Annotated in this window: 234 protein-coding genes, 4 tRNA genes and 1 other RNA gene (1 of these 239 running past the window's edge); 136 read left to right on the plus strand and 103 right to left on the minus strand. The window is 73.7% G+C overall.

Features of this window, described 5'->3' with window-relative positions:
* Positions 1-422: 422 nt before the first annotated feature.
* The 9 genes from QRT03_RS11720 (at position 423) to pqqE (ending at position 6,732) form a co-directional block, all read left to right on the plus strand.
* Complete coding sequence (locus QRT03_RS11720; protein ID WP_286052944.1) at positions 423-887, plus strand: MSMEG_3727 family PQQ-associated protein; 465 nt, start codon at positions 423-425, stop codon at positions 885-887.
* 19 nt (positions 888-906) lie between these two features.
* A complete protein-coding gene (locus QRT03_RS11725) occupies positions 907-2,595 on the plus strand; it encodes a PQQ-dependent dehydrogenase, methanol/ethanol family (protein WP_286052945.1) in 1,689 nt (562 codons plus the stop codon).
* A 48-nt stretch (positions 2,596-2,643) separates the two neighbouring features.
* Positions 2,644-2,724, plus strand: a complete 81-nt coding sequence (gene pqqA / locus QRT03_RS11730) for a pyrroloquinoline quinone precursor peptide PqqA (RefSeq protein ID WP_230753680.1) — start codon at positions 2,644-2,646, stop codon at positions 2,722-2,724.
* A gap of 94 nt (positions 2,725-2,818) precedes the next feature.
* Positions 2,819-3,004: a rubredoxin gene (gene rd / locus QRT03_RS11735; protein WP_425604819.1), complete on the plus strand. Its 186-nt coding sequence runs from the start codon at positions 2,819-2,821 to the stop codon at positions 3,002-3,004.
* On the plus strand, positions 3,001-3,765 hold the full coding sequence (locus tag QRT03_RS11740) for a ribonucleotide-diphosphate reductase subunit beta (RefSeq protein ID WP_286052947.1): 765 nt from the start codon (positions 3,001-3,003) through the stop codon (positions 3,763-3,765). Before rd ends, QRT03_RS11740 begins: the two co-directional genes overlap by 4 nt.
* Before the next feature lie 7 nt (positions 3,766-3,772).
* Entirely contained in the window at positions 3,773-4,648 is an 876-nt protein-coding gene (gene pqqB / locus QRT03_RS11745) for a pyrroloquinoline quinone biosynthesis protein PqqB (protein ID WP_286052948.1), read from the plus strand.
* The gene (pqqC, locus tag QRT03_RS11750) at positions 4,645-5,331 is read left to right on the plus strand and encodes a pyrroloquinoline-quinone synthase PqqC (protein ID WP_286052949.1); all 687 of its coding nucleotides are present in this window, start codon (positions 4,645-4,647) and stop codon (positions 5,329-5,331) included. Before pqqB ends, pqqC begins: the two co-directional genes overlap by 4 nt.
* Complete coding sequence (pqqD, locus tag QRT03_RS11755) at positions 5,328-5,606, plus strand: pyrroloquinoline quinone biosynthesis peptide chaperone PqqD (protein ID WP_286052950.1); 279 nt, start codon at positions 5,328-5,330, stop codon at positions 5,604-5,606. The genes pqqC and pqqD overlap by 4 nt, the downstream gene beginning before the upstream one ends.
* Positions 5,599-6,732, plus strand: coding sequence for a pyrroloquinoline quinone biosynthesis protein PqqE (gene pqqE / locus QRT03_RS11760; protein ID WP_286052951.1), 1,134 nt, complete (start codon positions 5,599-5,601; stop codon positions 6,730-6,732). The genes pqqD and pqqE overlap by 8 nt, the downstream gene beginning before the upstream one ends.
* On the opposite strand, the gene QRT03_RS11765 is transcribed toward pqqE, so the two are convergent.
* The 4 genes from QRT03_RS11765 to QRT03_RS11780 all read right to left on the minus strand — a co-directional run bounded on the left by QRT03_RS11765 (position 6,729) and on the right by QRT03_RS11780 (position 12,964).
* Positions 6,729-7,817 carry a sodium:calcium antiporter gene (locus tag QRT03_RS11765; protein ID WP_286052952.1) on the minus strand — a complete coding sequence of 363 codons (1,089 nt, stop codon included), beginning with the start codon at positions 7,815-7,817 and terminating at the stop codon, positions 6,729-6,731. The genes pqqE and QRT03_RS11765 overlap by 4 nt on opposite strands.
* A gap of 190 nt (positions 7,818-8,007) precedes the next feature.
* The gene (gene ppc / locus QRT03_RS11770) at positions 8,008-10,782 is read right to left on the minus strand and encodes a phosphoenolpyruvate carboxylase (protein WP_286052954.1); all 2,775 of its coding nucleotides are present in this window, start codon (positions 10,780-10,782) and stop codon (positions 8,008-8,010) included.
* Between the two features lie 618 nt (positions 10,783-11,400).
* On the minus strand, positions 11,401-12,606 hold the full coding sequence (locus QRT03_RS11775) for an RNA polymerase sigma factor (RefSeq protein ID WP_286052955.1): 1,206 nt from the start codon (positions 12,604-12,606) through the stop codon (positions 11,401-11,403).
* 1 nt (position 12,607) lies between these two features.
* Positions 12,608-12,964 carry a YciI family protein gene (locus tag QRT03_RS11780; RefSeq protein ID WP_286052956.1) on the minus strand — a complete coding sequence of 119 codons (357 nt, stop codon included), beginning with the start codon at positions 12,962-12,964 and terminating at the stop codon, positions 12,608-12,610.
* A gap of 106 nt (positions 12,965-13,070) precedes the next feature.
* Here QRT03_RS11780 and QRT03_RS11785 point away from each other — a divergent pair, with 106 nt between their 5' ends.
* The 8 genes from QRT03_RS11785 (at position 13,071) to QRT03_RS11820 (ending at position 20,775) form a co-directional block, all read left to right on the plus strand.
* Positions 13,071-14,108, plus strand: a complete 1,038-nt coding sequence (locus QRT03_RS11785) for a glutathione S-transferase family protein (RefSeq protein ID WP_425604820.1) — start codon at positions 13,071-13,073, stop codon at positions 14,106-14,108.
* A gap of 16 nt (positions 14,109-14,124) precedes the next feature.
* A complete protein-coding gene (locus QRT03_RS11790) occupies positions 14,125-15,951 on the plus strand; it encodes a thiamine pyrophosphate-requiring protein (RefSeq protein WP_286052958.1) in 1,827 nt (608 codons plus the stop codon).
* Between the two features lie 23 nt (positions 15,952-15,974).
* A complete protein-coding gene (locus tag QRT03_RS11795) occupies positions 15,975-16,373 on the plus strand; it encodes an FKBP-type peptidyl-prolyl cis-trans isomerase (RefSeq protein WP_286052960.1) in 399 nt (132 codons plus the stop codon).
* A gap of 57 nt (positions 16,374-16,430) precedes the next feature.
* On the plus strand, positions 16,431-16,901 hold the full coding sequence (locus QRT03_RS11800) for an SRPBCC family protein (protein ID WP_286052962.1): 471 nt from the start codon (positions 16,431-16,433) through the stop codon (positions 16,899-16,901).
* A gap of 56 nt (positions 16,902-16,957) precedes the next feature.
* Positions 16,958-18,760: a helix-turn-helix domain-containing protein gene (locus tag QRT03_RS11805; protein WP_286052964.1), complete on the plus strand. Its 1,803-nt coding sequence runs from the start codon at positions 16,958-16,960 to the stop codon at positions 18,758-18,760.
* Positions 18,761-18,849: 89 nt separating this feature from the next.
* Positions 18,850-19,383, plus strand: coding sequence for a DUF6790 family protein (locus QRT03_RS11810; protein ID WP_286052966.1), 534 nt, complete (start codon positions 18,850-18,852; stop codon positions 19,381-19,383).
* Positions 19,384-19,413: 30 nt separating this feature from the next.
* Positions 19,414-19,905, plus strand: a complete 492-nt coding sequence (locus QRT03_RS11815; RefSeq protein WP_286052968.1) for a hypothetical protein — start codon at positions 19,414-19,416, stop codon at positions 19,903-19,905.
* A 9-nt stretch (positions 19,906-19,914) separates the two neighbouring features.
* Positions 19,915-20,775 (plus strand): exodeoxyribonuclease III, encoded by an 861-nt coding sequence (locus QRT03_RS11820; protein ID WP_286052969.1) that lies wholly within the window; start codon positions 19,915-19,917, stop codon positions 20,773-20,775.
* A 57-nt stretch (positions 20,776-20,832) separates the two neighbouring features.
* On the opposite strand, the gene QRT03_RS11825 is transcribed toward QRT03_RS11820, so the two are convergent.
* Complete coding sequence (locus tag QRT03_RS11825; protein ID WP_286052970.1) at positions 20,833-23,364, minus strand: DEAD/DEAH box helicase; 2,532 nt, start codon at positions 23,362-23,364, stop codon at positions 20,833-20,835.
* A 267-nt stretch (positions 23,365-23,631) separates the two neighbouring features.
* On the opposite strand from QRT03_RS11825, the gene QRT03_RS11830 reads away from it, so the two are divergent.
* Genes QRT03_RS11830 through QRT03_RS11840 form a run of 3 tightly spaced genes read left to right on the plus strand, consistent with a single transcriptional unit; the run spans position 23,632 to position 25,696 of the window.
* A complete protein-coding gene (locus QRT03_RS11830) occupies positions 23,632-24,114 on the plus strand; it encodes a cation:proton antiporter regulatory subunit (protein WP_286052971.1) in 483 nt (160 codons plus the stop codon).
* Between the two features lie 5 nt (positions 24,115-24,119).
* On the plus strand, positions 24,120-25,289 hold the full coding sequence (locus tag QRT03_RS11835; protein ID WP_286052972.1) for a cation:proton antiporter: 1,170 nt from the start codon (positions 24,120-24,122) through the stop codon (positions 25,287-25,289).
* A gap of 20 nt (positions 25,290-25,309) precedes the next feature.
* Positions 25,310-25,696 (plus strand): hypothetical protein, encoded by a 387-nt coding sequence (locus QRT03_RS11840; RefSeq protein ID WP_286052974.1) that lies wholly within the window; start codon positions 25,310-25,312, stop codon positions 25,694-25,696.
* 1 nt (position 25,697) lies between these two features.
* On the opposite strand, the gene QRT03_RS11845 is transcribed toward QRT03_RS11840, so the two are convergent.
* On the minus strand, positions 25,698-25,937 hold the full coding sequence (locus QRT03_RS11845; RefSeq protein WP_286052975.1) for a hypothetical protein: 240 nt from the start codon (positions 25,935-25,937) through the stop codon (positions 25,698-25,700).
* A gap of 82 nt (positions 25,938-26,019) precedes the next feature.
* On the opposite strand from QRT03_RS11845, the gene QRT03_RS11850 reads away from it, so the two are divergent.
* The 8 genes from QRT03_RS11850 to QRT03_RS11885 all read left to right on the plus strand — a co-directional run bounded on the left by QRT03_RS11850 (position 26,020) and on the right by QRT03_RS11885 (position 31,421).
* Positions 26,020-26,676, plus strand: coding sequence for a class I SAM-dependent methyltransferase (locus QRT03_RS11850; RefSeq protein ID WP_286052976.1), 657 nt, complete (start codon positions 26,020-26,022; stop codon positions 26,674-26,676).
* A gap of 108 nt (positions 26,677-26,784) precedes the next feature.
* Entirely contained in the window at positions 26,785-27,990 is a 1,206-nt protein-coding gene (locus QRT03_RS11855) for an oxidoreductase (RefSeq protein ID WP_286052977.1), read from the plus strand.
* A 55-nt stretch (positions 27,991-28,045) separates the two neighbouring features.
* Positions 28,046-28,705: an NADPH-dependent F420 reductase gene (locus QRT03_RS11860; RefSeq protein ID WP_286052978.1), complete on the plus strand. Its 660-nt coding sequence runs from the start codon at positions 28,046-28,048 to the stop codon at positions 28,703-28,705.
* 125 nt (positions 28,706-28,830) lie between these two features.
* Entirely contained in the window at positions 28,831-28,977 is a 147-nt protein-coding gene (locus QRT03_RS11865; RefSeq protein ID WP_286052980.1) for a hypothetical protein, read from the plus strand.
* Positions 28,978-28,984: 7 nt separating this feature from the next.
* Positions 28,985-29,956 carry an NADPH:quinone oxidoreductase family protein gene (locus QRT03_RS11870; protein WP_286052981.1) on the plus strand — a complete coding sequence of 324 codons (972 nt, stop codon included), beginning with the start codon at positions 28,985-28,987 and terminating at the stop codon, positions 29,954-29,956.
* A gap of 20 nt (positions 29,957-29,976) precedes the next feature.
* Complete coding sequence (locus QRT03_RS11875) at positions 29,977-30,765, plus strand: alpha/beta fold hydrolase (protein WP_286052983.1); 789 nt, start codon at positions 29,977-29,979, stop codon at positions 30,763-30,765.
* A 30-nt stretch (positions 30,766-30,795) separates the two neighbouring features.
* A complete protein-coding gene (locus QRT03_RS11880; protein WP_286052984.1) occupies positions 30,796-30,975 on the plus strand; it encodes a hypothetical protein in 180 nt (59 codons plus the stop codon).
* Positions 30,975-31,421, plus strand: coding sequence for an OsmC family protein (locus tag QRT03_RS11885; RefSeq protein WP_286052986.1), 447 nt, complete (start codon positions 30,975-30,977; stop codon positions 31,419-31,421). The genes QRT03_RS11880 and QRT03_RS11885 overlap by 1 nt, the downstream gene beginning before the upstream one ends.
* Here the strand turns inward: QRT03_RS11885 and QRT03_RS11890 are convergent.
* The 6 genes from QRT03_RS11890 to QRT03_RS11915 all read right to left on the minus strand — a co-directional run bounded on the left by QRT03_RS11890 (position 31,418) and on the right by QRT03_RS11915 (position 34,356).
* Positions 31,418-32,164: an IclR family transcriptional regulator gene (locus tag QRT03_RS11890; RefSeq protein WP_286052988.1), complete on the minus strand. Its 747-nt coding sequence runs from the start codon at positions 32,162-32,164 to the stop codon at positions 31,418-31,420. The two genes, QRT03_RS11885 and QRT03_RS11890, sit on opposite strands and share 4 nt — an antisense overlap.
* Before the next feature lie 56 nt (positions 32,165-32,220).
* On the minus strand, positions 32,221-33,267 hold the full coding sequence (locus QRT03_RS11895; RefSeq protein WP_286052990.1) for a COG4315 family predicted lipoprotein: 1,047 nt from the start codon (positions 33,265-33,267) through the stop codon (positions 32,221-32,223).
* A gap of 317 nt (positions 33,268-33,584) precedes the next feature.
* A tRNA-Val gene (locus QRT03_RS11900) sits at positions 33,585-33,656 on the minus strand.
* Position 33,657: 1 nt separating this feature from the next.
* Positions 33,658-33,729, minus strand: a tRNA-Cys gene (locus QRT03_RS11905).
* Positions 33,730-33,769: 40 nt separating this feature from the next.
* Positions 33,770-33,842: transfer RNA gene (locus tag QRT03_RS11910), tRNA-Gly, on the minus strand.
* Between the two features lie 94 nt (positions 33,843-33,936).
* Positions 33,937-34,356 (minus strand): SsgA family sporulation/cell division regulator, encoded by a 420-nt coding sequence (locus tag QRT03_RS11915; protein WP_286052992.1) that lies wholly within the window; start codon positions 34,354-34,356, stop codon positions 33,937-33,939.
* Positions 34,357-34,661: 305 nt separating this feature from the next.
* On the opposite strand from QRT03_RS11915, the gene QRT03_RS11920 reads away from it, so the two are divergent.
* The 4 genes from QRT03_RS11920 to QRT03_RS11935 all read left to right on the plus strand — a co-directional run bounded on the left by QRT03_RS11920 (position 34,662) and on the right by QRT03_RS11935 (position 36,655).
* Entirely contained in the window at positions 34,662-35,246 is a 585-nt protein-coding gene (locus QRT03_RS11920) for a sigma-70 family RNA polymerase sigma factor (RefSeq protein ID WP_286052993.1), read from the plus strand.
* Positions 35,243-36,031, plus strand: coding sequence for an anti-sigma factor (locus QRT03_RS11925; protein WP_286052994.1), 789 nt, complete (start codon positions 35,243-35,245; stop codon positions 36,029-36,031). Before QRT03_RS11920 ends, QRT03_RS11925 begins: the two co-directional genes overlap by 4 nt.
* A 37-nt stretch (positions 36,032-36,068) precedes the next feature.
* Positions 36,069-36,563 carry a TIGR02611 family protein gene (locus QRT03_RS11930; RefSeq protein WP_286052995.1) on the plus strand — a complete coding sequence of 165 codons (495 nt, stop codon included), beginning with the start codon at positions 36,069-36,071 and terminating at the stop codon, positions 36,561-36,563.
* Between the two features lie 20 nt (positions 36,564-36,583).
* Positions 36,584-36,655, plus strand: a tRNA-Val gene (locus QRT03_RS11935).
* A 104-nt stretch (positions 36,656-36,759) separates the two neighbouring features.
* Here QRT03_RS11935 and QRT03_RS11940 read toward each other — a convergent pair.
* Complete coding sequence (locus QRT03_RS11940) at positions 36,760-37,317, minus strand: tyrosine-type recombinase/integrase (protein ID WP_286052996.1); 558 nt, start codon at positions 37,315-37,317, stop codon at positions 36,760-36,762.
* Positions 37,318-37,438: 121 nt separating this feature from the next.
* The gene (locus tag QRT03_RS11945) at positions 37,439-39,163 is read right to left on the minus strand and encodes an AAA family ATPase (protein WP_286052998.1); all 1,725 of its coding nucleotides are present in this window, start codon (positions 39,161-39,163) and stop codon (positions 37,439-37,441) included.
* A 785-nt stretch (positions 39,164-39,948) separates the two neighbouring features.
* Between QRT03_RS11945 and QRT03_RS11950 the strand changes: the two genes are divergently transcribed.
* Together QRT03_RS11950 and QRT03_RS11955 are read left to right on the plus strand one after the other, a co-directional pair.
* A complete protein-coding gene (locus QRT03_RS11950) occupies positions 39,949-40,530 on the plus strand; it encodes a hypothetical protein (RefSeq protein ID WP_286053000.1) in 582 nt (193 codons plus the stop codon).
* 297 nt (positions 40,531-40,827) lie between these two features.
* Positions 40,828-41,103 (plus strand): hypothetical protein, encoded by a 276-nt coding sequence (locus QRT03_RS11955; protein WP_286053001.1) that lies wholly within the window; start codon positions 40,828-40,830, stop codon positions 41,101-41,103.
* A gap of 2 nt (positions 41,104-41,105) precedes the next feature.
* On the opposite strand, the gene QRT03_RS11960 is transcribed toward QRT03_RS11955, so the two are convergent.
* Complete coding sequence (locus QRT03_RS11960; RefSeq protein ID WP_286053002.1) at positions 41,106-41,759, minus strand: SRPBCC family protein; 654 nt, start codon at positions 41,757-41,759, stop codon at positions 41,106-41,108.
* Entirely contained in the window at positions 41,756-42,118 is a 363-nt protein-coding gene (locus tag QRT03_RS11965; protein WP_286053003.1) for an ArsR/SmtB family transcription factor, read from the minus strand. Before QRT03_RS11965 ends, QRT03_RS11960 begins: the two co-directional genes overlap by 4 nt.
* A 132-nt stretch (positions 42,119-42,250) precedes the next feature.
* Here QRT03_RS11965 and QRT03_RS11970 point away from each other — a divergent pair, with 132 nt between their 5' ends.
* Positions 42,251-43,108 carry an SGNH/GDSL hydrolase family protein gene (locus tag QRT03_RS11970; protein WP_286053004.1) on the plus strand — a complete coding sequence of 286 codons (858 nt, stop codon included), beginning with the start codon at positions 42,251-42,253 and terminating at the stop codon, positions 43,106-43,108.
* A gap of 17 nt (positions 43,109-43,125) precedes the next feature.
* Here QRT03_RS11970 and QRT03_RS11975 read toward each other — a convergent pair whose 3' ends face one another.
* Positions 43,126-43,785 carry a TetR/AcrR family transcriptional regulator gene (locus QRT03_RS11975; protein ID WP_286053005.1) on the minus strand — a complete coding sequence of 220 codons (660 nt, stop codon included), beginning with the start codon at positions 43,783-43,785 and terminating at the stop codon, positions 43,126-43,128.
* Between the two features lie 84 nt (positions 43,786-43,869).
* Between QRT03_RS11975 and QRT03_RS11980 the strand changes: the two genes are divergently transcribed.
* On the plus strand, positions 43,870-45,075 hold the full coding sequence (locus tag QRT03_RS11980) for a cytochrome P450 (protein WP_286053007.1): 1,206 nt from the start codon (positions 43,870-43,872) through the stop codon (positions 45,073-45,075).
* Here the strand turns inward: QRT03_RS11980 and QRT03_RS11985 are convergent.
* Positions 45,065-45,412 carry a DUF1330 domain-containing protein gene (locus tag QRT03_RS11985; protein WP_286053008.1) on the minus strand — a complete coding sequence of 116 codons (348 nt, stop codon included), beginning with the start codon at positions 45,410-45,412 and terminating at the stop codon, positions 45,065-45,067. The genes QRT03_RS11980 and QRT03_RS11985 overlap by 11 nt on opposite strands.
* A gap of 93 nt (positions 45,413-45,505) precedes the next feature.
* Between QRT03_RS11985 and QRT03_RS11990 the strand changes: the two genes are divergently transcribed.
* From QRT03_RS11990 to QRT03_RS12000, 3 genes are read left to right on the plus strand one after another with little or no spacing between them, the layout of a single operon-like run.
* Positions 45,506-45,904, plus strand: a complete 399-nt coding sequence (locus QRT03_RS11990) for a hypothetical protein (RefSeq protein ID WP_286053009.1) — start codon at positions 45,506-45,508, stop codon at positions 45,902-45,904.
* Entirely contained in the window at positions 45,901-46,233 is a 333-nt protein-coding gene (locus tag QRT03_RS11995) for a YnfA family protein (RefSeq protein ID WP_286053010.1), read from the plus strand. The genes QRT03_RS11990 and QRT03_RS11995 overlap by 4 nt, the downstream gene beginning before the upstream one ends.
* A 23-nt stretch (positions 46,234-46,256) precedes the next feature.
* Positions 46,257-46,538 carry a hypothetical protein gene (locus tag QRT03_RS12000; protein WP_286053011.1) on the plus strand — a complete coding sequence of 94 codons (282 nt, stop codon included), beginning with the start codon at positions 46,257-46,259 and terminating at the stop codon, positions 46,536-46,538.
* Here QRT03_RS12000 and QRT03_RS12005 read toward each other — a convergent pair whose 3' ends face one another.
* The 4 genes from QRT03_RS12005 to QRT03_RS12020 form a co-directional block, all read right to left on the minus strand.
* On the minus strand, positions 46,539-47,081 hold the full coding sequence (locus QRT03_RS12005; RefSeq protein ID WP_286053012.1) for a MarR family winged helix-turn-helix transcriptional regulator: 543 nt from the start codon (positions 47,079-47,081) through the stop codon (positions 46,539-46,541). It abuts the gene before it with no gap.
* Positions 47,082-47,311: 230 nt separating this feature from the next.
* Positions 47,312-48,100, minus strand: coding sequence for an FHA domain-containing protein (locus QRT03_RS12010; RefSeq protein ID WP_286053013.1), 789 nt, complete (start codon positions 48,098-48,100; stop codon positions 47,312-47,314).
* 23 nt (positions 48,101-48,123) lie between these two features.
* On the minus strand, positions 48,124-49,290 hold the full coding sequence (locus tag QRT03_RS12015) for an FHA domain-containing protein (RefSeq protein ID WP_286053014.1): 1,167 nt from the start codon (positions 49,288-49,290) through the stop codon (positions 48,124-48,126).
* Entirely contained in the window at positions 49,287-49,775 is a 489-nt protein-coding gene (locus QRT03_RS12020) for a hypothetical protein (protein WP_286053015.1), read from the minus strand. Before QRT03_RS12020 ends, QRT03_RS12015 begins: the two co-directional genes overlap by 4 nt.
* 222 nt (positions 49,776-49,997) lie before the next feature.
* On the opposite strand from QRT03_RS12020, the gene QRT03_RS12025 reads away from it, so the two are divergent.
* Positions 49,998-51,104 (plus strand): ferredoxin reductase, encoded by a 1,107-nt coding sequence (locus tag QRT03_RS12025; protein ID WP_286053016.1) that lies wholly within the window; start codon positions 49,998-50,000, stop codon positions 51,102-51,104.
* Between the two features lie 18 nt (positions 51,105-51,122).
* The gene (locus QRT03_RS12030; protein WP_286053017.1) at positions 51,123-52,298 is read left to right on the plus strand and encodes a fatty acid desaturase family protein; all 1,176 of its coding nucleotides are present in this window, start codon (positions 51,123-51,125) and stop codon (positions 52,296-52,298) included.
* A gap of 78 nt (positions 52,299-52,376) precedes the next feature.
* Here QRT03_RS12030 and QRT03_RS12035 read toward each other — a convergent pair whose 3' ends face one another.
* Positions 52,377-52,910, minus strand: a complete 534-nt coding sequence (locus QRT03_RS12035; protein WP_286053019.1) for a quercetin 2,3-dioxygenase — start codon at positions 52,908-52,910, stop codon at positions 52,377-52,379.
* 446 nt (positions 52,911-53,356) lie between these two features.
* On the opposite strand from QRT03_RS12035, the gene QRT03_RS12040 reads away from it, so the two are divergent.
* The 3 genes from QRT03_RS12040 to QRT03_RS12050 all read left to right on the plus strand — a co-directional run bounded on the left by QRT03_RS12040 (position 53,357) and on the right by QRT03_RS12050 (position 54,680).
* On the plus strand, positions 53,357-53,893 hold the full coding sequence (locus QRT03_RS12040; RefSeq protein ID WP_286053021.1) for a hypothetical protein: 537 nt from the start codon (positions 53,357-53,359) through the stop codon (positions 53,891-53,893).
* Positions 53,894-54,079: 186 nt separating this feature from the next.
* Complete coding sequence (locus tag QRT03_RS12045; RefSeq protein WP_286053022.1) at positions 54,080-54,322, plus strand: hypothetical protein; 243 nt, start codon at positions 54,080-54,082, stop codon at positions 54,320-54,322.
* Positions 54,323-54,359: 37 nt separating this feature from the next.
* The gene (locus tag QRT03_RS12050) at positions 54,360-54,680 is read left to right on the plus strand and encodes a type II toxin-antitoxin system PemK/MazF family toxin (protein ID WP_286053024.1); all 321 of its coding nucleotides are present in this window, start codon (positions 54,360-54,362) and stop codon (positions 54,678-54,680) included.
* Positions 54,681-54,692: 12 nt separating this feature from the next.
* On the opposite strand, the gene QRT03_RS12055 is transcribed toward QRT03_RS12050, so the two are convergent.
* From QRT03_RS12055 to QRT03_RS12080, 6 genes are read right to left on the minus strand one after another with little or no spacing between them, the layout of a single operon-like run.
* A complete protein-coding gene (locus QRT03_RS12055) occupies positions 54,693-56,186 on the minus strand; it encodes a sodium:solute symporter (RefSeq protein ID WP_286053025.1) in 1,494 nt (497 codons plus the stop codon).
* Between the two features lie 9 nt (positions 56,187-56,195).
* A complete protein-coding gene (locus tag QRT03_RS12060) occupies positions 56,196-57,194 on the minus strand; it encodes an SIS domain-containing protein (protein WP_286053026.1) in 999 nt (332 codons plus the stop codon).
* Positions 57,191-58,306 carry an N-acetylglucosamine-6-phosphate deacetylase gene (gene nagA, locus QRT03_RS12065; protein ID WP_286053027.1) on the minus strand — a complete coding sequence of 372 codons (1,116 nt, stop codon included), beginning with the start codon at positions 58,304-58,306 and terminating at the stop codon, positions 57,191-57,193. The genes QRT03_RS12060 and nagA overlap by 4 nt, the downstream gene beginning before the upstream one ends.
* Entirely contained in the window at positions 58,303-59,454 is a 1,152-nt protein-coding gene (locus QRT03_RS12070) for an anhydro-N-acetylmuramic acid kinase (protein WP_286053028.1), read from the minus strand. Before QRT03_RS12070 ends, nagA begins: the two co-directional genes overlap by 4 nt.
* Positions 59,451-61,247 (minus strand): N-acetylmuramic acid 6-phosphate etherase, encoded by a 1,797-nt coding sequence (locus QRT03_RS12075; RefSeq protein ID WP_286053030.1) that lies wholly within the window; start codon positions 61,245-61,247, stop codon positions 59,451-59,453. The genes QRT03_RS12070 and QRT03_RS12075 overlap by 4 nt, the downstream gene beginning before the upstream one ends.
* Positions 61,244-61,963 (minus strand): GntR family transcriptional regulator, encoded by a 720-nt coding sequence (locus QRT03_RS12080; RefSeq protein ID WP_286053031.1) that lies wholly within the window; start codon positions 61,961-61,963, stop codon positions 61,244-61,246. The genes QRT03_RS12075 and QRT03_RS12080 overlap by 4 nt, the downstream gene beginning before the upstream one ends.
* 48 nt (positions 61,964-62,011) lie before the next feature.
* Here QRT03_RS12080 and QRT03_RS12085 point away from each other — a divergent pair, with 48 nt between their 5' ends.
* Entirely contained in the window at positions 62,012-62,581 is a 570-nt protein-coding gene (locus QRT03_RS12085; protein WP_286053032.1) for an MOSC domain-containing protein, read from the plus strand.
* Here QRT03_RS12085 and QRT03_RS12090 read toward each other — a convergent pair.
* Complete coding sequence (locus QRT03_RS12090; RefSeq protein ID WP_286053033.1) at positions 62,578-64,557, minus strand: HNH endonuclease signature motif containing protein; 1,980 nt, start codon at positions 64,555-64,557, stop codon at positions 62,578-62,580. The genes QRT03_RS12085 and QRT03_RS12090 overlap by 4 nt on opposite strands.
* Before the next feature lie 102 nt (positions 64,558-64,659).
* On the opposite strand from QRT03_RS12090, the gene QRT03_RS12095 reads away from it, so the two are divergent.
* Positions 64,660-65,073, plus strand: a complete 414-nt coding sequence (locus tag QRT03_RS12095) for a nuclear transport factor 2 family protein (protein ID WP_286053035.1) — start codon at positions 64,660-64,662, stop codon at positions 65,071-65,073.
* A 109-nt stretch (positions 65,074-65,182) separates the two neighbouring features.
* Here the strand turns inward: QRT03_RS12095 and QRT03_RS12100 are convergent, their stop codons facing one another.
* The 7 genes from QRT03_RS12100 to QRT03_RS12130 form a co-directional block, all read right to left on the minus strand.
* On the minus strand, positions 65,183-65,797 hold the full coding sequence (locus QRT03_RS12100; RefSeq protein WP_286053037.1) for a class I SAM-dependent DNA methyltransferase: 615 nt from the start codon (positions 65,795-65,797) through the stop codon (positions 65,183-65,185).
* Between the two features lie 3 nt (positions 65,798-65,800).
* On the minus strand, positions 65,801-66,583 hold the full coding sequence (locus QRT03_RS12105) for a transporter substrate-binding domain-containing protein (RefSeq protein WP_286053038.1): 783 nt from the start codon (positions 66,581-66,583) through the stop codon (positions 65,801-65,803).
* Between the two features lie 30 nt (positions 66,584-66,613).
* A complete protein-coding gene (locus tag QRT03_RS12110; protein WP_286053039.1) occupies positions 66,614-67,555 on the minus strand; it encodes a DUF389 domain-containing protein in 942 nt (313 codons plus the stop codon).
* Positions 67,556-67,568: 13 nt separating this feature from the next.
* Entirely contained in the window at positions 67,569-67,997 is a 429-nt protein-coding gene (locus tag QRT03_RS12115; RefSeq protein ID WP_286053041.1) for a hypothetical protein, read from the minus strand.
* A gap of 21 nt (positions 67,998-68,018) precedes the next feature.
* The gene (locus tag QRT03_RS12120) at positions 68,019-70,067 is read right to left on the minus strand and encodes an Rv1355c family protein (RefSeq protein ID WP_286053042.1); all 2,049 of its coding nucleotides are present in this window, start codon (positions 70,065-70,067) and stop codon (positions 68,019-68,021) included.
* The gene (locus QRT03_RS12125; RefSeq protein WP_286053043.1) at positions 70,064-70,747 is read right to left on the minus strand and encodes a hypothetical protein; all 684 of its coding nucleotides are present in this window, start codon (positions 70,745-70,747) and stop codon (positions 70,064-70,066) included. Before QRT03_RS12125 ends, QRT03_RS12120 begins: the two co-directional genes overlap by 4 nt.
* Positions 70,748-70,973: 226 nt before the next feature.
* Complete coding sequence (locus QRT03_RS12130; protein ID WP_286053045.1) at positions 70,974-71,681, minus strand: IclR family transcriptional regulator; 708 nt, start codon at positions 71,679-71,681, stop codon at positions 70,974-70,976.
* 84 nt (positions 71,682-71,765) lie between these two features.
* Between QRT03_RS12130 and QRT03_RS12135 the strand changes: the two genes are divergently transcribed.
* The 7 genes from QRT03_RS12135 to QRT03_RS12165 all read left to right on the plus strand — a co-directional run bounded on the left by QRT03_RS12135 (position 71,766) and on the right by QRT03_RS12165 (position 79,215).
* Positions 71,766-72,866, plus strand: coding sequence for a mandelate racemase/muconate lactonizing enzyme family protein (locus QRT03_RS12135; protein WP_286053046.1), 1,101 nt, complete (start codon positions 71,766-71,768; stop codon positions 72,864-72,866).
* Complete coding sequence (locus tag QRT03_RS12140; RefSeq protein ID WP_286053047.1) at positions 72,863-74,242, plus strand: aldehyde dehydrogenase family protein; 1,380 nt, start codon at positions 72,863-72,865, stop codon at positions 74,240-74,242. The genes QRT03_RS12135 and QRT03_RS12140 overlap by 4 nt, the downstream gene beginning before the upstream one ends.
* Positions 74,239-75,432: an iron-containing alcohol dehydrogenase family protein gene (locus QRT03_RS12145; RefSeq protein ID WP_286053048.1), complete on the plus strand. Its 1,194-nt coding sequence runs from the start codon at positions 74,239-74,241 to the stop codon at positions 75,430-75,432. Before QRT03_RS12140 ends, QRT03_RS12145 begins: the two co-directional genes overlap by 4 nt.
* Before the next feature lie 92 nt (positions 75,433-75,524).
* Entirely contained in the window at positions 75,525-76,547 is a 1,023-nt protein-coding gene (locus QRT03_RS12150; RefSeq protein ID WP_286053049.1) for a flavin reductase family protein, read from the plus strand.
* A gap of 151 nt (positions 76,548-76,698) precedes the next feature.
* A complete protein-coding gene (locus QRT03_RS12155; RefSeq protein WP_425604831.1) occupies positions 76,699-77,862 on the plus strand; it encodes a fatty acid desaturase family protein in 1,164 nt (387 codons plus the stop codon).
* A 46-nt stretch (positions 77,863-77,908) separates the two neighbouring features.
* Positions 77,909-78,688, plus strand: coding sequence for a GAF and ANTAR domain-containing protein (locus QRT03_RS12160; RefSeq protein WP_286053051.1), 780 nt, complete (start codon positions 77,909-77,911; stop codon positions 78,686-78,688).
* A 119-nt stretch (positions 78,689-78,807) separates the two neighbouring features.
* Positions 78,808-79,215, plus strand: a complete 408-nt coding sequence (locus tag QRT03_RS12165) for a hypothetical protein (RefSeq protein WP_286053052.1) — start codon at positions 78,808-78,810, stop codon at positions 79,213-79,215.
* A gap of 22 nt (positions 79,216-79,237) precedes the next feature.
* Here the strand turns inward: QRT03_RS12165 and QRT03_RS12170 are convergent, their stop codons facing one another.
* Complete coding sequence (locus QRT03_RS12170; RefSeq protein ID WP_286053053.1) at positions 79,238-80,554, minus strand: PucR family transcriptional regulator; 1,317 nt, start codon at positions 80,552-80,554, stop codon at positions 79,238-79,240.
* 129 nt (positions 80,555-80,683) lie between these two features.
* Here QRT03_RS12170 and QRT03_RS12175 point away from each other — a divergent pair, with 129 nt between their 5' ends.
* Genes QRT03_RS12175 through QRT03_RS12195 form a run of 5 tightly spaced genes read left to right on the plus strand, consistent with a single transcriptional unit; the run spans position 80,684 to position 86,239 of the window.
* Positions 80,684-81,883 carry an alpha/beta hydrolase gene (locus QRT03_RS12175; RefSeq protein ID WP_286053054.1) on the plus strand — a complete coding sequence of 400 codons (1,200 nt, stop codon included), beginning with the start codon at positions 80,684-80,686 and terminating at the stop codon, positions 81,881-81,883.
* A gap of 54 nt (positions 81,884-81,937) precedes the next feature.
* On the plus strand, positions 81,938-84,013 hold the full coding sequence (thrS, locus tag QRT03_RS12180; protein WP_286053055.1) for a threonine--tRNA ligase: 2,076 nt from the start codon (positions 81,938-81,940) through the stop codon (positions 84,011-84,013).
* Positions 84,010-84,630, plus strand: a complete 621-nt coding sequence (locus QRT03_RS12185; RefSeq protein ID WP_286053057.1) for an HIT family protein — start codon at positions 84,010-84,012, stop codon at positions 84,628-84,630. Before thrS ends, QRT03_RS12185 begins: the two co-directional genes overlap by 4 nt.
* Positions 84,627-85,283, plus strand: coding sequence for a phosphatidylinositol phosphate synthase (gene pgsA, locus QRT03_RS12190; RefSeq protein WP_286053059.1), 657 nt, complete (start codon positions 84,627-84,629; stop codon positions 85,281-85,283). The genes QRT03_RS12185 and pgsA overlap by 4 nt, the downstream gene beginning before the upstream one ends.
* Positions 85,280-86,239 (plus strand): phosphatidylinositol mannoside acyltransferase, encoded by a 960-nt coding sequence (locus QRT03_RS12195; RefSeq protein ID WP_286053060.1) that lies wholly within the window; start codon positions 85,280-85,282, stop codon positions 86,237-86,239. Before pgsA ends, QRT03_RS12195 begins: the two co-directional genes overlap by 4 nt.
* On the opposite strand, the gene QRT03_RS12200 is transcribed toward QRT03_RS12195, so the two are convergent.
* Together QRT03_RS12200 and QRT03_RS12205 are read right to left on the minus strand one after the other, a co-directional pair.
* A complete protein-coding gene (locus QRT03_RS12200) occupies positions 86,155-86,817 on the minus strand; it encodes a DUF427 domain-containing protein (RefSeq protein ID WP_286053061.1) in 663 nt (220 codons plus the stop codon). The two genes, QRT03_RS12195 and QRT03_RS12200, sit on opposite strands and share 85 nt — an antisense overlap.
* Positions 86,814-87,194: a hypothetical protein gene (locus QRT03_RS12205; protein ID WP_286053062.1), complete on the minus strand. Its 381-nt coding sequence runs from the start codon at positions 87,192-87,194 to the stop codon at positions 86,814-86,816. The genes QRT03_RS12200 and QRT03_RS12205 overlap by 4 nt, the downstream gene beginning before the upstream one ends.
* 67 nt (positions 87,195-87,261) lie before the next feature.
* Here QRT03_RS12205 and QRT03_RS12210 point away from each other — a divergent pair, with 67 nt between their 5' ends.
* The 3 genes from QRT03_RS12210 to QRT03_RS12220 are packed head-to-tail and all read left to right on the plus strand — an operon-like array spanning position 87,262 to position 89,824.
* Complete coding sequence (locus QRT03_RS12210) at positions 87,262-87,801, plus strand: CGNR zinc finger domain-containing protein (protein WP_286053063.1); 540 nt, start codon at positions 87,262-87,264, stop codon at positions 87,799-87,801.
* Between the two features lie 49 nt (positions 87,802-87,850).
* Entirely contained in the window at positions 87,851-88,573 is a 723-nt protein-coding gene (locus QRT03_RS12215; protein ID WP_286053064.1) for a GntR family transcriptional regulator, read from the plus strand.
* Positions 88,574-88,615: 42 nt separating this feature from the next.
* Positions 88,616-89,824, plus strand: a complete 1,209-nt coding sequence (locus QRT03_RS12220) for an alpha/beta hydrolase (RefSeq protein WP_286053065.1) — start codon at positions 88,616-88,618, stop codon at positions 89,822-89,824.
* A gap of 7 nt (positions 89,825-89,831) precedes the next feature.
* Here the strand turns inward: QRT03_RS12220 and QRT03_RS12225 are convergent, their stop codons facing one another.
* Positions 89,832-90,725: an SDR family oxidoreductase gene (locus QRT03_RS12225; RefSeq protein ID WP_286053066.1), complete on the minus strand. Its 894-nt coding sequence runs from the start codon at positions 90,723-90,725 to the stop codon at positions 89,832-89,834.
* Positions 90,726-90,757: 32 nt separating this feature from the next.
* Positions 90,758-91,867, minus strand: coding sequence for an adenylate/guanylate cyclase domain-containing protein (locus tag QRT03_RS12230; protein ID WP_286053068.1), 1,110 nt, complete (start codon positions 91,865-91,867; stop codon positions 90,758-90,760).
* A 105-nt stretch (positions 91,868-91,972) separates the two neighbouring features.
* Between QRT03_RS12230 and QRT03_RS12235 the strand changes: the two genes are divergently transcribed.
* From QRT03_RS12235 to QRT03_RS12260, 6 genes are all read left to right on the plus strand, one after another.
* Positions 91,973-93,187 (plus strand): ROK family transcriptional regulator, encoded by a 1,215-nt coding sequence (locus QRT03_RS12235; protein ID WP_286053070.1) that lies wholly within the window; start codon positions 91,973-91,975, stop codon positions 93,185-93,187.
* A 169-nt stretch (positions 93,188-93,356) separates the two neighbouring features.
* Positions 93,357-94,163 (plus strand): trehalose-phosphatase, encoded by an 807-nt coding sequence (gene otsB, locus QRT03_RS12240; protein WP_286053071.1) that lies wholly within the window; start codon positions 93,357-93,359, stop codon positions 94,161-94,163.
* A 32-nt stretch (positions 94,164-94,195) separates the two neighbouring features.
* Positions 94,196-96,691, plus strand: coding sequence for a glycoside hydrolase family 65 protein (locus QRT03_RS12245; protein ID WP_286053072.1), 2,496 nt, complete (start codon positions 94,196-94,198; stop codon positions 96,689-96,691).
* A 9-nt stretch (positions 96,692-96,700) separates the two neighbouring features.
* Positions 96,701-97,456: an HAD family hydrolase gene (locus QRT03_RS12250; RefSeq protein ID WP_286053073.1), complete on the plus strand. Its 756-nt coding sequence runs from the start codon at positions 96,701-96,703 to the stop codon at positions 97,454-97,456.
* A 7-nt stretch (positions 97,457-97,463) separates the two neighbouring features.
* The gene (locus QRT03_RS12255) at positions 97,464-98,468 is read left to right on the plus strand and encodes an ROK family glucokinase (protein ID WP_286053075.1); all 1,005 of its coding nucleotides are present in this window, start codon (positions 97,464-97,466) and stop codon (positions 98,466-98,468) included.
* Positions 98,465-99,937: a sugar porter family MFS transporter gene (locus QRT03_RS12260; RefSeq protein ID WP_286053076.1), complete on the plus strand. Its 1,473-nt coding sequence runs from the start codon at positions 98,465-98,467 to the stop codon at positions 99,935-99,937. The genes QRT03_RS12255 and QRT03_RS12260 overlap by 4 nt, the downstream gene beginning before the upstream one ends.
* Here the strand turns inward: QRT03_RS12260 and QRT03_RS12265 are convergent.
* Together QRT03_RS12265 and QRT03_RS12270 are read right to left on the minus strand one after the other, a co-directional pair.
* Complete coding sequence (locus QRT03_RS12265; protein ID WP_286053077.1) at positions 99,883-101,814, minus strand: DUF6596 domain-containing protein; 1,932 nt, start codon at positions 101,812-101,814, stop codon at positions 99,883-99,885. The two genes, QRT03_RS12260 and QRT03_RS12265, sit on opposite strands and share 55 nt — an antisense overlap.
* On the minus strand, positions 101,814-102,125 hold the full coding sequence (locus QRT03_RS12270) for a YciI family protein (protein ID WP_286053078.1): 312 nt from the start codon (positions 102,123-102,125) through the stop codon (positions 101,814-101,816). The genes QRT03_RS12265 and QRT03_RS12270 overlap by 1 nt, the downstream gene beginning before the upstream one ends.
* 142 nt (positions 102,126-102,267) lie before the next feature.
* Here QRT03_RS12270 and QRT03_RS12275 point away from each other — a divergent pair, with 142 nt between their 5' ends.
* The 4 genes from QRT03_RS12275 to QRT03_RS12290 all read left to right on the plus strand — a co-directional run bounded on the left by QRT03_RS12275 (position 102,268) and on the right by QRT03_RS12290 (position 106,291).
* Complete coding sequence (locus QRT03_RS12275; RefSeq protein ID WP_286053079.1) at positions 102,268-102,894, plus strand: DUF998 domain-containing protein; 627 nt, start codon at positions 102,268-102,270, stop codon at positions 102,892-102,894.
* 146 nt (positions 102,895-103,040) lie between these two features.
* Positions 103,041-104,096: a thiamine pyrophosphate-dependent enzyme gene (locus QRT03_RS12280; protein ID WP_286053080.1), complete on the plus strand. Its 1,056-nt coding sequence runs from the start codon at positions 103,041-103,043 to the stop codon at positions 104,094-104,096.
* A 3-nt stretch (positions 104,097-104,099) separates the two neighbouring features.
* Positions 104,100-105,068, plus strand: coding sequence for an alpha-ketoacid dehydrogenase subunit beta (locus QRT03_RS12285; protein ID WP_286053081.1), 969 nt, complete (start codon positions 104,100-104,102; stop codon positions 105,066-105,068).
* 26 nt (positions 105,069-105,094) lie between these two features.
* On the plus strand, positions 105,095-106,291 hold the full coding sequence (locus QRT03_RS12290) for a dihydrolipoamide acetyltransferase family protein (RefSeq protein WP_286053082.1): 1,197 nt from the start codon (positions 105,095-105,097) through the stop codon (positions 106,289-106,291).
* Here the strand turns inward: QRT03_RS12290 and QRT03_RS12295 are convergent.
* Entirely contained in the window at positions 106,277-106,726 is a 450-nt protein-coding gene (locus QRT03_RS12295) for an Lrp/AsnC family transcriptional regulator (RefSeq protein ID WP_286053083.1), read from the minus strand. The genes QRT03_RS12290 and QRT03_RS12295 overlap by 15 nt on opposite strands.
* Before the next feature lie 79 nt (positions 106,727-106,805).
* Here QRT03_RS12295 and QRT03_RS12300 point away from each other — a divergent pair, with 79 nt between their 5' ends.
* The 7 genes from QRT03_RS12300 to QRT03_RS12330 all read left to right on the plus strand — a co-directional run bounded on the left by QRT03_RS12300 (position 106,806) and on the right by QRT03_RS12330 (position 112,249).
* Positions 106,806-107,990 carry a glycosyltransferase family 4 protein gene (locus QRT03_RS12300; RefSeq protein ID WP_286053084.1) on the plus strand — a complete coding sequence of 395 codons (1,185 nt, stop codon included), beginning with the start codon at positions 106,806-106,808 and terminating at the stop codon, positions 107,988-107,990.
* On the plus strand, positions 107,987-109,021 hold the full coding sequence (locus QRT03_RS12305; protein ID WP_286053085.1) for an NUDIX hydrolase: 1,035 nt from the start codon (positions 107,987-107,989) through the stop codon (positions 109,019-109,021). The genes QRT03_RS12300 and QRT03_RS12305 overlap by 4 nt, the downstream gene beginning before the upstream one ends.
* A 61-nt stretch (positions 109,022-109,082) precedes the next feature.
* Positions 109,083-109,991: a pyridoxal 5'-phosphate synthase lyase subunit PdxS gene (pdxS, locus tag QRT03_RS12310; RefSeq protein ID WP_286053086.1), complete on the plus strand. Its 909-nt coding sequence runs from the start codon at positions 109,083-109,085 to the stop codon at positions 109,989-109,991.
* 47 nt (positions 109,992-110,038) lie between these two features.
* Positions 110,039-110,614, plus strand: coding sequence for a hypothetical protein (locus tag QRT03_RS12315; RefSeq protein ID WP_286053087.1), 576 nt, complete (start codon positions 110,039-110,041; stop codon positions 110,612-110,614).
* Between the two features lie 41 nt (positions 110,615-110,655).
* A complete protein-coding gene (locus QRT03_RS12320) occupies positions 110,656-111,087 on the plus strand; it encodes a hypothetical protein (RefSeq protein ID WP_286053088.1) in 432 nt (143 codons plus the stop codon).
* 26 nt (positions 111,088-111,113) lie between these two features.
* Positions 111,114-111,749, plus strand: coding sequence for a pyridoxal 5'-phosphate synthase glutaminase subunit PdxT (pdxT, locus tag QRT03_RS12325; RefSeq protein WP_286053089.1), 636 nt, complete (start codon positions 111,114-111,116; stop codon positions 111,747-111,749).
* A 32-nt stretch (positions 111,750-111,781) separates the two neighbouring features.
* Positions 111,782-112,249, plus strand: a complete 468-nt coding sequence (locus QRT03_RS12330; RefSeq protein WP_286053091.1) for a winged helix-turn-helix transcriptional regulator — start codon at positions 111,782-111,784, stop codon at positions 112,247-112,249.
* A 3-nt stretch (positions 112,250-112,252) separates the two neighbouring features.
* Here the strand turns inward: QRT03_RS12330 and QRT03_RS12335 are convergent, their stop codons facing one another.
* Together QRT03_RS12335 and QRT03_RS12340 are read right to left on the minus strand one after the other, a co-directional pair.
* Positions 112,253-112,756, minus strand: coding sequence for a PaaI family thioesterase (locus tag QRT03_RS12335; protein ID WP_286053093.1), 504 nt, complete (start codon positions 112,754-112,756; stop codon positions 112,253-112,255).
* A gap of 46 nt (positions 112,757-112,802) precedes the next feature.
* Positions 112,803-114,725, minus strand: a complete 1,923-nt coding sequence (locus QRT03_RS12340; protein ID WP_286053095.1) for an HNH endonuclease signature motif containing protein — start codon at positions 114,723-114,725, stop codon at positions 112,803-112,805.
* A gap of 197 nt (positions 114,726-114,922) precedes the next feature.
* Here QRT03_RS12340 and QRT03_RS12345 point away from each other — a divergent pair, with 197 nt between their 5' ends.
* From QRT03_RS12345 to QRT03_RS12355, 3 genes are read left to right on the plus strand one after another with little or no spacing between them, the layout of a single operon-like run.
* Positions 114,923-115,684: a YebC/PmpR family DNA-binding transcriptional regulator gene (locus QRT03_RS12345; protein ID WP_286053097.1), complete on the plus strand. Its 762-nt coding sequence runs from the start codon at positions 114,923-114,925 to the stop codon at positions 115,682-115,684.
* Entirely contained in the window at positions 115,681-116,181 is a 501-nt protein-coding gene (locus tag QRT03_RS12350) for a GNAT family N-acetyltransferase (protein WP_286053098.1), read from the plus strand. The genes QRT03_RS12345 and QRT03_RS12350 overlap by 4 nt, the downstream gene beginning before the upstream one ends.
* Before the next feature lie 43 nt (positions 116,182-116,224).
* Positions 116,225-116,923: a hypothetical protein gene (locus QRT03_RS12355; RefSeq protein ID WP_286053099.1), complete on the plus strand. Its 699-nt coding sequence runs from the start codon at positions 116,225-116,227 to the stop codon at positions 116,921-116,923.
* A gap of 4 nt (positions 116,924-116,927) precedes the next feature.
* On the opposite strand, the gene QRT03_RS12360 is transcribed toward QRT03_RS12355, so the two are convergent.
* From QRT03_RS12360 to QRT03_RS12370, 3 genes are all read right to left on the minus strand, one after another.
* Positions 116,928-117,608: a recombinase family protein gene (locus QRT03_RS12360; protein WP_286053100.1), complete on the minus strand. Its 681-nt coding sequence runs from the start codon at positions 117,606-117,608 to the stop codon at positions 116,928-116,930.
* 533 nt (positions 117,609-118,141) lie between these two features.
* Positions 118,142-118,705, minus strand: a complete 564-nt coding sequence (locus QRT03_RS12365) for a GNAT family N-acetyltransferase (protein WP_286053101.1) — start codon at positions 118,703-118,705, stop codon at positions 118,142-118,144.
* A gap of 31 nt (positions 118,706-118,736) precedes the next feature.
* Positions 118,737-118,976, minus strand: a complete 240-nt coding sequence (locus tag QRT03_RS12370; protein WP_286053103.1) for a hypothetical protein — start codon at positions 118,974-118,976, stop codon at positions 118,737-118,739.
* Positions 118,977-119,099: 123 nt separating this feature from the next.
* Between QRT03_RS12370 and QRT03_RS12375 the strand changes: the two genes are divergently transcribed.
* Together QRT03_RS12375 and QRT03_RS12380 are read left to right on the plus strand one after the other, a co-directional pair.
* Positions 119,100-119,414 (plus strand): hypothetical protein, encoded by a 315-nt coding sequence (locus tag QRT03_RS12375; RefSeq protein ID WP_286053104.1) that lies wholly within the window; start codon positions 119,100-119,102, stop codon positions 119,412-119,414.
* Between the two features lie 34 nt (positions 119,415-119,448).
* The gene (locus tag QRT03_RS12380) at positions 119,449-119,781 is read left to right on the plus strand and encodes a hypothetical protein (protein WP_286053106.1); all 333 of its coding nucleotides are present in this window, start codon (positions 119,449-119,451) and stop codon (positions 119,779-119,781) included.
* 54 nt (positions 119,782-119,835) lie between these two features.
* Here the strand turns inward: QRT03_RS12380 and QRT03_RS12385 are convergent, their stop codons facing one another.
* On the minus strand, positions 119,836-121,263 hold the full coding sequence (locus tag QRT03_RS12385) for an MFS transporter (protein WP_286053107.1): 1,428 nt from the start codon (positions 121,261-121,263) through the stop codon (positions 119,836-119,838).
* Between the two features lie 318 nt (positions 121,264-121,581).
* Between QRT03_RS12385 and QRT03_RS12390 the strand changes: the two genes are divergently transcribed.
* The gene (locus QRT03_RS12390; RefSeq protein ID WP_286053108.1) at positions 121,582-121,710 is read left to right on the plus strand and encodes a hypothetical protein; all 129 of its coding nucleotides are present in this window, start codon (positions 121,582-121,584) and stop codon (positions 121,708-121,710) included.
* Between the two features lie 55 nt (positions 121,711-121,765).
* Here the strand turns inward: QRT03_RS12390 and tenA are convergent, their stop codons facing one another.
* From tenA to QRT03_RS12410, 4 genes are read right to left on the minus strand one after another with little or no spacing between them, the layout of a single operon-like run.
* Positions 121,766-122,416 (minus strand): thiaminase II, encoded by a 651-nt coding sequence (tenA, locus tag QRT03_RS12395; RefSeq protein ID WP_286053109.1) that lies wholly within the window; start codon positions 122,414-122,416, stop codon positions 121,766-121,768.
* A gap of 4 nt (positions 122,417-122,420) precedes the next feature.
* A complete protein-coding gene (locus QRT03_RS12400) occupies positions 122,421-122,726 on the minus strand; it encodes a YciI family protein (protein ID WP_286053110.1) in 306 nt (101 codons plus the stop codon).
* 2 nt (positions 122,727-122,728) lie between these two features.
* Entirely contained in the window at positions 122,729-123,229 is a 501-nt protein-coding gene (locus QRT03_RS12405) for an SRPBCC domain-containing protein (RefSeq protein ID WP_286053111.1), read from the minus strand.
* Positions 123,226-123,564 carry an ArsR/SmtB family transcription factor gene (locus tag QRT03_RS12410; protein ID WP_286053113.1) on the minus strand — a complete coding sequence of 113 codons (339 nt, stop codon included), beginning with the start codon at positions 123,562-123,564 and terminating at the stop codon, positions 123,226-123,228. Before QRT03_RS12410 ends, QRT03_RS12405 begins: the two co-directional genes overlap by 4 nt.
* A gap of 86 nt (positions 123,565-123,650) precedes the next feature.
* Between QRT03_RS12410 and QRT03_RS12415 the strand changes: the two genes are divergently transcribed.
* On the plus strand, positions 123,651-124,616 hold the full coding sequence (locus tag QRT03_RS12415; protein ID WP_286053114.1) for a cobalamin biosynthesis protein: 966 nt from the start codon (positions 123,651-123,653) through the stop codon (positions 124,614-124,616).
* A gap of 104 nt (positions 124,617-124,720) precedes the next feature.
* On the opposite strand, the gene QRT03_RS12420 is transcribed toward QRT03_RS12415, so the two are convergent.
* Genes QRT03_RS12420 through QRT03_RS12430 form a run of 3 tightly spaced genes read right to left on the minus strand, consistent with a single transcriptional unit; the run spans position 124,721 to position 126,803 of the window.
* Positions 124,721-125,527 carry an SURF1 family cytochrome oxidase biogenesis protein gene (locus QRT03_RS12420; protein WP_286053115.1) on the minus strand — a complete coding sequence of 269 codons (807 nt, stop codon included), beginning with the start codon at positions 125,525-125,527 and terminating at the stop codon, positions 124,721-124,723.
* 23 nt (positions 125,528-125,550) lie between these two features.
* Entirely contained in the window at positions 125,551-126,345 is a 795-nt protein-coding gene (locus tag QRT03_RS12425) for a fructosamine kinase family protein (RefSeq protein WP_286053117.1), read from the minus strand.
* Positions 126,342-126,803 carry a low molecular weight protein-tyrosine-phosphatase gene (locus QRT03_RS12430; protein ID WP_286053118.1) on the minus strand — a complete coding sequence of 154 codons (462 nt, stop codon included), beginning with the start codon at positions 126,801-126,803 and terminating at the stop codon, positions 126,342-126,344. Before QRT03_RS12430 ends, QRT03_RS12425 begins: the two co-directional genes overlap by 4 nt.
* A gap of 50 nt (positions 126,804-126,853) precedes the next feature.
* On the opposite strand from QRT03_RS12430, the gene QRT03_RS12435 reads away from it, so the two are divergent.
* From QRT03_RS12435 to QRT03_RS12445, 3 genes are read left to right on the plus strand one after another with little or no spacing between them, the layout of a single operon-like run.
* Positions 126,854-127,705: a Nif3-like dinuclear metal center hexameric protein gene (locus QRT03_RS12435; protein WP_286053119.1), complete on the plus strand. Its 852-nt coding sequence runs from the start codon at positions 126,854-126,856 to the stop codon at positions 127,703-127,705.
* Entirely contained in the window at positions 127,702-128,430 is a 729-nt protein-coding gene (locus QRT03_RS12440; protein ID WP_286053121.1) for a zinc ribbon domain-containing protein, read from the plus strand. The genes QRT03_RS12435 and QRT03_RS12440 overlap by 4 nt, the downstream gene beginning before the upstream one ends.
* A gap of 41 nt (positions 128,431-128,471) precedes the next feature.
* Positions 128,472-129,086, plus strand: coding sequence for a histidine phosphatase family protein (locus QRT03_RS12445; RefSeq protein WP_425604822.1), 615 nt, complete (start codon positions 128,472-128,474; stop codon positions 129,084-129,086).
* Positions 129,087-129,253: 167 nt separating this feature from the next.
* Here the strand turns inward: QRT03_RS12445 and QRT03_RS12450 are convergent, their stop codons facing one another.
* Complete coding sequence (locus QRT03_RS12450) at positions 129,254-130,468, minus strand: SLC13 family permease (RefSeq protein ID WP_286053123.1); 1,215 nt, start codon at positions 130,466-130,468, stop codon at positions 129,254-129,256.
* On the minus strand, positions 130,465-131,226 hold the full coding sequence (locus QRT03_RS12455; RefSeq protein WP_286053124.1) for a sulfite exporter TauE/SafE family protein: 762 nt from the start codon (positions 131,224-131,226) through the stop codon (positions 130,465-130,467). Before QRT03_RS12455 ends, QRT03_RS12450 begins: the two co-directional genes overlap by 4 nt.
* A 203-nt stretch (positions 131,227-131,429) precedes the next feature.
* On the opposite strand from QRT03_RS12455, the gene rnpB reads away from it, so the two are divergent.
* The 3 genes from rnpB to QRT03_RS12470 all read left to right on the plus strand — a co-directional run bounded on the left by rnpB (position 131,430) and on the right by QRT03_RS12470 (position 132,705).
* Positions 131,430-131,829, plus strand: an RNA gene (rnpB, locus tag QRT03_RS12460) — RNase P RNA component class A.
* A 57-nt stretch (positions 131,830-131,886) separates the two neighbouring features.
* Positions 131,887-132,132 carry a hypothetical protein gene (locus QRT03_RS12465; RefSeq protein ID WP_286053126.1) on the plus strand — a complete coding sequence of 82 codons (246 nt, stop codon included), beginning with the start codon at positions 131,887-131,889 and terminating at the stop codon, positions 132,130-132,132.
* Between the two features lie 39 nt (positions 132,133-132,171).
* Positions 132,172-132,705: a dihydrofolate reductase family protein gene (locus tag QRT03_RS12470; protein WP_286053127.1), complete on the plus strand. Its 534-nt coding sequence runs from the start codon at positions 132,172-132,174 to the stop codon at positions 132,703-132,705.
* Position 132,706: 1 nt separating this feature from the next.
* On the opposite strand, the gene QRT03_RS12475 is transcribed toward QRT03_RS12470, so the two are convergent.
* Positions 132,707-133,060 (minus strand): VOC family protein, encoded by a 354-nt coding sequence (locus tag QRT03_RS12475; RefSeq protein ID WP_286053129.1) that lies wholly within the window; start codon positions 133,058-133,060, stop codon positions 132,707-132,709.
* 30 nt (positions 133,061-133,090) lie between these two features.
* Between QRT03_RS12475 and QRT03_RS12480 the strand changes: the two genes are divergently transcribed.
* Positions 133,091-133,717, plus strand: coding sequence for a dihydrofolate reductase family protein (locus QRT03_RS12480; RefSeq protein ID WP_286053132.1), 627 nt, complete (start codon positions 133,091-133,093; stop codon positions 133,715-133,717).
* Between the two features lie 64 nt (positions 133,718-133,781).
* Positions 133,782-134,123 (plus strand): VOC family protein, encoded by a 342-nt coding sequence (locus QRT03_RS12485; RefSeq protein WP_286053133.1) that lies wholly within the window; start codon positions 133,782-133,784, stop codon positions 134,121-134,123.
* Positions 134,124-134,126: 3 nt separating this feature from the next.
* Here QRT03_RS12485 and QRT03_RS12490 read toward each other — a convergent pair whose 3' ends face one another.
* Positions 134,127-134,864: an OBAP family protein gene (locus QRT03_RS12490; RefSeq protein WP_286053134.1), complete on the minus strand. Its 738-nt coding sequence runs from the start codon at positions 134,862-134,864 to the stop codon at positions 134,127-134,129.
* A 174-nt stretch (positions 134,865-135,038) separates the two neighbouring features.
* On the opposite strand from QRT03_RS12490, the gene QRT03_RS12495 reads away from it, so the two are divergent.
* Complete coding sequence (locus QRT03_RS12495; RefSeq protein WP_286053136.1) at positions 135,039-135,209, plus strand: CsbD family protein; 171 nt, start codon at positions 135,039-135,041, stop codon at positions 135,207-135,209.
* 47 nt (positions 135,210-135,256) lie between these two features.
* Here the strand turns inward: QRT03_RS12495 and QRT03_RS12500 are convergent, their stop codons facing one another.
* The 3 genes from QRT03_RS12500 to QRT03_RS12510 are packed head-to-tail and all read right to left on the minus strand — an operon-like array spanning position 135,257 to position 138,151.
* Positions 135,257-136,264, minus strand: a complete 1,008-nt coding sequence (locus tag QRT03_RS12500) for an aldo/keto reductase (protein WP_286053137.1) — start codon at positions 136,262-136,264, stop codon at positions 135,257-135,259.
* A gap of 20 nt (positions 136,265-136,284) precedes the next feature.
* Entirely contained in the window at positions 136,285-137,253 is a 969-nt protein-coding gene (locus tag QRT03_RS12505) for an aldo/keto reductase (protein ID WP_286053138.1), read from the minus strand.
* 37 nt (positions 137,254-137,290) lie between these two features.
* Complete coding sequence (locus QRT03_RS12510) at positions 137,291-138,151, minus strand: LysR family transcriptional regulator (RefSeq protein ID WP_286053139.1); 861 nt, start codon at positions 138,149-138,151, stop codon at positions 137,291-137,293.
* Between the two features lie 80 nt (positions 138,152-138,231).
* Here QRT03_RS12510 and QRT03_RS12515 point away from each other — a divergent pair, with 80 nt between their 5' ends.
* From QRT03_RS12515 to QRT03_RS12530, 4 genes are all read left to right on the plus strand, one after another.
* Positions 138,232-139,230: an ABC transporter substrate-binding protein gene (locus QRT03_RS12515; RefSeq protein ID WP_286053142.1), complete on the plus strand. Its 999-nt coding sequence runs from the start codon at positions 138,232-138,234 to the stop codon at positions 139,228-139,230.
* Entirely contained in the window at positions 139,227-140,216 is a 990-nt protein-coding gene (locus QRT03_RS12520) for a substrate-binding domain-containing protein (protein WP_286053144.1), read from the plus strand. Before QRT03_RS12515 ends, QRT03_RS12520 begins: the two co-directional genes overlap by 4 nt.
* A 124-nt stretch (positions 140,217-140,340) precedes the next feature.
* Positions 140,341-141,123: a polysaccharide deacetylase family protein gene (locus QRT03_RS12525; protein WP_286053145.1), complete on the plus strand. Its 783-nt coding sequence runs from the start codon at positions 140,341-140,343 to the stop codon at positions 141,121-141,123.
* Between the two features lie 72 nt (positions 141,124-141,195).
* Positions 141,196-141,837 carry a biliverdin-producing heme oxygenase gene (locus QRT03_RS12530; RefSeq protein ID WP_286053147.1) on the plus strand — a complete coding sequence of 214 codons (642 nt, stop codon included), beginning with the start codon at positions 141,196-141,198 and terminating at the stop codon, positions 141,835-141,837.
* Here the strand turns inward: QRT03_RS12530 and QRT03_RS12535 are convergent.
* A complete protein-coding gene (locus QRT03_RS12535) occupies positions 141,797-142,672 on the minus strand; it encodes an alpha/beta fold hydrolase (RefSeq protein ID WP_286053148.1) in 876 nt (291 codons plus the stop codon). The two genes, QRT03_RS12530 and QRT03_RS12535, sit on opposite strands and share 41 nt — an antisense overlap.
* 23 nt (positions 142,673-142,695) lie before the next feature.
* Here QRT03_RS12535 and QRT03_RS12540 point away from each other — a divergent pair, with 23 nt between their 5' ends.
* The gene (locus tag QRT03_RS12540) at positions 142,696-144,570 is read left to right on the plus strand and encodes an AfsR/SARP family transcriptional regulator (RefSeq protein ID WP_286053149.1); all 1,875 of its coding nucleotides are present in this window, start codon (positions 142,696-142,698) and stop codon (positions 144,568-144,570) included.
* Here QRT03_RS12540 and QRT03_RS12545 read toward each other — a convergent pair.
* A complete protein-coding gene (locus QRT03_RS12545; protein WP_286053151.1) occupies positions 144,545-145,450 on the minus strand; it encodes a patatin-like phospholipase family protein in 906 nt (301 codons plus the stop codon). The two genes, QRT03_RS12540 and QRT03_RS12545, sit on opposite strands and share 26 nt — an antisense overlap.
* Entirely contained in the window at positions 145,435-146,226 is a 792-nt protein-coding gene (locus tag QRT03_RS12550) for a putative protein N(5)-glutamine methyltransferase (RefSeq protein WP_286053153.1), read from the minus strand. Before QRT03_RS12550 ends, QRT03_RS12545 begins: the two co-directional genes overlap by 16 nt.
* 7 nt (positions 146,227-146,233) lie before the next feature.
* On the opposite strand from QRT03_RS12550, the gene QRT03_RS12555 reads away from it, so the two are divergent.
* A complete protein-coding gene (locus QRT03_RS12555; RefSeq protein WP_286053154.1) occupies positions 146,234-147,403 on the plus strand; it encodes an alpha-hydroxy-acid oxidizing protein in 1,170 nt (389 codons plus the stop codon).
* Between the two features lie 47 nt (positions 147,404-147,450).
* Here the strand turns inward: QRT03_RS12555 and QRT03_RS12560 are convergent, their stop codons facing one another.
* From QRT03_RS12560 to QRT03_RS12570, 3 genes are all read right to left on the minus strand, one after another.
* Positions 147,451-147,897 carry a DUF6918 family protein gene (locus QRT03_RS12560; protein ID WP_286053155.1) on the minus strand — a complete coding sequence of 149 codons (447 nt, stop codon included), beginning with the start codon at positions 147,895-147,897 and terminating at the stop codon, positions 147,451-147,453.
* A 102-nt stretch (positions 147,898-147,999) separates the two neighbouring features.
* Complete coding sequence (locus QRT03_RS12565; protein WP_286053157.1) at positions 148,000-149,154, minus strand: alpha/beta hydrolase; 1,155 nt, start codon at positions 149,152-149,154, stop codon at positions 148,000-148,002.
* A gap of 225 nt (positions 149,155-149,379) precedes the next feature.
* Entirely contained in the window at positions 149,380-150,285 is a 906-nt protein-coding gene (locus QRT03_RS12570; protein WP_286053159.1) for a hypothetical protein, read from the minus strand.
* A 245-nt stretch (positions 150,286-150,530) separates the two neighbouring features.
* Here QRT03_RS12570 and QRT03_RS12575 point away from each other — a divergent pair, with 245 nt between their 5' ends.
* Positions 150,531-151,187 (plus strand): DUF4190 domain-containing protein, encoded by a 657-nt coding sequence (locus tag QRT03_RS12575; RefSeq protein WP_286053161.1) that lies wholly within the window; start codon positions 150,531-150,533, stop codon positions 151,185-151,187.
* Positions 151,188-151,245: 58 nt separating this feature from the next.
* Here the strand turns inward: QRT03_RS12575 and QRT03_RS12580 are convergent, their stop codons facing one another.
* Positions 151,246-151,527, minus strand: coding sequence for a hypothetical protein (locus tag QRT03_RS12580; protein ID WP_286053163.1), 282 nt, complete (start codon positions 151,525-151,527; stop codon positions 151,246-151,248).
* A 169-nt stretch (positions 151,528-151,696) separates the two neighbouring features.
* Here QRT03_RS12580 and QRT03_RS12585 point away from each other — a divergent pair, with 169 nt between their 5' ends.
* Both QRT03_RS12585 and npdG read left to right on the plus strand, forming a co-directional pair.
* On the plus strand, positions 151,697-152,620 hold the full coding sequence (locus QRT03_RS12585) for an alpha/beta hydrolase (protein WP_286053164.1): 924 nt from the start codon (positions 151,697-151,699) through the stop codon (positions 152,618-152,620).
* 40 nt (positions 152,621-152,660) lie between these two features.
* The gene (npdG, locus tag QRT03_RS12590; RefSeq protein ID WP_286053165.1) at positions 152,661-153,347 is read left to right on the plus strand and encodes an NADPH-dependent F420 reductase; all 687 of its coding nucleotides are present in this window, start codon (positions 152,661-152,663) and stop codon (positions 153,345-153,347) included.
* Positions 153,348-153,357: 10 nt separating this feature from the next.
* Here npdG and panB read toward each other — a convergent pair whose 3' ends face one another.
* Positions 153,358-154,170 carry a 3-methyl-2-oxobutanoate hydroxymethyltransferase gene (panB, locus tag QRT03_RS12595; RefSeq protein ID WP_286053166.1) on the minus strand — a complete coding sequence of 271 codons (813 nt, stop codon included), beginning with the start codon at positions 154,168-154,170 and terminating at the stop codon, positions 153,358-153,360.
* Between the two features lie 227 nt (positions 154,171-154,397).
* Between panB and QRT03_RS12600 the strand changes: the two genes are divergently transcribed.
* The 4 genes from QRT03_RS12600 to QRT03_RS12615 all read left to right on the plus strand — a co-directional run bounded on the left by QRT03_RS12600 (position 154,398) and on the right by QRT03_RS12615 (position 161,849).
* Positions 154,398-155,978 carry an alpha/beta hydrolase gene (locus QRT03_RS12600; RefSeq protein ID WP_425604832.1) on the plus strand — a complete coding sequence of 527 codons (1,581 nt, stop codon included), beginning with the start codon at positions 154,398-154,400 and terminating at the stop codon, positions 155,976-155,978.
* 62 nt (positions 155,979-156,040) lie between these two features.
* Positions 156,041-157,384: a type I glutamate--ammonia ligase gene (gene glnA, locus QRT03_RS12605; protein ID WP_286053169.1), complete on the plus strand. Its 1,344-nt coding sequence runs from the start codon at positions 156,041-156,043 to the stop codon at positions 157,382-157,384.
* A 39-nt stretch (positions 157,385-157,423) separates the two neighbouring features.
* Positions 157,424-160,471 (plus strand): bifunctional [glutamine synthetase] adenylyltransferase/[glutamine synthetase]-adenylyl-L-tyrosine phosphorylase, encoded by a 3,048-nt coding sequence (locus QRT03_RS12610; protein WP_286053170.1) that lies wholly within the window; start codon positions 157,424-157,426, stop codon positions 160,469-160,471.
* Between the two features lie 4 nt (positions 160,472-160,475).
* Complete coding sequence (locus tag QRT03_RS12615) at positions 160,476-161,849, plus strand: pyridoxal phosphate-dependent decarboxylase family protein (RefSeq protein WP_286053172.1); 1,374 nt, start codon at positions 160,476-160,478, stop codon at positions 161,847-161,849.
* On the opposite strand, the gene QRT03_RS12620 is transcribed toward QRT03_RS12615, so the two are convergent.
* The 3 genes from QRT03_RS12620 to QRT03_RS12630 all read right to left on the minus strand — a co-directional run bounded on the left by QRT03_RS12620 (position 161,818) and on the right by QRT03_RS12630 (position 165,803).
* The gene (locus QRT03_RS12620) at positions 161,818-162,375 is read right to left on the minus strand and encodes a Uma2 family endonuclease (protein WP_286053173.1); all 558 of its coding nucleotides are present in this window, start codon (positions 162,373-162,375) and stop codon (positions 161,818-161,820) included. The genes QRT03_RS12615 and QRT03_RS12620 overlap by 32 nt on opposite strands.
* Before the next feature lie 256 nt (positions 162,376-162,631).
* Positions 162,632-164,002 (minus strand): S1 family peptidase, encoded by a 1,371-nt coding sequence (locus QRT03_RS12625; protein WP_286053174.1) that lies wholly within the window; start codon positions 164,000-164,002, stop codon positions 162,632-162,634.
* 154 nt (positions 164,003-164,156) lie between these two features.
* Entirely contained in the window at positions 164,157-165,803 is a 1,647-nt protein-coding gene (locus QRT03_RS12630; RefSeq protein WP_286053175.1) for a trypsin-like peptidase domain-containing protein, read from the minus strand.
* A 239-nt stretch (positions 165,804-166,042) separates the two neighbouring features.
* On the opposite strand from QRT03_RS12630, the gene QRT03_RS12635 reads away from it, so the two are divergent.
* Positions 166,043-166,363 (plus strand): hypothetical protein, encoded by a 321-nt coding sequence (locus QRT03_RS12635; protein ID WP_286053176.1) that lies wholly within the window; start codon positions 166,043-166,045, stop codon positions 166,361-166,363.
* An 831-nt stretch (positions 166,364-167,194) separates the two neighbouring features.
* Here the strand turns inward: QRT03_RS12635 and glnA (QRT03_RS12640) are convergent.
* Positions 167,195-168,616 carry a type I glutamate--ammonia ligase gene (gene glnA / locus QRT03_RS12640; protein ID WP_286053177.1) on the minus strand — a complete coding sequence of 474 codons (1,422 nt, stop codon included), beginning with the start codon at positions 168,614-168,616 and terminating at the stop codon, positions 167,195-167,197.
* A gap of 330 nt (positions 168,617-168,946) precedes the next feature.
* Here glnA (QRT03_RS12640) and QRT03_RS12645 point away from each other — a divergent pair, with 330 nt between their 5' ends.
* The gene (locus QRT03_RS12645; RefSeq protein WP_286053178.1) at positions 168,947-169,393 is read left to right on the plus strand and encodes an RDD family protein; all 447 of its coding nucleotides are present in this window, start codon (positions 168,947-168,949) and stop codon (positions 169,391-169,393) included.
* Between the two features lie 7 nt (positions 169,394-169,400).
* Here the strand turns inward: QRT03_RS12645 and QRT03_RS12650 are convergent, their stop codons facing one another.
* Positions 169,401-170,144 (minus strand): DUF4191 domain-containing protein, encoded by a 744-nt coding sequence (locus tag QRT03_RS12650; RefSeq protein WP_286053179.1) that lies wholly within the window; start codon positions 170,142-170,144, stop codon positions 169,401-169,403.
* 25 nt (positions 170,145-170,169) lie between these two features.
* Positions 170,170-171,192, minus strand: coding sequence for a lipoyl synthase (gene lipA / locus QRT03_RS12655; protein WP_286053180.1), 1,023 nt, complete (start codon positions 171,190-171,192; stop codon positions 170,170-170,172).
* Between the two features lie 44 nt (positions 171,193-171,236).
* Between lipA and QRT03_RS12660 the strand changes: the two genes are divergently transcribed.
* Positions 171,237-172,160 (plus strand): LLM class F420-dependent oxidoreductase, encoded by a 924-nt coding sequence (locus QRT03_RS12660; protein ID WP_286053181.1) that lies wholly within the window; start codon positions 171,237-171,239, stop codon positions 172,158-172,160.
* A gap of 4 nt (positions 172,161-172,164) precedes the next feature.
* Here QRT03_RS12660 and QRT03_RS12665 read toward each other — a convergent pair whose 3' ends face one another.
* The 8 genes from QRT03_RS12665 to QRT03_RS12700 all read right to left on the minus strand — a co-directional run bounded on the left by QRT03_RS12665 (position 172,165) and on the right by QRT03_RS12700 (position 181,708).
* Positions 172,165-172,851, minus strand: coding sequence for a CAP domain-containing protein (locus tag QRT03_RS12665; RefSeq protein WP_286053182.1), 687 nt, complete (start codon positions 172,849-172,851; stop codon positions 172,165-172,167).
* A 120-nt stretch (positions 172,852-172,971) separates the two neighbouring features.
* A complete protein-coding gene (locus QRT03_RS12670) occupies positions 172,972-173,487 on the minus strand; it encodes a CAP domain-containing protein (protein WP_286053183.1) in 516 nt (171 codons plus the stop codon).
* Positions 173,488-173,581: 94 nt separating this feature from the next.
* Positions 173,582-174,316: a lipoyl(octanoyl) transferase LipB gene (gene lipB, locus QRT03_RS12675; RefSeq protein WP_286053184.1), complete on the minus strand. Its 735-nt coding sequence runs from the start codon at positions 174,314-174,316 to the stop codon at positions 173,582-173,584.
* A gap of 23 nt (positions 174,317-174,339) precedes the next feature.
* Entirely contained in the window at positions 174,340-175,575 is a 1,236-nt protein-coding gene (locus tag QRT03_RS12680; protein ID WP_286053185.1) for an NAD(P)/FAD-dependent oxidoreductase, read from the minus strand.
* Positions 175,572-176,459, minus strand: a complete 888-nt coding sequence (locus QRT03_RS12685; RefSeq protein WP_286053186.1) for a TIGR01777 family oxidoreductase — start codon at positions 176,457-176,459, stop codon at positions 175,572-175,574. Before QRT03_RS12685 ends, QRT03_RS12680 begins: the two co-directional genes overlap by 4 nt.
* 235 nt (positions 176,460-176,694) lie before the next feature.
* Positions 176,695-178,644, minus strand: a complete 1,950-nt coding sequence (gene sucB, locus QRT03_RS12690) for a 2-oxoglutarate dehydrogenase, E2 component, dihydrolipoamide succinyltransferase (RefSeq protein WP_286053187.1) — start codon at positions 178,642-178,644, stop codon at positions 176,695-176,697.
* Between the two features lie 36 nt (positions 178,645-178,680).
* Positions 178,681-180,063, minus strand: coding sequence for a dihydrolipoyl dehydrogenase (gene lpdA, locus QRT03_RS12695; protein WP_286053188.1), 1,383 nt, complete (start codon positions 180,061-180,063; stop codon positions 178,681-178,683).
* A gap of 88 nt (positions 180,064-180,151) precedes the next feature.
* On the minus strand, positions 180,152-181,708 hold the full coding sequence (locus QRT03_RS12700) for a leucyl aminopeptidase (protein ID WP_286053189.1): 1,557 nt from the start codon (positions 181,706-181,708) through the stop codon (positions 180,152-180,154).
* A gap of 98 nt (positions 181,709-181,806) precedes the next feature.
* Here QRT03_RS12700 and gcvT point away from each other — a divergent pair, with 98 nt between their 5' ends.
* The 4 genes from gcvT (at position 181,807) to QRT03_RS12720 (ending at position 186,524) form a co-directional block, all read left to right on the plus strand.
* A complete protein-coding gene (gcvT, locus tag QRT03_RS12705) occupies positions 181,807-182,916 on the plus strand; it encodes a glycine cleavage system aminomethyltransferase GcvT (RefSeq protein WP_286053190.1) in 1,110 nt (369 codons plus the stop codon).
* 7 nt (positions 182,917-182,923) lie between these two features.
* A complete protein-coding gene (locus QRT03_RS12710; RefSeq protein WP_286053191.1) occupies positions 182,924-183,415 on the plus strand; it encodes a cupin domain-containing protein in 492 nt (163 codons plus the stop codon).
* Positions 183,416-183,508: 93 nt separating this feature from the next.
* Positions 183,509-185,410: an MFS transporter gene (locus QRT03_RS12715; RefSeq protein ID WP_286053192.1), complete on the plus strand. Its 1,902-nt coding sequence runs from the start codon at positions 183,509-183,511 to the stop codon at positions 185,408-185,410.
* Between the two features lie 10 nt (positions 185,411-185,420).
* A complete protein-coding gene (locus QRT03_RS12720; RefSeq protein ID WP_286053193.1) occupies positions 185,421-186,524 on the plus strand; it encodes a branched-chain amino acid aminotransferase in 1,104 nt (367 codons plus the stop codon).
* Here QRT03_RS12720 and cobS read toward each other — a convergent pair.
* From cobS to QRT03_RS12740, 4 genes are read right to left on the minus strand one after another with little or no spacing between them, the layout of a single operon-like run.
* On the minus strand, positions 186,521-187,264 hold the full coding sequence (gene cobS, locus QRT03_RS12725) for an adenosylcobinamide-GDP ribazoletransferase (RefSeq protein WP_286053194.1): 744 nt from the start codon (positions 187,262-187,264) through the stop codon (positions 186,521-186,523). The two genes, QRT03_RS12720 and cobS, sit on opposite strands and share 4 nt — an antisense overlap.
* On the minus strand, positions 187,261-188,205 hold the full coding sequence (locus tag QRT03_RS12730) for a nicotinate-nucleotide--dimethylbenzimidazole phosphoribosyltransferase (RefSeq protein WP_286053195.1): 945 nt from the start codon (positions 188,203-188,205) through the stop codon (positions 187,261-187,263). Before QRT03_RS12730 ends, cobS begins: the two co-directional genes overlap by 4 nt.
* Before the next feature lie 32 nt (positions 188,206-188,237).
* Positions 188,238-188,873, minus strand: coding sequence for a bifunctional adenosylcobinamide kinase/adenosylcobinamide-phosphate guanylyltransferase (locus tag QRT03_RS12735; RefSeq protein ID WP_345783249.1), 636 nt, complete (start codon positions 188,871-188,873; stop codon positions 188,238-188,240).
* A complete protein-coding gene (locus QRT03_RS12740) occupies positions 188,789-189,439 on the minus strand; it encodes a DUF3043 domain-containing protein (protein ID WP_286053196.1) in 651 nt (216 codons plus the stop codon). The genes QRT03_RS12735 and QRT03_RS12740 overlap by 85 nt, the downstream gene beginning before the upstream one ends.
* A gap of 92 nt (positions 189,440-189,531) precedes the next feature.
* On the opposite strand from QRT03_RS12740, the gene QRT03_RS12745 reads away from it, so the two are divergent.
* From QRT03_RS12745 to QRT03_RS12755, 3 genes are all read left to right on the plus strand, one after another.
* A complete protein-coding gene (locus tag QRT03_RS12745; protein ID WP_286053197.1) occupies positions 189,532-190,074 on the plus strand; it encodes a glycerate kinase in 543 nt (180 codons plus the stop codon).
* 16 nt (positions 190,075-190,090) lie between these two features.
* Complete coding sequence (locus tag QRT03_RS12750) at positions 190,091-190,273, plus strand: hypothetical protein (protein WP_286053198.1); 183 nt, start codon at positions 190,091-190,093, stop codon at positions 190,271-190,273.
* A 162-nt stretch (positions 190,274-190,435) separates the two neighbouring features.
* Positions 190,436-190,792: a HesB/IscA family protein gene (locus QRT03_RS12755; RefSeq protein ID WP_286053199.1), complete on the plus strand. Its 357-nt coding sequence runs from the start codon at positions 190,436-190,438 to the stop codon at positions 190,790-190,792.
* A gap of 144 nt (positions 190,793-190,936) precedes the next feature.
* Here QRT03_RS12755 and QRT03_RS12760 read toward each other — a convergent pair whose 3' ends face one another.
* Both QRT03_RS12760 and asnB read right to left on the minus strand, forming a co-directional pair.
* Positions 190,937-191,926, minus strand: a complete 990-nt coding sequence (locus tag QRT03_RS12760) for an adenosine kinase (protein WP_286053200.1) — start codon at positions 191,924-191,926, stop codon at positions 190,937-190,939.
* Between the two features lie 100 nt (positions 191,927-192,026).
* Complete coding sequence (gene asnB, locus QRT03_RS12765) at positions 192,027-193,949, minus strand: asparagine synthase (glutamine-hydrolyzing) (protein WP_286053201.1); 1,923 nt, start codon at positions 193,947-193,949, stop codon at positions 192,027-192,029.
* Positions 193,950-194,114: 165 nt separating this feature from the next.
* Here asnB and ctaC point away from each other — a divergent pair, with 165 nt between their 5' ends.
* Together ctaC and QRT03_RS12775 are read left to right on the plus strand one after the other, a co-directional pair.
* Positions 194,115-195,071: an aa3-type cytochrome oxidase subunit II gene (gene ctaC, locus QRT03_RS12770; protein WP_425604823.1), complete on the plus strand. Its 957-nt coding sequence runs from the start codon at positions 194,115-194,117 to the stop codon at positions 195,069-195,071.
* 31 nt (positions 195,072-195,102) lie between these two features.
* The gene (locus QRT03_RS12775; RefSeq protein ID WP_286053202.1) at positions 195,103-195,501 is read left to right on the plus strand and encodes a cytochrome c oxidase subunit 4; all 399 of its coding nucleotides are present in this window, start codon (positions 195,103-195,105) and stop codon (positions 195,499-195,501) included.
* A 965-nt stretch (positions 195,502-196,466) separates the two neighbouring features.
* On the opposite strand, the gene qcrB is transcribed toward QRT03_RS12775, so the two are convergent.
* The 4 genes from qcrB to ctaE are packed head-to-tail and all read right to left on the minus strand — an operon-like array spanning position 196,467 to position 200,772.
* Positions 196,467-198,131 carry a cytochrome bc1 complex cytochrome b subunit gene (gene qcrB / locus QRT03_RS12780; RefSeq protein ID WP_286053203.1) on the minus strand — a complete coding sequence of 555 codons (1,665 nt, stop codon included), beginning with the start codon at positions 198,129-198,131 and terminating at the stop codon, positions 196,467-196,469.
* Positions 198,128-199,297: a cytochrome bc1 complex Rieske iron-sulfur subunit gene (gene qcrA, locus QRT03_RS12785; protein ID WP_425604825.1), complete on the minus strand. Its 1,170-nt coding sequence runs from the start codon at positions 199,295-199,297 to the stop codon at positions 198,128-198,130. The genes qcrB and qcrA overlap by 4 nt, the downstream gene beginning before the upstream one ends.
* Positions 199,294-200,118 (minus strand): cytochrome bc1 complex diheme cytochrome c subunit, encoded by an 825-nt coding sequence (gene qcrC, locus QRT03_RS12790; protein WP_286053204.1) that lies wholly within the window; start codon positions 200,116-200,118, stop codon positions 199,294-199,296. The genes qcrA and qcrC overlap by 4 nt, the downstream gene beginning before the upstream one ends.
* 30 nt (positions 200,119-200,148) lie before the next feature.
* On the minus strand, positions 200,149-200,772 hold the full coding sequence (ctaE, locus tag QRT03_RS12795) for an aa3-type cytochrome oxidase subunit III (RefSeq protein WP_286053205.1): 624 nt from the start codon (positions 200,770-200,772) through the stop codon (positions 200,149-200,151).
* Positions 200,773-200,984: 212 nt separating this feature from the next.
* Here ctaE and QRT03_RS12800 point away from each other — a divergent pair, with 212 nt between their 5' ends.
* Both QRT03_RS12800 and trpD read left to right on the plus strand, forming a co-directional pair.
* Positions 200,985-201,416, plus strand: a complete 432-nt coding sequence (locus tag QRT03_RS12800) for a hypothetical protein (RefSeq protein WP_286053206.1) — start codon at positions 200,985-200,987, stop codon at positions 201,414-201,416.
* The gene (gene trpD / locus QRT03_RS12805; RefSeq protein ID WP_425604826.1) at positions 201,413-202,498 is read left to right on the plus strand and encodes an anthranilate phosphoribosyltransferase; all 1,086 of its coding nucleotides are present in this window, start codon (positions 201,413-201,415) and stop codon (positions 202,496-202,498) included. The genes QRT03_RS12800 and trpD overlap by 4 nt, the downstream gene beginning before the upstream one ends.
* A gap of 27 nt (positions 202,499-202,525) precedes the next feature.
* Here trpD and QRT03_RS12810 read toward each other — a convergent pair whose 3' ends face one another.
* Complete coding sequence (locus QRT03_RS12810) at positions 202,526-202,804, minus strand: Lrp/AsnC family transcriptional regulator (RefSeq protein WP_286053208.1); 279 nt, start codon at positions 202,802-202,804, stop codon at positions 202,526-202,528.
* Positions 202,801-204,699, minus strand: a complete 1,899-nt coding sequence (locus QRT03_RS12815) for a DEDD exonuclease domain-containing protein (protein WP_286053209.1) — start codon at positions 204,697-204,699, stop codon at positions 202,801-202,803. Before QRT03_RS12815 ends, QRT03_RS12810 begins: the two co-directional genes overlap by 4 nt.
* Positions 204,700-204,773: 74 nt before the next feature.
* Between QRT03_RS12815 and QRT03_RS12820 the strand changes: the two genes are divergently transcribed.
* From QRT03_RS12820 to QRT03_RS12835, 4 genes are all read left to right on the plus strand, one after another.
* Entirely contained in the window at positions 204,774-206,135 is a 1,362-nt protein-coding gene (locus QRT03_RS12820; RefSeq protein ID WP_286053210.1) for an NYN domain-containing protein, read from the plus strand.
* A 108-nt stretch (positions 206,136-206,243) separates the two neighbouring features.
* Positions 206,244-206,525 (plus strand): hypothetical protein, encoded by a 282-nt coding sequence (locus QRT03_RS12825; protein WP_286053211.1) that lies wholly within the window; start codon positions 206,244-206,246, stop codon positions 206,523-206,525.
* A 108-nt stretch (positions 206,526-206,633) separates the two neighbouring features.
* Positions 206,634-207,707 (plus strand): C40 family peptidase, encoded by a 1,074-nt coding sequence (locus tag QRT03_RS12830; RefSeq protein ID WP_286053212.1) that lies wholly within the window; start codon positions 206,634-206,636, stop codon positions 207,705-207,707.
* Entirely contained in the window at positions 207,704-208,864 is a 1,161-nt protein-coding gene (locus QRT03_RS12835) for a glycosyltransferase family 4 protein (RefSeq protein ID WP_286053213.1), read from the plus strand. The genes QRT03_RS12830 and QRT03_RS12835 overlap by 4 nt, the downstream gene beginning before the upstream one ends.
* Before the next feature lie 73 nt (positions 208,865-208,937).
* Here the strand turns inward: QRT03_RS12835 and QRT03_RS12840 are convergent, their stop codons facing one another.
* Positions 208,938-210,731: an AMP-dependent synthetase/ligase gene (locus tag QRT03_RS12840; RefSeq protein ID WP_286053214.1), complete on the minus strand. Its 1,794-nt coding sequence runs from the start codon at positions 210,729-210,731 to the stop codon at positions 208,938-208,940.
* A gap of 177 nt (positions 210,732-210,908) precedes the next feature.
* Between QRT03_RS12840 and QRT03_RS12845 the strand changes: the two genes are divergently transcribed.
* The 6 genes from QRT03_RS12845 (at position 210,909) to QRT03_RS12870 (ending at position 215,591) form a co-directional block, all read left to right on the plus strand.
* Complete coding sequence (locus tag QRT03_RS12845; protein ID WP_286053215.1) at positions 210,909-211,376, plus strand: polyketide cyclase / dehydrase and lipid transport; 468 nt, start codon at positions 210,909-210,911, stop codon at positions 211,374-211,376.
* Positions 211,373-212,173, plus strand: coding sequence for a metallophosphoesterase family protein (locus QRT03_RS12850; RefSeq protein ID WP_286053216.1), 801 nt, complete (start codon positions 211,373-211,375; stop codon positions 212,171-212,173). The genes QRT03_RS12845 and QRT03_RS12850 overlap by 4 nt, the downstream gene beginning before the upstream one ends.
* Before the next feature lie 97 nt (positions 212,174-212,270).
* A complete protein-coding gene (locus QRT03_RS12855; protein WP_286053218.1) occupies positions 212,271-212,699 on the plus strand; it encodes an SRPBCC family protein in 429 nt (142 codons plus the stop codon).
* Positions 212,699-213,937, plus strand: coding sequence for an ArsA family ATPase (locus QRT03_RS12860; protein WP_286053219.1), 1,239 nt, complete (start codon positions 212,699-212,701; stop codon positions 213,935-213,937). The genes QRT03_RS12855 and QRT03_RS12860 overlap by 1 nt, the downstream gene beginning before the upstream one ends.
* On the plus strand, positions 213,934-214,644 hold the full coding sequence (locus QRT03_RS12865) for a hypothetical protein (protein WP_286053220.1): 711 nt from the start codon (positions 213,934-213,936) through the stop codon (positions 214,642-214,644). The genes QRT03_RS12860 and QRT03_RS12865 overlap by 4 nt, the downstream gene beginning before the upstream one ends.
* Positions 214,638-215,591, plus strand: coding sequence for an ROK family protein (locus QRT03_RS12870; RefSeq protein ID WP_286053221.1), 954 nt, complete (start codon positions 214,638-214,640; stop codon positions 215,589-215,591). Before QRT03_RS12865 ends, QRT03_RS12870 begins: the two co-directional genes overlap by 7 nt.
* Here QRT03_RS12870 and QRT03_RS12875 read toward each other — a convergent pair.
* On the minus strand, positions 215,588-216,187 hold the full coding sequence (locus tag QRT03_RS12875) for a hypothetical protein (protein ID WP_286053222.1): 600 nt from the start codon (positions 216,185-216,187) through the stop codon (positions 215,588-215,590). The two genes, QRT03_RS12870 and QRT03_RS12875, sit on opposite strands and share 4 nt — an antisense overlap.
* Positions 216,184-216,963, minus strand: coding sequence for an alpha/beta hydrolase (locus QRT03_RS12880; RefSeq protein WP_286053362.1), 780 nt, complete (start codon positions 216,961-216,963; stop codon positions 216,184-216,186). Before QRT03_RS12880 ends, QRT03_RS12875 begins: the two co-directional genes overlap by 4 nt.
* Positions 216,964-217,165: 202 nt before the next feature.
* On the opposite strand from QRT03_RS12880, the gene QRT03_RS12885 reads away from it, so the two are divergent.
* The 5 genes from QRT03_RS12885 (at position 217,166) to QRT03_RS12905 (ending at position 221,232) form a co-directional block, all read left to right on the plus strand.
* Complete coding sequence (locus QRT03_RS12885) at positions 217,166-217,864, plus strand: lysophospholipid acyltransferase family protein (RefSeq protein WP_286053223.1); 699 nt, start codon at positions 217,166-217,168, stop codon at positions 217,862-217,864.
* Between the two features lie 28 nt (positions 217,865-217,892).
* Positions 217,893-218,399, plus strand: coding sequence for a polyadenylate-specific 3'-exoribonuclease AS (locus QRT03_RS12890; RefSeq protein ID WP_286053224.1), 507 nt, complete (start codon positions 217,893-217,895; stop codon positions 218,397-218,399).
* A 28-nt stretch (positions 218,400-218,427) separates the two neighbouring features.
* On the plus strand, positions 218,428-218,856 hold the full coding sequence (locus QRT03_RS12895; protein ID WP_286053225.1) for a nitroreductase family deazaflavin-dependent oxidoreductase: 429 nt from the start codon (positions 218,428-218,430) through the stop codon (positions 218,854-218,856).
* Between the two features lie 16 nt (positions 218,857-218,872).
* Positions 218,873-219,826 (plus strand): NAD(P)-dependent oxidoreductase, encoded by a 954-nt coding sequence (locus tag QRT03_RS12900; protein ID WP_286053226.1) that lies wholly within the window; start codon positions 218,873-218,875, stop codon positions 219,824-219,826.
* Between the two features lie 77 nt (positions 219,827-219,903).
* Positions 219,904-221,232, plus strand: coding sequence for a class II 3-deoxy-7-phosphoheptulonate synthase (locus QRT03_RS12905; protein ID WP_425604833.1), 1,329 nt, complete (start codon positions 219,904-219,906; stop codon positions 221,230-221,232).
* On the opposite strand, the gene QRT03_RS12910 is transcribed toward QRT03_RS12905, so the two are convergent.
* A protein-coding gene (locus tag QRT03_RS12910) for a protein kinase domain-containing protein (RefSeq protein ID WP_345783246.1) crosses the window boundary here: on the minus strand, positions 221,229-221,875 show its 3' portion. Its footprint extends 556 nt past the window's final position; only the last 647 of its 1,203 coding nucleotides appear in the window; its start codon lies off the right edge, out of view; its stop codon occupies positions 221,229-221,231. The two genes, QRT03_RS12905 and QRT03_RS12910, sit on opposite strands and share 4 nt — an antisense overlap.

Below are 221,875 nucleotides of genomic sequence, written 5' to 3' on the forward strand. Positions count from 1 at the left end.
CCGGCCTCCTCACCTGAGCGCGACGCCCGGTCGTCGTCGACGCGTCGTGACCCGACTCTAGGGGGTGTCCGGCATCACGACGAGGGTCGGCGATGATCGACATCCGATCGGCCCAGGAACCTCGACCTCGATCGACTTGCCCGCGACCGACGACGTATCTATGGTCGGAAGTGGCTCAGCACACACCGTTCGGCGACCGATGTTGCACGGTCGTCGCGATGAACGACGTGTCCTGCCGCCTACTGGTCGTTTCCATACGGCCCAACGGTCGATCAGACCGCAGGCGGCACTGTGCGCGCACTTCCCGGGACCCTGCGCAGGCACGGTCCCCACGAGGCGCCTCGTGGGGCTCGACGCCGCCTCTTCCCCCGCGCCCCTCGGCGCGGGGTGACCAGGAAGTCGGAACGAGGAGGGGACGGCCGATGACGGCCACGGCAGACGATCGAGCGGATGTGCTCCACAAAGCCGGACTCGACGGTCAGAACCGCACGGCGCTGGGGCGGATGCTCGGTACCGGCGACGTCGGCTACGCCGAGGAGGGCGACGACGGCGTCATGCGCGCCACGGTCACCATCCCCGAGGACCAGCTGATCTTCAGCCCGAGCATCATCGTGTTCCCGCACGGCGGGGACATCGAGCTCACGATCATCAACGACGACAAGAACACCCACTGCGCGCTCCTGCCGCACAACGGTGACCCCAAGATCATCTGGCTGGTCAACCACTCCAAGGGCACGGCGCGGCTGAACCTCGACGGTCCCGGGGCCTACTGGTACGGCTCCACGACCGGCAACGACGAGGGCCGCGGCCTGACGGCCGCCCTCGTCATGGGTGGCGAGGTCCCCGACTCGGCCAAGCTCGACCGCCCGCCGCAGCCCCGTCCCTGACGCCCGAGAGGAGCACTCCATGACCGACTACGTCGACGCCGGCGAAGCCGTCGCGCACCGCACCCTGTCCAACGTCAAGGGCGAGGCGCCCGCGACGCGGAACGTGGACTACGACCGCATCAAGGGTGCCAAGAGCGAGCCGGAGAACTGGCTCACCTACTACGGCAGCTACGACGGCCAGCGCTACTCGCCGCTGGACCAGATCAACAAGAGCAACGTCCGCAAGCTGTCGCCCGCGTGGGTGTTCCAGGCGGGCTCGACCGGCATGCACTCCGGTGCCTCGACCTACTCGTTCGAGGCGTCGCCGCTCGTGGTGGACGGCGTCATGTACGTCTCCGGCCCGGACGGCAAGGTGTGGGCGATCGACCCCACCACCGGTGACGAGCTGTGGCGCTACAAGCACGCCTCGCCGTTCGACACCTCGCTGTGCTGCGGCAACGTCAACCGCGGCGTCGCCGTGGGCCACGGCAAGGTGTACATGTACACCCTGAACGCCCACCTCATCGCGCTCGACGCGACCACCGGCGAGAAGGTCTGGGACACCACCAACGGTGACGTCCGCGCCGGGGAGAGCGGCTCGGCCGCCCCGCTGATCGTCAAGGACATGGTCGTGGTCGGCAGCGCCGGCGGCGAGTTCGGTGTCCGCGGCCACCTGGACGCCTTCGACGCGCAGACCGGCGAGCGCCGCTGGCGCTGCTACACGGTGCCGAAGCCGGGCGAGCCCGGCTCGGAGACCTGGCCGGAGGACGGCGAGGCCTGGCAGCGCGGCGGCGCGAACTGCTGGATCACGCCGACCTACGACCCGGAGCTCGAGCTGCTCTTCCAGGGCACGGGCAACCCGGCGCCGGACTTCGACGGCGGCGTCCGCGAGGGCGACAACCTCTACACCGACTCCGTCGTCGCGATCGACGTGAACTCGGGCGAGATCCGCTGGCACTACCAGTTCACGCCCCACGACCTGTGGGACTACGACTCGACGATGGAGAACCTGCTCTTCGACGCACCGGACGGGCGCAAGCTGCTCGCCCACGCGGACAAGAACGGCTACTTCTTCGTCATCGACCGCACCAACGGCGAGCTCGTGCGGGTCTTCCCCTTCGTCGACCGCATCACCTGGGGCGAGATCACGCCCGACGGCAAGGTGACGCCGAAGATCTACCCCGACGAGGAGGGCGTCCCCGTCCACTTCTGGCCCGGCCCGGCCGGCGGCAAGGAGTGGACGCACATGTCGTACAACCCCCAGACCGGGCTGATCTACATCCCGGTCCAGGAGGTCGGTGCGACCGCCACCCGCCGTCGCCGCGAGTTCAAGGAGTCGATCCCCTACTGGGGAGCCGGCGTGGCCGTCGACCTCGACGACCACTACGGCTTCGTCAGCGCGGTCGACCCGACGACCGGCGAGGAGAAGTGGCGCTGGAACCACGAGTACCCCATGTGCGCGTCGAACATCACGACGGCGGGTGGGCTCGTCTTCCAGGGCACGCCGAGCGGCGAGTTCGTGGCCCTCGACGCGGAGACCGGCGAGAAGCTGTGGCAGTTCCAGTGCGGCAGCGGACACCACTCCAGCCCGACCGTCTACTCGGTGGACGGGCGTCAGTACGTCGCGGTGCCCACCGGCTGGGGCGGCTGGGTCGAGGGCTTCCTGCCCGGCCTGCTCGGCGCCGCCGCGGGTGACGCGCTGTTCTGTTTCGCACTGCCCGAGGACTGAGTCCGCGGGACAATGGCAGAGCCGAATTCGAGGAAGGGAGGTCTGGACATGGAGTGGGAGACCCCGGAGTTCACCGAAATCGGTGTCGCCCCTGAGGTGACGATGTACGTCGCCCAGATGGACGACTGATCGAGTAAGTGCCACCAGGGGCGTCGGATTCGATTCCGGCGCCCCTGGTCGGCGTGTACGACGAGAAACGGGGAACCCGATGAGTGCGCCACCCGTGGCGAACAAGTGGATCTGCGAGATGTGCGGACTCATCTATGATCCGGAGGAGGGTGACCCCGACAGCGGCATCCCACCCGGGACGCCCTTCGAGGACATCCCCGACGACTGGATGTGCCCCATCTGCGGCGCCGAGAAGGCGGACTTCCGCGAGGTGCAACCGGGAGAGGACCTCGATCTATGATCACCGGGTACGGCCACTTCGTCCAACTGGCGGAATCGCTGCAGTGGGACGAGAAGGACATCGACCTCACGGCCGACGCCGAGGCGTGGGGGGAGCTCGAGTCCTCCGAACGCGACCGCGTGCTCGGGCTGATCGCCGGGTTCTGCGTCGGCGAGATGTCCGTCGCCACCCACCTCGGGTCGTTCGAGGACAAGGCCACGACGGACGACTCGATGGCCGGGTGCTTCCGGGCCCAGGCCCGTGACGAGGCGCGGCACGCGCGCTTCTTCGACCGCGTCGCCGGCGAGGTCGTCGGCGTCCCCGGCGAGAGCCTCGCCGACCGGCTGGAGACGCTGCGCGACCACGTGAGCCCCGAGATCCTGGAGCTGTTCGAGGAGCGCCTGCCGACGCTGGCCGAGGACCTCGCCGCCGGGGAGAAGGACCTGACCGCGGCCGTCAGCTTGTACCACATGATCCTGGAGGGTGTGGTGCTCACGGCCGGGCAGCACGCCCTGCTCGCCGCCCTCGACCGGTGCTCGGTGAGCATGCCGGGCGTCCACAAGGGCATGGAGCTGGTGCTGCGCGACGAGCGCTGGCACATCGGGTTCGGCTCGCGCGTGATCCAGAGCGCGGACGTCGTCTCCGACGAGATGGAGGAGCTGCTCCAACAGGGCATGAAGGCGGCGCACGCCTGGGGCGACCTCATCGACCGGCAGGACATCGAGAAGGTCGAGCAGCTCCACAAGCGCCGCCTCAAGTCCGTCGGCATCAAGTTCTGGTGAGGGGCGCGTGAAGGTCCGCGTCCTGGGGTCCTCCGCCGGCGGCGGGCTCCCGCAGTGGAACTGCTCGTGCGCCGGGTGCGCGGGCGCACGTGAGGGCACCGTCGAGCCGCGCACGCAGTCCTCGATCGCCGTGGGCGACGGGGACGCGTGGTTCCTGGTGAACGCCTCGCCCGACGTCCGCCAGCAGCTCGCGGCCGGCCCCGACCTGCACCCGGGCGCCTCCCGACGTAGCCCGGTCGAGGCGATCCTGCTGTCCGACGCCGAGATCGACCACACCCTCGGCCTGCTGATCCTGCGGGAGGGGTCCGGGGTCACGGTGCACGCCACCGCGGCGACCGAGGCCACCCTGCGGGAGGGGACGGGCTTCCTGACGACGCTCGAGGCGTACTGCCCGGTCGAGGTCGTCGGGGTCGAGGTCGGCGTCGCGCGGGCGCTCACCGAGCACCTGTCGTACACCGCGTTCGACCTGCCGACCGGCAAGACGCCGCGCTTCGCCACGAGCGGCCCGGCGGAGGGGCGTGTCGTCGGGTACCGCTTCCACGACCACCGCACGGGCGGCAGCGTGGTCTACGCGCCCGGCGTCGCCGACCTCGCGCCGCTGGAGGCGGCGTCCCGCGGGGCGTCGGTGCTGCTCGTGGACGGGACGTGCTTCCACGACGACGAGCTCGTCCGGCTGGGGCTCGGGCGCAAGACCGCCGCCGACATGGGCCACGTGGCCCTGGAGCGGTCGCTGGACCGGCTCGCCGAGCTCGACGTGCCGCGCATCGTCCTGGTCCACATGAACAACTCGAACCCGATCCTGCTCCCCGACTCCGACGAGGCACCCGTCGTCGGGAAGGCCGGGGTGGAGATCGGCCACGACGGATGGGAGCTCGAGGCGTGACTGCCGTTGCCGAGACGACGTTGACCGAGCGGCTGCGCTCGCAGGCCTCGCGCTATCACGCGGCGCACCCCTTCCACGTGCGCATGAACGACGGGGAGCTCTCACCGGCCCAGATTCGCGGGTGGGTGGCGAACCGCTTCCACTACCAGGAGTCCATCCCGATCAAGGACGCCGCGATCCTGTCGAACTGCCCGGACGTCGAGGTGCGGCGGCGGTGGATCCGGCGGATCACCGACCACGACGGGGTCGGCGACGACCCGGGTGGCATCGAGGCGTGGCTGCGGCTGGGCGAGGCGTGCGGGGTGCCGCGCGAGGAGATGACCGATCACCGCCACCTGCAGCCCGGTGTGCGGTTCGCGGTCGACGCCTACGTGACGTTCGCGCGGACGAAGCCGTGGCCGATCGCGGTGGCGTCGTCGCTGACCGAGCTGTTCGCGCCGGACCTCATGGCGACCCGGCTCGCGGCGTTCGAGAAGTACTACACCTGGATCGACCCGGCGGGCCTGCAGTACTTCCGCAATCGGCTGTTCCAGGCGCCGCGCGACTCCGAGCACGCCCTCGAGGTGGTCCTGGAGCACTGCCGGACGCCGGAGGCGGAGCAGGCGGCCTACGACGCGCTGGCGTTCAAGAACGACGTCCTGTGGTCGATGATGGACGCCATCGACGCGGCGTACCCGGCATGACCGCTCCGTTCTCGACGACGGGCGTGCCGCGCCTGGCGCGTGGGGTGAAGCTGCGCTTCGACCGCTCCCGGGAGCGGCACGTGCTGCTGCTGCCGGAGACCGTGGTGGAGCTCAACGGCACCGGCACCGCGATCCTGCAGCTCTGCGACGGGCAGCGGACCGTGGCCGACATCGTCGCCGCGCTGCGCGAGCAGTACGCGGACGTGCCCGAGGGGCAGGTCGTCGCGTACCTGGCGAAGCTCGCCGAGCGCCGACACCTGGAGATTCATGAGTGAGATCGACGGAGACGCAGCGGAGCGGAGCTCGACCACGGTGGAGGGCCCCCTCGGCCTGCTGGCCGAGCTGACGTACCGGTGCCCGCTGGCGTGCGCGTACTGCTCGAACCCGATCGAGCTGGCCGCGTACCGCGACGAGCTGGACACCGCCGAGTGGCAGCGGGTGATCACCGAGGCCGCCGAGCTGGGCGCGTTGCAGTGCCACCTCTCCGGCGGGGAGCCACTGCTGCGCCGCGACCTCGCCGACCTGGTGCGCACCGCCGCCGAGCAGGGGCTCTACACGAACCTCGTCACGAGCGCGCTGGGCTTCACCGCGAAGCGGGCGGCCGAGCTGCACGACGCCGGGCTGGACCACGTGCAGGTGTCGCTGCAGGCCGACGAGCCGGCGCTCTCGGACCGGATCGCCGGCCTGCCGTCGTTCGCGCGCAAGATCGACGCCGCGCGGCGGGTGCGGGAGCTGGGCTGGCCGCTGACGCTGAACGTCGTGCTGCACCGGCAGAACATCGACCGCATCCCCGAGATCCTCGCGGCGGCGGAGGAGCTCGAGGCCGACCGGATCGAGCTGGCCAACACCCAGTACTACGGCTGGGCGGCGCTGAACCGGGCGGCGCTGCTGCCCTCGCGGGAGCAGCTGGCGGAGGCCGAGGTCGTGGTCCGTGAGGCCAAGGAGCGGCTCCGCGGACGCATGGAGATCATCTACGTGATCCCGGACTACTACGCCACCTACCCGAAGCCGTGCATGGGCGGCTGGGGCGCGCGCCAGCTCGTCGTCGTGCCGACCGGGGACGCCCTGCCGTGCCTGGCCGCGCACGGGCTGCCGCTGCCGTCGGCGAACGTGCGCGAGCACGACCTGGCGTGGATCTGGCGGGACTCGCCGATGTTCTCGGCGTACCGGGGCACCGACTGGATGCAGGACCCGTGTCGGTCGTGCGACCGCCGCGAGGTCGACCTCGGCGGGTGCCGCTGCCAGGCGTTCGCGCTGACCGGCGACGCCACCCGCACCGACCCGGTCTGCCACCTCAGCCCCGACCACGGGATCGTCGAGGCAGCCGTGGCGGAGGCCAACGAGGAGCGCACCCCCGTCGACCTTCCGCTCGTGCCCCGCCGCGAACGGCAGCGGAACTAGTCGTCCAGCGGGACCCCGCCGAAGAAGACCAGGCTGGCCACGAAGTACACGACGTAGAAGGCCAGCAGCACGATCCCGTGCCAGCGGCGCAGCCGGCCGGTGGCGAGGAAGCCGGCCGCGATCGCCGTCATGACGATGAGCACGGGCAGGTGCCAGGCCAGCACGTCCTCGTCGACCGCGATCGCCCCGCCGGTGAGCAGGATGATGCCGAGCTTGCCGGTCACGGAGAACACGACGCTGCCGACGACGTTCGCGACCGCGATCTCCGGAGCCCCGCGACGCTGCGGCTCGGCGGTCAGGAAGATGTCCTCCAGTGAGAGCGCGAGCGTGGCGATCGTGACGCCGAAGACGGTGCCCTCGATGCCGAGCGTCTCGATGACCCCCTCGGTCGCCTGCCCGGCCGCGACCGCCCCGATGACCAGACCGATCAGCGCCAGCACCGCGAGCCCGAGCCCCACGCCGGGGGAGTGGGTGCGGGCCTTGAGGAAGCCCTCGTCGAGTCGCAGGTCGGGCGGGAGGGTGAAGGACCGTCCGCCGTCGGGCTGCCGGGGGTCGTCCAGGGCGACCGACCCGCCGCCGTTGCCGCCCACTCCCGCGCCGACCTTCTCGAACTGCTCGTAGACCTCGGCGTTGCGGAAGACCGGGCGGCGCGCGGCGTACTCGCGGTAGCCGATGTAGGCGACGAACGCGACGAACAGCAGGACCAGCACGACCCCGGCGGCCACCGTGAGGAACCCGGTGAGCGCGAACGCGAGCATGAGGATCGGGGCGAGCACGAACAGCGCGAGGTAGTCCTTCGGCACGTCCACGACGGTCGGGGCGATGATCGCCGAGATCGCCAGCACGACGCCCGTCATCGCGACCGTCGTCCCGATCACCGTCCCGAGCGCGACGTTGCTCAGGTCCTCGAGGTTGAGCGCGATCCCGAAGGCGAGGTCGTCGAACTCGATCCCGGTGAACAGCACGGCGATGAGGAACAGCGAGATCGCCCACCGGCTCGCGACCCCGACGAGGTACCCGATCAACTTCTCGGCGCTGAACACCAGGACCGCGATCCCGATGACGAACAGCAAGATCGATTCCATGCAGACGCGCTCCTCGCCGAGCAGTTGATCGCCACGATGTGAACGACATGATGTGATCGCCCACGATGGTGATCGGGACCACTCGCGATTTCAACGGGTCGACAGGACAGGTCCGATGTGGGAGATCAGGACCGCCCAGCTCGCCGACCTCGCCGCGAGCGAGGCGACGGCGCGCCGGGCGGACGCCTGATCAGCCCGTGTTGCGCATCCCCGCCGAGATGCCGTTGACCGTCAGCAGCAGCGCGCGCTGCAGGTCCGGGTCGGGCTCGTCGACCGTCCGCCGCTCCGCGAGCGCGTGGACCTGCAGGTGGTGCAGCGGCTCGAGGTAGCTCTCGCGGACCTCGAGGGTCTGGCGCAGCAGCGGGTTGTTCGCGAGCAGGTGGTCGCCGGGGGACAGGGCGAGGACCTCCTTGAGGGTCCGCGCGTGCTCGGCCTTGATGATCTCGAAGACGTCCTGCAGCTCCGGGTCGACCAGTTCGGACACGTAGAACCCGGCGATGCGCATGTCGGTCTTCGCGAGCGTCATCTCGACGTTGGAGAGCAGGTTCGCGAAGAACGCCCAGTCGCGCATCTCGTCGATGACGTCGCCGTACCCCGCCTCGTGCGCGGCGCGCAGGCCCGAGCCCAGCCCGAACCACCCGGGGACGATCATGCGGGTCTGCGTCCAGCCGAACACCCACGGGATCGCGCGGAGGTCGTCGAGCGACGCGTCGCCGCCGGCCCCCGGTCGCTTGCCGGGCCGGGAACCGACGTTCAGCATCGACAGCTCGTCGACCGGCGTGGCCTGGGTGAAGAAGTTCGGCAGGCCCTCGTGCCCGACGAGCTCCTCGTACGCGGCCTGGGCGGCGTCGGAGATGACGTCCATGGCCTCGTCCCAGCGCTTCAGCTGGTCGGCGGGCACCCGGCTGGTCTGGTGCAGCAGCGTCGCCTCGAGCACGGCCGACAGCATGATCTCGAGGTTGTCCTCGGCCAGCGAGGGCAGCGAGTACTTGTCCGAGATGACCTCGCCCTGCTCGGTCTCCTTCATCACCGCGTCCACGACGCCGTGCGGCTGGGCCGCGATCGCCTCGGCGGACGGGCCACCACCGCGCCCGACCGACCCGCCGCGGCCGTGGAACAGGCGCAGCCGCACTCCGTGCTTGGCGGCGACGTCGCGCAGTTGGCGCTGGGCCTGGTGGATGGACCACTGGCTCGTCGTGATCCCGGCGCCCTTGTTGGAGTCCGAGTAGCCCAGCATCATCTCCTGCACGTCGCCGCGGGCCGCGACGATCGCGCGGTACGACGGGTCGGAGAGCATCCCGTCGAGCAGGTCGCCGGAGATCTTGAGCTCGGTCGCCGTCTCGAACAGCGGGACGATGTCCAGCGACGAGCGCGCCCCGTCGACGGTGAGCTCGATCAGGCCGGCCTCGCGCGCGAGCACGGCCACCGCGAGGACGTCGTCGACGTTCTGGGCCATCGACATGATGTAGGTGTGCAGGGCCTCCTCGCCGTAGGTGTCCTGCACCGACCGGATCGTGTCGAAGACCTCCAGGGTCTCCCGGAACGAGTCGTCGCCGATCTCCTGCCAGTTGCGCCGCGGGGTCAGCGCCCGCCGGCCGGCCAGCTCCGTCGAGAGCACCTCGATCCGGCCGTCGTGGTCCAGCTCGGCGTACGGGGTCTCCAGCTCGCCGAGGCGGTCGAACAGGGCCGCGAGCGCGGTGTGGTGGAACTTGGTGTGCTCGCGCACGTCGACCGAGGCCAGGTGCAGACCGACCGCGTTCGCGCTGCGCATGACGTCGCGGAGCATCCCGTCCGCGATCCGCTCGCCGTCGTGGGTGCGCAGCGAGCGGTCCATGATCTCGAGGTCGTGCAGGTACTCCGCGCTGCCGAGGTAGTCCCGCCCCGGGACGTGCGCGGACCCGTCGTCGTACCGCCGGCGGGTGTTCTCCAGCCGGGCGTGGATGTAGGAGCACTTCAGCCGGTAGGGCTCCTCGGCGTTGAGCCGGACGAAGCGGTCGTGGATCTCCGGGAGGTGCCGGCGGTCGCGGGCCAGGCTGCGCCGCAGGTCGTCGGACACCCCGGCCAGCCGCGTCGACACGGACAGCTCCTGGACCAGCTCCTCGACCAGGCCGATCTGGATGCGCACGCCGCGGTCGGCGTAGATCCGCATGACGTCGGTGGTCAGCTGCGCGGTGACGTTCGGGTTGCCGTCCCGGTCGCCGCCCACCCAGCAGCCCAGCACCAGGGGCCGGGCACCGTCGGGCAGGCGCAGGTCGACCCGGGCGAGCTCCTCGTCGAGGACCGTGAGCACCTCGGGGACCGCGTGGCGCCCGAGCTGTTCGAGGTAGTAGGACACCGAGCGGGCCTCGTCGAGCACCGTCGGACGCTCGGGACGGATCTCGTCGGTCTGCCAGATGAGGTCGACGAGGCGCTCGAGCCGGGTCTCCGCGGCCTCGGGCGAGAGCCCGTCGCCGAGGATCGCCGCGATCGAGCGGAGCTTGCCCAGCACCGACTGCCGCTGCGCCTCGGTGGGGTGCGCGGTGAAGGTCGGCTTGAGCTCGAGGCGGGACAGTGCGGTCTTCAGCTCGTCGGGGTCGGCCTCGTCGACGAGCCGCTGCGCGAGCAGGTGGATCGGCCCCTCGCCCCGTTCGTGCACCTCCCGGCGCTCGGCCGCGCGGTGGGTCTGCTCGGCGACGTTGGCGAGGTGGAAGTACGTCGCGAACGCCCGGGCGAGCACGGCGGCGGTGCCCGGGTCGAGGTCCGCGAGCAGGTCACGGATCTCGGTGTCGCCGCGCTCGGGGACCTCGCGCACCATCGCGCGGACCTTCTCGACGAGGTCGAGCATCTCGTCGCCGTTCTGCCGCGCGAGCGTCCGCCCGAGCAGGGTGGAGAGCCGGCGGATGTCGGTGCGCAGCGCGGAGTGCTCGGACTCGCTGGAGACGCTGCCCTCGGTCGGCACGGAGTCGGAACGTCGGCCGGTGCTCATCGCGCACATCTCCTCGGTGACGGGGGCTCGGGACGCCCACGGCACCGGGGACGTGGCCGATTGTCTGCCCCGACGGGGTGTGCCGCTACACCTGGCCGCAGCAACCTTCCCGACGGCGGGCTCGATCGGCGGGTGCCGGCCGGCTCGGCGTTGCGTCGCGCACACGGTGCGGGTGGGTCGTTCTGCGGTGGCTCGGCGTTGCGTCGCGCACACGGTGCGGGTGGGACGACCTCCGGTGGCTCGGCGTTGCGTCGCGCACACGGTGCGGGCGGGACGTCCTCGGTCGGATCGCCGTGGCGTTCCGCACCACGGTCGGCGGCGCCCGTACCCGCTCCGCATGATCATCGGGCCCTGAGCGTTGCCCCGACGCGCCCGGAGGAGCGCTGGGTGCCCGCTCGGCGTGCCGGCCTCGGGCCGTGTGCGGGACGCAACGTGGGTGTGGCCAGGTGCGACCCGCCCCAGCCGTGTGCGGGACGCAACGTGCGTGTGGCCAGGTGCGACCTGCTCCGGCCGTGTGCGGGACGCAACGTGCGTGTGGCGGGGTGCGACCTGCTCCGGCCGTGTGCGGGACGCAACGCGCGTGTGGCCGGGCGCGACCTCTCCATGCGAGGCCCGCGCTCACCCACGTCCGAGGAAGTCACGTTCCACGGCGTTCCCGGTGAGCAGCGCCGCCTCGGCCCGGGCCGCGTCCGCCTCCGCGGACCGGCCGAGCTCCTGCAGGAAGCGCGCCCGGGCCGCCGCCAGGTAGTGGTACGTCGCCAGGGCGGGCTCGGCCCGCAGCGGCTCCAGCGCCTCGAGTCCGGCCGCCGGCCCCGCGGCGAACCCGACCGCCACGGCGCGGTTGAGCGCGACGACGGGCGAGGGCCAGCGGGCGAGCAGCTCGTCGTAGAGCCCGACGATCTCGGCCCAGTCGGTCCCGGCGGCGCTCGGGGCCTCGGCGTGCACCGCCGCGATCGCCGCGAGCACGGCGTACCGCGGCACCGGACGGCCGCGCAGCGCCTCGCGGGTCAGCGCGGTGCCCTCGGCGATCATCCCGGCGTCCCAGCGCGTCCGGTCCTGGTCGGCGAGCAGCACGAGCTCCCCGTCGGGCCCGGTCCGGGCCGCCGACCGGGCGTCGGTGAGCAGGACCAGCGCCAGCAGACCGGTGACGGCGGGGTCGGTCGGGAAGCGGGCCCGGAGCAGGCGGGCGAGGTCGTGCGCCCGGTCGAGGAGGTCGCGGCGCAGCAGCGCGTCCCCCTCCGAGGCGGTGTGACCCGTCGTCAGGACCAGGTGGACGACGGACAGGACCGCCGCGAGCCGCTCCGGCAGCTCGGCCGGGCCGGGCACCCGGTAGGGCACGCGGGCGGCCGCGATCTTCTTCTTCGCCCGCGTGATGCGGGCCGCCATCGTCGCCTCCGGTACGAGGAACGCCCGCGCGATCTCCCCGGTGGTCAGCCCGCCCAGGAGCCGCAGGGTCAGAGCGACGCGGGCGGGTCCGGCGAGGGCGGGGTGGCAGCAGGTGAAGACCAGCGCGAGCAGGTCGGTCTCGGTCGGCGCCGGGTCGTCAGGAGCGACCTCGTCGGTGACGAGCCACGGCAACGCCCGGGCCGCGACCTCGTCCCGCCGCAGCCGGTCCAGCGCCCGACGCCGGGCCGCCGTCGTCAGCCAGGCGCCGGGCCGGGCCGGGACGCCGTCCGCGCGCCAGGACTCCACCGCCCGTGCGAAGGCGTCCGCGACGCACTCCTCGGCGACGTCGAGGTCGCGCGTGACGCGCACCGTCGCGGCGAGGACCGGGCCCCACTCGTGACGGTGCGCGTCCGCGAGGGCCGCGTCGGCCGGCTCCATCTCAGGGGTAGACGACCGGTCGGACCTCGACCCCGCCGAACACCACGGGGACCTCCCGGGCGACGGCGAGCGCAGCGTCCAGGTCGGGGGCGTCGATCAGGTAGTAGCCGCCGAGGGCCTCCTTGGTCTCGACGAAGGGCCCGTCGGTCACCTCCGCGTCGTCCCCGGCGGCGTAGTCGGGCGACCGTCCGCCCCCGCGGAGGGTCGTGGCGGTCGCGCTCGGCGCGAGCTGGCCGCCGCCCCGCAGCACGTCGCCGTGCGCGGCCTGGAACTTCTGGTGGGCGGCGAGCAGGTCGGCGGGTGCGTCCGCGGCGTACGCGGCCTCGTCGACGTAGAACAGGATCAGGTAGCCGGCCATGGGTGCTCCTTCGGGGGAGGAGGCCCCGGCGTGTCCGGGGCCCACATCATGTCGACGCGGACCGATCGCGGGAATCGACAGCTCCCCCGATGGGAATCTCCGGTCGGTGAGCACCACCGCCGGCAACACGAAGGCCTACGCCGACTCGAGCGGCTCGTTCAAGCGTCGAGGGCCCCGCTTCACCGACCGCATCGTCGCGAACCCGACCGGCGAGGGGGAGTGGCCGGCCGAGCCCGGGCGCTACCGGCTCGTCGTGTCCCTGGCCTGCCCGTGGGCGCACCGCTCGGTGATCGTCCGGCGGCTGATGGGCCTGGAGGACGCGATCTCGATGGCGATCACCGACCCGCTGCAGGACGACCGCTCGTGGCGGTTCTCCCTCGACGAGGGCGGCGTGGACCCGGTGCTGGGCTACACCCACCTGGAGCAGGCCTACCTCGCCCGCGACCCGGAGAACGGCACCGAGAACGGCGTCTCGGTGCCCGCGATCGTCGACGTGGCCTCGGGCGAGCTGGTCACCAACGACTACCCGTGGATCACCATCGACCTCGGCAGGGAGTGGACCGCCCACGAGCGCGAGGGCGCCCCCACGCTCTACCCCGACGACCTCCGCGACGAGATCGACGAGGTCAACGAGGGCGTCTTCCACGACGTCAACAACGGCGTCTACAAGACCGGGTTCGCGACGAGGCAGTCGCGCTACGAGGAGGCCTACACCGCGCTGTTCGCCCGCCTCGACGCGCTCGACGAGCGGCTGGAGACCCGGCGCTACCTCGTCGGGGACCACATCACCGAGGCCGACATCCGCCTGTTCACCACGCTCGCCCGCTTCGACGCGGTCTACCAGGGCCACTTCAAGTGCAACCGGCAGAAGCTCGCCGAGTTCGGCGCGCTGTGGGCCTACGCCCGCGACCTGTACCAGACCCCCGGCTTCGGCGACACCGTCGACCTCGACCACATCAAGCGGCACTACTACCAGGTGCAGACGACGATCAACCCGACGCAGATCGTCCCGCTCGGGCCCCTGACGGCCTGGGACTCGCCGCACCACCGCGAGGAGCTCGGCGGTTCCCCGTTCGGCCCGGGCGGCACTCCGCCGGCGCCGCTCGAGCACCCACTGCGTCCGCTGGGCCCGATCGACATGTAGTGGGTAGCCGACGGGCGTGAGTGCACCGAAGAACAGTCGCCCGAAGAACGTGGCCGAGCACGTCCTCGACCGTCTCGCCGCCTGGGGTGTCCACCGGTTCTACGGCTACCCGGGCGACGGCATCGGCGGGATCTTCACCGCCCTGCCGAAGCGCGACGACGCCGAGTTCGTGCAGGTCCGGCACGAGGAGACCGCCGCGTTCGCCGCGTGCGCCGACGTGAAGTACGGCGGGTCGCCGATCGGGTGCTGCGCCGTCACCGGCGGTCCGGGCGCCATCCACGCGCTCAACGGGCTCTACGACGCCAAGCTCGACCACCAGCCCGTCGTCGCCCTGCTCGGGCACACCGCGCAGACCGCGCAGGGCGGCGGCTACTACCAGGAGGTCGACCTCGGCACGCTGTTCTCCGACGTCGGGGGCTACGTCGCCGAGGTGAAGGACCCCTCGCAGGTGCGGCACGTCGTCGACCGCGCGTGCCGCACCGCGCTGGCCGACCGCACCGTCGCCGTCGTGATCCTGCCCAGCGACGTGCTGGAGGAGGACGCCGTCCCGGAGCCCCCGGACGCGCACGGCTACTACCAGACCTCCGCGGTCCCGTCGTCCGACCCGGGCGCTCCGGCCCCGGCCGCGCTCGAGGCCGCGGCGGCGGTGCTGAACGCGGGGGAGAAGGTCGCGATCCTGGCCGGCGCGGGCGCGCTCGGGGCGTCGACCGAGCTCACCGAGGTCGCGAACCGGCTCGGCGCGGGCCTGTCCACGGCGCTGCTCGGCAAGGGCGTGATCGACGACCGCTCGCCCTGGAACTGCGGCGCCATCGGCCTGCTCGGGACGACGGCGTCGTGGCACCTCATGCGCGAGTGCGACACCCTGCTGATCGTCGGCTCGACGATGCCCTACACCGAGTACTACCCGGCCCCCGGGCAGGCGCGAGCGGTGCAGATCGACGTCGACGGGTCGCGCTGCGGCATCCGTTACGACACCGACGTCAACCTCACCGGGGACGCCGCGACCACGCTGGACGCGCTCCTCCCGTTCCTGGAGGACAAGACGGACCCGACGTGGCGCGCCCACGTCGAGCGGTGGACCGCCTCGTGGGACGAGTACTCCGAGCAGCGCGCCCACGCCCGCACCGAGAAGCTGAACCCGGAGCTCGTCGTCCGGGAGCTCTCCGACCGGCTGCCCGACGACGCCCTGGTCGCGGTCGACTGCGGGACCGCCACCTCCTGGTACGCCCGCGACCTCACCCTGAAGCCCACCCAGCGCGGCTCGCTGTCGGGGACGTTGCTGTCGATGGGCGGCGCGATGCCGTACGCGATCGCGGCGAAGACCGCGCACCCGGACCGCCCCGTCGTCGCGCTGGTCGGAGACGGCGCGATGCAGATGAACGGCGTCAACGAGCTCATCACGGTCCAGCGCAACTGGCGCACGTGGGCCGACCCGCGCCTGGTGATCCTCGTGCTCTCCAACGACGACCTCTCCTACGTCTCGTGGGAGACCCGCGGCATGCTCGGCGAGGCGCCCGACCCGCAGTCGCAGGCGGTGCCGGACGTGCCCTACGCCGAGTGGGCCACGCTGCTCGGGCTCGACGGGGCGACGCTGACCGAGCGGGACGCGATCGGGTCGGTGTGGGACCGCGCGCTCGCGGCGGACCGCCCGTTCGTCGTCGACGCGAAGGTGGACGAGGACATCCCGCTGGTGCCCCCGCACGTGACCCTGCAGCAGGCGTTCAACACCGCCCGCTCGCAGGTGGCCGGGGACCCCGATGCGCTCTCGATCATCGCCAACGGCGTCAAGGAGACGGTCGGGGCCAAGGCCCGGTCGCTGCTGGGGCTCCCGAGGAAGGACTGACGACGGGCCCCTACGGTGGGGACATGGCAGTCACCGTGGAGAACGCCGACGACCTGACCCGGGCCCCGGGCGCGTCGGTCACCCCCGACACCCTCCCGAACGACCTCGACATCACCGACCTCGTGCTCGGCGGCGGCGCCGAGGCGAGCCACCGCGACACCGTGCAGGTGCAGTACGAGGGCCGGCTGGTGTCGAACTCCAGCGAGTTCGACTCCTCGTGGAGCCGTGGCGGCACCCCGGTCGAGTTCCCGCTCGGCCAGGTCATCGACGGGTTCAAGCTGGGCATCTCCGGCATGCGCGAGGGCGGCCGCCGCATCCTCGTCGTCCCGCCGCACCAGGGCTACGGCCCGCAGGGCGCCGGCGGGGTCATCCCGGGCAACGCCCACCTCGTGTTCGTCGTCGACCTCGTGAAGGTCAACTGATCCTCTAGGGTGCGCGGTGGTACCGAGCGGTACCACCGCGCATCAAGGAGGTCGGCCGTGCCGGAGAAGGCCCCTGACGTCGTCGTCAGCGAGACCGTGGACGCCCCGCCGGAGAAGGTCTGGGAGCTCGTCGGCGACCCGGCCCGCATGGGCGAGATCTCCCCGGAGTGCTACTCGACCCGCTGGCTCGGCGGCGCGACCGGCCCGAAGCCGGGCGCCCGGTTCATCGGCTGGAACCGCAAGGGCCTCCTGCGCTGGCCCACCACCAGCACGGTCGCCGAGTACGACCCCGCCCGGCACATCAGCTGGGACGTCGACGTGGTCGGCCAGGCGGTCGCCCGCTGGAGCTTCACCCTCGAGCCCGAGGGCGACGGGACGAAGGTGACCCAGCGCTGGGTCGACAAGCGCACCGCGATCGCGGCGCTGGTCGGGAAGGGCCGCACCACGGACAGCCCGTCGCACAACCGCGAGGGCATGGCACGCACGCTGGCCACGGTGAAGGCGCGCAGCGAGGGCCGCGCGGGCTGATCGTCCGACCGGGTGATGCCCCTGCCGTGACGCGTCCGGTTCGCCAGGATCGGGGCATGCCCCTTCCCGACGGCGGGTCCTCCCGCGACCGGGTGCGCGGGCTCGACGGGCCGGCGGCGGACCTGGTCGCGGCCCTGGCCGTCTGGGGCGGGGCCGCGCCGGTCGAGCACCTCGCCGCCGTGTCCGGGCTCCCGGCCGGGGCGATGCTGCGAGCGGTGCGGGAGGCGACCGGCGCCGGCGTGCTGGTCTGGCGCGACGACGAGCGGCTCGAGTTCGTCCACGCCGCCGACCGCGAGGCCGCGGCCGAGGACGTGCCCGCACCGCTGCGCCGGCTCCTGCTCGCCGCCCACGCAGCGGCGCTGGAGAGCGCGGACGCGCTGTCCCGGGCGGGCACGCTGGCGGCGGCCGGCCGCGTGGACGAGGCGGTCCGGGTGGCCCGCGGGGAGCTCGCCGCGACGCCGGACCCGGCGGTCCGCGCCCGCGTCCGCTCGTTCCTGATCTTCACCCTGATCAGCGCGGCGCGCTTGGACGACGCCCGCGCGGAGATCGACGCCGTCATCGCCCTGCCGCTGCCGCGCGAGCAGCAGGAGCGGCTGACCCACCTGCGGACCTGGGTCGACCTGCTGGCCGGGGACGGTCCGCTGCCCGACCCGGAACCGGTCGCGGGGAACCCGACGGCCCTGCTCAACGCAGCGATGGCCGCATTCCTGCGCGGGCGGACCGTCCGCGCGACCGAGCTCGCCGTCGCGTCGGTCGAGGCACGGGCGGGGGAGTCGTGGGCGGACGCGGCGACGGCGACGGTGTGGCCGGCCTGGTGTCGGCTGCTGGCCGAGGGGCCCAGGGCGGCGGACCGGGACGCCCGGGAGGTCCGGGAGCGGGCCGCCCGCGCCGGCCACCTCTGGCTCGGGCCTTACCACGACTTCGTCGCCGCGCGCATCCACGTGATCGCCGGCCGGTGGACCGACGGCGTGGCCGCGATGGACGCCGGGCTCGCCGCCGCGGCCGGGACGGGCACCGGCTGGACCTCGCTCGCGCTCGCCGGCCGGGCGCGCGTCGAGCTCGACCGGGGTGATCTCCCGGCCGCCGCCGCGGTGCTCGACCGTGCCGCGGACGTGCCCGAGCAGTTCGGCCTCCCCGCGGTGACGATGACGACGGCCCTGCTCGACGAGGCCCGCGGCCTGCCGGAGGCCGCCCTGGAGCGCGCGGTCGGCGCATGGCGGGAGGCCCGACGCGGCGGGCGGACGGCGGCGACGGCGCTCTACGGCCTCGACCTCGCCCGGCTCGCGACCCGGGCGGGCCGACCGGACGTGCTCCGGGAGATGGCCGACGCCCTCCGCGCCGAGCCGTCCGACGGCGTGCTGTTCGGCCCGGTCGCCGGGCTCGTGGGTGGACTCGCCGGGGACGACCTCGCCGCCGTGCTCGCCGGGGCGGACGCCCTCGCGGCGGCCGGCGACGTGCCGGGGGAGATGGCCGCGCGCGAGGAGGCCGCCGCCCTCGCCACGCGCCTCGGGGACGCGGACGCCGCGCGGGCCGCCGCCGCGCGCGTGCGGGAGATCGCCGGTCCGCTCGGTGCAGAGGGCGTGACGCGGCGGCTCGCCGCCCGGCTGCGCGCCGGCGGGGTCCGGCTCGGCGCCGCGGGCCCCCGTGGGCGCCCGGCGCAGGGCTGGCACGCGCTGACCCCGACCGAGCGCCGCGTCGCCGAGCTCGTGGCCGACGGGGTCGCCGGGCCGCAGATGGCCGTCCGCCTCGCGATCTCGCCCCGCACGGTGCAGACCCACGTGTCCAACGCCCTGCGCAAGCTCGGGCTGCACACCCGGGTGGAGCTCGCGGCCGCCGCCACCCGGCACCGCGACACCTGATCGGGGGATACGTCTACGTCATCGCACGGATGTTCCACCCACCGACCACGGTCACGCTGTGTGTCAAGCACACCGGCGAAAGGGTGGTCATGTCGTTCTTCCTGTTCATGTGGATCGTTCTGCTCGGCGGTCTCGCACTCCACGTGATCCTCGACCGGTCACCCGACCGGCGCAGTGGTCGCCGCATCCTGGAACTGACGTCGATCTGGTTCGTGGTCGTCGGCCTCGGGGTGAACGGGGCGATGGCCGGCCTGGTGCACCTCGGCCCGGGCGCGCCGGCGGCCGCGGAGTCGATCGGCTGGGCCCCCTCGCCGTTCCAGTGGGAGAACGGCGGATCGGACCTCGCCGTCGGGCTCGCCGGGCTCGCCGTCGCGTGGCGGCGCTTCCGCGGCGGGTGGATGAGCGCGGTCATCGCGATCGCCTTCGTGCAGCTCTACCTGGACGGGATCCAGCACGTCACGCAGTGGCTGATGCACGGCAACACCGCCCCGGACAACGTCGGCGCGATCCCGACCTGCTTCCTCGTCCCCCTGATCGCCGCGATCACCACCTGGGCCGCGCGCCGCGCCGCCGCCCGCCGCGTCCCGCACGGCGCCCACGAGACCCCGCTGGTCTCGGCCTGACCCGCGCCATCATCCCCGGAAGGACCTGACGTGCCCGCATCCTCCCTGATCATCATCCTCGCGATGGTCGGCTACGCCGTCTACCGCCAGTCCCAGCGCCACGAGGTCGTCGGCTCCTCGCGGTTCAAGCTGGCGATCATCTACGGCATCGTCGGGATCGCCATCGGCGGCTACCACGTCCCCGTGAACGGCCTGGCCTGGCTGTTCCTCGGCATCTCGATCGCCCTGTCGGTCGTGGTCGGCCTCGCCCGCGGGCGGTACACCCGGATCTGGAACGAGGGCGGCCGCGTCTACGCCCAGGGCACCGCGCTGACGATCGGGCTGTTCCTCGGCATGGTCGTCGTGAAGTTCGGGCTGGGCACGATCGCCTACTTCGCCGGGATCAACGACTCCGGCGGCATCGGCGAGGTGCTGCTCATGATCGCCGTCATGATCGCGTTCCAGGCCGAGCTCGTCTGGCGGCGCGCCGAGCCCCTCGGCGCCCGGGAGTCCTCGACGGACGCTGTCGGGGCCGCCCGTTAGCGTGGGGTCGTGCGAGTGGCGACCTGGAACGTGAACTCCGCGAAGGCCCGTGAGCCCCGGCTGCTGGGCTGGCTCGACGAGCGCGCGCCCGACGTCGTGTGCCTCCAGGAGACCAAGCTCTCCGACGAGGCCTTCGAGGAGACCTTCGGCCCCGCGCTCGCCGAGCGCGGGTACGAGGTGGCCCACCACGGCGAGGGGCGCTGGAACGGCGTCGCGCTCCTCTCCCGGGTCGGGCTGGAGGAGGTCGTCGAGGGTCTGCCCGGTGCGCCGGGCTACCCGCACCAGGAGGCCCGGGCCGTCACGGCGACGTGCGGCGGCCTGCGTGTCACCAGCGTCTACGTGCCCAACGGGCGCACGGTGGACGACCCGCACTACGCCTACAAGCTCGAGTGGCTCGGCGTCCTGCGGGACATGGTCGAGGCCGGCGACCCGTCGTCGACGATCGTCGCCGGGGACTTCAACATCGCGCCGGCCGACCTCGATGTCTACTCGGTCGAGGCCTACGCCGAGTCCACGCACGTCACGCCGCCGGAGCGCGAGGCGCTCGCCGCGATCGAGAAGACCGGGCTGCACGACGTGATCCGCGAACGCTGGGTGGACGTCCCCGCCTTCACGTACTGGGACTACCGCGGCGGGGCCTTCCACCAGGACCGCGGGATGCGGATCGACCTCGTCCTCGCGGGCACGCCGGTGGCCGAGCGTCGCCAGGCCGCGTGGGTCGACCGGCAGGCCCGCAAGGGCACCGGTCCGTCCGACCACGCCCCGGTCATCGTCGATCTCGACGAGGCCCCCGACGGCGACATCGGTCCGGTCGTGCCCCCGCCCTCGCTCGGGGCCAAGAAGGGCGCCCCGCGCCGCAAGAAGGCCTGACCCCGTACGAACGAGCGGCACTCTCGCGCACGTAGAAGCTGCGAGGGTGCCGTTCGTTCAGCCGGCGGCCGTCTCGAGCGGCCCCACCGAGGTCACGCGGACGACGGCGGAACCGAGTTCGTCCGAGGCGTCCAGGTCGACGGTGGCGGTGATGCCCCAGTCGTGGTCGCCCTCGGGGTCCTCGAACACCTGCCGGACGGTCCACGTCCGCCCGTGGTCGCTGACCCGGAACAGGGCCGGACCGCGTGCGGAGGGCCCGGCACCGAGGGTCGGGTACTCGGCGAAGTAGCGCTCCATGGCGTCGGCCCACTCGTCGCCGGTGGGCCCGTCGTCGCCGGAGAGCTCGGCGAGGTCGGCCGGCCAGCGGCGCTCGAAGAGCTCGACGCGCCGGAACATCTCGTTGCGCACCAGCACCCGGAACGCGCGCTCGTTGCGGGTGACCGGCGGCGGGCCCTGGTCGATGGGTGCGGCGTCGGTGCCCGCGGCGTCCAGTTCCGTCGGGTTCGACAGCGTCTCCCACTCGTCGAGCAGCGACGAGTCGGTCTGGCGGACGAGTTCGCCGAGCCAGGCGATGAGGTCGTCCAGGTCGTCGGTGCCCGCGGTCTCGGGGATCGTCTGGCGCAGCGCGCGGTAGGCGTCGGTGAGGTAGCGCAGCACGAGGCCCTCGGAGCGGGCGATCTTGTAGTGCGACACGAACTCGACGAAGTTCATCGCCCGCTCGTAGAGGTCGCGGACGACGGCCTTCGGCGACAGCTCGGCGTCGCCGACCCAGGGGTGGCCCTTGCGGTAGGTCTCGAACGCCGGCTCCAGCAGCTCCGCGAGCGGCTTCGGCCAGGTGATCTCCTCGAGGCGCTCCATCCGCTCCTCGTACTCGAGCCCCTCGGCCTTCATCGCGCCGACGGCCTCGCCGCGGGCCGCGTTCTCCTGCGCGCGCAGCACCTGCTTCGGGTCGTCGAGCGTCGACTCGACGACCGAGACGAGGTCCAGCGAGTACGTCGGGGACTCGTCGTCGAGCAGCTCGAACGCGGCCAGGGCGAACGGCGAGAGCGGCTGGTTGAGCGCGAAGTCGACCTGCAGGTCGTCCACGAGCCGGACCGTGCGCCCGGCGTCGTCGGGGGCCTTCAGCACCTCGATCACGTCGGCCTCGATCAGGCCGCGGAAGAGCTGGATCGCCCGCAGGATCAGCTTGCGCTGGGTGGCGCGGTCCGCGTGGTTGTCCTCGAGCAGGTGGCGCATCGCCGGGAAGTACGGCCCGGGGCGCTGCGCGACCTGCAGCAGCATCGCGGTCGTCACGCGCATCTGGCTCGTGAGCTGTTCGGGCTGCGCCTCGACGAGCTTCTCCATCGTGCGCTCGGACCACGAGACGAACCCGTCCGGCGGCTTCACCCGCACGACCCGTCGCTGCTTCTTGACGTCGTCGCCGGCCTTGGCCAGGCGCTTCGCGTTCTCCACCTCGTGCTCCGGCGCCTGCACGACGACGAAGCCCGCGGTGTCGTAGCCCGCGCGCCCGGCCCGGCCGGCCACCTGGTGGAACTCCCGGGCGCGGAGGTGACGCACCCGCTGGCCGTCGAACTTCGTCAGGGCCGTGAACAGCACCGTCCGGATCGGGATGTTGATCCCGACTCCGAGTGTGTCCGTCCCGCAGATCAGCTTCAGCAGGCCGGCCTGGGCCAGGGTCTCCACGAGGCGCCGGTACTTGGGCAGCATCCCGGCGTGGTGCACGCCGATGCCGTGGCGGACCAGGCGGGAGAGCGTGCGCCCGAACCCGGCGGTGAAGCGGAACGAGCCGATCAGCTCGGCGATCTGCTCCTTCTCGGCCTTCGTCGAGACGTTCAAGCTCATCAGCGCCTGCGCCTGCTCGATCGCCGCGGCCTGCGTGGTGTGCACGATGTAGACCGGCGCCTGCCGACCGGTGATCAGCTCGGAGATCGTCTCGTGCAGCGGCGTGGTCGACCAGCGGAACGAGAGCGGCACGGGGCGCTCGGTGTTCGCGACGACGGCGGTCTCGCGCCCGGTGCGACGGGTCAGGTCCTCCTCGAAGAAGGACACGTCGCCGAGGGTCGCCGACATCAGCAGGAACTGGCACTGCGGCAGTTCGACGATCGGCACCTGCCACGCCCACCCGCGGTCGGGGTCGGCGTAGAAGTGGAACTCGTCCATCACGACCTGGCCGATATCGGCGGCCGCACCCTCGCGCAGCGCCCAGTTCGCCAGGACCTCCGCGGTGCAGCAGATGACCGGCGCCTCGGGGTTCACGGCGGCGTCGCCGGTGAGCATGCCGACGTTGGCGTAGCCGAGCTGGGCGCCGAGGGAGAAGAACTTCTCGCTGACCAGGGCCTTGATCGGCGCGGTGTAGACGGTTCGCTCGCCGCGGGACATCGCCGCCACGTGCGCGCCGAGGGCGATGAGCGACTTCCCGGAGCCCGTGGGCGTCGAGACGATCACGTTCGCGCCCGTCACCAGCTCGATGAGCGCCTCGGCCTGCGCCGGGTAGAGCTCCAGCCCGCGCTCGGACGCCCAGGCGGAGAACCCCTCGAACAGGTCGTCGGGGTCGGCGCCGGGCGTGGGGAGGAGGGACGGTGCGCTCATCACCGTCCATCCTCCCAGGTCCGATCGGCCTCGGTCGGGCGCACGCGGCGCGCCCGGGATGACGACAAACTCGTCCGGCATGACTCGCACCGCCCGCCTCGCCGCCGCCGCCCTCGCGGTGCCGGCCATCATGATCGGTGTCGCCGCGCCGGCGTCAGCCGCGGAGGCCTGACACCTCCGTCGTCACGAACGGGCCGTTCGTCACGGAAGATCGTGATGAACGGCCCGTTCGTGCGTTCCGCGGGCGGACGGTTAGCGTGGGCAGACGTGGACGTCGAGGTCACCAGACTGCCGGGGATCGGCACGAAGCAGGAGTTCGTCACGGGTGACGGGCGCCGGGTCGGGGTGCTCACCCACCGCGACGGGCACCGGGAGCTGCTGCTCGCCGGCCGGGACGACCCGGACGCGTGCGTGGCGACCGTCCCGCTCTCCGAGGCCGAGTGCAACGCGCTGGGCACCCTGCTCGGCGCACCGAACCTCGTCGCGCAGCTGCAGGACCAGCAGCGCGAGGTCGAGGGCGTGAGCACCGCGCAGTTCCCCATCACCGACGGCTCGCCCTACGCGGGCCGCCCGCTCGCCGACACCGCGATGCGGACCCGGACGGCCACGTCGATCGTGGCGGTCGTCCGGGATCACGTGGTCTCGCCCTCGCCGCGCCCGGACTTCGTCTTCGCCGCCGGGGACCTGGTGGTGATCGTCGGCACCGGGGACGGGCTGAAGCAGGCCGCGGAGATCCTCGAGAACGGCTGAGGGGAGTGGACACCGCCCTCGCCCTCGAGGAGCTCGGCGCCCTGTTCTTCGGGCTCGGCGTCCTCGGACGGCTCGCCGGCCGCATCGGGATCTCGCCGATCCCGCTCTACCTGCTCGGGGGGCTGGCGTTCGGTCAGGGCGGCCTGCTGCCGCTCGAGGGCATCGAGGGGTTCACCGAGCTCGCGAGCGAGGTCGGCGTCGTCCTGCTGCTCCTGCTCCTCGGCCTGGAGTACTCGGCCTCGGACCTCGTGGGCGGGCTCAAACGCTCGTGGCTCGCCGGGATCGTGGACATGGTCCTCAACGCGACCCCGGGCGCCCTCGCCGCGCCGATCCTGGGCTGGGGCCCGGTCGGGGCGCTCGCGATGGCCGGGGTCACGTGGGTGTCGTCGTCCGGGATCATCGCCAAGGTCCTCGCCGACCTCGGCCGCCTCGGCAACCGGGAGACCCCCGCCGTCCTCTCCGTGCTCGTCATGGAGGACCTCGCGATGGCGCTCTACCTGCCCATCACGACGGCGGTCCTGGCCGGCCTGAGCTTCCTCTCCGGAGCGCGCACGGTGGCGATCGCGCTGGTGCTGCTCGTCGTCGTGCTCGTGGTCGCGCTGCGCTTCGGCGGCGCGGTGTCGGCGGTCGTCGACTCGCCCACCTCCGAGGTCTTCCTGCTGCGCGTGATCGGGGTCGCGCTGCTCGTCGCCGGGGTCGCCTCCCAGCTGCAGGTCTCCGCCGGCGTCGGCGCCTTCCTGCTCGGGATCGCGATCAGCGAGGACACCGCGGAGAACGCGACCCGGGTCCTGAGCCCGCTGCGCGACCTGTTCGCCGCGGTGTTCTTCGTCGTGTTCGGCCTGAACACCGACCCGGCCCAGATCCCCGCCGTCATCCCGGTCGCTCTGGTGCTGGCCGTCGTCACCACCGCCACGAAGATCGGTGCCGGCTGGTTCGCCGCGCGTCAGTCCGGGGTCGGCTCGCTCGGGCGGTGGCGGGCCGGGGCGGCGCTCGTGGCGCGCGGGGAGTTCTCGATCGTCATCGCCGGGCTCGCGCTGAGCTCGGCCGCGATCGACCCGGAGTTCGCGCCGCTCGCGACGACCTACGTGCTGCTCATGGCGGTCCTGGGCCCGGTCCTCGCCCGCGTCGTGGTCCCGGTGCACGCCGCGGTGTCGACCCGTCTGCGTGCCGCGTGACGATCCGGGTACACCGGATCATGACCCTGACCTCGTCCTCCTCGAAGGCCCCCTGGCTCGCGCGCGTGCTCGGCGTCGCGACGGCGGCGTACAGCGTCGCGATCATCGCGAAGCCGGAGCTGTTCGCCCGGCCCACGAAGCTCGCCCGGGATGGCGACGAGCTCTCCCGCGGCACCACGATCGGCATCCGCGCGCTCGGCGGCCGGGACCTCGCCTGCGGGCTCGCCATGGCCCTCGCCCCCGAGGGCCAGCCGCTGCGGACGGCCACGGCCGTGCGCGTCGGCTCGGACGTGGTCGACCTGGTGCTGCTCGGGACGAGCCTGCCCGACCGGGAGGCGCGGACGAAGTCCGTGGCCGTCGCCGGAGGATGGGGCGCGCTGTGCGCGCTGGGCTGGTGGCTGGCCTGAGTCAGACCGACTCGGCGTCGGCGGGCTCCGGGACCGGCTCGACGCGCAGGTGGTAGACACCGGCTCCGTCGGTGAGCGGGTGCAGGTCGTAGTGGTGCACGACCTTCGGACCGTCGTGGAGGTGGGTGTGGGTCACCGTGGGCAGCGGGGCGCCGTGGCGGGCCTCGCGGACCTCGACGCGGCCGTCGAGCGGGCCGCCGAGGAAGAGCAGCACGGCGTCCGCGTCGTCGTTCTCGGACATCATCTGCCTCCCTGGCCCCTCGCGACTTCGCCACAGGGTAGGTGGGGACGACGCGCGGCGCTGCGTCCGTCCGGGGTATCCCGTGACGACGGGTGACCACGAGGTGACCGAGGGCGAACTGGATGACCAGGTCACGAGCTGGACGGCGTCCGGCACCGCCCCGTTGGTGCCGGAGGTGACGTTGCTCCTGGCCGACGACATCCACCGCACCTGGTCGGAGACCGACGAGGAGGCCCCGCCGTTCTGGGCCTTCGCGTGGGCGGGCGGCCAGGCCCTGGCGCGACACGTGCTCGACCATCCCGGGCTCGTCGTCGGGAAGAAGGTCCTGGACCTGGCGAGCGGTTCCGGTCTCGTGGGGATCGCCGCGCTGCGGGCGGGGGCGTCGGCGGTCGTCGCCTCCGACCACGACGCCCGCGCCCGGGTGGCGACCGCCCGCAACGCCGCCCTGAACGGCGTGGCGGTCGAGGTCGTGGGCGACCTCATGACGGGGGAGGGGCCGGAGCTCGACGTCGACGTGATCCTCGCCGGCGACGTGTTCTACGAGCAGCCGATGGCCCGGTTGATGCTGGACTTCCTCGACGAGGCGACCGGCGTCGGGATCGACGTCTACGTCGGCGACCCCGGCCGGGAGTACCTGCCGCGGAAGCGCGTGGAGCCGCTCGCGACCTACGAGGTGCCCGACACCACCGACCTCGAGGGTCGGGCGGTCACGCCGACGACGGTGCACCGCCTCCTGTGAGCAGCGGGCTCACGGAGGGATACATGGATGCAACGTCGGCAGGCGTTGACGGCAACGATTGCGCACAACTCTGACGGCGAGTCCCTCCGACGACCCGAAAGGCCCACCGTGACCGATCTCTTCACCCCGTTCACCCTCAAGGGCGTGACGCTGCGCAACCGCATCGGGATGTCCCCGATGACGCAGCACGCCTGCGAGGACCGCAGCGGGAAGATGAACGACTATCACGTGATGTACCTCGGGGCCCGCGCCGCCGGCGGCTTCGGGCTGGTCTTCCCGGAGCAGGTCGCGATCGTGCCGGAGGGGCGCACGACCGTCGACTGCGCGGGCATCTGGGACGACGACCAGGTCGAGGGCCACGCACGGGTCACCGCGATCATCAAGCGGCAGGGCGGCGTCGCCGGGATCCAGCTCGGCCACACCGGCCGCAAGGGCAGCGAGGTCGCCGCGCACGACCGCGTCGGCGAGTACGGCCCCGGCGCGCAGTTCCCGCCGGACCACGACCGCGGCTGGCAGACCGTCGGCCCGTCGAACGTCCCCTACGGCGGGGACCACCCCTTCGACGTGCACGCGCTGACCGTCGACGAGATCCGGGGCCTGCACCGGTCGTACGCCGACGCCGCCCGCCGCGCCGCCGACGCCGGCTACGAGTGGCTCGAGATGCACTTCGCCCACGGCTACCTGGGCGCGGAGTTCTTCTCACCCCTGGCGAACCACCGCGACGACGAGTACGGCGGGTCGCTGGAGAACCGGGCGCGGTTCCTGCTCGAGGCCCTCGACGCCGTCCGGGAGGTCTGGCCCGAGCGGCTGCCCCTGACGATGCGCCTGGGCTCCGACGACTTCCACTCGCAGGGCGTGCAGTTCGAGGAGTCCGTGCAGGCGGTCGCGTGGATGGCCGAGCACGGGCTCGACGCGGCCGACATGAGCCTCGGGTTCAACACCGACGACATGGAGACCAAGCCGCCGATGAACGACCCGGGCTTCATGCTCGAGCGGTCCGCGCGGGTCAAGCGCGAGGTCGGCATCCCGACCGTCTGCTCCTGGAACCTCGGCGTCCCGCAGAACGCGAACCGCGCGATCGAGGCCGGGCTCACCGACGTCGTCCTGCTCGGGCGTCCGGCGCTCTCCAACCCGCACTGGCCGCTGTGGGCGGCCCGCGAGCTCGGGCACGAGGCCCCCTTCTCGATGCTCCCGGACGACTGGCGGCACTGGCTGGAGAACTTCCGTGGCCACGCGGCGTCGATCGGGCTGCCGCCCGCCGGCGTGTGGGCCCCGGAGCCGGAGGACGAGATCGCGATGCTGCGCTCGGCGTGATCCGGGGAACCGGCACCGGCGGAATGCCGGTGCCGGGCCCCGGGTTGGCCTGCGCATGAGGATCGGCATCATCGGTGCGGGCTTGATCGCAGGGACGTTGACGCGGCGGCTGACGGCGCTGGGCCACGAGGTGCGGGTGGCGAACTCGCGCGACCCCGAGACGCTGGCGGACCTGGCCGCGGAGACCGGGGCGACGGCGGTGTGGGCGAAGGACGCGGCGCAGGACGCGGACCTCGTCGTCGTCAGCATCCCGCAGAAGGCGACCCCGGACCTCCCGCCGGGGGTCGTCGCGACCGCGAAGCCGGGCGCGCCCGTCGTCGAGACCAACAACTACTACCCGCAGCGCGACGGCCGGATCGACGCGATCGAGGACGGCATGCCGGAGAGCGTGTGGGTCTCCGAGCAGCTCGGGGTGCCGGTGTACAAGGCGTTCAACGGCATCTACTGGAAGCACCTGCTGCAGAACGGCAAGCCGAAGGGCGAGCCCGGGCGCATCGCCCTGCCGGTCGCCGGGGCCGACGGGCCGGGCAAGGACACCGTCCTGGCGCTGGTCGACGAGCTCGGGTTCGACCCGGTCGACGCAGGGCCGATCGAGGAGTCCTGGCGCCAGCAGCCGGGCACGCCGGTCTACGGCGCGGACCTCGACGCGGACGGCGTGCAGAAGGCGCTGGCACTGGCGCCGCCGGAGCGGCCGGCGGAGTTCCGCGCGGCCTGAGTGACCTACTCCATCCGGTCGAGTTCGTGACGATTCCCGTGCGGCGTCCGTCCCACTCGTGAGTGCGGCGGTCGGATGCTCTCCGACCGCCGCCCACGAACGGGCCGCCGACGGAGGAGACCACGATGAGCACGACGGAGCGGACGAGCGAGCGGACGAGCACCCCGACGTGGTTCGGCGTCGCGCTGACGCCCAGCACGATCCGCGGCCTCGTGGCCCTCGCCGTCGTGCTCGTGATCTACCTCGTCGGCGCGATGTGGCCTGGGGCATGATCGCCCCATGCGCGCAGTGCAGGTGAGCAAGCTGGAGGGTCCCGAGGCCCTGGAGGTCGTCGAGCTCGACGAGCCGGTCGCGGGGGAGGGCCAGGTCCTCGTCGACGTCGAGGCGGCCGGGGTCGTGTTCCCCGACCTGCTGCTCACCCGCGGCGAGTACCAGATGCGCCCCGAGCTCCCCTTCACGCTGGGCTCCGAGGTCGCCGGCACCGTCCGCACGGCGCCGGACGGGTCGGGCTTCGCGCCGGGCGACCGGGTCGCCGCCCTGTGCGTCGTCGGCGGATTCGCCGAGACCGTGGTGGCGCCCGTCGACCAGACCTTCCCGCTGCCCGACGGCGTCTCGTTCGACGTCGGCGCCGGGCTGCCGATGAACTACCTGACCGCCGAGTTCGTCCTGGCCCGCCGCGGCCGCCTCGCGGACGGCGAGACGGTGCTGGTGCACGGCGCGGCCGGCGGGGTCGGGATCGCCTGCATCCAGTTCGCGAAGGCGCGCGGCGCGACGGTGATCGCGGTGGTCTCCACCGAGGGCAAGGCCGAGGTCGCCCGGGCCGCCGGCGCCGACCACGCCGTCATGGTCGAGGGCTTCAAGGACGCGGCCCTGGAGATCACGGGGAAGCGCGGGGTGGACGTCGTCGTCGACCCGGTCGGCGGTGACCGGTTCACCGACTCGCTGCGCTCGCTGAACCGCGGCGGCCGGCTCGTCGTCGTCGGCTTCACCGGTGGCGACATCCCGACGGTGAAGGTGAACCGGCTGCTCCTGCGCAACACCGAGGTCGTCGGCGCCGGCTGGGGCGAGTGGGCCTGGAACAACCCCGGCTTCATGCGCGGGCAGTGGGACGACCTCGCCGACGACATCGCCGCGGGCCGCCTCGCGCCGCCGGTCAGCGCCACCTACCCGCTGGCCCAGGCCACTGCGGCCGTGAACGAGCTCGCCGAGCGCCGCGTCACCGGGAAGGTCGTCGTCCACCCGCGGGGGTAAGTCCCGCTACGGTCCGACCCATGCTCGCCCACAGCCGCTCCGGCACCGGAGAACCGTTGTTCCTCGTTCACGGCATCACGCACCGCCGGCAGGGCTGGGACCCGGTGATCCCGCTGCTCGAGCGCGAGCACGACGTCATCGCCGTCGACCTCCCCGGGCACGGCGAGTCGGCCGACGTCGACCCCGCGTTCGACGGGTCGATCTCCTACCTGGTCGAGGCGGTCGAGGGCCTCGCGGCTGATCTGGGGATCGACCGCCCGCACGTCGCGGGGAACTCGCTGGGCGGGCTGATCGCGCTCGAGATGGCGGCGCGCGGTTCGGTGCGGTCCGCGACGGCGCTCTCGCCGGGCGGGTTCTGGTCGCCGGTCGGCCGGGCGTGGGCGAAGGGACTGCTCGGCGGCGCCTCGAAGGTCCTCCAGACCTGGCCCCGCGAGCGGCTCGACCGCGTGCTCGCCTCGCCGGCCGGTCGGTACGCGTTGCTCAGCGCGCTCGTCGCGCATCCCGGCCGCGACCACTACGCCTCGATGGGCGACGACCTGCAGGGTCTGGCCCGTCCCCGCGAGGGGTTCGCGACGATGCTCGCGACGCTGGAGAAGTGGACCGTCCCCCGGCGCGCGGACGTACCGACGATGGTCGGCTGGGGCTCGCGCGACCTCCTCCTCCCGCGCGCGCAGATCCGCCGGCTGCGCCGCGTGCTGCCCGACGCCCGGGTGGTCGTGATGCCCGGCTGCGGCCACGTCCCGATGGCCGACGACCCGGAGCTCACCGCCGAGCTGATCCTGGGCACCGCCCGGGTCGCGCGGGCATGAACGGGTGCGCATCCGTGGCAGAGTGACGCCGTGGCCCACGAGAACGAGTGGTACTACTGCCTGAAGCACAAGACGGTGGAGCCGTACGACGGCTGCCGCGCGGCCGACCGCCTCGGCCCCTACCCCGACCCCGACACGGCGGCGCGGGCGCTCGAGATCGCCCACGAGCGCACCGAGGCGGAGGACCGACGGGACCGCGAGGAGCGGTAGTGGCGCACGAGTACCGGCTGGCGGTGACCTGGGCGGAGGACCCGGGCACCGTCGACTACCGCTCGTACACCCGCGACCACGTCGTGACGGCGGGCGGCAAGCCGGCCCTGGAGGGCTCGGCGGACCGGGCGTTCCGCGGGAACGCGGCGCGGTGGAACCCCGAGGAACTACTGGTGGCGGCGCTGTCGGAGTGCCACCTGCTGAGCTTCCTGCACGTGGCGGCCGAGGCGGGGCTGGTCGTCACCGCGTACGCCGACGCACCGGTGGGGCGGATGACCAAGGACGACGACGGCGGGTGGTCCTTCGAGTCGGTCGTCCTGCATCCCACGGTGACGGCGACCGGTGACGCCGACCTGGAGACGCTCCACCACGCCGCGCACGAGGCGTGCTTCATCGCCCGCAGCGTGGCGTTCCCCGTGACGGTGGAGCCGGCCGACGCGGGTTAGCGGTACCAGAGCCGGTGGGCCGTGCGGGCCACCTCGGTGACGGCACGCACCGTCTCGGCGTGGCACGTGGCGAGCTGCCGGGTGGGCATCGAGACCGCGAGGCACGCGGCGACGCGCCCACCCGGGTCGGCGACCGGTGCGGCGACGCAGCTGAAGCCCTCCGCGAACTCCTCGCGGTCCAGGGCGTAGCCGTCCCGCCGGATCGCGGCGAGCTCGACGTCGAGGGTGGTCGGGTCGGTGATCGTGGACGCGGTGAAGCGGGTCCACGTGCCGCCCTCGAGGCGGGACCGGCGTGCGGACGAGAAGGCCATGAGGACCTTCGCCGCGGCCACGGCGTGCGCCATCGACGGCGGCACGCGGGCGGGGAGCTCGGGGATCCGGGCCAGCCGCTCGTGCCCGCGGGCGTCGAGCAGGTCGACGTGGTCGTCGTCGGTCCACTCGGCGAGATAGGCGCGCGCCCGCGTGCGACGGTGCAGCTCGGTGACGGCGTCCGCGAGCATCGTCGGGACCTCGGAGGCCCGCCGCACCGGACCGTCACCCCCTGACGGGCCGGGCCGCATCCGGTACGAGCCGGTCGGGGTCTGCTCGACGTAGCCGCCCGCCACGAGGGCGTCCACCGACTCCCGAGCCGCCTCCGCCGCGCGGCCGAGGTGCCGGCCCGCGCGGCGGAGGTCGAGACCGTCCGGGTTCGCGGCGAACAGGCGCAGCGCGCGGAGCATGCCCGGGGGCGTCGCGGTCGTCACGCCCCGGAGTCTAGGTTGCTCTGCGTGATGCGCTGCTGAGCTGTTCGAGTGAAGGTTCAGTAGCCGGACGATGCGCCTGCGTCGCCGTAGCCGGACTCGCCACCGGCGGCCGATCCGCCGTTCGACTGACCGGTGCTCGCCTGCCCGCCACTCTGCCCAGCACCGGCCGCCGGGGCGTTCCCGGCGACGGCCTTGCCGTCCGGACCCACGGCCTTCCAGGTCCCGCCCACGCCGTTGCCCGCGGTCTCGCCGGGCCCGGCGTCCTTGCCGTAGCGGTAGAGCGGCCAGCCGTTCAGGGTCAGCTGCTTCGTGCCGTCGGGACGGTCGACGGTGCCGACGCGGCTGGCGTCGATGCCCTTGAGCCACGGGTCCCCGTCGGAGGCGAGGACCGGCGGCCACTGCTCGGCGCAGGTGCCCGTGCACGTGGCGGCGGCCGGCTTGTTCGAGTCCTTCGTGTACTGGTACAGCGTGTAACCATCGCTGGTGGCGACGGTGCCGAGCGGCGTCTGCCGGGTCGCGAGGTTCGCTCCCGTGAGCGACGTCGGGGCGGCCGCGCCGGCGCCCGCGGTGGGCGTGACCGCCTGGTCCGAGGTGCCCCAGTGCGCGATCGCGACGTAGCCCGCCGCGCCGGCGGCCACGGCACCGGCGGCGACGAGGGCGAGCAGCATCTTCCGCCCGGTCCCGCCGCGCCCGGCCCGGCGGTGCGTGGAGGTGGGGAGCGGGCCGCTCGGGTGCTCGTCGCGCGGCTCGGCGTACTCGACGTCGTCGGCCAGGCGGCGCCGCACGGTCGGCGCGGCGGTGTCGCGGCCGGCCGGGTGGGCGTAGGCCTGCGGCCCGGACAGCGGGCGGTCCTGGCTGCTCCAGCTCCCGGTCGACGGCGGACGCGCGCCGACGGGCTGCGGGCCGGAGTACGGGTGGGCCGGCCCGCCGTACTGCCCGACCGGCTGCGGGATCGACTGTGGACCGGAGACGGGGCCGCCGTAGGGGGCCGCCGGGTAGCCGCCGGTGCGGGGCGCGGCGTCGTGACCGTCGTACCGACCCGCCTCCCGGGGCACGGGCATGCCGAACTCCGGTCGGGGGTCCTGCTGCAGGTCGGGGCGCATGGGGGACGTACCTCCGGTCGCTGGGGAGCGGTGCGCGCCGCGGGAGTCGGGGGTGTCCCGCGGCGGCAGCGACGACGTTAGGCACGACGGCCGTCCCGACCCCCGCTTGCTGAGAGCGAGCGGGTGCTCACGCCGGGCAGGGGCGCTCGTCGCGCGGCGAACGGCGGATGAATCTTCCGGACGGCGGGTCGGATTACTCCGACTGCCGAGGTCACGGTTCAGAAACGGCGGCCGCGTGCCGTTCGCCGTCCGAACCCGCCCGACCCGGCGTCAGGAACGACAAAGGCCCTGGTCACGAGTGTGACCAGGGCCTGTTGTGGGCGATACTGGGATTGAACCAGTGACCCCTACCGTGTCAAGGTAGTGCTCTCCCACTGAGCTAATCGCCCGAGGCGGAGGCGGGAATCGAACCCGCGTACAGGGCTTTGCAGGCCCTTGCCTAAGCCACTCGGCCACTCCGCCGGGATCCTCGGAGCCAGCAGCCCGAGGGGCCTGCCTCCCGAGCGGACGACGGGACTCGAACCCGCGACCCTCACCTTGGCAAGGTGATGCGCTACCAACTGCGCTACGTCCGCATGTCACCGGCGAGAACTTCCGGAGAACGTTCTCCCTGCCGATGACGTGAACTCTACTGCATCGTGCGCGCCCCCCGCGGAGGGGGGTCGAAGATCAGCTCGGGTCCGTGGAGAGCAGCAGGCCGAGGGCGTGCTCGAGGTCCAGCCAGTCGTCCTCGGAGCCGGGCTCGATCACCTCGTGGGTCCGCTGGAGGAACTCCGAGACCTCACGGGCGAGCGCGCGGAAGGTCGCGTGACCCGACGGCGAGGAGAGCTCGATCTCCACCGACTCGCCCTCCGAGGGGCGGATGCGGACGTCGCCGTCGCCGGCGGTGTCGATGAGGCCCTCGGTGAGGAGGTCCCGCGAGAAGACCCACTCGACCCAGCCGGCGCGACCGGTCCGGAAGGCGGCCTGCACCGCGTAGGGGTCGCGGGTGTCGTACCGGAGCTCGACCTGCACCGGGACGGGCGGGTTCGGCGGACCGATGAGGTCGAACACCGCCGTGGACCGGATCGTGACGTGGTCGTTGTGCATTCGAAGGCTGCCTTTCGCGCACGCTGCTGTCGAAGAGGGGAACGACCGGCGGCCGAGCCTGTGACGCCGGTTCACCCGGCTCACGCACCGAGAGCATCTTAGGAGTACCCGGTCGAGGCCTTACTCGGTCCGCCTCCGTGACGACGCACCCTCCCCGCCGGAGCGCCCCCCGGTACCCGACCGCACTAACCTGGGCGGCGTCCGACCCGGACACGGCAGCGCGAGGAGGTGGGGGAACCGTGGCGGAGGCGCCGCACGGCCGTTCTGACGCGACTGCGGAGCGTGACGAGCCGTCCGATGCGGCAGTGGCGGACGCCACATTGCTGCAGGCCGTGACCGAGCGCGCACCGAGAGCACTCGACGCCTTCTACGACCGGTTCTCCCGACGGGCCTACGGGCTCGCCCGCCGGATCTGCGTGGACGAGACGCTCGCCGAAGAAGTCGTCCAGGAGGTCTTCCTCCAGGTGTGGCGCCAGCCGGACCGGTTCGACCCGTCCCGGGGCAGCGTCGCGACCTGGCTCATGACGATGGTCCACCACCGCTCCGTCGACGCCGTGCGCCGCGAGTCCACCCGCCGTAAGTACACCGTCCCCCCGGCGGAGGACGGCGAGGAGTGGAGCGCGCAGGACCGCGCGGGCACCGCGCCGGGCGCCGACGAGACGGCCCTGGACCGGGTCGTGGCCGGCCACGTGCGGGAGGCCCTCGGCGAACTCCCGGCCGAACAGCGGGAGGCGCTGACCCTCGCGTACTTCGGCGGTTTCACCCAGCGAGAGGTCGCGAGCATCGCGGGCGTCCCGTTGGGCACGGTGAAATCGCGCATGTTCACCGCCGTCCGCACCCTGCGCGGGCTGCTGGACGGTCGCGTCGACCGGGGGGAGGGGACCGCATGAGGGCGACGCCCGAGGGCCACCCCGAACTCGCCGTGGCGTGGGCGCTCTACGCCCTGGCCCCGGAGGAGGCGGCCGAGTTCTCCGAGCACCTCCCCGAGTGCTCGGCCTGCCGGACGATCGTGGCCGAGACCGAGGACGTCGGCGCCCTGCTCGCCACGGCGGTGCCGGAGGAGGAGCCGCCGCCCGCGTTGCGGGACCGGATCCTGGCGGCGGCTGCGGATGACAGCGAAGCGTCGTCGCTGTCGTCCAGTGACAGTGACGCCGCTTCGTCGACCGTCGTCCCGCTGCGCCCGCGGTGGGTCCGGCGTGCCGTGGCCGGGGTCGCGCTCGCGGCCGCGGTGGCGCTCGTCGTCGTGATCGGCGGGCTGGTGAACGCGAACCGCGACCTCGCCCGGGAACGGGACACCGCGGCGGCGCAGGCGGCGCAGAGCCGGCAGGTCGTCGAGCTCGTGGACGCCGCGTCGCGCACCCCGCACACCGTGCTCGCGACCCCGCAGGGTGGGTTCGTCGGCCTCGTCGTGGACCGCGGCGCCGGGCCGGAGTTCCTCGCGACCGGACTGCCGGCGAACGCCGCCGACCAGACCTACGTCCTCTGGGGACTCGAGGGCGGACGACCCGTCGGACTGGGGACGTTCGACATGTCCGGTTCGGCGCCCGTGGCGTCTTCCGTACCCTCGACGGGGACCGGTGGTCGTTACGCCGGGTTCGCGGTGTCCCTCGAGCCCGGGCGTGCGGTGCCGGCCGCGCCGACGCAGATCGTCGCGAGCGGTCAGCTGGCGGGCTGACCCCTCGCCCGAGCACCGACGACACCGAGGAAGGCCGATGTCTGCCGGGACCCCCGAGGGCACCACGTCCGAGCGTCCGTCCGCGCCCGGCACCGGCGCGCCCACTCCTCGTCAGGGCCGCCTGCACGCCCTGCGCGTGCGCCTGCGGGCCTTCCGCATGAAGGTCCGCGCCCGGCCGTCGTGGAACCTCGCGTGGCGCATCGGGATCGGTGTGCTCGGCGGCGTGGTCCTGATCCTGGGCGTCATCGCGATCCCGTACCCCGGCCCCGGCTGGCTGATCGTCTTCACCGGCCTCGGCATCCTCGCGACGGAGTTCGAGTGGGCCGGGCGCGTCCTGCGCTTCGCCCGGCGCTATTACGACCGGTGGGTCGCGTGGGTCAAGCGCCAGAACAAGGTGGTCCAGCTGCTGCTCGCGCTGGCGACCTGCGCGGTGGTCCTGGCGACGTTGTGGCTGCTCGACGCCCTGTGGATCGTCGCCAAGTTCGTGGGCCTCGGTCACTGGACCTGGCTGCACAGCCCGATCCTCGCGTGAGTTAGGCTGATCCCTGCTGCGGGCGATTAGCTCAGGGGGAGAGCGCTTCGTTCACACCGAAGAGGTCACTGGTTCGATCCCAGTATCGCCCACGCAGGAAGGCCCTGGTCAGGGACTCGCAAGAGTCACCGGCCAGGGCCTTTGTCGTTCCGGACCATGATCCATGCAGCAGGAATGCAGCAGCGGGCGGCAAGGCTCAGCCCTCCTCGTCGTCGCCGAGCGCGGCGAGGATGCGGCTCGGGTCGGCGGTCCGGCGGGTGTAGAGGTCGAGGGTGGTCGAGGCCCGCTCGTGACCCAGGACACGTTGGACCATGTTCGGCGGGACGCCGTCGTCGACCAGCCACGTCGCGTAGGAGTGGCGCAGGTCGTGGAAGCGCAACCCGCCGTGGTGACGACGGGCGATCTCCATCACGGCCTGGTACTCGGTCTTCGTCTCCAACGACTGGTCGTCGCCGTCCTTGTCGCGCCAGCGGGCCTCGAACTTCTTCTCCCCGAGCTTCTTCACCTCCCCGAGGAACCCGGCCCGCACGAGCGAGGGACGCCACACGCGGGCGCGGAAGGCGGTCCGGCCGATCGGGCCCTGAATCTCGTTGGCGAAGACCGGTGAGGTGGACGGCGAGGGCCAGCGCTCGACGTGCTCGGCGATCAGGCGGCGGGCCCAGCCCGGGATCGGGACGTCACGACGTCCGGCGACCGACTTCGGGAAGGGCTTGAACGACCGGTGCCCGGCGACCTCCACGACGGTGCGGACCACCCGCAGGACGCCCGCCTCCAGGTCGAGGGCGCCGTCCTTCAGCCCGGCGACCTCCCCCAGCGCAGCACGCAGCCGGCGGCGACGGCGATCAGAGCGCGGTGTCGCTCGTTGCCTCTCAGTGCTAGAACAGAAATGAGTCCACTGGAACGCCGTCCAGCATTGCAGCAACTTGCTGGTCGAGCCAGCCTGCCAGGTTCCTCATGTACGGACTCGAAGTGCCGCTCTTGACGTCGTGCTCAAGAAGTTTGTTCTTAGCGCCGTCCAGTGAAGACTTTGTCACACTTAGTGGAAATTCGCTTTCAGCTGGCCGGCCGAGAGCTGAAGTAGGTATAACCGCTCGCACAGTGTCGGTCGAAAGAAATCGCTCGATTCCGCGGAAGGTTGTTCCTAGTTCGGGATTGCACAGTTCTTCCGAGCAGGCGGTGACAGTCGAATACTCATGCGCTGCAACCGCCTGCTTGAGGCCCTCGACCTTTGGGGCGTCCTCCCAGTCGCGAAGTACCAAGATAGGTCCTTCAGGCGGACGCGAAGCAAGCACGAGTTGGTTGACCTTGAGGTAGTTGAGCAGAGCGTCGCCGCCTGCCTTGACGAGCGTATCCACCTCTTCTAGTGCCACCATCCGCCACAAGGGTCGCATACCGGCCCCTCGAATTGCATTCCGCAGATGCGCTGCGTCGAGCTTTCCTTCAACGAGAACAAGGGGCTTGTCGGATGCTTCCATAAGCGGGTGCTGGAAAGTTGTCACTCGCTGCTTCGTGCTCTGGATGAGAGCATCCCGTGCGCTGGCTCGATTGATTCTCGTCTGATCGTCCACGAGCGAAGTCAGCCACGCATTGTTCGCTACTCGTACGAACTCGTCTTGATGAGCCGTCGCAAAGACCTGCCGCGACTGACTGCACGCATAGGCGTGCAGGTCTGTCGCGAATCGAGACCGAAGGCCGGCGTGCAGGAAGGACTCAGGCTCCTCAACAGCCCAGATTGAAGCCTTCTTCCACCCAAATCCCCTAGACCTACCTGTCCGATCAAGAAGATCCAGGACATGCAGGAGCGTAAAGCTTTGCGTTCCCGAACCTTGAAGGCCGGTCGACTGCAACCCATGCGAGGTCACTGTCTGGAGAGCGATCTGAAAAGCGAGCTGCGCGAAATCCGCTGGAACATCGGCACTTACTCCTCGGCCCTGAGCTCCGGCCGCAACAGCTTGGGAGGTTTGCTTTAGCATGTTAGCTGCGACGCGATTCAGTGCATCCATCGTCTCTGCCACGCCGCCAGTCTTGAACTCGGTCGTGCGGCGTAGATTGGTCAGCATGCTCTCTCGGAGTGGCTGAATTTCCTTCTCTATGAAGTCGGCCGGCCGAATGTGGTTCGGCACGTAGCGAAATTGGATCGCGCGAATAAAGGCGAATGCTGCGGTCCGGTCGTCGCCAGAGGGGGCCTCAACTAAGACTTCCCAGGATTTGCCGAACTGAACAGTCTCCTGGGTGCCGCCGGTGAGAATGTCTAGAGTCCAAGTCCGCTGCACGACGAAGGTGTCTTCGAGTTCGTACTTCGTGAAGAAGTCGTCAGTGCCCCGAGGTCGAAATCCGCCGGACAGGTCGAAAGAAACGCCTACCGAGACGAACTTCCGCTTCCCTGTCCGGCGCAGGAAGTCAGGGTAGTCTCTTCCCAGGCTTATGCTTGTCTGCTCCTCATCTAATTGATCATTGAAAAACAGATTCAGTGCTCTAAGAATATTTGACTTTCCACTACTGTTTAAGCCAATAATCGGCGAGTACTCGTCTAGATCGAGCAGGTCGACCTTTCGGATCGAGCGAAAGTTCTCTATTCTAACACCAGACAGCAAACGCATCTGAGTCGGTCCGCTCCCGCCTCGGTTAGTTAAAGATCCATCCGAAGATCGAGCCAACCCACGCCTTCGTTACAGCATGACGCCTTCACGGCGAGGGCGCGCAGGTTACGGCGACCCGCCCCACTCCCAACAGCGGGCCATATAACCGGCCTCATCGGTCTGGGCGACGTCGCCGAGGAGTTGCATCGGGGTCTGCCCGCCATCGCGCCGGTCTTCCCTGCGGTGCCCGGAGGGGACTTCGTGGGCCATCTTGGTGATGTAGTCCGCGAGGTCTACGTTCCCGAGGTGTGCCCGCCGAAGGTCCTGCCCGTGCTCGGGTGACGCTCAGAAGCCACGCCGCTTGAGGGTGCGAAACCAACGCCCGAAGTCGCGGGGGCCAAGCGAGGCGCGGACGAGGTCGGCGGAGACCTGCCCGCGGAAGCACAGAAGCACATGGACGTTCACGTGCCAGCCATTCACGCCGTGCGTGACCTCGACGGGGCGGGCGCACCCCCGAGCATGCCGCCGAAGCGTTCGGTGTCCTGCTGCCACAACGCGCCGGATGTGTCTTAGCGCCAGCCTACGCGAGGACGTCTGAGCAGCCCTCGGAAGCGTCGAGGGCGGCGGCGTCCTCGTCGAAATCGTCGGCGGCTGGCGGTCGAGGTCGCGTCGCTAGGCTCGGTCCTCCAGCTCGGTGCGTTGGGCGCGTTCGGAGTGGGAGCGCCGGAGGCGGTCCCTCGGTCGCGACGTGAATGCCTACCGTCTGGTCCTGTAAGACCATCGCGAGTCGGCTGTAGCTTGACGCCGTGTCGATCGATTGGGGCTCGGTGCCCGATTGGTTCGCAGGCGCCGGCGCAGTCATTGCGTTGGTCTTCGCGCGCTCGGCTGTTGTGTCTGCCAAGCAGACGAACGAGGCCCAAGCCAAGCAGATCGAGCAGCTTGAGGAAGACCGCACGGACCGCGACAAGGAGCGGCGGGCTGAGCAAGCCACCAACATCGCAGTCTGGGTGAGCACGAACGTCGAGGGCGGCGAGGACCAGCCTGTGATTCGGCTGGTCAACTCGAGTCCGCTTCCGGTGTACAACATGCTGATCGTCTGTAGGACACCGAGCACCGCCGGCGAGGAGACGTACACGGTCATCGGGCCGCTCAGCGGTCGACGAACCTTGACTCGGGTGAGCGCCGTCCTTCGAGATGTCATCGCGGACCAGGACTTCGCGGGCATGCACGACCGGGGCGCAGTCCAGGTCTCCTGCTCCTTCCGGGACTCGGCGGGCCGCTGGTGGTTCAGGACCGTCGACGGCGAGTTGCATCCCGCTGACGGGCGCGACACAGCCGAGCGGGCGGCACGACGAGGAACCCCGGACCCAAGATCAATGGAGCATTGAGGCAGCACGAGGCCCAGCAGCAGGCCCCACGGCGCCGGACGTAAGGGCACGAAACAATCGGTCAGCGCCCATGCGACGGGAGCGAGGCAGACCCCGGAATCGACCGCAGGCCCGTTCAGACCGAAGAGGTCACTGGTTCGATCCTAGTATCGCCCACGCAGAAAGGCCCTGGTCAGACACTCGCAAGAGTCACCGACCAGGGCCTTCGTCGTGTCAGGGGTTCGAAGCAGGGTCGTATCGCACGTAGGATCTTCATCAGCCGGTACCCCCGCGGGGCCGGCGGGGAGGAGCGCCATCGTGCTCGGAATCGTCCTGGCCGTCGTGATCTTCGCGCTCGTGTTCGTCGGCGCGGTGCGGATCGCCTACCAGCGGCGCCACCGCGAGGACGGTGTCGAGGCCCGCGAGGTGTCCGGCGGGACGCCCATCGGCTACCTGCCCGGCTACATGCCCGGGATTCAGCAGCGGGGGCCACGGCGCGACGAGGCGGCGACCGAGCTGGTCGAGCCCCCGCACCACCGCGACGCCGCCGTCGACCTCGACGCGAACACGGCCCGCGTACGCCGCAGTCCCTGATCTCAGGCCCGCCCGGCCGGGTCGGGCGCGTAGAAATCGGTGGTCGCCCGGACCGCGGCCGCGACCTGTTCCGGGTCGCCCCCGGCCGCCAGGTGGGCGTCGCCCCAGGCGGCGGCGCTGCGCCGGCTGAACTCGTGTCCTTCGAGCGACGTCTCGAACTCGGCGTGGTCGGCGGACACACCACCGGACAGGAACTCGGCCAGGGCCACGAGAGCGATGTCCCAGCCGACGCCGCCGGCGCCCGGACCGTAGGTCGGGAACATCGGCTCGCCGACGACGGCCGCGTGGATCAGCTCGAACTCGGTTCTGCCGTCCCCGCCCGGGGTCAGGCGCACCTCGACCTCGCTAGTGCCGGGCCACGCGTCGGCCTCGGGCCCGAACATCCACGAGACCTTCAGGAGCCGCGGCGGCTCGCACCGGAGGATCTCGCCGTGCTCGCCACCCTCCAACTCGTAGGTCCCGCCGGGTCGGAGGTCACCGGTCACCGGCTTCAACCAGCGGCGCAGCCGGTCGGGGTCGGTGATGGCATCCCAGACGTCGTCCACCTCGGCGTCGTACCGACGCCGAAGCTCCACGGTGTACGCCTCGCCGGCCGGCAGGGTCCCCCGGCCCATCGTCCGGCGCACGGCGGCGAGCTCGTCCAGTACGTCCTTCACGGTGATGTCCTCTCGGAGGGTGGATCGGGCGCGAGCCGGCGTGCACGCCTGCCCCGGGCCAGCTCGGTCCCCAGGGCGTCGAGGCGCTGCTCCCAGAGGCGGCGGAACCGGTCCAGCCACGCGTCGACCTCGCTCAGCGGCCCGGACTCCACGGCGTAGAACCGCCGAACCCCGTCGGCCCGCACCGACGCGAACCCGCTCTCCCGCAGCACCCGCAGGTGCTGGGAGACGGCCGGCTGGGAGATCCCGAACTCGGCGCGGACAACGTCCGTGATGGTCCCCGAGGTCTGCTCGCCGTCGGCGAGCAGCTCCAGGACGCGACGGCGGACCGGGTCGCCCAGGACGTCGAACGCGTGCACGGCACCGACTATCCCGTTCACGACTTATATAAGCCAACGCCGGTCCATCTGGCCGCGATCCGAGGAGCCGTCGCCCGTGCGCCGCGATGTTCTTCTACCGTGGTCCCGGACGGGTGACGGGGAGGGTGCCAGGTGGGTGGACGGCGGGTCGTGATCGCGGTCGTGGCGGTCCTCGGGCTGCTCCTCGTCGGCACGATCGCCTGGGCGAACCAGGCCCGGCCGGTGCGCTATGTCAACCTCGGGGACAGCTACAGCTCGGGCGCGGGCATCAACCCGGTCGCGGCCGGGACGGCGCCCGCCTGCAGCCAGTCGCAGCTGAACTGGGCGCACGACCTGGCGTCCGACCGGGGCTACGAGCTCACCGACGTCTCCTGCAGCGGCGCGCAGACCCGTCACTTCCGCACGTCCCAGGGCGCCGGGGTCGCGCCCCAGCTGGACGCCCTGACGGCGGACACCGACCTGGTCACCCTCACGATCGGCGGCAACGACAACGACGTCTTCATCACCGCCTTCGGACAGTGCGCCCAGCTCGGCTTCCAGTCGGGCGGGCGGGGCAACCCGTGCGAGCAGAGGTTCGGGACGAGGTTCGTCGACCAGGTGCGCGCCAGCACCTACCCGAACGTCGTCCAGGCGCTGCGGGACGTCCGCGAACGGGCGCCCAAGGCCCGCGTCGCGATCTCGGGCTACCTGCAGATCCTCTCGCCGCAGGGCTGCTTCCCGGTGATGCCGATCGCGGCCGGCGACGTCGGGTACCTGAACGATCTGCAGGCCACGCTCAACGACGCCGTCCGTCGCGCCGCCGCCGAGACCGGCGCCACCTATCTCGACGTCACGCCGCTGTCGACCGGTCACGACTCCTGTCAGCTCCCCGGGCAGCGCTGGGTCGAGCCGCTCGTCCCCGTCAACGCCGCGCCGGTGCACCCGAACGCGTCCGGCGAGCGGGGGATGGCCGAGAACGCCATCGCCCAACTGGGGCTCCAGGCTTCCTGACGGCGGGTCAGGCCGGGTCAGGCCCGGCGCGCCGGCAGCTCCGTGAGCGTGCGGAGCTCCTCGGCCAGCCGCGCGCGGTGCTCGTCGAACATCGGTCCGGAGAGGTCGTCGAGCACCGCCGGGTCCGACGCCACCTCCCAGGCCAGGTCGTCGGTGAGCACCCGCAGGGCCGCGTTCACCGCGGCGGCACGCACCCGGATCGTCGGGTCCTCCGCCGGCAGCCCGAGCCGGCCGCCCAGCACGGCCGCGAACACCGGCTCGGCCCGTTCGTGCAGCACGAGCCACGTCGCCCGGATCGCGGGCTCGTCGCGCGACATGCGCACGACGGCGAGCACGGCCCGCATGTCCTCCGAGGACACGAGGTAGGCCGTGCGCAGGTGCTCGCCGAGCTCGGCCGACATCGGCCACGAGCGCAGGACCTCGGTGAACGCGTCCAGCGACACCGACAGCAGGGGCTCGACGCACGCCTCCTTGGCCCGGAAGAGCCGCCACAGCGTGCGCTCCGAGACCCCGGCCGCCCGCGCGATCTGCTCGCCGGTCGTCTCGGTGACCCCGTGCCGGCGGAACAGCTCGACGGCCTCGCGCGAGATCGCCAGCCGCTGCCGCCGGCGCTGCTCCTCGGTGACCGGCGGCCGGCCGCGGCGGCCACCGGGGCCGTCGTGCACGCCTGTGGTCATCCGCACACCTTAGCGACTCTTTAATGGCACTGTCTGCCACAAAGACGTACGGTCGGTGATGCCGTCGTCACCACGAGGAGCGTCATGACCGCCACCACGGACCTGCAGCTGCCCTTCGAGCGTCCGAACGTGCTCGAGATCGCCCCGCTCTACGACCTCCTGCGCCGCGAGGCCCCGGTCGCCGCGGTCACCACCCCGGCCGGGGACCCCGCCTGGCTGGTCACCCGCTTCGAGGAGGTCCGCGACCTCCTCGGCGACAAGCGCTTCGGCCGCTCGCACCCGCACCCGGACCGCGCCGCCCGCATCACGCACGCCGCGATCGCCGACGGCCCGAGCGGCGACTACGAGACCGAGGAGGCCGACCACACCCGGATGCGGCGCCTCCTGACGCCGGCCTTCTCCGCGAAGCGCATGCGGCAGATGGGCGAGGACGTGCAAGCCCTGGTCGACGGCTACGTCGACGACCTGGTCGCGGCGAAGGAGCGGGACGGCCGGGCCGACCTCCACGAGACGCTGGCGGTGCCGCTGCCGGTCGCGGTGATCTGCCGCCTGCTCGGCGTGCCGCACGAGGACTCCGAGTTCTTCCGCGACCTCTCCGACCGTATGGCGACCTTCGACCCGTCCGCCGACGCCCAGGGCGCCCGGGAGGAGTTCGGCCGCTACATGGCCGGGCTCGCCGAGCAGAAGCGCGCGCAGCGCACGGAGGACGTCATCTCCGACCTCGTCCACGCCCAGGAGGAGGACGACACCTACGACTACGAGGAGATGATCCGGCTCTCCGTCGGCCTGCTCTTCGCCGGTCACGAGACGACGGTCAACCGCATCGGGCTGGGGACGCTGCTGCTGCTCACCCAGCGGGACCGTTGGGAGTACCTGGCCGAGGACCCCGACGGCCGGACCGACAAGGTCGTCGAGGAGATCATGCGCCTCGGTGCGCCGGGCGACCTCGGCCTGGTCCGCTACGCGCACCAGGACGTCGACGTCGCGGGCGTGACGATCCACGAGGGCGACGCGGTCGTCCTGTCGATCAACGCCGCGAACCGCGACCCCGAGGCCTTCGCCGACGCCGAGGAGTTCGAGCCGGACCGCGAGGAGCGCGGCCACGTCGGGTTCGGCCACGGCGGGCACTTCTGCATCGGGGCGAGCCTGGCCCGCACCGAGCTGCGGACCGTGTTCAGGACCCTGGCGAAGCGCCTGCCGGACCTCCGGCTCGCCGTCGACCTCGACGACATCGACGTCCGCACGCAGCACCTCACCGGCGGCGTGAAGGCCCTGCCCGTCACCTGGTGACGCGGACCGCCTCGAGCGCGTCGGCCAGCTCCGCGCTGGAGTGGTCGGGTCCGCAGCCGTCGAGCAGGAACACGACGCTGCGGGCGTTCCGCGTTCGGAGCGGAAGCAGGTCCTGGTACGCGGACGACGCGTACCAGGCCCGCGCCGACCCGACGTCGGGAAATCCGATCAGCACCATGACGCGGCCGAAGGAGCCCTCGAGGACCTCCGGCGTCGCGCCGTGCACGAGGAACCGCCCCGCGTACGGGTCGAGCGTCGCCTGGATGCGGCGCAGGTAGTCGAGGATCTCGTCGTTCTGGTCGATGTCGTGGAGCAGGCCCACCGCGTACGCGTTCATGACGACGAGCGTGGTCGGCCGGCGTCACGGCGGCGATGACCTCCCAGGTCATGGGAGTTGCCGCCGGTGCAGCGATCGCGCACGGTGGACGGCGTGACCAAGGCGGTGCAGGACCTCATGATCGCCGTGGAGCGCGTCCACGATGCCCTGCACACCGCGATCCGCGCGGGCGGCCCGGTCGCCCACCTGCTCGCCGACGACGCGACCCTGGACGTCCTGCCCGCCGGGGCGGGGGCATCCGGGGCGGCGGAGATCGAGCGGTTCGTCGCCGACCGGGTCGTCGTCCCCGGGGACCTGACGGTGCGCCGGCTCTCCCGCACCGGCGACCGTTTCCGCGTCGTCGACGAGGAGGTCTTCGCCTTCACCCACGACCGCGAGCTGGCGTGGCTGCTGCCCGGCGAGCCGACCGGGAAGCCGGTCGAGCTCGTCGTCGTGACCCTGACCGCCGTGCGTCGCCAGGTGGTGACCCGCTCGCGGATGATCGTGGCGTGACGATCCGGTCGGTCCTGCTGTTCCTGCTCGCCGCGGTGACCGAGATCGGCGGGGCCTGGGCGATCTGGCAGGGGGTGCGCGAGGACCGCGGCTGGCCGTGGATCGTCGTCGGGATCGCCGCCCTGGCGGCCTACGGGTTCGTCGCGACCCTGCAGCCCGACGCGGCGTTCGGCCGGGTGCTCGCGGCCTACGGGGGCGTGTTCGTGGCCGGGTCGCTGGCGTGGGGGATGGTCCTCGACGGCTACCGGCCGGACCGCTTCGACGTGATCGGCGCGCTGCTCTGCCTCGTCGGGGTCGCGGTCATCATGTACGCGCCGCGGAGCGTCTGAGACGGGGCGCGTACCGTCGCCGCATGCTCGCGGAGCTCCTCGGCCGGCTGACCGGCTGGATCCAGTGGCCCCCGCCGGACACCGACCGGAACCGCTTCCTGTTCCGGCTCACGTTCCCGCTGGCCACCGTGGCCGCCGTCTACGTGCTGGTGTTCGCGCTGGCCAGCGGCGGGTGGCTGCCCTACGTGGTGGCGGTGATCCTGCTGGTGATCGCCGGCATGACCGGCATCGGCCTGCTGCTGATGCGGGCGCACCGCGAGGAGCTCGCGCGGCTGGAGGCCGCCGAGCTCGCCCGCGGTACCTGATCAGTCCGCCAGCGCGGCCCCGTCGCCGCCCGCCACCCGCTCCCAGCGCTCGGAGAGCCGGTCGAGGTCACCGAGCATCCGGGTGAACCCGTCCGACTCGGTCGCGGCGCCCATGAGCTGGTCGTGCAGGCGGCACACCCGGTGGTCGACGTCGTCGAGCAGCACCCGACCCTGGTCGGTGAGGGTCAGCAGCTTGCGCCGCCCGTCCGACGGCGCCGTGTCGCGGCGGATCAGCGCCCGGTCCTCCAGCCGCCGGCACACGTCGGCCATCGTCGACCGGTCCAGCGCGACGGAGGCCGCGAGCGACCCCTGGTCGACCTCCGGGTACTCGCGGACCGCGGTGAGCACCGCGAACTGCGGTCCGGTGAGCGTCGTGTCCACGTGGCGCAGCCACGCCGCCGAGTAGGCCTGGTAGAGCCGTCGTACGAGGAAGCCCGGTGCCGCGCGCAGGGGCTCCGGCGTGGTCGGTCGGCGTGCGCCGTCCCCCGCGTCGGCCCGGTGCCCGTCGGTGCCGAACTCCGTCGTCGCGTCGTCTCGGGTCATGTCGTCCCCGTTCCCCCCAGCGTCGACATGAGGGCGCGGACGATCACGAGGAGTGTCCTCGGTGGTGAAGACCGACCGCGTTCCCCCGGCCGACGCGTACTCATCGTCACCCGTTCGGTGCGAACGGTGACGTTCCCCCCTTCACAGCGCGTTGCGCGCTACGTCGTTGAGCACGCTACGACGTTTCCCGGTCAGGATGCGAGCATCTGGTCCGGACGCGCCCGATCCCGTCAGGTCGGACGGGCCGCGAGCCCCGCCGGGACCTCGCCGGGGAAGAGCCGCCGCACGTCGTCCAGGGTGACCAGCCGCAGCCCGATGACCTGGTCGACGACCGCGATCCGCCACCCCCGGGTCTTGTCGTTGAGGCGGACCCCGCGCAGCCAGCGCTGGGCGTGCCGGAACGCCTCGCTCTGCGTCTTGGGGCTCGGGACGGGACGTCCGGCCGCGCGGTGCCACGCCGCGATCTGGTCGGCGTCGCCGTGGTGGTCCCGCGCGGTGCCGTCCGGGCTCGAGGCGGCCGCGATCAACGTCGGACCGCACGCCGCGACGAGCACCGACCACCAGGTCTCGTCGGTGGGCAGGGACGCGTTGACGGTCATCCCGCCCGCGAGGTCGGCCCGCCCGGCCGACGCGGCGGTCGGGGCGAAGGCCAGCAGGGCGAGCGTGACCTCGCGGCCGTCCGCGAGCCAGAGTCCGAGGGAGGCCCGCGAGTCGCGGACGAGCAGACCGTTGCCCGCCCGGATCCGGTCCTGCCCGGCCACCCCGGGGACCACGAGCGTCAGCTGCCCGCCGTGCCGCTGGCGGTTGATGACGAGGTAGGCGTCGTCCCGGATCTCGATCTCCGCGGCGACCCGCGAGACCTGGTCGTCGTCGACGTGGACGTGCCGGTCGCCCGGACCGTTGCGTCCGATGGTCGCCGTGGCGCCCCACGGCACGGAGATCCGGCGCTCGGAGCGCACGTCGAGCAGGGCCAGCCCGCCGAGCGGCAGGGCGCGTCCCGCCCCGGCCCCGTTCCGCACGCCCGCCAGTATCCCCGGGTCCATCAGCCTCGGGCCACGACCTGTGTGGTCGTGGCCGGGTCCGCCTCGGCCGCCAGCAGGCGCAGGCGCGGCCCGTCCTTGCCGAGGGCGATCTCGGCACCGGGCACCAGGCGGGTGGGTCCGTCGATGCGGCGCCCGTCGACCCGGGTGCCGTTGGTCGAGCCGAGGTCGGTCGCGGTCCACCCGCCGCGCCCGGGGCTCAGGCGCACGTGCCGCCACGACACCCCGGGGTGGTCGACGACGAGTCCGGCCCCCGGGTCGCGCCCGATCTCGAGCGTCCGGATCAGCTCCGTGTCGGCCAGCCGGGTGCCCGCGGGGTCCTCGACGACCAGCGTGGCCCGCGGGCCGGTCCCGACGACGAGCGTGCGCAACTTCGGGACCGCGGTGGTCACCCGGGTCGCGAAGGCGGCCAGCCCGCCGTTCCCTCCGTCCGCCCGATCGCCCGGGTGCCCGGGGGCGCGCCTCCCGCCCCCGGGCCCGAGCTCCGGCCGGCGCTGCTGCCCCGCACCGGCCGGGCCCCCTCCCGCCCCCCGCGCCGGGGCGAGAGGGGCCGCCGTCGACGCGCACGCGGCGGCGACGGGGGTCTGCTGCGGCTCGGAGAACGCCGCGGTGACCACGACCCGCCCGAGCGGGACGTCGTCGGAGACCAGCAGGTGCACCCAGGTCCGCTCGGCCAGGCGCCGCACGCCCTGGGACCGCCCGTGCTCGACGTAGCCCTCGGCCAGCTCCCGCGCGAGGGACTCGAGCGGGCGGCGCTGCGCGACCTCGGCCCCGTCGACCGGGTTCCACTCCACCCACAGGTGCGGCGCCGCGACCTGCTGGCCGCGCGGGGTCCAGACCAGCGCGTCGACGCCGTCGAGCCGCTCGGCGGTCACACGCAGCAGCCCGTCGCCGTGCACCCACGGCCGGGCCAGCAGGGTCCGGAGCGCCTTGCGGACCGGGGCGCCGGTCGAGGGCGCGAGACTCAGGTCGACCGTCGCCGTGGTCGACGGGGGAGCGGCCAGCGGCTCCGGCCGCGGCCGGGCCCACGCGCTCACCACGACGGCGAGCCCGGCCGCGAGCGCGATCAGGACGACGACCAGGAGCGCGACCAGCAACGACCCCGTCATCCACCACAGCAGCAGGAGCGCGGCGAGGACGCCGCCGACGACCGCCTTCGTCCGGCTCATCGGCCCACCGCCGCGACCCGGTCCAGCCCGGGCACGCTGCCCGTCACCTGGGAGACGGTCGGCAGGTGGTCCTGCGCCGTCGTCAGGACCCCGCTGTCCTCGGCCGCGCGACCGAGCCAGGCCGGGCCGAACGCGACCGCCGCCGCGCCGATCAGCACGCACACCACGAGCGCGAGCCCGCCGTGCGCGACCACGCCCACCGCCCGGTCGACGAGCACCGGCCGGGCCACCCGGCCGCCGCCGCGGGTCGCGAGGGCGTCGGCGAGCTTGCGGCCGAGGCCGATCCCGACGAGACCGCCGACGACGATCGCGGCGATCAGCCAGCCGCGCGACGACGGGTCCCACCACCCGGCGACCGCGGCGCCGAGGACGATCCCGACCACCGCGCCGGCCACCGACAGCACCAACGACGTCCCGCCGCGGCGCCAGCCGCGCCACGCGGCGAGGGCGACGACGGCGAGCACCACGAGATCCACCAGAGTCACGGGTCCTCCTCACGAGTCGGTCACCAGCGAGTCAACCGACGAGGCCGCAGCCGTGGGGGCCCGTCGTCGGGAACTAATTCCCGAGGTCGTCGGGCCGGGTGACCGCGGGCACAACCGCGACTGTGAGCCGGATCGTGCGCCGCAAGCGGTACCGTGGGTAGCGGTAACCGAAAGTCTCCGGTACTCCTGGTACCTAGAAGTTCACCAGGCAGAGGAGACCTCGTGACGGCCGCACTCTCACCCCGCGTTCGGCGCCTGCGTGATCTGGCGACCCGCCTCACCACGCCGCTGCTGCCCGACGACTACCTGACCCTGATCAACCCGCTGTGGTCCGCGCGTGAACTGCGCGGGCGGATCGTCAGCGTCACCCCCGAGGCCGAGGACGCGGCGACGATCGTCGTCGAGCCCGGCTGGGGGTGGGACTTCCCGCACGCCGCCGGCCAGTACATCGGCATCGGCGTGCAGATCGACGGGCGCTTCGTGTGGCGCTCGTACTCGCTCACCACCCCGCCGTCCCGCGACGGCAAGCGGCTGGTGATCACCATCCGCGCGATGCCCGACGGGTTCGCCTCGCAGCACCTCGTCTCCGGCGTCGCGCCGGGCACCGTCGTGCGGCTCGCGCCGCCGGCCGGTGAGTTCGTCCTGCCCGACCCGCTGCCCGAGAAGGTCCTCTTCCTGACGGCGGGTTCCGGGATCACCCCGGTCATGGCGATGCTGCGGTCGCTGGACCGGCGTCCGGATGCGGCCGACGATGTGGTGCTCGTGCACTCCGCGCCGGACGCCGAGCGCGCCCTGTTCGCGGACGAGCTCGACCTGCTCGCCCGCCGCCACCCGTCGTGGCGGATCGTCCAGCGCCACACCCGCGCCGAGGGTCACCTGACGGCGCCCGCGGGCCTCGACGAGGTCGTCCCCGACTGGCGCGAGCGGCAGACCTGGGCCTGCGGGCCGACGGAGATGCTCGACGACGCCGAGAAGGCGTTCGCCGACGCCGGGGTGGCGGAGTCGCTGCACCTCGAGCGGTTCGCCGCCTCGTTCTCCGGCTCCGCCGAGGGCGGGACGATCACGTTCGCCCGGTCGGGTCGCACCGTCGAGTCCGACGGCGCCACGACCGTCCTCCAGGCCGGCGAGCAGGCCGGCGTCCCGATGCCCTTCGGCTGCCGCATGGGCATATGCCACACCTGCGTCGCCCCGCTGCGCTCCGGCGCCGTGCGCGACCTGCGCGACGGGTCCGAGCACCGCGTCAGGGACAGCGCAGCCTCCGACTCCAGTTCCATCACCGTCCAGACCTGCATCACCGCCGCTGCCGGTGACTGCACCGTCGACCTGTAAGAGAGAGGAGCCCGCATCATGGCCATCTCCGACATCAAGGAATTCGCCCACCTGACCGAGGCCGACGTCGAGGCCCTCGGCGAGGAGTTCGACGCGATCCGCCGCGACGTCGAGGCGTCGCGCGGCGCGGCCGACGAGGAGTACATCCGCGGGATCATCAAGACCCAGCGCCGCATCGAGATCGCGGGCCGCGCCGCGTTGTTCGGCAGCGTCGTGCCGCCGCTGTGGATGGCGGGCGCCGCCCTGCTGGGCGTGGCCAAGATTCTCGAGAACATGGAGATCGGCCACAACGTCATGCACGGCCAGTGGGACTGGATGAACGACCCGGAAATCCACTCGGCCACGTGGGAGTGGGACAACGTCTGCCCCGCCGAGCAGTGGAAGCACTCCCACAACTACCTGCACCACACGTACACGAACGTCCTCGGCAAGGACAAGGACGTCGGCTACGAGATCCTGCGGGTCACCTCGGACCAGAAGTGGCACCCTGTCAACCTCGGCCAGCCGGTCTTCAACACCCTGCTGATGCTGCTCTTCCAGCACGGCGTGGCGATCCACGACCTCGACATCGAGGGCCTGCTCCGCCGGGACATCCAGGACCCGGAGGAGTTCAAGGCCAAGCTCGAGCAGGTCGGCCGCAAGATGCGCAAGCAGATGGGCAAGGACTACATCCTCTTCCCGCTGCTGACCGGGCCATTCTTCCTCACGACGCTCACCGCCAACATGACGGCGAACCTCATCCGCAACGTGTGGTCCTACGCGATCATCTTCTGCGGGCACTTCCCCGACGGAGCCGAGGTGTTCACCGAGGAGCAGCTCGAGAACGAGACGCAGGGCGAGTGGTACCTGCGCCAGCTGCTCGGCTCGGCGAACTTCACCGGGAACCGGCTGATGCACGTGATGTCCGGCTCGCTCGGCTACCAGATCGAGCACCACCTGTTCCCGGACCTGCCGTCGAACCGGTACCCGGAGATCGCCGAGCGGGTCAAGGAGATCTGCGCGAAGTACGACCTGCCCTACAACATCGGGCCGTTCCCGAAGCAGTTCTGGAAGTCGATCCGCACGATCTGGCGGCTCGCGCTCCCGAACAAGAAGTTCGCGGCGGAGCAGGCCGCGCACGAGTCGGAGGGGCTGCGCCGCGAGAACGCGTCGAGCACGCCGTCGGCGGAGGCCGATGTGCGGGTGGCCGCCTGACCGGCCCTGATCTGAACGAACGGCACTCTCGCGCACATAGATGCAGCGAGAGTGCCGTTCGTGCGTTCCGGGGCGGGGTCAGTCGATGAGGCGCACGTCGTGGTGGAAGTCGTTGCGGAATCGTCGTGCGGCGTCGCCGAGCTGCTCGGGCGAGGGGACGACGGGGCGCTCCGGGGGCATGCGCGACTCCGTCGGCTCGCCGGCCGCCGCGAAGAACCGTTCGAACCCGCCGGTGCTCACGCCCAGCGTCCGCGCGCGGTGCGACTCGACGCGGAACGAGTGCTTGTGCCCCGCCGGCACGTAGCCGAAGTCGCCCGTCGTCAGGACCTGGTCGACGGTCCCGCCCTGGTTGTCCTCCACGACGACCCGCACCTTGCCGTCGAGAATGTAGAAGATCTCGTGGACGTCGGGGTGCGAGTGCGTCGGGACCGCCGGACCGCGTGGGGCCTCCATCGTGAAGACCCCGAACTGGCCCTGGGTCTCGTCGCCGGAGAGCAGCACCGTGAACAGCTGGTCGAACAGGTGCGCGCGCTCGCCGTCGCCGGCCTCCAGGACGAAGGGCGCGGGACGCCCCGGGAGGGCGGAGGACGGCGTGACGAACTCGGCGGTCATCGCGTCATCGTGCGACCGTCGACCGGTCCGTGCCCCGTGTCTTCCGCTCAACGGCACTCGACAGTCGAAGCCGACCTCGACCGGATCGTCGGTCACGGCATTGCAGCGGATGATGTCCTGCTGCCCGGTACTCCTCGAGTCGGGCCGACCACGATGCTGCGCTGATCGAGCGAATCGCCCTCGAACGTCCGTCGGCGCCCCGCTGGCCCCGGTTGTCTGGTGGACCCCGGCGAGTGCCGGAGCGGATGGGCGCAGCTGTTGGCAGTTTCCAACAGCTCGGCTAGCTTGGTGGGGCGGAGAATGGTCAGTCGAGGTCGGCATCCCAAGGCGCCGATCGCGCAGGCTCTCGACGAGGCCAAGAGATCCGGGATGGACGTCCGAGGAGGACCACAAGGGGCATCGGTGGAAGTCCTCTTCTCCGAGACCCACGAGAGGAGGTCGTCGCGATGGAGGCACCCGGACGACGCGTCTACACCTTCGATCTGCAGATCGACCGACCGATCACCGACGCGGAAATCGATGCTCTGTTCGAGGCCGGCTGCGACGACTGCGGGCCGGAGACCGGCCCTGGCGGGACGGTCCTGCACGTCGATCGTGAAGCGGCCAGTCTCGTCACGGCTCTGGTCAGCGCCGTCACGGACGTCGAACGCGCTGGTCTGACCGTGTCGGGAGCCGGAGCCCCGGACCTGGTCACTCAATCCGAGATCGCCGTACGGACAGGGCGTTCCGTCGAGTCCATCAGGCTGCTCGCGGCGGGACGCCGTGGGCCTGGGACCTTTCCTCGTTCCCTGAACGGCTTCTACTCCTGGGTGGACGTGAAGGCGTGGTTCGCGGACTACGACCCCCGGGCCGTGGACGACCCGTCGCCCGACGAACTGAGCTACGACCAGATCGTGGCCGCCGCGAACATCCTCATCCGGGCCCGCACGGTCCTCCGGGGTCCCCACGCTCCGGGTCTCGAGCAACTCCTCCGGGCCGCATGAGCACCGAGGAGTGCCCAAGCCCTCCTTCGGCGGTCCGCTGTCGAAGAACACAGTCAGCAGAAGGCACGCGGGCACGGACGAATGCAGCTGATCAAGGACGTCGTGGTCGGCTGAGGGCTGCGCCTTCTCGGTCGCCTGAGACCATCCGGCGTTGACAGGAGCTCCTGTACGACAGACCGTATACGCATGACGGTCACCAGTGGCCCCACCGAGGTCTGGCAGGCCCGCATCGGGCACGAACTGGCCGCGCAGCTGCGGGAGGACGCGGGCGTTCTCGGTCTGGAGGGCCGGACGGAGATCGTCCGCGCGGCCCTGGAGCTCCTGCACCGGCGTGCTGCTGAGGAACGGATGGCTCAGAGCGTCGAGGAGTTCTACGGCGCGGAGACCCCTCCGCTCCCGATCGGCGTCGCGCCCGACGACGAGGAGTAGACGGACCCGCTCGACGACTCCTGGCGGCGATCCCCTGATGGACCCACTGCGTGGAGAGGTCTGGATGGTCGGCTTCCCCGGTGCGGGGGAGCATCCGGCTGTCGTGCTCAGCATCAACAGGCTCAATGCCCGGCTCGGTGCGATCGCGGTCGTTCCGGTGACGGGCACGGCGGGACCCACCGAGACGCACATCGCGATCGGCGCCGATGCCGGGCTGACCAAGTACGACGAGTCCTATGCGGACGTCACCGGAGTCCAGGTGGTCGCCAAGGGACGGTTCCGGCGGCGTCGTGGTCTGACCCATCCCGGTGAGCTCGCCCGGATCGAGCAGCAGGTCCGGGTGTACCTCGGGCTGTAGTCGCAGAGGGGCTCACCCCACGGCGACCGGCTCCTCCTCGGGGCTCGGCTCCCGGCGGGGCCGGACCAGCGAGATCAGGCCCCCGACGACGAAGGTGATCACCACGCCCAGCGGCACGAACCACGGGAACGCGAGCGCCTGCCCGTCGATCGAGATACCGAGGGCGGCCCAGCCGACGCCGAGCAGCGTCGCGACAAACGCCACGAACGCCGCGACGCCGTCGGCCCGGCGCACGACCAGGCCGAGCAGGAACGCGCCGAGCAGGGCGCCGTAGGTGTAGGAGGCGATGCTGAGCCCGAGCTCGACGACCGGGTCGTCCGTCGTCGTGAAGAGCGAGGCGAACCCGACCATCACCAGCGCCCACACCCCGGTCATCCACCGGGCGACCTTCAGCATCGTCTGCTCGCCGGGGCGCCAGCCGGCCCACGACTGCACGATGTCGGCGATCGTCGAGGTCGACAGTGAGTTCAGCGCGCTCGACAGCGAGCCCATCGTCGCGGCGAGGATGCCCGCGACGAGCAGGCCGGAGAGGCCCATCGGCAGGTCGCGCAGGATGAACTCGCCGAACACCTGGTCGCTGGTCAGACCGAGCGACGCGAGCGGCGCCCCGCCGTTGCGGGCCCACAGCAGCGCCCCGACCAGCGAGAACAGCGCGAACTGCACGCCGATCGCGACCGCCGAGCCGATCATCGCCTTGCGCCCGTCGGACAGCGACCGGCAGGACAGCACGCGCTGCGCGATGAGCTGGTCGGAGCCGTGCGAGCCCATGGTCAGCAGCGCCCCGCCGACGATCGCGGTGACGAACGCGTACGGGCTCGTCAGGATCGGCTTGGAGAAGTCGAAGACGGTGAACTTCCCGGCGTCCCAGGCCGCGGCCCAGCCGCCGCCACCGACCTGCACCGTCAGCACGACGACGCAGATGACCGCGCCGACGAGGTACAGGCCCATCTGCAGGAAGTCGGTCCAGACGACGGCCTTGATCCCGCCGACGTAGGTGTAGGCCACGGTCACCGCGGTGATCGCGAGGACGATGACGAAGTAGTTCACGTCCAGGCCGAACTCGGCGAGCAGGAGCTTGATCGGGATCGCGCCGGCGAAGAGCCGCACGCCCTCGGCGAGCAGGCGCGTGACGAGGAAGGTCAGCGACGCCAGGCCCTGCGTGTGCCGGCCGAACCGTTCCCCGAGGTACTGGTAGGCCGAGACGAACCCGCCGCGGAAGTACAGCGGCAGCAGCACGAACGACACCAGGATGCGCCCGACGAGGTAGCCGACCGCCAGCTCCACGTAGGAGAACGACCCGCCGTAGGCCACCCCGGGCACGCTGATCACGGTGAGCGTCGAGGTCTCGGTCGCGACGATCGAGAACATCACCGCCCACCACGGCAGCGACCGCTCGCCGGTGAAGTAGTCCGTGGCCGAGCGCTGCCGGCCGGACAGCTTCAGGCCGATCACCGCGATCGCCACGAGGTAGGCGACGATGACGGCGAGGTTGACGACGTCGTGCATCCCGGACTCCTATTCGGTCCTGGTGATCTTGTGGAGGCCGCCGGGGGCGTCGACCTCGACGCCACGGTGCAGCGCGAGGCGCCACGCGAGCTTCTGCGCGGGGACGACGGCGACGATCGGGGAGACGAGGCTCGGTGTGGGTGGCAGGCCGGGTCCGATCGTGACGACGGGTGCGCCGCGGTCGTGCAGCTCGGGGCACAGGTCGAGCACGGAGGCGCTCGCGGCCTCGTCGGGGGCGACGAGCAGCGTCGGGGTCGCGGGCCCGACGGCGCCGATCGGACCGTGGCGCAGGTCGGCGGGGGAGAACGGCGTGACGAGCGACCCGGTCAGCTCGGTCAGCTTCAGCGCGGCCTCGTGGGCGGTCGCGAGGTTGACCCCGCGCCCGACGGTGATCCCGCGCCACGAGGCCGCGAACACCTCGACCGCGTCGTCGACGTCGGCCTCCAGCGCCTCCGCGACCAGGTCGGGAGTGCCCTCGAGGTCGGTGAGCAGCGACGCCGCGGCCGGCTCCGGCGCGAGGCCCGCCGCGACGACCGCCAGCGCGGCCAGCGAGGTGGTGTACGTGCCGGTGGCGGCCACCGAGCGCTCCTCGCCGACGCGGAGCGGGAGGACGAGGTCGGCCTGCCCGGCCAGGTCGGAGGACGGGTCGTTCGTGACGGCGAGCGTGGGCGCTCCCCGTTCCCGGGCGTCGCGCAGGACGGCGACGATGTCGGGCGAGGTGCCGGACTGCGACACCCCGACGACGAGGCGGCCCCACACGTCCGGCGAGGCGCCGTAGGTCGTGACGAGGCTCGGCGTCGCCAGCGTGACCTCCCGCTCGCTCACCAGCGGCACGAGGTACTGCGCGTAGCGGGCGGCGTTGTCGGAGCTGCCGCGGGCGGCGATGACGACGCCGGTGGTGCCGTCGGCCAGGTCGCGCACCGCCTCGGCGGCCGACGCACCCGTCGTCAGGAAGGAGCGCAGGGCCTCGGGCTGCGCGTACAGCTCGGTCTCGAGCAGGGAGCTCATCGCGCCACCTCCTCCCCGCCGACCAGCACGTGGGTGACGGCGAGGGCGTCGTCGAGCACGGTCACGTCGGCGACGCCGCCCGGTCGCAGGACGCCGAGGTCGGGGTGCGGCCGGTGGGCCGCTCCGACGAGGCGGGCGGGGGTCGCGGTCGCGGCGGTCAGCACGTCGGCGAGCCCGATCCCGAGGCCCGCGGCCACACGGATGCAGCCGGCGAGGGACGCGGCGCTGCCGGCGAGGGTGCCGTCGGGGTTGCGGACGGCGCCGTCGGCGAGCGTCACGTCGACGTCGCCGAGCCGGAACGTCCCGTCGGGCATGCCGGCGGCGGCGGTCGCGTCGGTGATGAGCGCCCACCGGCCGGGGGCCGCGGCGGTGACGACCCGCAGGACGTCGGGGTCCAGGTGGTGGCCGTCGGCGATCACGGTGACGACCGCCCCGGGGTGGGCGAGTGCGGCGGCGGCGAGGCCGGGGGAGCGGTGGTCGAACCCGCTCATGGCGTTGAACAGGTGCGTGGCGCCCGCGATCCCGGCGTCGAACCCGGCGTGCGCCTCGGCGGCGGTGGCGTCGCTGTGCCCGGCCATCACGATGATCCCGGCGTGGAGCGCGGCGGTGACGAGCTCGTGCGCCCCGTCGAGCTCCGGCGCGACGGTGGTGATGGCGACCGCACCCGCCGTCCGGATGTCCTCGAACAGGCGCGGGTCGGGCGCCCGGAGAAAGCCGGTCGGATGTGTGCCGGGCCGCTTCGGTGACAGGAACGGGCCCTCGACGTGGGCGCCGAGGAGGCGGGCGCCGTGGACTCCGGTTCGGGCGTCGTCGAGGATCCCGAGGGCGGTGGTCGTGGTCTCCGGGGCGGCGGTGATGACGGTCGGCGCGACCGCGGTGATGCCGTCGCGGGCGAGCGCTTCCCGGAACCGGTGCACCTCGCCGGCGTCCGCGACCGCCGTGAGGTCGACGCCCGCGTAGCCGTTGCACTGCACGTCGACCAGACCGGGGACGGCGATCGCGCCGCCGCGGGCGGGCGGCAGCCCGACGGCCTCGACGCGCCCGTCGACGACCGACACGTCCCCCGGGTGCAGCACCCCGCCGACCAGCGACGCGGAGACGCCGAGCCTCATGCGACCACCTCCAGCGCGCGGACGGCGGGCACGGGCTCGGGCAGTCGCAGTGGCGCGTGGCCGGAGCTGATCCGGCCGAGGACCCGCGGGGTGTGGGAGCCCGTCGCGCCGGGGACGACACCCGGCACGCCGTGCCAGGTCAGGGCACCGAGCAGTGCGGTCAGCACGGCCTCCTTGGCGTCGGAGGGCAGTCCGCGGTCGTCGGCGGACACGAGGGGCACGGGGTCGAGCTCCGCCGCGATCGCCGCGCGCAGCACCGGGTTCGCCATCCCGCCGCCCGAGCCGACGACCTCGGCGGCGTGGTGCGCCCGGCACGCGTCGGCGACCGTGTGGGCGGTCAGCGCGACGAGGGTGGCGGCGAGGTCCTCGGAGCTGACCGCGGGAGCGGCGCTCGCCACCGCCGCGTCCAGGGCGGGCGCGGTGAACAGCTCGCGGCCGGTCGACTTGGGCGGCGGTGCGGCGTAGTAGGGGTCGGCGAGGAGGTGCTGGAGCAGGCCGTCGTGGACGGTGCCCCGTGCGGCGAGCGCCCCGTCGACGTCGTAGGCGACGCCGGTGGCCCGCTGCGCGACGACGTCGAGCCAGCAGTTGGCCGGTCCGGTGTCGAAGGCGGTGACCCGGTCCGGGGACACGATCGTGACGTTGGCGATCCCGCCGAGGTTCAGCGCGACGCGGGTCTCCTGACCGGCCAGCCACAGCGCGTCGAGCGTGCTCGCGAGCGGTGCGCCATGGCCGCCGGCGGCGATGTCGGTGGAGCGCAGGTCGCTGACGACGGGCAGCCCGGTCGCCTCGGAGATCCACGCGGGCTGGCCGAGCTGCAGGCCGCCGGTCGCGTGCCCGTCGTGGATGCCGTGGAAGACGGTCTGTCCCAACCACACCACGAGGTCCCCGCGCACGCCGGCAGCGTCCAGGGCGTGTCCCGCCGCCGCTGCGGCCGCCCGCCCGACGGCGTGGTCGAGCGCTGCGACCTCCTCGACGGACGTCGTCGCGGGCGGGAGCAGCGCGAGTACCCGGTCCTGCAGGCCGTCCGGCCACGCCACGTCGCCGTGCCACAGCACCTCGAGCCGCGCGTGCGGCCCGACCTCGACCGCGCACACGGCCACGTCCAGCCCGTCCGCCGAAGTGCCCGACAGCAGGCCGACGACGATCATCGCCCGGCTCCGGCCGCTGGGTCGAGCTCCGCTCCGCTGCGTCTCCCGGACACAGCCGCCCGCACCGAGCCCGCCGTCGCCAACCGGTCGCGCGCGGCGGCGCCGTCGAGGCCCGCGAGGAGCGCCACCACGGCGGTGGCGACGTCGTCACCGGCCGCGGCCAGGGCGGCGCGGGCCTCGTCGGCGTCCACGCCGGTCGCGTCGCGCACGATCCGCTCCGCGCGGCGGCGCAGCTTCGCGTTCGTCACCCGCACCCCGACCATCCACGGCCCGTACGTCGCGCCCGCCCGCACCAGGGCCGCCGTCGACAGCGTGTTCAGGGCGATCTTCTGCCCGGTGCCCGCGGCGAGTCGGGTCGACCCGGCCAGTACCTCCGGGCCCGTCACCAGCTCGATCGCCACGTCCGCCAGGGCGGCGACCGGGCTGTCCACGGCATTCACGACGGCGACCGTGGTCGCTCCCCGCTCCGCCGCGGCGGCGAGCGCGCCCAGCACGTACGGCGTCCGTCCGGACGCGGCGACCCCGACGACCACGTCCCGCGGCCCGACCCCGATCTCCTCGAGGTCGGCGCGCCCCGCCGCGTCGTCGTCCTCCGCGCCCTCGACCGCCGCGTCGGCGGCGTCGCGGCCCCCCGCGAGCAGGGCGACCGCGCGGTCGGGGGAGAGCCCGAACGTCGGCGGCAGCTCCGCGGCGTCCTGCACCGCGAGCCGTCCCGAGGTCCCGGCGCCGGTGTAGACGAGCCGTCCGCCGGTCCGAAGTGCCGTGCCCAGGGCGTCGGCGGCCTCGGCGATCGGCGTCGCCATCGCCGCGACCGCCCCCGGCGCGACCGCCTGGCCCTCGATCAACCGCGCGACCAGGTCGGGCGTCGGCAGGGCGTCGAGCTCCTCGGACCCCGGTCGCACGGCCTCGGTGGTCAACCGGTCGGTGTCCGCGGCCGGTCCGGTGCCGTCGACGTGCTCGTCCCGACGACGGGTCACAACGGGCTCGTGCGGGGTGGTCGCGTCGGCGGCCAGGGTGAGGAGGCCGTCGAGGGCGTCGCCCGCTCCGTCGACGAGGGTCAGGCCGGCGGCGCGGAGCCGGGCGGACAGCGCCGTCGCGAGCCCCCCGACGAGCGCGACGGGTTCGCCCGCCCCGCGCGTCGTGGCGACCAGCTGGGTCACCGCCTCCTCGACGATCCGCGCGGCCACGGGGTCACCGCTCTCCGCCGCCTCCAGCACCGCGGGCGCGAAGGCGGCGAGGTCGCCCGGCGTCGACGGCCGCCCGGCGAGCACCGCACGGGCCGGGTCCACGAGCGCGGTGCGCGGACCGGCGCCGTCGAGCGCCCGCACCGCCGCTCGGAGCCCGGCCTGTCCGATCCACGCCCCGCCGCCGGCGTCACCCAGGAGCAGGCCCCGGCCGTCGACCCGCCGCACCGTGCCCTCGCGGTCCACCCCGAGCGCGACCGCGCCGGTCCCGACCGCCAGCACCACCCCGGCCCCGTGACCCCCGAACGCGCCGGCGTGCCACGCGATCACGTCAGAGGTCACCACCGCGGTGGCCGCCCCGTCGCGGCCCGATGTCAGCGCCTCCGCGAGGGCTACCGCCTCGTCCGGACGGGTCAGCGCGCCCGGTACGCCGACCGCGAGGGTGCACCCTGCGGGGAGCGGGCCCACTGCCGCGCGCACCACTGCGGCCACCGCCGCCGCGCCGCCCGGGTCACCGAGACCCGCACCCGTCGTCGTGACCCAGCGCCGGTCCGCCGCCGCGATGCGGGCTCCGGAACGGCCCAGGTCGACCGCGATCACCGCGCTCACGGGAGGTCCCCGGGCGGGATGATCTCCATCTCGATCAGGTAGCGGTCGCCGCGGGCGAGCGATTCGACCCGCTCGATCACCTCGCCGCGATGGTCGCGGGAGGTCCGCACGAAGCGCAGTGCCGGCGCGCCCGCGGCGACGCCGAGCAGGGCGGCGTCGGACGCGTCGAGCACTACGGGGGCCACGGACTGCGTGCCCGACCGGATACGGCGGTCGAACCGCGTCGCGAGGAGCTCGTAGTACGACGACGGGCCGTCGAGGTCGTCGCCGGTGAGGCCCGGGACGCGCGCAGCCGGGACGTGCAGGGTCTCCAGCGTCATCGGCTCCTCGTCGGCGAGCCGCACCCGGCAGACCCGCAGGACCGACTCCCCGCCGGGCATCTCCAACCGCGCCGCGAGGTCGGTGTCCGCGACGACGGTGTCCCACCACAGCAACCGCGACGACGGCTCGAGACCGCGTCGGCGCATGTCGTCTCCGAAGGAGGTCGCCATGAGGGGCTGCGCCACGGCGGGGCGGCGCACGAACGTGCCCGCGCCGTGACGGCGCTCGATGATCCGGCGCGCCATCAGCTCCTCGAGCGCCTTGCGGACGGTGGCGCGCGAGACCCCGAACCGCGTCGACAGGTCACGCTCGCCTGGCAGCATGGCTCCGGGGCCGAGTTCGGCGCACAGCGCGGCGACCTTGGCGCCCACTTCCGTCGATCGCGTCACGGCCACGGGAGAGGTATAGACCTGTGATCCGGGTGAATCAAGAGGTACGGACCTGTGCAGATCGTCCGATTCGTCGTGTCGCCCGGGCACGCGTACCTGGGTCGACCGTCGGACGGTCCGGCGCGTACGGAGACCACCTCGCCGGCGGCAATCGAGCTCCGGGCCGGGTACGGGGTCGTCGGTGATCGCTACGCCGGGCGGGCCGCCCACCGGGACGCGGCCCTGACGATCATCGCCGAGGAGGCCCTGGACGCGGTCGCCGCCGAGCTGGGCGTCCCTCCGTTCGACCCGGTCCTGGCTCGTCGCACCGTGGTCACGCGTGGTCTCGACGTCGAACGACTGCGCGGGACCGACGTGCTCCTCGACAGCGGTGACGGCCCGGTCCTCCTCGGCGGCCGCCGACCCGCGGCGCCCTGCGCCTGGATGGACGCGGTGCTGGCCCCGGGCGCACACGCCCTGCTGCGCGGGCGCGCCGGGGTGCGCTTCGCGGTGCTCGGCTCGGGCACGTTGCGGGTCGGCCCACTCCACGTCTCCTTCCCGACGACGGGCGGGGGCCTGTTCGACGAGGAGGTCCTCCTCGACCCGGAGCGCGCTGCGGTCGGGTCGCGACGCCGGAGCTCCTAGAAGGGTGGGTCGCTGTCGTCCTCCTCCGGTCGTGGTCGGGCGGGGCGGGTGGCGTAGCGGTATTCCTCGTCGGCGGGTCGGTAGACCTCGAGCAGCCCTGGGGGGTGCGGGCTGTGGGGGGCGACGGGGTCGGGGAGGGGCCGTACGACGCGGCTCTGCGTGTGGTGCACGGTGCCGGTGGGGTCGGTGATCGTGAATCGGCCGGGTGCGGGTTGTTCGTGGTGCCAGCCGGCGATGTGTTTGGCGCGGTGGTCGGCTTTGCAGAGGTTCGCGAGCCCGTCGGCGTGGGTGCGGTGGGTGTCCTGCCAGTCGTGGGTGTGGTCGTGTTCGCATCGTCGGGCGGCGACCGAGCAGCCGGGGGCGACGCAGGTGGGGTCGCGGGCGTCGATCCAGCGTCCGAGGGCGGCTCCGGGGAGGCGACGGTCGGTGTCGCGCGATGTCGTCGCCGGGTGGTCCTCGGGTGGGAGGTCGCGGGAGCGGTAGTAGGCGGCGAGCAGCGTCGCGAGCCACGGGTCGTGTGCATCTGAGCTTGTGAGGGCGTCGAGCAGCGCCGCCGGGGCGGTGATCTCGACGGTGCGGCGGCGGTGGCGGGGGTCGCGGGTCGCCTCGGGTGGGGCGCGCAGGGTGAGCAGGTGGTGGAGGTGGCCGTGGTCGTCGTGGACGAGGACGTGCCAGCGGGCGGTGCCGAGGTGGTGGGCGCGGCGGCGGGCGACCTCGGGGGTCGTGCCGCCGAGTCCGGGGAGTTCGGCGGGGTGTTGGTCGTGGCCGAGCAGGGTCGACAGGCGCATCCGCAGCGCGACCTGCTCGGGGTAGGGCTCGACCACCGGGTTGCCGGTGAAGCCTCCCGCGCTCGGACCCGCGCCCCCGCCAGAGCTGTCGGGGGTCGGGCTGTCGGGGCGATCGTCGTCGGCCGGGCCTTCGTCGCCAGGAGACTCGTCGAGATCAGGCCCGTCGTCGGGGCCGCTGTCGCCGGAGCTCGAGCCGCCGTCGGGGCAGCCAGGTCCGTCGTCCGGCCCACCGTCGTCCGGCCCACCGTCGTCCGGCCCACCGTCGTCCGGCCCACCGTCGTCCGGCCCACCGTCGTCCGGCCCGTCGTCGGGTCTGTCGTCGGGGTTCGGTCTGTCGTCGGTGGGGCTGCCGGGTGGGCCGCCGCCGCAGAGTTCGTTGACGATCGCGTCCAGGACGGCGGGGTCGTCGTAGCCGGTGAGGGTGCCGTCGAGCAGGCGGGTGAACAGGCGCGCGGAGATGAACCCGCGGCCGTAGTCGAGTCCGAGGAACGCCAGCCGGGTCTGGGCTTCGGCGGCGAGGGCGTCGAGGTGGGCTTTGGCGTCTTGAGCGAGGTCGGGGGGCAGGTCGTGGCCGGTGAGGTCGACCGCGCCGGTGGGGGAGACTCTCGTGGTGACCCGGGCGCGGGCGACGGCGGCGGCGAGGCGGGCGGCGGCCCAGTCGGGGTCCAGGGCGCGTGCGACCTCGAGGATCCGTTCCCGCAACGCTTGATACGCGAGTCCGGGGGCTTCGGGGAGCACGATGCGAATGACGTGGTCGATCTGGTGGTCGTCGAGGCCTTCGGTGGCGGCGTCGAAGATTTCCGCTTTGCGGCTCTCCAGCACACCGTCGTGCATGGCGGCGCCGAGGGCGGGGTGGGCGTCGAGGACGAACAGGGCGAGCCCGTAGCGGGCGCCGGCGGTGATCGCCGACCAACCCAGGTTCGCCGCGGCGATCTTGGGGGCGAACCCGTCGTCGAGGACGCGGCGGCAGTCATCCGCGCGGGAGCGGCAGGCCTGGCGGATGGCGTCGAGCAGGACCGCGTCGTCGTGGTTGCGTTGCCGGAAGGTGGCGCGCATCCAGGCGGCGACGTGCTGGCCGGGCAGCTGGGCGACCGGGGTCGTGGCCAGGGCGGCGGCGAGCTCGGGACCAGCAGGGATGCCCGCGAACGGGTCCCCTCCCGGGGTCTCGGTCTCCACCACAGCGGCCACGATTCGAACACTAGTACGAGGGTCCGACAATCTCGGCGGATCACTGACGGCTGCCGGGTCAATCGGGTCGACGGACCGGTTCGGACCGAGTTGTCTGACGCCGTGCCCGACGCCGACGACCTCACCGACCTCGCTGACCGTCTCGCCCTGCACGAGCTCGTCGCCCGGCACGGGCACTGCGTCGACGCCGGGGACCTCGCCGGTCTGGACCAGGTGTTCACCGACGACGTCCTCTACGACGTCTCCGCCCTCGGTGGCGAGCCGTTGATCGGGCTCGCCGCCATCGAGGAGGCCGCACGCGCCCTGGGCGACCGCAACCCGGTCGCACACCACGTCACGAACGTCGTCGTCGACCTCACACCGGACCGCGCGAGCATCGTGTCGAAGGGTCTCGGTGTGACCACCGACGGCCGGGTGGGCAGCGTGGTCTACGAGGACGTGGCCGTCCGCACCGAGGCCGGGTGGCGGATCGCGCGCCGCATCGTCCACCCCCGCCGCACCCCGCTGCAGCCCTGACGGGCGGTCTCCCCAGCCAGGGCGGTGCCGCGCGGGCCCACGTGCCGTCGGCCAGGGCCGTCGTCAGTCACCTGTCACGGGGACCCGGCCATCTCGGCGGGGCCGGAGCTCAGCCGGCGCACGCGGCGATGGCGGCATAGCGACGATCCGGTCGTTCCGGGACCTGGTGCTGCCGCCGCTCGAGCTCCGTGAAGCCCGCCCGGGCCAGGCGGTCGGAGAAGACGTCGACCGGCCACCGGTAGGCGGTGACGACCTTGTGGTCGAAGGCGGCCACGTCGTCGTCGCTGTCGAAGAACCCGATCACGAGCACCCCGGAGGGCCTCAGCAGGCGCCGGAAGCCGGTGAGGACGCCGTCGACCGCGTCCGGAGCCAGGTGGATCGTGGAGTACCAGGACAGGACGCCGGCCACGGAGTGCTCGGGGACGTCCACCTCGGTCATCGAACCGAGGTGGAACTCCGGCCCGGGGTGCGTGGCCCGGGCGTGCGCGATGAACTCGGGGACCAGGTCGACGCCCGTGACGGCGACCCCCAGCGAATGCAGGAACGCGGTCCAGTGCCCGGGTCCGCAGCCGAGATCGAGCACGGGGCCGTCGAGCCCGGTCAGGTGCCGTCGGACCAGGGCCGTGTCGTCGGAGTGGTCCTTCCAGTCGCCGTCGAACAGGCCGATGTACTGCTCGGACATCGAGGAGTAGGCACGGCGGACCGCGTCAGGGTCTTCGTCCACCGGTCAGCCCAACCAGGGCCGCGCGACGCGGTCCCACGTCCCGTCGGCGAGGGCCGTCGTCAGCCATCCATCGACGCGGTCGACGAACGCCTGGTCGCCGGCCGGGATCAGGTAGGCCTTCTCCGAGGAGTCGAACGGGGCGTCCGGGTGCTCGGCACACAGCACACCGGGGCGGGCGGCGGCCTGCCAGCGGGCCTCGATCGCGTCGGTGATCATGAGGTCCGTCCGCCCGTCGGCGACGGTGTCGTGGATCGTGTTGTTGTCCGGGTACGGCACGATCGTCGCGGCGTGCAGCCGGCCCCGCGCGAACCGCTCGTTCGTCCCGCCCGGGTTCACCACCGCGCGCACCCCCGGCCGGTCGATCTGCTCGAGCGTCGAGTACCGGCCGAGGTCGGCGCACCGGACGATCGGGGTCTTGCCGTCGTGCAGGTAGGGCACGGTGAACGCCGCCCGGGCCGCGCGGTCGGCCGTCACGGAGACCCCGCCGACGGCGATGTCGCAGCGCTGCGCGGTGACGTCGTCGAGCATCGTCGACCAGGTCGTCGGCACCATCGTCACCTGTGCACCCAGGTGCGCGGCGAGGTCGCGGGCGAGGTCGACGTCGATGCCCGACCAGGACCCGGACGCGTCCCGGTAGGTCAGGGGGCGGTAGTCCCCGGTGGAGCACACACGGAGCTCGTGCGTCGCCGCGACCCGGTCGGTCGGGGTCTGTGGGCCGGAGCCGCACCCGGCCAGGACGGCGAGGACGCCGAGCAGTGCGAGCACGACCAGCACCGTCCGCCGCATGGGCCGGACCCTAGCCCGGGTCGGCCGCAGTCAGCCCTCCGAGAGCGGCCGGCCGAGCCCGCGCCGACGGTAGGTGCGCGTGCGCAGGAGCAGGACCACCGCCGCGGCGATGACGATGCCCACGAGGTTGACCAGCAGCTGTGCGACCGAGGAGAGGGACCGCGTCCAGTCCCCGAGCGTCGCGGCCACCACCGCGTAGCCGGCCGCGGGCACCGTCGTGACGGAGATGAACACCCCGACGAGGGCCGCCGACTTCGACGAGGTCATGGCCAGCATCCCGGCCGCGCCCGCGAGCAGCGCGACGATCAGTGAGAACGGCCCCACCTGGTAGATGAAGTCGACCTGGTCCGCGGACTCCAGCGGGCTCACGGTCACGAGACCGGCGGCCTCGGCGGCCAGGCTGGCGAGCGCGGTCGCGACCAGGGCCACCGGGAACCCGATCCCCAGGGCCCGCAGCGCACGGGCCGCGAGATCGCGACGCCGCCCGACGAGGCCCACGGCGAGGGCGGCGAGCGGCCCGAACTCCGGCCCGACGACCATCGCCCCGACGATCGTGACCGGCGAGTTCGTGACGACGCCGACCGCGGCCAGCAGGCACGCGATCGTCAGGAAGCCCAGGAAGCTCGCGGACAGCTGCGCGTCGTCGCCGCTGCGGCCCACCAGCTCGTCCCACACGACGGCGTCTGACCCGAGCCCCGGGACGGCCTCCTCGGCCCGGTCCGCCCGGTCGGAGAGCACCGTGTCGAGGGGTTCGAGGGTGATGCCGCCGTCCCGGTCGACGCCCCGGTCGCACAGGCCGGCGAGGACGTCGTCGACGGCCTCCCGCGCGATGTCGGCGCCGAGCAGGTCGCCCGCGGGGGACACCGCCGCCCCGCGCGACACGGTGAGGTGGGCGACGCCCGGCGCGTCGGTCAGCCATCCGAGGAGTTCGTCGGTCCGCTCGGCCGGACACACCACCCGCAGGTGCAGCACGCCGCAGAGCGTGTCACGCCGCAGCCAGCACCATGCCCGCGGCGACCACCCCGCCCGCGGTCCACGCGACCACCCGGTACCGGTTCGTCCGCACCAGCCGCGCCAGGACCTCGTCGTCGTACCCGGCCGAGAGCCGCCGGTGGCAGGGCACCGAGACGCCCACGGTCACCGCGACCGTCACCGCTCCGCACACGCCCGCCAGCGCCGCCGCCCAGAACGGCACGCCGTCGGGACGCACGACCAGCAGCACGGCCGTCGTCACCCCCTGCAGCGCCCACGGCCCGGAGACCGTCCAGGCCATCAGCCGGGTGTGCCGGTCGTGCCAGGCGGTGAAGGCCGCCCGGTCGATCCCGGCGAACCCCGGGTAGACGAGGACCTGCACCACCCAGACGAGCCCGGTGCAGAACCACACGGACGCGGTGTGGACGACGAGCAGCAGCACGCGCCGGGAGTACCCCGCGGATCACCGCCGGGTCAGGTCGGCGACCGGACGACGGCGGCTGCGCACCGGTGCGCCCGCGGTGTGCCCGAGCCGCAGCACCAGCGCGACCGCCTCGCCGTCGTCCAACCCGACCGCGACCGCGAAGGCGCGCTGCAGGTCCGCGAGGTGCCCCGCGTGCGCGGCGGAGAGCTCCTCGAGGTCCGCCGGACCGTGCGCGTAGAGGAACACCGGCGACGTCGGGTGCACCGCGAGCCCGCGCGCCTGCGCCTCGACCCAGACTGCCTCGACGGCCTGACCACCGCGCACGAAGTCGGCGGGGGTCCGCCCGGCGACGGTGACGACGGCGAGCGCGGAGCTCGAGGCGATCCGGGTGCGGGTGTCGTCGGTGAGGGCGGACCCGCCGCCCCACGCCGCCAGCGTCTGCATCACCTCCGGGCGCCGGACGATGGCGAGGGTTGCGACGTCGGCCGGGCCCAGACCGAGCGCGGCGACGTCGATGCCGGTCGGCTCGCCGTGCGAGACCAGCTCGCCGACCATCTCGCCGTGCAGGCGCTCGGTGAGGTAGCGGACGCGGTCCGCGGCGGCGATCGCCTCCCCGGCGGCCCGCATCGTCTCGCCCGGTTCGAGCAGGTGCAGGTCCCCGCCCTCGGCCCGCGCGGCCTCGACGAGCGCGAGCCGGGTGGCGACGCCGATCGGACGCGGCCGGCCGAGCGCGCGGTCGGTGCCGCGGGCCAGCACGTCCGCGGCGGCCAGGCGCTCGTCGGTGCCGGGTGCGAACCGCACCGTCGCGACCAGGTCGGGCGACCCGGCGTCGGGGAACAGCTCGACGGGTCCGAGCCGGTGCTCGCGGGCCGCGGCGGCGCGGGCGTTGAAGAGCGCCGCGCCGAGGGCGACGTAGCTGCCCCGGTGGGCGACGTCCATCGTCGTCGTGCGCCGGCGGTCGAGGAACAGGCGGAGCCGGCTCGCGTCCGCCTCGACACACCAGGGCTGCACGTTCCCGCCCGACGGTGCCCGGCGGACGGCCTCGAGCACGGCGTCGACCGGCTCGTCGTCGACGTCCACGTCGGGCACAGGGTCCTCTGGGGGCTCCGCCGCGACACCCTCCAGCACCTCGTCGAGGTCGACGCGGGTGCGGCCCGACGGCAGCGGCTCGCCCAGCCCGAACCGGCGGACGGCCGCCGCGACCGTCGCGGCGCCGAGCACCACGTCGCTCCCGAGCTGGGGCCACGTCGACAGCGTCGTCCCCACCTCCACCATCGACGCCGCGGCCCGTGCGGAGACGCGATCGGCACCGACGATCCGCAGCACGTACGGAGCCTTGTCGCGCGCGTCCAGCCCGACGAGGTCGGCCGCGGAGAGGTCGCCGGCGAGCCCGTGGAAGAGCGGCCGGTCGGGCTCGAGGTCGAACCGCTCGACGTCGACCAGGCCCCGGTCGCTCGTGGCCATGAGGACCGGGATGCCCAGCTCCCGCGCCCGCTCGCGCAGCAGCACCTTGACGTCGAGCGAGTCGGCCTCCTCGACGAGGACGTCGACGCCGGTGAGGAACTCGTCGATGCCGTCGACCGTGACGCCGGTGGTGAGGGCCTCGACGTCGAGGTAGGGGTCGAGCTCGGCGATCCGACGGGCGGCGACGACGGCCTTGTTCGTGCCCACCTCGAACAGGCCGACCGGGATGCGGTTGAGGTTGGACACCGCGACCTCGTCGAAGTCGGCGAGCCGCATCCGTCCGCACAGCCCCTCGAGCGCGAGCGTGTGCGCGATCGCGTGCCCCACCGACAGGCCCGCGACGGCGACGGTGAGCCGGTCGAAGCGGTCCTGCTCGGCGTCGGTGATCTTGTTGCGGTTCCGGTCCAGGCGCAGCCGGCGGTAGGCCGCGCGGTCGAGGATGCCGACCACCGCCCGTCGCCACGGGTAGTGGACCCAGCGGGTGGCGGGCGCGGCCTGCGGGCCGCGCAGCGCGGCGAGCTCGGCGGCCTGCGTGGCGCGCTGGTCGAGCACCGTGACCGTCGGGTCGGCGCACAGCGCGTCGAGGGCCGCGCCGTCGACGACGACCGCCCGGGCGGCGGTCACGACGCGGACCGGGGCGTCGGGACGGCGACCTCGACCAGCTCGGCGACCGCGTCGTCGACGGCGCGGATCTCGTCGTCGGACACGTCCGGGGTCCAGTGCCAGCGGTCCCAGTGGGCCAGGAAGGTCCGGTAGCGCGGATCGGGGTAGGCGATCGCGGGGACGTCGTCGACCACGACCGCGCCGGCCGCGACGAACAGCCGCATCGTGTGGGCCGCCGTCCCCATCGCCCAGCGCGCCCCGAGCACCGCGGCCGCGACGACGGGCGTCCGCTTCATCGTGGCCATCAGCTCGCGGCGCCCGGGGAACCCCCGCTCCATCCAGAAGCCCTGGGTCTCGACGAGGCCGTCGGGCACCCAGCCCTGGATCACCGCGCGCACCGCCGGGTCGCCCTCCCACACCTCGAGGGCCTGGGTGTCCTCCGCGGCGGCGACCGGACCGTGCGAGCGGATGCCGGCGACGGCACGCCCGTCGGCGTCGAGCGCGGTGAAGACCAGCGACGTGGGACGGTCGTCGACCCGCGTCGCCGCCTCGACGCCGTGCTCCGCGTAGAGCCGGCCGAGCCCGTCGAGGTGCGTGCTCCACAGCGCGGGATGGCTCTCCGGGGTGGTGACGGCGACCCGGATCCCGGTGCCGGGGACCGCGTAGCTGCGGTACCGGACCAGTGTGTCCGCCCCCGGCACGGGCACGTCCCCAGGGAACAACTCGACCTCCGCGATGTCGGCAGACCGGAGATCGTGCTCGCGGTCGCCCCGGGGCTGAACCGCCGATCGAGGGGCCCGGTCGCCCGGCTTTCTTCGCCCGTTCGCCGAGGTCAAGAGCGACCTTTCGGGCTACTCAATGCAGGTGCTCAGCTCAGCGTGAAGATCCTCTGGGCCGTCGGGGTCGGGCCTGCCGCCGAACGGGAGATCAGGCCCCCAGACGGGTGGACAGGTCCGCGGCGGCCTCGACGGTCGCGGCGCCGAGGCGGTCGAGCACCGGGCGCACCCGCGCGATCGGACCGGAGGTGTTCAGCGCCGCCACGACCCCGCCGTGGATGTCGCGCACCGGCGCGGAGACACCGGCCAGCCGGCGGTCGAGCTCGCCGTCCACGACGGCCACGCCGTCGGCGAGGGTGCGGGCCGCGATGCCCGGGTCGAGCCCCGCCGCCCCCAGCCGCCGCGCCAGCGCCGCCTCGTCGCGGAAGGCCAGCAGCACCCGTCCGGCCGAGCTGACCTCGACCGGCACGTCCGAGACGTCGAACGCGACCCGGGGAGCGGACCCGTCGCCGGCCACCGTCAGGACCGTCGCGACCGCGTCGCCGTGCAGGCGGCACAGGTGCGCCCCGACGCCCCAGCGCGCGGCGAGGACGGTCAGGACCCGACCCGCCGTCCGGACCAGCCGGGCCTCCGTGGTGCGGGCGGCGAACGCGTAGAGCCGCCAGCCCAGCGCGTAGCGGCGGCTGCGCGGGTCCCGCTCGACGAGGCCCTCGTCGGCGAGGGCGACGAGCGCGCGGGAGACCTGCGACTCGGTCCGCCCGGTCAGCGTCGCCAGCCGCGCGACGCCCAGGCCGGAGCCCTGCGCCTCGGGGGAGGCCAGGGCGCCCAGGAGGTCGGCGTCGCGGCGCAGCCCGTCCATCCGGCCAGGCTACTTGCGCTGAGCGCAAGTCCGCCTTGTCGGGCCGTCGGGCCACGGGTGCACTGCGGGCGTGGGGGCCGCGCCGTGAAGATCACCGACATCCGCGTCACCGAGCACACGCTCGAGCTGGACCCGCCGATGCACGCGGCGTGGGACCCGGACCCGCGGCACGCGTTCGCCGCGACGCTGGTCGAGGTGCACACGGACGCCGGGATCATCGGCGTCGGGTCCGGGGACACCATGGCGGGCTTCGCGCCGCACGTCCCGCACTTCCTCGGCACCGACCCGCTCGCCCTCGAGACCCAGGTGCGCCGCATCGAGTCGGTCGCCTTCCACGGCGGGCGGTTCTGGCCGCTGGAGGCCGCGCTCTGGGACGTCGTCGGGCAGGTCGCCGGCCTGCCGGTGTCGGTGCTGCTCGGCGGGGTGGCCGACCGGCTCCCGGTGTACGCCTCCTGGTGCTCGGTGCAGCGCCCGGAGCGGCGCGCCGACGACGCCCTCGAGCTCGTGGCCGCGGGCTTCCGCGCGGTGAAGGTGCGCGTCGACCCCCGGGACCCGGAGCCCGGGGTCGCCTCGGTCGCCGCGGTCCGCGAGGCGGTGGGGGACCGGCTCGACGTGCTGGTCGACCTCAACCAGGCGTGGCGGATGGCCGGCGACGTCCGGCCCGCCGTCGAGCTCGTCGACGTCCGGCGGCTGGTCCGGCGCCTCGCGGAGTTCGAGCCCGGCTGGATCGAGGAGCCGCTGCCCTACGACGACGTGGCCGGACACCGTCTGCTGCGCGCGGAGAACCCGGGGCTGCGGATCGCCTCCGGGGAGATGTGCGACGACGCCGCCCAGCTCGCGCCCCTGACCGAGGAGCTCGACGTGGTGCAGACCGACGTCGTGCTCTCGCTGGGCATCACCCGCACCCGCCACCTCGCCGAGGTGATGCGCGCCCGCCACCGCCGCTTCACCCCGCACACCTGGTCGAACGGGCTCGGCCTGCTCGCGAACCTGCACGTCGCGGCCGGCGTCGGGGCCGGCCCGTACCTGGAGTTCCCCTACGACCCGGCCGGCGGCTGGACCCCGGAGCGCCGCGACTTCCTGCTCGCCGAACCGCTCCGACCCGCCGCCGACGGCACCCTCGCCGTCCCCCAGGCACCGGGCCTCGGTGCCGTCCTGCACCCCTCGCTCGGGAGCGACCGATGACCTCCACCAGTCCACCGACGTCGCTGCTCATCGACGGCGTCGAGGTGACCCCGGACGCGACGATGCCCGCGTACACCCCGCGCGACGGCTCGCTGCTCGGCCACGTCCCGTTGGCGCGGCTCGCGCCCGCGGCCCGCAAGGCCGTGCTGCTCCGCTTCGCCGCCCTGGTCCGCGAGCACACCGAGGAACTCGCGCTCGCCGAGACCCTGGACACCGGCAAGCCGATCCGGGAGTCACGCCAGGTCGACGTCCCGACCTGCGCCGACGTCCTGACCTGGTACGCCGAGGCGATCGACAAGCACTACGACCTGATCGCCCCGACCGGCCCGGGCGCGCTCGCGACGATCACCCGTCGCCCGCTCGGGGTGGTGGCCGCGGTGGTGCCGTGGAACTACCCCCTGATCATCACCGCCTGGAAGATCGCGCCCGCGCTCGCCGTCGGGAACAGCGTCATCGTGAAGCCGGCCGAGCAGTCGCCGTCGTCCGCGCTGATCCTCGCCCGGCTGGCCGCCGAGGCGGGCCTGCCCGACGGCGTCTTCACGGTGCTCTCCGGCGACGGCCCGACGACGGGTGCGGCGCTCGGGCGCCACCCGGGGATCGACAAGATCGGGTTCACCGGGTCGGTCGAGGTCGGCCGGCTGTTCCACCGGTACTCCGGGGAGTCCAACGGCAAGGCCGTCGCGGTCGAGGCGGGCGGGAAGTCCGCGCAGGTGGTGCTGCCCGACGCCGACCTGGACGCGGCGGCCTCCGCGATCGCGTGGGGGATCTTCTACAACGCCGGCCAGACCTGCCACGCGGGCTCGCGCGTGGTGGTCGACCGGTCCGTGCACGACGAGCTGGTCGGCCGGGTGGTGGACCTCGCGAAGACGTTCACGGTCGGCGACCCGCTCGCCGAGGACACCGTGCTCGGGGCGATCGTCGACCGGACCCAGCTCGACCGCGTCGTCGGCTACCTCGACCTGGCCCGGGACACCGTCGACGTCGCGTTCGGCGGGTCGGTGCTCGAGCCGGTGCCCGGCGGCACCTACGTCGAGCCCACCGTCCTGGACGGTGTGGCGAACGACAGCCGGCTCGCCCAGGAGGAGATCTTCGGTCCGGTGCTCTCGGTGGTCACGGCCGACGGTCCGGACGAGGCGGTGGCGCTGGCGAACGCGACCCGGTTCGAACTGGCGGCCGCGGTGTGGACCCGCGACGTCACGACGGCCCACCGGGTGGCCGACGCGCTGCGCGCCGGGACGGTGTGGGTGAACACGTTCGACGCGGCCTCGGTGACCACGCCGTTCGGGGGCGGCGGGGACACCGGCGGCGGCCGGGACCGCTCCCTCGCCGCGCTGGACGCCTACTCCGCGCCCAAGACCACCTGGTTCGCGCTGTGAGCGCCGTCGAGCCGCGCCCGGTGGCCGCCGCGCCGTGCGCCTGCCCCGCCGCCGTCCCGTTCCTGCACGAGCCCGGGCCCGCCGTCGACTCCGGGGCGGGTGCGCTCGCCCGGCTCGGGGACCACGTCCTCGATGTGCACTCCTCCGCCCGGTCCGGCGGCGCGGTCGTGGTCACCGACCCCGGGCTGCGCGCCACCGGCATCGTCGACGAGGCCCTGACCGTGCTCGCCGCCGCGGGCTGCCCGACCGTCGTGGTCGACGAGATCCCCGGCAACCCGACCGTGCCGTCGGTCGAGGCGGGCGCCGGCCTCGTGGCCGGGGCGTTCCCCGGCAGCCGCCCGGTGGTCGTGGCGCTCGGTGGCGGGTCGGCCCTCGACGCCGCCAAGGGCATCGCGCGCCTGGCCGCCGACCCCACCGGGCCCGGCCTGCCGCTGATCGCCGTCCCGACCACCGCGGGCACCGGCGCCGAGACCAACGGGTTCGGCGTGCTGGAGGACCCGGTGCGCCGCTGCAAGGTCTACTGCGGTGACTCCTCGACGACGCCGCGGGTCGCGCTGCTCGACCCGCTGCTGACCCACGGCCTGCCGCCCGGGGCGACGGCCGCGACCGGCGTCGACGCCCTCGTGCACGCCCTGGAGTCGCTGGTCAGCCGTGGTCGCAGCGCGGTGTCGGAGGCGTTCGCCGCGGAGGCGCTGCGGCGCGTGTGGCACCGACTCCCGGACGCGTACGCCGACGGTGCCGACGCGGACGCGCGTGCCGAGATGCTGATCGGTGCCCACCTCGCCGGGCAGGCCCTCACCCGCTCCGGGCTCGGGCTGGTCCACGGCCTCGGGCACGCGCTGACCGCCCATCACGGCGTCGTGCACGGCCGCGCACTCGCGATGGTGCTGCCCGAGGTGGTGGCGTGGTCGCTGGACGACACCGCCGACGCGCCGGCCGACGGCGGGGCCTGGGCGCGTGTCACCGAGATCCTGGGCCTGCGGCACCCCGGTGAGCTGCCGGGCGCCCTCGCCCGCTGGACCGACGCGGTCGGCGTGCCCCCGGGCATCGACCGTGCCGGCCTGGGCCTGGGGTCCGACGAGGTGGCCGCCCTCGCGACCACCGCGGCGGCCGACCCGGTGGGCCGCAACGCGCCACGCACGGCCGACCGGACCGCCCTGGTGGGCCTGCTCACCCGCTCGCTCCACTGACCCGGCGACTTGTCCAGATGCAACAGAACCCGTGAGCCGGTCGTCGCTTCGGCTGTAGCGATCGGGGCGAGGGCGTCCTTACCGTCGGGGACATGATCGCTGAGGTAGTCGCCCGGGCGGCGCGCGTGCTGTTCACGCCGCTGCTGCCGGACGACTATCTCGCGGTCGTCGACCCGCTGTGGTCGGCGCGGGCGCCGCGCGGGCGCATCATCGCGACCCGCACCGTCGGACCCGCCACCACCGAGCTGACCATCCGGACCGGCGCGGGCTGGCGCGGGCACCGTCCCGGCCAGCACGTCGGTCTCGGCGTGGACCTGGGTGGGCGCCGCCACTGGCGCACCTACTCGATCACCTCGGCGCCCGACGCCGAACACCTCACCGTGAGCGTCACCGCGGTCCCGGACGGCTCCGTCTCGGTCCACCTGGCCCGCGTCGCGCAGGCCGGCGAGCTCGTGGCCCTCGGGCCGGCCGGCGGGGAGTTCGGGGCGGAGGGCCCGCTGCTGATGATCTCCGGCGGGAGCGGCATCACTCCGATGCTGGGCCTGCTGCGGGGCGGCGCGCTCGACGGGAACGACACGGTGCTCGTCCACTCCGGGCGCGGCGGCCACGTGCACGCCGACGACCTGGACGCCCTCCCGGCGACCGTGCACCGGCACGACAGCACCGCCGGGCACCTGCAGCCGTCCGACCTGGACACGCTCGTGCCGGACTGGCGGGCGCGCACCCTGCTGGTCTGCGGGCCGGCGGGCATGATCGACGCCTTCTCCGCGTCCGCGGACGAGGCCGGTGTGCCGTGCGTGGTCGAGCGGTTCGTGTCCCCGGCGCCGACCGTCCTCGACGACGGCGCCACGGGCGGCACCGTCACCTTCACGACGTCGGGTGTCGTCGCCGAGGCCGACGCCGTCACCCCCCTGCTCCGCGCCGGCGAGGACGCCGGCGCCCTGCTGCCCAGCGGCTGCCGCATGGGCATCTGCCACACCTGCGTCGGGCGCCTGAGCGCCGGCGCCGTCCGGAACCTGCACACCGGCGAGATCGAGGCCGCGGAGGCCGAGGGGGACGTCATCGTCCGCACCTGCGTCTCCGCGGCCGCCGGCGACTGCCGCATCGACCTCTAGCACCCGCTCCCCAGCGCTCCCGGAGGAACTCATGACCACGCTCGACCACTCGCCGCTCACGAACCCGGCCGTCATCCCGGATCACGTCACCCGGATCAACGAGGCCAAGACCCCCACCGGGCCCGGCCGTCCCGGCGCGTCGACCGCGCACATCACGGCGTCCACGGCCCACCTGTCGGTCGAGGACATCGAGCGCATCGGCGCCGAGCTCGAGGCGATCCGCGACGAGGTCATGTCATCGCTCGGCCAGGCCGACGCGAACTACATCCGGCGCGTGATCCGCACCCAGCGCGGATGCGAGATCGCCGGGCGCGTGCTGCTGCTCGGGGCGCTCTTCCCGCCGGCGTTCGTGCTCGGGACGGCCTCGCTCGCCGTCGCGAAGATCCTCGAGAACATGGAGATCGGGCACAACGTCCTGCACGGGCAGTGGGACTGGATGCGCGACCCGGAGATCCACTCCACGACGTGGGAGTGGGACCACGTCTCCACCGCGGCCGGGTGGCAGCAGACGCACAACTACCTGCACCACACCTACACCAACGTGCAGGGCAAGGACCGCGACATCGGCTACAACGTGCTGCGGGTCGACCCCGACCAGCCGTGGCAGCCGATCCACCTGATCCAGCCGCTGACGAACATGGGCCTCGCGCTCATCTTCGAGTGGGGCATCGGGATGTTCGACCTGGAGCTCGACGACGTCGCCGAGGGCAGGGCGACCTGGCGCGACAAGATGCCCGAGATCAAGAAGATGGCGCGCAAGGCGGGCAAGCAGCTGGCCAAGGACTACGTCGTGTTCCCGGCGCTGTCGGGCCCGTCGTTCGTCCCGGCCGCGGTCGGCGCCCTGCTCGCCAACACGATCCGGAACATCTGGTCGCACGCGGTGATCTTCTGCGGGCACTTCCCGGTCGAGGTCGAGACCTTCGACGAGGAGCGCCTGGAGAACGAGACGCAGGCCGAGTGGTACGTCCGGCAGATGCTCGGCTCGGCCAACATCGAGGGCTCCGCGCTGCTGCACATCATGACCGGGAACCTCTCCCACCAGATCGAGCACCACGTCTTCCCGGACATGCCCTCCAACCGCTACTCCACGATCGCGCCGAAGGTGCGCGACCTGTGCCGGCGCTACGGGCTGCCCTACCACTCGGGCCCGATGTGGAAGCAGTACGGCGGCGTGCTGTGGAAGATCGCGCGGCTGTCGGTGCCGGGTGGGCACGAGACCATCGAGAAGCGCCGCCGGAAGGCACTGCCGGTGGGCCGGAAGGCCGCGGCGACGCTGCGCCGGTTGCGCGATCGTGCCGTACCGCAGGCCGCCTGAACCGCGCTCTCGCCGGGTTCTGCCCCGACCCGCCTATGATCCGACCGTGACGGACGAGCGGCGTTGGCGGGAGGATCGGGAGCGGTTCGTGGACAGCAACCAGGACGATGCGCTGGGACCGCTCGCGGAGCAGTTCGTCTCCCTGGGCGAGGCGCTGTGCGCCGCGCCGGAGGAGGAGGGCGTGCAGGGGGTCCTGGAGCGGATCGTCCGGGCCGCGCGGGACATCACGGGCGCGGACGTCGTCTCCGTGACGCTGCGCGACGGGAACGGGTTCACCACCCCGGTGGAGACCGATCCGGTGGCCACGAAGGCCGACGCGGTACAGTACGAGTTCGTCGAGGGCCCGTGCGTCGAGGCCACGCTGGACGGCGGGATCGGCTACGCGGCGTCCGCGGACCTGCGGCAGGACTCCCGCTGGTCGCGCTTCGGTCCGGCGGCCGCCGACCTCGGTCTGCACGCGGTGTTCGCGACCGGGATGTTCCCCGGACAGGACGCCCGGCCACGCCTCGGAGCGCTGAACTACTACTCACGCCGGGTCGGCGGGCTGGACGACGTCGACCGCGACATGGCACTGGTGTTCGCCACGCACGCCGCGGTCGCGCTCAAGGGTGCGCAGGCGGTGGAGGCCGCGCAGTTGCGCGCCTCCCAGCTCCAGGAGGCGGTGGCCTCCCGCGACGTCATCGGGCAGGCCAAGGGCATCCTCATGGAACGGCGTGGCCTGTCCGCCGACGAGGCGTTCGACACCCTGCGCCGCACCTCGCAGGAGCTGAACATCAAGCTCCGCGATCTCGCCGCGACCCTCGCGACCCGCCGCGCCGACCTGTAGGTCCGTCACGCTGCGCGATCGCATGGCGCGTTTCCGTCGAGTAGGGTGCCGGGAAAGCCGAGCGTCGCCCGTGGAGACCGCGCGGGGCCGTCGTGTCCCCACGCGCGCTGGAGGTCTCCGTGGCCGCACCCACCCCGTTCGAGATTCCCGTCGGCCTCGACGAACGACGCCGCGAGGCGCTGGCGACCGCCGTGCGTCGCGCCGTCGGCGGGATCGGCACCAGCTGGTACGACGAGGGGTGCGTGGCGCTCGCCGTCGTCGGCCCGGCCGGTCCGGCGCAGGTCCGTGCCCTGCGGGACCTCCGCCCGCAGCTCGCCCGGGAGGCGTGGGCGGAGCTGGTGGTCGACCTGTCCGGGCTGGAGGGCGACTGCGGCCCGGCCCTGGTCCGCGTCCTCGGGCAGCTCCGCGTGCAGCGGCTGACCGCCGGCGCGCGGGTCGAGCTGCACGGCGCGCCCCCGGAGGTCGTCTCCGAACTGGGGGCGCAGCCGGCGACGGAGTTCACCGTGCACGACGCACCGAGCGTCTGACCCGCGGTCAGCCCTCGACGACTCAGCCCTCGACGGCGGGCTCCGCGAACGGCCCCCCGAAGCGGAGCGCCAGCGCGACCTCGAGGCGGGCGACCGGGTCGTCGAGGGCCCCGGCGAACGACTCCTTGAGCCGCGCGAGCCGGTAGCGGACCGTCTGCGGGTGCACGTGCAGCGTGCCCGCGGTCTCGGCCACGTCCCCGTGCGCATCCAGCCACGCCCGCAGGGTCTCCACCGCGCGGTCGCGGGCGGAGGAGGTCATGCGCCGCAGCGGTTCCAGGCGCTGGGCGACCAGGTCGGTCGTCACGGAGACGTCGGCGTGCAGGAGCAGGCTGAGCAGGTGGTCGTCCGCGCGGACCAGGCCCGACGGCGGACGGGAGCCCCGGGAGGGCTCGTCGTCGGGAACGGAGATCTCCCCGGCCGCCACCAACGGCCACGCGCTGCGGGCCCGGGCCACGGTGCGGGCGACGAGGTCGACCGGCACCGACGGTCCGACGACCGCAGGGACGCCGGCGGTGGCGTCGGCGAGGTAGTCGGCCCGCCCGGGTGCGTCCGGGTCGGGGACGACGAGCACGCCGAGCCCGTCGACCCGCGCGCCGAGCACGTCCGGGGGCATGCGGCGGAAGACCGCCTGCAGGGCCTCCTCGTCGCACACGACGACCGCGAGCGACCGCGGCAGCGACCACTCCGCGTCGCGGGCGAGCCGCTCGAGCTCGGGGCCCTCCGGCGGCGGGGTGCGGAGCAGCGTCGCGACCAGGGTGTGCCGGCGGGCCTGGCGGGAGCCCGCGGTGAGGCTCTGCTCGTGCGCGTAGCCGGCCACGGACGCCGCGGCGAGCTGCTCGGTGTACTCGAAGAGCGCCTCGGCCAGCCGGAAGATGCCGTCCGAGTCCAGGCCGTAGGCGTCGCTGCCCGCCGAGATGCGCCGCCACATGACGCGGGTGCCGACGCGGTAGGCGCTCTGCAGCGCGTCCATCGTCCGGCCGTGCCGGTGCTCCACCCGGCCGAGCTCGAAGTAGACGCGGGTGTCGGGCAGGTCGTCGTCGGTGCCGAGCAGCTGCAGGAACTGCTCCAGCGCCACCGACACCCCCCGGCGGATGTTCTGGCCGAACACGCCGTTCATCGACAGGGCGTACTCGGCGATCTGCGCGCGGACCTGTTCGATGATGTCGTCGCCGGTGTCGAGGATGACCGCACGCATCCGGTCGGCGGCCTCGGGCGGGACGTCGGCCCAGGGATGACGGCGGGACGGGTCGGTGTGGGCGCAGCCGTCCACCGCGCGCAGGGGCGTGCGGGCGGGCTCGTCCGCCCGCACCTCCGCCTCGGCCCTCGCCTCGTCCGCCACGGCGCCATTGTGGCCCAGACCGGGCCGACCGGGGGAATCCGGCGATCCGGACCACAGGGACCTCACAGGCCCCGCCGATCGTCCGGCCTGCCCCGGACGCGGACACTGGATCACGACGAGGAGGTGGGGGTGCCGGCGCACGGGAGACGGGCCGCGGCCACCGCGGTGCTGGGTGGGGTGTCGGCCGCGCTGGTCGCGACGGCGGGCTTCCGGCCCCTGACCCGCCGCTGGCCCGCGGCGGTCGGGGCCTCGCTGCTGGCGGCCTTCGCCACGGAGCTGCCCCGGCCGACGGCCGCGCTCACCGGGGCCGTCGCGCTGTCCGCGGCCCGGCGCGGGGCGTGGCGCTCGGGGCCCGGCCGGGTCGGGCTGGCGCTCGCCGGGGCGTCGGTGCTGGGGCTGGTCGAGCTGGACCGGCGGGCGCGGGCGACCGACGGGGTGCTGCGCGACGCGCTGTCGGCGGCCCTCGGGACCCGGTCGCCGGATCCGGAACCGCCGGCCTGGCTCTCCCCGCGGGCGATCACCGCGCCGCGCCGCTTCCGGGCCGCCGGTGCCCGCGACGTCCCCTACGGCCCGCACGGGCGGGCGAACCTCCTCGACGTCTGGCGCCACCCCGCCCTGCCCGACGACGCCCAGGCCCCCGTCGTGGTGGAGATCCACGGCGGGGCGTGGTCGTCGGGGACCAAGGAGGGCGACGCGAACCCGCTGCTCGCCTTCCTCGTCTCGCGCGGCTGGGTCGGCGTCTCGGTGAACTACCGTCTCGGGCCCGCGCACCGCTGGCCGGCGCAGATCGACGACGTGCGCGCGGCGCTGCGCTGGGTGCACGAGCACGTCGGCGAGCACGGGGGAGACCCGTCGTTCGTGGCCGTCTCCGGGGGCTCGGCCGGCGCGCACCTGGCGGCGCTCGCCGCGCTGACCGACGGCGGGGTGCACGCCGCCGTCACGCTCTACGGCATCTACGACCTCACCGTCGACGACGGCAGCGGGACCCTCGACGAGCTGCTGGCCGAGACGATGATGTCCGGGACGCCGGAGGACTGGGCGGACGCGTCGCCGACCCACCGGGTGTCGGCGGACGCGCCGCCGTTCCTCGTGCTGCACGGGACCGGGGACGCCGTCGTCGTCCCGGAGCAGAGCCGGGGCTTCGTCCGGGCGCTGCGCGCGGTGTCCCGGGCGCCCGTCGCGTACGCCGAGCTGCCGCACGCCCAGCACGGGTTCGACGCGCTGCCGACCCCGCGGACGATGCTCGTCGTCCGGGCGGTGGAGGCGTTCCTGGTCGGGGTGCGGGGGCACCGGCCGCCGCCCCCGAACGGGGTCGCCGGCGCTCGATAGGCTGGACACGCACCCGGTGGGTACCCACCGGACCCTCGACCCAGGAGTTCCGCCGTGTCCTCGCCTGCCTCGCCCGCCTCCACCCAGCACGTCCGGGTCGCCGCGGGCACGACGGCGGGTGCGGCCGTGCGCGAGGCCGGGTTCCCGGGCAGCGGACCGCAGGCCGTCGTCGTCGTGAAGGCCCCCGACGGCACCCTCAAGGACCTGGCGTGGGCGCCGGAGGAGGACGTCGACGTCACCCCGGTCGCGGCCGACACCGAGGACGGCCGGGCGGTCATCCGGCACAGCGCCGCGCACGTGCTCGCGCAGGCCGTGCAGCAGCGCTTCCCGGACGCCAAGCTCGGCATCGGCCCGCCCGTGGCCGACGGCTTCTACTACGACTTCGCGGTGGACACCCCGTTCACGCCCGAGGACCTCGCGGACCTCGAGAAGTCGATGAAGAAGATCATCAAGGCCAAGCAGCGGTTCGCCCGTCGTGAGTACGCCTCGCTGGACGAGGCCCGCGCGGAGCTGGAGGACGAGCCCTTCAAGCTCGAGCTGGTCGACCTCAAGGGCACCGACGCGGACCAGGACTCCGAGATCATGGAGGTCGGCGCGGGGGAGCTCACCGCGTACGACAACATCCACGCCCACACCGGCGAGCGGGTGTGGGGCGACCTGTGCCGCGGACCGCACGTCCCCACCACCGGGTACATCCCGGCCTTCAAGGTCACCCGCAGCGCGGCGGCCTACTGGCGCGGCGACCAGCGCAACGCCCAGCTGCAGCGCATCTACGGCACCGCGTGGGAGTCCCAGGAGGCCCAGGACGCCTATCTGGAGCGCCTCGCCGAGGCCGAGCGGCGCGATCACCGGCGGCTGGGCTCCGAGCTCGACCTGTTCAGCTTCCCCGACGAGATCGGCTCCGGCCTCGCGGTGTTCCACCCCAAGGGCGGGGTGATCCGCAAGGAGCTGGAGGACTACTCGCGGCAGCGGCACGCCGAGGCCGGCTACGAGTTCGTCAACACCCCGCACGCCACCAAGGGCTCGCTGTTCGAGCTCTCCGGGCACCTGCAGTGGTACGCGGAGGGCATGTACCCGCCCATGCAGCTCGACGAGGAGCGGGGTCCCGACGGCGAGCTCAAGCGGGCCGCCGTCGACTACTACCTCAAGCCGATGAACTGCCCGATGCACAACCTGATCTACCGGTCGCGTGGGCGGTCCTACCGCGAACTGCCGCTGCGGCTCTTCGAGTTCGGCACCGTGTACCGGTACGAGAAGTCCGGCGTGGTGCACGGCCTGACCCGCGCCCGGGGCTTCACCCAGGACGACGCGCACATCTACTGCACGCGCGACCAGATGGCCGGGGAGATCACCTCGCTGCTGGAGTTCGTCCTGGGCCTGCTGCGCGACTACGGCCTCGACGACTTCTACCTCGAGCTCTCCACCCGCAACCCGGAGAAGTCGATCGGGTCCGACGAGGAGTGGGTGGAGGCCACCGACGCGCTGCGGGAGGCCGCGTCGTCGTTCGGCCTCGACCTCGTCGACGACCCGGGCGGCGCCGCCTTCTACGCCCCCAAGATCAGCGTGCAGGCCAAGGACGCGATCGGGCGCTACTGGCAGATGTCGACGATCCAGGTCGACCTGATGCTGCCCGACCGGTTCGAGCTGGAGTACACCGCGTCGGACGGCTCGCGGCAGCGTCCGGTGATGATCCACCGCGCGCTGTTCGGGTCGATCGAGCGGTTCTTCGGCGTGCTCACCGAGCACTACGCCGGCGCGTTCCCGGCCTGGCTCGCCCCGGTGCAGGCCGTGGCGATCCCGGTGTCGCACGACCAGGCGGACCACGTCGACGGCATCGTCGGGAAGCTCCGGGCGCTCGGGCTGCGGGTCGAGGCGGACCACTCCGACGACCGCATGCAGAAGAAGATCCGCACGCACACCCTGCAGAAGGTGCCGTTCCTGCTGCTCGCGGGCGGGAAGGACGCCGAGGCCGACGCGGTCTCGTTCCGGTTCCGCGACGGCAGCCAGGTCAACGGCGTGCCGGTGGACACCGCGGTCGAGGCGCTGGCCGACTGGGTCGCGACCCGGGAGAACACCTCCCCGGACGAGGCGTCGTTCGGTCCGCGGGTGGCCGGGGCCGGAGTGGCATGACCACGGGTGACGGGCTGCCGCCCCAGCCGGGGCGGCCCGACTCCGGGGTGCCCGTCCGGCACCCGGCGGGGGCCGACGAACTGAACGGTGCCGGCACCCCGGACGGCTTCCGCCGGCTCTGGGCCCCGCACCGGATGGCCTACATCGCCGGGGAGCAGGGCACCGGTGAGGTCGACGGCGGGTGCCCGCTGTGTGCCATCCCCGGCCGGTCCGACGCCGACGGCCTCGTCGTGGCCCGTGGCGAGCAGGTGTACGCGGTGCTCAACCTGCACCCCTACAACCCGGGGCACCTCATGGTGGTGCCCTACCGGCACGTCGCCGAGCTCGACGAGCTCACCGACGACGAGTCGTCGGAACTGATGCGCTTCACGCAGCAGGCGGTGCGCGCGCTGCGGGCGATGTCCGCGCCGCACGGGTTCAACGTCGGGATCAACCTCGGCCACGTCGCCGGGGGGTCACTGGCCGACCACCTGCACCAGCACGTCGTCCCCCGCTGGGGCGGCGACGCCAACTTCATCACCGTCATCGGCCAGACGAAGGTCATCCCGGCGCTGCTCGCGGAGACCCGGGAACGGCTGGCGGAGGTCTGGGCCGAGATCTCGAAGGACGAGCGATGATCAACGAGTGGGGACGCGCGGCCGTCAACCGCAGCGTCGAACCGGCCGGTCGGTGGCTCGTCCGCCGCGGCCTCCACCCCGACGCCATGACCGCGTTCGGGACGGCGGGCGCCGCCGGCTTCGCGATCTGGCTGATCCCCACCGGGCACCTCTTCGCCGCCGCGATGATCGTGTGGGGCTTCGCGATGCTCGACGTCCTCGACGGGGCCATGGCCCGCGCCCGCGGGGTGTCGAGCCCGTTCGGCGGCGTGCTCGACTCGGTGTGCGACCGGTTCGTCGACGGCGCGGTGTTCGGCAGCATCGCCTTCTGGGCGGCCTCGCAGGACCGGTGGCTCGTCGCCGTGCTCGCCCTGGTGTGTCTGGTCAGCGGGCAGTTGATCTCCTACGTGAAGGCGCGGGCGGAGTCCGACGGCCTGCGTGGCGGGGGCGGGGTCGTCGAACGGGCCGAGCGGCTGATCCTCGGTCTCACCGGCATCGGGCTGACCGGACTGGGTCTGTGGTGGGCCGTGGACGTCGCGCTGTGGCTGCTCGCCGTGGGCTCGGTCGTGACCGTCGTGCAGCGGATGCACACGGTCTGGGTCTCGGCGCGCGAGCAGTACGGCGCCGCGACCGGGCGGACGGACGCGCCGGAACCCACGCGGGAGGCCGGGTGACGGCCGCCGAGCGCGCCGCCGACCTCGGGTACGCCGCCGGGTGGCGGCTCGTGCGGGAGCTGCCCGAGCCGGTCGCCCGGGGCGCGTTCGACCTCGGCGCCGACCTCGCCGCGTGGCGCGGCGGGCCGGGTGTCCGGCGGCTGCGCGCGAACTACGCGCGGGTGCGGCCGGACCTCCCGGCCGAGGCCCTGGACGAGCTGACCCGGGCCGGCGTCCGGTCGTACGCGCGCTACTGGCGCGAGGCGTTCCGGCTGCCGGCCATGGACGTGACGGCACTGGCCGACGAGGTCGACGACGACGTCGTCGGGCGCGAACACCTGGACGCCGCGCTCGCCCGCGGACGCGGCGCGGTGGTCGCGCTGACCCACTCCGGCAACTGGGACGTGGTCGGCGCCTGGGCGGTGCAGCGCTACGGCGGGTTCGCCACGGTGGCCGAGCGTCTGCGTCCGGAGTCGTTGTTCCAGCGGTTCGTGGCCTACCGCGAGTCCCTGGGCTTCGAGATCCTGCCGATGACCGGGGCAGAGGCACCCGTGCGGGGACTGCTCCGGGCCCTGCGGGCGGGTCGGATCGTGTGCCTGGTCGCGGATCGCGACCTCTCCCACCGCGGGGTCGGCGTCGACTTCTTCGGGCACCGCGCCGCGATGCCGCCCGGCCCGGCCTCGCTGGCGGCGGCGACCGGTGCACCGTTGCTCCCGCTCGGGTGCTGGTTCACCGAGCGCGGCTGGGGGTTCCGCATCCACGAGCCGATCACGGTCGGCTCCCGCGACGACGTGCCCGCCGCGACCCAGGCGATGGCCGACGCGTTCGCGGGCGAGATCGCGGAGCACCCGCAGGACTGGCACATGCTGCAGCGGATCTGGCCGGACCTCGGTCAGTCCACCTCGACGTCCACCCGGGTGTCGTCGAACGCGACCAGTCCGGCGATCGCGGCGAGGGCCGGCGTCGGGGACCCGTAGCTCCAGGCGACGTCGGCCAGGTCGCCCGAGCCCCACCACGCGGTGGTGACGCCCTTGTACGGGCACCGGGTCACGGTGTCGGTCGGCGTGAGCCGGGTGAGGTCGACGTCGACGGGGTCGAGGTACCACCGCGGCGGGAGCCCGGTCTCGAACACCGCCACCGGCGCGGTCGACCGCGCGAGGAGGTCCGAGGAGCCCGGGAGCCGGACGGTGACCGTGCGGTCGGAGCGCACTGCGTCGACGCGCACGTAGGGGCTGCGCGGGTGCCCGTGGACGGGCTCGGACTCCTCGAACCACGCGAGGTCGTCGTGCAGCGGGACGACGACGTGGTCGGGCAGGTCGGGGGCGGCGTGCCCGCGGGCGGCGAGCCGCTCGGCGAGGTCGGCGCGCGGCACCGCGTACTGCGGGTAGTACGGGTGCTCCCAGACGTAGAGCGCCCGGATGGTGTCCAGGGCCCACCCGTCGTCGTCGCGGGCCCGGATCCGCCGCGGGCAGGGCGCGACGTGACCCGCGGCGACGGGCGGACCGGGGAAGTGGCCCGGCGGGATGCCGGCGGCGGCCGGCCGGGACGCGGTCATCGCACGCTCACCGGCGTCGTGGTGGAGCGGGCGAGCAGGACGTCGCGGAACTGTTCCCACTGCTCGGGGCGGCCGACCCAGCGGACCCGGCCCGGCGAGTCCCGGAGCAGGCGCAGCAGGGCCAGGCGGTCCCGCGCGCGGGCGGGGGCGGTCAGGGCGGGGTGGTTCGTGACGTGCGCGCGCAGGTGCCCGGGGTCGAGGACGACGACGTGGTCGGCCGCGGCGAGACGGCCCGGTTCGGTGAGGTCGGCGGGGTCGGCCACGTCCGCGACGGCGAGACCGACCAGCAACTGCGCGGCGTGCGCGGCGGCCTCATGCCCCCGGGGGTCGGGGCGCGCCGGGACGACGAGGACGCTCGGGAGGGGCGACGGGGTCATGGAAGGCCTCCGTGATAAGGGGTAAAGTGCGGCTTACGCACTTACCGTAGAGGCCGTGGAGTAAGGGATGCAAGTACCTTTTGACGATTACGTGTGGTCGGCCGGCGTCACGACCGACCTCGTCAACACGATGCCGGGCGTGTGGCGCGGGATCGACCAGCTCCCCGACCGGGACGCCCTGCGTGCCTTCCTGGACGAGCACGGGCTCGGCGGGGTGCCGGCCGTGGACGTCGCGGGGGTGCACGCCGTGCGCGACCGGTTGCGGCCGCTGATCGAGTCCGCGGACGCGGACGAGCGCGTGGCGGGCGCGACCGCGCTGACCGGGGCGATCGGGCACGTCACGCTCGACGGCGACGAGTGGGTCGCGGTGCTGCCGGAGGACGGTGGGGTCGCCGAGGTGCTCGGGGTGGTCGGTGGGCTGGGCCTGCTCGCGGTGCAGCGGCACCTCGGCCCGGAACGGTTCCGGCCCTGCTCGTCGGACACCTGCTCCGGGGTCTTCGTCGACACCAGCCGGCCGGGCCGGCGCCGGTACTGCATGCCCGGCCACTGCGGGAACCGTGTCAACGTCGCCAACCACCGTGCCCGTCGGCGGGGCGCGGCCACGTAAGCGGTTGCGGGTACCCGCGGTACCGGCAAGTCGTGGTAGGACCAGAGGTGTGCCCCAGTCCCGGGTCTCCCAGGTGCAGACCGAGGTGGAGCGGCTCTGCCGCGCCCTCGGCCCCGGTGCGCTGCTGCCGGGGGAGCGCGAGCTCGCCGAGACCTGTGCGGTGTCGCGCTCCACGGTGCGGCTCGCGCTCGCCGAGCTGACCAGCCGGCGCGTCGTGGAGCGCCGCCACGGCGCCGGCACCTACGCCCGGCGCACCGCGCCCGCCCAGCCGCTCGACGCGCTCTCCTTCCGTGACGACATGGCGCGCCGCGGGCTGCGACCCGACAGCCGGCTGCTGTGGAGCGACGAGATCGTCGCCGACGACGACCTCGCCGCCGCGTTGGCCGTCGAGCCGGGGGAGGAGGTCCTGCGGGTGGCGCGCCTGCGCCTGGCCGACGGGGAGCCGATGGCCCGGGAGCTCCTCCACGTCGCGCGGACGGTCGCACCCGACCTCGCCGGCCGGGAGCTCGACGACGGGGCCTCGTGGTACGACCTGCTGGCCGCGCGCTACGGCCGCCGCGTCGTCGACGGCACCCAGACCGTGGAGCCGGTGCTCGTCGCCGGACAGGACGCCGCGCTGCTCGAGGTCGCGGACGGCAGCCCCGCCTGGCGGTTCGTCCGGACCTCGCGGGACGAGTCCGGCGAGGTCGTGGAATGGGTGGACGCGCTCGTGCGGGCGGACCGCTACCTGGTGGAGCTGCCCATCACCCGACCGCGGGACCGTGATCGCTGAGCCCGGTCGCCGCCCCAGGGTGCGCCCGTAGTCTGCGTGCCCGTGACGCCCACCCGCGCCCCCCGCCGACGGCTCGCCGGCGCCCTCCTGGCCGGCGTGGCGCTGGTCGTGCTCGGCCTCGCGGCGCTGGCCGTGGTGCTGATCGCGCTGGGTGCCCTGGTGCCCGGGCTCGGCCCGCTGTCCGGCTACGCGACGATCACGGTGCCGGGATACGGGCCGACGCTCGTGGTCGTCGGGCTGGTCGTGGTGCTCCTCGCCCTGGTGGTGCGGTTGCGGCTGCGCCGGGCGGGGACCGTCGTCGCCGTGCTGGGCGGGGTCGGCACCGTCGCGCTCGGCGTCGTGGTCGGGCTGGTGGTGAGCGCGGCCGGGCAGGCGGGCGGGTCGGTCGACCTGGTCCGGGCCGTCGACCCGCACGGCGGGGGGTCCGTCCCGGACGGCTACCCGCAGTACGGCACCGGCCCGGACGGGGCGCCGCTGCACGCCGCGGTGTACCGCCCCGGCGGCGCCCGCGGTCCCGTCCCGGTGTTCGTGTACGTGCACGGCGGCGGCTGGGTCGGCGGGTCGGAGCTGGACAACTCCGCGGACATGCGGTGGTTCGCCGACCAGGGGCGCCTCGTCGTGAGCGTCGGCTACACGCTCGCCACGCGCGACCGCCCGACCTGGGACCTCGCGGGCGCCCAGGTCGCGTGCGCACTCGCGCAGGTCGCGGCGCTCGCCCCGGGGCAGGGCGGCGACCCGTCCCGGCTCGTGCTCTCCGGGGACTCGGCAGGCGGGCAGCTCGCGGTGTCGGTCGCGTACCACGCGGCGTCGGGAACCCAGGCGTCCGCGTGCGGCGGGCGCGTCCCGGTCCCACGAGGGGTGCTCGTGCAGTACCCGGCCGTCGATCCCGCGGGCGCGTGGGAGGAGGGACGGGTCCCGGGCGACCCCGGCAACGCCGCGCGCGGCTTCCAGGAGGCCTACACCGGCGGGACCCCGGAGCAGGTCCCGGACCGGTACACCGCCGTCGCGGGCGTCCCGGCGATCACGCCGGCCGCGCCCCCGACCCTCGTCCTGGCGCCCACCGACGACGAGTTGGTGCCGCCGGACGGGGTCGCGGCCTTCGTCGACGCGGCCCGGGCGACGGGGGTGGACGCGACCCTGGTGCGCATCCCCTACGCGAACCACGCCTACGACATCGGCGGCGTGAGCTCGCTCGGCAACCAGGTGCGGCGGAGCGTCAGCCAGGCGTGGCTGGGCGCCCGCGGCTGGTGACTCCTGGTCAGTGCAGGGCCCAGGCATCGGGCTGCGTCCCGTCGAGGTCGGTGACGCCGTAGGCCCGGGCCAGCTCGCCCGCCGTCACCGAGGCCTGGTTCCACCGGGCCCGGTCCGGGTCGGCGGCCAGTGCCGCGATGCCGCGCCCGACGAAGCGCGGCGTCTCGGACTGCGCGAATCCCTCCGGGGCCCGCTCCAGCGCGTCGCGCCAGGTCTCCTCGGTGACCCCGTAGGCCTCGAGCATCAGCTCCGAGCGCATCCAGCCCGGTGTCACCGCGAGCGCGATCGCCCCGTGAGGGGTCAGCTCGTGGCCCTGCGACCAGCCGAGGCGGTTGACCGCGACCTTCGCGAGGTCGTAGTACGCGGAGATCCGGTAGTTCTCCGCGTTGAAGGCCGTGGTGCCGTCGGTGACCTCGACGACGAGCCCGCCGGACCGCTCCAGCAGCAGCGGCAGCAGGTGGTGCGAGGTGATCAGGTGGGTGTCGATCGCGAGGCGCAGGATGCGCAGGCCGACCGCGAGGTCGTGCTCCCAGACCGGGGTGTTCCACTCCGGCGGCGCGCCCTTGAGGTCCTCCGCGCCCCAGATGTCGTTGACCAGCACGTCGATGCCGCCGTACTCCGCCCGCAGCTCCGCGGCCAGCGCCGCCACCCGGTCGGGCTCCAGGTGGTCGACCTGCCGCGCGACCCCGGTGCCGCCCAGCTCCGTGACCAGCTCCGCGGTGCCCTCGATCGTCTCCGGACGCCCCGCGTAGTCCGACACCACGTCCGCGCGCCCGGAGCGGCTGGACCGGCCGGTGCACACCACGGTCGCCCCCGCCTCGCCGAACGCGGCCGCGATCCCGCGCCCGGCCCCCCGGGTCGCCCCCGCCACCACGACGACTGAACCCCGCAGATCGGTCATGGTCGGCACTGTGCCCGAGGGGTCCGACAGTCTCAGGCGGGTCGGGTCAGGTCCACGACCGCGAGGGTCCCCGCGTCGCGGACCGCCTTCCCGTCGTCGCCGGCGAGCTCGCCGAGGGGACGGTAGGTCAGGTGCAGCGGCTCGATGCCGAGGGCCGCGGCGTCGTCGGGCGTGAGGCGCTCGACGAGGGGCTTCGACGCCAGCGTCTGTCCGCCCGTCGCGACGTGCTCCACCCGGGCGCACTCGGTCACCGCGTCGCCGAGCGCGGTGACCTCCAGGCGGCCGCCCGTGACGATCTGGCCGATGTAGAGGTCGGCCCCCCAGTGGACGCCGAGGTTGACCCGGCACGCCTCCACGCCCACCCCGGCGTCCGCGAGGTCGGCGACGATCGCCTCCATCTCGCCGGGCAGCGCCAGGGCGACCGCGAGCGCGGCGCGGGCCGCCGGCGACTCGCCGTCCTCGGCCAGGAAGAACGCGCTGGCCCCGTCGCCGGCGTGCTTCCCGACGATCCCACCGTGCCGGGCGACCAGGTCGTCGAACGCCGTGGTGAAGCGCCGGATCAGGTCGAAGTACGCGGGGGTCGGCAGCCGGCGCGACAGCGGCCCGGACGAGTCGATGTCGGCGAAGAGCACGGCGGTGGGACGGCGACCCGGTTCGGTCAGGTCGGCCATCCGCGTGAACATGGCCTCGTCGCCCTCGCTGACCAGGGCGAGCACGCGGGCGGGGAGCAGCGGCGCGAAGACGGTCGCGGTCCCGGCGAGCGTGCCGTCCCGCGTGCGGACCGAGAGGCCGAGCATCCCCACCGGACGCTCCCGGTGGGCCAGGTGCAGCGCCACGGTGGAGACCCAGACCGGCGGGAGGTCGGCCCCGGGGTCCAGCCGCCGCCCCAGGTCGCGCCGCAGCTGTGCGCGGGTCTCCTCGGTGAGCATGGACCGCCACACCGGCAGTTCCAGGCCCTCGTCGACGTGCATCCCGTGGCCGACCTCGGTCTCCGGGTCCGCGCCCGCCAGCTGGAGCATCTGCTCGGAGACCCAGCGCAGCCGGCCCTCGTGGTCGTAGACCTGCGCCGCGGTCCGACCCGCGGCCAGCGCGTCGATCACGGACTGGCGCAGATCGGCGAGGTCCGGGTCCGAATCGCTCACACGGACGGACGCTAGTGCTGCTCCGTCCGCGCCGCTCCGCGAGCGTCGTCCGCCGATGTGCGGACCGATGGTGACACAGAACACTGGAAGCGTTAAGTTCATCGGATGAACACGGTGGGGCCCGGCTCACCGGCCGGGCTGCGGGAGGCGAACCGTCGCCGCGTGCTCGACGCCGTCCTCGCGGCCGGGGAGCCGACGCAGTCCGGCATCGCCGCCGCGACCGGCCTCGCCCCCGCGACCGTCTCGAACATCGTGCGCGACCTCGGCCGCGAGGGCCGGCTGACCGCCTCGACCGCGGTGCGGGGAGGACGGCGGGTGCGGGTCGTCCGGCTCGCCCCGATCCCGGGCGTCGTCGCCGGCATCGATTTCGGTCACCGCCACGTGCGCGTGGGGGTGTGCGCGTCCTCCACGCCCAGCGGCGACGACGGCGCCGACGCCCCGGGACGCCTGCTCGCCGAACGCTCCACCGACCTCCCGGAGGGACACGAGGCGGCGGACGGCCTCGACGCCGCCGCCGCGCTGCTCGCCGACGCGCTCGCGGCCGCCGGCCGGCAGGAGGCCGACCTGCTCGCCGTCGGGATCGGCCTGCCCGCCCCGGTCGACGCCCGGACCGGTGCCGTGGGCGAGCCCGGCATCCTTCCCGGCTGGGTGGGCATCCGGGCCGCGCCCGTCGCCGCGGACCGGCTCGGCGTGCCGGTCGTCGTGGACAACGACGCCCTGCTCGGCACCCTCGCCGAGCAGGCCTGGGGAGCGCTGTACGACGTGGAGGAGGGCATCTACCTCAAGCTCTCCGACGGCGTGGGCGCCGGTCTGGTGCTCGGCGGCCGGCCGTACCGGGGGCGGGCCGGGACGGCGGGCGAGCTCGGGCACGTCGTCGTGGACGACTCGGGTGGGCCACCCGGCGGCGCGGTGTGCCGGTGCGGCAACCGCGGGTGCCTCGAGACGTGGGCCTCCACCGCCACCGTCGTCGGCCTCCTCGAGCCGCTGCTCGGCGCCCCCCTCACGGTCTCCGAGGTGGTGGCGCGGGCGCGGGGCGGGCACGCGCCGTCGCGCCGCGTGCTGGCCGACACCGGCGGGCAGGTGGGGCGGGCGCTGGGCGGGCTGTGCAGCGTCCTGACCCCGGAGCGCATCGTCGTCGGCGGCGAGCTGGCCCAGGCGGGAGAGCTCCTGCTGGACCCGATGCGCGCCGCGCTGGAGCGCTGGGCGCTCCCCGGGGCGGCGGACGGCGTGGAGCTGACGACGGCCCGGCTCGGCGCGCACGCCCACGTCCTCGGCGCCGTCGCCCTGGCGCTCGAACACGTCCTCACATCGCGCGGTTGACGGTGTGCGGGAGCCCGTGCCGGGGCACCACACGCGTGCCAAGATCGACGTCGACGCGTTCATCGGTTGACCGCGCAACGTGTCGGATTTAGCCTGTGAAGAGCGTCACAAGCCTGCCGGGAACTCTCCCGGGTGGCCCGGGGCGCACGCCGACGTGGAGGTCGCATCGATGAGCGCGCGAGCGTCCCAGCTGCCCGATCCGGGCACCGTGCTCACCGAGCGGGGCGCAGCGGACTCGTCCTACGCGGTCTTCCTGGACTACGACGGGGTGCTCACCCCGATCGTGGACCGTCCGATGGACGCGATCATGACCGACGAGATGCGCCGCATCGTCTCCGAGCTCGCGAAGCGCGCCAGCGTGTGCGTGGTCTCGGGCCGCGACCGGCCGGTGATCTCGCAGCTCATGGGGCTCGACGACCTCGTGGTGGCCGGCAGTCACGGCTTCGACATCCACAGCCCGGAGACGGGCCGGATCACCCATGACGCCTCGGAGGGCTTCGAGGAGCTCGTCGCCGAGGTCACGCGGGAGGTCCAGGAGCGCGCCGCGGGGATCGAGGGCACGCTCGTCGAGCCCAAGCACGCCTCGGTGGCCCTGCACTACCGCGCGGTCGAGGAGTCCGCCCACGCGCAGGTGCAGCGGGTCGTCGACGACGTCCTCGCCGCGCACCCCGGCGAGCTGCGGGTGACGCCCGGCAAGTTCGTCCACGAGATCCAGCCGAAGATCGACTGGAACAAGGGCCGGGCCGTCGAGCACCTCCTCGACGTGCTCGACCTGCGCGCGCCCGGCGTCCTGCCGATCTACGTCGGCGACGACATCACCGACGAGGACGCCTTCTCCGCCCCGAGCATCGCCGACGGCGGGCTCGGGGTGCTCGTGATCGACCCGGCCGACGCCGACGCCCGCGAGACCGCCGCCGCCGCGGTGCTCGCCGACGTCGACGCGGTCGGCGCCTTCCTCGACCAGCTCGCCCGCTGACACCTGAGTCAGGCAGTAGGAGGAGAACGACGGTGACCACCGACGAGCAGTCCGAAGGCTGGACCCTCACCTGGCGCGGCCTCGACGCCGACGAGGAGGGCCTGCGCGAGGCCCTGTCCTCGACGGGCAACGGCTACTTCTGCACCCGCGGCGCCGCGGAGTGGGAGGAGACCGACCCGCCCAGGCACTACGCCGGGACCTACGCCCACGGCGCCTACAACCGCGAGACGACGATCCTCGGCGGGCGCCCGGTGCTCAACGAGGACCTGGTCAACCTCCCGAACTGGCTCACCCTGATGCTGCGCATCGAGGGCGAGGAGGCCATCACCCTCGACAACGTCGAGGTGCTGGACTACGAGCACTCCTACGACATCCGCACCGCCCTGGTCACGCGCACGATGCGCTTCCGGGACCGCAAGGGCCGGGAGTCCACGCTGCGGAGCCGCCGCTTCGTGTCGATGGCGCACAGCCACCAGGCGGCGCTGGAGTGGGTGCTGACCCCGGAGAACTGGTCCGGTCAGATCGGCATCGTCACCGCGATCGACGGCCGCGTCGACAACACCATGGTCGCCCGCTACCGCGACCTCGAGGGCCGCCACCTCGACCCGGTCAGCCCGCGGACCTTCGGGCCGGAGATCATCGCGCTGAAGGTGCGCACCCGGCAGTCGAACCTCTACGTCTCCGAGGCCGCCCGCACCCGGGTGGCGCGCAGCCGCGGACGCTCGTGGCAGGCCGTCGAGCCGAAGCGCACGTTGCACCAGATGAACGACTACATCCAGCAGGTGCTCGACCTCGAGGCGCACGAGGGTGAGGCCATCAAGGTCGAGAAGCTGGTGTCGTTCTTCACCAGCCACGACAACGCGATCACCGAGACGCTGACCGCGGCCGGGCGCCACGTCGAGCGCTACCCCGACTTCGCCGAGGCCTTCGCCGAGCACGAGTCGGCCTGGACCGAGCTCTGGGACGTCTGCGCGATCGACCTGCCGTCCGAACCCCGCGTCCAGCTGCTGCTGCGTTTCCACACCGCGCACGTCCTGCAGGTCTGCTCCCGGCACACCGCCCGCCACGACGCCGGGGTCCCGGCGCGGGGGCTCAACGGCGAGGCCTACCGCGGTCACGTGTTCTGGGACGAGCTCTACGTCTACCCGTTCCTCAACTTCCGGCTGCCCGAGATCACGCGCGGGCTGCTGATGTACCGGTACCGGCGCCTCGCCGAGGCCCGCGCCGCCGCCGCGGAGGCCGGCTACTCGGGGGCGATGTTCCCGTGGCAGTCGGGCTCGGACGGCACCGAGGAGACCCAGGTCGTCCACCTCAACCCGCTCTCGGGGCAGTGGGACCCGGACCACTCGCACAACCAGCGCCACGTGAACGCGGCGATCTTCTACAACGTCTGGCAGTACTACCAGGCCACCGACGACCTGGAGTTCCTGCGCGACTACGGCGCCGAGCTGATGCTCGAGATCGCCCGGTTCTGGGCCTCGATCGCGCACAAGAACCCGCAGACCGGGCGCTACGAGATCCACGGCGTGATGGGGCCGGACGAGTTCCACGAGGGCTACCCGGGCGCGGAGACCGGGGGCCTGCGCAACAACGCCTACACCAACGTCATGGTCGCGTGGATCTGCTCGACCGCGCCCAAGGTGCTCGACCTGCTGACCGGCAGCCGCCGCCGGGCCCTGCGCAGCCGCCTCGGCATCACCGACGCCGAGATCGCGCGCTGGGAGGAGATGACGCGGCTGATGTACGTGCCGACCCACGACGTGGGCGACGGCCACCGCGTGGTCAGCCAGTTCGAGGGCTACGAGGCGCTCGAGGAGCTGGACTGGGAGGGCTACCGGGCCCGGCACACCAACATCCAGCGCATGGACCGCATCCTCAAGGCCGAGGGCGACGACCCGGACCGCTACAAGGTCGCCAAGCAGGCCGACGCGGTGATGCTGTTCTTCCTGTTCTCCGACGTCGAGCTGCGCGAGACGCTGGACCGCCTCGGCTACGGCGAGGTCGCCGACGATCCCGACTTCGCCCGCCGCGCGATCGACTACTACGACCACCGCACCTCGCACGGCTCGACGCTGTCGCTGGTGGCGCACGCCTCGGTGCTGGCCGGCATCGACCCGACGTCGTCGTGGGAGCGGTTCCTGGTCGCGCTGGAGTCCGACGTGGGCGACGTGCAGGGCGGCACGACCAAGGAGGGCATCCACATGGGGGTCATGTCGGGGACCCTCGACCTCCTGCAGCGCGCCTACGTCGGGTGCGACGTGCGCGACGGCGTCCTGCACTTCGCGCCGCGCGTCACCTCGCGACTCGACGGGCTGCGCTACTCGATGGTCTTCCAGGGCACGTCACTGCACGTGTCGGTCGCCGGCGGAGAGCTGGTCGTCGAGGTGGCGACGGAGGGCTTCTCGCACCCGATCAAGGTCGGGATCGGCGGCGAGGTGCGGGAGATGGGCGCGGGGGACCGGGCCGCGGTGCGCCTCCGGGACGACTTCGCCGACCCGTCCGTGCAGTCCGAGCTCGAGCACGTCTGAGGAGGAGAAGTGGCAGCGAACGGCGCCTTCCGGGGCGGCATCTTCGACGTCGACGGTGTGCTCGTCGACTCCCCGCACGAGCAGGCCTGGCGGGAGTCGCTCCAGGAGCTCATGGAGGGCCCCTGGTCCGACATCCGCGAGCAGACCTCCTGGACGCGGGAGGGCTTCACCTCCGAGGTCTACCACCAGCGGATGTCCGGGAAGCCGCGCAAGGCCGGTGCGACCGCGGCCCTGGAGTACTTCGGCGTGCCGGACATCGAGTCCCGCGTGGCCGAGTACGGCGAGTACAAGCAGGACATGATCATCCGCCTGATCAAGGAGGGACGGTTCTCGGCGTACGAGGACGCCGTCCGCTTCGTGATCGCGGTGAAGGAGGCGGGCATCCCGATCGCCGCGGCCTCGTCGTCGAAGAACGCGAAGCTCTTCCTGGAGAAGATCGACCTGGCCAACTACGGCGGGTCGGGGAACCTGCACGAGGTCTTCGACGTCGACGTCTCCGGCCGCGACTTCGCCCAGGGCAAGCCCCACCCGGAGATCTTCCTGACGGCGGCGAAGGAGCTCGGCGTCGACCCGGGCGACGCCTTCGTCTGCGAGGACGCCACGAACGGCATCCAGGCGGCCAAGGCCGGCGAGTTCGCCGCGATCGGGGTCGCCCGCGCGGACGACTCCGACGCGCTCGCGGCCGAGGGGGCCGACATCGTGGTGACCGACATGGGGACCATCGACGTCGCGAAGCTGGCGTCGCACGAGCTGGCGACGAAGTGAGCACGCCATGACCGAACCCGCGGAGGTCCCCGGCGACGGGCTGACCGTCGGCGTCGACGTGGGCGGTACCAAGATCGCCGCCGGTGTCGTCGACGGCAGCGGGAAGCTGCTCGCGCACACCCGTCGCGAGACCCCGGCGAAGTCGACCGAGGGTGTGCTGTCCGGCATCGCGGACGCGGTGCGGGAGCTGGCGGGCGCGCACGAGGTGCACGCGGTCGGCATCGGGGCCGCGGGCTTCGTGGACGCGAACCGCTCGACGGTGATGTTCGCGCCCAACCTGGCGTGGCGGGACGAGGACCTGCGGACGAAGCTCACCGTCGCGCTCGGCCTGCCCGTCGTCGTCGAGAACGACGCGAACGTGGTCGCGTGGTCGGAGTCGCGGTTCGGCGCGGGCCGCGACCACGACGACCTGGTGGCGATCACGATCGGCACCGGGGTCGGCGGCGGGATCGTCGTCGGCGGCCGGCTGCTGCGTGGCGGTTTCGGGGTCGCGGCCGAGATCGGCCACATCACGATGGTCCCCTACGGCCGGCGCTGCGGGTGCGGGCTGCAGGGCTGCTGGGAGCAGTACGGCTCCGGGCGTGCCCTGGTCACGGAGGCCCGCGAGATCGCCCGGCACTCGCCCGCGTTCGCCGCGGGTCTGCTCGAGCGCGCAGGAGGCGACCCGGACGCGATCTCCGGGGAGATGGTCACCGAGCTCGCCCAGCGGGGCGACGTCGGTGCCCTGCACTGCTTCGACGAGATCGGCCGGTGGATCGGTCTGGGCTGCGCCCAGCTCGCCGCGGTGCTGGACCCGTCGTTGTTCGTCATCGGTGGCGGGGTGTCCGAGGCGGGGGAGGTGCTGCGGAGCCGGGTCGAGGCGACCTTCCGCGGCAACCTCACGGGCCGCGGCCACCGTCCGGTGGCGGAGGTCCGCCTGGCCGAACTCGGCTGGGAGGCGGGAATGGTCGGCGCCGCCGACCTGGCACGTACTCATCCCGACACCGCTGTCACGAGAGGTAGCACGTCATGACCACTGATCAGCCGGTCGGGCCGGGGGGCTCGTCGGTCTCGCCCGGAGCCTCCGGGAACCAGCCGCAGACGACGACGAAGGCCATCCTGGTCTCGATCGTCGCCGCCGTCGGCGGCTTCCTGTTCGGGTTCGACTCCAGCGTCATCAACGGCGCCGTCGACGCCCTGAACAACCAGTTCGACCTGACGAACAGCCCGCTCCTGTCCGGCTTCGCGGTGGCCTGTGCCCTGCTCGGCTCGGCGGTCGGCGCGTGGTTCGCCGGTCCGGTCGCCGACCGCTACGGCCGCGTCCGCGTCATGCTCATCGCGGCCGCGCTGTTCGCAATCAGCTCGATCGGCTCCGGCCTGGCCTTCGCGGTCTGGGACCTCATCATCTGGCGCATCCTCGCCGGGGTCGGCATCGGTATCGCGTCCGTGATCGCCCCGGCGTACATCGCGGAGATCGCCCCGGCGCACATCCGCGGCCGGCTGGGCTCGCTGCAGCAGATGGCGATCGTGCTCGGCATCTTCGTCGCGCTGCTCTCCGACGCCCTGCTCGCCGGGGTCGCGGGCGGTGCCGCGAACGAGTTCTGGATCGGGCTCGAGGCCTGGCGCTGGATGTTCCTGGTCGGCGTCATCCCCTCGGTGATCTACGCGCTGCTCGCCCTGCGCATCCCGGAGTCCCCGCGCTACCTGGTGGCCAAGGGACAGATGGAGAAGGCGACCGAGGTCCTGGCGTCGGTCGAGGCCCGGTCGCGGGAGTCGGTGCAGCACAAGATCACCGAGATCGCGGAGTCGCTGCGCCGGGACGTCAAGCCGTCGCTGCGCGACCTCTCCGGGGAGCGCTTCGGCCTCAAGCCGATCGTCTGGGTCGGCATCCTGCTGTCGGTCTTCCAGCAGTTCGTCGGCATCAACGTGATCTTCTACTACTCGACGACGCTGTGGCAGGCCGTCGGGTTCTCGGAGTCCGACTCGTTCACCGCGTCGGTGATCAACGGTCTGATCAACGTGCTGTCGACCATCGTCGCGATCCTCATCGTCGACAAGGTCGGGCGCCGGCCGATGCTGCTCGCGGGCTCGCTCGGCATGACGATCACGCTCGGCGTCATGGCCGTGGCGTTCTCGCAGTCGGTGCCGACCGTGAGCGAGAGCGGCGAGGCGACCGTGGGCCTGCCCGGCGCCTGGGGCCCGATCGCCCTGGTGGCGGCGAACCTGTTCGTCGTCGCGTTCGCGATCACCTGGGGTCCGGTGGTCTGGGTGCTGCTCGGTGAGATCTTCCCGAACTACCTGCGTGCCGCCGCGCTGTCCGTCGCGGCCGCCGCGCAGTGGATCGCGAACTTCCTCATCACGGTGACGTTCCAGTCGCTGGCCGACGTGGGGCTGACGCTCGCGTACGGGCTCTACACGGCGTTCGCCCTGATCTCGTTCTTCTTCGTCTACCGATCGATCGAGGAGACGAAGGGCAAGGAGCTCGAGGAGATGACGGCCTGACGGCCCGATGAGCGCAGTGACCTCAACGTCGAGCCGCCGGAGGCCTGCTTGAACAGGTACTCGGCGCGCTCGTAGGAGAGCCGGCGACGCCCGGTGTGCGGACACAGGTCCCGCGCACCGGGCGTTCGCGTCGGTCCGGGCCGCCGGTCGGAGAGGAACAGCGGCCCGCCCGTCCGGCTCCCGACGAGGGCCCGCAGCAGCCCGGCGGTGGCGGGGGAGAAGCGCGCCGTCCCCGCCCGGCGTCCGGGGAGGTCCAGGTCCTCGACGTCGAGGCCGAGCACGTCGGTGACGGTGGCGCCGGTGTCCGCGAGCAGCGCCCACAACGTCCGCTCGCGCAGGGCACCGTCGGGCACGACGGGCGGCACAGCCGCCGCCGCGCGCGGCGCCGGGGTCCGGGCGTCGAGCTCGCCGGCGAGCTCCGGTCGCCCGAGCCACGTCCCGAAGGAGCGGACGGCGGCCCGGTGCCGGTTCCACGTGGCGGGGGAGACCGCCCGCCAGGTGGTCGTGACGACGGCGGCCACCCCCGGGGCGTCGAGCGCGGACAGCGGCAGCGCGTCGCCGAGGGCGCCCACCAGCCGGTGCAGGGTCTGGCCGTAGGAGCGGCGCGACGCCGCCGAGAGGTCCTCCCGGGCCAGGAACCCGTCGACCGCCGGTCCGAGCGTCGGCCCGGTGGCCGCGGCCGCGGCGAGCGCGTCGGCGCGGCGCAGCAGCACGGCCCGTTCCGCCGCGTTCGCGGTGAGAGCGGCCGCCCGCCGCCACTCGATCCTCGCCTCGGCGTCGCGGCCCAGCCGGGCCAGGAGGTCGGCCCGGACGGCCGGGAGCAGGTGGTAGTCGCGCAGCGCACCCTCGCCCGCGAGTTCCTCGACGGCGGCGAGGGCGGCCTCGGGGCCGTGCGCCCGGCCGAGGGCCACGGCCCGGTTCAGCCGCACCACCGGCGTCGGCAGCACCGCGACCAGCAGGTCGTAGAGCGCCGCGACCTGGACCCAGTCGGTGCCCTCCGGGCGGGCGTGCCCGACGGCGATCGCGGCCTGGAGCACGTACGGGCCGGGCGGGCCGACCTGCACCTCGCGGGCGCGCAGCAGGGCGGTCAGGCCGCGGCGGACCGCGGCGTCGTCCCAGCGCGTGCGGTCCTGCTCGTCGAGGGGGACCGGCGCGCCGGTCGCGTCGGTGCGGGCCGCCGACCGCGAGGCCTGGAGCTCCATCAGGGCCAGCAGGCCGTGCGCCTCGGGCTCGTCCGGCGTGTGTCCGGCGAGCAGCCGGCCGAGGCGCAGCGCCTCGTCGACCAGGGCCGGGCGCAGCAGGTCGTCGCCCGCGGTCGCGGTGTAGCCCTCGTTGAACACGAGGTACACGACCTCGAGGACCGAGCCGAGCCGCTCGCCCGGGACGTCCGGTGGGTGGACGCCGAGTTCGGCGAGGGTGCGCTTCGCATGCGCGATCCGGGCCACGACCTGCGGCTCGTGCAGCAGGAACGCCCGCGCGATCTCCGCCGTCGACAGGCCGGCGACGAGCCGCAGCGTCATCGCGGTGCGTTCCTCGCGGGCGAGGGCGGGGTGGCACGTGAGGAGCATCAGGCGGACGGCGTCGTCGGTGTCCGGCACCGGCTCGTCGTCGGGGGCCGGGCCGGCCTCGTCGAGGACGTCGAGGCGGCCGACCCGGCGCAGGTGGTCGACGGCGCGGCGGCGGGCGACCGTGGTCAGCCACGCCGCCGGCGCGTCGGGGACGCCCGCGGTCGGCCACTGCTCGAGCGCCGCGACCAGGGCGTCCTGGGCGAGCTCCTCGGCGAGGCCGACGTCGCCGACCATGCGCACCAGCCCGCCGACGATCGTCGCGGATTCGGCGCGCCAGACGGCGGCGGCGACCTCCCCGGGGTCGTCCATCAGGGCCCGAAGACCTGGTGGATCGTCGACTGCCCGTCACCGACGACGGCGCGGAAGCGCTTCGCGACCTCGAGCGCCTCGTCCCAGGACTCCGCGTCGATGATCGCGAAGCCCAGGATCGCCTCCTTCGCCTCCACGAACGGCCCGTCGGTCACGGTGATCTCGTCCCCGTGCGACTCCATGCGGCGGGAGTCCGGGGCGAGGCCGCCGGTCAGGACGAGGTGCCCGGACGCGGTCATCTCGTCGATGAAGGCGCCCATCTCGGCGAAGAGGGCCTCGTCGGGCCGACGGCTGTTCTCACCGGTCGTCATGAGGAATCGCATCGTGATCTCCCTGGTGGTGCGGATCGGTCGTCATGACGTCGGGTCGAGCGGTATGACAGGGAATGTAGCCGTTCCCTGTCGCATCGAGGTGCTCGACGTCCTCCCGACACCCCGCACCGAGGAGGACGCCATGACCGCCACGCTCCCGACCCGCCCCGACACCACGACCACCCCGGCCACGACCCGCCGCCTGCTGCTCGCCGGCGCGGTCGCTGCCCCGCTGTGGACGACGGTCGCGCTGGCCCAGGCCGTCCTGCGGCCGGACTTCGACTTCAGCGTCCAGCCGCTCTCGATGCTCTCGACCGGATCGCTGGGTTGGCTGCAGATCACGAACTTCGTCGTCGGCGGGCTGCTCGTGCTCGCCGGAGCGGTGGGGCTGCGACGCCGACTGCCGCAGCACCCGTGGCTCGGCCGGCTCACCGGGGTCTACGGGGTGGGCTTCGTGGCGGCCGGCGCCCTGGTCCTCGACCCGCCCGGGACCACCGCGATGAGCTGGCACGGCGCCGGTCACCTGCTCGCCGGGACGCTGGCGTTCGCCGCCCTGGCCGCCGCGTGCGTCGTCCTCGCGGTCCGGTTCCGCCGCGAGGGCCGGCCGGGTGCCGCCGTCGTGTCCGTCCTGGGCGCGGTGACCGTGGTCGCCGGCAACGCCTGGGCGATGACCGGGGGCGCTCTCGGGTCGATGACGCTGGGGTTCGGCGTGATCGCCGCGATGCTCTGGGTCTCCGCAGTGTGCGCCCGGGCGACGACGGGTCGGTGACCCGAACGATCATCCGGTCAAGTCGCCTCAGGACTGGACAAGAGGGCGGCACGAGTCGATGATGGTGCACATACGGCCAGTCGGTGGCGCGGCGACCCCGCTCCGCCGACCGGACTCCAGGCACCGCGACCCGGTGGAGAGACCCGATGGAGACGTACCGACTGCTCGACCCCGACGGCACGCTGCGCGACGACCCCGCCGCGGAGCACGTCGACGCCGAGCTGTGCCGAGCCCTGTACCGCGACATGGTGCTGGCCCGGCGACTCGACTCCGAGGCCTACAACCTGCAACGCCAGGGCGAGCTCGGGCTCTGGCTGCAGTGTCTCGGGCAGGAGGCCGCCCAGGTCGGGTCGATCCGCGCGATCCGCGACGACGACCAGGTCTTCCCCTCCTACCGCGACCACGCCGCGGCGATGTGCCGGGGCATCACCGCCGAGGCGCTCCTCGCGCAGTGGCGCGGCGTGCGGCAGAGCGGCTGGGACCCGGCCGAGCACCACTTCGGCATCTACACCCTGGTGCTCGCCGCCCAGCTGCTCCACGCCGTCGGCTACGCGATGGGCGTGGCCCGGGACGGCACCGACGAGATCGTCCTGACCTACTTCGGCGACGGCTCGTCGAGCGAGGGCGAGGCGAACGAGGCGTTCAACTGGGCCGCGACGGTGCACGCCCCCGTGCTGTTCTTCTGCCAGAACAACCAGTGGGCGATCTCCACCCCGACGAGCGCCCAGTTCGGTGCCCCGCTGCACCGGCGCGCCGAGGGCTTCGGGCTCGCGGCCCAGCTCGTCGACGGCAACGACGTCCTCGCGGTCCGGGCGGCCACGCAGCGGGCGGCGGAGGCGGTGCGCCGCGGCGAGGGACCGGCCCTGATCGAGGCGACCACGTACCGGATGGCGGGGCACTCGACCTCCGACGACCCGACCCGCTACCGCAGCGAGGCCGAGCTCGACCACTGGCGCACCCTCGATCCGATCGACCGGCTGCGCCGGCTCCTCGAGCGCGAGCAGTGGACCGACGAGGCGTTCGTCGCCGACCTCGACGCCGAGGCCGACGCTCTGGGCACCGAGGTCCGCCGGGTGTGCCGGGCCCTGCCGGACCCGGATCCGGCAGCGATGTTCGCCCACGTCCTGCCGACGGGCTCCCCGACGGTCGACCACCAGCGCGAGGCGTACGCCGCGTACAGCGCCTCCTTCGAGGAGGACTGAGCCGTGCCCACCACGCTCTCGCGCGCGGTCAACGAAGCCCTGCACCACGCCCTCGCCACCGACCCCTCGGTCCTCGTGATGGGCCAGGACGTCGGTGGCCTCGGCGGGGTCTTCCGGGTGACCGACGGCCTGCAGAAGGACTTCGGCCCCGACCGCGTCATCGACACCCCGATTGCCGAGGCGGGCATCGTCGGGACCGCGATCGGCCTCGCGATGCGCGGCTACCGGCCGGTCTGCGAGATCCAGTTCGACGGCTTCGTCTACCCGGCGTTCAACCAGATCACCTCGCAGCTCGCCAAGATCCACGCCCGTAGCGGCGGACGGATCACCGTGCCGGTGGTCGTGCGGATCCCGGTCTCCGGCGGGATCGGGGCGGTCGAGCACCACTCGGAGTCCAACGAGGCCTACTTCGCGCACACCGCCGGGCTGCGCGTGGTCGCCGCGGCCACGCCGCAGGACGCGCACTGGATGCTGCGCCAGGCGATCGCCTCGGACGACCCGGTGATCTTCTTCGAGCCGAAGTGCCGGTACTGGTCCAGGGGCGAGGTCGCCGCCGACGCCGACCTGCCCCTCGACGCCGCCCGCACCGTGCGACCCGGCTCCGACCTGACCCTGCTGACGTGGGGCTCGATGGTGGAGACCTGCCTCGCCGCGGCCCGGGCCGCGGAGGAGGAGGGCCACGATCTCGAGGTCGTCGACCTGCGCTCGCTCTCCCCGGTCGACGTCGACGCGCTGACGGCCGCCGTGGCACGCACCGGCCGGGCGGTCGTCGTCCACGAGGCCCCGACGTTCGGCGGCCTGGGCGGCGAGATCGCGGCGACGCTGGCCGAGCGCTGCTTCGACCGGCTCGAGGCGCCCGTGCTGCGCGTCGGCGGCTTCGACGTGCCGTACCCGGCCGCCCGGCTGGAGTCCCACTACCGCCCGGACCTCGACCGCGTCCTCGACGCCGTCGACCGGTCGCTGGCCTACTGATCTCGCGACGACCGACGGGAGCCCTCGTGCCCACCACCGAGACCTTCCGCCTCCCCGACGTGGGCGAGGGGCTCACGGAGGCGGACATCCTCACCTGGCACGTCGCCGTGGGGGACGCCGTGACGGTCAACCGGACCCTCGTCGAGGTGGAGACGGCCAAGGCGGCCGTCGAGCTGCCGTGCCCGTTCGACGGCACCGTCGCCGAGATCCTCGTCGGCGAGGGCGACACCGTGGCGGTCGGCAGCCCGATCGTCACGATCACGACGGCGACCGAGCCGGCCGAGGAGGGCTCCGGCGACGTCCTCGTCGGTTACGGCACCAGCGCGTCCGCGACGCGCCGGCGGCGGCGCCGCGCGCCGGAACCGGCCACACCCGCCGTCGGGAACGGGCGACCGCCGGCCACGCCTCCCGTGCGCAAGATGGCCAAGGACGCCGGGGTCGACCTGGCCGAGGTGGCGTACGAGGGCGAGCGTATCTCCCGCGAGGACGTCCGCCGTCACCTCGAGCAGGAGCCGGAACCGGCGGGGGAGACCCGCGAGCGGATCGCCGGGGTGCGCAAGGCGACCGCGGCCGCCGTCACCACCAGCGCCTTCACCGCCCCGCACGTCACCGAGTTCCTGACCGTGGACGCCACCGAGACGATGGCGACGGTGGCGGTGCTCAAGGAGCACCCGGCGTTCGCCGGGGTCCGCGTCACGCCGTTGCTGCTGGTCGCGCGGGCGGTGCTGTCCGCGATCCGGCACCACCCCGAGGTCCACGCGCGGTGGGACGAGGCGAACCAGGAGATCGTCCGACTCCGGACGGTCAATCTCGGGATCGCCGCGGCGACGCCGCGCGGCCTGATCGTCCCGAACGTTCCCGACGCCGGGTCGCTGACGCTGGTCGGGCTCGCGCGGGCGCTCGAGGAGCTGACGACGACCGCGCGGGAGGGCCGGACCACCCCGGAGCGGATGCGCGGCGGCACCGTCACGATCACCAATGTCGGGGTGTTCGGGGTCGATGCGGCGACGCCGATCCTCAACCCGGGGGAGTCCGCGATCCTGGGCGTCGGGCGCATCGCGCGCCGCCCGTGGGAGTACCACGGCGAGGTGGCGCTGCGCGAGGTCACGACGCTCTCGCTGTCGTTCGACCACCGGCTGGTCGACGGCGAGCTCGGCTCGCGGGTGCTGGCGCGGATCGGGGCGGTGCTCAGCGACCCGGCACGGGAGCTACTCCTCGACTGAACCCATCCGCCGCCGCGTGTCCAGGATGATCATGGTCTCGCTGTGCTGGAAGTCCGCGACGGACCAGACGTCGCCGAGCAGCACGTCGCGCAGGTGGTTCTGGTCGCGCACCAGCAGGGTGAGCACGAGGTCCCAGCGGCCGGTGACGAGCTGGATCGAGCGGACCTCGGTGATGCCCGAGAGCAGGTCGAACGTGGTCTGCACCGGCTTGCCCTGACGCAGCTCGATCGCCACCAGGACCTCCAGGCCGTAGCCGAGGGCCGCCGGGTCGACCTCGAGGGTCCAGCCGCGGATCACCCCGCGCTCCTGGAGGCGCTCGAGCCGCTCGCCGACCGCGCCCGGCGACATGCCGATGGCGCGCGACAGGCTGCGTGCGGAGGCCCGCGGATCGGCTCCGAGCAGGCGCAGCAGTTGCCGGTCGACGTCGTCCACCATGGGTACTTCGTACAGGTGAGCAGAAAGTGCGGCTATAGGCCCTCGTAGTGCTCACCTGCGCGCAGCGCACACTGCACGGGTGCGCATCGGGATCGTCTGCCCCTACTCGCTGGACGTGGCGGGCGGGGTCCAGGCGCACGTGCTGGACCTCGCCCGCGCGCTGATCGGGCTCGGGCACGACGTCGACGTGCTGGCGCCCGCGAGCGAGTCAACGCCGGTCCCCGAGTTCGTGACGCGGGCCGGGCGCGCGGTGGCGATCCCGTACAACGGCTCGGTCGCACGGCTGACCTTCGGGCCGGTGTCGATGCACCGGGTGCGGCGCTGGCTCGCGGCGAACGCGTTCGACGTGCTGCACCTGCACGAGCCGACCGCCCCCAGCCTGTCGATGCTCGCGCTCGCGGTGGCCGAGGGACCCGTCGTCGCCACCTTCCACACCTCGACCCCGCGCTCGCGCACGATGCTCGCGTTCCAGCCGGTGCTGCGCCCGCTGCTGGAGCGGGTGACGGCCCGGATCGCGGTCTCGCCGCTGGCGCGCCAGGTCTACGTCGAGCACCTCGGCGGCGACGCGGTGGAGATCCCGAACGGGGTCGACGTCGCGGCGATCGCCGCCGTCGCCGCCGCGGACCCGCTGCCCCGGCCGTCCGGGACGCGCACCGTCGGGTTCGTCGGGCGCTTCGACGAGCCGCGCAAGGGCATGCCGACCCTGCTCGAGGCCCTGGAGCCGCTCGACGCCCGGCTGCTCGTGGTGGGGCGCGGGGACGTGGCCGAGCTGCGGTCCCGGCTGCCCGCGGTGCTCGCCGACCGGGTCGACGTGCTCGGCGCGGTCGACGAGCGGACGAAGGCCCGCGCGCTCGGGGCGATGGACGTGCTCGCGACCCCGAACACCGGAGGGGAGAGCTTCGGCATCGTCGTCGCCGAGGGGCTCGCCGCCGGCACCCCGGTGGCCGCGAGCGACATCGAGGCGTTCCGCCGCGTGCTCACCGACCCGGACACCGGGGAGGAGGCGGGCCTGCTCCTCCCGCCCGACGACCCGGCCGCGTGGACGTCGGGCCTGGCCGCCCTGCTCGACGCGCCGTCCCGACGGGCCGATCTGGCCGCCGCAGGTCGGCTGCGGGTGCGCGCGTTCGACTGGACGACGGTGGCCGCGGCCGTGCTGCGCGTGTACGAGGTGGCCGTCGCCGCCGATCCCCGCCGCGTCGAGGCCCGCGACGAGCCGGCAGTAATCTCGTCCGGCAGGCGAGCGGGACAGGGGAGTGGCGCGTGAACGTGTTCGGGCCCGGCGGATGGGTCCTCGTCGTCGTCATCGCGGTCGTCGTGGTGTTGCTGCTGGTCACCGCCCTGATCGCGATCGGCCGGGCCCGGCGGCTGGACCGGCTGCACGTCCGGATCGACGCCGCCCGCCTCGGCCTGCTCGCCGCGCTGGACCGCCGGGCCGCCGTGGTGCGCGCCGTCGCCGCCACCGCCCCGCCCTCGGCGCTCTCGCCGACCGCCCGCCGGGCGCTGCGCGCGGCCGCCCGGCACGTGGAGTCGGCCGGGGACGGGGAGGCCCGCGAGGTCGCGGAGAACGAGCTGGTCGCCCACCGCGCACCGCTGGAGACCGCGACGCTGCCGCCGGACCTCTCGGCCGAGCTCGCGGACGCGGACGCCCGGGTGGTCGTCGCCCGCCGGATCCACAACGACGCCGTGCGCGACACCCGCGCCCTGCGCGGGCGGCGGATGGTGCGGGTGCTGCGGCTGGCCGGCACCGCGCCCGACCCGGAGTACTTCGAGATCGCCGAGCCGTCCGCGGGTGCGGGCCCGGCCGACGAGCCGGAGGACGCCGCGCTCGCCCGGGACGCGGCCCGCGTCGTCGTCCTGGACCCCGACGAACGGGTCCTGCTCTTCGAGGGGGTCGACCCGGCCCGCCCGACGGAGACCTTCTGGTTCACCCCCGGCGGCGGGGTCGAGCCGGGGGAGGAGCCCGTCGACGCCGCGGCGCGGGAGCTGCGCGAGGAGACCGGGATGACGGCCGACGGCCTCGCCGGCCCGGTCTGGGTCCGGGACGTCAGGTTCTCCCACGACGGCGTCGCCTACGCCGCGCGCGAGCTGTTCTTCCTGCTGCGCGTGGACGACACCCCGGAGATCGACGTCTCGGGGTTCACCGAGCTGGAGCGGCGCACCGTGCGCCGGCACCGCTGGTGGACCCGGACCGAGCTCGCCGCGACCATCGACGTCGTCTACCCGCGCCAGCTCTCCGACCTGCTGGGCGATCCCGGCTCGACCGCGCCGGTCGACCCGCCGGTGCCGATCCAGTAGCGGTCCGGGGTAGCCGCCGTCACCGCTGACGTCGCCGGGGGACACGTTTAGCATCGGGGGCATGACCAGCCCCACCCAGACCAGCACGTCCCGGACCGGCTCCGACGGGGTCAAGCGCGGTCTGGCCGACATGCTCAAGGGCGGCGTGATCATGGACGTGGTCACGCCCGAGCAGGCGAAGATCGCGGAGGACGCCGGCGCGGTCGCCGTCATGGCGCTCGAGCGCGTCCCGGCCGACATCCGGGCCGACGGCGGCGTCGCCCGGATGTCCGACCCCGACATGATCACGGGGATCGTCGACGCCGTGTCCATCCCGGTGATGGCGAAGGCGCGGATCGGGCACTTCGTCGAGGCGCAGGTCCTGCAGTCCCTCGGGGTCGACTACGTCGACGAGTCCGAGGTGCTCACCCCCGCCGACGAGGCCCACCACATCGACAAGTGGGCGTTCACGGTCCCCTTCGTGTGCGGGGCGACGAACCTCGGTGAGGCGCTGCGACGCATCGGTGAGGGCGCGGCGATGATCCGGTCCAAAGGCGAGGCCGGGACCGGCAACGTCGTCGAGGCGACCCGCCACATGCGCGCCATCCGGGCCGACGTCCGCCGGCTCGCGCGGATGGACAGCCAGGAGCTCTACGCCGCGGCGAAGGAGCTGCAGGCGCCGCTGCCGATCGTGCAGGAGATCGCGGGCTCCGGCCGGCTCCCGGTGGTGCTCTTCACCGCCGGCGGCATCGCGACCCCCGCCGACGCGGCGATGATGATGCAGCTCGGCGCCGAGGGCGTGTTCGTCGGCTCCGGCATCTTCAAGTCCGGGGACCCGGCCCGGCGGGCCGAGGCGATCGTCAAGGCCACCACCTTCCACGACGACCCGGACGTCATCGCGAAGGTCTCCGCCGGCCTGGGGGAGGCCATGGTGGGACGCACGACCAGCGACATGCCCGACTCGGAGCGGCTGGCGACGCGGGGGTGGTGACGGACCACCGGGAGTCCGGAACGTCCGGGATGGGAGGATCGCGCGCGATGACCGCGGAGACGAACGAGGGCGCCCGACGGCGGGTCGTCCCGATGCAGCCGGTCGACGCACCGACCGACGTGCTGCCCACGGTCGCCGGCCCGGCTGCTCCGGCTGCTCCGGTCCCGCCCGCGGCGCCGCGTCCGAACCCGCCCGCGGCGCCGCGTCCGGCGCGGCCGGAGGCCGGGGCGCCGCCGGCCGAGGAGGGCACCGAGCGTCGCAACGGCATGGGCACGCCCGCTCTCGTGCTCGGGCTGCTCGCCGCCGGCACCGCGTGGAGCGGGTGGGCCGGCGTGGTCCTCGGCCTGTTCGGCGCCGCCGCGGGGTACCTGGGCGCGCGCCGGGCCTGGAAGGGCCTCGCGACCGACGGCGCGCTGTCGCTCGGTGGGCTCGTCCTCGCCGCGGTCGGGCTCGTGTGGGGCGCGGTCGTGGTGTCCCAGTCCCTGTTCGGCAGCGGGACCTTCGGCGACGGGCTCACCCTCGACCAGTGTCTGCAGCAGGCCTACGGCGCGCACGAGATGCACATGTGCAAGTCGCAGCACATCACCGAGTTCAACCAGCGTTTCCCGAACGCCGCCGAGTAGGTCGACGGCCGGTCGTCGGGGGCCCGTGGGACGATCCCGACATGACGAGCTCCCGCCCCGCCGACGTCCGACCCGGCCCGGACGACCGCGGCCCGGGCGGCTGGGGCGGCTGGGGCTCACCGGCCCTCGTGCTCGGGATCATCGCCGCGGGCACCGCGTGGGTGGTCGGCTGGGTGGGCGTGGTGGCCGGGCTCGCGGCCGTCGTCATCGGCTTCATCGGCGCGCGGAAGGCCTTCGGTGACCCGGAGCGCTCGGGCGGCGCGGCCCTCGCCGGCCTCGCGCTCGGTATCGTGGGGCTCGTCTGGGGGCTCGCGGTGGTCGTGCCCACGCTGGTCGGCTCCGGGGAGTTCGGCGCGGGGCTGACCCTCGACGAGTGCATGGCGCAGGCCAATGGCCAGCAGGAGCAGCGGATGTGCGCCAGCCAGCACCTCGAGGAGTACCGCGCGCGGTTCCCGGGGCGGACGGACACGTAGCGGACTCGTAGGCACACGGAGGGGCGATGACGACGGTGGCGGCTCCGACCGTGGGGGTCCTGGCCCTCCAGGGCAACGTCGCCGAGCACCTCGACGCGCTGCAGGCGTGCGGCGCGGACGCGCGGCCGGTGCGCCGTCCGGCCGAGCTCGACGCGGTCGACGGCCTGGTCCTGCCGGGCGGGGAGTCGACGACGCTCTCCAAGCTCCTGGTCGCCTTCGACCTGCTGGAGCCGCTGCGTGCGCGGCTCGCCGCGGGCCTGCCGGCGTTCGGCTCGTGCGCGGGGATGATCCTGCTCGCCCGCGAGGCCATCGACGCCCGGCCCGACCAGCACCAGCTCGGCGCCCTCGACGTCGTGGTGCGCCGGAACGCCTTCGGGCGCCAGGTGCAGTCGTTCGAGACGGACCTGACGGTCACCGGCGTGCGCGGCGGCCCGGTCCGCGGGGTGTTCATCCGCGCGCCGTGGGTCGAGTCCGTCGGCCGGGGGGTCGACGTGCTCGCCCGCATCCCCTCCAGCACCGGGGGCCCGGCGTCGGGCAAGGTCGTCGCCGTGCGGCAGGGGCCGGTGATGGCGACCGCGTTCCACCCGGAACAGACCGGGGACGCCCGCCTGCACGACCTGTTCGTGGCGCGGGTCCGGGAGTCCGTGGCCGCGGCACGCTGAGTCCCGCCGCGCCACTCACCTACGCTGGTCCCATGGACTGGCGGGAGCTCGACTCCGCGACCTGCTCGATCGCGCGCACGATGACGGTGCTGGGCGAGCCGTGGGCGATGCTCGTGCTGCGCGACGTACTCAACGGGGTCTCCCGGTTCGACGACCTGGTCGACCACCTCGGCATCGCCCGCAACGTCCTCACCCGCCGCCTGACCACGCTTGTCCGGGCCGGCATCCTCGAGACCCGGGAGTACCGCGAGCCCGGCCGTCGGACCCGGCACGAGTACCGGCCGACCGCCGTCGGCCGCGACCTGCGCCCGGTGCTGCTCGCCCTCATGGCCTTCGGCGACCGGCACCGCGCCGGGCCGGAAGGCGCACCGGCCGTCGTCGTGCACGACTGCGGGGCCGAGGTGCACGTGCGGGAGGTGTGCGACGACGGGCACGTGCTGGCCCCCTCCGACCGGGTGCGGATCACGCCGGGCCCCGGGGCCCGGCGCCGGTCGGCCTGACCGTCAGCGCAGGATCAGGCAGCTCGACGTCGCCTCGCCGAGCAGCCGCCCACCGGCGTCGGTGATCGACGCGCGCGCGAGCACCACCCGTCGTCCGGACGAGACCACGACGCCCTCGCAGCGCACCGGTCCGGTCTCCGACGACATCGGGCGCAGGAAGCGCACGCTCAGGTCCAGGCTCGTGTAGGCCACGTCCGCGGGGAGCGTCGACTGGACCGCGCACCCGCAGGCCGAGTCGAGCAGCGTCGCGAAGATCCCGCCGTGCACCGAGCCGATCGGGTTGTAGTGGAACTCGGCCGGGGTCAGCGTGAACACCACCCGGCCCTCCTCGACGGTCTCCACGTCCGCGCCGATGGTCGCCATGATCGGCGGGGGCGGGAGCTCGCCCACCGCCAGGGCCTGCAGGAACTCCAGCCCGGTGCGCCCGCCGGCCGCGGCGGCGAGGGCGCGCGGGTCCTCCCAGGTGTACGAGCGTTCCCGGACGACGGGCGTGACCTCGGTGCTCACCGGACCTCCTGAGTTGCTTGACGAGACCCAGAACCTAACGCACGTCCTAGAAGGGCGGGTCGTCGTCCTCGTCACCGGGCGGGGGCGGGCCGGCGCGGGCGGCCAGTCGGCGGGTGAGGTGGGCGGCGGTGGCCAGCGACGCGGGGGTGTAGTAGCCGTCGCGGGTGGGACGGGCGGCGTAGTCGGGCCGCTCGACCGCGGGCCGCCGGGCGAGCAGGGCGGGTGGGACCTGCGTGCCGGGTGCTAGAGGCGCGGGCAGCGGGTGGGTGACGCGGCTGCGGACGTGGTGGACGGTCCCGGTGGGGTCGGTGATGACGAAGCGACCGGGCTCGGGTTGCTCGTAGTGCCAGCCGCCCTCGTGCTTGGCGCGGTGGTCGTGGCGACAGAGGTTGCCCAGCCCGTCGGCCTGGGTGGGCCCGCCGAACGCGTGGTCGAGGGTGTGGTCGTGGTCGCAGCGGGCGGCGAGCCTGCGGCAGCCGGGGGCGATGCAGCGCTCGTCGCGCGCGTCGATCCAGCGGGCGAGGGCGGCCCCGGGCAGGCGGCGGTCGCGATCGCGCGTGGTGGTCGCGGGGTGCTGGTCGGGCGGCAGGTCGCAGGAGCGCCGGTAGGCGGCGAGGAGCCCGGCGAGCCACGGGTCGGCGGGTGGTTCCTCGAGGAGGGCGTCGAGCAGCGCCGCCGGGGCGGTGATCTCGACGATGCGCCGGCGGTGTCGTTCGTTTCTCGTGCAGTGCGGTGGGGCGCGGAGGACCAGCAGGTGACGCAGGGTGTCGTGCTCGTCGTGGACGAGCACGTGCCAGCTCGCGGCGCCGTGGGCGGCGGCGACGCCCCGAGCGGCCCCGGCGGTGGTGCCGCCGAGTTCGGGCAGCTCGCCGGGGTGCTCGTCGAGACCGAGCAGGGTCGAGAGCCGCATGCGCAGCGCGACGCCGCGCGGGTGGGCGAGCACGGCGGGCGCCAGGCCGTCCGCGCCGGTGTCGTGCGGGTCGGTGTCCTCCGCGCCGGAGTCGTGCGGGTCGGTGTCATCGGGCGGCGGGCCGTCGTCGGGTCCCTTGCCGTCGGGTCCGTCGGGTCCGTCGGGTCCGTCGGGTCCGTCGGGTCCGTCGTCGTCGGGTCCGCCCGGGTCGCGGCCGGGGTCGGTCGGTGGGCCGCTGCAGACCTCGGTGAACACGGCGTCGAGGGCGGCCTGGTCGTCGGCGCCGGCAAGGGAGCCATCGAGCAGGCGCAGGAACAGCCGCGCCCGGAGGAAGCCCAGCCCGACGTCGCTGCCGACGAACGCCAGCCGCGCCCGCAGCTCGACGGCGAGGGCGTCGAGGTGCAGCTTGGCGTCCTGGGCGAGGTCCGGCGGCAGGTCGTGCCCGGTGAGGTCGACCGCTCCCGACGGCGCGGTACGGGCGGAGACCCGCGCGGCGGCGACCGCGGCGGCGAGCCGGGCCGCCGCCCACTCCGGATCGACCGCGCGGGCGACCTCGAGAATCCGCAGTCGCAGCGCCTGGTACGCCAGGCCGCCGGCCTCGGGGAGGACGATCTCGACCACCCGGGCGCACTGGCCGTCGTCGAGGCCCTCGGTCGCGGAGTGGAAGATCGCGGCCTTGCGTTCCTCGAGGTATCCCGACGCCATCGCCTCGCCGAGGGCAGGCACCCGGTCCAGCACGAAGTCCGCCAGCATGAAGCGCGTCGAGGCCATGGTCTCGGACCAGCCCAGCCCCGCGGCCGCGACGGCCGGGGCGAACTGCCCGTCGTGGACGCGCTCCGCGGTGTCCGCCCGGGCCCGGCACGCCTCCTGCAGCGCGCGCAGCAGCACCGCGTCGTCGTGGTTGCGCTGCCGGGCCGCGGCCCGCATCCACGCCGCCGCGTGCTGGCCGGACAGCTCCGTGGGCACCACCGCCGCGAGGACGGCCGCCAGCTCCGGCCCGGCGGTGACCCCGGCGAAGGGGTCACCGCCCGGCGTCTCGGTGAGCAGCACGGCGGCCATGATTCGAACTGTAGATCGAACCCCCGACAGTCACGCCTCCGTCGTCACTGGAGGAGCCCCCGCCGGTAGACTCGTCGGTCGAGGTAGGAGCGCGACGGGCCCCGGAGGGCCCTCGCCGCCCGTGCCGGCGCCGGCACCCCGCTCGCGGAGGTCGGGCCGCTGCACGGCTACGCGCGGACGACGAAGGGCGGAGAGCCATGAGCGGCCACTCCAAGTGGGCGACGACGAAGCACAAGAAGGCCGCCATCGACGCCAAGCGCGGCAAGATGTTCGCGAAGCTGATCAAGAACATCGAGGTCGCCGCGCGGACCGGCGGCGGGGACCCGGCCGCCAACCCGACCCTCTTCGACGCCATCCAGAAGGCGAAGAAGACCTCCGTCCCGAACGACAACATCGACCGGGCGGTCAAGCGTGGGTCGGGCGCCGAGGCCGGTGGGGCCGAGTACCAGGCGATCACCTACGAGGGCTACGCCCCGGGCGGCGTCGCGGTGCTCATCGAGTGCCTCACCGACAACAAGAACCGCGCGGCGGGCGAGGTCCGCACCGCGATGAACCGCAACGGCGGCGCGATGGCCGACCCCGGTTCGGTCGCCTACCTCTTCAACCGCAAGGGTGTCATCCTCGTCCCGAAGGAGCAGGCCTCCGGGGAGATCGGGGAGGACGACCTCCTGCTCGCCGTCCTCGAGGCGGGGGCCGAGGAGGTCAACGACTACGACGAGAACTTCGAGGTCGTCTGCGAGCCGACCGACCTCGTGGCCGTGCGCACGGCGCTGCAGAGCGCCGACATCGACTACGACTCGGCGGAGGCGTCCTTCGTCCCGTCGATGAACGTCGAGGTCGACGCGGACGGCGCCCGCAAGGTCCTGCGCATCATCGACGCGCTCGAGGACTCCGACGACGTCCAGAACGTCTACTCGAACTTCGACGCCTCCGACGAGGTCATGGCCGAGGTGGGATGACGGTCCTTCCCGACGGCCGGTCGGGGCCGGTCGTGATCGACCGGTTGCGTCCCGAGCACGTCGGCGAGGCCCTGACGGTGCAGTACGCGGCGTTCCTCTCCGAGGGGCGCCTGTACGGCTCGTTCGAGATCCCGCCGCTGACGGAGACGGCCGCCGAGCTGGCCGCCGACCTCGCGCGACCGGACACCCGCGGCTGGGCGGCCTGGACCGGGTCGCGCCTGGTCGGGAGCGTCCGCCTGCACGGGGTGGGCGGCCCGGCCCCGATCGGGTTCGCGCGCTGCTCGGTGGCCCCCGACGTGCAGGGGCGCGGCATCGGGACGGCGCTCATCGCCGCGGCGCACGCCGACCTCGCCACGGGCGTGGAGTCGGCGCTGGTGACCGGGGAGCGCAGCGCGGGCAACCTGGCGCTCTACGCCCGCCACGGCTACGTGGAGAGCGGCCGCGAGTTCGACGCGGCCGGGGTGGCCGTCGTGCGCATGTGGCGGGTCGCGCCGTGAGAGAGACCGTCACCCGACGGCGGTCGCGACCGTTTCCCATGGCGTGACGCCCCGAGAGCCCGCCCGGGGCCGTTCGACGCCGTGGTACTGCATCCACGAGTCGGGTGGTGCCGCCGCGTCGACGCTGGCCGCCGCCGGACTCGTCACCGCCGCGGCCATCCTGGCGTTCCTCGGACTCGTCGCCGCGGGGGAGTGGGCGCTGGGCGTGGTGGCGCTCGGGGTGGCGCTGGTCGCGGGCGGCAACGCGTGGGCGGCGGGCCGCAACATCCGGTGGTTCGATCGGGACCGCGGCGCACCGGCGGCACCGCCCGCCGCGCCCGTGCGCCCACCGGCACCCCCGCGCCCGGACGTCCCGCGCGACGCCGGGCGCCCGGTCGGTCCGCTACCGCCCGGCTGGTCGGCCCGGCCGCGGCCGGAGATGTCTCCGGCCACCCCGGGAGCCCCGGGTCCGGTCCCGCCGCGCCCGCTCCCGTCCCCGGCCCGCCCGACGGCGGCCGGCCCCCGACCTCCCGCCGCCGCAGTCCCGCCCGTCCCGGCACCGCCCGTCCCCGCGCCGCCCGTCCCGGCACCGCCGGTCGCGCCGTCGCGCCCGGCCGCGCCGGCGCCGGCACCCGCCGTCGGGCCGTCCGAGCCCGAGACGGTGGAGGCCCGGCCGAGCGCCCGGGAGACCGCTCGCAACGCCCGCACGCGGGCGCGCCCGGCGTCGAAGAGCCGTCGCGTCGCCGGGACGCGGCCGAGCTGACCCGTCAGTTCTCCTGACCGGGGTGGGCGTCGTCCGGCCCGGGCGGGACGACCTGTCGTCCGCCGAGCTCGGGGACGTGCTTGTAGAGCGTGGACCGGCTGACGCCCAGGAGCCGGGCGATGGAGGCCACGGAGTTCTCCGGGCGGGCCAGCATCGCCCGCGCCTGGGCCACCTGGTCGGGGCTCAGGGCCGGCGGCCGCCCGAGCCGCTGGCCGCGGGCACGCGCGGCGGCGAGGCCGTCGCGCGTGCCCTCGACGAGCAGCTCGCGCAGGAACTCCGCGAGCGCGGCGAAGACGTGGAAGACGAGCCGGCCGCCGGGCGTCGTCGTGTCGAGTCCCTCGTGCAACGAGCGGAACCCGACACCGCGGGTGCGCAGCTCGCTCACCAGCCCCACGAGCTGGGGCAGGGACCGGGTGAGTCGGTCCAGGCGCACGACGACGAGGACGTCACCCGGCGCCAGCGCGGCCAGACAGGCGTCGAACTCGGGCCGGGCCGCGCCTCCCTTTCCCGACGACGAGTCCACGAAGACCCGCGTGCATCCCGCGGCGAGCAGCGCGGCGCGCTGTTCCTCGGGATTCCCGGCCTCGCTCGGCGTACTGGCTGATCCCCGCCCGTACCCCACGACCTCACCGGAGACCTCCTCCGGCTCGGCCGCGAGGAGATCGCGACTCTGAACACCTTCCACGGGGCGAAAGGCTACGAGAAAGGGTTCGGACGTGCTGTTCCGGGCCCGGTGAACGTATTCGCAACGGGTTTGTCGTCGGGCAACCGGACGAATGTTCGGGGAACGATCCGCCTCAACGGTGGGCTGATCAGCCCCGTTTCTCTCACTCAGTGAGGCCGGACCGGACAGGGACGAGTCCGTTGATCGCTGAACGATTCAGCGACGATTACCCCCGATCGGGTGTATCCCGCGGTTCACGTTCACCACACGCGTCGTCCGACTGCGCCTGGACGGTGGCGGCGGGCCATCGCCGCAGGTCGGAGCCGTACGGAGCGACACGGAGCGCCGTGGAACCCGGCCGGACACCCGTGGCGGCGGGTGCCCGGCCGGGGAGGTGGGCGCCGCGGAGGTGACGCGACGCCCGGGGAAGAAACGGTGGGGGTCGGAGCCGATGACGAGAGTCGCGCGCATTTCGTCGAAAGGGTGACTCGATTGTGCACTCTCGTCACGACCGATGTCCATGAGACGCAGAGAATAATCAGAATGCGACGGGATCAGGTTCCCGGGCGCAGATCCTTCTGCATGATCACGGTGTCCACCCATTGTCCCTGCTTGTATCCGACCGCCGGCATCCGGCCGACGACGTCGAATCCGAGCCGACGGTGCAGGACGATCGAGGGGGTGTCGTGGCGCGCGTCGGGCAGCGTCGCGATGACGGCGACCACCTGCCGCACGTCGGTGTGGGCGAGGTCGTCGACCAGGGTCGTGAGCAGGCGCCCGCCGAGCCCCGCGCCGGTCGCCTCGGGCGCGATGTAGACCGAGTCCTCGACGGTGTACCGGTAGGCCGCGTGCGGGCGAAACTGCGCGCACACGGCGAACCCCGCCACCCGCAGGCCGCCCCGGGGGGCGTTCGGGTGCCCGGCGGGCAGGTCGGCCACCAGGAACGGCAGCTTGCGCTCGCGGGCCGCGGCGATGCGCTCCCGCCAGGTCGCCTCGGACGGCGGGTCCTCCACGAACGTCGCGATGGAGGCCAGGACGTACCCGCCGAAGACGTCGGCGATCCGGGACGCGTCGTCGTCCTCGGCGGGGCGCACGGTGATGGCCACGGGTCCGGTCATGGGCGCATCCTCCTCCTCGTACCGCGCGGGCTCACTCCACGCGGACGAGCTGGAACTCCCACTCCTCGGCCTCGTTCAGGGCCGTGCGCTCGTAGATCGCGTGGCTCTGCCCGCCGACCATCCGGGACATCGTCTCCCGGACCCCGCGCTCGTTCGACGGGAGCGGGATCCGCTGCACCAGCGGGGGCTCCGCCGGCCCGTCCTCCGGGACCGAGATCGCTCCGACACCCTGCAGCGGTCCGTTGACGTACCGGACGGCGACTTCCCTCATGCACCCCTCCAGGCGTGATCGCGTGGGGGCACCCTACGGCCGCGCTCCGCGCACGTCACCCGGATGGAACCCGACCCGATCAGACCAGCGCCGTCGGTTCGGGTTTCACCTAGCGTGGTGAGAATGCGCTCGGCGGTCCTCCTCCTCACCGGATTCGGGTTGCTCGTCGCCGGGACCGCCCTCATCGCGCTCGGGGCCGGCATGGTGCTCGGGATCGCCCTGATCGTGGTCGGGCTCGCCGCGAAGGTCGTGGGGTTCCTGCTGGGCGACTCCGCCTCCGCGGAGCCCGGCGGGGCGCGGACCCTGGCCGGGCGCAGCGTCGAGCGGCCCCGGGCCGGGATCCCGGTCGGTCGGGCGAACCTGCGCCGCGGGGTCGTGTCCCCGATGCGCTCCGCGCGCCCGGCCCCGCCCGCGACGCGGCACCGGCGGGCGTCGTGACCCTCCGGGTGCCCGGCGTGCGAGGCTCTGCGGCGTGACGGCCTGGGAGTACGCGACCCTCGAGATCTCGGCGGTCCAGTTGGCGAAGTCCGACCTCGACCCCTCGTCGTCGAGCCACGACACCGCCGAGTGGCAGGCGTACGCGATCGGCCCGAAGGACGAGCTGATCTTCGAGGAGTACCGGCCCTACAGCGTGCCGTGGGCGCGTCTGTTCGCCGAGCACCTCAACCGGCTCGGGCGCGACGGCTGGGAGCTCGTGCAGTTCGGCGGCCCGCAGCACGCGCTCTACCCGACCGGCTACGTGCACTCGTCGGGCACCTACACCACGGTCGTCGAGAGCCGCTTCGTCCTGCGTCGCCCGGTCTGAACGACGACGGCCCCGCCCTCCACCGGGGAGGACGGGGCCCGACGTCGTGAACCGTCAGCCGCGGGCGGCCGTGCCCGAGGCGGCGAGTTCGCGCGCCTCCTCGGGGGTGGACACCGACGGGTTGGAGCCGGGCAGCGGCCGGCCCGCGGGGTCCTTCAGCTTGAGCAGCGCCAGGACGCCGACGAGCCCGGCGAAGATCAGGTACACCGCCGGCCAGTAGCCCCACCCGGTCCCGAGCACCAGCCCCGTCATGATCAGCGACGTCGTCCCGGCGAAGGCCGAGACGAAGATGTTGAACGAGATCGACAGGCCGCCGTAGCGGATCTCCGTCGGGAACTGCGCCGGCAGCGTGGACGGGCAGGTCGCGGCGAACAGCACGAGGATCAGGCCCATCACGGCGAGGCCGACCGTGACCGCGAGGACGTTGCCGAGCTGCAGGATGTAGAGCATCGGGAACGCCAGCACGACCAGCGCGATGCACCCGGTGATCAGCAACGGCTTGCGGCCGACCCGGTCGGAGAGCATGCCGAGCGCGGGGATGATGAACACGCCGATCCAGAGGATGACGATCTGGATCACCTGGGACGTCGTGGTGTCGATCGCCTGACCGCCGACCGCGGTCACGTTGTCCTCGAGGAACGTCGGCATGTAGCTGGTGAGCATGTAGTTCGTGATGTTCCACGCCACGACCAGCCCGCCGGCGGTGAGCATCGCCGGCCAGTAGCGCACGAAGAGCTTCTTGATGCCCTCGCCGGCCTGCTGGCCCTCGCGCTCCTCGGACTCGTTGAGCAGCGTCTGGAAGGCCGGCGTCTCCTCGAGCTTGACGCGCAGGTAGACCCCGACGATGCCGAGCGGCAGCGCGATGAAGAACGGGATGCGCCAGGCCCAGGTCGACGCGAATTCGGGCGTGGAGACCAGCGGGATCACGGTCGCGACGGTGGCGCCGAGCGCGTAGCCGATGAACGTCCCGCACTCGAGGAAACTGCCGAAGAATCCGCGACGGCGGTCGGGGGCGTACTCGGCGATGAAGGTCATCGCGCCCGCGTACTCACCGCCGGTGGAGAAGCCCTGCACGACGCGGCACAGGATGAGCAGGATCGGTGCCCAGATACCGATCGCCGAGTACGGCGGGATGAAGCCGAGCAGGAAGGTGCCGACCGCCATCATGATGACGGTGATCGACAGGACCTTCGTGCGACCGATCTTGTCGCCGAGGGGACCGAAGAAGAGCCCGCCCAGCGGTCTGACCAGGAACGACACCGCGAACCCGAGAAACGTGCCGAGCTGCGCGAGCGTCGGGTTGTCCGGGGGGAAGAAGTTGTTCTCGATGGTGGTGACCAGGTAGGCGTAGACGCCGAAGTCGAACCACTCGGTGATGTTGCCGACCGCCGCCGCGCCCACGGCGCGCCGCATCGTCGCGTCGTCGGTGACCGTGATGTCGGGCGGCGTCCCGCCGGCCCCTGCCTCCGCCGTGTCAGTCACGTACTCGTCCTCCCCGCCTCGCGAACATGGTCGCGTCACTGGTTCAGACCATTAACCATGCGGCATCCCGGAGAAACCCGCAGAGCCGTTCTCGACGAAATGTCCGATTCGTCTACTTTGCTCGCGAAACTGTTGGTCGAGCGTGACATGGCACACGGAGATCCACCCGCCGGACCATGGAACACCCCCCGAGATCGACGCGTCATACAGGGTGGATGCAGCCAGCATCCGACGCTCGCAAGCGCCGGCCCTCCGGCCGGGTCACCCGGACCCGATCACCGGACACGGCGCGTGCACGTGGTGAGGAGGAGCCACCTGATGGCTGCTGTACTCGTGTCGATGGTCGTCGTTGCAGGAGCGGGATTCGGAGTGGCCTCGAGCCTCGCCGCGTACGCGCACCGCAACTGGCGGCGCACCCCGGCGATGGTCGAGCTCGCCGAGGCCTGAGCCCCGACCCCACGACGGCGGGTCCCCTCCAGGAGGGGGCCCGCCGTCGTCGTGTCTAGACCGGCCAGGTCTCGCGACGCCAGGCCGCGTCCCAGAACATCCACTCGTAGCGCGAGGTCGTCCGGTAGTGCTCGAGCACCCGTGCGCGTTCGGCCGCCGCGAGGTCGGTCGCGACCCGGTCCATGACCCCGAGTGCGGCGTCGACGACCGCCTGGAACTCGTCCCCGCCGTACATCGCGATCCAGCGTGCGTAGAGCGGGTCCGGGGACGAGGTCGCGAGCAGCGCCTCGCCGACCCGGGCGTAGATCCAGTAGCAGGGCAGCACCGCACCGAGGCCCTCGGCGAACGACCCGCCGTGCACCGTCGCGAGCAGGTAGCTGGTGTAGGCCAGCGTGGTCGGGGCGGGCGCGGCGGAACGGTCGACGTGCAGCGCCTCCGACAGCTCCGCGTGCATCTCCTGCTCCGCCGCGATCGCCCCGGCGGCGTGCTGGGCGAACAGCGTCGTGTCGTCCTCGGTCGGCGCCCGCGCCGCCAGCACGGCCAGCGCCCGGGCGTAGCCCCGCAGGTAGTGGCTGTCCTGGGTCACGAAGTGCCCGAAGGCCTCGTGCGGCAGCGTCCCGTCGGTCAGGCCGGTGAGGAACGGGTGGGCGAGGACCGCGTCGTAGACGTCGGCCGCGCCGTCCCAGAGCTCGTCGCTGAACGTCACGTGATCAGCGTGGCACGTCCTTCCGCAGCGTCGGGTCGATCATGGGGTGCATCTCGCCCCGGCACACTCCCTGCGCCACGGCCGGGTCGCCGTCGCGGACCCGCACCGCCTCGTCGTCGGAACCCGTCTCGACGACGGCCAGACCCCAGAACCCGGCGGGGTCGGCGACCGGGCCGAACAGCACGGCCGTGCCACGGTCGACGAGGTCGTGCCAGTAGGCGGCGTGCTCGCCCATGACGGCGGCCTCGTGCTCGGTCATGTCCTGCGCGAACGTCGGGCGGGGCGCGATCAGACGGTAGGCGTGGATCATCATCACTCCCGGATCTGTTCGGCGGCCGTCGTCAGGCTCGCGAGGATGGCGGTCCAGCCGCGGGTGAAGCCGCCACCGACGTAGCCGCCGGGGGTGGCGCAGTCGCGGGCCAGCTGCTCGTCGGACAGTGCCTCCCACCCGCGGTGCTCGACCGTGACCCGCGTCAGCGCCGGCGCGAGGACGGCGAAGGTCAGCTCGACCTCCGTGGGCGCCGGGGTCGGGGCCCACGTCATGACGAGCCGGTGCGGCGGCTCCCAGGCGAGCAGGCGGCCCCACTCGACCACCGTCCCGTCGTCCCAGGTCTCGTAGACGCGGCCCTCGACGCGCGGTTCGACCGTGACGTCGTCGACCCGCTCCTTGCCCGCCGAGTAGGGCCGCAGGGGCCACCACGTACCGATGGTGTCGACGAAGACGGAGAACGTGTGGTCGACGGAGCTGCGGACCAGCGTCGAGCGGCGGATCGGCGGACGCTGCAGCGGCAGCACCCGGGCGGTGTCGGTCATGCGATCTCCTCCCGGGCCGCCGTGTCGCGGTCGGCCTCGACGAGACGGCGGGCGGTGTCGAGGGCGGAGTCCCAGAGGTCCTCGAGCAGATCGCGCAGCTCGGCCAGGCCCTCGGGCCGGGCGCGGTAGAGCCGGCGGGTCGCCTCGCGGCGCTCGTGCAGGAGCCCGGCCTCCTTGAGGACCGTGAGGTGCTGGCTGACCGCGGTCCGCGAGACGTCGAAGGCGGCCGCGATCTCGCCGGCGGCGAGCTCGTCGTGCGCCACGAGCTGCAGGATCGCGCGCCGGCGCGGCTCGGCGAGGGCCTTCAGTGCGGCGTCGGCCGGGTCGGTCGTCATGACGGCCTCCTCTGTCGGTACGCGCTCACGTTAGCGGCGACGAACGTCAGTGTCTACTGACAGATAGGTCTGCGATCATGACCGCCATGCGTGCACGGGCCCTCGGGCTGCTGCTGGGGGTCGCCGCCGACGCGGTGCTCGGGGATCCGCGGCGGGGACATCCCGTGGCGGTGTTCGGGTCGGCGGCCGCCCGGCTCGAGCGGGCGTGGTGGGCGGACTCGCGCAGCCGTGGTGCGCTGTACACGACCGTGCTGGTGGGCGGGGTCGTGGCCAGCGGGGTGGCCGCGGAGCGGTTCCCGGGGCGCTGGCTCCGCGTGCTGGCGACGGCCACCGCCACCTGGGCCGTGCTGGGCGGGCGCTCCCTCGCGGGGGAGGGGTCGGCGCTCGCCGCGGAGCTCGACGCCGACGACCTCGCCGCCGCCCGCCGCCGCCTCCCGTCGCTGTGCGGGCGCGATCCGTCGTCGCTCGACGCGGACGGCCTGGCCCGCGCCGCGCTGGAGTCGGTCGCGGAGAACACCTCGGACGCCGTCGTCGCACCGCTCGTCTGGGGCGCGATCGCCGGGGTGCCCGGGCTGCTCGGCTACCGCGCCGCGAACACCCTGGACGCGATGGTCGGGCACCTCTCGGCGCGCCACCACCGCTTCGGCTGGGCGAGTGCGCGGCTCGACGACGTGCTCAACGGTGTCCCGGCCCGGCTCGCGGCGTTCTTGACGGCGGGTGCGGCCGGTTCGGTGGGTGGGCGTGCGGGGGACGCCTTCGCGGCGTGGCGGGCGGACGCCGCGAAGCACCCGAGCCCGAACGCCGGCCCGGTCGAGGCGGCCTTCGCCGGTGCCCTCGGCCGGCGGCTGGGCGGGCGGACCGTCTACCCGTACGGCGTGCAGGAGCGCCCGACCCTGGGCTCCGGACCCCCGCCCGGGGTCGCCGACCTCGCGCGGGCGGTGCGGCTGTCGCGGGTCGTCACCGCCGCCGCGGCGCTCGTCGCAGCAGGGGTCGCGGCGGCGGTGAGCCGAGAGGCACACCAGGCACGCCGGCGCGTGGACAGAGGTGCCTGATGTGCTCCTCGCGGTCGGAGCAGCGGGGTCCGCGTTCGCGAGAGGTACATCAGGCACCTCGACGGGCTGCACCAGGTGCCTGGTGTACCTCTCGGTGGGCCCGCTCAGCGGCCGTAGCGGTCGGCGAGGACCTCGGCGGTCGTCCGGGGCGCGGGCTCCGCGGTGTCGGGCGCGTCCGGCGCCGCCTCGCCGTCGGGAACGGCCTCGTCCTTGCGTGTCCGGTACTCCAGGCGCACGAAGTAGGCCCACCCGCCGATGGCCATGATCCCGAAGATCAGCCACTGCCAGGCGTAGGAGTACGACGGGTTCGGGTCGGGAGGGGGCAGCGGGACCGCGGTGAGCGTGCCGGGCTGGTCGGGGAGGAGCTGCAGGTAGCCGGGGCTGAGCCCACTCCCGATCTGCGCGGCGTCGATCGCGTAGAACTGCCGGTAGCCGGCCTGCTCGATCGGGGCCCGGTCGGTCGGCGTCTCGTCCGGACGTTGGTAGGCGACGAGCGTGACCGGACCGCCCGGCGCCGGGGCGATCGGCGGCAGGACGGTGCCCGCCGGCCGCACGTAGCCGCGGTCGACCAGGAGGGTCTCGCCGTCCGTCGTCCGGAACGGGGTCAGGACCTCGCTCGCGGCGCTCCCGTCCACCGACCGGAGCCGGACGAGGACGTCACCCGGCTGGTAGGTCCCGGTGACGACGACCTGCCGCCATACGACCGCGTCGGTCGGCTCGGTGCCCCGCGGCACGAGCTCGCCCCGGGGTACCGGGGCGGTCGACACGGCGCGGGTGAGGGCGGCGTTGGTGCCGTCGCGCTCCTCGCTGCGGTGGAACTGCCAGGGCGCGAGCAGGTAGTAGCACCCGAACGCGAACCCGGCGACGGCCACCGTCAGGGCGATCCACCCGGGTCGGAGGAGGAAGCGCACCCCCTCATTATGGCGCCGGCGTGTCACGTCACCGCTCGGAGCGCGGCGTCGCCGTAGCCACCGCCGAACAGCGTCGCGTGCACCAGCAGCGGGAAGAGCTGGTGCAGCCCGACGCGGTCGCGCCACCCGTCGGCCAGGGGTGCGGCCTCGTCGTACGCCGCGAGGACGGTCTCGAGGTGCGGGAGGCCGAACAGCGCCAGCATGGCGAGGTCGGTCTCGCGGTGCCCGCCGTGCGCGGTCGGGTCGATCACCCAGGCCCGGTCGGACCACAACACGTTCCCGCTCCAGAGGTCGCCGTGCAGGCGGGCGGGTGGTTCGGCGGGACCAGGGTCGACCGAGGCGTTCTCGATGCGCGACGCGTCGGAGGCGGACAGCGCGCCCCGGTCCACCGCCGAGCGCAGGTACGGCTGCACCCGGTCGGCGAGGTACCAGTCCAGCCACGGCCCCTCGACGGGATCGTTGCGCATCGGGGCGCCGCCGATCCAGGCGTCGGCCGGTCCTCCGGGGGGTGGCGCCCCGAAGGCCGGTGCGCCGGCGGCGTGCAGCGCCGCCAACGATCGCCCGAACGCCTCCGCGGCCTCGCGCGACGCCGATCCGGACGGCACCGCCGCCGTCACGAGGCACCCGTCGTCGGCGCCCAGCACCTCGGGGACCGCGACCGCGTCCGCGGCGGCGAGCCACCGCAGGCCGGCCGCCTCGGCGGCGACGTCGCCGCGCTTCGCGACCACCTCGCGCCCGTCGTCGAGGGTGCACCGCTCGACCGACCCTAGGGAGCGGGTCCCGACGACGGCGTGGCCGGTCAGGCTCTCGACGCTCATGCGTTCTCCTTCGCCCAGGCGACGACGCCGGGCGTGGCCGCCTCGATCATGGCCAGCACCTCGTCGAACCCCTCGTCGCCGCCGTAGTACGGGTCCGGGACCTCGGCGCCCTCGGGCGCGGCCGGGTCGAACGAGCGCAGCAGACGCACCGTCGTCGGCTCGGCGCCCGCGCGGATCAGGTCGCGGGCGTGGTCGACGGTGGCGGCGAGCAGGAGGTCGGCGCCGAGGACGTCGTCGGAGACCTGCCGCGCGACGTGGTCGGTCGCGTAGCCGTGTCGGGAGAGGGTCGCGGCGGCGCGCCGGTCCATGGGTTCGCCGGCGTGCCAGGGCCCGATGCCGACGCTGGTGACCTCGACCCGGTCGGCGAGGCCGGCGGCGGCGAGGGCGCTGCGGAGCACCTTCTCGGCCATCGGGGAGCGGCAGATGTTGCCGGAGCAGACGGTGACGACGCGGAGCACGGGACCGATCATCCCGACCCCCGCCCGCGTGGACCACAATGGCGCCCGCCATGGGACATCTGATCGCCGACGCCGTCACTGCCCTCGAGGCCGCCTACCCGCCGGCCCTCGCCCAGGACTGGGACGCGGTCGGACTGGTGTGCGGCGACCCGACCGAGCCGGTCACCCGCGTCCACCTCGCCGTGGACCCGACCGCGGCCGTCGTCGAGGAGGCGATCGCGGCCGGGGCGGAGCTGCTGGTCACGCACCACCCGCTGCTGCTGCGCGGGGTCCACGGGGTGCCCGCCGACCAGCCCAAGGGGTCGGTCGTGCACCGGCTGATCCGGGCCGGGGTCGGGCTGTTCGCCGCGCACACCAACGCCGACGCGGCGTCGCCGGGCGTCTCCGACGCGCTGGCGGACGCCCTCGGCGTGGTCGTCGAGGAGCCGCTCGACCCGACGTCGACGATCGGCCGGATCGGGCGCCTCCCGCAGCCGGAACCCCTGGCGGCCTTCGTCGCGCGCGTCGAGGAGGCCCTCCCGACGACCGCCTGGGGCGTCCGGGCGGCCGGGGACCCGGCCCGCACGATCGAGCGGGTCGCGGTCTCCGGCGGGGCCGGCGACTCGATGCTGCACCTCGCGCGGGCCGCCGGGGTCGACGCCTACGTCACCGCCGACCTGCGTCACCACCCCGCCGACGAGCACCTCCAGCGGACCGGGGCGCCGGCCCTGGTCGACGTCGCGCACTGGGCCTCCGAGCACCCGTGGTGCGCGCAGGCGGCCGACGTCGTGCGGCGGGCCCTGCCGGGCGTGACCGTGCACGTCTCGGCGCTGCGCACCGACCCCTGGACCCTGGGCGCCCGCGCCACCACACCCGCCGTCGGGAACGTCGTCGGGACCGTCGTCGAGAAGGAGGCCCCGTGAAGGCCGATCCCGCCGCCCAGCGTCGCCTGCTCGACCTCGCCGGGGTCGACGCCGAGCTCGCCCGCGCGGAGCACCGTCGTCGCACGATGCCCGAGCAGACGGCGGTGGAGGAGGCCGAGCGGGGCCTGCGCGCGGCGCAGGACGCCGTCGTCGTCGCGCAGACCGCGCTCTCCGACCTCGACCGCGACGTCGCCAAGCTCGACCGCGAGGTGGAGCAGGTGCGCACCCGCGAGACGCGGGACCGGCAGTTGCTGGAGAACGGCTCGGTCTCGGCCAAGCAGGCCTCCGACCTGCAGCACGAGCTGCAGTCGCTCGAACGTCGCCGTGCGGTGCTCGAGGAGGAGCAGCTCGAGGTGATGGAGCGCCAGGAGGCCGCGGGCGTGGACCTCCAGCACGAGACCGGGGTGCACGCGGAGGCCACCACGACGCTGGCCGACGCGGTCGAGCGGCGCGACGGGGTGCTGGGCGACATCGGGACCACCGAGGTCCGTCGCGGCGAGGAGCGCAAGGGGCTGATCGCGGAGCTCCCGGACGACCTCGTCGAGCTCTACGACAAGCTCCGGGCGCGCTCCGGGACCGGGGCGGGCGAGCTGACCGGCAACCGCTGCGGGGCGTGCCGGCTCGAGATGGACCGCGCCGAGCTGCGGACGATCCAGGGGGCCGCGCCGGACGAGGTCGTGCGGTGCGAGAACTGCGGCGCGATCGTCGTGCGGACGGGGAAGTAGTGGCGAACGCTGCCGGTGCATGGACCGGTCGCGGCGCCGCCGTGCCGACGCGGATCGTCCTGCTGCGGCACGGGCAGTCGCCGTTGTCGGTCGAGCGGCGCTACTCCGGGCGCGGCAACCCCGACCTCACCGAGCTCGGCGAGGCGCAGGCCGCCGCCGCGGCGACCGCGGTGGCGGCGCGCTACCCCGAGACGGCGGCAGTCGTGAGCTCGCCGCTCTCCCGCGCCTTCGCGACGGCGGGTGCGGTCGGCGCGGCGCTCGGGCTGCCGGTCGAGGTCGACGACGGGTTCATCGAGACCGACTTCGGTGCCTGGGAGGGGCTGACCTTCCGGGAGGCGGCGGAACGCGATCCCGAGGTGCACCCGAGGTGGCTCGGCGACCCGTCGGTGCCGCCGCCGGAGGGGGAGTCGTTCGCGGACGTCGAGGTCCGGGTGTCGGCCGCGCTGAGCGGGCTGCTGGAGCGGTACGCGGGGTCGACGGTCGTGCTCGTCAGCCACGTGACGCCGATCAAGACCGTGCTCAAGCTGGCCCTCGACGCCGGCCCGTCGCTGCTGTTCCGGCTGCACCTGGACCTGGCGTGTCTGTCGGTCGTCGACTTCTGGTCCGACGGCGGGGCGAGCGTCCGCCTGGTGAACGAGACCTCGTACCTGCCGTAGGGCGGGTCTCGCGCCGCACGCACGTCCACGAGTACGCGACGTGCCCCGGATCCGATTCCGGCGGAAGCGGATTCGCGGGGCTCGGTGGTGCGCGGGCGCTCCGCAGCGCGGTGTGCTCCAGATCCGCTTCCGTCGGAAGCGGATCTGCGGGGGAGTGCGGGGCCGCGTCAGGCCACGGCCCACAAAGCGACGGTGCCGACGACCAGCGCCGCGGGCGTCGTCACCAGGCCCGCGACCGTGAAGCGGGACAACGACGGCGCGACGCCCTCGGCCAGCATCACCCGGCGCCACAGCAGCGTCGCGAGCGAGCCCACGTAGGTCAGGTTCGGCCCGACCCCCACCCCGATCAGCATCGCCAGCACGACGACGGGGGCAGGTGCGGGTCCCAGCGCGGCGAGCAGGAGCAGCGTCGCGGGCAGGTTGTTGACGACGTTCGCCAGCACGGCGGCGATCGCGGCCACGGCGAGGAGGCCACCCAGCCCGGTGCCGAGCCCGCCGACCAGCGACCCGAGCAGCCCGCCCAGCCCCTGCGCACCGACGGCGGCCACCACGACGCCCAGCGCGAGCACGAACAGGCAGAACAGCGGGGACGCGGCGCCGACCAGACGCGGCACCGAGGTGCGCCGCGCGATCACCGACCGCACGCCCAGCACCACGACCCCACCGACCGCCACCCACACCGGCTCCACCCCGAGCGGCGACGCCACGCCGAAGCCGACCAGGGTCAGGGCGAGCACGACCAGGGCGAACGCCGGGACCGGCTCGCGCGGGCCGTCGTCGGGAAGGGGCTCGCTCGGTCGGAGGTCCCGCCGGAAGACCCACCGCAGCCCGACGTACTCGACGGCGAGCACCGCCAGCCACGGCAGCGTCATGAGGGCGGCGAAGCGCAGGAACGAGAGGTCGGTAGCGCCGACGGCGAGCAGGTTGGTCAGGTTCGAGACCGGGAGCAGCAGCGACGCGGAGTTCGCCAGGTGTGCGCACGCGTAGGCGGCGGGCGCGGCGGCGACGCGCAGGCGCTTCGCGGCCCGCACGACGACGGGCGTGAGCAGGACGACGGTCGCGTCGAGGCTGAGCACGGCCGTCGTCACCGCCGCGATCCCGAAGACCCGCCCGAACAGGCCCTCGCGACGCAGCAGCGAGCCGGCCCAGGTGAACACGCCCTCGGCGTCGGCGAGGTGCGCGAGGACGAGGACGGCGGCGAGGAACCCGACGGTCGGGCCGAGCTCGACGATCTCCTCCCACGCGGCGCCGGGGGAGAGCAGGCCGACCACGACGACGACGGCGGCCGCCGGCACCGCCGCGGTCGCCTCGGGCAGACCCCGCGGCCGGGCGACCGCGACGACCAGGACCGCGATCAGCAGGCCGACCGCGAGGACCGTCATCCCCGGACGAACAGGTAGATCGCGACCGCCACGCCGAGGACCACCACGCACCAGCGCAGCACGTTGTCCGGCATCTTCTGGGCGACCGCCATCCCGAGGTATCCGCCGACGAGCGTGGACGGCGCGAGCAGCAGCACCGCGAACCAGTCGACCGGGGCGAAGAACCCGAAGAGGATCACGGTCACGGTCGCGACGACGAGGCTGAGCAGCACCTTCACCGCGTTCAGCCGCTTCACGGTGTCGGCACAGAGCAGCGAGAGCACCGCGATCAGCACGACGCCCAGCGCCCCGCCGAAGTACCCGCCGTACACCGCCGCGACGAAGGTGACGACGACGAGCCCGACCGGCTTGTCGTGCTCCGCGCCCTCCCGCGCGGTCCACCGCTTGATCCACGGCTGGAGCCCGAGCGTGAGGCTCGCGAGCAGCACGAGCACGGGCACGACCGCGTCGAACACCGACTGCGGCAGGATCAGCAGCAGCCCGCACCCGACGGCGGAGCCGAGTGCGGCCGGGACCGCGGCGAGGGCGATCCGTCGGCCCTGGCTCGGCAGGTCCTTGCGGGCGCTCAGCGTCGACCCGGCGTACCCCGGCCACTGCGCGACGGAGTTCGTCACGTTGGCCGGCAGCGGCGGCAGCCCGGTGGCGAGGAGCACCGGGAACACGATGAGGCTGCCCCCGCCCGCGATGGCGTTGACCGCGCCCGCAAGCAACCCGAGCACGACCAGCAGGACGATCTGCAGCACGCTCGGGTCGGTCACGCGCGGGACGGTATCCGGGGGTACGGCGATCGGCGCAGTGAGCGGTGGCGCGCGTCCGGTTCGGGCGGATGTGCCACCTCCGCCGTGATCAACGAGCACCTGCGGCGGTCATCGGGCCGTCGGGCAGCCGAGGGTGCTGGTTGATCATGGCGAGGGCTGCCGGCTCGGCCCGTCGCACCCTGGCTAGACTCGTCGCCGGCGGACGAGCCGGCCGGGCGACCGCGTCGGGGTCCACGAGACCCCGTCGAGGAAAGTCCGGACTCCACAGGGCAGGGTGGTTGCCAACAGCAACCCGGGGTGACCCGCGGGACAGTGCCACAGAGAACAGACCGCCACCGGGCGACCGGTGGTGAGGGTGAAACGGTGGTGTAAGAGACCACCAGCGTCCTGGGTGACCAGGACGGCTCGGTAAACCCCACCCGGAGCAAGGTCAAGAAGGCACCGGAGACGGTGCTGCGCAGGTCGTCCGAGGGCTGCCCGCCCGAGACCTGCGGGTAGACCGCTGGAGCCCGTCGGCGACGACGGGCCGAGATGGATGGTCGCCGCCCGCGGACCCGCGAGGGACCGTGGGCACAGGATCCGGCTTACAGGCCGACTCGTCCGCCCCCGGAAGGTGTGCTCCGTCTGGCCCATCGCGGGCACGTACGCCACCGTGGGGCGATGGACCACATCGAGATCCGCACTGCGCGCCGGTGGCTGCTGGCCGGGATGCTGCTCGTCGTCTGGGTGATGGGCACGGCCTGGAGCGACGCGCTCGACGCGCCGTCCAGCCCGGCCCGGTGGATCCAGTTCGCCGTGGCGCTCGCCGCGCTGATCTGTCTGGCCGTGGTCGCCCGCCGGATGCGACTGCGCGAGCGCGCGGCCGCGGACGAGGCGTTCGAGAAGAGCACGACGACCGCCGACTGACGGCTATCCGGTCCTTCCGAGTGACGCTATGGTCCTGAAATGCGACCGTTGCGGTACTCGATCAACGTCACGCTCGACGGGTGCGTCGACCACCGCTCCATCGAGCCGGACGAGGAGCTGCACCGGCGGGCCGCGGAGATCCTCGCCCGCGCCGACGTCCTCCTGTTCGGCCGCGTGATCTACGGGATGATGGAGTCCGCCTGGCGGGACGGGGACCCGTCGAACCCGTTCGTCGCCGCGATCGACCCGAAGCCGAAGGTCGTCGTCTCGGACACGCTCGAGTCGGTCGACTGGAACGCCGAGCTCGTGCGCGGCGCGGACCTCGAGAGCACCGTCCGGAAGCTCAAGGAGCAGCCCGGCGAGGGGATCTACACCGGTGGCGTCGCGCTCCCGCTCGCACTGACGGAGCTGGGGCTCATCGACGAGTACGAGCTCGTCGTGCACCCCCAGATCGCGGGCTACGGCCCGACGCTGTTCGCGGGGCTCTCGGCGCCGGTCGACCTGGAGCTGGTCGACCGGGTGGTGTACGACTCCGGCGCGGTCGCCCACCACTACGTGCCCCGCGGACGATGAGTCAGTGCCCCTCGCCGACGCAGAACACGTTGCCCTCCGGGTCGGCCAGCGTCGTCCAGTCCAGCCCCGGCACCTCCCCGACGTGCTCCTCCAGCACCCGCGCGCCCAGCTCCACCACCCGTGTCGTCTCGCCGACCCGGTCGTCGGTGTTCAGGTCGAGGTGCACCCGGTTCTTCCCCGCACGCTCCTCGGGCACCTGCTGGAAGCCCATCCGCACGCCTCCCGCCGGCGGCCCGACCATCACGAACCCGCCATAGTCGGCCGCGACCTCCGTCCCGAGGACACCGCACCAGAACGCGGCCAGCTGCCGCGGATCCGCGCAGTCGACCGTCACCATCCCCATCGCCAGACTCATGTCGGCGCAGCGTAGAGAAGGGGTCCGACAGTGGGCCGCATCCACATCGAGACGTTCTGCAGCCTGGATCTCGTCGGGCAGGCGCCCGGCACGCCGGACGAGGACACCACCGGGGGCTTCGCGTTCGGCGGCTGGCAGGCGCCGCTGCTGGACGACGTCGTCGGTGAGCAGATCGGGCGCGGCATGGAGGGCGTCGACGCGCTGCTGCTCGGTCGGCGGACCTACGACATCTTCGCGTCCTACTGGCAGCACTACACCGACGGCGAGGACGCCGAGATCGCCGAGCTGTTCAACCGCATCCCGAAGTACGTCGCCTCGCGGGGCACGCCGGACCTCGACTGGGCGGGCTCCACCCGCGTCGGCGCCGAGCTGGGCAACGAGCTGCGGGCGATCCGCGAGCGGCACGACAAGGTCTACGTCTCGGGGAGCCTGGAACTCGTCCGGTCGCTGGTCGGCGCGGGGCTCTACGACCGGCTGACGCTCTTCGTCCACCCGGTCCTGCTCGGGACCGGCAAGCGCGTCGTCGAGCACGGTGCCCTCCCGAGCGGGTTGCGGCTCGTCGAACCGCCCGTGACGTCGCCGTCGGGCGTCGTCGTCCTGCGCTACGAGCCCACCGGGGCGCCACCCGCCACCGGCGACATGACGGCGCGGACCTGAGCCGTCACACATCCCGGCCGAGCCGGGTCGACGTCATGAAGGATCGACGACCCAGGAGGACACCATGACGAACCAGGGCATCCGCACCGTGCTGCACCCCGTGTCGGACCTCGAGAAGGCCAAGCCCGTCTACACCGCGCTACTGGGCGCCGGGCCGACGGTCGACTCGCCGTACTACGTCGGCTACGACGTCGCCGGCCAGCACATCGGGCTCGTCCCGCACAGCGGGATGACGGGCCCGGTCGCGCACTGGCACGTCGACGACATCGAGGGGACGCTCGCGGCCGTGACCGGAGCCGGCGGCGCCGTCACCCAGCCGGCCAAGGACGTGGGCGGCGGCCGGCTGATCGCGCTCGTGACCGACACCGACGGCAACGTGCTCGGCCTGCTGCAGGACCCGCAGTAGGACTCAGCCGAACCGGAACGGCTTCTCCTCGAGGGTGAGCTGCACCGTGCGGCCCGACTCCCAGGAGTTCGCCCCCGGCACGACGTCGGGTGTGGGGATGTCCGCCCGCTTCTGCTGACGCTCCGACGCCGACACCCCGAGTCGGCGGTCCCGGTCGCGGACCGCCGACTCGTCGGCCTGCCCCTCCGCCGTGAACGCCATCATCAGCTGGGGGACGCCGTACGGGAAGTCGTCCCGGTCGTACTGCCAGGTGTGGAAGGTCTTGCCGTAGGTCGTGACCAGGTCCTCGAAGTACGTCCGCTCCGCGATCTCCGGAATGCCGGGCGCGACGAGGACGCCCGACTTCACTTCGTGGTGGTGGCTGTGCCAGAGCCGCTTCTCGTCGTCGGGAAGAGCCCGGAACCGCTCCTCGCTGACGATGTACTCGATCCCGATCAGCCGGGCGTCCGCGGCGTTGCGGTCGAAGATGACGCACTGGTGCAGGTCGTGCTGCAGGTGGATGCAGAAGTGCGACGCCTCGACCTGGCGGCCCATGTCGTCGGCGTAGAAGTGGAAGCCGTTGAGGTAGGTGCTCATCGCGTCCACCGGGAACTTCTGCTGCAGCACGCCGGACGCGGTGTCCAGCACCCGGTGCTTCCACGGGTGCCCGGACCCGACCGCCGCGCTCCCCGCGACCTTCCGCCCCAGGGCGACACCCGCCGCCGCGGCGGCACCCAGCCCGAACCATCCCGCGCGTGACATGCGGGGACCTTCCCGACGACGGCGGGTGCACAAACCGGCGGGCGGACGTCCCAGCGTGGCGCCGCACCCGGCCCAGGGCGCTCGCGCACCCGTCGTCATACCGGCCGGTACGGCGTGGACCGCCGATCACGGAGGTACGGACTCCCTGCCAGGTGATCGAGGAGAGGACGCGACATGGCCGTCGACGACACCGCGAAGAACCGTTCCCAGCAGATCAAGGGCAAGGCGAAGGAACAGGCCGGGAAGGCGACCGGGAACAAGAAGCTCGAGCGCAGCGGGCAGGCCGACATGGCCAAGGGCGAGGTCAAGCAGCGCGGCTCGAAGATCAAGGACGCGTTCTCCTGACGGTGCCGCCGGCGCCCGGGAGCCCCGGGCGCCGGCGCACCCCGCGCTCACGCGGCGCGGTGCGTGATGCCCTCCGTGGCCCCCGGCGCGGGGGTGTACTCCCGCTGCGGGACGTCGCCGAGGGCCTCGTCGATCGCGGCCAGGGTGTCCTCGGAGAGCTCGACGCCCGACGCCGCCGCGTTGGCGTGCACCTGCTCGGGGCGCGTGGCCCCGACGATCGCCGACGCCAGTTCGGTGCGACGCAGGACCCAGGCCAGGGCCATCGTCGTCAGGTCGAGTCCGGCGCCGTCGGCGATCGGACGCAGCCGCTCGACGGCCTGCACGGCCCGGTCGATGTCGAACAGCGACTGCATCGAGCCGCCCATCTCCGGGTCCGCGAGGCGGCTGCCGTCGGGGGCCTGCTCGCCCGGCCGGTACTTCCCCGTCAGCAGGCCCTGCGCGAGCGGGGACCACACGATCTGCGAGATGCCGTTCGCGGCGCAGAGGCCGAAGACCCGGTTCTGCGGCGCCTGCCAGAGCATCGAGTACTGCGGCTGGGAGGAGACGAACAGGTCCTTGCCGGCGATCTCGATCGCCGTCTCGATCTGCTCCGGGGTCCACTCGCTGAAGCCCAGGTAGCGGGCCTTGCCCTGCTGCACGGTCTTCTGCAGCGCCTCGATCGTCTCCTCGATCGGCACCGAGGAGTCGAAGCGGTGCGCCTGGTAGAGGTCGACATGGTCGACCTGCAGGCGCCGCAGCGACGCGTCGATCTCCTGCTCGATGTGCGCGGCGGACAGCCCGCGGTCGGACGGGTCGTCCGACATCGGACCCCACACCTTCGTCGCGAGGACGTAGGAGTCGCGGTCGTGCTTCGAGAGGATCTCGCCCCAGGCGGTCTCGGCCGCGCCCTGCCCGTACACGTCGGCGGTGTCGAACAGGGTGATGCCGGCGTCGAAGGCGGCCTCGGTGCAGGCGCGGGTCTGCTCGGCCTCGATGCCGCCCGAGTAGGTCAGCCAGGAGCCGAGGGAGATCTCCGAGACCTGCAGGTCGGAGTCGCCGAGCTGGCGGAAACGCATGGTGTCCTTCCGGTGGGGTGTCAGCGCTCGATGAGCGTCATCTGGGAGTCCGAGTGGTGGCCCCCGACGGCGGGGGTGGCCGCGTCGAGGCGGGCGAGTTGCTCGGCGGTGAGCCTCACCGCGTCGGCGGCGACGTTCTCCTCGAGGCGCGACACCCGCTTGGTACCCGGGATCGGCGCGATGTCGTCACCCTTCGAGAGCACCCACGCGAGCGCGGCCTGGGCGGGCGTGCACCCGGCATCGTCGGCGACCGCCCGGACCTCGTCGGCCGCCGCGAGGTTGGCGCGGAAGTTCTCCTCGGCGAAGCGCGGGTTGTCCCGGCGCATGTCGTCGTCGGCGAAGTCGGAGACCGAGCGGATCGTGCCGGTGAGGAAGCCGCGGCCCAGCGGCGAGTAGGGGACCAGTCCGATGCCGAGCTCGCGCAGCACCGGGAGGACCTCGTCCTGTTCGCGGGTCCACAGCGAGTACTCCGACTGCAGGGCCGTGATCGGGTGCGTCGCGTGGGCCCGGCGGATCGTGTCGACCCACGCCTCGGAGAGCCCGAGGTACCGGACCTTGCCCGCCTCGACCAGCGCCGCGGCCGCCCCGATCGTCTCCTCGATCGGCGTCTCCGGGTCCACCCGGTGCTGGTAGAGCAGGTCGACGTGGTCGACGCCGAGCCGGCGCAGCGACCCGTCGACGGCCTGCCGCACGGAGTCGGGCGACGAGTCCGCGCCCTCGCGTCCGGTGTGCGAGATCAGCCCGTACTTCGTGGCCAGCACCGCCTGGTCCCGGCGCCCGGCGAGCGCGCGCCCGACGAGCTCCTCGTTCACGTACGGCCCGTACACCTCGGCCGTGTCGATCAGGGTGACGCCGAGGTCGAGGGCGCGGTGGATCGTCCGGATCGACTCGTCGTCGTCGCTCCCCGCGCCCGAGTAGCCGTGCGACATGCCCATCGCACCCAGGCCGATGCGGCCCACCTCGAGGGCACCCAGTCTCGCTGTCTGCATGACCGACGGGTGCCCCGCGCCCGCTCGGACGATGCCCTCAGCGACCCGCCGTGATGATCCGCTCCGCGAGGGCCGCCGCGGCGGGGGAGAGCGACTCCCGGTGCAGCAGCCCGAACGGCGGGTGTGCGGTCGCCGGCACCACCTCGTGCACCTCCACCGGCGCGCCGGCCCCGTCCACCGCGGACGCCGCGAGCAGGGCGACCCCGAGACCCGCGCCGACGAGCTCGCGCACCCCGGACGGCGTCGACGCCTCGAAGCGCACCGGCAGCTCGACGCCGAGCCGCGCGGCCAGCCCGTCGAGGACGTGCCGCAGGCCGCTGTCGGCGGGGAGGCACACGAAGGGCTCCCCGGCGAAGCCCACCAGGTCCCCGCCGGTCCGGCCCGGCGGCGTCACCAGCACCAGTCGGTCCTCGGCCAGGGGCGTCGCGACGATTCCCGACGGCGGGTCGGGGTGGATCGGGCCGAGGACCAGGTCCAGGGCGCCCGCGGCGAGGTCGTCGACGAGCGCGTCCACGAGGCCGGTCCGCAGCGACAGCGAGACGCCCGGGTGGCCCCGTGCGAAGACCGCGAGCGTCCCGGGTAGATCGAAGCCGCCCAGCACCCCCGTGGCGCCGACGGCGACCGACCCCCGCACCACGTGCGCCACCTGCTCGGCCTCCGCGCGCGCCGCCGCCAGCTCCGCCAGCACGCGCCGGGCCCTCGTCAGGAAGAGCTCGCCCGCCTCGGTCAGCGCCACCCGCCGCGTGGTGCGCGCCAGCAGCGCGACCCCCAGCTCCGACTCCAACCGGCGCACCTGCGCCGAGATCGCCGGCTGTGCGACCAGGAGATCCTCCGCCGCCCGCGTGAACCCGCCGCAGCGCGCGACCGCCTCGAAGTAGGCGAGTTGTCGCAGCTCCACGCGATCCATCGTTGTCCGCGATGGATCGCAGCACAACATGGTCTTGGACGTCTGAGTACCGGCGGGCGCAGGGTGAGGACATGAGCGATCAGAAGATCGAGCTCGGCGTCTACCGCTACGAGCACACCGAGGCGCTGTTCGACGGCCGCGTCCCGATCGAGGGCGCGGACGTGACCCTGTCCAGTTCGCCGCTGATCTCCGACGTCTTCCAGCGCATGGCGCAGGGGGAACTGGACGTCGCCGAGTACGGGCTGACGTACTTCCTGCGCACGTTCGACCGGGACGACTCGCCGTTCCTGGCACTGCCGATCTTCCCGAACCGCAACTTCCGGCACTCGTCGCTGTTCGTGAACACCGACAGCGGGATCGAGCGGCCGGAGGACCTGGCGGGCCGGACGGTCGGCGAGTTCGCCCTCTACGGCTCCGACCCCGGCGTGTGGATGAAGGGCGTCCTGGCCGACGAGTACGGCGTCACGCCCGAGCAGATCGACTGGGTGATCGGTGGCACCGACCACCCGATCCCCGCCTTCGACTGGATCCCGCAGCCGGTGCCCGACGGCGTCCGCGTCCGGCACGCGGGCGAGGGGGAGACCCTGGCGGCGATGCTCGAGGCGGGCGAGATCGACGCGCTGCTCTCGGTCGACGTGCCGCGAAGCGTGCTCGACGGATCGACGACGAAGATCCGCCGGCTGTTCGGAGACTACGAGGCGGTGGAGCGGGACTACTACCGGCGCACCGGCATCTTCCCGATGATGCACGTCGTCGCGATCCGCCGGGAGCTCGCCGAGGACCGGGACCTGGTGCGCTCGCTGTACCGCGCGTTCACCGAGGCCAAGGAGATCGTGCAGCAGCACTACCGGGACAACGCGGCCAAGCAGCACATGGCCGTGATCACCCCGTGGTTCAGCGAGCTGTTCGCGGAGAACCGCGCGCTGCTCGGCGAGGACTGGTGGCCGTACGGGATCGACGCCAACCGCACCGCCGTCGACACCTTCCTGCGCTACCACCACGAGCAGGGCCTCTCCCGCACGCGGCTGACCTGCGAGGACGTCTTGGTCCCGGACGAGGCCCTGCGGTGAGCCTGCGCGTCGGCACGATGCCCTACGACACCACCGACGCCCTGCTCGACGGCCGGGTCACGTTCGACGGCGTGCCGGCCACGGTCGCGTCGGCCGCCATCGCGTCCGACCTGTTCCGCCGGATGGTCGTGGACCGGGAGTTCGACGTCGCCGAGCTCGGGCTGACGGTCCACCTCCGGCTGCTCGACGTCGATGCACCGTTCGTCGCGATCCCCGCCTTCCCCGCCCGCGTCTTCCGGCACTCCTGCGTGTACGTCCACACCGCGAGCGGGATCGAGCGGCCCGAGGACCTCGCCGGGCGGACCGTCGGGGAGTTCGGGATGTACGGGCAGGACTCCGGCGTCTGGGTCAAGGGTGTCTTGGCCGACGAGTACGGCGTCACCCCGGACCGGTGCCGGTGGGTGATCGGGGGCCTCGACCGTCCCGCGCCGCCGTTCGACTTCGTCCCGCACCCGCACCCCGACGACGTCCACGTCGAGCGCGCGCCCGCCGGGCGCTCGCTGGGCGCGATGCTGGAGTCCGGCGAGATCGACGCGCTCGTCTCCTCGCTCGCCCCGCAGTGCGCGCTGGACGGGTCCCCGCACGTCCGGCGGTTGTTCGAGGACTTCGAGACCGTCGAGCGCGACTACCACCGGCGCACCGGGATCTTCCCGATCATGCACACCGTCGTGCTGCCGCGGGAGCTGGTCGCCGGGCACCCGGGCCTCGCCCGCACCGTCTACGAGGGCTACCTGGCCGCGAAAGAGGCGGGCCTGGAGCGGTACCGGACCGCCCGCCGGGTCCACCAGGTCCGGACGATGCTGCCGTGGACGAACGCGCTGGTCGAGCGGACCACCGCCGAGTTCGGCGCCGACTGGTGGCCCTACGGGATCGCGGCAAACCGCACGACGCTGGACGCCTTCCTGCGCCACCACCACGAGCAGGGCCTGTCCCGACGGCGGCTCGGCGTCGAGGACGTCTTCGTCCCCGAACTCCTGGACACGTGACCTCGGCGCGTCGCGTGATCACCGCGGCGTGTGCCCCTAACGTGTGGCTTCTGTTACCCGTGTGACGGATGGGGCGAACGTGGCGTTGCTGACTCGGCGACAGCGGGTGATCTTGCGCCAGATCGTGAGACCCCCGTACATCTATCGGTGGGCAGGCCTGCTGACGATCGTCGGCCTGCTGGTCGGCGTCACGGCCGTCGTGCTGCTCGACCGCGGACCCTCGACGACCCTGGCCGCCGGCCCGGTCGTCGAGCTGCCGGTCGCGACCGCACCCGCCGTCGTGCCGCTCGCGCCGGTCCGGCCGGCGATCGCCCCGACCCTGTTGACGACGACGGGTGGCGGCGGGAAGGCGGTCGCGCTCACGTTCGACGACGGGCCGGATCCCGCGACGACGCCGCGCATCCTGGACCTGCTCGCGCAGCACCGGGTCCACGCGGTGTTCTGCATGGTCGGCCAGGCGGCGCGGGCGCATCCGGACCTCGTCCGCCGTGTGGTCGCCGAGGGACACCGGCTGTGCAACCACACGATCACCCACGACCCGGGGATCGGGGCCCGCACACCCGACGTCATGAACCGGCAGTTGCAGGCCAGCCGCGACATGCTGGTGCAGGCCTCCGGCGGCGCCGACGTCGACTACTTCCGCGCGCCGGAGGGGAAGTGGTCGCCCGCCCTCGTGCGGACCTCCGCGCAGGACGGCATGCGGGCGCTGGGTTGGACGGTCGACCCCCTGGACTGGACGACCCCCGGGGCCGCCGCGATCGTCACCCGGGTGCAGCAGCGGATGCACCCCGGCGCGGTCGTCCTCCTGCACGACGGCGGCGGCCCGCGCGCCCAGAGCGTGGCCGCCGTGGAGCAGCTGCTGCCGTGGCTGGCCGACCGCGGCTACTCGTTCGTCCTGCCGACTTAGGGTTCCCTCACCTGGAGATCGTGCCTAGGGTCGACGGCGACAGGGTCCGCTCACGCCCCGGAGGCCGCCCGGATGTCCGAGACCGCGATCCCGTTCCACCAGACCGTCCGGCGCTCGACGCTGGCCGTGCACGACCGCGCCAACCACTCGCCGTTCATGGGCGCGCTGTTCGACGGGCGCCTGCAGGTCGCCGACTACGCGCGGCTGGTCGAGCAGTACTGGTTCGTCTACAACGCCCTCGAGGCCACCGGCGACGCGCTCGCCGACGACCCGGTGGCGGGCCCGTTCGTCACCGAGGAGCTGCGCCGTGTCCCGCACCTCGCGCAGGACATCCGCTTCTACGGGCTGACCGAGCTCGAGGCCCTGCCCGCCACACAGCGGTACGTGGACGCCATCGAGGCGACGGCCGAGTGGCCCGGCGGCTTCGTCGCGCACCACTACACGCGCTACCTCGGCGACCTCGCCGGCGGCCAGGCGATCCGCGGGCTGCTACCGCGCGTGTACGGCGTGACCGGCGGCGGCGTCGCGTTCTACGACTTCCGCGAGCTCGGCTCCACCCCGCGCTTCCGAGACCGCTACCGCGCCCTGCTCGACGACGCCCCGTGGGACGCCGACGAGCGCGCCCGGATCGTCGCGGAGGTCGAGCGCGCCTTCGAGCTCAACATCGCGATGCTCACCGAGCTGTGGGACGCGACGGAGCAGCCCGCCGCCTGATCAGCGCGCTCACCTCGTCCGGGGCGGTCTCGGCCATGAAGTGGCCGGCGTCGAGCGTTCGGTGGGTGAGGTCGGCCGCCCAGGGCTTCCAGAGATCGGCTGCGTCGAAGCCGAGCGCGGCGCCCCAGTTCTGCTGCACGACCGTCACCGGCATCGCGAGCCGCTCGCCGGCCGCGCGGCTGGCGCGGTCGAGCTCGAGGTCGACGGTGGCCGACGCCCGGTAGTCCGCGACGATCGACGGCACCGCCTCCCGGGACGCACGCAGGTACTCGGCCCGGACGTCGTCGGGAAAGCTCCCGCCCCAGGCGTCGAGGAAGAACCCGAAGAAGGCGTCCGGGGCGCCGGCGATCATCGTCCCGGCCAGGCCCGGGGGCTGGGCCATGAGGTAGAGGTGGAACGCGACGGCGGCGTCGACGCCGTGCAGGACGTCCCACATCTCCGGCACCGGCAGGACGTCCAGAATGGTCAGGTGGCTGATCGCGTCCGGGTGGTCGAGGCCCGCGCGGATCGCGACGAGGGCCCCGCGGTCGTGCCCGGCGAGCGCGAACCGCTCGACCCCGAGGTGGCGCGCGACGGCGACGACGTCCGCGGCCATCGTGCGCTTGGCGTAGGTCGTCCCGCTGTCGGCGGGTTTGTCCGACGCCCCGTAGCCGCGCAGGTCGGGGGCGATCACGCGGTGGTCGCGGGCGAGGTCGGCGGCGACGTGGCGCCACATCAGGTGGGTCTGCGGGAAGCCGTGGAGCAGGAGGACGGCGGGCGCGTCGACCGGGCCGTCGACCGCGACGTGCAGTCGGACGCCGTCGGCGGCGGGGACGCGCTGCTCGGTGGAGGTCATGACGACGAGCCTGGGCCGGCCCGATGAGCATCCGATCAGTACGCGTACTGGGGCCGATCGACGCGGTGGACGCCGACGGGGCCGCCGTCGCGCTGGGCGGCCCGAAGCACCGGGCGGTGCTCGCCCGGCTCGCGGTCGCGCGGGGGCGGACGGTCCCGCTCGAGACGCTGATCGACGACCTGTGGCCGGACGGCTCGCTGCCCGCGCGGCCGGCCGGGGCCCTCCGCACGTTCGTCGCGGCCCTGCGCACGGCGCTGGAACCGGACCGGGCCGCCCGGACGCCGCCGCGACTGCTCGTGACGCGCGGCCCGGGGTACGCGCTGGAGGCGCCGGTGGACGCGGCGCGGTTCGAGGAGCTGCTCGACGACGATCCCGCGGCCGCGCTCGCGCTGTGGCGGGGTCCGGCGTACGCCGACCTGCCCCGCGCGCCGTGGGCCGAGGGCGAGCGGGCCCGGCTGACCGCGTTGCGGCTCGACGCGGTGGAGCGGCTCGCCCGTCGTCGCATGGACGGGGGCCGGCCGGAGGAGGCCGTGGCCGACCTCGACGCGCACACCACCGAGCACCCCTGGCGCGAGGAGGGCTGGCGGCTGCTGGCCCTCGCGCTCTACCGGGCCCGGCGGGAGGGCGACGCCCTCGCGGTGCTGCGCCGGGCCCGCGCCCGGCTCGCCGACGAGCTCGGTCTCGACCCCGGTGTCGGCCTGGCGCAGCTCGAGACCCACGTCCTGCAGCGGTCGCCGGCCCTGGACCTGCCGTCGTCGGGGGACCTGTGGACCAGCGTCGCCGGGCTGGGGCGTCGGGCCGCGCTCGAGTCCACGACGCCGTTGCTGCGCACCCTCGCCGTGCACGGCGGCGGCCCGGTCACGGCGCTGCGCCGGCACACCGCCGCGGTGCAGGAGGCGCGGCGGCTCGGCGACCGCGACCTGACCGCCCGCCTGCTCGGCGCGTTCGACGTCCCGAGCGTGTGGACCCGCTCCGACGACCCGGCGTCGTCCGCGGTGCTGGTGGACGCCGCGGAGTGGTGCCTGCGGTCGGGTTCGCCCGGGCGCGTGACCCGGGCCCGCCTGCTGGCGACGGTCGCGGTGGAGACGCGGGGCCTTCCGGGTCGCCGCGGGCCGGAGGCGGCCGCGACAGCGGAGTCGCTGGCACGGGAGATCGGCGAGCCCGCGATCCTGCGGCACGCTCTCGCCGCGCGGGTGGTGCAGTCGTTCCACCGGCCGGGGAGCGCGCCGGAACGGGTGGCGCTCGGCGAGGAGATCGTCGGGCTCGCGGTCCGCGGCGAGGACCCGACGTCGGAGATCCTCGGCCACCTGGTGCTGCTCCAGGCACGGTCGGGGCTGGGGGAGACCGACGCGGCGGACGGGCACGCGGCGGTGCTGGACCGGTTGGGGGAGCGCTCCGACAGCCCGGGCGTGGGCGTGCTGCTGGAGTGGTACCGGGCGGACTCCGAGGACGCCTACCGGGCCGCCGACCGCACCCTGGCCGGCGCGGGGATGCCAGGGCTCCACGACGGCCTGCTCGCCCTGGCGCTCGCGGGGATGCGCCTGCGGCGGGGGGAACCGCTCGGTGAGCTGCCGGACGCGGGGCCGTACGCGCCGTGGATCGAGGCGTACCTCCACGCCTCGGGTCAGCAGTGCGGCCATGCTGACGCTGGACGGCACGATCGGACGACGTACGACCTCCCCGACCCGCCCCCCGGCCACGTCGCCGACGCCCTGTGGGTGCTCGCCGGCCACGCGGGCCTGGCCGCCGGGGACCGCGACCTGGTGGATCGGGCCGTCGCGGCACTGACCCCCGCCGCCGGGGAGATCGCCGGCGCGGGCAGTGGCCTGCTGACCTTCGGCCCGGTCGCGATGTGGCTGCGCCAGGTGAGCACTAATCCGTGCTGGGACACGGAATAGTGCTCACCTGGGCGTAGCCCACCTCCAGCGCCTCGCCGAGCAGACCCAGGTCCGTCGATGTCCGGGAGACGGCCGGTGCGTCCGCGGGCGGGCGGAACTGCCGGACACGCTCGCCCAGGCCGTCGAGCACGGCCTCGGTGCGACCGGCCTCCGCGACGCGGTCCCGCCACGGCCCGAGCACCCCCGGCGCGTGCCGGCGCAGCCACCGCCGCACGATCAGGTCGACGACCCCCGGCGGTTCGGCCGGCACGTGCTCGGCGGCGTGGGTGCGCAGCACGACGAGGTGCGTGATCCCGGCCGCCAGGGCGGTGTGCACCGCGACGGGCTCGGCGAGTCCGCCGTCGACGAAGCGCCGTCCGCCCAGCGTCACGGGCGGCCCCGCGAGTACCGGCAGGGTCGAGCTCGCGCGCAGGGCCCGCGGCACGTCGACGGGCGAGGTCAGCAGCGGGCGCAGGTCGACCGACGCGCCGGTCGCCGCGTCGGTGGCCATCGGGTGGAACGGCCCGGCGAGCACGCGGTCGAACGGCATCGGGAACTCGTCGACGTACACGTGCTCGACGAGGTGCGCCAGGTCCACGACCGGGCCGCCCCGCACGAGCCGTCGAGGGTTGATCGTCTCGCGCATCACCGACCGGTCGACCCACGGCGCCATCGCCTCGCGCGCCATCCCCGCGGTGAACCACGCCGCGTTCAGCGACCCCGCCGATACCCCGTAGACCGCGTCGAAGCAGTCACCGAACCCCTGGTCCTCCAGCGCCGCCGCCATCCCGGCGGAGTACGTCGCCCGGCTCCCACCGCCCTCCACGACCAGCGCGACCCGCGACCCGTCGTCACGAACGCCGTCCCGACGACGGGTGAGGACGGTCAACGGGTCGGCCATCGGCCCTCCACGGTCGTCGCGTCGTCGTCGGTGTGCACGGTGGCCGCCAACCCGACCGCGCGCACGGCGACGGCGAGTTCGGGCCCCTGGTGGGTGGCGCACTCAACGAGCAGGACGCCGGCCGGGGCGAGCCAGGCCGGCGCGAGCGCGGCGATCCGGCGGGCGACGTCGAGGCCGTCGGGTCCGCCGTCGAGGGTCGGGAGCGGCTCGTGCTCGCGGGCCTCCGGGGGCATGCCGGCGATCTCGGCGGTCGGCACGTAGGGCGGGGAGGCGAGCAGGACGTCGACGCGGCCGCGCAGGTCGGGGGGCAGGGGAGCGTCGAGGTCGCCCTCGTACACGTCGCCGGGGACGGTGCGGTGCGCGCACGCGACGGCGGCGGGGTCCCGGTCGACGGCGTGGAGCTCGATCGCCACCTCCGCGGCCACCGCCGCGCCGAGTGCCCCGGACCCGCAGCACAGGTCCACCACGACGGCGCCGGGCGCGGCCCGGGCCACCGCGAGGTCGACGAGGAGCCCGCTGCGGTGCCGGGGCACGAACACCCCCGGTGCGACGGCCACGCGAAGCCCGCGGAACGCCGCCCACCCGAGCACGTGCTCGAGCGGCTCCCCGGCGACGCGGCGGGCGACCGCCGCCTCGTCGGCGCCGGCTTCGCCGAGCAACGACGCCTCCTCCTCGGCGAACACGCACCCGGCGGCACGGAGCCGGGCGACGAGGTCCGCGAGATCCACGGACCCACCGTAGGGCGGGTGGTGGCCGGGCCCCGTCCGTGGTGGCATCTCCCCCGTGGCTCAGTACGGGGACTACCAGCTGGAGATCTACGGCGCGGGCCTCAAGGGGGTGCTCCCGCGGTGGCCGGTGGACTTCCCGTCCCTGGAGGCCGCGGCGGCCGCGTCGCTGCCGGACTGGATCCTGAACTACGTGGCCGGGGGCGCCGGCGACGAGCGGACCCAGCGCGCGAACGCCGAGGCCTTCGGCTGGTGGGGGATCGTGCCGCGGATGATGAACGGCGCGTACGAGCGCGACCTGTCGACCTCGATCTGCGGGGTCGACCTGCCGTCGCCGCTGTTCTGCGCCCCGGTCGGCGTCATCGGCATCTGCTCGCAGGACTTCCACGGCGACCTCGCCGTCGCCCGGGCCTGCGCGCGCACCGGGGTGCCGATGGTGATGTCGACGCTCACCCAGGACCCGATGGAGGACGTCGCCGCGGCGCTCGGCGACACCCCGGGCTTCTTCCAGCTCTACACGCCGAAGGACCGGGACGTGGCGGTCTCGCTGATCCAGCGGGCCGAGAAGGCCGGCTTCCGCGGCATCGTCGTCACCCTGGACACGTGGGTCACCGGCTGGCGCCCGCGGGACCTCAACACCGCGAACTTCCCGCAGCTGCGCGGGCACTGCCTCGCCAACTACTTCTCCGACCCGGCGTTCCGGGCCCTCCTCGACGTGCCGCCGGAGGAGGACCCGCGCGCCGCGATCGGGCTGTGGTCGCGGCTGTTCGGCTACAGCCTCGGCTGGGACGACCTGACGTGGATGCGCGAGGCCACCGACCTGCCGATCCTGCTCAAGGGCATCAGCCATCCCGACGACGCCCGGCGCGCGGTCGAGCTCGGGGTCGACGGCCTCTACTGCTCGAACCACGGCGGGCGGCAGGCCAACGGCGGGCTGCCCGCGCTGTCGACGCTGCCGGACGTGGTCGCTGCCGCCGGTGAGGTCCCGGTCCTGTTCGACTCGGGGGTCCGCAGCGGGGCCGACGTCGCGAAGGCGCTGGCGCTGGGCGCGACCGCCGTCGGCCTCGGCCGGCCCTACGCCTACGCCCTGGCCCTCGGCGGCGAGGACGGCGTGGTGCACCACCTGCGCTCGGTGCTCGCCGAGACCGACCTCGTGATGGCGGTCGACGGCTACCCGACGCTGGCCGACCTGCGCGTGGAGGGTGCCATCAAGGTGCTCCGCAGGTGAGCACTTCTTGTCGCCATGGCGACAACAAGTGCTCACCTGAGCGGAGCTCACACCGCGTGCTTCTCCACCACGGCGCCGAGGCGGGGGAGGGCCTCGATGACGTTCTCCTGCGCCTTGCCGCGCAGCTTCGAGTAGACCGACGTGATGGCGGCCCGGTTCGACTTCTCCGCGCGCCGGTCGGTGACCGAGAGCAGGGCCTCCGACACCGGCTGCGGGTGGGCGGCCAGGTAGGCGCCGAAGTCGCCGGTCGGGGAGGCGTTGTAGGCGGTCCAGTGCGGCTCGAGCGCCTCGACGAACTCGTCCAGCAGCGTGTCGATGACGCCCCAGATGATGCCCGGCTTGATCTTCTTGACGGCGGCGTACCCGGTCTTGATCACACCGCCGGAGAGGCCGCTCTTGTCCTTGACCTCGTCGTCGACGAGCGTCTCCAGGTCGGTGACGACGAATCCGCGCTTGTCGGAGTCGAGCAGGGCTGCCTTCAGGGTGACGGCCACGCGAGGTGTCCTTCCACGGGGGAGCAGGGCCGCGAAGGACCGTACGACACCCGTTCGAGCGCCCTTCGAACACCCCGGCGTCCGAATGACACCGGTGTGGTTCTAGTCGTCGTGGTCGCCGATGAATTCGAGGAACACCGGCCAGGTGTGGGTCTTCGCGCGGCGCCCGGTCAGCACCCCGAGGTGGCCGCCGGGCTCGACGTCGAAGCGCAGGTCCGCGGAGTTCGACAGCAGGTCGACGCCCGTGCGCACGCTGTCCACCGGGGCGATCCCGTCGTCGGCCCCCGCGATGAGCAGGATCGGGTCGGTGACGTCGCCCAGGTGCACCGGCCGGCCGCCGATGTGGACGGCGTCGCGCGCGATCTCGTTGCCCCGGATCACGTGGTGGAAGACCTGGCCGAAGGCCCGCCCCGGGTAGGCGACCATGTTGTTCATCAGCACGTCGACCGCCTCCATCTGCTCGAGGAGCTCGCGGTCGTCGAGGTGGGTCAGGACGGTGACCGGCTTGGTGATGTAGCGGTCCGCGCTGACCAGCTGGAACGCGGCGCGCACGGCGGGCGCCGGGAAGCCGCCGAGCACGCGGTACGCGGTGGTGAAGATGGCGCCGCCGGTGTACTCGGCGATGGAGCGGAACGGCGCCACGATCGGGACCTCGTCGACGTCGACCGGCGCCGCGAACGCCGTGCCCGACGCGACCGGCAGGTCGTGCGCGGCCAGGGTCAGCAGGACGAACAGCCCGCCGAGACTCCAGCCGGCCAGGTGCAGGTCGCCCGCGTCCGCGTCGTCGGCGTGGGCGGCCTCGACCGCGGCGGGCAGGACGTCGTCGACCCAGGTCTCCAGACCCCGTCGTCGCCCCCGCCAGAAGGCGGCGTCGTAGGTGACGATGTAGACCGACCGGCCGTGTGACAGCAGGAACTCGACCAGACTGTTGCCCCGCCGCAGGTCGAAGGCCAGGTCCGGCGCCCCGAGCGGCGGGACGAGCAGGACCGGGTTCCCGACGGTGCCCGTGACCGGTCCGTCCGCCAGCGGTGCGTACCGGTGCAGGGTCCAGCCGCGACCGCCGGTCAGCGCGGTGCGCGGGTGCCGGGTCGTGTCGGCCAGGTGGCCGTTCCGGACGCGGTCCCAGACGTTCGTGGCCGCCGACGACACCCGCCCGAGCGCCGCCCCGGCTTCGTGCAGCGCGGCGTCGAGCACCGTCGGGGTGTGCTCGGGACGGTCGGGGTCGCCGGATCTCGCAGGCGTCGGTGCGCTGGACACGGCGAGATCGTAGGGCCGATCGGGGGAGGGTGAGCGGTCGGACGTTCACCGCGGTCTCACGGAGTGACGCGACGAGCGGTCGGTCGTCCGCGGTCGGACGTCATTCGGCCAGGTTGACGCTGCGTCACTCCCGACTCCGTGCAGTGACAGCGATGGCCCACACGGCCGTGTGACATCCCGCCTGATCGTCAGACAGACGACTACACCGTCCGTCCGTTTGACTGGTCACACGGCGCTCGGACCAGGGACGACATCCGAATGCGCAACAGACCGACGGGAGGACGCAGCGGTGGAGTGGAGCACGGTGTCGGGGCCGGCGGTGCCGCTGTTCGCGACCGACGTCCCCTCGCCCGGCCACGGCGAGCCGACCTCGCCGGAGGACACGCACGCCCGACGGCGCCGGATCGCCGTCGCGGGCGTGTCGCTCATGGGTGCCGCCGCCGTGAGCACCGCGGTGTTCCAGACCGTCACCGGGACCTCCACCTCGCTCGCGATGACGAGCGAGCTCGGCGCCTTCTTCGGGACGACGTCCACGCCGACCCCGCAGGGTCCGATGGCCGCACCGATCGCGCCCGCGGCGCCCGTCATCACCGACCTGGGTCTCCCCGCGCCGGGCACGTCCGCGACGTCCCCGACGCCGACGCAGGTCGACCTCGCCGCCGCCCGGGGCCCGCTCGCCGGCCCGGGGGACCTGGGTTCGCGGTCCTCGGCCGCGGCTCCCGCGGCGGCACCGGGTGGGTCGGGCGGCTCGGGACCGGCCCCGGCCTCGCCGGGTGGCACCGGGTCGTCGTCGTCGCCGACCCGACCGTCGTCGACCCGCCCGTCGTCGAGCACCCCGCCCCCGAGCAGCTCGACCACCCCGCCGGGCTCGACGACGTCCACGCCGCCGAACACGACCACCCCGCCGAAGTCGACGACGTCCGCGCCGAAGCCATCGAGCAGCGCGCCGAAGCCGTCGAGCGCCCCGTCGTCGTCGAGCAGTCCGTCGTCGAGCAGCTCGTCGTCCTCGAGCAGCCCGTCCTCGTCGAGTTCGCCGTCCTCCGGGTCGTCGAGCCCCTCGTCGTCGCAGTCCTCCGACGGAGGGTCGCAGGACTGATCCCGCCGGCCGTCCGCGAGAGGTACGTGAGGCACCTCCGGAGGCCGCGGACGGTGCGTGGTGTGCCTCTCGCGTCGTCGGGGTCGGCCCGGGTCGACCGACGATGACGGAACCCTGGCTCTGGACGCGCGAAGGGCGCCATCCACCGGACGGCCGCCGGCGCCCCCGACGGCATCGCGTGTTTCGTGCCGGTTCGCCGGGTCGGGATCGGTGCGTCGTGCAAGGATGCCGCCTCACGGCGGGGTCCGCGGCGGGCCGCGCACCGAGGTGGGACGGGATCATGAGCGAGTCGAACCGCGAACCGCAGGACGGCGACCCGTTCGCGCGACCGCAGGGTGAGCAGGCCGGGTCGGGCAGCGGCGCGGATGCCGGCTATCCACCGCCCACCGCCTACTCCGGGCCGAGCTCGCAGCCGACCGCGGCGCCGTCGGACCACGGCACGGGGGACCAGGGACCGGGCTACGGGCAGCAGCAGTACGGCCAGCAGCAGAGCTACGGCCAGCAGTACGGCCAACAGCCGGGCTACGGCCAACCCTACGGCCAGCAGCAGTACGGCCAGACCGGCTCCGGTGAGCCGGGGTACGGGCCGCCGGCGCCGGGTTCGGGCAGCTTCGGGGCCCCGGCCTACGGCCAGCAGCCCGGCGCGTACCCGCAGCCCTACGGCTACCCCGCCGGCGGCGTGGCGCCCACGAACGGGCTGGCGATCGCCTCGCTGGTGCTCTCGCTGCTGTCGTTCTTCTTCGGCATCACCGCGGTCGGCGGCGTCATCTGCGGGCACATCGCCCGCCGGCAGATCCGCGAGCGGGGCGAGAACGGGGACGGGCTCGCGCTGGCCGGGTTGATCATCGGCTACATCTTCATCGGCCTGTTCGTGCTCGCCGTCGTGTTCTTCATCGTCTTCGGGCTGATCATCGCGGGCGCCAGCTCCACCTACTGACACGAACGACGACGCCCCCGGCTCCACACGGAGCCGGGGGCGTCGGTCGGAGCAGGGGTCAGCGGCGCGGGCGGCGCAGGTTCTGGCGCTGCTCGGCGCGCAGCTGGTAGACGACCACCGGCAGCACGACGAGCGCCACGAACGGCAGGCCCACCATCGGCAGGGCGAACAGTCCGAGCAGCCCGAGCACCATCACGACCAGCGCCGTCACCGGCGAGGTCACCACGGCACGCAGCTGCGCGAGATCGGGGAGGGCCCGCCCGGCGCCGTCCCGCTGGGCAGGGGCGACGGCGGCGATGCGGGGCAGGGTCGGGGTGCTGTGGGGAAAGGGCAGTGCCATCGGGAGCGCTGGGTCCTTCGAGATCGCGGGGCGGCGGAGAGTCCTGCACCCGGGCGTCGCTCGTGATCGATCGAGCCCGGCATGCCAACAGACGTGGTACCCGGGCCAGCGTTGCTCCCGGGTCAGGTCTCGTTTCGGCAACGGCGCCTCCGCCCCCTAGGGTGCCGTCGTGACCGCCCTCGACCCCGACGTGGCCGCCCTGCTCGAGCGCTGGTCCGACCGGCCCGCGATGTTCGCGGACACCGACACCGAGGAGGGCGTCGGCGCGGCCCGCGAGCGGTTCGCCACCCAGATGAGTGAGACGGTGCGTCCCGCGAGCGCCGCCCCGGAGGTCCGCGACGACGGGCCGGTGCCGGTCCGGGTGCACCGCCCCGCGGAGCGCACGACCGCCGCCCTCGTCGTGCACGCCCACGGCGGCGGCTGGGTGCTCGGTGGCGGCGACGTCTACGACCCGGTCGCGCAGCGCCTCGCCGACGACACCGGTGCCGTCGTGGTCGCCGTCGACTACCGCCTCGCGCCCGAGCACCGGTTCCCCGCGCCGCTGCACGACGTCCTCGACGGCCTCGCCTGGGCGATCGACCACGCGACCGAGTGGGACGCCGACCCGCGGCGGGTCGCCCTCGCCGGGGACTCCGCGGGCGCCAACCTCGTCGCCGGAGCCGCCCTCGCGCGCCGGGACCGGCGCGAACCCGTCGTCGGGACCCTGCTCGTCTACCCGCCGCCGGACTTCGAGGGCCGCTACGCGTCGGTCCGGGAGAACGGCGAGGGGTACTTCCTGACGGCGGGTGACGTCGTCGCCTGCTCGAAGCTCTACCTCGGCTCCGCGAACCCGAAGGGCGACATCCGGCTCTCGCCGCTGCGGGCCGAGCTCGCCGGGCTGGGCCCGACGATCGTCGCGACGGCCGGGTTCGACCCGCTGCGCGACGCCGGGGCCGCGTTCGCCGAGGCGTTGACCGCGGCCGGGGTGGACGCCCGACTCCGGGAGCACCCGACGCTCGTGCACGGTTTCCTCGGCTTCACCGGGGCCGTCCCGGCGGCCGACGACGCCGTCGCCGCCCTGCACCGGGAGTTCGCCGCGCTGCTCGCAGCGTGATAGGAAACAGTCCGATCTGACCGTTCGTGGAGGAGCATCCGTGACCGAACCCATCGACCCGACGACCCTCACCGTCGGGGTCCTCGGCGGCACCGGCGCGCAGGGCAAGGGCCTCGCGCTGCGGTGGGCGGCGGCCGGGATCCGCGTGATCGTCGGGTCGCGCTCGGCCGAGCGGGCGGAGACCTCCGCGGCCGAGTACCGCGAGCTCACCGGGACCGACAACGTGACCGGAACGGACAACGCGAGCTGCGCGGAGCAGGCCGACGTCGTGCTGGCCGCGGTGCCGTGGGAGTCGCACGCGGACACGCTGAAGGGCCTCGTCGAACCGCTCCGGGGCAAGATCCTGATCGACTGCGTGAACCCGCTCGGGTTCGACAAGAAGGGCCCGTACCCGCTGCCGGTCGAGGAGGGCAGCGTCGCGCAGCAGGCCGAGCAGCTGCTGCCCGAGACCCGGGTGACGGCGGCGTTCCACAACGTCTCCGCGGTGCTGCTCTCGGACCTCGAGCACGACGAGGTGGACTGCGACGTCCTCGTGCTCGGCGACGACCGGGAGGCCACCGACGTGGTCCGCGCGCTGGCCGACGCGATCCCGGGCGTGCGCGGGGTCTACGCCGGCCGGCTGCGGAACGCCTACCAGGTGGAGTGCCTCACGGCGAACCTCATCGCGATCAACCGCCGCTACAAGGTGCACGCCGGCGTGAAGATCGTGTGGCCCGAGGACGGCTGAGCGGCCTGACTCAGCGGAAGCTGTGCTCCTCCGCCGGGTACACGCCCTCGCGGACCTCCCGCGCGAACTCCTGCGCCGCGCCGCCGAGGGCGCCGGCGAGGTCGGCGTAGCGCTTGACGAAGCGCGGCACGCGTCCGGTGTTCAGGCCGGCCATGTCCGGCCACACGAGCACCTGGGCGTCGCAGTCCGGCCCCGCGCCGATGCCGACGGTCGGGATGCGCAGCTCGCCGGTCACCTTCTTGGCGACGTCGGCCGGGACCATCTCGAGCACCGTCGCGAACGCCCCGGCCTCCTGCACCGCGATCGCGTCCGCGAGGAGCTTGTCCGCGCCCGCACCGCGACCCTGCACCCGGAACCCGCCGAGGGCGTGCTCGCTCTGCGGGGTGAAGCCGAGGTGGCCCATGACGGGGATGCCCGCGTCGACCAGCGCCCGGATCTGCGGGGCGTAGTGCTCGCCGCCCTCCAGCTTCACTGCCGCGGCACCGCCCTCCTTCATGAACCGCACCGCGGTCTCGAGGGCCTGGGCGGGGGAGACCTGGTACGAGCCGAACGGGAGGTCGGCCACCACCAGGGCGCGGGACGCCCCGCGGACCACGGCCTTGCACAGCATCAGCAGCTCGTCGACCGACACCGGCACGGTGGAGTCGTAGCCGAGCACGTTGTTGGCGGCGGAGTCGCCGACCAGCAGCACGGGGATCTCCGCGGCGTCGAACACCTTCGCCGTCGGGAAGTCGTAGGCCGTCAGCATGGGCCAACGTTCGCCGGCGTCCTTCCACTGCTGCAGGTGGTGGATGCGGACGCGCTTCGGTGCGGGTGACGTCATCGTCGTGTCCTCCTGCCTCGAGGCCCGTGTCAGCGGGTCCCCGGGCGTGTGCGAGGGGCTGGTGCCGCCGAAGCCTGCCCCGCGGCCCGCCGTCGCGCCGGTGCTTGTCGCCGGACTCACATCGACCCACCCCGACGGAGACCACATCGGGCGGTTGCGAGGATGGCCGCGTGTCACGCCCGGGGAGCACGACCGACCGCCGTCCGCTCCGTTCCCGACGGCGGGTGGTGCTCCGGTGGGTGGTCGCGCTCGCGACGCTGGTCACGCTCGCCGGCTGCGCCGACGCCGTGCCGGCCGCGACGGCACCCCCGACCGCCCCGGCCCCGTCGTCCGCGGCCGCCCCGGGCGGCCTCGACCGCTTCTACTCCCAGCAGCTGTCCTGGGGCTCCTGCCTGCCGTTCGCGACGACGGACGACCAGCGCCAGTTCTACGGCCAGCCCGGCTTCGAGTGCTCGAAGCTCGAGGTGCCGATCGACTACGCGAACCCGACCGGTCGCACGGCGCAGATCGCGGTCTCGCGCCTGAAGGCCACCGACCCGAACCAGCGGATCGGGTCGCTGCTGGTCAACCCCGGCGGCCCCGGCGCCTCCGGCATCGAGATCGCCTCGCAGCTCGCGATCCTCACCCGCGGCGAGGAGGTCGCCCGCCGCTTCGACCTCGTCGGCTTCGACCCGCGGGGCATCGGCGCGAGCACCCCGACCATCCGCTGCCTGACCCCGGCCGAGCAGGACGCCCAGCGCGCGACCGACATCCTCGACCCGTCCCCGGCGGGCGTGCAGCGCGCCGAGGGACTCGCCCGACAGACGGCCGACGGCTGCGCGCAGAAGACCGGCGTGGACATGCTCGCGAACGCCGGCACCCGCGACGTCGCGAAGGACATGGACGTGCTCCGGGCGGTGCTCGGCGACGAGAAGCTGAACTACCTCGGGTTCTCCTACGGCACCCGGATCGGCTCCACCTACGCCGAGCAGTTCCCGCGCAACGTCCGCGCCATGGTCCTCGACGGTGCCCTGGACCCGGACCAGGACCCGACCGACGAGGTCGTCAACCAGGGCCGCGGGTTCCAGGGCGCGTTCGAGGCCTTCGCGAAGGACTGCTCGACGAAGCCCGGCTGCCCCCTGGGCGCCGACCCCGCGCAGGCGACGACCCGCTTCCAGGAACTGACGCGCCCGCTGCTGGCGGCCCCGCAGAAGCTCCCGGACGGCCGCACGTTCTCCTACGGCGACGCGCAGCAGGGCACCATCCAGGCCCTCTACGCCACGTCGCTGTGGCCCGACCTCCGGCAGGGCCTCACCGAGCTCACGCAGGGCCGCGGGCAGACGCTGATGGGCCTCGCCGACCAGTACTACGACCGCGCCCCGGACGGCACGTACTCCCCGCAGCAGGACGCGTTCACCGCCGTGCGCTGCGTGGACGACCCGCGCGTCACCGACCCGGCGCAGGCGCTGGACCGCGCGACCCGCTACAACGAGGCCGCGCCGTTCCTCGACTCGGGACGCGGGGCGAGCGCCGCGCTGGACTCGTGCGCGTTCTGGCCCCCGCAGGCCCCGGTCACCGGCGGCCCGCACGTCCCGCAGGCCCCGGGCCTGGCCCCGCCGCTCGTTGTGTCCACGACCGGTGACCCGGCGACGCCGTACCAGGCGGGGGTCGACCTCGCGAAGGCGCTGAACGGCTCGCTGCTGACCAAGGTCGGCGACCAGCACACCGCGACCTTCCAGGGCTTCGGGTGCGTCGACGCGATCGTCACCCGCTACCTCGTCGACGGCACCCCCGCCCCGCCGAACGCGCGGTGCGCCGACACCGGGTGATCCGTCCCCGTCCGGGGACCCCTGTGACGTCCCTGTAACACCATCTCCTTAGGGTCCGGGACATGGATCGGCAGCAGGAGTTCGTCCTGCGGACGTTGGACGAGCGCGACATCCGCTTCGTGCGGCTGTGGTTCACCGACGTGCTCGGCTACCTCAAGTCCGTCGCGATCGCCCCGGCCGAGCTCGAGGGGGCGTTCGCCGAGGGCATCGGGTTCGACGGGTCGTCGATCGAGGGCTTCAGCCGCGTCTACGAGTCGGACATGGTCGCCAAGCCCGACCCGTCGACGTTCCAGGTGCTGCCCTGGGAGGACGCCGAGGGCGACCACTACTCGGCACGGATGCTCTGCGACATCACGATGCCCGACGGCTCGCCGTCCTGGGCCGACCCGCGCCACGTGCTGCGCCGCGCGCTCTCGCGCGCCGCCGAGGCCGGCTTCACCTGTTACGTCCACCCGGAGATCGAGTTCTACCTGCTCCGGGACCTTCCCGACGACGGGACCCCGCCGGTCCCCGCCGACACCGGCGGTTACTTCGACCAGGCCAGCCACGACGTCGCGCCGCACTTCCGCCGGCGCGCGATCGACTCGCTGGAGGCCATGGGCATCTCGGTGGAGTTCTCCCACCACGAGGGCGGCCCGGGTCAGCAGGAGATCGACCTGCGCTACGCGGACGCGCTGTCGATGGCGGACAACATCATGACGTTCCGCTACCTCGTCAAGGAGGTGGCGATCACCCAGGGCGTGCGGGCGTCGTTCATGCCGAAGCCGTTCACCCAGCACCCGGGGTCGGCGATGCACACCCACGTCAGCCTGTTCGAGGGCGACCAGAACGCGTTCCACGACGCCGCGGAGCCCTACGAGCTCTCCAAGACCGGCAAGGCGTTCGTCGCCGGGGTCCTGCGCCACGCGCGGGAGATGTCCGCGGTGACCAACCAGTTCGTGAACTCCTACAAGCGCCTCGTCGTCGGCGGGGAGGCGCCGACCGCGGTGTGCTGGGGCCACGCGAACCGCTCCGCGCTGGTCCGGGTGCCGATGTACTCGCCGGGCAAGGCGTCCTCACGGCGGGTCGAGGTGCGCTCGCTGGACTCGGCCGCGAACCCGTACCTGGCGTACGCCGTGATCCTGGGCGCGGGGCTCAAGGGGATCGCCGAGGGCTACGAGCTCCCGCCTGCCGCCGAGGACAACGTGTGGTCGCTGACCGAGGGCGAGCGGCGCGCGATGGGGTACCAGACGCTGCCGCAGAACCTCGACGGCGCGCTGCAGGCCTTCGAGCAGTCCGACCTCATGGCGGAGATCCTCGGCGAGCACGTCTACGACTTCTTCCTGCGCAACAAGCGCAGCGAGTGGGACGCCTACCGCCGCAACGTCACGCCCTACGAGCTGGCCACGTACCTGCCGACGCTGTGACGTCCCGGGGTGTCGGTCCCCGCGACTAGGCTCGCCCGGGTGACGACACCCCCCGTCGCGCGCGACCGACGACCCGCTCGCGCGCCGGCCCGTCTCGGGTTCACCGACCCCGACGCCGGGCAGCGCCTGGCCGACCTCGGCTGGTGGGACGGTGACGACGCCGTGCCGGCCGCGGCCCTCGTCGTCTGGGCCCTGGCCCGCGCGGCGGACCCGGACCTCGCGCTGGCCGCCGTCGAGAAGCTGCGGGAGTCGCTCGAGGGGTCGTGGGCGGAGCTCGAGGCCGCGTTGCGGGTCGACCAGGGGCTGCGCGGGCGGCTGTTCGGCGTGCTCGGCGGGTCCACCGCGCTCGGCGAGCACCTGGTCACCCAGCCCGAGCGCTGGCGGCTGCTGCGCACGGTGCAGGCACCCGGCCGGGTGCACGACGCGTCCCGGCTGCCCAGCGCCGTGGACCGCTGCCGGACCCACCTGGACGCCGTCGGCGCCGACCCGGATGCGGCCGCGCCGATCGCGAACGTCACCGGTCCCGGCGCGGTGGAGCTGCTGCGCCTGGCCTGGCGCGACGACGTGCTGCTGCTCGCGGCCGCCGACCTGCAGTCGGTGTGCGAGCCCGAGCTGCCGTTCTGGCCGGTCGACGTCATCTCCGCGCAGCTCGCCGACGTCGCCGCGGCCGGGCTGGAGGCCGCCCTCGCGGTGGCCCGCGCGGAGGTCGGTGCCGAGAAGGTCGAGGGGGTGCGGCTCGGCGTCATCGGGATGGGCAAGTGCGGGGGCCGCGAGCTGAACTACGTCTCCGACATCGACGTGATCTTCCTCCACGACGGGCCCGCCGACGTCGCGACCCGGCTCGCCTCGACGATGATGCGGGTGGCGACGGAGGCCTTCCTCGAGATCGACGCGAACCTGCGCCCCGAGGGCCGGTCCGGGCAGCTGACCCGCACCCTCGACGGGCACGTGTCCTACTACCAGCGGTGGGCGCGGACCTGGGAGTTCCAGGCCCTGCTCAAGGCCCGCCCGGTCGCGGGCGACCTCGAGCTCGGCCGGGAGTACTGCGAGGCGCTCGCGCCGATGGTGTGGAGCGCGGCCGACCGCGAGGACTTCGTCGCGGACGTCCGCGCGATGCGCAAGCGGGTCGAGGACCACATCCGCCACGACGTCGCCGACCGGGAGCTCAAGCTCGGCCGCGGCGGGCTGCGCGACGTCGAGTTCGCCGTCCAGCTGCTGCAGCTCGTGCACGGCCGGGGCGACGAGACGCTGCGCGGGCAGAACACCCTGGAGACGCTCGCGGCCCTCGGCGAGGGCGGCTACATCGGCCGCGACGACGCCGCGAACCTCGCCGCCTCCTACCGCTTCCTGCGGATGCTCGAGCACCGCGTGCAGCTGCAGCGCCTCCGCCGCACCCACCTGTTCCCCTCCGACGAGGACACCGACGGCCTGCGCTGGCTCGCCCGTGCCGCGAAGCTGCGCCCGGACGGGCGGCGGGACGCGGTCGGGGTGCTGCAGGCCGAGCGCTCCCGCACGACGGTGCGCGTGCGGCGCCTGCACGAGAAGCTCTTCTACCGCCCGCTGCTGGAGTCGGTGGCCAGGGTCGCGGGGTCGGACCTGGTGCTGACCGAGCAGTCCGCGACCCGCCGGCTCGCCGCGCTCGGATGGAGCTCGCCGTCGGGCGCGCTCAAGCACGTCGCCGCCCTGACCGCCGGGACCGGGCGCGCGGCCCGGATCCAGCGGGCGCTGCTGCCCGTGCTGCTCGACCAGCTGGGCCACACCGCCGACCCCGACCACGGCCTGCTCGCCTACCGGAAGGTCTCCGAGGCGCTGGCGTCCACGCCGTGGTTCCTCGCGCTGCTGCGCGACGAGGGCCTGGCCGCCGACCGGCTGATGTACGTGCTGGGCACGTCCCGCTGGGTCGCGGAGATGATGCCGCGCTCGCCGGAGGTGCTGCGGCTGCTCGGGGGCGACGGGCCGTCGGCCGACCTGGTCGCCCGCGACCCGGCGGAGGTCGCCCGCTCGCTGCGCGCCGCCGTCGCCCGGCACACCGACCCGCGCTCGGCCGGCAACGTCGCGCGCTCGCTGCGCCGCGTCGAGCTGCTGCGGGTCGCGTGTGCGGACCTGCTCGGGCTGACCGACGTCGTCGCGGTGTGCCGCGCGCTCTCCAGCGTGTGGGTCGCCGTGCTGCAGGCCGGGCTGGACGCCGCGATCCGGGAGCGCGCCGGGGCCGCCCCGGCTCCCGCCGCGATCGCGATCATCGGCATGGGCCGGCTCGGCGGCGCGGAGCTGGGCTACGGGTCGGACGCCGACGTCGTCGCCGTGTGCGAGCCGGTGGGCGGCGCGTCCGACCAGGAGGCGACGACGTTCGCCCGCGCCGTCGTCGAGTCGGTCGTCTCGGCGCTCGGCTCGCCCAGCCCGGACCCGGCGCTCGAGGTCGACACGAAGCTGCGTCCCGAGGGCCGGAGCGGGCCGCTGGTGCGCACGCTGTCGTCGTACGCGGACTACCTGCGGCGTTGGGCGCAGACCTGGGAGTGCCAGGCCCTGCTGCGGGCCCGCCCGGTGGCCGGCGACGAGGACCTGGGCCGGCGCTTCGAGGAGATGATCGCGCCGTACCGCTACCCGGAGGGCGGGCTGCCCGAGGAGCAGGCGACGGAGATCCGACGGATGAAGGCCCGGGTCGACGCCGAGCGCCTGCCGCGCGGGGCCGACCGGGCGCTGCACACCAAGCTCGGCACGGGCGGGCTGGCCGACGTCGAGTGGACCGTGCAGCTCCTGCAGCTCCAGCACGCCGGGGCCCGGCCCGCACTGCGCACCACCTCGACGCTGGACGCCCTCGCCGCCCTGGAGGAGGAGGGCCTGCTCTCGGCGTCCGACGCGGCCGCGCTCGTGGCGGGCTGGTCGACGGCGACCCGCGCCCGCGGGGTCGCGACCCTCGTCCGCGGCAAGCCCACCGACCAGCTCCCGCGCTCCGGGCACGAGCTCGCCGGGATCGCCTCGGCGCTGGGCTACCCCGAGGACGACCCGGGGGAGTGCATCGACGAGTACCGCCGCATCACCCGGCACTCCCGCGCCGTGGTGGACCGCGTGTTCTCGGCGCTGGAGTAGGCCGGTGGAGGAACTCGACGCCGCTCGCCGGTTCGCTGACCGTTGGCTGGCCTCGCTGCCGGACCGGCCCGTCGGGGTGCCGGCCGACCCGGCGGCGCTGCGCTCAGCCCTCGGGGATCTTCCCGACGACGGACTCCCCGCGGCCGGGGTGCTCGACGACCTCGCGGCGGCGCTGGAGCCCGGGCTCGTGTCGAGCGGGGGGCCGCGCTACTTCGGGTTCGTCACCGGCGGGACGCTGCCGGTGGCCCTGGCGGCCGACTGGATGGTGGCCGCGGCCGACCAGGACGCCGCCGTCGCCGTGATGTCCCCCGCCGCGGCCGTGGTGGAGGAGGTCGCGGGCGGGTGGGTGCTGGACCTGCTCGGGCTCCCGGGGGACGCGGCCGTGGGGTTCGCGACTGGCGCCCAGACCGCGAACATCGCCTGCTTGGCCGCGGCCCGGCATGCGCTGCTCGCGGGAGTGGGACACGACGTCGAGGCCGACGGCCTGATCGGTGCGCCGCCCGTCACCGTGCTGCTCGGCGCGGCGGCGCACGCGACCGTGGTCCAGGCGCTGCGGCTGCTCGGGTTCGGGGCCCGGCACGCGGTCCGGGTGCCGACCGATGCACAGGGGCGCCTGCTCCCGGAGGAATTGCGGTCCGCTCTCGCGGCGGCGCCGGGTCCGGTGCTGGTGTGCGCGCAGGCCGGCCAGGTGAACACCGGCGCGTGCGACCCGCTCGACGAGATCGCGGCGCTCGTGCGGGCGCGGGAGCACACGTGGATGCACGTCGACGGCGCGTTCGGCCTGTGGGCGGCGGCCTCTCCCGCCCGCCGGCACCTGGTGGTGGCCGCCGACCGGGCGGACTCCTGGGCCGTCGACGCGCACAAGTGGCTGAACGTGCCCTACGACTCCGCGCTCACCGTGGTGCGCGACCGCGCGGCCCTCGCCGCCGCGATGTCGGTGTCGGCGCCGTACCTCCCGCTGGGCGACCTCGACCCGTCCACGCGCACGCTGGAGAACTCGCGGCGGGCCCGCGGGATCCCGGTGTACGCGGCGCTGCGGGCCCTGGGGCGCCGGGGTGTGGCGGACCTGGTGGACCGGTGCTGCGACCTCGCCCGGCGGGCGGCCGACCGGTTCGCGGCGCACGCGGAGGTGCTGAACGACGTGGTGCTCAACCAGGTGCTGGTCCGGTTCCCGGGGGTCGACGTCGCGCAGCTGGCCCGCGCGGTCGCGGAGGACGGCACGTGCTGGGTGGGCACCACGGTGTGGGACGGCGCGCCGGCGCTGCGGTTCTCGGTGTCGAACTGGTCGACGACCGCGGCGGACGTGGACGTCTCCGTCGACCGGATCCTGGCGCTGGCCGTCGAGCTCAGCGGGCGAGGTGCGGGAGGTCCAGCGTGACGGGGAACGGCTCCGTGAGCTCGACGACGGGGCCGGTCGCGATCTCGCGGTAGGCGCCGTCCACCAGCTCGTGCAGGTGCCCGACCGGACCCTCCTGCTCGACGCGGAGATACCACCGGACCCCGGCCTCGGCGTAGAGGTGGGGCTTGAGGATCCGGTCGTGCGCGGCGTTCCCGGGGCTGACGACCTCGACGACGAGCGCGACGTCCACGGCGTCATTGATGACCGTGCCGGGATCGAGGTCGCCCCGGATCACGGCGACGTCGGGCATCAGGAGTCGGTTCCGGCCGACGCGGACGGTCGGCTCCCCGACGACGGACCACGACGAGGTCGCCGCAGCGTCGAGGACGGCGAAGCTCCGGTACGCGAGCCGCTGGTGCTGGTTCGACCCGCGCGGACTCATCACGAGGGCGCCGTCGACGAGCTCGACGGGGCTCTTCTCCGGGAGCTCAAGCCATTCCTGCTCGGTCCAGGGCTCGGTGCGGTCGAGGAGACGGGGGGCCTCTTCCTGATGTGGTGCAGCCACCGTGCGCCTCCTCGGGTTGGGTGGTTCGTGCCGGTCATGGTCGCACTGTCGCAGCGACCACCGACAGTCTCGCGGCCCGCGGCAAGTCGGCAGGCCCGTCCGCATCATCTTGTCGCGGTCGACATCTGGGAGGCGGCCGCCTTGTCGTTGGGATTCCCAGCGACAGGATGACGGCGGGTGGGCAGTAGGCCGCGACAAGGTGGGCCTGCACGACGACGAGCCCCTCCGAGGGGCCGGAGGGGCTCGTCGGTGGAGCTCAGTGGTCCTCGGGCGTCCGCTCGACCGTGGGCGCCGGCTCCTCCGGGTGCGGGCCCGGAGCCGGGGCGGTGCCCCACGGCGGGGTGGCGAACGGCGCCGGGATCGGGCCGCTGGGGTGCCCGGCCGGACCACCCGCCGTCGGGAAGGGGCCGCTGGGGTGGCCGGCCGGGAAGGCGATCGGACCCGTCGTCGGGAAGGCCGGGTGGCGACGGCGGGAGCGGCGCACGAGCAGGACCGCGGTCAGGGCACCGCCGACGAGCACGAGGAACGCGGTGACCGAGGCGGCGACGATCACGAGGGTGCGCGTGCGGTTCTCGCTGGCGTCGCCGACGGCCGCGTAGGCCTGCTGGGCGGTCGTGAGCTGCTTCGCGGCCTGCGTGTGGTCCGGGCGCAGGCGCGTGACCTCGGTGAGGGCGGCGATCGCGTCCGCGTTCTCGCCCGCGGCGAGGGCGTCGAGACCGGCGCGGTAGCGGGTGTCGACCGGCCCGGGCTCCGTCACGACCCCGTTCCGCTCGAGCATCGAGCGCAGCGCGGAGGTGGGGGCGAGGAAGTTGAAGGCGCCGGAGTCACCGATGCCCATGCTGTTCAGCCCGATCACGCGGCCGCGGGCGTCGACGGCGGGCCCGCCGCTCATCCCGGGGGCCATGTCCGCGCTGACCTCGACGAAGGGCACGCCGTCGCGGGTCTGGACCGAGCTGACGGTGCCGTCCTTCCAGCTCGGGTCGCGGCTGGGGTCCATGAGGCGGTCGCGGTCGGCGGGGTAGCCGACGGCGGTGACCGGGGTGCCGGGGGTGGGGTCGCCGGCAGGGGCGAGGGGGGCGGCGGGGAGGTTCTCGCCGTCGACGTCGAGGAGGGCGACGTCGCCGCGCTCGTTGGGCAGCGAGTCGACGATCGTGGCGTCCAGACGCTTCTCCGGGCCGGAGGCGTCGGCGCGGACGACCGAGACCCGACGCTCGATCGGGCTGCCGGCCGTGGGGCCGCCGATGTCGTAGCGGCCGAGGATGAAGGCCTCGTACTGGGCGGGCGTGCCGGTCGCGCCGGGGGTGGTCGCGACGTCGCCGGCGAGCCGGGTACGCAGCGAGTCGGTGAGGTCGGCGGCGTCGACGCAGTGGCCGGCGGTGGCGACGTGTCCGTCGTTCGCGACGACCACCCCCGAGCAGGTCCCGGTGAGGCGGACGGTGCCGATCTCGCGGCCCGTGCCCTTCTCCCGGACCCAGCCCGTGGCGCGGGTCTCGACGTAGGTGACGGCCGGCAGGACCTCGGCGACGAGCCGCTCGCGGGGCATCACCGGGTCGGTCTGGGCGGCGGCGGGGACGGCGGTCGTCAGGAGGGCGCCACCGACGACGGTGGCGGTGAGAAGGGTGGTCACGACTCGCTTCATGGCGGTGCTCGCTTCGTTCTCTCGGCCGTTTCGGGCCTCTGACCAGCGGTGACGCTGAAACTACGAAGCGAGCGGGTCTCGGGAATGCGTAGAACCCCCCGGGTGACCCGGGGGGTTCTACGCTGATCGGTCGGGCGGAGGGTCAGGCGAGCCCCACCCCGCAGCCCCCGCAGAAGCGGGCGCCCGTGGCGCGGGCGGCGCCGCAGTTCGGGCAGTGGCCGGGGCCGGTCGGGGCGTCGGTCAGCGGAGCCATCCCGGCGGGCGGGGTGGCGACGGCGACCGGCGCGGCGGCCTCCGGGGCCTCGTGCCGCGGGGTCGTGGGAGCCGGGGCGACCGGAGCCGGGAAGCCGACCGGGGGCGAGGCCGGCGCGGCCGGCATCGTCCCGCCCTGACCGAACGGTGCGGCGCCGAAGCCGGCCGGGGCCTGGTGCTGCGGAGCCTGGTGCTGCGGTGCCGGGTACTGCTGCGGGACCGCGTACTGCGCCGGCACGGGGGCCTGGCCGTACTGCTGCACCGTCGCCGGGGTCTGCTGGATCGGCATCTGGTAGCCGGTCGGCAGGCCGAGGCCGGGCTGGGCGAGGTTGACCTGCGGGGTGGCCCGGCGCTTGTTCCGGACGACGATCCCGACCACGAGTCCGCCGACGACCAGCAGGAACAGCACGCCGCCGCCGATCAGGCCCCAGCCGAGCAGGCCCATGCCCTTGTCACCGAACTGGTCGTGCGCCCGGGCGGCCTTGGCCTTGTAATCGGCCGCGGCCTGCGAGTCGGGGGCGATGTCGAGGACCTTCGCGAACTGCTCCTCCGCGTCGGAGTAGTAGCCCTGGTAGTAGTCGGCGAGACCGGCCCGGTAGGCCTCGTCGAACGCGCCCGGCTGGGCCTGGACGCCGTTGCGGGCGAGCATCTCGAGCAGCGTCGAGCTCGGCGCGACGTAGTTGAACGAGTTGCTGCGGTCACTGATGCCCATGCTGTTGATCCCGACGACCTGACCCTGCTGGTTCACGGTCGGACCGCCGCTCATGCCCTGGCCCATGTCCGCGGTGATCTGCAGGAACGGGATGCCGTTCTGGTTCTGCGTGCCGCTGACCGAGCCGTCCTTGAACGTCGGCTGCAGGCTCGCGTCCATCACCTGGTCGACGACGCCCGGGTAGCCGATGCTCATGATCTGCGTGCCGGTGGTCGTGGTGTTCGCCGGCGCGACCTCGACCGTCGGCATGTTGGTGGCGTTGACCTTGAGCAGCGCGACGTCACCCTGCGAGTTCGGCTTCGAGTCCACGATCTGGGCCTGCAGCGGGGTCTGCGACGGCCCCTCGGACGCCTGGGCCACGGTGACCTTCTTGTCGGCCGGCGAGCCGCCGACGTCGCCCTCCAGCTTGTAGTTGGCCATCACGTAGTTGTAGGTCGTGGTGGCGTCGTACCCGGCCTGTGCGGCACCGGAGGAGATCTCGGTGGCGAGTTCCTCCTGGATGTCCAGGTCGGAGACGCAGTGCCCGGCGGTGGCGACGTAGCCGTTCGGGTTCACGACGAAGCCGGTGCACTGCAGGGAGAGGTCGAACGGGCCCTCGACGGAGCCGTCGGCCATGTTGCGCAGGTAGGTGTGCACGTCGGTCTGCAGGTAGACCACGCCGGGCAGGACCTCGGCCGACACCCGCTCCTGCACGGGGGCCGCGGTCGGATCGGGGCCACCTCCACCATCCTGGGCCAGGGCCGGGGGTGCGGTGGCCAGCAGCGCGGCGCCGGTGACGGCGACGATCCCGAGGGCGGACTTCCAGGACGGCAGGCTCGTGCGCATGACGGCTCCTCACTCAGGGTGACTTATCGGTGTCCGGTGAGGCGGTTCCTCACCTGTGTGGACCGCCATAGAGTCACACAGAGTGTGTACCGAGGCAAGCGTCTGGCGGGTTGAGCGCGGATTTATGTCGAAGATTGACACTTCTTGCGGGTCGTGGTCACGCTGCGTCGACCATCACGACGGGTGATGTGGGCGGGTCGGCTGGCGCTGCACGGGGGACGGCGGTCATCATCGAACACGTGTTCGAGGAGCGTGGGCCGGCGCAGCGGCGGAACGACCGCTCGGGCGCCCTGCAGCGCACCGAGGTCCGCCGGGTGTGGGTCGACCTCGCGGTGGCGTACCCCCGCCCGGCGAGCCGCCCGCCGCGTGCGGTCCCCGACGGGGTCGACCTGCAGAGCCGGGTCCCGGGCGAGCTCCTCGGCTGGCGCCGGACGACGACGGGGGAGTGGGTCGGCTGGGTCTGCGTGCCGATCAGTCAGGGTGAGGAGGTCCGGTACGTCTACCAGTACGTGGCCGCTGCGGCCCTGTCCCCGCGTGAGGACGTGCGCGACCGGCGGTGAACCCGCGCGAGCCGCGTGCGTTGCGTGCCGCACACGGTCGGCGCGGGTCGCCTCGGGTGGCTGCTGCGTTGCGTGCCGCACACGGTCGGCGCGGGTCGCATCGGGCGGGCGCTACGTTGCGTGCCGCACACGGTCGGCGCGGGTCGCATCGACGGCCCACGGTCGAGGCACTCCTGGTGTGCCGCTCGACGTCGCGGACGAGCGTGAAGATCCTGTTCCGGCGCGCGGACCGATCGGTCCCCGCCCCACTTCGCTCCCCGCGATGAGATCTTGCTCTGCCCACCAGCGCGAGTGCGACGCCAGGCATCCCCACGTGCCTCTCGACCTGCCTCGTGTCGCACTCGCGCCTGCTGCCCGTCGGAGGGCGGCCTCGCCCGGCCCCGACGGCCGGTCTGTCGAGCGAAGGGACCCTTCGCTCGACACGTGGGCCCCGGCGGCGGGCACCGAGCCGGGTGAGCGCCGATGCGGTCCTGCTTCATGATCACCGAGCACCGCCGGCGGGCCTCGGCTCGGCGGGACCACCGCAGGTGCTCGATCGACACCTCCGGCGGGCGACCGACCTGGACCGACCGTGTGCGGGACACAACGCGCGGGTGGCGGTGATCGACCTGGGCCGACCGACCGTGTGCGGGACGCAACGCGCATGCGGCGGCGACCGGCCCGGGCCGACCGTGTGCGGGACGCAACGCGCATGCGGCGGCGACCGACATGGGCCGACCGTGTGCGGGACGCATCACGACGTGACCGACCGGGCACGACCCGCCGTCGGGAACGCAGAACGGCCCGGCCACCCGCGAGGGGTGACCGGGCCGTCGACGGCCGATCAGGAGATCAGCAGTTGTAGTACAGCTCGAACTCGTACGGGTGCGGGCGCAGCCGCAGGCCCGTGACGTCGTCGCGCTTGAGCTCGATCCACTTCTCGATGAGGTCGGAGGTGAACACGCCGCCCTCGAGCAGGTAGTCGTGGTCGGCCTCGAGGTTGTTCACCGCAGCGTCGAGGCTGGCCGGCACCTGCGCGATGTTGGCGGCCTCCTCCGGCGGGAGCTCGTAGAGGTCCTTGTCGACCGGCGTCGGCGGCTCGATCTTGTTCCGGATGCCGTCCAGGCCGGCCATCATCATGGCGGCGAAGGACAGGTACGGGTTGCCCGACGAGTCGGGGCAGCGGAACTCGAGGCGCTTGGCCTTCGGGTTGTTGCCGGTGATCGGGATGCGGACGCACGCCGAGCGGTTGCGGTTCGAGTAGACCAGGTTGATCGGGGCCTCGAAGCCGGGCACCAGGCGGTGGTAGGAGTTCGCGGTGGCGTTGGTGAACGCCACGAGCGAGGGCGCGTGGTGCAGGATGCCGCCGATGTAGTGGCGGGCCATGTCCGAGAGCCCGGCGTAGCCGTTCTCGTCGTAGAACAGCGGCTCGCCACCCTTGAACAGCGACTGGTGGCAGTGCATGCCCGAGCCGTTGTCGCCGGCGATCGGCTTCGGCATGAAGGTCACGGTCTTGCCGGCCTGCCACGCCGTGTTCTTGACGATGTACTTGAACAGCTGCAGGTCGTCCGCCGCGTGCAGCAGCGTGTTGAACTTGTAGTTGATCTCGGCCTGGCCGCCGGTGCCGACCTCGTGGTGCAGCTTCTCGAGCTCGAAGCCGGAGTTCATGAGGTTGGTGCCGATCGCGGCGCGCAGGTCCGAGGTCTGATCGGTCGGCTCGACCGGGAAGTACCCGCCCTTGGCCGCGACCTTGTAGCCCTTGTTGCCGCCCGGCTCGTCCCGGGCGGTGTTCCACACGCCCTCGATCGAGTCGACCTCGTAGTACTGCGTGCGCATCGAGGACTCGTAGCGGACCGAGTCGAAGATGTAGAACTCCGCCTCCGGGCCGAAGAAGCAGGTGTCCGCGACGTCGACGGTCGAGAGGAACTTCTCCGCCTTGCGGGCCACGTTGCGCGGGTCGCGGCTGTAGGCCTCGAGCGTCAGCGGGTCGTGGACGAAGAAGTTCATGTTCAGGGTCTTCTGGGCCCGGAACGGGTCGATGCGCGCGGTCTCCACGTCGGGGAGCAGCGTCATGTCCGACTCGTTGATCGTCTGGAACCCGGTGACCGAGGAACCGTCGAACGCGAGGCCGTCCTCGAAGACGCCGTCGCTGAACTCCGACGCGGGCACGGTGAAGTGCTGCATCTGGCCGGGGAGGTCGCAGAACCGGACGTCGACGTACTGCACCCCCTCGTCGGAGATGTACTTGAAGACCTCGTCCTTGTTGCTGAACACCCTCACTGGCTCCTTCTCGAGGCACTGACTTCCGGTCGAGCGACCCGCCCGGCGGGACCGGATCACCGCTTCAGGTGACGTGGACGCTAGGCGGCCGACGTTTCTCGCCCGTCGCACCGGTGTTTCGCAGCAGTTAACGGGCCCGCGTCACACTGCCCGGCCCGCCCCGGCGTCGTTGCCGGGACGCGTGTCGACGACGCGGCGGCACCGTAGCCTGTCAGAGTGTCGTGGTTTCGTGAATGGCTCACCGACGACGGGCCTGAACGGGCGGCGGGTGGTCGCCCGGAAAGCGGCGGACGTCCGTTTCGAGAGGACTCCCGCGCACGACGCGTGCCTGCCGATCGGCCGAACGGGCGGCCACCGTCGGCGAGCGTCGGGGCCCCGGACGACGACGGGTGGCCCGGCCGGGACCTCGGGCTGCCCGAGTCCGGGCCCGGGTCGGTCGCGAGCCCGCCCCGACGCCTGGGGCAGTTCCTGCTCGACCTGCTCGTCGGTGGACTGGTGGCCTCGGCGATCTCGTTCCCGGCCCCGACCTACCTCAGCCTCGCGGTCTGGGCGGTGCTCGTGACGGTGCCGGTCGCCCTGATCGGCCAGACGCCCGCGATGGTGCTCACCGGCCTGCGGGTGCTGCGGGCCGACGGCGCCGCCCGGGTCGGGGTGTGGGCCCTCGCGCGGACGGTGTCGCTGTTCTTCGTCGTCCCCGCGGTGATCATGGATCGCGACTCCCGCGGACTGCACGACCGCGTCAGTCGCACCGTGGTGGTGCGGACCCGCTGAGGAGCGGTCAGCGGCGGCGCACGGTGCGCTGCATGCCCTTCATCTGTGCACCCTTGGGCACCGGGCCCTTCGGCATCGCCGGCCCGCCCCGGCCGGCGATCGCGGCCAGGCGCTTCTCGAGGGTGTCCATCTGCTCGCGGTCGATGTTGCGCGGGAGCTTCGCCATGTGGCGCTGGAGCTTGGAGAGCTCGACCTCGCCCTCCGAGCTGCCGATGGCGACCTCGTAGATCGGCACCTGCCCGGCGACGCGCGAGACCTTCTTCTTCTCCTGGGCGAGCAGGCCCTTCGTGCGGTGCGAGGCGCCCTCGGCCACGAGGATCACGCCCGGGCGACCGATGACGCGGTGCACGACGTCGAGCTGGGTGGTGCCGGCGACCGCCTGGGTCACCCGCCACGGCCCGCGCATGTTGTCCAGCGCCCAGCCGGCGGCCCCGGGCTGGCCGTCGGCCTTGGCGTAGACGTTCTTCTGCACGCGTCGCCCGAACACGATCATCGCGACCGCGAGGCCGAGGATGACCCCGATCGGCACCAGGTACCAGGACTGCCCGATGAGCAGGCCGATGACCAGGAAGATCAGCGCCGTCACGACGACGGCCCCGATCATCAGCGGGAGGAGGAGCTTGTCCTCCTTGCGCTGCATCTGGAAGGCCTGCCAGATCTGCGACCAGCGCTGCTTGCGCGCCGCCCGCGCAGCCTGCTTGGCGGCCTTCTTCTCTTCCTTGGTCGCCTTACCGGCAGTGCCCTTGGCCATGCTCCCTATTCTGCCGGATGCACCGTCACCCGCGGCGGGCGAGGACCGATCCGACCTCCTGCCGGGCCTCACCCTCGGCCGCCAGCTCCTCCATGCCCTCGGGCAGGGCCTCGCCGCGGTGCAGCTTCGCCTGCGCGTAGAGCCGGCCCGCCCGGTACGACGACCGCACCAGCGGCCCGGCCATCACCCCGGCGATGCCCATCGCGAGCGCCGCGTCGCGGTGCTCCACGAACTCCTCGGGCTTGACCCAGCGCTCCACCGGGTGGTGGCGCAGCGAGGGGCGCAGGTACTGGGTGAGGGTCAGCAGGTCGCACCCGGCGTCGTGCAGGTCCTGCATCGCCGCGGTGACCTCCTCGGGCGTCTCGCCCATCCCGAGGATCAGGTTCGACTTCGTGACGAGGCCCGCGGCGCGCGCCTTGCGGATGACGTCGAGCGAGCGCTCGTAGCGGAACGCGGGGCGGATCCGCCGGAAGATGCGCGGCACGGTCTCGAGGTTGTGCGCGAGCACCTCGGGGGCCGAGTCGAAGACCGGGCCCAGCTGGTCGTCCCGGCCGTCGAAGTCCGGGATCAGCAGCTCGACGCCGGTGCCCGGGTTGAGCTCGTGCACCTGCCGGACGGTCTCGGCGTAGAGCCAGGACCCGCCGTCCTCGAGGTCGTCGCGGGCGACGCCGGTGATCGTCGAGTAGCGCAGCCCCATCTGGCGCACCGACTCGGCGACCTTGGTCGGCTCGAGGCGGTCGAGCGGCGAGGGCTTCCCGGTGTCGATCTGGCAGAAGTCGCACCGCCGGGTGCACTGCTCGCCGCCGATGAGGAACGTCGCCTCGCGGTCCTCCCAGCACTCGTAGATGTTGGGGCAGCCCGCCTCCTCGCACACGGTGGCGAGCCCCGCGGAGCGCACCATGCCCTTGAGCTCGGAGAAGTTCGGGCCGGTCTGCACGCGGGTGCGGATCCACTCGGGCTTGCGCTCGATGGGTGTCTGCGAGTTGCGGACCTCGAGGCGGAGCAGCTTGCGTCCTGCCGGTGCCGTGGGATCAGCGCTCGTGGTCACGGGTCCCAGACTACGCGCGATGCCCCGTTAGGCTGATCTCCGTCATGGACCTGCGGATCTTCACCGAACCGCAGCAGGGCGCCACCTACGACGACCTGCTGCGCGTCGCGCGGTGCGCGGAGGAGTGCCGCTACGACGGCTTCTTCCGCTCGGACCACTTCCTGGCCATGGGCGACTCGACGGGCCTGCCGGGTCCGACGGACGCGTGGGTCACCCTCGGCGCCCTGGCCCGGGAGACCTCGACGATCCGCCTCGGCACGCTGATGACCTCGGTCACCTTCCGCCTGCCGGGCCCCCTGGGGGTCGCGGTCTCCCAGGCCGACCAGATGTCCGGCGGCCGCATCGAGCTCGGCATCGGCACCGGGTGGTACGAGGCGGAGCACCACGCGTACGGCGTGCCCTTCCCGCCGACCGGGGTGCGCTTCGACATGCTCGCCGAGCAGCTGGAGATCCTCACCGGTGCCTGGGGCACCCCCGTCGGGCAGGCCTTCGACTTCCACGGCGAGCACTACACGTTCGCCGGGAGCCCGGGGCTGCCCAAGCCGCTGCAGGACCCGTACCCACCGGTGATCGTCGGCGGTTCGGGCCCGCGCCGGACCCCCGCTCTCGCGGCGCGCTTCGCCGACGAGGTCAACGTGCCGTTCGCGTCGGTGGCCCAGGTCGCCGCCCAGTTCGGACGGGTCCGCGAGGCGTGCGCGGGGATCGGGCGCGACCCGTCCACGCTGCGGTACTCGACGACCCAGGTGCTGTGCGCGGGGAGCACCGAGACCGACGTCGTCCGGCGGGCCGCCGCGATCGGCCGGGAGCCCGACGAGCTGCGGGCCCACGGGATCGCCGGCACCGCGGACGAGGTCGCGCGCCGGCTCGAGGAGTTCGCCGCGGTCGGCGTGCAGCGCGTCTACCTGCAGGTGCTCGACCTCTCCGACCTCGACCACCTGCGGTTCCTGGCCCAGGCCCGCGGCCTCTGAGGGGTCACCGCCCGAACTCCTGCACCCAGTGGTCGTCGGACTCGCCGACGCCGAGGGTGCGGAACGAGCAGTCCAGGATGTTCCGCCGGTGCCCGGGGGAGTTCATCCAGTCGTCCATCACCTCGTCGGCGCTGCTCTGGCCCCGGGCGATGTTCTCGCCGCCCGGGGAGTCGTAGCCGGCGGCGCGCACCCGGTCGGAGAACTCGGACCCGTCCGGGCCGGTGTGCGAGAACGTCCCGCTGCGCGCCATGAGGGCCGCGTAGTCGGCCGCGGCGCGGTCGAGGGCGCCGTTGCGGGCGACCGGTCCGCACCCGGCGTCGGCGCGGGCGGCATTGACGAGCGCCAGCACCCGGCCGGCCGGTCCGCTCGCGGCGGCCGGGACCGCGGCGCGCGTGGTGGTGCGCCGGGACGTGGTCGTGGTGGTGGTCGTCCGAGTCGTGGTGGTGGTCGTCGTGGCCGGTGCGGCGTCCGGCAGGGGCACGGGCGGCACGACGGCGAGCGGCAGGGGGACGGACGGGGCGAGCCGCGGCAGGACGGCGGCGGCGCCCGCGTCCTGCACGGCCTCGTCCGCCTCGTTCGCGGCGGGCCGCAGGGCGAGGACGGCGACGACCAGGCCCAGCACGACGACGGCCACCCCGGCGCCGAGCGCGAGTCGGCGGCGGGGTGGCGGTCCGGTGCGGTGATGACCCACGGCGTCGAACCTGCTGCACGAGGCCAGGTCACGGGAAGGTCACGGGCGGTCGGGGACGACGAACGGCGCGCCGGAGCAGCGCGGTCGTCGAGTGGTACGGCCGTTCGGCGCAGTCTCGGATCAGTACCCGAAGTTCTGCACCCAGTAGTTCTTCGTGCCGGCCAGACCGACACCGATCGTGGTGAACCGGCAGTTGAGGATGTTCGCGCGGTGGCCGGGCGAGTTCATCCAGGCCGTCATGACGGCGGCCGCGTCGCGCTGGCCCTGGGCGATGTTCTCCCCGCCCGGGCTCGGGTAGCCGGCGGCCTTCATGCGGTCGACGAAGCTCGAACCGTTCACGCCGGTGTGCGAGAAGGTGCCGGTGGTGTTCATCCAGTCCGCGTGCGCCTGGGCGGACTTCTCGGCGCGCGCGTCCCGGGTCAGCGGCCTGCATCCGGCCTGCTGGCGGTACTGGTTGGTCAGCGCGACGACCTGCGTGAGCTGGGCCGCCTGGGTCGGGGTCACGGCGGTGGGGGCCGGTGCCGCGGACGCGCTCGGGGCCAGGAGGGCCAGACCTGCGGCGACGAGAGCGGCGAGGAGTCCGGCCGCCGTGCGCCCGGGCCCCGTCGTCGGGAAGGAGTGCTCGTGGGGGGACATGACTCGACCGTCCGTCGCGGTCTCGACGCGCACAGCGATTGCTGGACACGGATCGCGACGAACGGTCACCGAAATCTGACCGACGGTGATCAGGTCACAGCATCTGAACGGCGACGTTGCCAACTTTCAGCGTATCCGTGACCTCCGGACGGACCAGCTGGTGCTCACTCACCGGCAGTTCGCCGGAGAAGGCGGCCAGGACGGCGTCCCGAACGGGGGCACGGACCTCGTCGACCCCGACCCGACGACCGAGCTCGGCGGTCAGGCTCGTGACCCCCGCGTCGGCGATCCCGCACGGGACGATGGCGCCGAACGCGGCGAGGTCCGGGTCGGCGTTCAGCGCGAACCCGTGCAGCGTCGTGCCGCGGCTGACCCGCACGCCGATCGCGGCGATCTTGCGCTCCGGACGGCCCGGGGCGGCCGCCAGCCAGACCCCCGAGCGGCCCTCCACACGTCCGGTCTCCAGACCGAAGCCCGCGCACACCGCGATGAGGGCCTCCTCGAGCCGCCGCACGTGGTCGACGACGTCGTAGGGCTGGGCCAGCTGCAGGATCGGGTAGCCGACCAGCTGGCCCGGCCCGTGCCAGGTGATGCGGCCGCCGCGGTCGACATCGACGACGGGGGTGCCGTCGGCCGGCCGGTCCTCGGGCTGGGTCCGCTTGCCCGCGGTGTAGACGCTCGGGTGCTCGAGCAGCATCAGGACGTCGGGTCCGGTGCCGTCCACCCGCGCGGCGTGGTGGGCGCGCTGCTGGTCCCACGCGACGGTGTACTCGACGGTGCCCAGGTCCGTGACCTGCATCGGCTCGCTACTCGCGCGGTGGGACCCCATGAGTCCGACGCTACTCCGGCGAGTCAGCCCAGGGACGCCAGCGCCGCCTGTGCGGTGCGACGCCCGGAGACCAGCGCACCCTGCACCGAGGGGGTGTCGCGGTGGTCGCCCGCCACGAACAACCCCTCGCCGAGGTCCACCGGACGCCGCAGCCCCGACGGGGTCGGAGGCAGGGCGGGCGGGAGGGCGTGCGGGATCGCGCGGGTGGCGAGGTGCTCCCAGTGCGCGGTGCCCACGCCCCAGATGCGCTCCAGCTCCGCGCGGAGCCGGGGTTCGGGCAGGGGCTCGTCGCCGAGCACCGTCGACACCACGAGGTGCCGGTGGTCCGGCGAGTACGAGGGCACGGCCGCCGTCAGGACCATCGTGTTGACGATCGGGCCGCCCGTGCCGTCGAGGTGGAGCAGCCCGCGGCGGGTCGGGGGTGTGTCGGTGACGTGGTAGTGGCTGGTCAGCGCGAACGGCCGGGGCGCCTCGACCCGCCCGCCGAGCAGCGCCGCGGCGTCGGTGCCCTCGGTGGCCACGATCACCGCACCGGCCCGCACCGGCCCGTCGTCGGTCACGACCCGGCCGGGTGCGACCTCGCGGACCGGTGTCTCCAGCCGCACCGTGCCGGCCGGCAGCCGCGCGGCGAGGTGGGTGGTCATCGCCCCGATCCCGCGGCCCGGCAGGGTCAGGTCGCCGAGCGCGAAGGTGCGCCAGAACAGGGAGACGACCCGGGAGGACGTCCGCAGGTCGCCGTCGCCGAGCACCCCGGACAGGAACGGGCGCAGGAAGCGGTCGACGTCCGCGTCGCGCAGTCCGAATCGCGCGAGGTCCTCGGCGGCCGGGCGCTCCGGGGCGGCGGCCTGGCGCTGCGGCGGGACGAGCACCGACCGGGCCGTGAAGCCCGCGATCCCGAGCTTGCCGCGCAGCGAGATCAGCCGGGTCAGCGCCGTGCGGGGCAGCCACGTGGGCCGGCGGGCGACGCGGTGCAGCGTCCCGTCCTCCGTGCGCACCGCGGCGCCGGGGACGAACGGGTGGAGGTCGAGCGCGGAGAGGTCCACCGCGGCCTTCAGGGCCGGGTAGGAGGTGTTGAGGATCTGGAACCCGCGGTCGACCAGGAAGCCGTCGACCACGTCCGTGCGTACCCGCCCGCCGACGCCGTCCGAGGCCTCGCACACCAGCACCGAGCGCCCGGAGCGCGCCACCGTCCGGGCGGCGTTCAGACCCGCGAGGCCCGCACCGACGACGAGGACGTCGACCCGGTCGGGCAGGCTCATTCCAGCACCGCGGACAGTGCGGCCTGCAGGGTCTGGTGCTGGAACGTGTAGCCCTGCTCCTCGAGCACACCGGGCATCACCCGCTGGCTGACCAGGACGCCCTCGTCGGCGAACTCCCCGAGCACCGCGCGCATCGCGAAGCCCGGGACGAGCCACGGCGCCGGCCGGTGCATCGTCGAGGCCAGCACGCGGGTGAACTCGGCGTTGGTCACGGGCGCGGGACCGGTCGCGTTCAGCGGGCCGGAGACCGTGTCGTGCTCGAGGGCGTGGGTGATCGCGCCGACCTCGTCGTCCAGCGAGATCCACGGCCAGTACTGCTCGCCGGAGCCGAGCTTGCCGCCCAGGCCGAACTGGAAGATCGGCTTGATGCGGCCCATCAGCCCGCCCGAGTGGGAGAGCACGAGCCCGGTGCGGATCGTCACGACGCGGGCGCCGGCCTCCGTCGCGGGCGCCGCGGCGTTCTCCCAGTCGCGGCACAGGTCGGCGAGGAAGCCCCGGCCGCGCGCCCCGGTCTCGTCGACCGCGACCTGGCCGGTGTCGCCGTAGAACCCGACCGCCGACCCGCTGACCAGCACCGGGATGCCGTGCGCCGCGACGGCGCGGGCCAGCACGTCGGTGGGGATCGTGCGGCTGTCGCGCAGCTCCTGCTTGCGTGCGCCCGACCAGCGCTTGTCGCCGATCCCGGCGCCGGACAGGTTGATCACGGCATCGGCACCGTCGAGGGCCCCGTCGTCGATCCGTCCCGACGGCGGGTCCCAACCCCGCTCGTCGGGAGCCTGCGGGGTGCGCCGCACCAGGCGGATCACCTCGTGGCCCCGACCGCGCAGGTGGGGCACCAGGGCGGTGCCGATGAGTCCGGACGAACCGGAGATGACGACGCGCATGGGAGTGATCGTCGCGGAGTCGCTGCGGCCGCGCGACCCGGGAACGCTGTCCGGTTCGTCCGGCGGGTTCGTCGCGGTGCGCCGCCGATGTCGAGCGAGGGGCCCCCTCGGTCGGGTAGACGGGCCGTGGGCGCCCTTCACCAGGTGCGGCCGCCCCTCGCCGGAACGAGCGAAGGGCCCCTTCGCGCGATCTATTAGCGCGAAGGGGCCCTTCGGTCGAACCGTGGCCCGGGAGCTAGACGAGCCCGAGGTCCGCCTCGAACGCGCCCGCCTCCAGGCGTGCCTTCACCGAACCCAGGAACCGGGCGGCGTCGGCGCCGTCGACGATCCGGTGGTCGTAGGACAGGCAGAGGTAGAGCGTCGACCGGATCGCGATCGACTCGCCGCCCTCGCTGTCGGTGACCACGACCGGCTTCTTGACGACGGCCCCGGTGCCGAGGATGCCGACCTGCGGCTGGTTGATGATCGGGGTGTCGATCAGCGCGCCGCGCGAGCCGGTGTTGGTGATCGTGAACGTGCCGCCGGAGAGCTCGTCCGGGGAGATCTTGTTGTCCCGGGTCCGCTGGGCGACGTCGGCGATCTTGCGGGCCAGCCCGCCGAGGTTGAGGTCCCCGGCGTCGTGGATGACCGGCACGATCAGCCCGGCGGGGGAGTCCACGGCGATCCCGAGGTGCTCGGAGCCGTGGTAGGTGACCTCGCCCTTCTCGGTGTCGATCTGCGAGTTGACCTGCGGATGCGCCTTCAGCGCCTCGACCGTGGCCAGCGCCATGAACGGCAGGAACGACAGCTTCACGCCCTCGCGGCGCTCGAAGTCGGCCTTCGCCCGGTCGCGCAGGCGCGCGATCCGGGTGACGTCGGCCTCGACGACCGTCGTGAGCTGCGCGGAGGTCTGCAGCGACTCCACCATGCGCTTGGCGATGGTGGCCCGGCGCCGCGAGAGCTTCTGCGTGGTGCCGCGGAGGCCGGACTCGTCGGGCTTCGGGATGCTCGCCCCGGCGTCGGCCGGCTTCTGCACCTCGCCGCCGTGCACCGCGCCCTGCGAGCCGTCGGCCGGGGTCGCGGCCGACTGACCCGCCGACGGCGCGGCCGAGGCCTGCCGCTGCTTGGCCTGGTCGGCCTCGTCCGCCGCGGCGACGACGTCCTGCTTGCGGATCCGACCGCCGACCCCGGTGCCCGAGACCGACGACAGGTCGATCCCACGCTCCTGGGCGAGCTTGCGCACCAGCGGCGTGACGTACGGAGATCCGGCCGCCTCGCCGCCGCCGGTGCCGTTCGACGGTGCCCCGCCGGACTGCAGCGCCCCGGCGTTCGCGGGGCCGCTCGCCCCGGCCGGCTGCTCGGTCTCGTGCGAGACGTAGTCGTCGGCGCCGGACGCGGCCACCGCGCCGCCCGAGCTCTCGGCCGTGTTCGAGCCGTCCGAGGCGGCGGGCTGCGCCGCGGGCTCCGGCTGCTGCTGCTCCTGCTGCGGCTCGGGCTCCGGCTGCGACGGGGCCTCGGCCGGCGCGGACCCGCCGCCGGAGGAGGACGCCCCGGACCCGTCGCCGACGACGGCGAGCGCGCCGCCGACCTCGACGGTGTCGTCCTCGTTCGCCCGGATCTCGAGCAGCGTGCCCGCGACCGGCGAGGGGATCTCGGTGTCGACCTTGTCCGTCGAGACCTCGAGCAGCGGCTCGTCGACCTCGACGGAGTCGCCGACCTGCTTGAGCCAGCGGGTGATCGTGCCCTCGGTCACCGACTCGCCCAGCGCCGGCATCTCGATGGTCGTGCCCGAGCCACCCGACGAGCCGGACCCACCGGAGCTGCCGCCCGACGACTGCGCGGCCGGCTGCGGCTCGGGCTCGGCCTGCTGCGGCTCGGGCTCGGGCTCGGATTCCGGCTCGGGCTCCGGCGCGGCCTGTTCCTCGGCCTGCCCGCCCGCGGAGCCTCCGGAGTCGCCACCGCCGCCGGACCCGTCACCGATCACGGCGAGGTCGCCGCCGATCTCCACGGTGTCGTCCTCGTTCGCGACGATGCGCTCGAGGACACCCGCCTGCGGCGAGGGGATCTCGGTGTCGACCTTGTCCGTCGACACCTCCAGCAGGGGCTCGTCGACCTCGACGTGGTCGCCCTCCTGCTTCAGCCACCGGGTGATGGTGCCCTCGGTGACGCTCTCGCCGAGAGCAGGCATCTGGACGGTGTAGGCCATCGTGCTCGGTACTCCTTGTCAGGCGTGGTGGGCGGGTCAGCCGTGCGCGTGCAGGGGCTTGCCGGCCAGCGCCAGGTGCGCCTCGCCGAAGGCCTCGTTCTGCGTCGGGTGCGCGTGGATCAGGTTCGCGACCTCGACCGGGAGAGCCTCCCAGTTGTAGACCAGCTGCGCCTCGCCGACGAGCTCGCCGATGCGGGCGCCGATCATGTGCACGCCGACCACGGGCGAGTCGTCGCCCGTGCCGCCCTTGACCAGCTTGATCGCCCCGGCGGTGCGCAGGATCTGCGACTTGCCGTTGCCGGCGAGGTCGTAGGTCATCGTCGCCACCTCGCCGTAGGCCTCCTTGGCCTGGGCCTCGGTCAGACCCACCGACGCGATCTCGGGCTCGCAGTAGGTGACCCGCGGGATGCCCTTCTCGTCGATCACCGGCGGGTTGAGCCCGGCGATCTCCTCGGCGACGAAGATGCCCTGCTGGAACCCGCGGTGCGCGAGCTGCAGGCCCGGGACGATGTCGCCGACCGCGTAGACCGACCCGACCCCGGTGCGCAGCCGCTCGTCGGTGCGCACGAACCCGCGGTCGAGGGTGACGCCCTGCTCCTCGTAGCCGAGGTCGGCGGTGTTCGGGCCGCGGCCGACCGCGACCAGCAGCAGGTCGGCCTCGATCTGCTCGCCGTTCTCCAGGCTGATCGTCACCGCGTCCGCGGACTGCTCGACGCCGGTGAACTTCGTGCCGATCTTGAAGGCGATCTTGCGCTTGCGGAACTGGCGCTCGAGGGACTTGGAGAGGAACTCGTCCTCGTTGGGCACCAGGTGGGGCAGCGCCTCGACGATCGTGACCTCGGAGCCGAAGGACTTCCAGACGCTCGCGAACTCGCAGCCGATGACCCCGCCGCCGAGCACCACGACCCGCTGGGGCACGTAGTCCAGGTTGATCGCCTCCGTGGAGGTGATCACCCGACCGCCGAGCTCGAGGCCGGGCAGGGTCTTGGAGTACGAGCCGGACGCGAGGACGACGTTCCGGCCGGTGTAGCGCTGGCCGTCGACCTCGACGGTGTCCTGCCCGACGAGCCGGCCGTGGCCCTCGATCATCGTCACCTTGCGGGACTTGATCAGCCCCTGCAGGCCCTTGTACAGCTTCGAGACGACGCCGTCCTTGTAGGAGTTCACCCCGGACATGTCGATGCCCGACAAGGAGCTCTTGACGCCGATCTCCTCGCCCTCGCGGGCGTTGTCGGCGACCTCGGCGGCGTGCAGCAGCGCCTTGGTCGGGATGCAGCCCCGGTGCAGGCAGGTGCCCCCGAGCTTGTCCTGCTCCACGAGGGCGACCGAGAGGCCCAGTTGCGCCGCGCGCAGCGCGCAGGCGTAACCGCCCGAGCCCCCGCCCAGGATGAGGACGTCGTAGGTGTCGCTCTCGCTCAACTCACTTCTCCCGCGTCGGCGTGTGACGTGCGGTCTTCCCGCTCTCCATCCTTCCACCGCGGGCAAACCGTTCGACGAGGTGATCGTCTCAGCCCTCCCGGGCCACCTCGGACAGGACGGCGGTGAGGGTGCGCACCGGCATCCCGGTGCCGCCGCGCGGCGTGTAGCCGTGCGGGCCGCCGGTGTTGAAGGCGGGCCCCGCGACGTCGACGTGCGCCCACGGCACGCCCTCGGCGACGAACTCGCGCAGGAACAGCCCCGCCGCGAGCATCCCGCCGAAGCGGTGGTTGGTGACGTTGGCGATGTCGGCGACCCGGGAGTCCAGGTCGCCGCGCAGCTCCTCGGGCAGCGGCATCGACCAGGCGCCCTCGCCCACGGACGTCGCGGCCAGCGTCACCCGGTCGCGGAACGCCTCGGCGCCCATCACCCCGGCGGTGCGCGCACCGAGCGCGACGGTCTGCGCGCCGGTCAGGGTGGAGGTCTCGACGAGGTAGTCCGGGTGGTCCTCGCACGCGCGCACGATCGCGTCGGCCAGGATCAGCCGGCCCTCGGCGTCGGTGTTGAGGACCTCGACGGTCTTCCCGCCGTACATCGTCAGCACGTCGCCCGGCCGGTACGCGGTGCCCGAGGGCATGTTCTCGGCCATCGGCACCGTCGCGGTGACGTTCACCGCGAGGCCCAGCTCCGCGGCCAGGCAGACGGTGGCCACGACGCACGCCGCCCCGGACATGTCCGAGGTCATGTGGTCCATGTTCGCGGCCGGCTTGATCGAGATGCCGCCGGTGTCGAACGTGATGCCCTTGCCGACGAGGGCCACGGTGCGCGTGGCGTCCGGGTGGGTGTGGGTCAGCCGGACCAGCCGCGGCGGCCGCGAGGAGCCGCCGCCGACGCCCAGCACGCCGCCGTAGCCGCCCTCGGCGAGCTGCGACTCGTCGAGGACCTCCACGCCGACCCCGACGGTCCCGGCCAGCTCGCCGGCCCGGCGGGCGAACTCGGCCGGGTACAGGTCGTTCGGCGGGGTGTTGATCAGATCACGTGCCGCGCAGACCGCCCGGGCGGTCATCGCGGCGTCGGCGAGCACCGCGCGCTCCCGCTCGGGCGCCCCGCCGCTGCCGCCGGGCGCGCCGAGGAAGTACACCGACCGGGTCGGCTCGTCGTCGGCCGAGCGGTACTCGGTGAAGGAGTAGGCGCCGAGCACGGTGCCCTCCACCGCGGCCGCGAGGTCGAGCCCGGAGAGCGTGGTGCCGACGGTGGTCGCGGCGCGCGGCAGCGCCCGCGCGGCGGCACCGGAGGCCCGGCGCACCTGCTCGGCGAGGTCCGGTGCGCCCTGCAGGCCCGCGGGCGGCGACTCCGGTCCGAGCCCGACCGCGAGCAGCAGGGGAGCGGTGATCGCGCCCCGCGTCGGGATCTTCACGACCTCCTCGGCCTTGCCGGTGGCCCCCGTCAGCGCGAGCAGCGCGGCCAGCTCGCCCCCGAACGCGCTCTCCACGCCCTGGACGTCGACGAGCACGGGCACGACCGGCTCGTCGCCGGCCGCGTCCTCGTCGCCCGGCGCGACGCCGGGCCGCATGCCGACCACGAGGACGTCCACGACCGCGGCGGCCGCCGCGGCGTCGCTGATCTCGAGCTCGGGCGGGGTGCTCACGGTCGGGGTGCCTCCGGGTCCGTCGGTGATCGGGGATGGTGTGACCGCATGCTAGGACGACCCCCCGACAGTGCGCCGTGCCGTACGGTCCCGGACCCGTGACCGATCTGAAGCGGAGCCCCCTGCACGCCCGCCACGAGGCGCTCGGCGCCACGTTCGCGCCGTTCGGCGGGTGGGAGATGCCGGTCCAGTACTCCGGGACGGTCGCCGAGCACACCGCGACGCGCGAGGCCGTGGGCCTGTTCGACGTGAGCCACCTGGGCAAGGTCCGGATCACCGGCGACGGCGCCGCGTCCTTCGTCGACCGCTGCCTGACCAACGACCTCGGTCGCATCGTCCCGGGCAAGGCGCAGTACACGCTGTGCTGCGCGGACGACGGCGGGGTCGTCGACGACCTCATCCTGTACCTGGTCGGCGACGACGAGGTGTTCGCCGTCCCGAACGCCGCGAACTCCGCCGGCGTCGGGCGGAAGCTCGCGGAGGTCGCGCCCGCGGGCATCACGGTGTCCGACGAGCACGACGCGCACGTCGTGCTCGCCGTCCAGGGCCCGTCGTCGCGAGCCGTCCTGGCCGAGACCGGCGTGCTCCCCGACACCGGGGACGTCGACCTGGACTACATGGCCTTCGTCGACAGCTCCTGGGACGACCGGGAGATCCGGGTCTGCCGCACGGGCTACACCGGCGAGCACGGCTACGAGCTGATCGCGCCCGCGGAGGTCGCGGAGACGCTGTGGGACGCGCTGGCCGCCGTCGTCGCCGAGCGCGGCGGGCTGCCCGCGGGTCTCGGCGCCCGCGACACCCTGCGCACCGAGGCCGGCCTGCCGCTGCACGGCCAGGACCTCGGCCCGGAGATCACCCCGAACCAGGCGCGCTGCGGCTTCGCCGTGGGGTGGAAGAAGGACGAGTTCTGGGGGCGCGAGGCGCTGCTGGCCGAGCGCGAGCAGGGGCCCCGGCGCCGGGCGTGGGGCCTGAAGGCGTCCGGGCGCGGCGTCCCGCGCGCCCACATGACCGTCCAGCTCGGCGGGACGCCGGTCGGCGAGACCACGTCGGGCACCTTCTCCCCGACGCTGAAGAAGGGGATCGCCCTCGCCCTGCTCGACACCGCGGCCGGCCTGTCCGAGGGTGACGTCGTCAGCGTCGACGTCCGGGGCCGCCCCCTGGAGTGCGAGGTCGTCGCGCCGCCCTTCGTCCCCTCGCACGTGAGGTGATCCGCCGATGAGCTTCCCGACGGTGCCCGACGCCGAGCCGGGCCTCTACCGCTTCCGCGACGAGGTCGAGGTGGCCGGGCCGGCCCGGTTCACCGCACCCGGCGACGTCGTCGGCGGCGGCTTCGGGCTCTTCGAGTCGGCGGCCGCGCCGGGCCGCGTCGGGGCGGTCCCGCACTACCACCGCGGGTTCTCGGAGTCGTTCTGGGTGATCTCCGGGCGCCTCGCGGTGATGAGCGGCGAGGACTGGCAGGTGCTCGGCAGCGGCGACTTCGCGCACGTGCCGGTGAACGGCGTGCACGCCTTCGGGGCGGTCGGCGACGAGCCCGCCCGCTTCCTCATCCTGTTCGTCCCCGGCGCGCCGCGCGAGGAGTACTTCCGCCGTCTGGCGGAGTGCCTCGCCCGTGGAGCGTCACCCGACGAGATCGACGCGATGGCCCTGGAGTGCGACCAGGTCAACCTGCGCGACTGGCCCGCCTACGAGCGCTTCGCGCAGCTGTGACCGTCGAGTCATCGACACCGCTTTACTTAGCGCAGTACAACTAAAGGCATGTCCCACGATGCCCCGGCGAGTCCGTTTCGCCAACCGAAGGCCGTGTGGGCCGTCGCGTTCGCCTGCGTCATCTCCTTCATGGGCATCGGGCTGGTCGACCCGATCCTCCCGGCGCTGGCCCAGCAGCTCTCCGCGACGCCCGCCCAGGTCTCGCTGCTGTTCACCAGCTACCTGCTGATCACCGCGGTCGCCATGCTCGTCACCGGCTGGGTGTCCAGCCGGATCGGCGCGAAGCCCACGCTGATCACCGGGCTCGCGATCATCGTCGTGTTCGCCGCCCTCGCGGGCTTCTCCGGCTCGATCGGCGAGATCGTCGGCTTCCGCGCGGGCTGGGGGCTGGGCAACGCGCTGTTCATCGCGACCTCGCTCGCGGTGATCGTCGCGAGCGCCTCCGGCGGCTTCGCCGGGGCGATCATCCTCTACGAGACCGCGCTCGGCGTCGGGATCGCGCTCGGGCCCCTGGTCGGTGGGCTGCTGGGCTCGGTGAGCTGGCGGGCGCCGTTCTTCGGCGTCGCGGTGCTCATGGCGGTCGCGCTGATCGCGACGCTCGTGCTGCTCGACCGGACACCGAGGCCCGCCGAGAAGATCTCACTGCTCGCCCCGCTGGCCGCCCTGCGCCACCGCAGTCTCGCGACGATCGCGCTGACCGCCTTCGCCTACAACTGGGGCTTCTTCACGCTGCTCGCGTACTCGCCCTACTCGATGGGCGACCTCGGCCCGCTCGGCCTCGGCGGCGTCTTCACCGCGTGGGGGGTGCTCGTCGCGATCTTCGCGGTGTTCGCGGCCCCGGCCCTGGAACGCCGCTTCGGGACCGTCCGCGTCCTCTACTTCGTGCTCGGCCTGCTCGCGGTGGACCTGCTCGTGATCGCGATCTGGCAGGACACCCCCGGCGTCGTCATCGGCGCGGTGATCGTCGCCGGCGCGATGATCGGGCTGAACAACACGCTGGTCACCCAGGCCGTCATGTCGGTCGCGCCCGTGCCGCGACCCGTCGCCTCGGCGTCCTACAGCTTCGTGCGCTTCCTCGGCGGCGGCCTCGCCCCCTTCGTCTCCGGGCTCCTCGCCGAGGCCTTCCTGCCGAACACGCCGTTCTGGGTCGCCGCCGTCGTCGTCGCCGTCGGGATGCTGGTGCTCGCCACCGCCCACCGGCTGCTGCGCGCGGCCGAGACCTCGTCGGACGAGAAGGCCGTTCCCGACGACGGGTCGGGTCCGGTCGCGCTCGACCGTCCCGTCCTCGTGGCCCTCGACGACGCCCCGCACGCGCAGGACGTGCTGGCCACCGGCGCCCGCCTGGCCCGCACCGTCGACGCCCCGCTGCTGGTGGTGCACGTCGCCGAGGACGCGGTGATCGGCGACGCCGTCGGGTCGGACGCGGCGGTGCTGGACCGGGTCGCCCCGCTGGTCGGCGACGGCGTGCGGGTCGGGGTCGAGTCGCTGCCGCCCGTGGCCTCGCACGACGCCGTCGGCCCGGCGCTGGCCGAGCTCGCCGCCACGCGGGACGCGCGCGCCATCGTCGTCGGGAGCCCGCACGGCGGTCCGCTGGCCGCCCTCGCGCGCCCGAGCGCCGACCGCGCCCTGTTCGCGCGGGCCGACCGACCCGTCGTCGTGGTGCCGGCGGGGATGTCGGCGGGAGACGTCGGCGGCGCGCCACGGTCGCCCGCACCCGCCGTCGGGACCCTGCTCACGGGCCGCGTGCACGACGACGAGGGCCGGCCGGTCGAGGCCGTGCTGACGCTCGTGGACGGCGACGGCCACCAGCTCGCGCGGACCGAGACCGACGGCGACGGCGCCTTCGCGCTCGCGAACGGCGGCCACGGCACGGGCCTGCTCGTGGTGCGCGGCCGGGCCCAGGGGGCGCCGGCGGTCGTGTCGGTCGGACTGGGGACGACCGCGACGCACGACGTCGAGCTGCGAGGCGTGTTGGCCGTCGGTGGGGCGGTTTAGAGTGAGCGCCATGTCGAGCACGGCCTTCGAGGTTCTCCCGCATCCCTCCCCGGCGACGGACGAGCGGGTGGCGGAGGTACTGGCCGCCCCCGGGTTCGGCAAGTTCTTCACCGACCACATGGTCACCATCCGCTGGGACTCGGCGCGTGGCTGGCACGACGCGCGCGTCGAGCCCTACGCGCCGCTGCAGATCGACCCGGCGTCGGTCGTGCTGCACTACAGCCAGACGATCTTCGAGGGGCTCAAGGCCTACCGGCAGCCCGACGGGTCGATCGCGTCGTTCCGCCCGTGGGCGAACGCCGCCCGCATGGCGCGCTCGGCGGAGCGCCTCGCCATGCCGCCGCTGCCGGAGGACCTGTTCCTCGCCTCGATCTCCGAGCTCCTCGCGGTCGACCACCGCTGGGTGCCGGCCGCGGGCGGTGAGGAGTCCCTCTACCTGCGCCCGTTCATGATCGGCTCGTCGTCGGGGCTGGGCGTGCGCCCGAGCGAGGAGTACCTCTACCTGCTCATCGCCTCCCCGGCGGGCGCCTACTTCCCGCGCGGGCTCGCGCCGGTGAGCGTGTGGCTGTCCACCGACTACGTGCGCGCCGTGCCCGGCGGCACCGGTGAGGCCAAGTGCGGCGGGAACTACGCCGCCTCGCTCGCCGCGCAGGCGCAGGCCGCCGCGCAGGGGTGCGACCAGGTGGTCTGGCTCGACGCGCTGGAGCACCGGTGGGTGGAGGAGATGGGCGGGATGAACCTGTTCTTCGTCTTCACCGACGCCGAGGGGCACCACGAGGTCGTCACCCCGGAGCTCTCGGGGTCGCTGCTGCCCGGCATCACGCGCCGGTCGCTGCTCGAGCTGGCCCGTGAGGACGGCGCCACCGTCACCGAACGCCGCATCTCCACCGACGAGTGGGAGAAGGAGGTCGCCTCCGGCGGCCTCACCGAGGTGTTCGCCTGCGGTACGGCCGCCGTGATCACGCCGGTCGGGTCGGTGAAGTACGACGGCGGGTCGTTCGAGATCGGCGACGGGACGCCCGGTCCGGTCACCGCCCGCCTGCGCGAGCGGCTGACCGACATCCAGCGCGGCGCGGCACCCGACCCCCACGGCTGGATGGCGAAGCTCGGCTAACCCGCGGCGAGGCCGATCAGCGCCACCGTGACGGCGACCTCGCACACGGCGCCGAACACGTCGCCGTTGACCCCGCCGAGGCGGCGGACGGCGTGCCGGGCCAGGAGCACGGCGGCCGTCGCGGCGATGACCAGGGCGAGCGGCCCCTGCCAGGGGCGGCCCGGGACTGCGAGGACCGCCGCCCCGGCGAGGACGACGAGCCACGCGACGGGCACAGCCGGGTGCTGCGTGCCCGCCACGAGAGCCCCCAGCCCTCCTTCGGAGGCCGCCGGCACCCGTCGTCGTGCGCACCAGGTGAACGCGGCCCGCCCGCCGGCCCACGCGATCGCGGTCCCGACGGGACCGACCGCCGGCAGCGCCGCGGCCTGGGCCAGGAGCACGACGACGAGCGTGATCACCCCGAACGCCCCCGTCGACGGGTCCTTCATGACGGTGAGCATCCGCTCCGGGGAGCCGTAGGAGCCCAGCCCGTCGGCGAGGTCGGCGAGCCCGTCGAGGTGCAGGCCCCGGGTCAGGCCGGCGCCGACCGCCACGCCGACGGCCCCCGCGACCAGGTCGGGCGCCCCGAGCGCGCCCAGGCCGAGCACGACGCCGCCGACGACCGCACCGAGCACCAGGCCCACGACCGGGGCGAGGGCGAGCGCGCGGCCCGCCGTGCGCCGGTCGAAGGCGGAGGCCCGGACCGGCGCGACGCTGAACAGCGAGAGGGCGAGCCGGACGGCGGCCACGGCCCCGGTCACGAGCCGGCGGCGACCCGCGCGGCCATCGTCACGAGCGGGACCGCCGCGAGGGCCCCGGTCGCCGCTCCGGCGCGCAGGTCGAGCAGCAGCAGCGGGTCGTGGCCGAGCATCTCGAGGGCGAGCGCCTGGGCGGGCTCGGTGTCCCGGGTCGCGGCCAGCCACCAGGCCCGGGCGCCCGGGGAGCGGGTGTCGGCCAGGAGCGCCGCGACGCACACGGCGGCCCCGTCGAGCAGGACCGGGGTCCGACGGCGGGCGGCCTGGGTGAGGAAGCCGACGAGCGCGGCGAGGTCGGCGCCGCCCGCCACGCGCAGCAGGTCCTCCGGGTCGCGCCCCACGGCCTTCGTGCGGCGCAGCGCGTCGCGCACCGCGGCGGCCTTGCGCATCCAGGTGACGTCGTCGATGCCCGACCCGCGGCCCACCACCGCCACCGGCTCGCGCCCGCACAGGGCGGCGGCCAGCACCGCGGTCGGCGTCGAGATCCCGACGGCGAGCTCGCCGGGCACGAGCAGGTCGGCGCCCTCGTCGACGGCGGCGTCCGCGGCCTCGACGCCGGCGGCCAGCGCGGCCCGGAGGCCCTCGGCGGTGAGCGCGTCCTCGCGGTCGATGCGTCCGCTGGGACCGTCGCCGACCTCGACCACGCGGAGGTCGGCACCGGCGACCGTCGCGAGCGCGTTCGTCGGGGCGGTGCCCTCGCGCACCGCGGCCAGGCGCTTGCCGGTCTCCGCGGCGTCGAACGCGGACACCCCGGCCGCCGCGATCCCGTGCTCGGCGGCGAACAGCACGACGCGCGGCGCAGCGGGCGGGCGCGCGGGGGAGCGGGCCTGGCAGGCCGCGAGCCAGCCGGCCACGTCCTCGAGGCGGCCCAGCGCGTGGGTGGGCAGCGGCAGGGCGTCGAGGTGGCGGCGCAGGTCCGCGCGGGCGGCGTCGTCGGGTGGTGCCACCGACGGCATCTCGGGGTGCTCCCTTCGAGCGGTTACGGGGCGACGCTATCGGAGCCGGAGGCCACCTTGAGCGGCAGTGGCAGGCCCGCGACGAGCAGGACCACCTCGTCGCACACCGCGGCCAGGTCGGCGTTGAGCAGCCCGAGCTCGTCGCGGAAGCGCCGCCCGGCGGACGTGGACGGCACCACGCCGAGCCCGACCTCGGCGGACACCAGCACCAGCGGGCCGGTCCGCGCCCCGACGGCCGCCACCAGCTCGGTCCGGGCCGCCTCGACCGACGCAGCGTCGCGCTCCCACCCGGCGTCGTCGAGCAGGCCGGTGACCCAGGTCGCGAGGTCGTCGACGAGCACCGGTCCGGGGCGCGACCGGACCACACCCGCCGTCGCGAACCCGTCGGTGTCCTCGACGGTCTCCCAGACCGCGGGACGACGGCGGCGGTGCACCGCGATGCGGTCGGCCCACTCGGGATCGGCGTGCGGGTCGACCGGCCGCGCGGTGGCGACGTAGACCGCGGGCGCGTCGGGCAGGAGGTGCTCGGCGTACGCCGACTTCCCGGAGCGCGTGCCCCCGAGGACGAGGGTGCTCAGCTGACCGGGGTGCCGGGGGAGACCCGCGGCGCCGGCATGCGGAGCTTGCGGATCTGGGTGGCGCGGGTGAAGGCGTACCAGCCGACCGAGAAGCCCTTGATCTCCTCGTCGGGGAACTTCTCCCGCACCCGGGCGGTGATCTGCCGGCCGAGCAGGGTGCCCTCGACGACCATCGCGGCGAGCATGCACAGGCACAGCAGGCTGCCGATGTTCTGGATGCCGGGCACCGGGACGACGACCGTGATGAAGATCAGGATCGCCAGCGGCATGAAGAGGCCCATGAGGTGCCGGCGGGAGTCCACCAGGTCACGGACGAAGGCGCGGACGGGGCCGCGGTCGCGCACCGGGAGCACCCGGTCGTCGCCGGCCATCATCCGCTTGCGGCGCTCCGCGGAGGCCTCGCGACGCTGGGTCTTGTCGCCGCGCAGGGCCTTCGCGCGCTTCATCGCCTCGCGCTGGGTCTTCGGGGCCGGTGCCACCGGGCCCCGCTTGCGACCCTCGGCCTCGCGGCGCGACCGCGTCGGCCGGCCCTTGCCCGCGGTCTGGGGGCGCCGGTCCGCGCCGACCGCGACGACGTCCTCGGCCTCGACCTCGTCCGCCTCGGCGGCGGTGTCGGGGGTGGAGGAGCCACGGCGCAGGAAGTTCACCCCACCAGGATAGGGCACCCGGCGCCGCGCCCGGACACCTCGCGGGCGGGGTTCTCGCGGGTCGGACAGCCGGGGCCCTACGGTGAGGCGTCATGCGCGTGCTCCTCGCGCCGGACGTCTTCCGGGGCACTCTCGACGCCGACCGGGCCGCGGCGGCGATCGCGGACGGGTGGACCCGCGGGGCCCCCGCCGACGAGCTCCGGCGGTCCCCGATCGGCGAGGCCGCCCACACCCTGGAGACGGCGGGCGCCGACGACCTGCCCGACCTCGTCGTCACCGGCGAGGGCAGCCTCGAGTTCCGCTCGCTGCGCGACACCGCGCTCGCCGCCCTCGCGGCGGCGGCGATGGCCCGCTCGGTGCCGTGCATCGTCCTGGCCGGCCAGGTCCACGTCGGGCCCCGGGTCGCGTTCGAGGCGGGCATCCACGGGGCCTACGCCGCTGCGGCAGACGTCGGATCGGTGGAGGCGTCGATGGCCGATCCGGCGGGCACCCTCACCACGTTGGCCGAGGGTGTCGCGATCCACTGGGGCGGTCGGCGGGGTCGGACCGACGTCCGGCCCGAGCTCCTGCCGCCCACGCCGGGGGATCCCGTGGTGCCCGGGCCGCGGCCGGGGGAGGACGACCCCCGGGAGTGAGAGGGGGTTCCCGGGGATGGAGGACGCGGACGGCCTGGTGCTGCTGGTGGTGATCACCGGCCCGCTGGCGCTGGTCGTGTCCACGGGGTGGCAGGTCGCGTGGATGGTCGTGGTGACGGCGGTGGCGGTGCTGCGCGGGCCCCGGTTCCGGCGGGTGGGCATGCCGCTGACCACACCGGGAGGACCCGGGTCCGCGTGACGTGATGGTCCGCCGTCGATGTGACACCATGGAGATCGCAGGCGAGCCGCGTCCTGCCCCGGTCGGGATCCGTCCCGACGGCGGGTGCTCCGTCGGGCGGGAACATCCCGCCGCCCGGCGGGGTTGCACGGCGCGAAACGCATCGGGAGCTCAGGGAGAACCATGACCGTCGAGAACCCCACCAAGACCGAGGAGCACGGCGTCGAGCTCAGCGACGCCGCCTCGAGCAAGGCGAAGGCCCTGCTGGACCAGGAGGGCCGTGACGACATGCACCTGCGCATCGCCGTGCAGCCCGGTGGCTGTGCGGGCCTGCGCTACCAGCTGTTCTTCGACGACCGCAGCCTCGACGGCGACCTCTACCGCGACTTCAACGGCCTCAAGGTGGCCGTGGACCGCATGAGCGCGCCGTACGTCCAGGGCGCCACCATCGACTTCGTCGACACCATCGACAAGCAGGGCTTCACGATCGACAACCCGAACGCCACCGGGTCCTGCGCCTGCGGCGACAGCTTCAACTGAGCCTTCCCGACGACGAGCCCCGGTCCCGCTGCTGCGGGGCCGGGGCTCTCGTGCGTTCCGGGTCGCGGCGCCGCCCTGCCGAGCGAACGGCACTCTCGCAGCATCTACGCGCGCGAGAGTGCCGTTCGTTCCGGGTGGTGTGGCCTAACCGGCCTGCGGCACGTCCTGGGCGACCTTGGCCTTGAGGTTCTCCGGCGGCTGCGCGCCGAGCTGGGCGACCACGTGCGACGCGGCGACCGAACCGATGCGCCCGGCCACGTCGAGGTCCAGGCCGTGGGTGAGCCCGTGCAGGAAGCCGCCGGCGTAGGCGTCGCCGGCGCCGGTGGTGTCGACGAGCTCGTCGGCCGGACGTGCCTCGATCTCGTGGCGCACCCCGCCGACCGCGTAGATCGTCGAGCCCTTCGCGCCGTGGGTGACCGCGACGACCTCGCAGTGGCCGCCCTGGTCGGCGAGCAGCGACTCGATGGCGTCGTCGCCCACCAGCGCGGCGACCTCGTCCTCGTCCGCGACGAGAATCTCGACGTTCGCGGCGGTGAGCTCGCGGAAGTACTCGCGGTGCCGCTCGACGCAGCCGGCGTCGGAGAGCGTGAGCGCCACCTTGGCCTCGCTCTTCGCGGTGGCGTCGACGATCTTGCCGATCGTGGCGCGGGCCTGCTCGGTGTCGGCCAGGTAGCCCTCGATCAGCGTGACCGCGGAGCCGGCCACCTCGTCCTGATCGATGTCGGACGGGCCGAGGGCGGTGCAGGCGCCGAGGTAGGTGCCCATGGTCCGCTCGCCGTCGGGCGTGACGAGCACGAGACAGCGGGCGGTCGACGGACCCTCGGTCAGCGCCGGCGTGCGGAAGCTCACGCCGTGGCTGCGGATCGAGTTCGTGAACGAGGAGCCGAGCTGATCGTTGTGGACCTTCCCGACGTAGCCGGCGTCGGAGCCCAGCGCCGCGGCGATGGCGATGGAGTTGGCCACGCTGCCACCCGAGCGCTCCGTCGTCTGCCCGGCCTTCGCGTAGAGCGACTCGGCCTGGTCCTGGTCGACGAGCGTCATGCCCCCCTTCGGCAGGTCGAAGGCGGTGATGGTGTCGTCGTCGGTCTGCGTGAGCACGTCGACGATCGCGTTGCCGATTCCCAGTACGTCCATCGGGCCGGGAGGTCCTCTCGGTTGACTACTCGCTTCGGATCAGCGACTCACCGTAGGTGACACGCCGGGACCCGACAGCCCGATCGTTGCCCTGCCCACGTCACGCATAGACCGGGTAGACCGGCTCCGGGACCTCCGGCCGGATGCGCTGCTCGACGAAGATGCCGTGCCAGAGCATGAACACGAGCAGCGTCCAGATGCGCCGGGAGTGGTCCACCGGGCCGCTGCGGTGCTCGTCGATGAGACGGAGCACGGCGGCCTTGTCGAGGATCGCGTCGGTCTGCGAGTCGCGGACGATCGCGCGCGCCCAGTCGAGCATGTCGGTGGCCAGCCAGTGCCGGATCGGCACCGGGAAGCCCAGCTTGCGCCGGTGCAGCACGTGCGGGGGCACGATCCCCTCGATCGCGCGCCGCAGGGCGTACTTCGTCGTGCCGTGCGCGATCTTCTGATCGGTCGGCAGGGCGGACGCGACCCGGAACACCTCCGGGTCCAGGAACGGGACGCGCAGCTCCAGCGAGTTGGCCATCGTCATCTTGTCGGCCTTGACCAGGATGTCGCCCCGCAGCCACGTGAACAGGTCGACGTGCTGCATGCGGGCGACCGGGCTCCAGCTCCGCGACCCCTCGTAGACCGACTGCGTCACGTCTACGTGGGAGAGCTCGTCGTCGTAGGAGCGCAGCACGTCGGCGAGCTGCGCGGGGAAGAAGTTGCGGGCGTTGCCGTAGTAGCGCTGCTCGAGGGGGAGCGCACCCCGGCGCAGCAGGTCCTTGCCCTTCATCCCGGTCGGCAGCCGCTCGCTGAGCGCCCCGGCCAGCTTGCGGACGGCTCCCGGCAGGGCGTCGAACGGAGCGAGGGACAGCGGCTCCTTGTAGATCGTGTAGCCGCCGAACAGCTCGTCCGCGCCCTCGCCCGACAGCACCACCTTGACGTGCTTGCGGGCCTCGCGGGCCACGAAGTACAGCGGGACCAGCGCCGGGTCGGCCACCGGGTCGTCCAGGTACCAGACGATCAGCGGCAGGGCGTCCATCATCTCCTGCGCGGACACCGTCCTGACGACGTGCTGCACGCCGATCGCGTGCGCGGACTCCGCCGCCACGTCGACCTCGGAGTAGCCGGAGCGCTCGAACCCGGTGGTGAAGGTGATCAGGTCCGGGTTGTGCTCGCGGGCCAGCGCGGCGATCGCGGTGGAGTCGATCCCCCCGGACAGGAAGGCGCCCACGGTCACGTCCGCGCGCATGTGCTTGGCCACCGAGTCCCGCAGGACCTCGGTGATCTCCTCGTGCCGGCCGGTCTCCTCCGCGTGGTCCCCGCGCGGGATCGGCCGCTCGTCGAAGCGCGGGGTGAAGTAGCGCTGCACCGCGATCGGCTCGCCGGGGGAGATCGTGAACGAGCATCCGGACTCCAGGCGCCGCACCGCCCGGTGCAGCGTCGCGGGCTCCGGGACGTACTGCAGCGTCAGGTAGTGCTGCAGGGCCTCCGGATCGGGTGCGGTGCTCGACGCGCCCAGCTCGTCGAGGACCGCGAGCAGGCACTTCTTCTCGCTGGAGAACGCCACGCCGTGCGCGCCCGCGGCGAAGAACAGCGGTTTGATGCCGAACGGGTCGCGCGCGCCGAACAGCACGCGCTCGTGGGTGTCCCAGATCAGGAAGGTGAACATCCCGCGCAGGCGAGGCACCGCGTCGGCGCCCCACACCGAGTACGCCGCGACGATGGCCTCGGTGTCGCCCTCGGTGGCGAACGTGACGCCGTGATCGCGCGCGAGCTCCGCCCGCAGCTCCACGTAGTTGTAGATCTCGCCGTTGAAGATGATGCGGTAGCGGCCGTCGCCGAAGGCCAGCGGTTGGTGCGAGCCCTCGACGTCGATGATCGACAGCCGGGCGAAGCCGAGCGCCACGTCGTCGTCGTGCCAGAGGCCGGGCTCGTCGGGACCCCGGTGACGCATGCAGGGCAGCGCCGCCTCCAGGTCCGCCGCGTACCGCGCCCCGGCGCCGTCGGTGGTGATCCAACCCATCAGCCCGCACACGCGGACCAGTATGGCGAGGGGGTCCGACACTCCCGTCGACCACCGTCGCGCCCCTCCGACAGCGCGTAGGAGTCAGCTCGGATAGTCTCCCGGTGTCCGGACCGAGGGTGGGTGCAAGACCCGTCGAAACCCGAGGTCGCACGGCCTCGAGGAGGTTGGCCAGCAGTGCGCCGAGCAGGGAGTCTTGCCCAGGCCCGGGAGGTGTCGTCCCGGCGGCGTCGTCTGACGCGCGCCGCCCAGCTGGCCGGTCTCGGCGTCGTCACGGCGCTCGTGTCCACCGGTTGCTCGGTGCAGGACGCGATCCGCTTCGGGTGGCCCGTGGGCGTGACGCCCGAGGCCACGATGATGCGGAACCTGTGGACCTGGTCCGCCATCGCGGCGCTCGCCGTCGGCGTGATCGTGTGGGGCCTGACCGCGTGGACCGTGGCGTTCCACCGCCGCAAGGCGGGCGAGTCGGAGCTGCCGCGCCAGTTCCAGTACAACCTGCCGCTCGAGCTGGTCCTCACCGTCATCCCGCTGGTGATCGTGGCGGTGCTCTTCTACTTCACCGTCGTCGTGCAGAACGTCGTCGACCGACAGCCGACCGGCAACGAGCTCCAGGTCGACGTCGTCGCCTTCCAGTGGAACTGGGAGTTCGCCTACCCCGGCACGCGAAACCCCGTCGGGGCACCGGTCGCGACCGTCGGCACCACCGAGGAGGTCCCCCTCCTCGTCCTGCCGACCGACCGCCCGATCCAGTTCACCCAGCACGCCGAGGACGTCATCCACTCCTTCTGGATCCCCGAGTTCCTCTTCAAGCGCGACGTGCTGCCGGAGCCGGAGAAGAACGACCAGAAGAACACCTGGGTCATCGAGCGCATCGAGCGTCCCGGCGCCTTCGTCGGGCGGTGCGCGGAGTACTGCGGGTCGTACCACTCGATGATGAACTTCGAGGTCCGCGCGCTCCCGCCGAACCTGTTCGACCAGTACATGCAGCTGCGGCAGTCGGTGAACCCGTCGACGCGGCAGGCGTACTCGGCCGCGCAGGCACTGCAGCAGATGAACTGCGGGGAACTGTGCGCGCCGACCGCGGTGACGACGAAGCCGTTCAACCCGAACCCGACCGACCGCCTGGCCTTCTGATGGCCGCCGCCAGCGAGAGGAGCACTCGGCGATGAGGGTCGAGTCCCGGATCTTCGAGATCCTGACCGTCTTCTGCTTCGTGTGCGCGATCGTCTACGGCGTGCTCTCGGGCGAGGAGGTCGGCATCGTCGCCCTCACCCTGACGGGCGGCCTGACGCTGATCATCGGCACGTACTTCCGGTTTGTCGCCCGCCGCCTCGAGGAGCGGCCGGAGGACAACCCGGAGGCCGAGGTGTCCGACGGCGCCGGCGACATCGGCTTCTTCAGCCCGGGCAGCTACTGGCCGCTGGGTGTGGCGGCCGGTGTGGCGTTCACCGGGCTCGGGCTGGCCATCTACCAGTGGTGGCTGATCGTGCTCGCCGGGATCGCGCTGATCATTGCCATCTGCGGCCTCGTGTTCGAGTACCACGCGGGCCCCGAGGCCCACTAGCCGTCGCGTCTCTCCAGGGCCCCTCCCGTCCGCGGGAGGGGCCCTGCGTGCTCTGTAGGGGTCGTGGAGCCGGCTGTCGAGGTCGACATGGCGCAGGTTCTTCGGCTGCTGGGCCTGCGTGGTGTCGCCCTCGGGATGAGGCGCCCTTCCGATGGGTGCGTGATCAGCGAGCACCGTCGGTGGGGCGGGGCTCCGGGTGACCGCGCCAGGTGCTCGTTCATCCCCCGTCCGGTGATGGGTGGAGCAGCGAGAGGCACATCAGGCCCCCGCGGCGGCCCGCGGCGGTGCGTGGTGTGCCGCTCGGCCTGCGCGAGGTCGACATGGCGCAGGTCCCGCGGCACCGGGACCTGCCAGGTGTAGCTCTCACGGGACGGGCTCGGCCCTGCCGTCGCGGGAGGGCGACATGGCGCAGGTTCCGAGGCCGCTGAGCCTGCGTGGTGTCGCCCTCGGGTGCCCCCGATGCGTGGGACCAGTGCCGGGAGTCCCGTGGTGATCAGCGAGCACCGTCGGTGGCAGGGGGACCCGGGTGACCGCGCCAAGTGCTCGTTCATCCCGAGCTCCGGTGAGGGGCGGAGCAGCGAGAGGAGGCACATCAGGTCCCTGGAACGGTCTGCGGCGGTGCTTGGTGTGCCGCTCGGCCTGTGCGAGGTCGACATAGCGCAGCTCCCGCGGCTCTGGAACGTGCCAGGTGTAGCTCTCGCGGAACGGGCTGGCCACGCCGGGGCCGCGAGGTCGACATGGCGCAGGTCCCGCGGCTCCGGAACCTGCCAGGTGTAGCTCTCGCGGGGCCGTGGGCCGGCGACCATCTGCGCGAGGTCGACATGGCGCAGTCCCGCGGCTACCGGGGATGCCTGGTGGAGCACTCGCATCGTGAGCGGCCTGGGGCGCCGCGGACGAGCCCCCGCAGACGAACGACGGGGCGGGGAGCCGATCGGCTCCCCGCCCCGTCGTGGGTGGTGCTGGTGTCAGTCCCGCGTGTCGCGCGGGCGCCCGGCGTCCGGACGGCCGGCGAGCTCGCGCTCACTGTTCGGCTCGACCTGCATCGGGTCGCGGCCGTGGACCTCTTCCTGCTCCTCCGCCGGGTCGGGGCGGAACCAACCACCCTTGACCGGCGATCCGGCGGAGCCGAGGTCGTTCATGCGCTTCGGCACCGTGGCGCCCTGGTAGGCGAGCGGGATGGCGTGGCCGTGCTCGTCCACGCCGCCGAGGGGCTGGTGCACCTCGATGAACTCACCGTGCGGCAGGCGCTTGATGTGGCCGGTCTCGATGCCGTGCTCGAGGACCTCGCGGTCCCCGCGCTGCAGCCCGAGGCAGATCCGGTAGGTCGCGAAGTACACGACCGGCGGGATCACCAGGAGACCGATGCGGCCGATCCACGTCATCACGTTCAGCGAGATGTCGAACGTGTAGCCGATGATGTCGTTGCCGCAGGCCACGACGAGCCAGAAGTAGAACGACAGCGCCATCATGCCGGTCGCCGTGCGGACCGGGACGTCGCGCGGACGCTGCAGCAGGTTGTGGTGCGCGTCGTCGCCGGTGAGCTTGCGTTCGATCACCGGGTAGGCGATCAGCAGGTTCACCAGGAGGCCGAAGCCGATGACCGCCGGGAAGAAGATCGCCGGGATCGTGTAGTTCCCGAGGTACATCTCCCACGCCGGCCACAGGCGGACCGCCCCGTCGAAGACGGCCATGTAGAAGTCCGGCTGCGAGCCGGCCGAGACCTGCGTCGGGTCGTACGGGCCGAGCTTCCAGATCGGGTTGATCTGGAAGACGCCCGACATGATCGCCATGACGCCGACCGACACGACCATGAAGCCGCCGGCCTTGGCCGCGAACGTCGGGAGGATGCGGACACCGACGACGTTGCGCTCGGTGCGTCCCGGCCCGGGGAACTGGGTGTGCTTCTGGAACCACACCAGCGCCACGTGCACGCCGATCACCGCGAGGATAATGCCCGGCAGCAGGAAGACGTGGACGATGTACAGGCGCGGGATGATGATGTGGCCCGGGAACTCGCCGCCCATGATCGCCCAGTGCAGCCACGTCCCGACCACCGGGATCGACATGACGATCGCGGAGAGTCCGGTGCGGATGCCGGTACCGGAGAGGAGGTCGTCCGGCAGCGAGTAGCCGAGGAAGCCCTCGATCATGCCGGTGAGCAGCAGGACGACGCCGAGCACCCAGTTCGTCTCGCGCGGGCGGCGGAACGCACCGGTGAAGAACGTCCGCATCATGTGCGCGATCATCGCGGCGACGAAGAGCAGCGCGGCCCAGTGGTGGACCTGGCGGATGAACAGCCCGCCGCGCACGTCCATCGAGATGTTGACGGTCGACTCGTACGCCATCGACATCGTGACGCCGCGCAGGCCCGGGTAGGAGCCCTCGTAGGTCGTCTCGGCCATCGACGGGTCGTAGAAGATGGCCAGCCACGTCCCCGAGATCAGCAGGACGATGAAGCTGTACATCGCGATCTCGCCCAGCATGAACGACCAGTGCGTGGGGAAGACCTTGTTGATCTGCCGACGGACCGGACCGGCCGGGTGGACCCGGCTGTCGACCTCGTCGGCCGCGGTACCGACGAGCTTCATCGCCGTGCTACCGCTTCGAGTGGGTGTGGTGATCGCACTCATGATGAACGACGCTCCCAGAAGCCGGGCCCCACCGGCTCGATGAAGTCGCTGCGGGCGTACAGGTACCCCTGATCGTCCACCGCGATGGGCAATTGCGCCAGTGGACGGGCAGCCGGACCGAAGATGGGCCGGGCGTACTCGTTCGCCTGGAACTGCGACTGGTGGCACGGGCACAGGATGCGGTTGGTCTGGTCCTCGTACAGCGAGGTCGGGCATCCCATGTGACTGCAGATCTTGGAGTAGGCGAAGAGCGACCCGTAGTTGAAGTCCTCCTGGCCGGCCCGCTTGATGATCGTGACGTTGGGCCGCAGGCGGATCAGCATCACGGGGGAGTCGGCCGAGCGGACGACCTCGGCGAGGTGCTCCGGGTCGTCGCGGTCGGACTCCTTGAAGGGGAAGACCGTCTCCATGGAGCCGGGCTCGAGGTCACCCGCGCGGATGAGGACGACCTCCTCCGGGTTGCCGTCGAACTTCCGCAGGTAGACCCGCTCGCCGTTGGTGGACTTCCAGTCGGTCACCAGGAGGGGCGACTCGTCGCCCTCCTTCCACGGGTTCTTGACGAGGCCGCCGAACGCCGCGACCGCGATGCCGGCGGTCAGGATCCCGCCCGCGGCGCCGAGCGACCGGAAGATCAGCTTCCGGCGGGCGAGCCCGCTCTGCTGGCCGGTCTGCACGAGCCGGGCCGCGGCGGTACGACGGTCGAGCTCGGAGGACCGGCCGTCGTGCCGCTGCTGGATCGTCAGGTCCTCGGGCAGCAGCTTCTTGGAGTAGGCGATGACGCCCATGCCGACCCCGAGCACCGACAGGCCGAGGGTGACCCCGATCAGCGGCGTGTAGAGGACGTAGAGAAGCGCGCCCTCCTGGCCGGGGGAGACGTACTCCCAGGGCCAGGCGATGAAGATGACGATGAACGCGAGGCCCATCACCGCGGCGAGGATGAACCAGCCGGCGACCTGCCGCTCGGCCCGCTTCTCCGCGCGGGTCCCGGGCACCGGGAAACGCGGGCGGTCCGAGACGACCTCGATGTCGTCGATCCGGTTGCCGAGACGCACCAGGTCGTCGGTGCTCATCTCGGCGAGCTCGGCGTCGCTCGGGATGGGCAGTTCGTTGCGATCCGGCTGTGTCCCGGCCTGATCGCTGTACTGGGACTCGGGTGGTGCACTCACTGGCGGGATCCGATCCAGAGGGAGATACCGATCAGGGCGGCGAGGCCGACGAAGAAGGCGACCAGACCCTCGGGCACGGGGCCGAAGCCGCCGAGCCCGTTGCCGCCCGGGTTCACGGGGCCCGTGTCCCCGGAGACCGACTTGATGTAGCCGATGATGTCCCGCTTCTCCTCGGGGGAGAGCTGCGAGTCGGCGAAGGTCGGCATGTTGCCCGGGCCGACCTGCATGGCCGCGTAGATCTGGTGCGGGTTCGCCGCGTCCAGCACCGGCGCGAACTTCCCGGAGGACAGCGCGCCGCCGCGACCGGTGAAGTTGTGGCACTGGGCGCAGTTGAGGCGGAAGAGCTCACCGCCGCGCCCGAGGTCGGAGCCGACGAGGGCCGCGTCGGGCTCCGCCGGGACGACCGGGCCGCCGCCGTTGGCCTGGATGTAGGCCCCCAGCGCGTCGATCTGCTGCGGGTCGTACTCGACCTTCTTCCGGTCGGCCTGCGCGCCCTGGGCCTTCAGCGGCATGCGGCCGGTGGAGACCTGGAAGTACACGGACGCCTGGCCGACGCCGATCAGGCTGGGACCGCGCCCGACGACACCCTGCAGGTTCGAGCCGTGGCACGTGATGCAGGCGTTGTCGTAGAGCGACTGCCCTTCGCGGACCAGGGCGGTGTCCTGGGCCTCGGCGGTCTGCGGCTTCGGTTGGAAGGCCGCGTACAGACCCCCGATCGCGAGCAGCGCGACGCCGAGGGCGAGGAAGCCCGCGACGCGACGGCGCGTCCTGGTGCCCGCACGCGCCCACAGCCTGCGCGGGCGTGGCGTCCGGTCGCTCATGTGGTGGCCTACCCCTGACTCTCGTGCCGTCTATCGGATGAAGTAGATGACCGCGAACAGGCCGATCCAGACCACGTCCACGAAGTGCCAGTAGTACGAGACGACGATCGCGGCGGTCGCCTGCGCCGGCGTGAACCGGCTGAGGAACGTGCGGGCGATCAGCAGCACGAACGCGACGAGCCCGCCGGTGACGTGCAGGGCGTGGAACCCGGTGGTGATGTAGAAGACCGAGCCGTACGCGCTGGAGGCGATCGTCGTCGAGTGCTCGGTGACGAGCGTGTGGTACTCGTTCACCTGGGCGAGGACGAAGAACAGCCCCATCACGAACGTGACCGCGTACCAGCGGCGCAGGCCGAACACATCGCCGCGCTCGGCCGCGAACACGCCGTACTGGCAGGTGAACGACGACGCCACCAGGACGATCGTGTTCACCAGCGCGTAGGGCACGTCCAGCTCGGTCGGGGCCGGCGGCCACTCGCCCACGTTCTGCGCGCGTGCGACGAAGTACATGGCGAACAGCCCGGCGAAGAACATCAGCTCGCTGGAGAGCCAGATGATCGTCCCCACGCTGACCACGTTGGGCCGGTTCAGGGAGTGGATGCGCGCGCTGAAGGAGGGCGCCGGCGCACTCGGGGCGGTCGTCACGGGAGGCATCATGTCACCTCCCTCCGACATCAGCCGGGTGGGGCGAGGCCCCGCGATCACGGTCCCCACCTGCACCGCCGTCTACCTGCGGATTCTCCTACTGATCGTCGTACGTCGTGTCGTAGTCGGGATTCCCGACGGCGGGTCGGGGCGGCCGCCGCCCCCCGGTGGCTAGGCTGCGCGGGCAGTCGACTCCACGCGCCGGGGAGGGCCCGTCGAAGATGAGCACAGCCGCAGGAAGCGCCTCCGACCCGCGCACGCTCGACGTCGTGGTGATGAGCCACCGACCCGAGGTCCGGGAGGCCGTGATGGCCGCGGTCGGACGGCGTCCGGCCCGCGACCTGCCCCGGCTGCGGTTCCGGGAGGCGGACGGCATCGCCGACGTGCTCGGCGCGGCCGACGCGGGCGAGCTCGACCTGGCGGTGCTCGACGGCGAGGCGCAGCCGACCGGTGGCATGGGCGTGTGCCGCCAGCTGAAGAACGAGAGCGACGACCCGGCCCCGGTGATCGTCGTCGTGCGTCGCGAGGACGACCGCTGGCTGGCGACCTGGTCGCAGGCCGACGCCGTCCTCGTCCAGCCCCTCGACCCGGTGACGGCGGCCCGCACGGTGGCCGACGTCCTGCGGGCCGGGGTGCCGGCGCGCCAGGGATGAGCTCGCCGGGTGTGAGTGCCGCGGAGCCGGCCGCGCCCCCGACGTGGGCGGGCCTGCTCGGCCGGCTCCTGCGCGGCGAGGACCTCGGCGGGCCGGAGGCGGCGTGGGCGATGGACCGGATGATGTCGGGTGAGGCGTCGCCCGCGCAGGTCGGCGCGTTCGTCGTGGCCCTGCGGTCCAAGGGCGAGACCGCCGCGGAGATCGGCGGTCTGGCCGAGGTGATGCGGGCCCACGCGCGCGCGGTGGAGGTCGACGGCGTCGTCGTCGACATCGTCGGCACCGGCGGGGACCAGGCGCACACGGTCAACATCTCGACGATGTCCGCGGTCGTGATGGCCGCCGCCGGCGCCCGGGTGGTCAAGCACGGCGGTCGGGCCGCGTCGTCGGCGTGCGGCTCGGTCGACCTGCTCGAGGCCCTCGGGGTGCCGATCGACCTGGGCCCGGAGGCCGTGGCCGCGAGCGTCGCCGAGGTCGGCATCGGGTTCTGCTTCGCCCAGACCTTCCACCCCGCGATGCGCCACGTCGGTGGTGTGCGCCGCGAGATCGGGGTGCCGACGGCGTTCAACCTCCTCGGCCCGCTCACCAACCCGGCCCGCCCGGCGGCGGCCCTGATCGGCTGTGCCGACGCCCGGTTCGCGCCGCTGCTGGCGGAGGTGCTCGCCGACCGGGGCGACACCGCGCTCGTCGTCCGCGGCGACGACGGCCTCGACGAGATCACCACGACCACCACGACCACCGTCTGGCGGGCCGGACCCGCCGGGGTCACCCGCGAGACCCTCGACCCGACCCGGATCGGCGTCCCCGTCTCGGTGCCCGGCGACCTGCGCGGAGGCGACGCCGCGGTGAACGCCGCCGCGGCCCGGACCCTGTTCGCGGGGGAGCACGGCCCGGTCCGCGAGGCGGTGCTGCTCAACGCCGGGGCCGCGCTCGCGGCCTACGACGAGGCCCTCGGCCACGGCCGGCCGGACCTCCACGACGCGGTCGCCGCGGGGCGGGACCGTGCGGCGGCGGCCGTCGACGACGGTTCTGCCGCGGCGCTGCTCGAGCGGTGGGCGGCCACGGCGGCACGCCTCCGGGGCTGAGCCCCTCCCGTCGGGGCCGGGGACGACTCAGTCGAGCCCGACCGCGAAGGCGGCGTCGGTGTCCTGCGCCGAGTACGAGCGGAACGCGATGTGCGTGGACGTGTCGACGACACCCGGCACCCGGCTCAGCCCGCCCGCGATGACGTCGGCGAGCTCGTCGTGCTCGCGGACCCGCACCATCGCGATCAGGTCGACGTCCCCGGCGCACGAGTAGACCTCGGTGACCCCCGAGAGCTCGGCGATCGCCTGCGCGGTCTCGGGGATCCGGTCGGCGTTCGCGTGGATCATGACGATGGCCGTGATCACGGGGGCTCCCTGGTTCGACGATGGCGACCCGCGCGGGGCGGACCGGCGTGCTCGGCCGCGACTCTAGAGGGCGGCCCGGTGCCGGCCCCGTCTCCCGGGCGGCGGTCCGCCGCCGGGCCACCGCCGGGACGGTGGGCCGCCTCGGGGTCGATCGTCGTCCGCGCCGCCTCGCGGGCCCGCGCCACCCACTCCGCCCAGGCCCCCGCGCCCCGCGCGGGGACCGCCCACGGCGCGGTGGTGCGCACCATCCGCGTCCCGGGCCGCTCCAGCCACCGCGTGATCACGCCGACCTCCTCCGGGGGTGCGCCGCCCAGCGGCCCGGCTCCAGGCCGGACCGTCTCCGCCGCGGACACCAGCGTCTCCACCACCGGCATCGGCGGCACCCCCCGCCGCGCCGTGCCCGCCGCCGCGAGCCGCCCGTGCCGCACCACGGCGAGCTCCCAGCCCCCGGTGCCGTCGGGCCGGGCCGCCACCAGCTCCTCGGTGCCCGCCACGGCGGAGAGGCGCTGGACCCGGCCGAGCGCGCCGGCGAGATCGGCCAGGCGGTCCCGCTGGGCCGCTGCGGCGTCGAAGCGCTCGCCGGCCGCGAGGGCGGAGACGCGGTCGCGCAGCCGCACCAACCCGTCGTCGGAACCCCCGCGGACGAGCGCCAGCGCGCCGTCCACCGCGGGCGCGTACTCCGCCGCGCTCTGCAGGCCCGCGCACGGCGCCCCGCAGCGCCCCAGGCCGTGCAGGGCGCACGGGCTGCCGCGGCCGCCCCGCGCCGGGATGCGCTGCGTGCAGGGCCGCAGGGCCACCGCGTCGACGAGGGCCTCGACGGCGCGCACGGCGTCGGGGCGCCGGCCGAACGGCCCGACGGCGTCGGTGCGCGGCGTGCGGACCACCGACCAGCGCGGGAACGGCTCGTCGGTCAGCGTGATCCACCAGCCCTTGTGCGGGTAGCGGGACCGGCGGTTGTAGCGCGGGGCGTGCCCGGCGAGCAGCCGCAGCTCGCGCACCTCCGCCTCCAGCGCGTGGGCGCACTCCACCCAGTCCACCCGCTCGGCGAGGGCGACCATCTCCTTGACGCGGGCCCGCTTCTCCGAGCCGGTGAAGTAGGAGCGGACCCGCCGCCGCAGGTCGTTCGAGGTGCCGACGTAGAGCACCTCGTCGGCCGGGCCGCGGAACAGGTAGACCCCGGCGGCGTGCGGCACGGCGTCGGCCAGGTGGCGCTTGCCGCGCTGGGCGGGCGTCGTCTCGACCTGCAGGGCGAGCAGGTCCTCCAACGAGGCCACCCCCTGCCCGCCCACCCGCTCGAGCAGGCCGTGCAGCACGTCGACGGTGGCCCGTGCGTCGTCGAGCGCGCGGTGGACCGGCCGCGTCGCGGCCCGGAACAGGGTGGCCAGGGCCGACAGCCGGCAGGACGGCGCCTCGTCGCGGGTGAGCACCTTGCGGGCGAGGCGGGCGGTGCACACCACGGGCGGCCGCGGCCACGCCGACCCGTGGCGACGGCACGCCGCCCGCAGGTGCCCGACGTCGAACGGGGCGTTGTGCGCCACGACCACCGCCCCCGCGCAGAACTCCAGGAACCCCGGCAGGACCGCGGGCAGCCGCGGCGCGTCCCGCACCATCGCCGTGGTGATGCCCGTGAGCGCGACGATCTGCGGCGGCACGTCGCGCCCCGGGTCGACCAGCGTCGCGTACTCGCCGACCACGCGTCCCCCACGCACCTTCACCGCCCCGATCTCGGTGATCGCGTCGGGTCCGCCCGCGGCGTCCGGCCCGGCGGGCGGCCCGCCGGTGGTCTCCAGGTCGAGCACCACGAAGGTCGCCGCGTGCAGCGGCGTGCCCAGCTCCTCGAAGGTGAGCTGCGGATCGGGCCCGGTGACCGGGCGCGGGCCGAGGGCGGCGTCCATGGCCCGGCACGCTAGATCGACCCACCGACAGTCTCGTCCGACCGACGACCTCGCGGGGCCGCTAGCCTGGCCCGATGGTGGCGGGGGAGGAGGCGGACGCGGCTCCCGGGGCCGATCCGTCCGACGGCGGCGCCGCCCTGCGCGCCGCCCTCCTGGACGCGGCCCCCGAGACCGTCCGCAGCCGGGTGGCCGACCTCGTGAGCCGCGCGGTCGGGCAGATGCCGTCGGCCGACCTGCCCGCCCCGGTCCGCCCGATCGCCCGGTTCGCCCCCGCCAAGCGCGCGAAGGTGGGGTCGGGCCCGCTGCTGTCGGCCCTGCGCTCGGTGGACGGGTTCGCCGAGGACGTCGTGGCCTGGTGGACCGAGCACCGGCCCGAGGAGTGGGAGCCGCCCGTCGTCGAGCCGGTGCACGCCGCGGCGGTCGCCGTGCTGCGCGGCGACCCCGAGGCGGCGGGCGACCTGCTGCGCGACGCCGGGGAACGGGCCGACGTCGGGAAGCTGCGGGCCGAGCGGGACGCCGCGCTCACCCGTGCCGACCGCCTGGCCGCCGACCTGGAGCGGGTCACCGCCGAGCGCGACGAGGCGCGGGCCCGGGTGCGGGACGCGACACCGGACCTGTCCGACGAGGTCGCGAAGCTCCGCGCCCGGCTGCGCGAGCAGGGCGTGCGGGTCAAGCAGGCCGAGACGACGGCGGCCGACGCTGCCCACCGGCTCGAGGAGGGCCAGGGCCACCTCGTGCGCGAGCTCGAGGACCTCCGCCGGGAGCGCGGCCGGGACCAGGACGCGGTCGCGGCGGCCGAGGCGCGGGCCCGCCGCGCGACCGCGGAGCTGGAGTCGGCCCGCCGTGCGGCCCACGAGGCCCGGCACGCCGACGACGCCCGCCTGGCCCTGCTCGTCGACACCGTCGCGGGGGCCGCCGCCGGACTGCGGCACGAGCTGGGGCTGCGCGCCGACGACCAGCGGATCGGTCCGCGCCCGGCCGAGCTGGTCGGATCGGCGGCGCGCGCGCCGATGGCCCGTGTGACCGACCCCGCGACCCTCGACCGCCTGCTCGCGCTGCCCGAGGTCCACCTGCTCGTCGACGGCTACAACGTCACGAAGACCGGGTGGCCCGCTCTCTCGCTGTCCGCGCAGCGTGACCGCCTGGTCGCGGCGGTCGCCCCGCTCGCCGCCCGCACCCACGCCGAGACCACGCTCGTCTTCGACGGTGCCGGCATCTCCGGGGTGCCGACCGCGTCGATCCGCGGGGTGCGGGTGCTGTTCTCGGAGCCGGGCGTGATCGCGGACGACCTGATCCGCACCCTGGTGGACGCCGAGCCGGAGGGACGCCCGCTCGTGGTGGTGACCTCCGACCGGGCCGTCGTCGACTCGGTGCGCCGCCGGGGCGCGCACCCGGTGCCGTCCAGCGTCCTGCTGGAGCGCCTCTCCCGGATCTGAGACCTGGGTCACACCGACCTCGTCGACGGCCCGTGACTGTCGGACCCCCCTCCTACCGTCCGCCACGACTCCCCGGGAGATGCCGGGGCCGACGGCCGGAGGCCCGCGATGATCATCGACTGCGACCGCTGCGTGGTGCGGCACCAGGCGTGCGACGACTGCGTCGTCGGGGTCCTGCTCGGGGTGCCCGAGGTGCCCGCGCGGGACGAACAGCCCCGGGAGCCGGCCGCCCCGGGCGCACCGCTGCCCCTCGAGTTCGGGCCGGTCGAGCGGCGCGCGCTGGAGGTCCTGGCCGATCACGGCCTGATCCCGCACCTGCGGCTGGTCCCGGGCACGCCGGAGCAGCCGGCCCACCGCGGGGGACGGGTGCGGCGGCGCGACGCCGGGTGACCGACCGCGGTGCGAGCGGAGCGAGACCGGTCGGTTACCTTTCCGTCACCTTCCGCGGACGAGCTCCCCGTCCGTCGGGAGTCCTGGCCGAGAGGACCACCCCGAGCCGTGACGCCCCGCTCGGCGCGCCCCGACGCGCGCCCCGGTCGACGCACCGCGCCGACGGTGCTCGCCGTCCTGCTGCTCGCCCTCGTCGGGCTGCTCGCCCCGGTCACGGCCGGGTCCGCGGCGGCCGACCCGATCGTCCCGCCCGGCGCCAACGACGTCGTCCGGTCGCTCGCCGACGCGAACGCCCGGGCGGAGGCCGCCAACGAGGCGGCGATGGGCGCCCGCGAACAGCTCCCGGTCCGCCGCGCCGAGGCCGACCGCACGCGGAAGGCCGCCGACGCGGCCCGTGGTGCGGTCAGCGAGGCCCGCGAGGCGCTCGACCGGGCCTACGTCGCGGTGGACCAACTGACCCGCAGCACCTACCAGGGCGGCGACCTCGACCAGCTCGGCGCGCTGCTCTCCGCCCCGACGCCGCAGGCCTACCTGGACAAGGTCGAGCTGCTCGACACCGTCTCCGAGGCCAACCGCTCGGTGCTGCAGCGCTACCTCGACGCGTCGAGCGCCGCGGAGTCCGCCCAGGCCGACGCCGACGCCCGCGCCACCGACGCCCGCCGGGCCGCCGACGACGCCGCCCGCACCCTCGAGGACGCGGCCCGGACGAAGGCGCAGGCCGACCGCGACGTCGCCGCCGCCGACGCCGCACTCGGGCGCCTCTCCCGCGGCGACCGGGCCCTGTTGCGCGGGGGCGGGGTCACGAACTACCCGACGAACATCGCCGGGAACTCGCTCGGCGTCGCGGCACTGCGGGCCGCCCTGAGCCGCCAGGGCGCGCCCTACGTCTGGGGTGCCACCGGGCCGAACACGTTCGACTGCTCCGGCCTGGTGCAGTGGGCGTACCGCCAGATCGGGGTCGGGATGCCGCGCGTGGCCGCCGCCCAGCAGCAGGTCGGCCAGCTGGTCGACCCGGCGCAGGTCCAGGTCGGCGACCTCATCTTCTTCGGCAGCCCCGCCACCCACGTCGGGATCTACGTCGGCGGCGGACGCTTCCTCGAGGCCCCGCAGTCCGGCGACGTCGTGAAGGTGGCCCCGGTACGCAGGAACGTCTCGACCATCCGGCGCATCTCACCCCCGTGACCCGCATCCTGCTCGTCACGAACGACTTCCCGCCGCGCCCGGGCGGTATCCAGTCCTACCTGCACGAACTCGCGGTCCGGCTGCCCCCGGGATCCCTGACGGTCCTGGCCTCGACCTGGCCGGATGCCGCCGACTCGGACGGCCGGTGCGCCGCCTTCGACGCCGCGCAGCCCTTCACGGTGCACCGGCTGGCCACGACGATGATGCTGCCGACCCCGCGGGCGGTCCGCCGCGCCACGGAGCTCGCCGAGGGCCACGACACGGTGTGGTTCGGCGCGGCCGCCCCGCTCGGGCTGATGGCCCCGGCCCTGCGCCGCGCGGGCGTCCGGCGGGTCCTCGCGAGCACCCACGGCCACGAGGTCGGCTGGTCGATGCTGCCCGGCAGCCGGCAGCTGCTCCACCGCATCGGGCGCGAGGCCGACGTCGTCACCACCGTGAGCCGCTACACCCGGGCGCGCATCGCCTCCGCCCTCGGCCCGGACGCCGCGCTCGAGCCCCTGCCGTCGGGGATCGACACGAGCCGGTTCCGCCCCGACGACGGCGCACGCCGGGCGATCCGGGACCGCTACCGGCTCGGGGACCGACCCGTCGTCGGGATCGTGTCCCGGCTGGTGCGGCGCAAGGGTCAGGACGTGTTGATCCGCGCGCTGCCGGCGATCGTCCGCCGCGTGCCGGGGACGGCGCTCGTCATCGCGGGTGACGGGCCGGACGCGGACCGGCTCCGGCGGCTGGCCCGCGAGGTCGGGGTGGAGGAGGACGTCGTGTTCACCGGCCCGCTCGCGCACGACGAGATCCCCGCCCATCACGCGGCGCTGGACGTGTTCGCGCTGCCGTGCCGCACGCTCGGGGGCGGGCTGGACGTCGAGGGCCTCGGGATCGTGCTGTTGGAGGCCTCGGCCACGGGGGTGCCGGTCGTGGCGGGCCGCTCCGGCGGTGCCCCGGAGACCGTCCTCGGCGGCCCGCCCGGGACCCGGACGGGCCGGCTCACCGACGGGCGCGACCCGGCCGACGTCGCGGAGGTCGTCGCCGACCTGCTGGCCGACCCCGACGAGGCCGCCCGCACCGGGGCGGCCGGGCGGCGGTGGATGCAGGCGGAGTGGACCTGGTCAGCGCGCGCCCGTCGGCTCGAGGCGCTCGCCCAGACGGAGTCACCCTGATCCGAACGAACGGCACTCTCGCGCGCGTAGAAGCTGCGAGAGTGCCGTTCGCTCGGAGAGGGTCGGCGACGAGCTACCGCTGCGCGTACACGGCCTCGATGTCGTCGGCCCGCTGGTCGGCGATGACGTTGCGCTTGAGCTTCATCGTCGGGGTGAGCTCGCCGGAGTCCTCGGTGAAGTCCGAGGTCAGGATGCGGAACTGGCGCACCGACTCGGCCTTGGACACCGCGTCGTTGCCGTCGTCGATCGCGGACTGGATCTCGGCGCGGAGGTCGGCGTCGTCGACGAGGTCGTCGGCGGTCGTGCCCGACTTGCCGTGCTCCGACGCCCAGCCCGGCAGGGCCTCGCCGTCGAGGGTGATCAGGGCGGCCACGTAGGGCCGGTTGTCGCCGACCACGAGCGCCTGGCTGACGAGCCGGTGGGCGCGGATCCGGTCCTCGATCACGGCCGGTGCGACGTTCTTGCCGCCGGCGGTGACGATCAGCTCCTTCTTGCGCCCGGTGATCGCGAGGAACCCGTCGTCGAGGGTGCCGATGTCGCCGGTGTGGAACCAGCCGTCCTGCAGCGTCTCGGAGGTCGCGGAGGCGTTGTTCCAGTACCCCCGGAACACCACGTCGCCCTTGGCGAGCACCTCGCCGTCGTCGGCGATCGCGATGGTCACACCGGGCAGTGGCCGCCCGACGGTGCCGACGCGGATGTGGCCCTCGCCGTTCGCGGTGATCGCGGCGCTGGTCTCCGTGAGGCCGTAGCCCTCGTGGATCGGCACGCCGATCCCGCGGAAGAAGTGGCCGATCCGCGCGCCGAGGGCAGAGCCACCGGACACGGCGCCGCGGCACTGCCCGCCGAGGGCGGCCCGGAGCTTCGAGTACACCAGCGCGTCGAACAGCGCGTGCTTCCCGCGCAGCACCAGGCCGGGACCACCGGCGTCCAGGGCCTTCGAGTACTCGACGGCGGTGGTCTCCGCGAGGTCGAAGATCCGGCCCTTGCCGCCCTGGTAGGCCTTCTGCTTGGCCGAGTTGTAGACCTTCTCGAACACCCGCGGCACCGAGAGCAGGAAGTCCGGCTTGAACCGCGGCAGCTCCCCGGAGAGCTTCGAGGTGTCCGCGAAGTGCCCGATGACGTAGCGCTGCTCCTGCGCGGCCACCTGCACCACGCGGGCGAAGATGTGCGCCAGCGGCAGGAAGAGCAGCGTCGAGTTCCCGGCCTCCATCATCGAGCCGAACGTCTCGCCCGCGGCACGGACCTCGAACAGCAGGTTGCGGTGGGTGATCTCGCAGCCCTTCGGGCGGCCCGTGGTGCCCGAGGTGTAGATCAGCGTGGCGAGGTCGTCCGCCTGCACCCCGGTGCGGCGCGCCTCGACGTCCGCGTCGGGGACGTCCCGCCCGGCCTCCTTGAGGGCCTCGACGGCGGGCTCGCCGCCGTCGATCTGCCACACGTGGGCGAGGTCGGGCAGGTTCTCCTGCACCTTCTCGAGCGTCTGCCGGTGCTCGTCGGTCTCGATGACCACGCCGCGGGCGCCGGAGTCGGACAGGCACCACTCGTACTGCGACGCCGACGAGGTCTCGTAGATCGGCAGGCCCGCGCACCCGGCGGTCCAGAGCGCGTAGTCGACCAGCGTCCACTCGTAGCGGGTCTTCGCGACGATGCCCACGCGGTCACCCGGCTGCAGGCCCGCGGCGATGAAGCCCTTGGCCACGGCCACGACCTCGTCGCGGAACTCCCCGAAGGTCGTCGGCTGCCACGCGTCGTCCACCAGGCGCAGGTAGGCGGTGTCGCCCGGGTGCGCCGCGGCGTTGTCCCAGACCGCGTCGGTCAGCCGGTCGTCGTCGGCCACCTTGGCCACCGCCGGCACGCTGTACTCCTGCACCCCGCACACACCCTTCCACCGTCGACCGGCGTCCCCGGCGACCTCCGGTCCGCCGCAGCCTAGGGCGCCCGGGGCCCGCCGTCACTACCCGACGGTATCCCCGACGAAACGCCCGAAACGGACATCGGGCGTCGGGGTGCCGCTGCGACCCCGGCGACCGTGCGGCACGCTGTCGCCGTGGCCGCCCTGGACGTGATCGACGAGACGTTCGTGCTGGCCGGACCCGCCGTCGTGGCCGCGGCGTTCGCCGATCCGGCCGACTGGCCGAGGCTGTGGCCGGACCTGGAGCTGCACGTGTTCGCCGACCGTGGCGCGGCCGGGCTGCGCTGGTCGGTGACCGGCCGGTGGGTGGGCAGCGCCGAGGTGTGGTGCGAGGCCGTCGGCGACGGGACGGTCGTCCACTGGTTCCTCCGCCTGGACCCCGCTCCCGGTCCCGACGGCGGGTCGGCCCGGCGTCTGCTCCGGGGTGCCCGGGGCCCGGCCCGGGAGGCCCTGCGGCGCCAGCGGGCCGCGAAGGCGATCGCGTTCGACCTCAAGGCCCGCCTCGAGGCGGCCCCGACCGGGACCGCGGGGTGGACCCGCCGCCCAGGGGTGCCGACCCCGGCGCCGGCCGATCCCCCCGTCGCTCCACTCGCCCCGGCATGAGGGTGCACGTCGTCTCCGACGTCCACGGCAACAGCGACGCCCTCGCGTCCGCCGCGCGGGGTGCGGACGCCCTGGTCGTGCTCGGTGACCTGCTCGACTTCGTCGACTACGACGAGCCCACGCACGGCATCCTCGCCGACATCCTCGGCCCCGGGGCGACGACGGAGTTCGCCCGGCTGCGCTCGGAGGGCGGGCCGGGGGCGCTGCGGGAGTTCACGCAGAGCCTGTGGGCGGACGTCGACGACCCGCGGGGCCGGGTCGACGAGGCCGTGCGCAAGCAGTACGGGCGGATGTTCGCCGCGCTCGGCGCGGTGGAGGTGCCGGTGTGGCTGATGCCGGGCAACGTCGACGTCCCGGCGATGTGGCCGGAGTTCCTGGGCGCGTACCCGCACGTCGTCCCGGTGGACGGCGACGTCGTCGAGATCGGCGACAGCCGGGTGGGGTTCGTCGGGGGCGTCCCGCTCCCGCCCGGGGTGGAGCCGCGCGCCGGGGTCTTCCGCTCCTACATGCGCGGCGCCGACGAGTTCACGGCCGCCGTCGAGGCCCTCGGGGAGGTCGACGTGCTGTGCAGCCACGCGCCACCCGCCGTCGCCGAGCTCGCCTACGACGTGGTGGCGCGCACCCACGAGCTCACCTCGCCGGCCCTGCTCGATCGGATCCGCGCCACGCGGCCACGCCTCGCGCTGTACGGGCACGTGCACGCTCCGCTCACGGCCCGCACCCGGATCGGGCCCACCGAGTGCGTCAACGTCGGCCATTTCCGCCGGCGGGGCACCCCGGCGGTGGCGCGATGGTGACCGACGTGACACCGCGGACCCGCCACACGTCCCCCGCGCGTGGCGAGGACGACGGCGGGGCGAGTCCGACCGGCCGGCGACGGTAGCCTTCCGCGCCATGGCGGACGAGTCCACGCAGTCCATCACCATCGCGGCCGCTCCGACGGCCGTGCTCGACGTGATCGCCGACTTCCCCGCCTATCCCGAGTGGGCGGACTCCATCACCTCCGCGAAGGTCCTCACCCACGACGACGAGGGCCGCCCCGAACAGGTCCGGTTCACCCTGGACGCCGGTCCGCTCAAGGACACCTACGTACTCGCCTACGACTGGGTCGACGACGGCGTCACCTGGGACCTCGTCTCCGGGCAGATGCAGCGCGGCCAGCGCGGGCGCTACCGGCTCGAGGGCTCCGAGAAGGAGACGACCGTGACCTACACGCTGTCGGTGGACCTCGCGGTCCCCATGCCCGGCCTGATCAAGCGGCGGGCCGAGAAGAGGATCATGGACACGGCGCTGACCGGTCTCAAGCGACGCGTGGAGGGCTAGTGCGGGTCCTGCTCTTCACCGGCAAGGGCGGGGTCGGGAAGACGACGACGGCGGCCGCGACGGCCGTGGCCCTGGCGCGCTCCGGCCGTAAGGTCCTCGTGCTCTCGACCGACCCGGCGCACTCGCTGGGCGACGCGTTCGACGTCACCCTCGGCGGCGAGCCCGCCGAGGTCGACGGCACGTCCCTGCCCGGGCTCTACGCCGCGCACGTCGACACCCGCGCGCTCGTCGACGAGGCCTGGGAGCCGCTGCGGGCGCAGCTGCGCACGCTGCTGTCCGGCGCGGGCGTCGAGGACATCGTCGCCGACGAGCTCACCGTCCTGCCCGGGGTCGAGGACCTGCTCGCGCTCGAGCAGGTGCGCCGGGCCACCCAGGACGGGCCGTGGGAGGTCGTCGTCGTCGACTGCGGCCCGACGGCCGAGACGCTGCGCCTGCTCAGCCTCCCCGAGGCCCTCGGTGGCTACCTCGAGCGCCTGTTCCCCGCCCACCGCCGCGCGGTGCGCGGGGTCCTGGCCGGCCTCGCCGGCAGCGGGGCGACCGTGGCGAGGTGGGACGCGGCCGCGGCGTCGCTGTCCCGGCTGGCCGAGCAGCTCTCGGGGCTGCGCGCGATGCTCGCCGACCGGTCCACCACCACGGTCCGGCTCGTGCTCACCCCGGAGCGTGTCGTCGCCGCGGAGACCCGGCGGACGATCACCGCGCTGGCCCTGCACGAGCTGCACGTCGACGGCCTCGTCGCGAATCGTCTCGTGCCCGATCCCGGGACCGGCCGCAGCGCCGCCGTGCAGTGGCTGCGCGTCCGCCGTCGCGAACAGGAGGACGTCCTCGCCGAGCTCGCCGAGCTGACCACCGGCGCCGGGGTCCCCGTCCGGACCGTCGCGCACCGGGCCGGTGAGCCGGTCGGGCTCGACGACCTCGCCGAGCTCGCCGTGGACCTCTACGGCGACGACGACCCGCTCGACGGCGGGAGCGCCCGGCCCCTGATGGAGCTGCGGCGGACCGCGGGGGAGGGGACCTCGGTGGACAGCGAGTACGCGCTGGACCTGCAGGTCCCGGGCATCGGCGACGGTGAGGTCGACCTGGTGCGCATCGGTGACGACCTCGCGGTCACCGTCGGGGGGCGCCGCCGGACCGTGGCGCTGCCCCCGGTGCTGCGCCGCTGCGAGGTCACCGGGGCCGACCTCGACGACGACGTGCTCTCGGTCGCGTTCCGCCCGGACCCGTCGGTGTGGATGCGATGAGCGGGGCCGGGGGGAGCACGGAGGCCGACCGGGTGGCGCGTGAGCGCCTCGCCCGCGAGGCCCGCGAGACCGCGACGACGTTGCTGGACTGGGTCGGGACCCGCGTGGAGGGGGCCGACGGGGGTGCCGAGCGCCCGCGTCAGAGCCCGGGCCCGTGCACCTGGTGCCCGGTCTGCGCGCTGGCCGCCGCCCTGCGCGGGGAGCAGCCGGAGCTGACGGCGACCCTGGCCGAGCAGGCGTCCGGACTGCTGGTGCTGCTGCGCCTCCTGGTCCAGGCGCACGCGACCGGGACCCACGAGCACCACGCACCGGCGCCCGACCCGACGTTCCCCGACCCGACGCCGGGTGCCGCTCCGGCCGGGTGGCCGTCCGAGTGGGGCACGCCGACCTGGACGACGGACGTCCCGTGGGAGACCGCGCCGCACGCCGTCTTCGACCCCGAGCCGGTGCCCGCGCGCGACGACCCCGCGGACGCGGCCGACGTCGACCCCCGGCCCGCCGACCGCCCCACTGGCAAGCGCGGGCCGCGCCCGAGCCCGCGCCACTCCCTCGGCGACCCGACACCGGCCGACCCGAGACCGGCCGACCCGACACCGGCCGCCGCGGCCCCTTCGCCGGGCGGCCCCACCACCACCGCGCCGGCACCGGAGCGCGCCCGCCGCGGCGTCCAGCGCATCCCGGTCCGTCGCCGGCCCCGCCCGTGCTGACGGTCGGGGTCGACGTCGGGGGCACCACGGTCAAGGCGGCCCTGGTCGACGCCGACGGTGCGCTGCTCGCGACCCGGGTCGCCCCCACGCCGCGTCGTCCCCACGAGCTCGACGACGCCGTCGCCCAGCTCGTCGAGCAGCTGTCCGTCGAGGCCCGCACCCGGGACCGCGAGGTCGGGGCGGTCGGGCTCGCGGTGGCGGGGTTCGTCGACCCGGAGCGGCGCTCGGTGTCCTTCGGTGCCCACCTCCCGTGGCGTGACGAGCCGGTGGTCGAGCGCATGACGGTCCGCCTCGGCGTACCCGTCACCCTCGAGCACGACGCGAACGCCGCCGGCCTCGCCGAGCACCGCGTCGGGGCCGCGGCCGGGGCGCGGGTCGCCTGCCTCGTCGCGCTGGGCACCGGCATCGGCGCGGCGCTCGTCGTCGACGGGCAGGTCTTCCGGGGAGCCCACGGCGTGGCCCCGGAACTCGGCCACGTCGTCGTCGTCCCGGACGGGCGACCGTGCCCGTGCGGCAAGCGGGGGTGCCTGGAGCGCTACTGCAGCGGCACCGCCCTGGGCGCGAGCGCGGACGAGCTGGTGTCGGCCAGCGAGGACTTCTCGACGCTGCGCGCCACCTGGGAGCGCGGCCTGCCGATCTCGGGCCGCGACGTCGCCCAGGCCGCCGCGGCGGGGGACTCGGTGGCGAAGCGGGTGGTGCTCGACTTCGCGGGCTGGCTCGGCCGCGGCCTCGCGCTGGTCGCGGACGTCTTCGACCCCGACGTCGTCGTCCTCGGGGGCGAGGTCTCCGCGTCCGCGCCGCTGTTCCTGGACGACGCCCGCGCCGGGTACGCGCAGGAGGTCACCGGCCGGGGCCACCGGCGGCTGGCCGACGTGCGGGCGGCCACCCTCGGCGGGGACGCCGGGATGATCGGTGCGGCGCTGGACGCCCGGGAGCGCGGGCTCTAGACGGTGCCCTCGGGGTCGTCGGACCCGGAGGGGCGTCGCATCCCGACGACGAGCCAGCCCAGCCCGGCGGCCATCGCCAGCAGGCCCGGGACGATGCCGAGCCCGGCGATCCCGCCGACGAGGCCGGGCAGGGCGAGGAGCACCACCCCGACGACGAGCAGCAGCAGTCCGAACAGGCTGGACATGCCGATGCGGGGCAGCGGCGGGGGCTCCGGCGGGACGAAGTGCTCGTCCTCGGGCCGGGCGGGCGGGTGCGGCCGGTGCGGCTGCTGCGCGGCCGGTGTCATCGGCGGGGCCGGCCGGGGCGGCTCCGGGGCCGGGTCGGCCGGGGGCGAGGAGAACAGGTCGTCCACGGGGCGCTCGGGGTGCGCGGCCGGCTGGCCCTGCGGCGGCGTGGCGACCCCGAGGCCGGACGACGGACCGTCCAGGTCGTCGGGTGCCTCCGGCCAGCGCGGGGCGCCCGTGGACGCCCAGTCGGCCACGATGTCGGCGAACGCCGCGTCGACGTCGTCGGGCAGCTCGAAGCGGCGGGCGCCGGCGGAGCCGGACCCGGACTCGTCGCGCCGGGTGGAGTCCTCGGGGTCGGGTGAACTCATGCGGGCTTCCCTGAGGTGGTGCGGGCGGCGTGGCGCCGGCGGGCGAACTCGGTGCTCCCGGCGAAGATCGTGGGCGCGTCGTGGTCGAGGGTGGCGACGTGGAAGCTGTCGTGCAGCACGACCTCGGTCACGTCGGTGGCGGAGACGCCGTCGAGCACGAGGCGGGCGTTGACCGGCTCCACGACGTGGTCGTCGGTCGAGCGGTAGAGCAGCACCGGGCTCGTCACGCGGCCGAGGTCCGCCCGGACGACGTCCCACAGCTCGGTGAGCGACACGAAGGCGCGCAGCGGCACCCGGTCGTACCCCAGCTCGGTGACCCCCGGCTTCGCGACGTCGTTCGCCACGCCCGGCGCCCACGGCCACAGCCGCGCGAGGTAGCGGGCGAACGCGGCGTCGCGCCGCAACGTCGTCACCGAGGGGTTGACCAGGCAGATCCCGGCGATCGCGTCGCCGTACTCCTCGGCGACCCGCAGCGTCAGGGTCCCGCCCATCGAGAGCCCGAAGACGAGCACGGTGTCGTACCGGGCGAGCAGCTCGTCCGTGGCGCGGGCGACCTCGCCGTACCAGTCGGGCCAGCGGGTGGCCTGCATGTCGCGCCAGCGGGTCCCGTGCCCGGGCAGGCGCGGCCCGCGTACCGCGAACCCCTGCGCCGCCAGGTGCTCGCCCCACGGCCGCATGCTCTGCGGGGACCCGGTGAACCCGTGGGACAGCACGACGCCGACCTCGGCGCCGTCGGGGTCGGCGGAGAACGGTTCCGCCCCGGGCATCACCGGCACACGTGCCTCCACGACTGGCGATCTCGGGCGAGTCAGTGCCCGGCCCCATGGTGGCACGTCCCACACCGCCGCGGTACGTCCAGGGCCTCGATCCGGTGGTGTCGTCCGTGACCGGTCGGTCGCTGTCGGAGACGCGCCGTCGTTGTCCGTCGACACGCCGCTGCCTACGCTGCGACATCCGGGCGTCGGTGGAAGGGGAGCGGTGCTCTACTGGTTGATGAAGTGGGTGTTCATGGGCCCGCTGATGCGCGCGGCCTTCCGGCCCGACGTGCGCGGCGCCGAGAACCTCCCGCGTACCGGGGGCGCCCTCGTCGCGTCGAACCACCTCGCCGTGCTCGACTCGTTCGTCCTGCCGCTGATGGTGCCCCGCCGGATGGCCTTCCCGGCCAAGGCGGAGTACTTCACGACGCCGGGTCCGATCGGCACCCTGCAGCGCTGGTTCTTCTCCGGCATGGGGCAGGTGCCGATCGAGCGGGGCAACGGCCGCGCCGCCCGCGCGGCCCTGGACACCGGCATCGGGGTGCTGCGGGAGGGGCGCCTGTTCGGCATCTACCCCGAGGGCACCCGCTCGCCCGACGGCCGCCTCTACAAGGGCCGGACGGGCGTGGCCCGGATGGCGCTCGAGGCCCGCGTGCCCGTCGTGCCCGTGGCCATGATCGGCACCGACCGCGCGAACCCCGTCGGGTCCCGGTTCTGGCGCCCCGCGAAGATCACCATCGCGATCGGCGAGCCGATCGACTTCTCCCGCTACTTCGACATCGCCGACGACCGCCAGGTCGAGCGCGCGCTGACCGACGAGGTCATGTACGCGATCATGGACCTCTCCGGGCAGGAGTACGTGGACGTGTACGCGTCCAAGGCCAAGGAGGCCCTGGAGAAGGGGGACGACGCCGCCGCGTGAGCGGGTCGGCCTGACACAATCGGTCTCCGTGGCACGGATCTTCTACGACTGCGAGTTCATCGAGGACGGGACGACGATCGACCTGATTTCGCTCGGCGCGGTCGACGAGCAGGGGCGCGAGTTCTACGCGATCTCCCGCGCGTTCGACCCGATGAAGGCCGGTCCGTGGGTCCGGAAGAACGTGCTCGACAAGCTCCCGCCGTCGTCCGACCCGGCCTGGTGCAGCCGCCTGCAGCTGCGCGAGGACTTCTACGCCTTCGTGACGGCGGGTCCGGGCGAGGTCGAGCTGTGGGCGTGGAACGCGCCCTACGACCACGTCGTCGTCGCGCAGCTGTGGGGCGCGATGCCGGACCTGCCGCGCGCGCTCCCGCGCTACACGCGGGACCTGCGCCAGCGCTGGGAGGACGTCGGGCGCCCGGAGCTCCCGCCCGCGCCGCCGGACGCGCACGACGCCCTGGCCGACGCCCGCCACAACCTCGTGAAGTGGAAGGTCGTCGACGCGATCTGGCGGGAGCGGATGGGCGACCCGGAATGATCATGGCCGTTGCGGGGTTGTCCCACTCATGAGCGAGCAGGTGGAGACCAACCCGACGGACTGGGTGCGCGAGCAGATCGAGCGGATCGAGGAGACCGGCACGACCGAGGGCATCACGGTGCTCGGCTCGCCGATCGTGCTGATGACGCTGCGCGGGGCGAAGAGCGGCAAGCTGCGCCACACCCCGGTGATGCGCGTCGAGCACGACGGACACTACGGCGTCGTCGCCTCCAAGGGCGGCGCGGACGAGCACCCCGTCTGGTACCACAACATCGTCGCCCACCCCGAGTTCACGCTGCAGGACGGTCGTGAGACGAAGACCTACCGCGCCCGCCTCGTCTCGGGCGAGGAGCGGGCGCAGTGGTGGGAGCGGGCGGTCGCGGCGTACCCGTCCTACGCGGAGTACCAGGAGAAGACCGACCGCGAGATCCCGGTGTTCGTGCTCGACCCGGTGTAGGGCGATGATCGACCCCGTGCGCATCGGACTCGTCGGCGGCGGCTTCCCCGAGGTGCGGCGGTGCCTCACCGAGGCGCTGGCCGAGCTCGCGATCCCGGAGCTCGCCGGCGTCGAGCTGGTCGACGTGCCGCACGCGGCGCCGGTGCCGGCCGACGTGCTCGCCCCGCTGGGCAGCACGATCGACGGCCCGCTGATCGACGCGTGCGGGGCGCGGTTCGTCCAGCAGTTCGGGGTGGGCGTCTCGGGGGTCGACCTCGCCGCCGCCCGGGACCGGGGCGTGCCGGTCGCGAACGTGCCCGGCGGCGGGTCGGGCAACGCCACCGCCGTCGCGGAGATCGCGCTGCTCCTGCTGCTGGCGCTCGTGCGGCGCTACGAGGAGGCGCGGGCCGGCGTCGCCGAGAAGGCGGTCGGCTCGCCGATGGGCGTCATGCTGCACGGTCGCCGGGTCGCCGTGCTGGGCACGGGCGACATCGGCGTCGAGGTCGCGGTCCGGCTGCGGGCCTTCGGGGTGCACGTCGTCGGGATCGGGCGCCGCGAGGCGTCCGACTACCCGGAGGCGCTCGCCGCGGTGCACGAGTACCGCCGCGGGCACCTCCCGGCCGCGCTCGCCGGGTGCGACGACCTCGTCGTGGCGTGCCCGCTCACGGCGGCGACGCGCGGCGTCGTCGACCGGGACGCGCTCGCCGCGCTGAACCCGGGCGGGCACGTGATCAACGTCGCGCGCGGGCCGGTCGTCGACCGCGACGCGCTGCTCACGGCGCTGCGCACGGGCCGGATCGCGGGGGCCGGTCTGGACGTGACGTGGACCGAGCCGATCGACCCGCACGACGAGCTGCTGGGGCACAACGTGCTGGTGACCCCGCACGTCGGCGGCATCACCGAGCAGTCCTACGCCGGGATGGCGCGGGGATTCGTGACGAACGTCGGTCGCTTCCTGCGCGGGGAACCGGTCCGGCACCGGGTCGCGTGACAGTAGGCTGATCCCTCGTGTGGTCCGTCGACCTGCCCGTGGATGCCCTGCCCGGCCTGCCGCCCCTGCCCGCCGAGATGCGCGACCGTCTGGACGAGGCCCTGTCGCGTCCGGCGCTCCAGCAGCCGGCGTGGCCGGACGACGCGGCGGTGGCCGACGTCCGGACGGTGCTCGAGCACGTCCCGCCGATCACGGTGCCCGCCGAGATCGACCGGTTGCGTGGGCAGCTCGCCGCTGTCGCGCGCGGGGAGGCGTTCCTGCTGCAGGGCGGGGACTGCGCGGAGACCTTCGCCGACAACACCGAGCCGCACCTGCGCGGCAACATCCGCACCCTGCTGCAGATGGCCGTCGTCCTGACCTACGGGGCCTCGACGCCGGTGGTCAAGATCGGCCGGATCGCCGGCCAGTACGCCAAGCCGCGTTCCTCGGAGCTGGACGCATTCGGGCTGCCGTCCTACCGCGGGGACATGGTCAACTCGCTGGCCGCGAACGCCGAGCTGCGCGTGCCGGACCCGGGCCGGATGATCCGCGCCTACGCCAACGCCTCCGCGGCGATGAACCTGACCCGGGCGCTGACCTCGGGGGGCATGGCCGACCTGCACGAGGTGCACGACTGGAACCGGGAGTTCGTCGCGAACTCCGCGGCCGGGGAACGCTACGAGACCGTCGCCGCGGAGATCGACCGGGCGCTGCGGTTCATGTCCGCGTGCGGGGTCACCGACCACTCGCTGCACTCCACCGAGATCTACGCCAGCCACGAGGCGCTGGTGCTGGACTACGAGCGGGCGCTGCTGCGGCTGGACTCGACCCGCCGTGACGACCCCCGCCTGTTCTCCCTGGGCGCGCACTTCCTGTGGATCGGGGAACGCACCCGGGCCCTCGACGGCGCGCACATCGCGTTCGCCGAGCTGCTCGCGAACCCGATCGGGCTCAAGATCGGGCCGTCGACCACCCCGGAGCAGGCCGTCGAGTACGTCGAGCGGCTCGACCCGCACCACGAGCCCGGCCGGCTCACGCTGATCTCCCGGATGGGGGCGGGGAAGGTCCGCGACGTGCTGCCCGGCCTGGTGGAGAAGGTCACCGCCTCCGGGCACCAGGTCATCTGGCAGTGCGACCCGATGCACGGCAACACCTACGAGGCCACCACCGGGTTCAAGACCCGCCACTTCGACCAGGTCGTCGACGAGGTCCAGGGGTTCTTCGAGGTCCACTCCCGGCTGGGCACCCACCCCGGCGGCATCCACGTCGAGCTCACCGGCGAGAACGTCACCGAGTGCCTCGGCGGCGCGCAGGACATCTCCGACACCGACCTCGCCGGCCGCTACGAGACCGCCTGCGACCCCCGCCTGAACACCCAGCAGTCCCTCGAGCTCGCGTTCCTGATCGCGGAGATGCTGCGGAACTAGGGCGTACCCAGTCCCCAGCCGACGATCCCCGAGGCGACCGTCGCGACGGTGACGGCGAGCACCCAGGCCACGAAGATCCGGCGGGAGCGGATGCGGTCCCGACGCCGGGTCTGGCGCTCCACCCGGTCGACCACGTCCGCGCTGCCCGGGCGCGGGGGCGGGTCGTCGGCGGGCTCCGGCTCGGGGTCCGGCTCCGGTGGCTCCTCGGGCTCCGGGCGCGGCGTGGGCCCGGTGAACACCCGGGTGCCGGTGTGCGGCGGCAGGGGCGGCGCGGTCTCGCCGTCCTCGCGGCGGCGGGGCGGCGCGACCGGGGAGAACGGCAGGGCCTCCTCCCGGCGCGCGCGGCGGGCCGCCTCGAGGAACGCCGTCGCGCTCGGGATCCGGTCGTCGGGCTCGCGCCGTGTGGCGGCGACGACGAGCCGGTCCAGCGCGCGGGGGATGCCGGGTGCGCGGGTGGACGGGGCGGGGATGTCGACGTTCACGTGCCGGTACGCGACCGCGAGGGCGGTGTCCCCACCGTGCGGCGGCACCCCGGTGAGCAGCTCGAACAGCACGACGCCCGCGGCGTAGACGTCGCTGCGCTCGTCGGTCCGGCCGTGCTGGACCTGCTCCGGCGCGAGGTAGGCCGCCGTGCCGAGGATCA

It is taken from the genome of Actinomycetospora termitidis (assembly GCF_030286555.1).
In the GTDB taxonomy this organism is placed as follows: Bacteria; Actinomycetota; Actinomycetes; order Mycobacteriales; family Pseudonocardiaceae; genus Actinomycetospora; species Actinomycetospora termitidis.

What these genes read in the sequence shown, in the direction of transcription:
- QRT03_RS11720 (WP_286052944.1), top strand. Translation starts at nt 423, where the DNA reads ATGACGGCCACGGCAGACGATCGAGCGGATGTGCTCCACAAAGCCGGA.
- QRT03_RS11725 (WP_286052945.1), top strand. Translation starts at nt 907, where the DNA reads ATGACCGACTACGTCGACGCCGGCGAAGCCGTCGCGCACCGCACCCTG.
- pqqA (WP_230753680.1), top strand. Translation starts at nt 2,644, where the DNA reads ATGGAGTGGGAGACCCCGGAGTTCACCGAAATCGGTGTCGCCCCTGAG.
- QRT03_RS11740 (WP_286052947.1), top strand. Translation starts at nt 3,001, where the DNA reads ATGATCACCGGGTACGGCCACTTCGTCCAACTGGCGGAATCGCTGCAG.
- pqqD (WP_286052950.1), top strand. Translation starts at nt 5,328, where the DNA reads ATGACCGCTCCGTTCTCGACGACGGGCGTGCCGCGCCTGGCGCGTGGG.
- pqqE (WP_286052951.1), top strand. Translation starts at nt 5,599, where the DNA reads ATGAGTGAGATCGACGGAGACGCAGCGGAGCGGAGCTCGACCACGGTG.
- QRT03_RS11765 (WP_286052952.1), bottom strand. Translation starts at nt 7,817, where the DNA reads ATGGAATCGATCTTGCTGTTCGTCATCGGGATCGCGGTCCTGGTGTTC.
- ppc (WP_286052954.1), bottom strand. Translation starts at nt 10,782, where the DNA reads ATGAGCACCGGCCGACGTTCCGACTCCGTGCCGACCGAGGGCAGCGTC.
- QRT03_RS11775 (WP_286052955.1), bottom strand. Translation starts at nt 12,606, where the DNA reads ATGGAGCCGGCCGACGCGGCCCTCGCGGACGCGCACCGTCACGAGTGG.
- QRT03_RS11780 (WP_286052956.1), bottom strand. Translation starts at nt 12,964, where the DNA reads ATGGCCGGCTACCTGATCCTGTTCTACGTCGACGAGGCCGCGTACGCC.
- QRT03_RS11795 (WP_286052960.1), top strand. Translation starts at nt 15,975, where the DNA reads ATGGCAGTCACCGTGGAGAACGCCGACGACCTGACCCGGGCCCCGGGC.
- QRT03_RS11805 (WP_286052964.1), top strand. Translation starts at nt 16,958, where the DNA reads ATGCCCCTTCCCGACGGCGGGTCCTCCCGCGACCGGGTGCGCGGGCTC.
- QRT03_RS11810 (WP_286052966.1), top strand. Translation starts at nt 18,850, where the DNA reads ATGTCGTTCTTCCTGTTCATGTGGATCGTTCTGCTCGGCGGTCTCGCA.
- QRT03_RS11825 (WP_286052970.1), bottom strand. Translation starts at nt 23,364, where the DNA reads ATGAGCGCACCGTCCCTCCTCCCCACGCCCGGCGCCGACCCCGACGAC.
- QRT03_RS11840 (WP_286052974.1), top strand. Translation starts at nt 25,310, where the DNA reads ATGACCCTGACCTCGTCCTCCTCGAAGGCCCCCTGGCTCGCGCGCGTG.
- QRT03_RS11845 (WP_286052975.1), bottom strand. Translation starts at nt 25,937, where the DNA reads ATGTCCGAGAACGACGACGCGGACGCCGTGCTGCTCTTCCTCGGCGGC.
- QRT03_RS11860 (WP_286052978.1), top strand. Translation starts at nt 28,046, where the DNA reads ATGAGGATCGGCATCATCGGTGCGGGCTTGATCGCAGGGACGTTGACG.
- QRT03_RS11865 (WP_286052980.1), top strand. Translation starts at nt 28,831, where the DNA reads ATGAGCACGACGGAGCGGACGAGCGAGCGGACGAGCACCCCGACGTGG.
- QRT03_RS11870 (WP_286052981.1), top strand. Translation starts at nt 28,985, where the DNA reads ATGCGCGCAGTGCAGGTGAGCAAGCTGGAGGGTCCCGAGGCCCTGGAG.
- QRT03_RS11875 (WP_286052983.1), top strand. Translation starts at nt 29,977, where the DNA reads ATGCTCGCCCACAGCCGCTCCGGCACCGGAGAACCGTTGTTCCTCGTT.
- QRT03_RS11895 (WP_286052990.1), bottom strand. Translation starts at nt 33,267, where the DNA reads ATGCGCCCCGACCTGCAGCAGGACCCCCGACCGGAGTTCGGCATGCCC.
- QRT03_RS11915 (WP_286052992.1), bottom strand. Translation starts at nt 34,356, where the DNA reads ATGCACAACGACCACGTCACGATCCGGTCCACGGCGGTGTTCGACCTC.
- QRT03_RS11925 (WP_286052994.1), top strand. Translation starts at nt 35,243, where the DNA reads ATGAGGGCGACGCCCGAGGGCCACCCCGAACTCGCCGTGGCGTGGGCG.
- QRT03_RS11930 (WP_286052995.1), top strand. Translation starts at nt 36,069, where the DNA reads ATGTCTGCCGGGACCCCCGAGGGCACCACGTCCGAGCGTCCGTCCGCG.
- QRT03_RS11945 (WP_286052998.1), bottom strand. Translation starts at nt 39,163, where the DNA reads ATGCGTTTGCTGTCTGGTGTTAGAATAGAGAACTTTCGCTCGATCCGA.
- QRT03_RS11975 (WP_286053005.1), bottom strand. Translation starts at nt 43,785, where the DNA reads ATGACCACAGGCGTGCACGACGGCCCCGGTGGCCGCCGCGGCCGGCCG.
- QRT03_RS11980 (WP_286053007.1), top strand. Translation starts at nt 43,870, where the DNA reads ATGACCGCCACCACGGACCTGCAGCTGCCCTTCGAGCGTCCGAACGTG.
- QRT03_RS11985 (WP_286053008.1), bottom strand. Translation starts at nt 45,412, where the DNA reads ATGAACGCGTACGCGGTGGGCCTGCTCCACGACATCGACCAGAACGAC.
- QRT03_RS12000 (WP_286053011.1), top strand. Translation starts at nt 46,257, where the DNA reads ATGCTCGCGGAGCTCCTCGGCCGGCTGACCGGCTGGATCCAGTGGCCC.
- QRT03_RS12005 (WP_286053012.1), bottom strand. Translation starts at nt 47,081, where the DNA reads ATGACCCGAGACGACGCGACGACGGAGTTCGGCACCGACGGGCACCGG.
- QRT03_RS12015 (WP_286053014.1), bottom strand. Translation starts at nt 49,290, where the DNA reads ATGAGCCGGACGAAGGCGGTCGTCGGCGGCGTCCTCGCCGCGCTCCTG.
- QRT03_RS12030 (WP_286053017.1), top strand. Translation starts at nt 51,123, where the DNA reads ATGGCCATCTCCGACATCAAGGAATTCGCCCACCTGACCGAGGCCGAC.
- QRT03_RS12035 (WP_286053019.1), bottom strand. Translation starts at nt 52,910, where the DNA reads ATGACCGCCGAGTTCGTCACGCCGTCCTCCGCCCTCCCGGGGCGTCCC.
- QRT03_RS12040 (WP_286053021.1), top strand. Translation starts at nt 53,357, where the DNA reads ATGGAGGCACCCGGACGACGCGTCTACACCTTCGATCTGCAGATCGAC.
- QRT03_RS12045 (WP_286053022.1), top strand. Translation starts at nt 54,080, where the DNA reads ATGACGGTCACCAGTGGCCCCACCGAGGTCTGGCAGGCCCGCATCGGG.
- QRT03_RS12050 (WP_286053024.1), top strand. Translation starts at nt 54,360, where the DNA reads ATGGACCCACTGCGTGGAGAGGTCTGGATGGTCGGCTTCCCCGGTGCG.
- QRT03_RS12055 (WP_286053025.1), bottom strand. Translation starts at nt 56,186, where the DNA reads ATGCACGACGTCGTCAACCTCGCCGTCATCGTCGCCTACCTCGTGGCG.
- QRT03_RS12060 (WP_286053026.1), bottom strand. Translation starts at nt 57,194, where the DNA reads ATGAGCTCCCTGCTCGAGACCGAGCTGTACGCGCAGCCCGAGGCCCTG.
- nagA (WP_286053027.1), bottom strand. Translation starts at nt 58,306, where the DNA reads ATGAGGCTCGGCGTCTCCGCGTCGCTGGTCGGCGGGGTGCTGCACCCG.
- QRT03_RS12070 (WP_286053028.1), bottom strand. Translation starts at nt 59,454, where the DNA reads ATGATCGTCGTCGGCCTGCTGTCGGGCACTTCGGCGGACGGGCTGGAC.
- QRT03_RS12105 (WP_286053038.1), bottom strand. Translation starts at nt 66,583, where the DNA reads ATGCGGCGGACGGTGCTGGTCGTGCTCGCACTGCTCGGCGTCCTCGCC.
- QRT03_RS12130 (WP_286053045.1), bottom strand. Translation starts at nt 71,681, where the DNA reads ATGGACGGGCTGCGCCGCGACGCCGACCTCCTGGGCGCCCTGGCCTCC.
- QRT03_RS12140 (WP_286053047.1), top strand. Translation starts at nt 72,863, where the DNA reads ATGACCTCCACCAGTCCACCGACGTCGCTGCTCATCGACGGCGTCGAG.
- QRT03_RS12150 (WP_286053049.1), top strand. Translation starts at nt 75,525, where the DNA reads ATGATCGCTGAGGTAGTCGCCCGGGCGGCGCGCGTGCTGTTCACGCCG.
- QRT03_RS12185 (WP_286053057.1), top strand. Translation starts at nt 84,010, where the DNA reads ATGACCACGGGTGACGGGCTGCCGCCCCAGCCGGGGCGGCCCGACTCC.
- pgsA (WP_286053059.1), top strand. Translation starts at nt 84,627, where the DNA reads ATGATCAACGAGTGGGGACGCGCGGCCGTCAACCGCAGCGTCGAACCG.
- QRT03_RS12200 (WP_286053061.1), bottom strand. Translation starts at nt 86,817, where the DNA reads ATGACCGCGTCCCGGCCGGCCGCCGCCGGCATCCCGCCGGGCCACTTC.
- QRT03_RS12205 (WP_286053062.1), bottom strand. Translation starts at nt 87,194, where the DNA reads ATGACCCCGTCGCCCCTCCCGAGCGTCCTCGTCGTCCCGGCGCGCCCC.
- QRT03_RS12210 (WP_286053063.1), top strand. Translation starts at nt 87,262, where the DNA reads ATGCAAGTACCTTTTGACGATTACGTGTGGTCGGCCGGCGTCACGACC.
- QRT03_RS12225 (WP_286053066.1), bottom strand. Translation starts at nt 90,725, where the DNA reads ATGACCGATCTGCGGGGTTCAGTCGTCGTGGTGGCGGGGGCGACCCGG.
- QRT03_RS12235 (WP_286053070.1), top strand. Translation starts at nt 91,973, where the DNA reads ATGAACACGGTGGGGCCCGGCTCACCGGCCGGGCTGCGGGAGGCGAAC.
- otsB (WP_286053071.1), top strand. Translation starts at nt 93,357, where the DNA reads ATGAGCGCGCGAGCGTCCCAGCTGCCCGATCCGGGCACCGTGCTCACC.
- QRT03_RS12255 (WP_286053075.1), top strand. Translation starts at nt 97,464, where the DNA reads ATGACCGAACCCGCGGAGGTCCCCGGCGACGGGCTGACCGTCGGCGTC.
- QRT03_RS12260 (WP_286053076.1), top strand. Translation starts at nt 98,465, where the DNA reads ATGACCACTGATCAGCCGGTCGGGCCGGGGGGCTCGTCGGTCTCGCCC.
- QRT03_RS12265 (WP_286053077.1), bottom strand. Translation starts at nt 101,814, where the DNA reads ATGGACGACCCCGGGGAGGTCGCCGCCGCCGTCTGGCGCGCCGAATCC.
- QRT03_RS12270 (WP_286053078.1), bottom strand. Translation starts at nt 102,125, where the DNA reads ATGACGACCGGTGAGAACAGCCGTCGGCCCGACGAGGCCCTCTTCGCC.
- QRT03_RS12275 (WP_286053079.1), top strand. Translation starts at nt 102,268, where the DNA reads ATGACCGCCACGCTCCCGACCCGCCCCGACACCACGACCACCCCGGCC.
- QRT03_RS12280 (WP_286053080.1), top strand. Translation starts at nt 103,041, where the DNA reads ATGGAGACGTACCGACTGCTCGACCCCGACGGCACGCTGCGCGACGAC.
- QRT03_RS12295 (WP_286053083.1), bottom strand. Translation starts at nt 106,726, where the DNA reads ATGGTGGACGACGTCGACCGGCAACTGCTGCGCCTGCTCGGAGCCGAT.
- pdxS (WP_286053086.1), top strand. Translation starts at nt 109,083, where the DNA reads ATGACCAGCCCCACCCAGACCAGCACGTCCCGGACCGGCTCCGACGGG.
- QRT03_RS12315 (WP_286053087.1), top strand. Translation starts at nt 110,039, where the DNA reads ATGACCGCGGAGACGAACGAGGGCGCCCGACGGCGGGTCGTCCCGATG.
- QRT03_RS12320 (WP_286053088.1), top strand. Translation starts at nt 110,656, where the DNA reads ATGACGAGCTCCCGCCCCGCCGACGTCCGACCCGGCCCGGACGACCGC.
- pdxT (WP_286053089.1), top strand. Translation starts at nt 111,114, where the DNA reads ATGACGACGGTGGCGGCTCCGACCGTGGGGGTCCTGGCCCTCCAGGGC.
- QRT03_RS12330 (WP_286053091.1), top strand. Translation starts at nt 111,782, where the DNA reads ATGGACTGGCGGGAGCTCGACTCCGCGACCTGCTCGATCGCGCGCACG.
- QRT03_RS12340 (WP_286053095.1), bottom strand. Translation starts at nt 114,725, where the DNA reads ATGGCCGCCGTGCTGCTCACCGAGACGCCGGGCGGTGACCCCTTCGCC.
- QRT03_RS12345 (WP_286053097.1), top strand. Translation starts at nt 114,923, where the DNA reads ATGAGCGGCCACTCCAAGTGGGCGACGACGAAGCACAAGAAGGCCGCC.
- QRT03_RS12350 (WP_286053098.1), top strand. Translation starts at nt 115,681, where the DNA reads ATGACGGTCCTTCCCGACGGCCGGTCGGGGCCGGTCGTGATCGACCGG.
- QRT03_RS12365 (WP_286053101.1), bottom strand. Translation starts at nt 118,705, where the DNA reads ATGACCGGACCCGTGGCCATCACCGTGCGCCCCGCCGAGGACGACGAC.
- QRT03_RS12370 (WP_286053103.1), bottom strand. Translation starts at nt 118,976, where the DNA reads ATGAGGGAAGTCGCCGTCCGGTACGTCAACGGACCGCTGCAGGGTGTC.
- QRT03_RS12375 (WP_286053104.1), top strand. Translation starts at nt 119,100, where the DNA reads ATGCGCTCGGCGGTCCTCCTCCTCACCGGATTCGGGTTGCTCGTCGCC.
- QRT03_RS12390 (WP_286053108.1), top strand. Translation starts at nt 121,582, where the DNA reads ATGGCTGCTGTACTCGTGTCGATGGTCGTCGTTGCAGGAGCGGGATTC.
- QRT03_RS12400 (WP_286053110.1), bottom strand. Translation starts at nt 122,726, where the DNA reads ATGATCCACGCCTACCGTCTGATCGCGCCCCGCCCGACGTTCGCGCAG.
- QRT03_RS12405 (WP_286053111.1), bottom strand. Translation starts at nt 123,229, where the DNA reads ATGACCGACACCGCCCGGGTGCTGCCGCTGCAGCGTCCGCCGATCCGC.
- QRT03_RS12410 (WP_286053113.1), bottom strand. Translation starts at nt 123,564, where the DNA reads ATGACGACCGACCCGGCCGACGCCGCACTGAAGGCCCTCGCCGAGCCG.
- QRT03_RS12415 (WP_286053114.1), top strand. Translation starts at nt 123,651, where the DNA reads ATGCGTGCACGGGCCCTCGGGCTGCTGCTGGGGGTCGCCGCCGACGCG.
- QRT03_RS12425 (WP_286053117.1), bottom strand. Translation starts at nt 126,345, where the DNA reads ATGAGCGTCGAGAGCCTGACCGGCCACGCCGTCGTCGGGACCCGCTCC.
- QRT03_RS12435 (WP_286053119.1), top strand. Translation starts at nt 126,854, where the DNA reads ATGGGACATCTGATCGCCGACGCCGTCACTGCCCTCGAGGCCGCCTAC.
- QRT03_RS12450 (WP_286053123.1), bottom strand. Translation starts at nt 130,468, where the DNA reads ATGACGGTCCTCGCGGTCGGCCTGCTGATCGCGGTCCTGGTCGTCGCG.
- QRT03_RS12465 (WP_286053126.1), top strand. Translation starts at nt 131,887, where the DNA reads ATGGACCACATCGAGATCCGCACTGCGCGCCGGTGGCTGCTGGCCGGG.
- QRT03_RS12470 (WP_286053127.1), top strand. Translation starts at nt 132,172, where the DNA reads ATGCGACCGTTGCGGTACTCGATCAACGTCACGCTCGACGGGTGCGTC.
- QRT03_RS12475 (WP_286053129.1), bottom strand. Translation starts at nt 133,060, where the DNA reads ATGAGTCTGGCGATGGGGATGGTGACGGTCGACTGCGCGGATCCGCGG.
- QRT03_RS12485 (WP_286053133.1), top strand. Translation starts at nt 133,782, where the DNA reads ATGACGAACCAGGGCATCCGCACCGTGCTGCACCCCGTGTCGGACCTC.
- QRT03_RS12490 (WP_286053134.1), bottom strand. Translation starts at nt 134,864, where the DNA reads ATGTCACGCGCGGGATGGTTCGGGCTGGGTGCCGCCGCGGCGGCGGGT.
- QRT03_RS12495 (WP_286053136.1), top strand. Translation starts at nt 135,039, where the DNA reads ATGGCCGTCGACGACACCGCGAAGAACCGTTCCCAGCAGATCAAGGGC.
- QRT03_RS12500 (WP_286053137.1), bottom strand. Translation starts at nt 136,264, where the DNA reads ATGCGTTTCCGCCAGCTCGGCGACTCCGACCTGCAGGTCTCGGAGATC.
- QRT03_RS12505 (WP_286053138.1), bottom strand. Translation starts at nt 137,253, where the DNA reads ATGCAGACAGCGAGACTGGGTGCCCTCGAGGTGGGCCGCATCGGCCTG.
- QRT03_RS12515 (WP_286053142.1), top strand. Translation starts at nt 138,232, where the DNA reads ATGAGCGATCAGAAGATCGAGCTCGGCGTCTACCGCTACGAGCACACC.
- QRT03_RS12530 (WP_286053147.1), top strand. Translation starts at nt 141,196, where the DNA reads ATGTCCGAGACCGCGATCCCGTTCCACCAGACCGTCCGGCGCTCGACG.
- QRT03_RS12535 (WP_286053148.1), bottom strand. Translation starts at nt 142,672, where the DNA reads ATGACCTCCACCGAGCAGCGCGTCCCCGCCGCCGACGGCGTCCGACTG.
- QRT03_RS12540 (WP_286053149.1), top strand. Translation starts at nt 142,696, where the DNA reads ATGAGCATCCGATCAGTACGCGTACTGGGGCCGATCGACGCGGTGGAC.
- QRT03_RS12545 (WP_286053151.1), bottom strand. Translation starts at nt 145,450, where the DNA reads ATGGCCGACCCGTTGACCGTCCTCACCCGTCGTCGGGACGGCGTTCGT.
- QRT03_RS12550 (WP_286053153.1), bottom strand. Translation starts at nt 146,226, where the DNA reads ATGCCACCACGGACGGGGCCCGGCCACCACCCGCCCTACGGTGGGTCC.
- QRT03_RS12575 (WP_286053161.1), top strand. Translation starts at nt 150,531, where the DNA reads ATGAGCGAGTCGAACCGCGAACCGCAGGACGGCGACCCGTTCGCGCGA.
- QRT03_RS12580 (WP_286053163.1), bottom strand. Translation starts at nt 151,527, where the DNA reads ATGGCACTGCCCTTTCCCCACAGCACCCCGACCCTGCCCCGCATCGCC.
- panB (WP_286053166.1), bottom strand. Translation starts at nt 154,170, where the DNA reads ATGACGTCACCCGCACCGAAGCGCGTCCGCATCCACCACCTGCAGCAG.
- glnA (WP_286053169.1), top strand. Translation starts at nt 156,041, where the DNA reads ATGGATCGGCAGCAGGAGTTCGTCCTGCGGACGTTGGACGAGCGCGAC.
- QRT03_RS12630 (WP_286053175.1), bottom strand. Translation starts at nt 165,803, where the DNA reads ATGCGCACGAGCCTGCCGTCCTGGAAGTCCGCCCTCGGGATCGTCGCC.
- QRT03_RS12650 (WP_286053179.1), bottom strand. Translation starts at nt 170,144, where the DNA reads ATGGCCAAGGGCACTGCCGGTAAGGCGACCAAGGAAGAGAAGAAGGCC.
- QRT03_RS12660 (WP_286053181.1), top strand. Translation starts at nt 171,237, where the DNA reads ATGGACCTGCGGATCTTCACCGAACCGCAGCAGGGCGCCACCTACGAC.
- QRT03_RS12670 (WP_286053183.1), bottom strand. Translation starts at nt 173,487, where the DNA reads ATGTCCCCCCACGAGCACTCCTTCCCGACGACGGGGCCCGGGCGCACG.
- lipB (WP_286053184.1), bottom strand. Translation starts at nt 174,316, where the DNA reads ATGGGGTCCCACCGCGCGAGTAGCGAGCCGATGCAGGTCACGGACCTG.
- QRT03_RS12680 (WP_286053185.1), bottom strand. Translation starts at nt 175,575, where the DNA reads ATGAGCCTGCCCGACCGGGTCGACGTCCTCGTCGTCGGTGCGGGCCTC.
- QRT03_RS12685 (WP_286053186.1), bottom strand. Translation starts at nt 176,459, where the DNA reads ATGCGCGTCGTCATCTCCGGTTCGTCCGGACTCATCGGCACCGCCCTG.
- sucB (WP_286053187.1), bottom strand. Translation starts at nt 178,644, where the DNA reads ATGGCCTACACCGTCCAGATGCCTGCTCTCGGCGAGAGCGTCACCGAG.
- QRT03_RS12710 (WP_286053191.1), top strand. Translation starts at nt 182,924, where the DNA reads ATGAGCTTCCCGACGGTGCCCGACGCCGAGCCGGGCCTCTACCGCTTC.
- QRT03_RS12720 (WP_286053193.1), top strand. Translation starts at nt 185,421, where the DNA reads ATGTCGAGCACGGCCTTCGAGGTTCTCCCGCATCCCTCCCCGGCGACG.
- QRT03_RS12745 (WP_286053197.1), top strand. Translation starts at nt 189,532, where the DNA reads ATGCGCGTGCTCCTCGCGCCGGACGTCTTCCGGGGCACTCTCGACGCC.
- QRT03_RS12750 (WP_286053198.1), top strand. Translation starts at nt 190,091, where the DNA reads ATGGAGGACGCGGACGGCCTGGTGCTGCTGGTGGTGATCACCGGCCCG.
- QRT03_RS12755 (WP_286053199.1), top strand. Translation starts at nt 190,436, where the DNA reads ATGACCGTCGAGAACCCCACCAAGACCGAGGAGCACGGCGTCGAGCTC.
- QRT03_RS12760 (WP_286053200.1), bottom strand. Translation starts at nt 191,926, where the DNA reads ATGGACGTACTGGGAATCGGCAACGCGATCGTCGACGTGCTCACGCAG.
- QRT03_RS12775 (WP_286053202.1), top strand. Translation starts at nt 195,103, where the DNA reads ATGAGGGTCGAGTCCCGGATCTTCGAGATCCTGACCGTCTTCTGCTTC.
- qcrB (WP_286053203.1), bottom strand. Translation starts at nt 198,131, where the DNA reads ATGAGTGCGATCACCACACCCACTCGAAGCGGTAGCACGGCGATGAAG.
- qcrC (WP_286053204.1), bottom strand. Translation starts at nt 200,118, where the DNA reads ATGAGCGACCGGACGCCACGCCCGCGCAGGCTGTGGGCGCGTGCGGGC.
- ctaE (WP_286053205.1), bottom strand. Translation starts at nt 200,772, where the DNA reads ATGCCTCCCGTGACGACCGCCCCGAGTGCGCCGGCGCCCTCCTTCAGC.
- QRT03_RS12800 (WP_286053206.1), top strand. Translation starts at nt 200,985, where the DNA reads ATGAGCACAGCCGCAGGAAGCGCCTCCGACCCGCGCACGCTCGACGTC.
- trpD (WP_425604826.1), top strand. Translation starts at nt 201,413, where the DNA reads ATGAGCTCGCCGGGTGTGAGTGCCGCGGAGCCGGCCGCGCCCCCGACG.
- QRT03_RS12815 (WP_286053209.1), bottom strand. Translation starts at nt 204,699, where the DNA reads ATGGACGCCGCCCTCGGCCCGCGCCCGGTCACCGGGCCCGATCCGCAG.
- QRT03_RS12820 (WP_286053210.1), top strand. Translation starts at nt 204,774, where the DNA reads ATGGTGGCGGGGGAGGAGGCGGACGCGGCTCCCGGGGCCGATCCGTCC.
- QRT03_RS12825 (WP_286053211.1), top strand. Translation starts at nt 206,244, where the DNA reads ATGATCATCGACTGCGACCGCTGCGTGGTGCGGCACCAGGCGTGCGAC.
- QRT03_RS12850 (WP_286053216.1), top strand. Translation starts at nt 211,373, where the DNA reads ATGAGGGTGCACGTCGTCTCCGACGTCCACGGCAACAGCGACGCCCTC.
- QRT03_RS12855 (WP_286053218.1), top strand. Translation starts at nt 212,271, where the DNA reads ATGGCGGACGAGTCCACGCAGTCCATCACCATCGCGGCCGCTCCGACG.
- QRT03_RS12865 (WP_286053220.1), top strand. Translation starts at nt 213,934, where the DNA reads ATGAGCGGGGCCGGGGGGAGCACGGAGGCCGACCGGGTGGCGCGTGAG.
- QRT03_RS12875 (WP_286053222.1), bottom strand. Translation starts at nt 216,187, where the DNA reads ATGAGTTCACCCGACCCCGAGGACTCCACCCGGCGCGACGAGTCCGGG.
- QRT03_RS12895 (WP_286053225.1), top strand. Translation starts at nt 218,428, where the DNA reads ATGAGCGAGCAGGTGGAGACCAACCCGACGGACTGGGTGCGCGAGCAG.
- QRT03_RS12905 (WP_425604833.1), top strand. Translation starts at nt 219,904, where the DNA reads ATGCGCGACCGTCTGGACGAGGCCCTGTCGCGTCCGGCGCTCCAGCAG.